145 protein-coding genes, 3 pseudogenes and 1 riboswitch (1 of these 149 cut by a window edge) are annotated in these 230,686 nt (G+C 33.0%); of the genes and pseudogenes, 56 read left to right on the forward strand and 92 right to left on the reverse strand.

Annotation, left to right across the window (positions count from 1 at the left end; all coding sequences use genetic code 11):
* From Q4Q40_RS05380 to Q4Q40_RS05405, 6 genes are all read right to left on the reverse strand, one after another.
* A partial coding sequence (locus Q4Q40_RS05380; RefSeq protein ID WP_303300716.1) for a non-ribosomal peptide synthetase occupies window positions 1-6,594 on the reverse strand: 6,594 nt, incomplete at its 3' end.
* Window positions 6,595-6,606: 12 nt separating this feature from the next.
* Entirely contained in the window at window positions 6,607-27,123 is a 20,517-nt protein-coding gene (locus Q4Q40_RS05385) for a non-ribosomal peptide synthase/polyketide synthase (RefSeq protein ID WP_303300717.1), read from the reverse strand.
* A gap of 241 nt (window positions 27,124-27,364) precedes the next feature.
* Window positions 27,365-27,670 (reverse strand): hypothetical protein, encoded by a 306-nt coding sequence (locus Q4Q40_RS05390; protein WP_303300718.1) that lies wholly within the window; start codon window positions 27,668-27,670, stop codon window positions 27,365-27,367.
* Between the two features lie 20 nt (window positions 27,671-27,690).
* Complete coding sequence (locus Q4Q40_RS05395; RefSeq protein ID WP_303300719.1) at window positions 27,691-28,332, reverse strand: 4'-phosphopantetheinyl transferase family protein; 642 nt, start codon at window positions 28,330-28,332, stop codon at window positions 27,691-27,693.
* Window positions 28,333-28,527: 195 nt separating this feature from the next.
* A complete protein-coding gene (locus Q4Q40_RS05400) occupies window positions 28,528-29,229 on the reverse strand; it encodes a thioesterase II family protein (protein WP_303300720.1) in 702 nt (233 codons plus the stop codon).
* Window positions 29,230-29,741: 512 nt separating this feature from the next.
* The gene (locus Q4Q40_RS05405) at window positions 29,742-30,305 is read right to left on the reverse strand and encodes a UpxY family transcription antiterminator (protein ID WP_303300721.1); all 564 of its coding nucleotides are present in this window, start codon (window positions 30,303-30,305) and stop codon (window positions 29,742-29,744) included.
* Between the two features lie 2,273 nt (window positions 30,306-32,578).
* Here Q4Q40_RS05405 and Q4Q40_RS05410 point away from each other — a divergent pair.
* The 3 genes from Q4Q40_RS05410 (at window position 32,579) to Q4Q40_RS05420 (ending at window position 34,238) form a co-directional block, all read left to right on the forward strand.
* Entirely contained in the window at window positions 32,579-33,067 is a 489-nt protein-coding gene (locus tag Q4Q40_RS05410) for a hypothetical protein (protein ID WP_303300722.1), read from the forward strand.
* A 96-nt stretch (window positions 33,068-33,163) separates the two neighbouring features.
* Window positions 33,164-33,616 (forward strand): tetratricopeptide repeat protein, encoded by a 453-nt coding sequence (locus Q4Q40_RS05415; protein WP_303300723.1) that lies wholly within the window; start codon window positions 33,164-33,166, stop codon window positions 33,614-33,616.
* Between the two features lie 91 nt (window positions 33,617-33,707).
* Window positions 33,708-34,238, forward strand: a complete 531-nt coding sequence (locus Q4Q40_RS05420; RefSeq protein ID WP_303300724.1) for a hypothetical protein — start codon at window positions 33,708-33,710, stop codon at window positions 34,236-34,238.
* A 290-nt stretch (window positions 34,239-34,528) separates the two neighbouring features.
* Here Q4Q40_RS05420 and Q4Q40_RS05425 read toward each other — a convergent pair whose 3' ends face one another.
* The 6 genes from Q4Q40_RS05425 to urtA all read right to left on the reverse strand — a co-directional run bounded on the left by Q4Q40_RS05425 (window position 34,529) and on the right by urtA (window position 40,177).
* A complete protein-coding gene (locus tag Q4Q40_RS05425; protein WP_303300725.1) occupies window positions 34,529-35,227 on the reverse strand; it encodes an ABC transporter ATP-binding protein in 699 nt (232 codons plus the stop codon).
* 64 nt (window positions 35,228-35,291) lie between these two features.
* A complete protein-coding gene (urtD, locus tag Q4Q40_RS05430; protein WP_303300726.1) occupies window positions 35,292-36,083 on the reverse strand; it encodes an urea ABC transporter ATP-binding protein UrtD in 792 nt (263 codons plus the stop codon).
* Window positions 36,076-37,113, reverse strand: coding sequence for an urea ABC transporter permease subunit UrtC (gene urtC / locus Q4Q40_RS05435; RefSeq protein ID WP_303300727.1), 1,038 nt, complete (start codon window positions 37,111-37,113; stop codon window positions 36,076-36,078). The genes urtD and urtC overlap by 8 nt, the downstream gene beginning before the upstream one ends.
* A 16-nt stretch (window positions 37,114-37,129) precedes the next feature.
* A complete protein-coding gene (urtB, locus tag Q4Q40_RS05440) occupies window positions 37,130-38,023 on the reverse strand; it encodes an urea ABC transporter permease subunit UrtB (RefSeq protein WP_303300728.1) in 894 nt (297 codons plus the stop codon).
* Between the two features lie 67 nt (window positions 38,024-38,090).
* Window positions 38,091-38,882 carry a hypothetical protein gene (locus tag Q4Q40_RS05445; protein WP_303300729.1) on the reverse strand — a complete coding sequence of 264 codons (792 nt, stop codon included), beginning with the start codon at window positions 38,880-38,882 and terminating at the stop codon, window positions 38,091-38,093.
* 80 nt (window positions 38,883-38,962) lie between these two features.
* Window positions 38,963-40,177, reverse strand: a complete 1,215-nt coding sequence (urtA, locus tag Q4Q40_RS05450) for an urea ABC transporter substrate-binding protein (protein ID WP_303300730.1) — start codon at window positions 40,175-40,177, stop codon at window positions 38,963-38,965.
* A 258-nt stretch (window positions 40,178-40,435) separates the two neighbouring features.
* Here urtA and ureA point away from each other — a divergent pair, with 258 nt between their 5' ends.
* Genes ureA through Q4Q40_RS05490 form a run of 8 tightly spaced genes read left to right on the forward strand, consistent with a single transcriptional unit; the run spans window position 40,436 to window position 46,117 of the window.
* Window positions 40,436-40,738: an urease subunit gamma gene (ureA, locus tag Q4Q40_RS05455; protein ID WP_303301424.1), complete on the forward strand. Its 303-nt coding sequence runs from the start codon at window positions 40,436-40,438 to the stop codon at window positions 40,736-40,738.
* Window positions 40,735-41,094 carry an urease subunit beta gene (gene ureB / locus Q4Q40_RS05460; RefSeq protein WP_303300731.1) on the forward strand — a complete coding sequence of 120 codons (360 nt, stop codon included), beginning with the start codon at window positions 40,735-40,737 and terminating at the stop codon, window positions 41,092-41,094. Before ureA ends, ureB begins: the two co-directional genes overlap by 4 nt.
* A 12-nt stretch (window positions 41,095-41,106) precedes the next feature.
* Window positions 41,107-42,828, forward strand: a complete 1,722-nt coding sequence (gene ureC, locus Q4Q40_RS05465; RefSeq protein WP_303300732.1) for an urease subunit alpha — start codon at window positions 41,107-41,109, stop codon at window positions 42,826-42,828.
* A 5-nt stretch (window positions 42,829-42,833) separates the two neighbouring features.
* Window positions 42,834-43,325 (forward strand): urease accessory protein UreE, encoded by a 492-nt coding sequence (locus Q4Q40_RS05470; protein WP_303300733.1) that lies wholly within the window; start codon window positions 42,834-42,836, stop codon window positions 43,323-43,325.
* The gene (locus Q4Q40_RS05475; RefSeq protein WP_303300734.1) at window positions 43,325-44,011 is read left to right on the forward strand and encodes an urease accessory protein UreF; all 687 of its coding nucleotides are present in this window, start codon (window positions 43,325-43,327) and stop codon (window positions 44,009-44,011) included. Before Q4Q40_RS05470 ends, Q4Q40_RS05475 begins: the two co-directional genes overlap by 1 nt.
* Before the next feature lie 9 nt (window positions 44,012-44,020).
* Window positions 44,021-44,656 (forward strand): urease accessory protein UreG, encoded by a 636-nt coding sequence (ureG, locus tag Q4Q40_RS05480; RefSeq protein ID WP_303300735.1) that lies wholly within the window; start codon window positions 44,021-44,023, stop codon window positions 44,654-44,656.
* Entirely contained in the window at window positions 44,653-45,432 is a 780-nt protein-coding gene (locus Q4Q40_RS05485; RefSeq protein ID WP_303300736.1) for an urease accessory protein UreD, read from the forward strand. Before ureG ends, Q4Q40_RS05485 begins: the two co-directional genes overlap by 4 nt.
* Window positions 45,419-46,117, forward strand: coding sequence for a hypothetical protein (locus Q4Q40_RS05490; RefSeq protein WP_303300737.1), 699 nt, complete (start codon window positions 45,419-45,421; stop codon window positions 46,115-46,117). Before Q4Q40_RS05485 ends, Q4Q40_RS05490 begins: the two co-directional genes overlap by 14 nt.
* Before the next feature lie 238 nt (window positions 46,118-46,355).
* On the opposite strand, the gene Q4Q40_RS05495 is transcribed toward Q4Q40_RS05490, so the two are convergent.
* The 26 genes from Q4Q40_RS05495 to Q4Q40_RS05620 form a co-directional block, all read right to left on the reverse strand.
* Entirely contained in the window at window positions 46,356-47,270 is a 915-nt protein-coding gene (locus Q4Q40_RS05495) for a glutaminase (RefSeq protein ID WP_303300738.1), read from the reverse strand.
* Window positions 47,271-47,276: 6 nt separating this feature from the next.
* Entirely contained in the window at window positions 47,277-47,903 is a 627-nt protein-coding gene (locus Q4Q40_RS05500) for a Pycsar system effector family protein (RefSeq protein WP_303300739.1), read from the reverse strand.
* Complete coding sequence (gene ppk1 / locus Q4Q40_RS05505) at window positions 47,900-49,894, reverse strand: polyphosphate kinase 1 (RefSeq protein ID WP_303300740.1); 1,995 nt, start codon at window positions 49,892-49,894, stop codon at window positions 47,900-47,902. Before ppk1 ends, Q4Q40_RS05500 begins: the two co-directional genes overlap by 4 nt.
* Window positions 49,895-49,899: 5 nt before the next feature.
* Window positions 49,900-50,790, reverse strand: a complete 891-nt coding sequence (locus Q4Q40_RS05510; protein ID WP_303300741.1) for a DUF6268 family outer membrane beta-barrel protein — start codon at window positions 50,788-50,790, stop codon at window positions 49,900-49,902.
* A 21-nt stretch (window positions 50,791-50,811) separates the two neighbouring features.
* The gene (locus Q4Q40_RS05515) at window positions 50,812-52,053 is read right to left on the reverse strand and encodes a cation:proton antiporter (protein WP_303300742.1); all 1,242 of its coding nucleotides are present in this window, start codon (window positions 52,051-52,053) and stop codon (window positions 50,812-50,814) included.
* Window positions 52,054-52,719 (reverse strand): potassium channel family protein, encoded by a 666-nt coding sequence (locus tag Q4Q40_RS05520; protein WP_303300743.1) that lies wholly within the window; start codon window positions 52,717-52,719, stop codon window positions 52,054-52,056.
* Window positions 52,720-53,739, reverse strand: a complete 1,020-nt coding sequence (locus tag Q4Q40_RS05525) for a S1C family serine protease (protein ID WP_303300744.1) — start codon at window positions 53,737-53,739, stop codon at window positions 52,720-52,722.
* Window positions 53,729-54,916 carry an NAD(P)-dependent malic enzyme gene (locus tag Q4Q40_RS05530; RefSeq protein ID WP_303300745.1) on the reverse strand — a complete coding sequence of 396 codons (1,188 nt, stop codon included), beginning with the start codon at window positions 54,914-54,916 and terminating at the stop codon, window positions 53,729-53,731. Before Q4Q40_RS05530 ends, Q4Q40_RS05525 begins: the two co-directional genes overlap by 11 nt.
* Window positions 54,916-55,299: a YHS domain-containing (seleno)protein gene (locus Q4Q40_RS05535; RefSeq protein ID WP_303300747.1), complete on the reverse strand. Its 384-nt coding sequence runs from the start codon at window positions 55,297-55,299 to the stop codon at window positions 54,916-54,918. The genes Q4Q40_RS05530 and Q4Q40_RS05535 overlap by 1 nt, the downstream gene beginning before the upstream one ends.
* 18 nt (window positions 55,300-55,317) lie before the next feature.
* Window positions 55,318-57,267: a thiamine pyrophosphate-binding protein gene (locus Q4Q40_RS05540; RefSeq protein WP_303300748.1), complete on the reverse strand. Its 1,950-nt coding sequence runs from the start codon at window positions 57,265-57,267 to the stop codon at window positions 55,318-55,320.
* A gap of 7 nt (window positions 57,268-57,274) precedes the next feature.
* On the reverse strand, window positions 57,275-58,132 hold the full coding sequence (locus Q4Q40_RS05545; RefSeq protein ID WP_303300749.1) for a sulfite exporter TauE/SafE family protein: 858 nt from the start codon (window positions 58,130-58,132) through the stop codon (window positions 57,275-57,277).
* A 15-nt stretch (window positions 58,133-58,147) separates the two neighbouring features.
* Window positions 58,148-59,554, reverse strand: a complete 1,407-nt coding sequence (locus Q4Q40_RS05550) for an FAD-dependent oxidoreductase (RefSeq protein WP_303300750.1) — start codon at window positions 59,552-59,554, stop codon at window positions 58,148-58,150.
* A gap of 93 nt (window positions 59,555-59,647) precedes the next feature.
* Window positions 59,648-61,255, reverse strand: a complete 1,608-nt coding sequence (locus Q4Q40_RS05555) for a glutamate synthase-related protein (RefSeq protein WP_303300751.1) — start codon at window positions 61,253-61,255, stop codon at window positions 59,648-59,650.
* A gap of 27 nt (window positions 61,256-61,282) precedes the next feature.
* The gene (locus tag Q4Q40_RS05560; protein ID WP_303300752.1) at window positions 61,283-64,810 is read right to left on the reverse strand and encodes a bifunctional metallophosphoesterase/BamA family protein; all 3,528 of its coding nucleotides are present in this window, start codon (window positions 64,808-64,810) and stop codon (window positions 61,283-61,285) included.
* Window positions 64,807-65,184: a hypothetical protein gene (locus Q4Q40_RS05565; protein WP_303300753.1), complete on the reverse strand. Its 378-nt coding sequence runs from the start codon at window positions 65,182-65,184 to the stop codon at window positions 64,807-64,809. The genes Q4Q40_RS05560 and Q4Q40_RS05565 overlap by 4 nt, the downstream gene beginning before the upstream one ends.
* A complete protein-coding gene (locus Q4Q40_RS05570) occupies window positions 65,184-65,453 on the reverse strand; it encodes a hypothetical protein (protein ID WP_303300754.1) in 270 nt (89 codons plus the stop codon). Before Q4Q40_RS05570 ends, Q4Q40_RS05565 begins: the two co-directional genes overlap by 1 nt.
* Before the next feature lie 261 nt (window positions 65,454-65,714).
* Window positions 65,715-67,442, reverse strand: coding sequence for a CRTAC1 family protein (locus Q4Q40_RS05575; protein WP_303300755.1), 1,728 nt, complete (start codon window positions 67,440-67,442; stop codon window positions 65,715-65,717).
* A complete protein-coding gene (locus tag Q4Q40_RS05580; protein ID WP_303300756.1) occupies window positions 67,432-68,100 on the reverse strand; it encodes a DUF6796 family protein in 669 nt (222 codons plus the stop codon). Before Q4Q40_RS05580 ends, Q4Q40_RS05575 begins: the two co-directional genes overlap by 11 nt.
* Window positions 68,101-68,402: 302 nt before the next feature.
* The gene (locus Q4Q40_RS05585; RefSeq protein ID WP_303300757.1) at window positions 68,403-69,062 is read right to left on the reverse strand and encodes a Crp/Fnr family transcriptional regulator; all 660 of its coding nucleotides are present in this window, start codon (window positions 69,060-69,062) and stop codon (window positions 68,403-68,405) included.
* A 482-nt stretch (window positions 69,063-69,544) separates the two neighbouring features.
* Window positions 69,545-71,191, reverse strand: coding sequence for a dihydroxyacetone kinase subunit DhaK (locus tag Q4Q40_RS05590; protein ID WP_303300759.1), 1,647 nt, complete (start codon window positions 71,189-71,191; stop codon window positions 69,545-69,547).
* Between the two features lie 161 nt (window positions 71,192-71,352).
* On the reverse strand, window positions 71,353-72,231 hold the full coding sequence (locus Q4Q40_RS05595; protein ID WP_303300761.1) for a helix-turn-helix domain-containing protein: 879 nt from the start codon (window positions 72,229-72,231) through the stop codon (window positions 71,353-71,355).
* A 422-nt stretch (window positions 72,232-72,653) separates the two neighbouring features.
* Window positions 72,654-75,122 (reverse strand): phosphoenolpyruvate--protein phosphotransferase, encoded by a 2,469-nt coding sequence (gene ptsP / locus Q4Q40_RS05600; protein ID WP_303300763.1) that lies wholly within the window; start codon window positions 75,120-75,122, stop codon window positions 72,654-72,656.
* Between the two features lie 28 nt (window positions 75,123-75,150).
* Window positions 75,151-75,789, reverse strand: coding sequence for a dihydroxyacetone kinase subunit DhaL (gene dhaL, locus Q4Q40_RS05605; protein ID WP_303300764.1), 639 nt, complete (start codon window positions 75,787-75,789; stop codon window positions 75,151-75,153).
* A 25-nt stretch (window positions 75,790-75,814) separates the two neighbouring features.
* On the reverse strand, window positions 75,815-76,885 hold the full coding sequence (dhaK, locus tag Q4Q40_RS05610; RefSeq protein ID WP_303300766.1) for a dihydroxyacetone kinase subunit DhaK: 1,071 nt from the start codon (window positions 76,883-76,885) through the stop codon (window positions 75,815-75,817).
* Between the two features lie 93 nt (window positions 76,886-76,978).
* On the reverse strand, window positions 76,979-77,812 hold the full coding sequence (locus tag Q4Q40_RS05615) for a TorF family putative porin (protein WP_303300767.1): 834 nt from the start codon (window positions 77,810-77,812) through the stop codon (window positions 76,979-76,981).
* A 43-nt stretch (window positions 77,813-77,855) separates the two neighbouring features.
* A complete protein-coding gene (locus Q4Q40_RS05620) occupies window positions 77,856-78,578 on the reverse strand; it encodes an MIP/aquaporin family protein (protein WP_425555978.1) in 723 nt (240 codons plus the stop codon).
* Window positions 78,579-79,477: 899 nt separating this feature from the next.
* Here Q4Q40_RS05620 and Q4Q40_RS05625 point away from each other — a divergent pair.
* The 3 genes from Q4Q40_RS05625 to Q4Q40_RS05635 all read left to right on the forward strand — a co-directional run bounded on the left by Q4Q40_RS05625 (window position 79,478) and on the right by Q4Q40_RS05635 (window position 84,963).
* The gene (locus Q4Q40_RS05625) at window positions 79,478-80,338 is read left to right on the forward strand and encodes a hypothetical protein (RefSeq protein WP_303300768.1); all 861 of its coding nucleotides are present in this window, start codon (window positions 79,478-79,480) and stop codon (window positions 80,336-80,338) included.
* Between the two features lie 166 nt (window positions 80,339-80,504).
* Window positions 80,505-83,741 (forward strand): LodA/GoxA family CTQ-dependent oxidase, encoded by a 3,237-nt coding sequence (locus tag Q4Q40_RS05630; protein WP_303300769.1) that lies wholly within the window; start codon window positions 80,505-80,507, stop codon window positions 83,739-83,741.
* A 10-nt stretch (window positions 83,742-83,751) separates the two neighbouring features.
* On the forward strand, window positions 83,752-84,963 hold the full coding sequence (locus Q4Q40_RS05635; RefSeq protein WP_303300770.1) for an NAD(P)/FAD-dependent oxidoreductase: 1,212 nt from the start codon (window positions 83,752-83,754) through the stop codon (window positions 84,961-84,963).
* Between the two features lie 86 nt (window positions 84,964-85,049).
* Here the strand turns inward: Q4Q40_RS05635 and Q4Q40_RS05640 are convergent, their stop codons facing one another.
* Complete coding sequence (locus Q4Q40_RS05640) at window positions 85,050-85,892, reverse strand: nucleotidyl transferase AbiEii/AbiGii toxin family protein (protein ID WP_303300771.1); 843 nt, start codon at window positions 85,890-85,892, stop codon at window positions 85,050-85,052.
* Window positions 85,873-86,874: a type IV toxin-antitoxin system AbiEi family antitoxin gene (locus tag Q4Q40_RS05645; protein WP_303300773.1), complete on the reverse strand. Its 1,002-nt coding sequence runs from the start codon at window positions 86,872-86,874 to the stop codon at window positions 85,873-85,875. Before Q4Q40_RS05645 ends, Q4Q40_RS05640 begins: the two co-directional genes overlap by 20 nt.
* Window positions 86,875-87,240: 366 nt before the next feature.
* Here Q4Q40_RS05645 and Q4Q40_RS05650 point away from each other — a divergent pair, with 366 nt between their 5' ends.
* On the forward strand, window positions 87,241-88,008 hold the full coding sequence (locus Q4Q40_RS05650; RefSeq protein WP_303300775.1) for an XRE family transcriptional regulator: 768 nt from the start codon (window positions 87,241-87,243) through the stop codon (window positions 88,006-88,008).
* The gene (locus Q4Q40_RS05655; protein WP_303301426.1) at window positions 88,008-89,345 is read left to right on the forward strand and encodes an exonuclease domain-containing protein; all 1,338 of its coding nucleotides are present in this window, start codon (window positions 88,008-88,010) and stop codon (window positions 89,343-89,345) included. Before Q4Q40_RS05650 ends, Q4Q40_RS05655 begins: the two co-directional genes overlap by 1 nt.
* Before the next feature lie 753 nt (window positions 89,346-90,098).
* Here Q4Q40_RS05655 and Q4Q40_RS05660 read toward each other — a convergent pair.
* Genes Q4Q40_RS05660 through kduI form a run of 3 tightly spaced genes read right to left on the reverse strand, consistent with a single transcriptional unit; the run spans window position 90,099 to window position 92,961 of the window.
* Window positions 90,099-91,292 (reverse strand): BT3233 family polysaccharide utilization protein, encoded by a 1,194-nt coding sequence (locus Q4Q40_RS05660; protein ID WP_303300777.1) that lies wholly within the window; start codon window positions 91,290-91,292, stop codon window positions 90,099-90,101.
* Between the two features lies 1 nt (window position 91,293).
* Window positions 91,294-92,085, reverse strand: coding sequence for a gluconate 5-dehydrogenase (locus tag Q4Q40_RS05665; protein WP_303300779.1), 792 nt, complete (start codon window positions 92,083-92,085; stop codon window positions 91,294-91,296).
* A 33-nt stretch (window positions 92,086-92,118) separates the two neighbouring features.
* A complete protein-coding gene (gene kduI, locus Q4Q40_RS05670) occupies window positions 92,119-92,961 on the reverse strand; it encodes a 5-dehydro-4-deoxy-D-glucuronate isomerase (RefSeq protein ID WP_303300780.1) in 843 nt (280 codons plus the stop codon).
* Between the two features lie 1,098 nt (window positions 92,962-94,059).
* Here kduI and Q4Q40_RS05675 point away from each other — a divergent pair.
* From Q4Q40_RS05675 to Q4Q40_RS05710, 8 genes are all read left to right on the forward strand, one after another.
* A complete protein-coding gene (locus Q4Q40_RS05675; protein ID WP_303300781.1) occupies window positions 94,060-96,393 on the forward strand; it encodes a fasciclin domain-containing protein in 2,334 nt (777 codons plus the stop codon).
* A gap of 46 nt (window positions 96,394-96,439) precedes the next feature.
* On the forward strand, window positions 96,440-99,688 hold the full coding sequence (locus Q4Q40_RS05680; protein ID WP_303300782.1) for a SusC/RagA family TonB-linked outer membrane protein: 3,249 nt from the start codon (window positions 96,440-96,442) through the stop codon (window positions 99,686-99,688).
* A gap of 24 nt (window positions 99,689-99,712) precedes the next feature.
* Window positions 99,713-101,173, forward strand: coding sequence for a RagB/SusD family nutrient uptake outer membrane protein (locus Q4Q40_RS05685; RefSeq protein WP_303300783.1), 1,461 nt, complete (start codon window positions 99,713-99,715; stop codon window positions 101,171-101,173).
* 16 nt (window positions 101,174-101,189) lie between these two features.
* On the forward strand, window positions 101,190-102,821 hold the full coding sequence (locus tag Q4Q40_RS05690; protein ID WP_303300784.1) for a fasciclin domain-containing protein: 1,632 nt from the start codon (window positions 101,190-101,192) through the stop codon (window positions 102,819-102,821).
* Window positions 102,822-102,844: 23 nt separating this feature from the next.
* Window positions 102,845-104,368: a fasciclin domain-containing protein gene (locus Q4Q40_RS05695; protein ID WP_303300785.1), complete on the forward strand. Its 1,524-nt coding sequence runs from the start codon at window positions 102,845-102,847 to the stop codon at window positions 104,366-104,368.
* 34 nt (window positions 104,369-104,402) lie between these two features.
* Entirely contained in the window at window positions 104,403-107,516 is a 3,114-nt protein-coding gene (locus Q4Q40_RS05700) for a SusC/RagA family TonB-linked outer membrane protein (protein WP_303300786.1), read from the forward strand.
* 32 nt (window positions 107,517-107,548) lie between these two features.
* Window positions 107,549-109,168, forward strand: coding sequence for a RagB/SusD family nutrient uptake outer membrane protein (locus tag Q4Q40_RS05705; protein WP_303300787.1), 1,620 nt, complete (start codon window positions 107,549-107,551; stop codon window positions 109,166-109,168).
* Window positions 109,169-109,963: 795 nt separating this feature from the next.
* Window positions 109,964-114,460, forward strand: coding sequence for an InlB B-repeat-containing protein (locus Q4Q40_RS05710; RefSeq protein WP_303300788.1), 4,497 nt, complete (start codon window positions 109,964-109,966; stop codon window positions 114,458-114,460).
* Window positions 114,461-114,776: 316 nt separating this feature from the next.
* On the opposite strand, the gene Q4Q40_RS05715 is transcribed toward Q4Q40_RS05710, so the two are convergent.
* From Q4Q40_RS05715 to Q4Q40_RS05735, 5 genes and pseudogenes are all read right to left on the reverse strand, one after another.
* The gene (locus Q4Q40_RS05715) at window positions 114,777-115,532 is read right to left on the reverse strand and encodes a DUF6250 domain-containing protein (protein WP_303300789.1); all 756 of its coding nucleotides are present in this window, start codon (window positions 115,530-115,532) and stop codon (window positions 114,777-114,779) included.
* On the reverse strand, window positions 115,532-117,187 hold the full coding sequence (locus tag Q4Q40_RS05720) for a GH39 family glycosyl hydrolase (RefSeq protein WP_303300790.1): 1,656 nt from the start codon (window positions 117,185-117,187) through the stop codon (window positions 115,532-115,534). Before Q4Q40_RS05720 ends, Q4Q40_RS05715 begins: the two co-directional genes overlap by 1 nt.
* 14 nt (window positions 117,188-117,201) lie before the next feature.
* Window positions 117,202-118,653: a glycoside hydrolase family 30 protein gene (locus tag Q4Q40_RS05725; protein ID WP_303300791.1), complete on the reverse strand. Its 1,452-nt coding sequence runs from the start codon at window positions 118,651-118,653 to the stop codon at window positions 117,202-117,204.
* 306 nt (window positions 118,654-118,959) lie between these two features.
* Window positions 118,960-119,469, reverse strand: a pseudogene (locus tag Q4Q40_RS05730) (IS982 family transposase); the annotation flags it as partial.
* 232 nt (window positions 119,470-119,701) lie between these two features.
* Window positions 119,702-119,860: pseudogene (locus tag Q4Q40_RS05735) on the reverse strand (IS982 family transposase); the annotation flags it as partial.
* A 90-nt stretch (window positions 119,861-119,950) separates the two neighbouring features.
* Here Q4Q40_RS05735 and Q4Q40_RS05740 point away from each other — a divergent pair.
* Window positions 119,951-121,852, forward strand: coding sequence for a hypothetical protein (locus tag Q4Q40_RS05740; protein WP_303300794.1), 1,902 nt, complete (start codon window positions 119,951-119,953; stop codon window positions 121,850-121,852).
* Between the two features lie 255 nt (window positions 121,853-122,107).
* Here the strand turns inward: Q4Q40_RS05740 and Q4Q40_RS05745 are convergent, their stop codons facing one another.
* The 27 genes from Q4Q40_RS05745 to Q4Q40_RS05875 all read right to left on the reverse strand — a co-directional run bounded on the left by Q4Q40_RS05745 (window position 122,108) and on the right by Q4Q40_RS05875 (window position 172,733).
* Window positions 122,108-122,941 (reverse strand): 3-keto-disaccharide hydrolase, encoded by an 834-nt coding sequence (locus Q4Q40_RS05745; protein ID WP_303300795.1) that lies wholly within the window; start codon window positions 122,939-122,941, stop codon window positions 122,108-122,110.
* Window positions 122,942-123,058: 117 nt separating this feature from the next.
* Window positions 123,059-124,684 carry a sulfatase family protein gene (locus Q4Q40_RS05750; RefSeq protein WP_303300796.1) on the reverse strand — a complete coding sequence of 542 codons (1,626 nt, stop codon included), beginning with the start codon at window positions 124,682-124,684 and terminating at the stop codon, window positions 123,059-123,061.
* Window positions 124,681-126,495 carry an arylsulfatase gene (locus tag Q4Q40_RS05755; protein ID WP_303300797.1) on the reverse strand — a complete coding sequence of 605 codons (1,815 nt, stop codon included), beginning with the start codon at window positions 126,493-126,495 and terminating at the stop codon, window positions 124,681-124,683. The genes Q4Q40_RS05750 and Q4Q40_RS05755 overlap by 4 nt, the downstream gene beginning before the upstream one ends.
* Before the next feature lie 58 nt (window positions 126,496-126,553).
* Window positions 126,554-128,377 (reverse strand): arylsulfatase, encoded by a 1,824-nt coding sequence (locus Q4Q40_RS05760; RefSeq protein WP_303300798.1) that lies wholly within the window; start codon window positions 128,375-128,377, stop codon window positions 126,554-126,556.
* Between the two features lie 486 nt (window positions 128,378-128,863).
* A complete protein-coding gene (locus Q4Q40_RS05765) occupies window positions 128,864-130,240 on the reverse strand; it encodes a hypothetical protein (RefSeq protein WP_303300799.1) in 1,377 nt (458 codons plus the stop codon).
* Window positions 130,241-130,459: 219 nt separating this feature from the next.
* Window positions 130,460-132,961, reverse strand: a complete 2,502-nt coding sequence (locus Q4Q40_RS05770) for a glycoside hydrolase family 95 protein (RefSeq protein ID WP_303300800.1) — start codon at window positions 132,959-132,961, stop codon at window positions 130,460-130,462.
* A 106-nt stretch (window positions 132,962-133,067) separates the two neighbouring features.
* Window positions 133,068-134,735: a hypothetical protein gene (locus Q4Q40_RS05775; RefSeq protein ID WP_303300801.1), complete on the reverse strand. Its 1,668-nt coding sequence runs from the start codon at window positions 134,733-134,735 to the stop codon at window positions 133,068-133,070.
* 36 nt (window positions 134,736-134,771) lie between these two features.
* Entirely contained in the window at window positions 134,772-136,718 is a 1,947-nt protein-coding gene (locus tag Q4Q40_RS05780; RefSeq protein ID WP_303300802.1) for a hypothetical protein, read from the reverse strand.
* 636 nt (window positions 136,719-137,354) lie between these two features.
* Window positions 137,355-138,824: a sulfatase family protein gene (locus Q4Q40_RS05785; protein ID WP_303300803.1), complete on the reverse strand. Its 1,470-nt coding sequence runs from the start codon at window positions 138,822-138,824 to the stop codon at window positions 137,355-137,357.
* A gap of 127 nt (window positions 138,825-138,951) precedes the next feature.
* Complete coding sequence (locus Q4Q40_RS05790) at window positions 138,952-141,684, reverse strand: endo-acting ulvan lysase-like protein (protein WP_303300804.1); 2,733 nt, start codon at window positions 141,682-141,684, stop codon at window positions 138,952-138,954.
* A gap of 364 nt (window positions 141,685-142,048) precedes the next feature.
* A complete protein-coding gene (locus Q4Q40_RS05795; protein ID WP_303300805.1) occupies window positions 142,049-144,046 on the reverse strand; it encodes an alpha-L-fucosidase in 1,998 nt (665 codons plus the stop codon).
* A 10-nt stretch (window positions 144,047-144,056) separates the two neighbouring features.
* Window positions 144,057-146,417 carry a PDZ domain-containing protein gene (locus Q4Q40_RS05800; RefSeq protein WP_303300806.1) on the reverse strand — a complete coding sequence of 787 codons (2,361 nt, stop codon included), beginning with the start codon at window positions 146,415-146,417 and terminating at the stop codon, window positions 144,057-144,059.
* Window position 146,418: 1 nt separating this feature from the next.
* Window positions 146,419-147,303: an alpha/beta hydrolase gene (locus Q4Q40_RS05805; protein WP_303300807.1), complete on the reverse strand. Its 885-nt coding sequence runs from the start codon at window positions 147,301-147,303 to the stop codon at window positions 146,419-146,421.
* A gap of 15 nt (window positions 147,304-147,318) precedes the next feature.
* Window positions 147,319-150,123 carry a heparinase II/III domain-containing protein gene (locus Q4Q40_RS05810; RefSeq protein ID WP_303300808.1) on the reverse strand — a complete coding sequence of 935 codons (2,805 nt, stop codon included), beginning with the start codon at window positions 150,121-150,123 and terminating at the stop codon, window positions 147,319-147,321.
* Between the two features lie 13 nt (window positions 150,124-150,136).
* Entirely contained in the window at window positions 150,137-152,815 is a 2,679-nt protein-coding gene (locus Q4Q40_RS05815; RefSeq protein ID WP_303300809.1) for an endo-acting ulvan lysase-like protein, read from the reverse strand.
* A gap of 21 nt (window positions 152,816-152,836) precedes the next feature.
* Window positions 152,837-154,363, reverse strand: a complete 1,527-nt coding sequence (locus tag Q4Q40_RS05820; RefSeq protein ID WP_303300810.1) for a sulfatase family protein — start codon at window positions 154,361-154,363, stop codon at window positions 152,837-152,839.
* A 143-nt stretch (window positions 154,364-154,506) separates the two neighbouring features.
* Entirely contained in the window at window positions 154,507-155,835 is a 1,329-nt protein-coding gene (locus tag Q4Q40_RS05825; RefSeq protein ID WP_303300811.1) for a sugar porter family MFS transporter, read from the reverse strand.
* A gap of 258 nt (window positions 155,836-156,093) precedes the next feature.
* Window positions 156,094-157,179 (reverse strand): glycoside hydrolase family protein, encoded by a 1,086-nt coding sequence (locus Q4Q40_RS05830; RefSeq protein ID WP_303300812.1) that lies wholly within the window; start codon window positions 157,177-157,179, stop codon window positions 156,094-156,096.
* Between the two features lie 15 nt (window positions 157,180-157,194).
* On the reverse strand, window positions 157,195-158,964 hold the full coding sequence (locus Q4Q40_RS05835; protein WP_303300813.1) for an alpha-L-fucosidase: 1,770 nt from the start codon (window positions 158,962-158,964) through the stop codon (window positions 157,195-157,197).
* A gap of 551 nt (window positions 158,965-159,515) precedes the next feature.
* Window positions 159,516-160,727, reverse strand: a complete 1,212-nt coding sequence (locus Q4Q40_RS05840) for a glycoside hydrolase family 88 protein (RefSeq protein ID WP_303300814.1) — start codon at window positions 160,725-160,727, stop codon at window positions 159,516-159,518.
* A 733-nt stretch (window positions 160,728-161,460) separates the two neighbouring features.
* Window positions 161,461-165,645, reverse strand: coding sequence for a hybrid sensor histidine kinase/response regulator transcription factor (locus Q4Q40_RS05845; RefSeq protein ID WP_303300815.1), 4,185 nt, complete (start codon window positions 165,643-165,645; stop codon window positions 161,461-161,463).
* 485 nt (window positions 165,646-166,130) lie between these two features.
* Window positions 166,131-166,718 (reverse strand): LutC/YkgG family protein, encoded by a 588-nt coding sequence (locus Q4Q40_RS05850; RefSeq protein WP_303300817.1) that lies wholly within the window; start codon window positions 166,716-166,718, stop codon window positions 166,131-166,133.
* Window positions 166,711-168,078, reverse strand: coding sequence for a lactate utilization protein B (locus Q4Q40_RS05855; protein ID WP_303300819.1), 1,368 nt, complete (start codon window positions 168,076-168,078; stop codon window positions 166,711-166,713). The genes Q4Q40_RS05850 and Q4Q40_RS05855 overlap by 8 nt, the downstream gene beginning before the upstream one ends.
* A 15-nt stretch (window positions 168,079-168,093) precedes the next feature.
* Complete coding sequence (locus Q4Q40_RS05860; protein ID WP_303300821.1) at window positions 168,094-168,831, reverse strand: (Fe-S)-binding protein; 738 nt, start codon at window positions 168,829-168,831, stop codon at window positions 168,094-168,096.
* A 9-nt stretch (window positions 168,832-168,840) separates the two neighbouring features.
* Complete coding sequence (locus tag Q4Q40_RS05865; RefSeq protein ID WP_303300822.1) at window positions 168,841-169,170, reverse strand: L-rhamnose mutarotase; 330 nt, start codon at window positions 169,168-169,170, stop codon at window positions 168,841-168,843.
* 734 nt (window positions 169,171-169,904) lie between these two features.
* Complete coding sequence (aldA, locus tag Q4Q40_RS05870) at window positions 169,905-171,344, reverse strand: aldehyde dehydrogenase (RefSeq protein WP_303300823.1); 1,440 nt, start codon at window positions 171,342-171,344, stop codon at window positions 169,905-169,907.
* 489 nt (window positions 171,345-171,833) lie between these two features.
* Window positions 171,834-172,733, reverse strand: coding sequence for an AraC family transcriptional regulator (locus Q4Q40_RS05875; protein ID WP_303300825.1), 900 nt, complete (start codon window positions 172,731-172,733; stop codon window positions 171,834-171,836).
* Window positions 172,734-172,839: 106 nt separating this feature from the next.
* Between Q4Q40_RS05875 and rhaD the strand changes: the two genes are divergently transcribed.
* The 3 genes from rhaD (at window position 172,840) to Q4Q40_RS05890 (ending at window position 176,918) form a co-directional block, all read left to right on the forward strand.
* The gene (rhaD, locus tag Q4Q40_RS05880; protein WP_303300826.1) at window positions 172,840-173,643 is read left to right on the forward strand and encodes a rhamnulose-1-phosphate aldolase; all 804 of its coding nucleotides are present in this window, start codon (window positions 172,840-172,842) and stop codon (window positions 173,641-173,643) included.
* A 19-nt stretch (window positions 173,644-173,662) separates the two neighbouring features.
* Complete coding sequence (locus Q4Q40_RS05885) at window positions 173,663-175,450, forward strand: L-fucose isomerase (RefSeq protein WP_303300827.1); 1,788 nt, start codon at window positions 173,663-173,665, stop codon at window positions 175,448-175,450.
* A gap of 148 nt (window positions 175,451-175,598) precedes the next feature.
* Window positions 175,599-176,918, forward strand: coding sequence for an FGGY family carbohydrate kinase (locus Q4Q40_RS05890; RefSeq protein WP_303300828.1), 1,320 nt, complete (start codon window positions 175,599-175,601; stop codon window positions 176,916-176,918).
* A 74-nt stretch (window positions 176,919-176,992) separates the two neighbouring features.
* On the opposite strand, the gene Q4Q40_RS05895 is transcribed toward Q4Q40_RS05890, so the two are convergent.
* The 5 genes and pseudogenes from Q4Q40_RS05895 to Q4Q40_RS05915 all read right to left on the reverse strand — a co-directional run bounded on the left by Q4Q40_RS05895 (window position 176,993) and on the right by Q4Q40_RS05915 (window position 183,184).
* Window positions 176,993-178,759 carry a M16 family metallopeptidase gene (locus Q4Q40_RS05895; protein ID WP_303300829.1) on the reverse strand — a complete coding sequence of 589 codons (1,767 nt, stop codon included), beginning with the start codon at window positions 178,757-178,759 and terminating at the stop codon, window positions 176,993-176,995.
* A 51-nt stretch (window positions 178,760-178,810) separates the two neighbouring features.
* A complete protein-coding gene (locus Q4Q40_RS05900; protein WP_303300830.1) occupies window positions 178,811-181,240 on the reverse strand; it encodes an outer membrane beta-barrel family protein in 2,430 nt (809 codons plus the stop codon).
* A gap of 68 nt (window positions 181,241-181,308) precedes the next feature.
* Window positions 181,309-181,590, reverse strand: coding sequence for an EF-hand domain-containing protein (locus Q4Q40_RS05905; protein WP_303300831.1), 282 nt, complete (start codon window positions 181,588-181,590; stop codon window positions 181,309-181,311).
* A gap of 253 nt (window positions 181,591-181,843) precedes the next feature.
* Entirely contained in the window at window positions 181,844-182,086 is a 243-nt protein-coding gene (locus Q4Q40_RS05910) for a hypothetical protein (protein ID WP_303300832.1), read from the reverse strand.
* 65 nt (window positions 182,087-182,151) lie between these two features.
* Window positions 182,152-183,184 (reverse strand): annotated as a pseudogene (locus Q4Q40_RS05915) (IS1595 family transposase).
* A gap of 547 nt (window positions 183,185-183,731) precedes the next feature.
* Here Q4Q40_RS05915 and Q4Q40_RS05920 point away from each other — a divergent pair.
* Entirely contained in the window at window positions 183,732-184,034 is a 303-nt protein-coding gene (locus tag Q4Q40_RS05920; protein WP_303300834.1) for a hypothetical protein, read from the forward strand.
* Window positions 184,035-185,654: a PepSY-associated TM helix domain-containing protein gene (locus Q4Q40_RS05925; protein WP_303300836.1), complete on the forward strand. Its 1,620-nt coding sequence runs from the start codon at window positions 184,035-184,037 to the stop codon at window positions 185,652-185,654.
* 737 nt (window positions 185,655-186,391) lie between these two features.
* Here the strand turns inward: Q4Q40_RS05925 and Q4Q40_RS05930 are convergent.
* Entirely contained in the window at window positions 186,392-187,108 is a 717-nt protein-coding gene (locus tag Q4Q40_RS05930) for a DUF4198 domain-containing protein (protein WP_303300838.1), read from the reverse strand.
* Window positions 187,109-187,228: 120 nt separating this feature from the next.
* On the reverse strand, window positions 187,229-189,577 hold the full coding sequence (locus Q4Q40_RS05935) for a TonB-dependent receptor (RefSeq protein WP_303300839.1): 2,349 nt from the start codon (window positions 189,575-189,577) through the stop codon (window positions 187,229-187,231).
* Between the two features lie 122 nt (window positions 189,578-189,699).
* Here Q4Q40_RS05935 and Q4Q40_RS05940 point away from each other — a divergent pair, with 122 nt between their 5' ends.
* The 5 genes from Q4Q40_RS05940 to Q4Q40_RS05960 all read left to right on the forward strand — a co-directional run bounded on the left by Q4Q40_RS05940 (window position 189,700) and on the right by Q4Q40_RS05960 (window position 195,131).
* Entirely contained in the window at window positions 189,700-190,662 is a 963-nt protein-coding gene (locus tag Q4Q40_RS05940) for an AraC family transcriptional regulator (RefSeq protein ID WP_303300840.1), read from the forward strand.
* A gap of 101 nt (window positions 190,663-190,763) precedes the next feature.
* Window positions 190,764-191,750, forward strand: a complete 987-nt coding sequence (locus Q4Q40_RS05945; RefSeq protein WP_303300841.1) for a hypothetical protein — start codon at window positions 190,764-190,766, stop codon at window positions 191,748-191,750.
* Window positions 191,751-192,215: 465 nt separating this feature from the next.
* The gene (locus Q4Q40_RS05950; RefSeq protein WP_303300842.1) at window positions 192,216-193,016 is read left to right on the forward strand and encodes an SH3 domain-containing protein; all 801 of its coding nucleotides are present in this window, start codon (window positions 192,216-192,218) and stop codon (window positions 193,014-193,016) included.
* A 70-nt stretch (window positions 193,017-193,086) separates the two neighbouring features.
* Window positions 193,087-193,917 (forward strand): hypothetical protein, encoded by an 831-nt coding sequence (locus Q4Q40_RS05955; RefSeq protein WP_303300844.1) that lies wholly within the window; start codon window positions 193,087-193,089, stop codon window positions 193,915-193,917.
* Window positions 193,918-194,066: 149 nt separating this feature from the next.
* Window positions 194,067-195,131, forward strand: coding sequence for a T9SS type A sorting domain-containing protein (locus Q4Q40_RS05960; protein ID WP_303300845.1), 1,065 nt, complete (start codon window positions 194,067-194,069; stop codon window positions 195,129-195,131).
* Window positions 195,132-195,865: 734 nt separating this feature from the next.
* On the opposite strand, the gene Q4Q40_RS05965 is transcribed toward Q4Q40_RS05960, so the two are convergent.
* From Q4Q40_RS05965 to Q4Q40_RS05990, 6 genes are all read right to left on the reverse strand, one after another.
* Window positions 195,866-197,308, reverse strand: a complete 1,443-nt coding sequence (locus tag Q4Q40_RS05965) for an alpha-L-fucosidase (protein WP_303300846.1) — start codon at window positions 197,306-197,308, stop codon at window positions 195,866-195,868.
* A gap of 882 nt (window positions 197,309-198,190) precedes the next feature.
* Window positions 198,191-198,895 (reverse strand): PepSY domain-containing protein, encoded by a 705-nt coding sequence (locus tag Q4Q40_RS05970; RefSeq protein ID WP_303300847.1) that lies wholly within the window; start codon window positions 198,893-198,895, stop codon window positions 198,191-198,193.
* A gap of 400 nt (window positions 198,896-199,295) precedes the next feature.
* Window positions 199,296-200,753, reverse strand: coding sequence for a RagB/SusD family nutrient uptake outer membrane protein (locus Q4Q40_RS05975; protein ID WP_303300848.1), 1,458 nt, complete (start codon window positions 200,751-200,753; stop codon window positions 199,296-199,298).
* An 11-nt stretch (window positions 200,754-200,764) separates the two neighbouring features.
* On the reverse strand, window positions 200,765-203,929 hold the full coding sequence (locus tag Q4Q40_RS05980; protein WP_303300849.1) for a SusC/RagA family TonB-linked outer membrane protein: 3,165 nt from the start codon (window positions 203,927-203,929) through the stop codon (window positions 200,765-200,767).
* Between the two features lie 481 nt (window positions 203,930-204,410).
* A complete protein-coding gene (locus Q4Q40_RS05985) occupies window positions 204,411-204,779 on the reverse strand; it encodes a hypothetical protein (protein ID WP_303300851.1) in 369 nt (122 codons plus the stop codon).
* 274 nt (window positions 204,780-205,053) lie between these two features.
* Window positions 205,054-205,830, reverse strand: a complete 777-nt coding sequence (locus Q4Q40_RS05990; RefSeq protein ID WP_303300852.1) for a hypothetical protein — start codon at window positions 205,828-205,830, stop codon at window positions 205,054-205,056.
* Between the two features lie 529 nt (window positions 205,831-206,359).
* Window positions 206,360-206,454, forward strand: a riboswitch (TPP riboswitch).
* A gap of 324 nt (window positions 206,455-206,778) precedes the next feature.
* Between Q4Q40_RS05990 and thiS the strand changes: the two genes are divergently transcribed.
* From thiS to Q4Q40_RS06065, 15 genes are all read left to right on the forward strand, one after another.
* Window positions 206,779-206,982, forward strand: a complete 204-nt coding sequence (gene thiS, locus Q4Q40_RS05995) for a sulfur carrier protein ThiS (RefSeq protein ID WP_303300854.1) — start codon at window positions 206,779-206,781, stop codon at window positions 206,980-206,982.
* 30 nt (window positions 206,983-207,012) lie between these two features.
* On the forward strand, window positions 207,013-208,872 hold the full coding sequence (thiC, locus tag Q4Q40_RS06000; protein ID WP_303300856.1) for a phosphomethylpyrimidine synthase ThiC: 1,860 nt from the start codon (window positions 207,013-207,015) through the stop codon (window positions 208,870-208,872).
* Between the two features lie 3 nt (window positions 208,873-208,875).
* Complete coding sequence (locus tag Q4Q40_RS06005) at window positions 208,876-209,466, forward strand: thiamine phosphate synthase (protein ID WP_303300858.1); 591 nt, start codon at window positions 208,876-208,878, stop codon at window positions 209,464-209,466.
* Entirely contained in the window at window positions 209,467-210,261 is a 795-nt protein-coding gene (locus Q4Q40_RS06010; protein WP_303300859.1) for a hydroxymethylpyrimidine/phosphomethylpyrimidine kinase, read from the forward strand.
* Between the two features lie 8 nt (window positions 210,262-210,269).
* Window positions 210,270-210,920 (forward strand): thiamine phosphate synthase, encoded by a 651-nt coding sequence (thiE, locus tag Q4Q40_RS06015; RefSeq protein ID WP_303300860.1) that lies wholly within the window; start codon window positions 210,270-210,272, stop codon window positions 210,918-210,920.
* A 4-nt stretch (window positions 210,921-210,924) separates the two neighbouring features.
* Window positions 210,925-211,704, forward strand: coding sequence for a thiazole synthase (locus Q4Q40_RS06020; protein ID WP_303301427.1), 780 nt, complete (start codon window positions 210,925-210,927; stop codon window positions 211,702-211,704).
* Between the two features lie 8 nt (window positions 211,705-211,712).
* Window positions 211,713-212,816, forward strand: coding sequence for a 2-iminoacetate synthase ThiH (thiH, locus tag Q4Q40_RS06025; protein ID WP_303300862.1), 1,104 nt, complete (start codon window positions 211,713-211,715; stop codon window positions 212,814-212,816).
* Window positions 212,817-213,707: 891 nt separating this feature from the next.
* Window positions 213,708-214,004: an EF-hand domain-containing protein gene (locus Q4Q40_RS06030; RefSeq protein ID WP_303300863.1), complete on the forward strand. Its 297-nt coding sequence runs from the start codon at window positions 213,708-213,710 to the stop codon at window positions 214,002-214,004.
* A 207-nt stretch (window positions 214,005-214,211) separates the two neighbouring features.
* A complete protein-coding gene (locus Q4Q40_RS06035) occupies window positions 214,212-214,961 on the forward strand; it encodes a polyphosphate polymerase domain-containing protein (RefSeq protein WP_303300865.1) in 750 nt (249 codons plus the stop codon).
* 3 nt (window positions 214,962-214,964) lie between these two features.
* Window positions 214,965-215,585 carry a DUF4956 domain-containing protein gene (locus Q4Q40_RS06040; RefSeq protein ID WP_303300867.1) on the forward strand — a complete coding sequence of 207 codons (621 nt, stop codon included), beginning with the start codon at window positions 214,965-214,967 and terminating at the stop codon, window positions 215,583-215,585.
* 13 nt (window positions 215,586-215,598) lie between these two features.
* Window positions 215,599-216,318, forward strand: coding sequence for a DUF2490 domain-containing protein (locus tag Q4Q40_RS06045; RefSeq protein WP_303300869.1), 720 nt, complete (start codon window positions 215,599-215,601; stop codon window positions 216,316-216,318).
* Between the two features lie 2 nt (window positions 216,319-216,320).
* On the forward strand, window positions 216,321-217,748 hold the full coding sequence (locus Q4Q40_RS06050; RefSeq protein ID WP_303300871.1) for a CotH kinase family protein: 1,428 nt from the start codon (window positions 216,321-216,323) through the stop codon (window positions 217,746-217,748).
* Between the two features lie 717 nt (window positions 217,749-218,465).
* Window positions 218,466-219,194 carry a YHYH protein gene (locus Q4Q40_RS06055; protein ID WP_303300873.1) on the forward strand — a complete coding sequence of 243 codons (729 nt, stop codon included), beginning with the start codon at window positions 218,466-218,468 and terminating at the stop codon, window positions 219,192-219,194.
* Between the two features lie 356 nt (window positions 219,195-219,550).
* Window positions 219,551-220,180, forward strand: a complete 630-nt coding sequence (locus Q4Q40_RS06060) for a toxin-antitoxin system YwqK family antitoxin (protein ID WP_303300874.1) — start codon at window positions 219,551-219,553, stop codon at window positions 220,178-220,180.
* On the forward strand, window positions 220,143-220,844 hold the full coding sequence (locus tag Q4Q40_RS06065; protein ID WP_303300875.1) for an SCO family protein: 702 nt from the start codon (window positions 220,143-220,145) through the stop codon (window positions 220,842-220,844). The genes Q4Q40_RS06060 and Q4Q40_RS06065 overlap by 38 nt, the downstream gene beginning before the upstream one ends.
* Window positions 220,845-220,910: 66 nt before the next feature.
* Here Q4Q40_RS06065 and Q4Q40_RS06070 read toward each other — a convergent pair whose 3' ends face one another.
* The 3 genes from Q4Q40_RS06070 to Q4Q40_RS06080 all read right to left on the reverse strand — a co-directional run bounded on the left by Q4Q40_RS06070 (window position 220,911) and on the right by Q4Q40_RS06080 (window position 224,094).
* Window positions 220,911-221,378: a GNAT family N-acetyltransferase gene (locus tag Q4Q40_RS06070; protein ID WP_303300877.1), complete on the reverse strand. Its 468-nt coding sequence runs from the start codon at window positions 221,376-221,378 to the stop codon at window positions 220,911-220,913.
* Window positions 221,379-221,536: 158 nt separating this feature from the next.
* Window positions 221,537-222,784, reverse strand: coding sequence for a BamG family beta-barrel-assembly machinery protein (gene bamG, locus Q4Q40_RS06075; RefSeq protein WP_303300879.1), 1,248 nt, complete (start codon window positions 222,782-222,784; stop codon window positions 221,537-221,539).
* A 5-nt stretch (window positions 222,785-222,789) separates the two neighbouring features.
* Window positions 222,790-224,094, reverse strand: a complete 1,305-nt coding sequence (locus tag Q4Q40_RS06080; protein ID WP_303300881.1) for a DUF4270 family protein — start codon at window positions 224,092-224,094, stop codon at window positions 222,790-222,792.
* Between the two features lie 285 nt (window positions 224,095-224,379).
* Here Q4Q40_RS06080 and Q4Q40_RS06085 point away from each other — a divergent pair, with 285 nt between their 5' ends.
* From Q4Q40_RS06085 to Q4Q40_RS06110, 6 genes are all read left to right on the forward strand, one after another.
* A complete protein-coding gene (locus Q4Q40_RS06085) occupies window positions 224,380-225,372 on the forward strand; it encodes a Kelch repeat-containing protein (protein WP_303300883.1) in 993 nt (330 codons plus the stop codon).
* A gap of 168 nt (window positions 225,373-225,540) precedes the next feature.
* Window positions 225,541-226,605: a sensor histidine kinase gene (locus tag Q4Q40_RS06090; RefSeq protein WP_303300885.1), complete on the forward strand. Its 1,065-nt coding sequence runs from the start codon at window positions 225,541-225,543 to the stop codon at window positions 226,603-226,605.
* Window positions 226,602-227,312 carry a LytR/AlgR family response regulator transcription factor gene (locus tag Q4Q40_RS06095; RefSeq protein WP_303300887.1) on the forward strand — a complete coding sequence of 237 codons (711 nt, stop codon included), beginning with the start codon at window positions 226,602-226,604 and terminating at the stop codon, window positions 227,310-227,312. Before Q4Q40_RS06090 ends, Q4Q40_RS06095 begins: the two co-directional genes overlap by 4 nt.
* A gap of 448 nt (window positions 227,313-227,760) precedes the next feature.
* A complete protein-coding gene (locus Q4Q40_RS06100; RefSeq protein ID WP_303300888.1) occupies window positions 227,761-228,324 on the forward strand; it encodes a TetR/AcrR family transcriptional regulator in 564 nt (187 codons plus the stop codon).
* A gap of 73 nt (window positions 228,325-228,397) precedes the next feature.
* Complete coding sequence (locus tag Q4Q40_RS06105; RefSeq protein ID WP_303300889.1) at window positions 228,398-228,946, forward strand: carboxymuconolactone decarboxylase family protein; 549 nt, start codon at window positions 228,398-228,400, stop codon at window positions 228,944-228,946.
* Window positions 228,947-229,208: 262 nt separating this feature from the next.
* Window positions 229,209-229,874 carry a peroxiredoxin-like family protein gene (locus Q4Q40_RS06110; RefSeq protein WP_303300890.1) on the forward strand — a complete coding sequence of 222 codons (666 nt, stop codon included), beginning with the start codon at window positions 229,209-229,211 and terminating at the stop codon, window positions 229,872-229,874.
* Between the two features lie 67 nt (window positions 229,875-229,941).
* Here Q4Q40_RS06110 and Q4Q40_RS06115 read toward each other — a convergent pair whose 3' ends face one another.
* Window positions 229,942-230,686 carry the 3' portion of a sensor histidine kinase gene (locus Q4Q40_RS06115; RefSeq protein ID WP_345027338.1) on the reverse strand. 443 nt of this gene lie beyond the right edge of the window, so only the last 745 of its 1,188 coding nucleotides appear in the window; its start codon lies off the right edge, out of view; its stop codon occupies window positions 229,942-229,944.

Below are 230,686 nucleotides of genomic sequence, written 5' to 3' on the forward strand. Positions count from 1 at the left end.
AACTACTGGCATGTGATATTGAACACTGCCTTCTAACTGATCGATAAACCATAGGCGTTCCTGACTGAAGGACAAAGGTATTTTACCTGTTTTGGGCTCTGATACAATCGCAGGTAATACATCCCCCTGGGACTGCGTTCCGATATGAAGCCCTAAAGAAGCAATGGTTGTATGATTAAAAATATCACGGATAGAAACCGATACTTCCAGCTTCTTTCGTATCATAGATACTAAACGTGTCGCTAATAAAGAATGCCCGCCTAAATCAAAAAAATTATCATAAACTCCTATCTTTTTCAAGCCTAATAAAGCTTGCCAAATAACCGTGAGTTCCCTTTCTGTTTCATTGCGATATTCTACATACTCTGCTACTGATAACCCTGAATCGGTAGGATCTGGTAATTCCTTTTTTGAGATCTTGCCATTTGAGGTTAAGGGCATTGATTCCAAATTAACCCATAATTGAGGAATCATGTACTCTGGTAAACGTTGTTTTAAAAACTCCTGGATCTTATGTTTATCAAAAGCTTTGCTACTTACTACATAGCCGATCAAACGATTCATTCCCTGATCATCTTCTCTAGACAATACACAACAACTTTTTATACCTGCTAATTCGGATAAAACATTCTCTATCTCTCCTAATTCTATACGATACCCTCGTATTTTTACCTGATCATCCTTACGACCTAAAAACTCCAAAGTGCCATCTGCTAACCAACGTGCCAAATCTCCGGTACGGTACATCCGATCTCCTGAAATAAAGGGATCCAATACAAATTTATCCGAGGTTAATTCTGGATTGTTTACATAACCGCGTGCAACCGCCACACCAGAAAAACATAATTCTCCAACAACGCCTATAGGAACCAAAGCATCATTTCTATCTAAAATGGAAGCTCTCACATTACCAATAGGTTTTCCTATACTTATTTTTTCAGAAGCTTTTAACTGCTGTGCTGTAACCCATATTGTCGCTTCTGTTGGCCCATATAAATTCCAAACCGTATCACTAACCGCTGTGAGTTTATTTTTCAAGTCTTCTTTTATCGCTTCTCCTCCACATAAAACGGTAACATTTTCATCATTATTCCAGTCACTACTCATCAACATCTGCCAAGTAGAAGGAGTTGCTTGCATAAATTCAGGTCTATATTTTGTTATTGCTGCTTTCAGCTTATCTGCATCAAATGTCGACTCTTCATCTAATAAAATTGTTTTTGCTCCCTGAATAATAGGCGCAAATAATTCTAAATAAAAAATATCAAATGTATAGGTAGTTACTGACAGTAATGATTTTAATCCTCCCAAATGAAGTTTTTCAATCATAGCACATAAAAAATTAACGACACTTTTATGTTCAATCATAACACCTTTGGGTCTTCCTGTAGATCCTGAGGTATAAATAACATAGGCCAAATGATTGGCTGTTATTTTAACAGATGGTTTTTCTATCGCTTCTTTTGCTATAATACCCCAATCCTTATCCAATAAAATAACACGAACACTTTGTTTTTCAAAAAAACTTGTTGCTTCATTTTCTTTACTCAATACTAAAGAAATACTAGCATCTTCTAGAATATAAGAAACTCTATCCTTTGGATAATCGGGAGCAATCGGAACATAGGCCCTTCCCGATTTTAAGACCCCAAAAATCCCAATGATCATTTCTAATGATCTATTCATACAAATTCCAATTAATTCTTCCTGCTTTACCTCATTTTTATTAAGATAGTTGGCTAATTGATTCGCTCGCCTATCTAATTCGCGATATGTAATAGTATCTTGTTCAAAAACTACAGCAACTTTATTTGGAGTTTTTTGAGCTTGTTCTTCAAAAAGCTCAGCGAGCGTTTTATCTAAAGGGTATAACTTTTTTGTCGTATTAAATTCTTTTAATAATCGTTCTTTTTCAGATGGTGCCAACATTGCTATCGTATCTATCGAACGATTCCGATCTTCAATAAAACCAATTATTAATGCCTTATAATGTTGTGCTAGTTGTTCTATAGTTTCTTCGCTAAACAATGCTGTTGCATAGGTGAAATTTAATCCAAGGCCAGTGGTCGTTTCCGTGATTGTTAATGTAAGATCAAATGAAGAAGTACTTGTTTCATAAGGATATGGACTCACATCGAGACCAGACAATGTTATTCCTTCATTATTTGTATCATCTTGTAAAGTAAACATAACCTGAAACAGAGGTGTCATACTCATATCTCTAGTCACTATAATACGATCCACTACTTTTTCAAAAGGCGCTTGTTGATGATCATACGCCTCTAAAGTTGTTCTTTTCACCTGTTGCAATACTTCTCTAAATGACATGTTATGATGTATATCACTTCTCAAAGCCAAGGTATTGGCAAAAAAACCAATTATTCCTTCAGACGCTAATTGTGTTCTATTCGCTATCGGAGTCCCTACACAAATATCATGTTGTCCACTATATCGATATAAAAGCACTTTGAATATAGACAACAACCCCATAAATATAGTTACTCCTTCTTCTTTACAAATCTCTTTTAAATCCTTATTGGTTTTAACATCTAAAGAGATTGTTATATCCGCTCCATTTGTATTCTGAATTGACGGACGAATATAATCAGTTGGTAAAACCAACGGAGGGACTTCTTTTAACTTATTCTCCCAATAAGAAAGCTCATTATCTAATATGTTTCCTTCTATATGCGTTCTTTGCCATATAGCATAATCCTTATATTGGATTGGTAAAGGAAGTAAGCTCGTTGTTCTATTTTCTTTTAAAGACGTATATAATTCTAGAAATTCTTTAATTAAAATTCCATTAGACCATCCATCACTGGCAATATGATGAAATACTCCTATGAGTATATAATTATCATCTCCCAACTCATATAAACACACTCGAAACAAATAATCAGTAGATAAGTCAAACGGTTTAGATACAACTTCTTTAAGTTTCTTTCCAATATCATCTATAGAAACATCTAAAATTTCATGTTCCATACGCCAATTTTTAGCAGAAATAATCTCTTGATATCCCACTCCTTCTTCAGATTTAATTACGGTTCGTAATGACTCATGTCTGGATATTATCTGATGTAATGATTGTGTTAATTTATGGGTATCTAAATCTCCTGTAAGACGTAGTATCATAGGGATGTGATATGGGACGCTTCCTTCTAATTGATCTATAAACCATAAGCGCTCTTGACTAAAAGACAAGGGGATACGTGTTGTTATCTCTTGGGGAACTAGCGTTGGTAAGATCGTTCCCTTGTCTTGACCAAGCATATGTGTTTTTAAGCTCTCAATGGTTGGGTAAGTAAAGATATCTTTGATATCTAAAGCAATTTCCATTTTTTTGTGTATCACCGATACTAAACGAGTTGCTAATAAAGAATGCCCTCCTAGATCAAAGAAATTATCTTGTACTCCCACTTTATCAATGTTAAGTATCCCTTGCCAAATACCAACTAGTTCTTCTTCCATTTTATCTCGCGCTGCTACATAAACCGCAGTAGAAAGATCGGATAATTCGAAATCTGACAATGCCTTTCTATCTACCTTTCCATTACTTGTTAAAGGAATTTCATCAAGAACTACCCATAATTGAGGCACCATGTATTCGGGCAATTTCTTTTTTAGTGCTTCTTGCAGCTCCCGCTTATCAAGCTTTCCTTCTATCACTATATATCCTATTAATTGCTGGCTTCCTCCTGTATCTGTTCTTGCCAAAACACAGTTTCCTAGTATTTCTGATTGTTCGGATAATATCGTTTCTATCTCTCCTAACTCGATTCGATACCCTCTAATTTTCACCTGTTGATCAGACCTACCTATATATTCTATATTGCCATCGGCTAACCAACGGGCAACATCTCCCGTATCATACATGCGTCCAACTTCAACAAATGGGTTTTTAATGAATCGCTCTTTTGTCAGAAGTTCTTTATTGAGATACCCTCTGGCTACCTGAGCTCCTCCAATATAAAGATTTCCAGAAACTCCTATCGGTACAATACGGTGTTTCTTATCTAAAATATACAGGCTTGTATTAGCTACTGGTTTACCTATCGGAATTTTAAATAACTGCTTATTTTTTGGTATTTGCCACGAAGTAACATCTATTGCTGCTTCTGTAGGGCCGTATAAATTATCTAAACGAACCTCAGGGAATTTTTCTCTGAATAAATTCACCTGATCCAAACGAAGCGCTTCCCCACTACATAAAACTGTTTTTAAAGATTCGCAATCTCCACGGCTTACCTCTAATAAAAAGATCCAAAGCATGGAAGGTACAAAATGAAGCGTCGTAACTTTATAAGTATCTATCACCTCTTTTAAGTATCTAATATCTTTATGACCTTCGGGACGTAAAAATACCAGAGGCACTCCAGCTATCAAAGGCCAGAACAATTCCCATACAGAAACATCAAAACAAAAAGTTGTTTTCTGTAATACCACATCTTTTCCTGCTTCTAACTGATAATGTTCCTGAGTCCATAAAAGACGATTTACAATCCCTCTATGCTCATTCATTACTCCTTTTGGTTTACCCGTACTTCCTGATGTATAAATTACATAGGCCAGATTATCAGGGCGAAGTATCACATGATTAGCATCCTTTGGAAACTCACTAATTAGCAAAAAACCTGATATATTGATACAGCTAACACCTTCTTTTATTGACTGTAATACCTTTTCTGATCGATGGTCACATACAATCATTTTAGAAGCAGTATCGTCCAAAATATACCGTATCCGTTCTTCTGGATAATCTGGATCTATAGGTACATACGCGGCTCCAGATTTTAAAATGCCCAATATTCCAATCATCATGGACAATGAACGATCCAAACAAATTCCAATTAAAGACTCTGTTACAACTCCTTGTGCCATCAGGTAATGCGCTAATTGATTAGAATGTTCATCTAATTCTTTATAGGTAAACTCCTCTTCTTCAAAAATTACAGCAACTGCATCTGGAGTTTGTGTCACTTGATTTTGAATTAAATCTAACAAGGTTTTATCTTTTGGATAAGAAACTGAGGTTAAATTAAATTCTAGTAACCGTTCCTTCTCTTTTTGAGAAACAATATCAATATCTGCTATCTTACTTTTTTCAGACAATTCCATGAATTGTTCCAGTACTGTTCTAAAATGTTCTTGAATCAACGAAACATCAGAAGAGGCTAATACCTGCTCATTATACGTGAATTTTATATCCAATACAGTTCCCAACCCTATAGTTAAGGTTAAAAGATAGCTTGTTTGCTCATTCGCTTCAACATACTTGTATTTTAATAATGTTTGCTCTTTCTTAAGTGCTTCTTTTACTGGGTAATTTTCGAATACAACAAGACTATCAAACAACGGACCTTTTAAACCACTTAAATGTTGAATCTTAGCAAGATTCGTATACTGGTGTTCTCTGGCTTCGGTATGTCCTAATTGCAGTTCTGACAGCCATTCTAAGATGAATTGTTCCTCTTCTATCGCGGTATGCAACGGCAGAGTATTGATATATAACCCTACTCGTTCTTCAGCTCTTTCTAATGTTTTAGGACGCCCCGAAACGGTCACTCCATATACTACATTTTTATTCCCCGTATAATTAGCTAGTAATAATGCCCAAGCTCCTTGAACAACTGTATTTACTGTAATATGGTTCCGTCTAGCATAAGCTACCAATTGAGAAGTAAAAACTGAATCAAAAGACAAAAACTCATTCTTATAATCCTCTACAATCCTCAATTTTGAAGTTATTTTTTTTGAAAAAGGCATTAAAGAAGGAGCTGTTAATCCTTCCAAATATGTTTTCCAAAAATGCTCTTCTTTTTCAACATTTTTACTTGCGATATATTTTACATAATCCTCATATGTATCGATTATTTTTTCAGGGGGAATTCCTCCTTTATAAAATACTTCATATGCCTGTAAAAACTCTCCTAAAACAATTGATAGTGACCACCCATCCATTAAAATATGATGATTTGTAAAAATCATTTTATATGATGTATCTCCTGTTTTTATAAGTGTAATTCGCAATAGAGGAATTTCATCAAACGTAAAACCCGCTGCTCTATCAGACATCAAAAAAGAATTCAATTTCATAGTCCGTTCTGACGGAGGATCCTTACTGTAATCTAACTCTTTAAAAGGTAAAGCTACATCTTCATAAACTCGCTGTACAGGGATACTAAACTCTTTATGAAAAAATGCAGTTCTTAATATACTATGATTTTTAAAAACATACGCCCAGGAAGACTTCATAATCTGAACATCAACCCCGCTTATAAAATCGATCGCCAATTGTACTGTATAAGCATTAGAGTCTTTATCATAAAGCCCATGAAACAACATCCCTTCTTGAAGCGGACTTAATTTATACAATATATTAGATGACTTTTTAGCCCTCTTCTCATTTTGTAAAAAATCTACTAATTCCTCTTTATGTTTCCTTAAAAACCCTTTTATATCTTCTTTATCTTCTTTAAAATCATACGAATCACCTTCTGAACTATTTTTACTTTTTTTCAATATGAGTTCTCCTTCTTTTTCAATCAAAAAGAAATGCAAGCCTTTTAACTTCTCTATAAAACTTTCCATATGAATGCGCTATTATATTTTAAAAATTTCTTCTGAATCTGAGGTGGTTTCTCCTTCAAAAAATGCATCTAATTCTGTTATCTCAATTTCCTTTTCCAATCCATAGTCAGAAGGAGTAAAATCTCTATTTTTTTGATTCTTACAGTGATTTATAATTGTCTTGATATTAGAGAGGTACTGATTTGCTAATTTTTTAATCGTTTCTGGTTTGTATTCTTTCTCGGAATAGCTCCATTCTAATTGCAATTGTCCTCCTGTAACAGAACTGTTAATTTCTAGTTTATTAGTAAAAGGAATGCTATCCCCTATTGGCGTTCCACAAGATTCTAGAGCAATATCAAACCAGCTTTCATTCGTTGTTAAATTGTCCAATTGTCCGAGATAATTGAACAATATATCCCATTGTATTTTTGATATACGTTTCCGAACTTCTTCTGATGGATGTAGATTTAGCAACGCACCATACCCCAGTCCTTTATCAGGAATTTTACGTAATTGTTCTTTAATTGATTTTATTAAATTCCCTAAAGCTCCTTTTGACTCATCAATAAGAGATACCGGATAAACATTTGTAAACCAACCAATTGTATTACTAACATCTACTTCATCAGAAATATCTTCTCTTCCATGTCCTTCCAAACCAATCATCACTTTGTTTTTACCTGACCAACCATGTATTGTCATTACTAAGCAACTTATCAAGATGTCCTCGATTTCTGTTCCATAACTTTGGTGAATTTCTTTTAGTAAAGCCGTCGTATTCTCAGTATCCAATGTGTTTTTATAATTCGCTACATCATTTCGATTAGAAACCTCTCCTTTTAGATCTGTTGGAATAGGCATGTAATCCATACTCATAGATGACCAATAAGACTGCTGCGCTAGCACTGAATTTTTATTTGTATACGCTTTCAAAGCCTGTACCCATTCTCGATAAGAGCTCCCTTTCTTTCCTAAATCAACTTCTGTCTCTTGAGTCGTTTCAGTTTTTTTTAAAATACGTCCAAAATCATCCAATAAGATTCGCCATGAAACACCATCGATGATTAAATGGTTTGCCAAAAGAAATAGTCTATCATCATGTATATGACAAGGCGTTTTAATAAGAACTACAGTAAACAATTGTTCTTTATGAGATGATAACCGCTTCTGATAGTGCTCACAAATAACAGTAATTGATGTTTCACAAAATGCTTCTTCTGTTTCTACCACAGTATTCCAATCTACAACCTCAACGACACTTACTTTATCTCCATAAGTTTGAATCCATTGTGCTCCTTTCTGTTCATACATAAAACGTAAAGCATCATGGTGAGTAGTCAATACCTCCAACGTTTTTCTCAATGATGCTTCATTAATATCCTTTGAGATGGCTAACAAAACAGCTTGATTAAAATGTGCTCCTTCCGAATAAATCTCATCAAAATACCATTGTTGTATAGGCAGCAAATCACTCTGACCTGTCAGAAATCCTTGTTCACCAATTATTTCTCCTATTCCTGAAGCGATATAACTTGTCAATCCAGAAATTGTCTGGTATTCGAAAAGATCCCTTGGCTGTATCGCATAGCCTATCCGGCTCATTCTACTTACCACTTGAATAGTAATAATCGAATCTCCTCCTAATTCAAAGAAATTATCGTGAACTCCTATTTCCGATACTCCCAATAACTCCTGCCAAACAATAGCTATTTGTTTTTCTAATTCATTTCTGGGAGCTACATAAGATTCTTTAAGAGATAAAGACATATCCAAATCAGGAAGTGCTTTTTTATCAATTTTCCCATTAGAAGTTAATGGCATTATTTCTAATGGCATCCATAAAACTGGAATCATATATTCTGGTAGGCTCAACTTTAGTTCCTGTTTGACAGCTTTCATATCAAACTCACCTTCAACAACTACATAACCAACTAATTGTTTTGTTTCTTGAGCATCTTCCTTTACAATAACACAGCAACTCTCTATATCTGCAACTTTTAATAATGCTGTTTCAATCTCTCCTAATTCAATACGATACCCTCTTATTTTTACCTGATCATCTGTTCTTCCAACAAATGCTATTCTACCATCTGGTAACCATCTTGCCAAATCTCCTGTTCGGTACATTCGTTTTCCTGCAACAAATGGATTCGGAACAAATTTTTCTTTAGTTAATTCTTCTCTATTCAAGTAACCATTTGATAAACCAACTCCAGAAATACATAATTCCCCTACTACTCCTCTAGGAACAAGTTGTTGTTGCTCATCAAGTATATAAATCTGTGTATTTGATACAGGACAACCAATATCTATAACTTCATTTTCCTGTACTTTTGATACAGATGCCCAAACAGTACATTCTGTAGGACCATATTCATTATACATGGCAACAGAACGATACAACTCATAATGTTTTTCTACAACTTTTTTATTAAGTTTTTCTCCTCCTACAATGACTCCCCTAAGTTGAGTGTTATTTAATACCTCTTCATTTAATAAAAAGTTATAATAGGAGGAAACACATAATAGTAAATCAACATTTTGCTGCAGTAATTTTTTCATTTGCGAAGCATCATGAATAGCTTCTTTTGAAGGTATTATAAGCCGTCCTCCTGTTAACAAGGTTCCAAAAATAACAGATACTGATGGGTCAAAAACAAATGAAGGAAGTAAAAGCATTCCTTCTACAGAACCATAATAAGCAATCTTTGAAAAGGCTAAGCCAGTCAAATTAGCATGTGTAACCATTACTCCTTTTGGATTTCCTGTAGACCCAGAGGTATAAATGATATACGCTAAATATTCTGGCGATAAAAATTGAGGAATTCTATCTGAAGATTCTGCTTCAATTTTATTCCAGTCTGTATCCAACAATGTAAGTTCAATGGCTTTTTTATCTTTCCATAATTCTATATGGATCGCACTAGAAATTACAAAACATATTTCTGCATCTTCTAGAATATAGGCGATTCTATCTTCTGGATAATCTGGATCTATAGGAACATAGGTTCCTTTAGCTTTTAGAATACCTAAGATTCCAACAATCATTTCCAGAGAACGCCCAATACAAATACCAACTAAGCTATTTTCTTTAACTCCTTGTTTTTGTAAGTATCTGGCCAATTGATTGGTCTTTTTATCCAATTCTATATAGGTAAGCGCTGTATCTTGAAAAACTACTGCAATCGCATCGGGCGTATTTTCAACTTGTTTATAAAACAAATCAAGGACAGTTGTTTGATGTGGATAATCCAGTTTTGTCTCATTAAATACAGTAAGTAACTGGTGTTTTTCTGAGGCCGTTATCATAGTAACATTTCCTATATACTCTTTTGTGTTTTCTATCAAATGGTATAGTAACATTTTATAATGCTCTGCCATCTGTCTAATTGTATCCTCTCTAAAAAGATCTGTACAATACGTCATATTTAACAAAATGCCAGACTCATTTTCTATTGCCGCAAGTGTAATATCATATTTGGAATTATCTACTTCATATGGCATATTCGTTATTGTAAGCCCCTCTAAATTAATTGCTTCCTGAGGCGTATTTTGTAATACAAACATTACCTGAAACAAAGGACTCATACTTCGATCTCTCACCTCAACGACACTATCTACCACCTTTTCAAAAGGAGCCTGTTGATGTTCATATGCTTCTAGTGTATTCTCTTTAACCTGTTGAAGAATATCACTAATACTCGGATTTCCTGATAGATCACTTCTCAATGCCAGAGTATTCACAAAAAACCCTATCAATGCTTCAGATTCTTCTCTGGTTCTGTTAGCGATTGGACTTCCAACACAAATATCCTTCTGCCCACTATATTTATATAACAATATTTTAAAAGCTGCTAGTAGTAACATAAACAGCGTTACTTCTTCCTCTTTACATATTATATCTAAAGAGTTACTTAGTTCGGTATCCAATGAAAAAGTAAAACTATTTCCCTTTGTACTTTGAATAGCAGGACGAGGAAAATCTAATGGTAATACCAGAGAAGACACACCTCTTAGTTTTTGGTTCCAATACGCTAATTGTTTTTCTAATACTGTGCCTTCTATATAATTTCGTTGCCATATAGCATAATCTGCATATTGGATTGATAAAGGAGTAAGAGGATTTATTTTCCCATTTTTGTAGCCATCATACAATGTAATTAATTCTTTAATCAGAATACTATTGGACCATCCATCTGTTGCAATATGATGAAACGCTCCTGCCAGAATATATTCATTTTCATCAACTTCATATAAACGCATTCGAAGCATAAAATCCTGAGATAAATCAAAAGGTTTAGAAACAAACTCATGAATAAGCTGTTCTTGATTTTCTAATACAAGTGCTTCTACGGTATCTAAACTCCAGGTATCAGCTGCTCTAACCTCCTGATATCCTTTTCCATCTTCTGTTTTGATTACAGTACGTAATATTTCGTGTCGTTGTACAATTTCTTTCAATGCGTCTTCTAGAAATTGAATATCCAATACTCCTGTTAATTTTAGAACTACTGGCATATTATAATCTAACGTTCCTTCTAACTGATCAATAAACCATAAGCGTTCCTGACTAAAAGATAGTGGCAATTGTCCTTCTCTTTGCTGTGGTACTATACGTGGAAAATGCTCTTGTTTATTTTGTGTACTGATATAAAAACTCAATCTGGCTATCGTAGGATATGTAAAAATATCACGAATCGTTACTTCTTTGAGCATCTCTTTACGAATTATAGAAACCATTCGAGTAGCTAACAAAGAATGACCTCCCAAATCAAAAAAGTCATCAATAACTCCTACTTTTTCTCTTTCAAGTAATTCCTGCCAGATCGCAACTAATTGCTCTTCTGTTTCATTTCTTGCTTCTGTATATAAACTAGTGATATCCTCATTATGATTAAAATCTGGAAGCGCTTTCTTATCTACCTTTCCATTACTTGTTATTGGCATTTCATCCAAAAAAACCCAAAACTGAGGAATCATATAGTCTGGTAATTTTGATGCTAACTGTTCTTTAATATCAAGTACCTCAATCCCCCTAGTCGCTACCACATAACTTACTAAAAAAGAATTCCCTTTCTTATCTTTTTTAACAATAACACTACAGCTATCTATATAGGTTTCTGCTGCTATTACATGTGCTATCTCCCCTAATTCGATTCGATAACCACGTATTTTAACTTGATCATCTTTTCTACCTATAAATTCAATATTTCCATTAAATTGCATTCTTACCAAATCTCCCGTACGATACATCCGCTCACCTTCTACAAAGGGGTTTTCTACAAATGCTTTTGCTGTTAGTTCTTCTTGGTTTAAATATCCTCTTGCCAAACCTTTTCCTGCAACACACAGTTCTCCTATTATTCCTTGAGGTTGTAATTCTAATTCATCTGATAATACATAAACTTTTGTATTATGTATAGGTCTCCCAATAGGAACATTCGTATCAATTTCTCCTTCAAAAATGGTAGCACATATACTCGTCTCGGTAGGTCCATAGGCATTGCAATAGATCCCGTATTTAGAAAATTCCTTTACCTTGGCTAAAGGAGCTTGTTCCCCAGCAGTAACTAAAGTTTTTATCCCTTTCAGGTCATCTATCGCTATTATTTCTAGAAATGCAGGAGGAATTGTTGCCCAAGAAATAGAGTGTTTCTTTATAAAATCAACAAAATAATCCTTGTCCGATTTATAGGCTTCTTCTATAATAACCAGTTTTGCGCCAGCTAATAATGACACAAATATTTCTGAGATGGAAGCATCAAAAGATTGGTTAGCAAATTGAAGACAGGCTTCTTTTTCTAAAATATGAAAAGCTGTAATCTGAGAAACTATGGTATTCACAATTCCCTCATGCTCAATCATCACCCCTTTTGGTTTCCCAGTAGATCCAGAAGTATAAATCACATAGGATAGCATATGTTTTTTTACTTCAATTTTTGGAATATTAGTATGTATATGATTCGAAATTTGATCATATTTCTTTAAAAACTCAGTATCGATAACAATACTACAATTACTATCTTTTTCTATATAGGCAATTCGTTCCTTTGGATATTCTGGGTCAATCGGAATATAAACAGCTCCTAGTTTTTGTATTGCCAAAAGAATTCCTATTAACCAATTGCTACGTTCCAATTTTACACCAACAAAATCTTCTGTAGTTATCCCGTATTCGCTTACTAAATAGTTAGCAATTTTATTGGATATGTTATCGAGCTCAAAAAATGTCCATTCTTGCTCTCCAAAAACAACAGCTACTTCATTTGGAGTTTTAGTTAACTGTTTAGCAAATAATGAAACTAAGGTTTCCTGAGAAGATACTGTTTGAATATTATTAGATGCTATGAGTAAGTCTTCTTCTTCTGTTTCAGACAGCATACTAGCATTTGCAATACCGACTTCTGGTCTTGCAATACACGCTGATACTAATTTCTTATAATGATTCGCTATCCTTTTAATAGTGCGTTCTGTAAACAAATCAGAGCAATATGTAATATCCAATACTATTCTGGATCCTTTCTCCTCTACGAGTAATGTTAAGTCATAATTAGAAGAATTAATCTCTACTTCGTCCTTATACACACTAACATCTTCTAATTGTATTTCTCCCATTTCAGGTGTATTTTGTAAAACAAATAACACTTGAAATAAAGGACTCATGCTCATATCACGAGATTCAATCACACGATCCACTACCTTCTCAAAAGGTGCCAGTTGATAATCATAGGCTTCTAGGGTCGTTGCCTTAACCTTTTCCAACAACATCCTAAACGAAGGGTTGCCTCTCAAATCGCTCCTTAATACCAAAGTATTTACAAAAAAACCAATGAGGTTTTCTGTTTCTTTCTGAGTTCTGTTTGCTATTGGAGTCCCTACACAAATATCTTCCTGACCACTATATCTATATAACAGCACTTTAAAAACACTTAATAACACCATAAAAAGAGTTACCCCTTCCTCTTTCGCAAAATCGTTTAATGCTGTTGATAACTCCTCATCTAATAAGAATGAAAAATTTGCACCTTGTTTACTTTGTAATGAAGGGCGTAAATAATCAAAAGGTAGCATTAAAGGTATTATTCCTTGTAATTGATTTTGCCAATATTGTAGTTGTTGTTCTAATACAATTCCATCTATATAGGTACGCTGCCATATCGCATAATCCGCATATTGAATTGGTAATGGTAGCAATACGATTTCTTGATTTCGTTTTAATGCCTTGTATATTGTTTTTAATTCATTAACCAAAATACTATTAGACCATCCATCACTAGCTATGTGATGAAGCACTCCCACCAACTCAAAAGATTCGGATTCCAATTGGAATAAGCACATTCTTAACATATAATCATTAGACAGGTCAAAAGGAGTTGCTATAAATTCGCTAATCTGATTCTCTAATAACTCATGATCTTCTACAGTTACTTTTTTCAAACTCCAATTTTCCGTAGCGCGTACCACTTGATAGCCAATACCATCTTCTTCATTAATAACGGTACGTAGAATCTCATGCCTAGACACTATCATCTTTAAAGCCCCCTCCAAAGCAACAATATCTAATGCCCCTTCCAGGTATAAGGATACTGGCATATGATAGTTTAAGCTGCCTTCTAATTGATCTATAAACCATAAGCGTTCCTGGCTAAAAGATAACGGAAGTTTTTCGTTTGAGCTTCTTGATTTAATTACTGGCATTATGGATTTTGAAGCATTGATCAAATACTTTCCTAACTCTATAATTGTTGGTCTGGAAAAAATATCTCGAATCGCTAATTCGGTTTTCATTCTTTTTCGAATCAAAGAAACTAATCGTGTTGCCAATAACGAATGCCCTCCCAACTCAAAAAAGTTATCATATATTCCTATTTTATCTACTTCTAAAATTTCTTCCCAAATTGCAACCAACTGTTTCTGAGTAGGATTATCTGCCGCTACATATTCCTTGGAAGAACGTCTCGCATTATCTGGATTGGGTAACTTTTTCTTATTTATCTTACCATTACTAGTCAAAGGCATTTCATCTAAGAAAACCCATAATTCAGGAATCATATATTCTGGTAATCTCTTTCTCAGATTCTCTTTGATTTCTTCTTTTTCAAAATCATTATTTACCACTACATACCCAAGTAAAAAAGCAATTCCTTCGGAATCTGTTTTTGCTAAAACACAACAATTCCTAATTGCCTCCATCTCTGAAAGCACACTTTCTATCTCCCCTAATTCTATTCGATATCCTCTAATTTTTACTTGATCATCCTTACGCCCTATATATTCTATTGTTCCATCAGCAAGCCATCTTCCAATATCACCAGAACGATACAATCGTTCTCCAGGTTCAAATGGATTGGAAACAAACTTCTCATTGGTTAAAGTCTTTCTATTCAAATACCCTTTTGACAAACCTGCTCCTGAAACACAAATTTCTCCTACTACGCCTATCGGAACTAATTGTAAAGCATCATCCAATATATAACAAGACAGCGTAGGGATAGCATTTCCTATAGTGCTCGTTGTTTTAAGAACATCAGCTCCTGTGATCTCCTTATACGTTACATGTACGGTCGTTTCTGTTATTCCATACATATTAATCAACTTACAATTTGGAAGCTCCTTCTTCCACTGTTGTAACTTTAATGGATTTAAGGCTTCTCCTCCAAAAATAACATAACGCAATACAACATCAGACAACTCCTGTAATACTTCTTCCTGAAGGTTATAGAATGATTTTGGTGTTTGGTTTAGTACAGTGACTTGTTCTTTTTTTAATAATTTACTATATGCAATAGTATCTTTAGTTATCATTTTAGGTACAATTACTAAACGCCCACCAAATAATAATGCTCCAAAAATTTCCCAAACTGAAAAATCAAAACAAAAAGAGTGAAACAAAGTCCATACATCATTTTTATTAAAGTCAAATAACGCTGCATCATTTTTAAATAATCGAACAACATTTTCATGCGATATCAAAACGCCTTTAGGGTTTCCTGTAGAACCTGAAGTATAAATAACATAAGCGGTATCCGTTATCTTTATTTTTCTTTTTACTAAAGTCGATACTTCCTTTGCTATATGCTCCTTATCCTTATCAAGTAAAACTAGATCATGCTCTTTATTTTTAAGTTTACGACTTCCAAAAGTTGTGGTTACTATTAATTGTAAATCAGCATCTTCTATAATATAGGTTATCCGATCCTCTGGATATTCTGGGTCTATGGGAACATAGGCACCTCCTGATTTTAATATCCCTAGTATTCCAATAATCATCTCCACCGAACGCTCTATACAAATACCAACCAAATCATTACTACTAACTCCTCTTTCTATGAGATAATGTGCTAATTGATTAGATCTATTATCTAATTCTCTATACGATACTTGCTCTTTGTCCAATGTAACCGCAATAGCATCTGGAGCTAGCATAACCTGATAAGAAATTAAATCTAATAAGTTTTTATCTTTAGGGTAAGCAATAGAAACTTTATTAAATACATGTAATAACTGATGTTCTTCTGTTGGTGTTAATAGGGAAGTAACGGATACTTTTTGATCAATATTATCAACCATACAATGTAATAGTTCATTATAATGGAGTAACATTCCCCGTATGGTTTGTTCCTTAAATAAATCAACACAATACTCTACTCCTAAGAAGATTCCATCGGCTTCCTCCATAGCCATTAATGTGATATCAAACTTTGAAGTCGTACTATCATAATCGTATGAAGAGATCTCAAAATCATTGGTTTTTAATTCTTTCTGACCTGACATATTCTGTAATACAAACAGTACTTGAAATAAAGGTGTCATACTTGTATCTCGGTTGGTTGTCACATGTTCAACAACCTTTTCAAAAGGAAGTTGTTGATGATTATAAGCCACCAGCGTGGTTTCTTTTACTTGTTGTAAAACTTCTCTAAAAGTCAACTCCTTACTAAAGTCTGTTCTCAATGCCAAAGTATTAGCAAAAAAACCGATCAGATCCTCAGATTCTTTCTGAATTCTGTTCGCTATTGGCGTTCCCACACAAATATCATCCTGATGACTATAGCGATATAACAATATTTTAAATACAGAAAGTAACAACATAAATAGCGTTACGCCTTCTTCTTTACATATCTCTTTTAGATCTGTTGTTATTTTATTATCTAAAGAAAATCGCATACTTGCACCTTCGGTACTTTGTTCAGAAGGTCTTACATAATCGTACGGTAATGATAGTGGCGTAACTGAGTTCAATTGTTGTTCCCAATATGCAAGTTGTTTTTCTAATACCTCGCCCTGAATATAGTTGCGTTCCCATACTGCATAATCAGCATACTGCAATGGCAGAGGCGCTAAGCCCCATGGTTTTCCTTTTGAATAATTTTCATAAATTGTAATAAACTCACGAATAAAAACAGTATTAGACCATCCGTCACTGGCTATATGATGAAATACTCCTACTAAAACCCAAGAATCTACCCCTACTTCATACAGGCACATTCTAAGCATATAATCTTTTTGCAAATCAAAAGGACGGGCTGTAAATTCTGCCAGTTCCTTTTCTAGCTCATGTGTTTCCAAAACAAGGTGTTCCATCGACCATTCCCTTTCAGATATGACTTTTTGGTATCCAATTCCTTCTTCTGTTTCAATAACAGTTCTAAGAATCTCATGTCTGGAGACAATTTCTTTAAAACAGGCCTCTACTACTTGCTTATCAATAGCCCCTTCGAATCGAAAAACCAATGGCATATGATAAGCTGTACTCCCTTTCATCTGATCTAAGAACCACAATCTTTCCTGACTAAAAGATAAAGGAATATGCTCCTTATCTTTTATTGGTATTATAGGAGGCATCAATTCTTTTAAAGAATTAGCTGATATAAAAAGAGCCAATTCTGAAAGCACAGTATATGAAAAGACATCTCGAATGCTTATCTCTACTTTTATTTCCTGTCTTATAATAGACACCAATCTGGTGGCCAATAATGAATGTCCACCTAAATCAAAAAAATCATCATGTATTCCTACTTTTTTAACGGTAAGTAACAGCTCCCATATCTGAACAAGCTGCTCTTCTATTTTATTACGAGGAGCTACATATTCCAAAAGGCTTCTTGTGATGTCTACTTCGTTCGGTAATTTTGTTTTATCAATTTTCCCATTACTGGTTATTGGCATAGTATTCAATACGCTCCATATACGAGGTACCATATAACCTGGTAATGTATTTTTTAATTCTTCCTGAATTTTTTTTCTATCGAATTTTCCTTCAATAACTAAATATCCAACAAGATATTTCGTTCCTTGTTCATCTGATTTTGCAATTACGCAACAACTGTTCACCGTAGCCATTTTTGCTAATGCACATTCTATTTCTCCTAGTTCTATACGATGACCTCGAATTTTTACCTGATCATCTTTACGACCTACAAACTCAATGTTACCATCTGGTAACCATCTTGCCAAGTCTCCTGTTCGATACATGGGCCATCCAGAAGAAAAAGGGTCTGTTACAAATTTTTCTTTTGTTAAGCTTTCTTTATTTAAATAACCTTTGGCGACTCCTATTCCTGCCACACATAATTCTCCTATGATTCCCTGTGGCTGCAGATGTAAATCTTCTGTAAGAATATATATTCTTGTATTAGCAATGGGTTTCCCTATAGAAATGTTATCGTGTATCTCTCCATTAAATACTGTAGCACATATACTTGTTTCTGTTGGACCATATGCATTACTATAGTTTCCTACTTCTGCAAATTCCTTCGCCTTTAGTATTGGAGCCTCTTCTCCTGCAGTAATTAAAGTATCAATACCCTCTAGTTCTTCTATGTTTAATAATTTTAGATATGCGGGAGGCAATGTCGCCCATGTAATCCTATTCGCTTTTATAAATTCAACAAACAATCGAATATCTTTCTTTATAGATTCTCCTATAATGAAAAGACTGGATCCACTAAAAAGAGCAATGAGTATTTCCCAAATCGAGGCGTCAAAAGATTGATTAGCAAACTGTAAACAATGTATTGTAGTCTCTTGGTTAAACAGACGTACTTGAGACATGATCGTATTTACAATTCCTCTATGCGTTATCATCACCCCTTTTGGCTGTCCTGTTGACCCTGATGTATAAATAATATAAGCCAGCATTTGAGGATAGATGCTTAGACTATCACAATTTTTGGAATATTCTTCTTTTTTATTTCTAAAATCTAAAAGTAACGTATCCTCTATTGTAATTTTACATTGACTATCATTCTCGATATACTTGATTCGATCTTCTGGATAATTTGGGTCAATAGGAATATAGGTTCCTCCGCTCTTAAGTATCGCTAAAAAAGAAATGATCAACCATTCGGAACGCCCCAACATAACCCCAACAAAATTTTCCTCTTCAACACCACATTCAGTAATAAGATAGTTTGCCAATTGATTAGACTGCTCATCCAATTCCTGATATGTCAAAACTTTTCCTTCGTGTACAATCGCTGTGGCATTTGGTTTTTTTTCTACTTGTTTTTTAAATAAGCTAACTACATTTTCTTCCTCATCCTCCTTTATAATAGTATCATTATAATCCTCTAATAATATTCTCTTCTCTTTAGAAGTGACTATAGAGATGTCTCGAAAAGTAGTAGACACAGGTAATTGTACTAATTGCTTAAGTACTTCAATAAAATGTCCTTGAATTTGTTTTACTATTGATTCGTTTATTATAGACGTGTTATGAATAAATTTCATATTAAACATCTTTTTATCTAGAGTCACTGCAATAGCCAAAGGATAATTGGTCTGCTCTTTTACCTGTATCGTATCTATTTCTAATAAATCATCAGCTTTTTTTAATGCTTCTGATATTGGATAATTTTCAAAAACAAAAACGGTATCAAACAAATCTCCTTTTATTTGGCTTAAACGTTGAATGGTTGCTAAGCTGGTATACTGATACTCTCTGCATGCGGTATGATTTAATTGTAACGCAATGAGCCATTCTAAAATCTCATCATCTGCATTCAAAGATGTACATAAAGGAATTGTATTAATATATAGACCAACTCGTTGTTCTGAGTCTTCTAAATCTGTTGGTCTTCCTGATACTGTAACTCCATAAGCAACTTCTTTTTCAGATGTATATCTAGACAATAGCATGGCCCATACACCTTGAAAAATCGTATTTGCAGTTAAATGATTTGATTTTGCATAACTAAGAATCGCTTTAGTAAGTACTGTATCGATGGATAGTATTGATTCTTCATAATTTCCGTTCGATTTATTTCCAGATACTATGCCTTTAGTAAAAGGCAATACCGTTGGAGTGCTAAGTTCTTTAATATACGTCTTCCAAAAAGCCTCTTCTTGACTCGTATTTTTATTCGTTATATATTGAATATAATCCTCATACAAATCCTCTTTTCTATCAGGTAATATTTCGCCCTTTAACAAGGAGGTATAGGCTTCTATAAATTCTTGTATTAAAACTGACATAGACCATCCATCAAGTAAGATGTGATGATTTGTAAAAATCATTCTTTGAGAAGTCGGTGCCGTTTTAATTAGAGTAATCCGTATCAAAGGGAAAGTATCAAATTCAAAACCTACTTCTCTATCTTCCTTTAAAAAAGAAGCTATCATTTTTTCCTGTTCTTCATCAGTATAAGAACTAACGTCTAATTCTGTAATAGGTATTTGGACTTCACTCTCCACCAATTGTACAGGAACACTCAGTTCTTTATAAAAAAAGCCTGTTCTCAAAATACTGTGGTTCTTTATTAAATAATTCCAAGAAGACCGTACTATGTCTACCTTCACTTCTTTTTTAAAGTGCAATCCTAATTGTACAATATACGAGCCTGCAATAGTATCATATAAGCCATGAAATAGCATCCCCTCCTGAAGTGGACTTAATTTATATATGGATTGTATCGCTATTTTTTTATTTTTTAGGATTGAAGTAAAAGCATCAAATTCGGTATAGGTCAGTTCTTTTTCTAATCCAAAATCTGAAGGAGTCATTTCCTTCTCTTTATCATCACAACAATGTTCTATTAACATTTCTAAAGTCTGTTGATATGCTGCTGCTAATTCAACAATACTGCTTTGGTTAAATTCTAACCTTGAATACTCCCAGGAAATAACTAAGGCGCCTGCTGTTATAGAACTATTAATAACCAAGCTATTATGAAATGGTGTATTTCTACCAACTTCTGCTTCTCCAATTCTATCTCCTGCCTGACCAAACTTATTACTTGATTTAAAAATGGTATCTAATTGTCCTAAGTAATTAAACACAATATCCCAATGCTTACCTATAAGCTTTTCTCTTATTTGTTCTGAATGATTTAAATATCGCAATGCACCATATCCCATCCCTTTATCTGGAATATTACGCAATTGCTCTTTTACAGATTTTATCAAATTTCCTAAAGAAATTTCCTGGGGTACTGATAAAGAAACGGGATATAAACTAGTAAACCAACCTACCGTATTGGTCGTATCAATTGTTCTAGAAAGATTTTCTCTTCCATGTCCTTCTAAACCTATTATTACTGTATCTCTTTTTGTCCATTTACTAATAGTTAATCCTAAACAACTCAGCAATATATCCTCTATTTCTGTACCGTAACAGTTATGCACCTCTTTTAATAAAGAAACTGTATGCTTAGTTCCTAAAACACTATGATATGTATCAACATCTTTTTGTTGAGATATTATTGAAGTACTGTCTGGATTTAGAGGTTTAAAATCAGAAATTACTTTTTGCCAATACGGTAATTGTGTTAAAAGCACATCACTATTAGCATACTGCTTCATCACTTCTACCCACTGACGAAAAGAGCTTCCTTTTACTCCCAAATCCATTTTTATCCCTTGATGCAAGGCATCTAATAACACACCCAGATCTTCCATCAAAATTCGCCATGAAACCCCATCCACAACTAAATGGTGTGCTACCAACAGTACCCTGTTTTTTTCTTGAGTAATTGGTGTTTTTATCAAAATCACCTTAAAAACCCCATCTTCGGTATCAGATAATTTCTTTTGACATCTGTCATAACAATCCGTTATCAATTCAGATAACTCCTCCTCCGAAACTGCAAATTGAAAATCATGCACAGTTATTTCTCCCTGTGATGCTCTATATTCCTGTTTCCAATTATTTTTTTCTTTTTTATACTGAAACCTAAGTGCATCATGATATTGAATCAATGCTTGTACAGCAGCTAATAAATGAGAATCCTCAACAGACTTATCAATAGTTAGAAATAACGATTGATTAAAGTGTTCCTTAGCTACATAGATATCTTCAAAATACCATGTTTGAATCGGCAATAAATCACATATACCTTCTAATACTCCTTGTTCCCCTTCTATTTGACCCTTTTCAAGAGTTACCACCTCAGACAATTCTTCTATCGTCTGATATTCAAACACATCCTTTGGTTGTAGCAGATATCCTAAACGTTTCATTCTACTAACCACCTGAATCGTTATAATAGAGTCTCCCCCAAGTTCAAAGAAATTATCATGAATGCCAATTTGTATTACAGATAATAATTGTTTCCAAATTCCAACTAAATGTTTCTGTTTCTCATTCTTTGGAGAAACATATTCCTTTGTCGTTAATTGGGACATCTCTGGGTCTGGAAGAGCATTTCTATCTGTTTTACCATTTTTTGTTAAAGGCATCTCATCTAATACAACCCATAATTTTGGAATCATATAATCTGCTAATTCCAATGCTAATTGTTGTTGTATCTCCTCTTTTTCTAAAATAACATCTTCCTTAACAATATAACCAACTAGACGTTTATTGGTTGTTATATCTTGTTTTGCAAGAACACAGCAATTTATAATCCCTGTAACCGAAGAAAGCACATTCTCTATTTCCCCTAACTCGACTCTATACCCTCTTATCTTTACCTGGTCATCTTTTCGACCAACAAATTCTAAATTTCCATCTGGCAACCAACGAACAAGATCTCCTGTTCTATACATCTGGGCACCTTTTACAAAAGGATTAGGTATAAATTTTTCTCTCGTTAACGCCTCTTCATTCAAGTATCCTTTTGCCAAACCATCTCCCCCTACACATAATTCACCAATAATTCCAATAGGTTGCAAAGATGTTAAAGTCTCGTCAAATACATACGCTTGACTATTATTAATAGGCTTACCAATAGGCACATCCTTTTCTTCTATATCTGTAATCGTATATGTTGTAGAAAATGTCGTGTTTTCTGTAGGCCCGTATCCATTAATAATCACAATGTTTGGATATTCACGAAATATTTTATTTGTATACTTAAAAAGGACTTTGTCTCCTCCTACTAAAAGATTACTAATATTATCGAAAACAGTACCATCTTCTTCTGCTACCTGATGAAACCAAGAAGCCGTCATCCATAACGTATTTACGTTATTTTTTTGTATCGTTGACTTTAGATATGTTGTATTAAGTAGTTTGTATGTATCTGTTATAATAAGTTTTCCTCCGTTTAGTAAAGTTCCCCAAAACTCTATTGTTGTAGCATCAAAAGATATAGAACCTGTAGATAACCAAACTGTATCTGTATTTAAGGAAACATAATCGCATGATTTTGATAAGCGTACAATACTTTTATGTGTTATCATCACACCTTTTGGATTTCCTGTCGATCCAGAAGTATACAACACATATGCTAAACTTTCTGAAGCATATATTGGTGCCGAAAAAATAGCACTACACGTCTCTTTTATCGTTTTAAAGTTTTCTATGATAGTTGTATTTATAGTAAGTTTACAGTTCGAATCTTTCGCTATGTAATGTTTTCTTGCTTCTGGATACTTCGGATCTATAGGGACGTATACTGCTCCTATTTTTAAAATAGCCAGCATAGAAACAATCAACCATTCTGTTCGATCAAGGGTAATTCCTATAAAATCCCCAGAAACAACATCACAACTGTTTAATAGATAATTAGCCAATTGATTGGACACTTCATCTAACTTTTTATAGGATAAATTATATTGATCCCCAATAACAGCTATCGCATTAGGAGTACTCATAGCTTGTTCTATGAACAAGCTTCCAACAGTCTTTTCTTTTGGATACGCTACGATTGTATTATTAAACTCGTGCAATACTTGTTGAGTTTCTGTTCCAGATAACATCGATAATGCAGTAATAAACTGATCCCTGTTTTCAATCACACTATGTAATAAATTCTCATAATGTAAAACCATTCGCTGCATCGTTTCCTCACGAAATCGATTCGTATCATACTCTAAGATCATCGATAATCCATCACCTTTCTCATCCACAATACAAGTAATATCATATTTACATGTTGCATTCGCTATCTGGTAAGGAACACAATCTAACCCTCCCAAATTCATTTTTTTTAAGTCAAAAGACTCCTGCAATGCAAATATCACCTGATAAATAGGAGAAATTCCTGTTTCCCTTCGAGGTGCAACTCGTTTTACAACTTCTTCAAAAGGAGCAGACTGATTTTTATAGGCGTCCAGACTAGTTTGTTTAATTTGATATAATACCTCCTTAAAAGTAGCCTTGCTATCCAATTCGTTTCTCATAGCAAGCATATTAACAAAATACCCTATTAGCTTTTCTAACTCATATTGATGCCTATTAGCTATTGGAGTACCTACGCAGATATCCGATTGTCCACAATACCTAAATAACAATACTTTAAACACTGATAATAGTGTCATAAAAAGAGTAACGCCTTCTTCTTTTGCTAGTTCTTTCAACGATGCTTTCAAAGTTTTATCCAGAGTAAAAACTAAGGTCTTTCCTTTTCTTTCAATAGGGTAAGGACTCGAAAAATCATATGGTAAATTTAAGGGTAAAACTCCTCTTAATCTTTCTTCCCAGTAATCCAATATATTTGACAAAAACGTTCCTTTCAGATAGTTTTTTTGCCAAATAGCATATTCCGAATACTGAATCTGTAATGGGATAAGTTCAGGTTCATTACCTTTTGAATATGCATTATAAAGTCTAGTAAAATCATTTAATAAGATCGCTTCCGAAAATCCATCTGCCGCAATATGATGAATTACAAAAATAAGTATGCTCTCTTCTTTATTGATCTCAATAATGGCACATCTAAAACTAAAATCCTTAGAAAGATTAAAAGGATTAAAAACAACTTCTTGTATCGTTTGATCAATACAAACAGGATCATGTTCGTTAAAACACCTTATTTTAAATAGTTTTTCATCTAATAATTTTTGAAACAAATTTCCATTTTCATCAGCAAACATTACTGTTTTAAACACTTCGTGTCTTGAAACCAATTGAGTCGCTACCTTTTCTAAAATATTTAGGTCTAATACTCCCGAAACTTTAATTGTCTTATAGACATGATATTCCTCACTTCCTCCTAGCTGATCAAGAAACCATAAACTTTTTTGTTGAAATGAAGCAGGAATCTTATTCTTATATTGTTTTCTATTTATATGAGATAATGATAACTTTTCAACTTGGTTTCCTTCTTCCAATTCCAGTTCTTTCTCTACCGAGGAAATACACGCTCTTAATGTGGGAAACTCAAAAATAAGAGTAGGTGCAAAAGGACGATTTAAATATTCTGATAACATCCCTGATAACCTGACTCCAAATAAAGAATTAATCCCTAGTTCAGTAAATGATTTATCCAATGATACTTGATCTAAGGAAAGCTCTAATTGTTCGGCTATTATTTTTTTAAACCATTTTTCTACAGGTGTATTGATTAATGAAACGGCTTTTTCTTCTGTAGCTTTATTACTTTTTTGAATCTTGTTGGCCTCATTACTATCCCACCGTTCCAATACTCCATCTACTGTATTTTCTTTATAAAATGATGCCGTAGCAACACGCTGAATTTTACCACTTGATGTTTTTGGAATACGCCCTGGACTAACTAATACAATCCCGTAGACTAAAAGGTTATGTGTATAATAAACAGTATCACAGATATTTTTTACTATTATCGAAAAATCGTACTTTAGAATACTGGTTCGTTTAATTTCTTGTACGATCACCAATTGTTGACTTCCCTTATGTGAGATACTCAAGGCTACTCCTGCATTATTTTGTAAATCCGAACTCGATTTTTGCACGGTTCTTTCTATATCCTGCGGAAAATGATTCACTCCATTAATGATCATCATTTCTTTTAATCTTCCCGAAATATATAGATCATCATTATGTATAAATCCCATATCACCAGTACGTAAATACGGACCTTCTGTTTTTTTTCCTCCTTTAATATATGCTTGAAATACCTCTTTAGAAATAGCTTCCTTTTGCCAATAACCTTTTGCTACACTGGCGCCACTCACCCAAACTTCTCCTATTTTATTTTCATCGCAACGTTTTTTGGTATCTGGATCAACAATTTTAACCGTTAACCCTTCTATTACAGGGCCATTGCCCATTATCCGATGTACTTCATTAGTCTCAATAGATTTCTTAGCAATCTTAACCTCTTTATCGCTAAATGCTTTCTTGTCTAACCCTAGAATTACAGGAGCTGTATGAAACAAGCAACCACTTACTACTAAAGTAGCTTCAGCCAAACCGTACCCTGGAAATAGCGCTTCTTCCCTAAGTCCATAATCTCTATAACGTGCAATAAACTTTTCAAATGTTTCAGGACGAATCGGTTCTGATCCATTAATTGCTACTCTCCAGCTACTTAAATCTATTCCTTCTAGATCATCTTTTTGAATTTGATTTACACATAGATCATATGCAAAATTGGGTCCACAACTAATTGTTCCTTTATAATTAGAGAATGCTTGTAACCATCTGATTGGTTTTTGTACAAATGCGGTTGGAGGCATCATAACAAGCTCAAAACCAACATAAAATGCTTGAATAATATTACCTATCAACCCCATATCATGATATATAGGCAACCATGATATCCCTACAGAATCAGGAGTGTTTTTAAAACACTTTTTAAATAATTCACTATTGTCAATCACATTCGCATGGTCTATAATAACTCCTTTAGGGTTTCCTGTTGACCCTGAAGTATATTGCAAAAAGGCAACAGTTTCTGGAATTATATCGGGGAAATCTTTTAGGATTTTCTGTTCTAACTTATCTGTCTCTAACCATTTTATTTCAGAAAAAACTTCTTTACTAGCCCATTTCTTATTCTTAATATAAACCACTTCCTCGGTCAAAACTAGCATGGCATTACAATCTTCCACTATTTTTTCAAGCCTGCCTATTCTCCGTTTTCCTTGTGGAGGAAATGCTGGTACAGCAATAACTCCCGCTAGTAAACATCCAAAAAATGCATCCATAAAATCTAAACCCGAAGGGTATAATAGTAAAACGCGATTTCCTGGCTTTACATATTCTAAAATATGAGAAGCAATAATGGTTGCTCTGTCATATAATTCTAAATAAGTACGGGAATCTGTTTCCTCTTCTCCATTTTCTAGAAATCTATAAAGGATTTTGTTTGGAGTATGTGTTACATGATGTTCTAATATCTTTACTAATGTTTTATCTTCAAATATCTCTTTTGAAACAGATAGGTTTGTTCGTAACATATTGCGATTAGGTTGTTTTAGTTTCTTTAAAGTCAAAAAAAAATCATAAAGACCAGAAATGATCTTTATATACTGTATTACTAGTAATTATTGTAGAAATTTAGTTATCAAATAATTGGTCACCCACATGCATCAAAAAGAGAATATCCTTATTAAAAGACTCCTCTTTTAATTTCTAATACATTCTATTCGAAGAATTATTTGACTATTCTGTAAGTATATATTTTTCAATTAAATAAGTCTAATTTAACTTATGTACTTTTATATAAATTATAAGCTTTAATAAATGCATGCTCCAAGACCTCCAGTTATAACTATAACTAGGTTTATCTCTTTTGATTTGGGCGTCTTTTTTAATATTGTTACTTCTAAACTTAATCTTTGCACCATAAGTGTCTTTCCATACGTCGGGAACAGTAAAATATCCCCTTTCTATCTTCCCATTATTTGGGTAAAAAGATGTTACTTTTTCAAACTGTAAATTAGGTTGTTGAGCAAAAGAGCAAATACTAAATACGGTTAAAAATAGAAATGTAAATTTATTCATCATTATTCTTATAAATAGTGTTAAAAATCGAGTTTATTTATTTTTATTTCAATGGTATCTATCTTTCTATTTAAAGCGACGTGACAACTATAATCATCCTTTATTGTTATTTCTTTTAAAAAGAAATTTTCAAAACCTACTGTTGTTTTTTTATTTCGAATTTCAAAAGATTTTAAGGGAATTGTAAATCCTTTTCCGTTAGTTTTAATAACTGCTTCTTTCTGCGACCAATGGTAAAAAAATGAACGTATTTTATCTTTTGAATTGTTAACTGATTCCCATTCATTCTTGGTCATTTGAGATTTAAAACCTGTAATCTTAATAGGCTTAATTTTTTCAATATCAATACCTATACTCCCTAAACGGGTTAAAGCACAAATAACTATTTTTCCTGAATGTGAAATATTAAAACTCATATCAATACTATCAAAATATGGTTTATTATAGAAGGTATATTTTAAATCGAAATCGTCAAAATTATAATTCATTTGTTCCATACCTTTAACCAGTAAAACTCTTCCTAATAAAGATAATTGAGCATCTTGCCATCGTCTATATCTTAGTACTTTTTTTTGAAATTCAGTAGAGAACTTTGGTAAATATTTGTTGATTAAATCTTTATGATTATCCTCATTTATTAGCGTGTAAAAAATATAAATCAATTAAAAAGCATTAAAAGTTAAAATTAATTTCTATTATTTTTTGATTTTTAAAATCCAACGCTTTGTATGTATTCCTTTTGATTTTACATTTAGAATTATAAATAGCGTAAGGTTATGTGAGAAACTATTTTTTAATGTAAAATTCTTATCCTATATTTTACTAAAGATTAGTAGATCCCAAATTACATACTTGATTTATATTAAGCTTTTATTTTCATGATAGCTTGTTCGGAATATCTCAACTAATTCCTTAACGTTATTGTATATAAAGAAATGATTTCCTTTTAACACGTAAGACTTAAAATTGGACTTCGTATGTTTTTTCCAATTATTTATCTTATTTATTTCTTTTTCCTCATCTCCCATTATAGCTATTATAGGTGATTCTATAATAATATCATTAATAAGAAAATCTCCTTCTAATATCTTAAAATCTGCACGTAGAATAGGTAATACAAAATCTAATAGCTCTTCGCTTTCTAATAATTCTTTAGGAAGTCCTCCTAATTCTTTAAGCATGGTTATAAAATCATTTCTATTCAAAGATGAGCGATTTTTTTCTCTTTTTATACCTGGCCCAGCATTACCACTTACAATCACACATTGTGAAAATTTATTATCCTTTTCCAGCATGTCTTCAATTCCTAATGCTAAAGCAGCTCCTAAACTGTGTCCATAGATTATAAAATCTTCTCCGTTTAGTCGGTTGGAGATTTGTTTGTACATATCCTGTATTGCATCTACATAGGAAGTTATTAATTTTTCTTTAATTCTTTTACCTCTGCCTGGAAGTTCTATAGAAATCATTTCAAAATCAACAGGAAAAGGTTCTAAAAAATCGAAAGAATATATACTACCTCCTGCAAAATGTAATAAAAATAGTTGCTTTTTCTTCATAAAAATCATTAATTAGTTAATAAAGAATTTCTTGAAATTAACTATCCCTGTCTTTGCTGGCAGGCTGGATCGAAGCAAAGTCATAATCGTATTTCGCTAGTTTTATACCCAATCAAGTTGCTCCACAGGTTTTGACCTAAAAAAGTCAAAAACCAAAATGCTGTATTTAGTTTCCCATTTTTACTGAAACAAGTTCAGCACAAACACGGAGTGATAATTTCAACGAAAACCCTGTCTTTGCAAGCAGACTAGGGGCCAATGTCATTAAGTTAAGACTAAAATGTCAGTCTGAGCGCAGTCGAAGACCTTATAAACCTTAGTTTTTAAAAGCATTTCGACTGCACTACCAATGACGTAATCTTCATTTAATTGATTTTGAATTAATTACAAATAAACATCATCTACCATACTTTGTAATTTTTTTCCAAGGGCTCAATGTGAAAAAACAGAACAAATCCCCCTTAACTTAATGACATTGAGCCAGAGGTAGCACCTAAGGAAATTCTTTTCGATTAAAATATTTGACTATAACTTTCAATGTTAGAGCTATTGATGTCAACAAACACTATTTGATTAATCTCTTTTAATAGGATACCAAATCTAGTTTTGGTATTCCGTTTTGCAAGTATTCCTTCATATCCCGCTAATGGGCCGCTTATAATACGAACATTCTCACCTTCTTTAAAATTTGGTTCAACTGATATATTTCTATTTAAATTCAGCATTTTTTTAATCCCTTTTATGTTTTCAAAATCAACTTTTGAAGGCTTCCCTCCACAATGTAAAAAAGTCACAACCTTAGGTATTTGACAAATTTTACTTAAATAACGTTCTTCGGTATTCACAAAAATATAACTCGGAAAAAGCACCTCCTCAATCATTTTTTTTTGGCGATTCTTCCAGGTTTTTAAACTTTTCTTCACAGGAAGAAAAACTTCATAGTCTTGAAAAGACAACTCTTGTTTAACAATTTTTTCTGCACGTGGTGCTGTATAAAATACATACCAATTCTTATTCGGTTTTAATTCTAATACAGTCTCCCCTTTTTTACAATAACTATCAATATTATCGCACATATCAATATAATGTTTAAGATTTGGAAATTAAATAAAGCTACGCTTGGTCAATTAGCAACTTTGCATTTGACTAAAATTTTAAAATTCTATAAGTGATGAATATCTTAGAGAATGATTAAAAAAGGATTTAATTAAACTCTATATTTAAAAAGACATACTAATTCTTACACTTTTATAAACGCAGAAAAATGATTTAATATAAAAGGTCACATTAACTAATTGAATACTCATAATAATATAGTTTTTAAGATTGAAAATTAAATAAAGCTACGCTTGGTCAATTAGCAACTTTGTATTTGACTAAAATTTTAGAAGTAATGAGTGTCTTTGAGAATGCTTTTTATGAGGTTTTTATTAAAAAATAATCATGTACGAATATCAAACATTATTTCATATAAAGAAAGACAATTCCTGTTAATTAACATAAAGTTCACATTGATTAATTGAATGCCATAATATCTTATAATAATAAAAGAAAAAGTTAAAAAATATTCTTGCTCGTATTCGAATTTAATTATAATAGAATCCCACTCATTTTTTAATAATTATCAAAATTATAGCACATAAATATATGATGTTTAAGATTGAAAATTAAATAAAGCTACGCTTGGTCAATTAGCAACTTTGCATTTGACTAAAACTTTAAAATTCTAGTAGTAATGAGTGTCTTTTGAGAATGCTTTTTTATGAGTTTTTTTGTTAAAAAACCATATACAAATATCAAACATTATTTTTCATAAAGAAAGATAATTCTTATTAATTAACATAAAGTTCACATTCATTAATTGAATGTCACAATACCTTATAATAAAAAAAGAAAAATTAAAAATATTCCTACTCGTATTCGAATTTAACTATAATAGAATCCTACTAATTTTTTAATAATTATCAAAATTATTGCACATATATATATGATGTTTAAGATTGAAAATTAAATAAAGCTACGCTTGGTCAATTAGCAACTTTGCATTTGACTAAAACTTTAAAATTTTAGTAGTAATGAGTGTCTTATAAAGGTTTTATTAAACCTTCCATTTAAAATATATACAAATATCAAATATTATTTTTATAAAGAAAAATAATTCTTATTAATTAACGTAAAATTTATATAGACTAATTAAACGCTATAATATCTTGAAGATTAAATAAAGCTACGCTTGGTCAATTAGCAACTTTGCGTTTGACTAAAATTTCAAAAATTCTATAAGCTATGTGTATCTTAAAGAATGCTTTTATGGGAGTTTTTTAATCCTCTATTTAAAATATGTACGAATATTATCATTTTTAATCAAAAAAAGAAGACAATTCTTATAAAAAAATCATAAAATTAACATTATATAATTTATCGTCCATAATATTTTATAATTCATAAAATAAAAGGCTAAATAATATGAATTTATTACCTGAAGTTCCGAAGGATTTAGAGAAAGACTATACAGAGTAAATTGGAGATAATCCCAAAGCCAGCTCTGCTCATAGCAGACACTATTTAGAAACATATCTTCATAGGGCATATTCTATTGTAGGAAGAACAAATATCATCTGTTAATAAATCTCCCAAAATTCTCTTAAAACCTGTCTTGTTCTGAAATATGTATACACAAAGCCAATAGGTTGATTTTAAGTTTGTAAAATAATTTTAAAAGATATCCAACTAAAAACAACACGAGTAAATATCTTAATGTCAGATAATTAAAAAACAGGTACGTAATTCGGTGCGTATACCAATAACCAAACAGAATAACACATTGATTATAAGTATTTTATTAGATATCAGATAGTCCCCCTTTCTCCACTGAAAAAATTGTAATTAGACACTTTAAAAGTCAAAACCCTTTAAACACTACGTTTAGAGTTTTTTTGTTTTTGGTATATGTTCAAAATACACATTATATAGATCAAATATAATTTTAGGGGGCAAGTCATAATTACGCATAAATTTTGATGAGTCTATATAGGAAAAAAGAAATATCTCTGACTCCCCTAAACTGGGATCAATCCCAAAAGTTGTGTTTAGGCAAAAATGTTCTACTCTTTAGCTTCTTGAAATCAGATTCTCTTTTAAAAATACAGCCTTTTTATTTAATTAAGACATAACAACCTATAAGTATTTACAACATTTCAATAATCTTTAGTCCCTTTTTTTACATTTTAGTGTAAAATGACCTGTTTGTGACATAGATTGACCAATTTATATCTATTAAATATACTTAATTTACATCTTAAAATTTTTATTATGGGAGTATTTAATTCCTTGTTTAAGAAAAAAAATTATGAATAAATTTAAGATCCTTGCCTTTACCTTGTTGGTAATCCTTTCTTGTAAAAGTGTCAAATTAAAAAAAAGTTTCCATAACAATTCTGGAAACTATGTATCTGAACATTATCAAAATCGCGAATCGGGATATGATTGGGTGTCGGTTAATGTTAGCCAGAATACCCCAGAAAACATGAAAATTTCTATTCGATCAAGAGCTGATAAAAAAAGACCTACTTGTACTTTTGATGCAATTGCTGAAAGAATAAACGATTCAACTTTTCAAACCATTGTAAAACAAAAAACCATTCTTTTTAAATTTAAAGAAAACAATATTTCAATTTCTACAAAAGAATTTGATAATAGATTTCTATTAATGTATTTCTGTAGTGGTGGTGCTAGTTTAATGGGAGATTATAAAAAAATATCTAGTGAATTAGACACTACACAAATTGACAAAAAACCTTTTTCTAACATGATAAAAGACGGAAAAATTAACCGATAACAACCTTTTAAAAATTCGGATCTATGTTTATCCGAAAAGTTAGCGTCTTTTTACACGCTACGTTTCACACACAAACCATTAACAAAAATAAAAATTATGGGACTATTTAATTCTCTATTTGGAAAAAAGAAAATGACTTTAGATGAAGCTAATGCAAAAAATCAAGATTTTATTACTAAAAATCCTGAACCGAAAGATGATGAAAACTCACTTATGAGACAAGCATCAAATATGCTAACTAACAGGAAGTTTGATGAATCTATTGAGTTTTATAAAAGACTTGCTGAGAATTACCCTGAAAATAAGGGGCTATATCTAAGTCAGGTTGGAGTGGGGTTTTACTTCCTAAATGACTTTGACAAAGCTATTGAATACTATTTAAAGGCAAAAAATGAAGGTGCAGATTCGAATATGATGGACGACAATATTTGGGAGGCTTGTGAGGCTATTTATAACAAAAATAATGATAAAAAAGCGATTGAAAGATATCTTGAATATTACCATAATGGTAATTATGCTAAAAAAGCAAAAAAAATACTATCTAAATAACTTTTGCTAACACAAAAATAAAAAGCATTAAAACGACTTTTTACATTCGACGTTAATAATCATTAAGGACGCAAATTTTGATAAATAAAAAATGAAAAAAAATTTAATAATATTATTGTTTATGTTCCCAATATTTTCATGGGCTGATCATTGGGACAATTTAACACTTCAGCAAGCCAATCAAGTTCAGGATCTTCTTAATTCAAATCCATATATTTTAGATTATTGTGATTGTTGTAGTTATGAAGGAGTATACGCAACGAAAATTTACTTAATGAAGGTAAAATCAACTGATATTGTAATTTGTGATTGGAATTCAGAATACTTTAACGTTAGAGCGCAAGTTGAGATTTTGGCTGAAATACCGTATAACCAAAATGGTCCTGACATAGCATCTCCCCGTTTAAACAAATCAGAAAGTGATCTAATAATTACTATGAATTACACCTGGGCCTATAATGAACTGGAAGGAAAAGCAGCTCCCATATATACTATTATACCTTATGATACTTACGGAAAAATAAAACTAGATTCAGGTTCTTGTAGGGAATTCACAACTTTTCCAAAACCAAAATATATTAAAGAGAGAGCATATAAAAGATGGTACAGAAATAAGTTTTGACCGCAAAAATACGATTTTAACAATTTGTATATTATATAATCCCTTCTGTTCGTTAAAGGACATAGTTTACAAAGTTAAAGAATTATTAAAAAGGGCTAATTAGAAGTTACTAAATTTTAAAACCTCTGAAACCACCTTAAAAAACTGATAAACTTGGAATTCTGGATAGTTCCTCTTTCTCCGTTGAAACGATGTTTCAAAAGAAACATAGAATTTAAAACCTCTTTAAAACTTAGTGTTTAAAGGGGTTTCTTTTTTAGTTATTTTCAAAAAACACTTGCCCCCCTGTTTTATAGTTTAATACTTTTAACAATAGAATGTACATTATCTTTTGTAACTCTACTTTCTTTTGTTATCTCTCCACCTTGAAGGAAATAATAAGACTGCGAAAGATTAATTGCAAAACTCACAAACTGTTCTACTAAGAGTACCGTAACATTAAGATCTAACGCTATTTTTTGTAAAATCCTTCCAATTTCTTGAACTACATTAGGCTGAATACCTTCAGCTGGTTCGTCAAGCAAAATCATTTTTGGATCTATAACCAACATTCTTGCTATAGCTAATTGCTGTTGCTGACCACCACTTAACATGCCTCCCTTTCTTTTTCGGATTTCTTTTAAATCTGGAAAATAGTCATAACCTATTTCTAGGGCTTTTTTCAAATTCATCTTTCTTACTTCACAGCCTAACAACAGGTTTTCCTCTACAGATAAATATGGAAAAATCATTCTTCCCTGCGGCACATATGCCACTCCTAATTGTGAAATGGCTTCAGAATCTAATTTAGAAATATCTTGACCATCAAAAATAATTTCTCCACTTTTTGAAGGCATTAATCCCATAATTGATTTTAATAACGTGGTTTTCCCTGCTCCATTACTACCAACGATAGAGCAAATTTCGTTTTTAGGTATGCTAATATTTATATTATGAATTGCTGAGGATTCATTCGAATATCCAGCAGTTAAATTTTTTATTTCAAACATGTTTTGCGTTTAATCTTGTTATGGTTGCATTATTTTGTCAAACTGCATTACTAAAAATTCACGTTTAGTTTTGACGACCCAAATAAATTTCAATCACCTGTTCGTTATTTACAATTTTATCAAAAGCTCCTCTATCAATAATACGTCCTTCATGCATAACCGTAACAGATGTTGAAAAATTACTAACAAATTTCATGTCGTGCTCTACCACTAAAACGGTGTGATCTTTTCCTATCTCTTTTAATAACTCACCCGTTCTATCACGCTCACTCGGAGACATTCCAGCAATGGGCTCGTCTACCAATAATAATTCTGGTTCGTTAATTATAGACATTGCTATTTCTAACCACTGTTTTTGCCCGTGAGACATAGACCCGCTAATTACATTTTTGTACTCTAAAAGATTTAGCTTTAGCAGCGTTTGGTCTATAGTATCTTCTTCCTCCTTGGTAATCTTGTGATTAAATAGATACCAAACATTGCGTTTTCCTGTTAACAACGAAAGCTTCATGTTTTCAAAAACCGTCTGCGTATTAAATATAGTCGGGTTTTGAAACTTTCTGCTTATCCCCAAGTGTACAATACTTTCTGGTTTTTTATTTTGAACTTCGTGAGTTTCCTTGTAAATAATTTTACCTTTTGATGTTTTTACACGTCCACAAATAGCATCTAAAATAGTCGTTTTTCCTGCTCCGTTTGGACCAATTATAAACTGAACACCTTTAAATGAAAAATCTATATTAATAGTATTCAAAGCTTTGTAGCCATCAAAATCTACTTCAACATCTCTTAGACTTATGATAGGATTTACAACTCTGGCAATACGTTTTAAGTGTAATTCTAAATCTTTATTCATGCTCTGTCTTCAATTTATTAAATCTATTTTGAAACCATTCTTTCTCTTTTAATGTTCCTACAATTCCTTTTGGTACAATTAAAGTTGCTGCAATAAATAAGAATCCGTAGAAATACCACCAGTATTCTGGTAACGATTCTGAGAAACTTGTTTTAGCATAATTTATAACCAAAGCGCCAATTATTGGACCAAGTAAAGTACCGCGGCCACCAATAGCTACCCAAATAACAAACTCGGTAGACATAAGTATACTCATAAGAGAGGGCGATATAATACCTACTATAGGCACAAATAAAGCGCCTGCAACACCACACATAGCGGCAGAGGTTGCTAAAGTTAAAATTTTAAAAGAATCTGTTCTGTAACCTAAAAAGCGCAACCTTGTTTCTCTATCCCTTATGGCTTGAATTATTACGCCTCCATGGGTTCTTAACATAAACTTGCTAACAAAATAAATAGCTATAACAACAGCTACTGCAAGACCATATAATATTTTTATTAGAGTTGGGTCGCCTATGGGGTAACCAAACACACCTTTAAACCCTGTTATACCATTAGACCCACCAGTAAACCCTTGTTGTCCAACAAATAAAATAGAGACAATTAAGGTAATAGCTTGACTAATTATTGTAAAATAAACACCTTTAGTCCCCGATTTAAAAAGAGGAACACCTACCAATAAAGCTAATGTTACTGGTAAAATAACGGTCATTGCCAAAGCAAAGGGTAGCGATTGAAACGGTTTCCAGAACCATGGTAAGGTTTCTATTCCAGACCATTCCATAAAATCTGGTAAAGGTTGGGCTTGTAATTTCATATACATCGCCATCGCATAACCACCTAGCGCAAAGTAAACACCATGCCCTAAACTTAAAACGCCCGTATACCCCCATAATAAATTAACCGAAATGGCTACAATGGCAAATACTACAAACTTACTTAAAATTGAAAGTCTGAAATCTGAAAGTAAAAAAACTGGTAATATTATAATTACAGCTAGTACTAATATGCAAATTATTTTTTGCTTCATTTTTTTAATTGAAAAATTAATCAATAGTTCTGTCTTTCATTGGCGATAATCCTTGTGGCTTATAATGCAGAACAATTAAAACCAAACTAAGAATAATCACTTTAGCCATACTTGAGGTTGTGAAGTTTTCTATAAACGGACTACTTATTCCAATTAGTAAAGCGCCTAATATAGTACCTCTTAAACCTCCAATACCGCCAAGAATAACAACTAGAAATGTATCAATAATATAATTTTGACCTGTTGAAGGCCCTACCGAACCGAGCATTGAAATACAGATACCTGCTATACCCGCCAAACCACAACCAAATGAAAACGTAAACGCATCTGCCTTTTTAGTATTGATACCAATACATGAGGCCATAGAGCGATTTTGCATAACTGCTTGAAGGATTCTGCCTTTAGGTGTTTTGTAGATAAAATAATACACAAACAAGCAAACCAACACAGCAAAAAGGATAATAAAAATTCTATTAAAAGGCAATGTGATATCTTCTGTAACTTCCCAGCCTTTGCTTAAAATTTTTGGCATGGGAGCATCTACATTATTAGAACCAAAAATATTCCTAGCCAATTGCTGTAAAATCAAACTAATACCCCATGTAGCCAATATACTATCCAGAGGCCGAGCATACAATTTTCGTATTACTAGCCGCTCTATTAAATAGCCTATTCCAAAAGATAGAATAAATGATAGAATAAATGCCAACAAAAGGGTAAGCCACGATCCTTCACTTCCAAGCACCAAACTAACAATATAACTGCTGTAGCACCCAATCATAATAAACTCGCCGTGCGCAAAATTAATGACCCCCATCATTCCAAAAACGATACTCAAACCAATAGCTGTAAGCAATAAAATAGAACTAATACTTAATCCGTTGAATAAGAATGGTATAAAGTCTCCCATAATTTTATTATATTTTGATTTGTTACAGAAGATATCCAAATACCTAACTGCTTTTAAAAATTTCTATTTAGAAGAATGTTACTCCAAATAAACCAGTTATAGTATGGTTAATCGGACTAGCAACAACTCCTGCATTTGCTTTAACACTATAGGTTTCTGATATTTTTACAGGCTTACTAATATTTATTCCTATTTCGTTAATACCAGCATCATTTGCATCAGCTACAGCTCTATTTGTCCATTGCCAGAATGTACCGCCATCATCACTATTAAAAGCAAAACCAAAAGAAACATACGGAGACACAGAAATATTATTTCCTGCATCAAAACCATAAGATGCTTTAAAATAAGATGAATATCTATTTGATTGATCTGGATTTCTATCTCTACCTTCAATAATAGTAGCGAAGAAAAGGTTCAAATTGGTTTTAGGAAGCGTATAGTTCACAGACAAATCAAAGAAATGTCGTGTTTGATCTCCAGTAAAATTGAAATAATTAGCTTGAGAATGATTTCCATATCCTGCGAAACCATTGGAAGCAGTATAGTCACTATAGTTAAAAACATCCCAAAGCGCTATAGAAAAACCAGATTTGGTAGTGTACGATATATATAAATCGGTATCTTTCCACATACCTGATAATCCATAACCATTCCAAGTTCCAATTTCAAAACCACCATACTTAAAACTTGCTTGAGCAGCAACTATAGGATCTGGCCCTACAGCATAACCACGCCAGTACCATTGGTTGTGCATTGAAGCTGTAATATCGAATTTACCTTTTTTTGTAGTTTCTTCTTGCGCAAACATAAGAGCTGAAAACAACCCTACTAATGTGAATAGTAATACTTTTTTCATAATAATAAATGTTAAATTTAGGCTGTAAAAAGGCGATTTAATTGCTTAAACCATAATGTAAATCGCCTATTTATTTGTTTTTATTGGATGTTACCTGGAGCGATAACTTTTTTATCTGTAGCTATACTTGGGAATGGATCTGGTGCAATCATTTCTGGTGATTGATAAAGAATATCAAACTGCCCTTCAGCATTTGCTCTACCAATCATGAAATTTTTGATGGTGTGATTGGTAACTGGATCTATAGATACAACACCTTCAGGAGCATTATAACTCACTTTGCTAATAGCTTGTTGTACAGCATCTGGCTCAAAAGAATTTGCCTTTTTAACAGCCTCTGCCCATAAGTACACACCAAAGTAAGCCGCTTCTATAGGATCATCAGTAACTTTATCTGCACCGTATTTAGTTTGATATGCTTTTATAAATTTATCGTTAGCCTCACTTTTAAAAGTCATAAAATAGTTCCATGCCGTTAATTGACCTTCCATAATATCAACACCAATACCTTTTAATTCTACTTCAGCAATAGAGAAAGACATACAAGTTACTTCTGGGGCACTTAACCCAAGAGATTTCATTTGTTTAAAGAAACCAATATTACTATCACCGTTAACGGTGTTTAAAACAGCATCAGCACCCGAACTTTTAATTTTTTGGGCAATCGATGTGAAGTCTGTATGACCAAGTGGCGCATATTCTTCGCCTACTATTTCGATACCTTCAGATTTTAATTTTGCCTTAATAATTTTATTAGCTGTTCTTGGGAAAACGTAATCCGATCCTACTAAAAAGAATTTCTTTTTACCTTCCTTAATCATATAATCTACCGCGGGAAGAATTTGTTGATTAGGAGCTGCTCCAGTATATATTACATTTTTAGAAGCTTCCATACCTTCATATTGCACAGGATAAAATAATAAACTGTTTTTAGACTCAAACACTGGTAATACCGCTTTTCTGCTAGAAGATGTCCAGCATCCAAAAACAGATTTCACACCATCTTGTCCTATTAATTTTGTAGCCTTTTCTGTAAAAGTTGGCCAATCTGAGGCGCCATCCTCAATTATTGGTTCTATTTGCTTACCTAAAACACCACCTGCAGCATTAATTTCTTCAATAGCTAACATCGTAGCATTTTTGCAATCTGTTTCAGAAATTGCCATGGTTCCCGTTAAAGAATGTAAAACGCCAACTTTTACTGTGCTAACTTCTTCAGCAGAAGCTTTACCTTCTTTTTGTTTACAGGAAAAAACCAGAGCTAAACTGGCAATAAATAATACTAATTTTCTCATAATTCATGTAGTTATTTAAATGTTAATTATAACACAAATCTATAATATATTTCATTACACCCCATAAAATTGATAGTATACATTTATTTTTTACGAATTATAGTACATTTACCCCTCATTTTTTATGGGTATAATAATTTTACTATTATTTCTTTAAAAAAAAGACAAAACCTTTTTATTCTATTCTATTTTATAAATTAAAGCCACATAATGGCTAAATTATTCTTTAAGTTTGTATACCAAATATTACATTTACAAATGCACTTAACACCTAAAGAAATAGAAAAACTACTCTTATATACAGCAGGAGAAGTTGCACAAAAAAGAAAGAATAGAGGATTAAAACTGAATTACCCAGAAGCCATTGCATTAATAAGTGCCGACCTTTTAGAAGCTGTACGCGATGGTAAAACAGTAGCCGAATTGATGCAATACGGAACCACAATACTGTCTAAAGAAGATGTTATGGAAGGCGTTGCAGAAATGATACATGATATACAAATTGAAGCAACATTTCCTGATGGCACAAAATTAGTAACTGTTCATGCCCCTATAAAATGATACCAGGCGAATACATTTTAAAACAAGAAAATATTCAAGCTAACACCAACAAAAAGACTGTTACACTTGAAGTCACTAATAAAGGAGATAGACCCATTCAAATAGGTTCTCATTTTCATTTTTTTGAAGTTAATAAGGAAATGGATTTTGACAGACCTAAAACACTAGGTATGCGATTAAATATTCCCTCTGGAACTGCTGTTCGATTTGAACCTGGAGAAGAAAAGGAAGTTGAATTAGTCGAAATCGGCGGGAACAAAATCATTTATGGCTTTAATAATTTAGTAGATGGCAAAATTGGTTCTGAAGTATCTGAAAATATTCTTATCAATTTAAACAAATTTCTCAAATCTTAATTATAACATGGTATGAGCATAGAAATAAACAGAATAAAATATGCCAACATGTTTGGACCTACTGTTGGCGACAAAATAAGATTGGCAGATACTGAATTATTTATAGAAATTGAAAAAGATTTTGCTATTTACGGCGAAGAAGCCAAATTTGGAGGAGGCAAAACCATTAGAGATGGCATGGCGCAATCTGCAAGAGCAACACGAAACGAAGGCGTTCTGGATTTTGTTATAACAAGTGCTATTATTATTGACCATTGGGGCATTGTAAAAGGAGACATTGGTATTAAAGACGGTAGAATTGTAGCTGTTGGCAAAGCTGGAAATCCAGACACCATGGATGGTATTAGTGAAAACATGATTATTGGCGCATCTACCGAAGTACATTCTGGCGCAGGCTTAATAGCTACCGCTGGTGGTATTGACGCCCACATACATTTTATCTGTCCGCAACAAATAGATCACGCTTTATATAGTGGCATCACCACAATGATAGGTGGCGGAACTGGACCTGCAGATGGTACAAACGCTACCACAGTAACACCAGGTGCTTGGAATATTCAAAAAATGCTTGAAAGTGCAGAAGCGTTCCCAATGAATTTAGGTTTTTTTGGAAAAGGAAACTGTTCCTCCTTAGCACCTTTAGAAGAACAGGTAGAAGCAGGTGTGCTAGGATTAAAAATACATGAAGACTGGGGTGCTACCCCCGCAACAATTGATGCATCATTAAAAATAGCAGACAAATTTGATATTCAAGTAGCAATTCATACTGATACACTAAACGAAAGTGGTTTTTTAGAAGATACCGTAAATGCTATTGATGGTAGAGTAATTCACACTTTCCACACAGAAGGTGCAGGTGGTGGACATGCTCCAGATATTATCAAAGCAGCCATGTATACGAATGTACTTCCTTCTAGCACCAATCCTACTCGACCATTCACCGTTAACACAATTGACGAACATTTAGACATGCTAATGGTATGTCATCATTTAGACAAGTCTGTTCCAGAAGATGTTTCTTTTGCAGACTCAAGAATTCGACCAGAAACTATTGCTGCCGAAGATATTTTACACGACATGGGCATTTTTAGCATGATGAGCAGCGACTCCCAAGCCATGGGTCGGGTGAGTGAAGTTATTACCAGAACTTGGCAAACAGCCCATAAAATGAAAGTACAACGAGGCTTTTTACCCGAAGACAAAGCAAATAAAAATGACAACTTTAGAGCTAAACGTTACGTTGCTAAATACACGATTAATCCAGCAATCTCTCATGGAATTTCAAAACATGTAGGATCATTAGAACCTGGAAAATTGGCCGATTTAGTACTTTGGAAACCAGCTATGTTTGGCGTTAAACCAGAATTAATAATTAAAGGCGGTATGATTATCGCTGGACGTATGGGAGACCCGAATGCATCCATACCAACACCACAGCCAGTAATTTACAGACCTATGTTTGGTGCTTATGGTAAAGCGCTTCAGAAAACCTGTGCTACGTTTGTTTCTAAAATTTCAATTGAAAACAAAACCATTGAAAAATACGGGTTAAAAAAAATGATTTTTCCAGTTGAAAATTGCCGATCAATCAGTAAAAAAGACCTAATTCATAACGACAAAACACCCAATATTGAAGTTAACCCAGAAAATTATCAAGTAAAAGTAGATGGCAAACATATTACTTGCGAACCTTTGAAAGAATTACCAATGGCTCAGAGATATTTTTTATTTTAAAAATTATGATTATTTCAGAAAAACCTAAGCAAATTAACCCTCAGTATAGTAGAAAAACTATTATACAGATTGATTTTGATTGGTTTGAAACAAATAAACGCATCCAGCACAAAACTGCTAAAGACGGACAAACGTTTCGTTTAAAATTCTTAAAAGAAAACCCGAATTTAAAAGAAGGTGAATTGTTATACGAAAACGAAGACAAAGTTTATTGTATTCATATTCTACCATGCGATTGCTTGGTGATTAACCCAAAATCTAATTTTGAAACCGCTTCCATATGTTACGAAATTGGCAACAAACACCTTCCTTTATTTTATGAAGACGATACTTTACTTGTTCCTTTTGAAAAACCACTTTTCAATCAACTAAAAGCCATGGGTTTTGATGTTTTTAAAGCTAAAAAAAGCTTATTAACACCTTTAAAAACGACGGTAACTCCACATGGAGAAAGTAAAAGTTTATTTTCTAAAATAATGGATTTAACAGAAAGATAATGACACAGGCATTACTACACTTGTTGCATATTTGCGATCCGATGTTGCCCATTGGTGGTTTTTCCCATTCTTATGGATTGGAAACCTACACGCAACAAGAAATCATAAAATCGCCAGAACAAGTTCTAAACTTCTTAAGAGACATGCTAACTCATACTGTTTTACCCAACGACGCCTCTTTTATAAGTCTTACATACGATGCCTGCGAAACCAATAATTGGTCGGAGATTATAGCCTTAGATGCGCTTTGCCATGCTTCAAAATTACCTATGGAAATTAGAAAAGCAAGTCAGAAATTAGGGATCCGTCTAACAAAAATTTTCGCGCCATTAATCTCATCAGAATTAACAAACAAAACCCAGGCAGCAATAAAGAGTAAAGAATTATTTGGACACTATTCCATTTTATACGGTGTTTTTGCTCATCAATTAAACATAAAAAAAGAAGATGCTATTCAAGGATATTTTTATAATACCGCTATTGGTTTTATTACCAATGCCGTAAAATTAATTCCCTTAAGCCAAGATACTGGGCAACAATTAATATATAAACTTTTACCGTTAATAGCAGAATTATCAAAAAAAGCATTACATCCAGATTTAGACAAATTAGGTATTAGCTCTGTAGGATTAGACATTCGATCTATGGAACATGAAAAGCTTTATTCAAGATTATACATGTCTTAAAAAATAAAAATGACAAGAAATTATATTAAAATAGGAATTGCAGGTCCCGTCGGTTCAGGGAAAACAGCATTAATCGAGCGTTTAACAAGTAAACTATCATCAAAATACTCTTTAGCCGTTATTACAAACGATATATATACTCAAGAAGACGCCGAATTTTTAACCAAAAATAGTTTGTTACCCAAAGAACGTATTATTGGCGTAGAAACTGGTGGTTGCCCACATACTGCTATTCGAGAAGATGCTAGCATGAATTTAGAAGCTGTTGAAGAATTGGCTGAGCGATTTCCAGAAGTTGAAATCATCTTTATAGAAAGTGGTGGAGACAACCTTTCGGCAACCTTTAGTCCAGATTTAGCCGATGTTACTATGTTTGTTATTGATGTTGCCGAAGGCGATAAAATCCCAAGAAAAGGCGGTCCAGGTATTACGCGTAGCGACTTATTGGTGATTAACAAAATTGACCTTGCTCCATATGTGAATGCCAACCTTGACGTTATGGAACGTGATTCGAAAAAAATGAGACAAGGAAAACCTTTTATTTTTACCAATTTAATGAAAGACGAAGGTTTGCACAGCATTATTGGTTGGATAAAAAAATATGCCTTAATGGAAGATAAAGATGAACCTAATTTAATTAGATGATATCAAAAGTTCATATTGAAACTCATGAAAAAAATGGTGTAACCAAATTAAAATCAGCATTTTTTACAACGCCTTTTAAAGTAGTCGATATTAGAGAGGATAAAAAAAACACGCTTTTAGAGCTAATATTAATGAGCGCTTCTCCAGGGATTTTAGACGAGGATGAGCTTTATTTTGATTATCTACTCCATAAAAACAGCAAGTTAGAATTGACTTCGCAATCATTTCAGCGCTTATTTACCATGAAAAAAAGAGCCATACAAACTACCAACGTTACGCTTAAAGAGAATGCATCGCTCTTTTATTTGCCACAACCTTGTGTACCTCATAAAGCCTCTAATTTTAAAAGCACAAACCATATTTATTTAGAAAAAAACACCACACTAATTTGGGGTGAGATTTTAACCTGTGGTAGAAAAATTAAAAATGAAATCTTCGAGTTTACTAACTACCAAAATATTACTAAAGTTTACAAAGAGAACAAATTAATATTGTTTGAAAATTTATATTTAAACCCTACGGAATCTAACCCGATGCACCTTGGTCAATTCGAAGGCTACACACATCAATTAAGTTTAATATTTTTAAACGATTCGTCTAATATTGATACACTTAAAACAAAAATTTATAATTATTTAGAAACCAAAGATTGCTTGTTTGGTGCTTCTGAAACACCCACAAATGGAATTATAGTGAAAATTCTTCATTTTAAAGCCGAAAAACTAATGCAGTGGATGAAGGCTTTAACAAACATAATTAAGGATGACAGATTTTAATTTAATTTGCCTTACTATTGTTTCTATAAGCGCCATGCACACCTTTAGCGGCCCCGACCACTACTTACCTTTTATTGTTTTATCCCGTTCTAAAAAATGGCGTTTATCAAAAACCATATTCTGGACTTGCTTATGTGGTTTTGCCCATGTATTAAGTTCTGTAGTTTTAGGCATTTTAGGCATTTTTCTTGGTGTAACTGTTTCTAAAATATTTCATATTGAAACTATAAGAGGTGGATTTGCCGCATGGTTACTATTAATTTTTGGGGTGGTGTATATTTTTTATGCCTTTTATAAATTAAGAAAAAACAAAATTCATAAACATTTTAATGTTTCGGAAGAAGGTGATATTTATGTTTTTGAACACCAACACGGACAAAGTGTTTTACCTAAAAAAAACTATAAAGTAACGCCTTGGGTTATGTTTTTTATTTTTGCACTGGGTCCAAGCGAACCCTTAATTCCTTTAATTATTTACCCATACATTAATTATTCTTTTATTGAAATTGGCATCTTAATTACGCTGTATACATTTACAACTGTTTTTATGATGTTGTCTTTAGTTTTATTGGGTTTTTACGGATCAAAACTTATTAATTACCAGGGTTTTGAAAAGCATATTGACCTAATAAGTGGCTTAGCTATTACTATTTGTGGTATTGGCATGGTTTTTTTAGAATGGTAATTACTTTCTTTAAATTATAAAGCTGAGTTCCTTTTATACTTAACTATAAATACAGGGAATTTAGAATACTTCACCTTAAAAGTTAGAAGAATGAAATCACCTTTATTAAATATTTTAAGGTTATTTTTTTATTCTATGTAATTGAACTCTCTTTAAAAAGGTGCGTAATTCGGTACGTAAAAAACATTACTCGGTCGAGGCTCGAGAGTGAGCCTAGAATTTAGTATGAATGGAGCTACTAAAATATCGTATCCTGCGTTTCTGAGGTAAATAACTCTAAAAACTTCATTCCTCTATAAGAATTTCCTTTTTCGTTGAGTTTTGGGCTCCAAATGGCAACACTGTAGTTTTCTGGTAAAATGGCAGCTATTCCACCACCTACACCACTTTTTCCAGGCAAACCTACTTTATATGCAAACTCACCTGCCTCGTCATAAAAACCACAAAGGTTCATAATGGCATTTATACGCTTTGTTCCCGATTCTGGTAAGATTCTTTTATCAGTTGTAGCTTGGATTCCTTTATTTGACAGATAACCAAAGGCTATTGAAAGTTCAACACAATTCATCTTTATAGAACATAAATGAAAATAAAGCTCAATGACAGTATCCACGTCATTTTCTATATTACCAAAGGACTTTAAATAGTTAATTAGAGCATAATTTCTGAAACCTGTTTCCTTTTCTGATGTAGCAATTTTTGGACAATACGCGATCGTTTTGCTGTTGGCAATACTTCTTATAAACTCTAGTAATTCTCTTTTTGGATTTTTAAGAGCACTACATAGAATATCGCATATCACTATTGCGCCAGAATTTATTAATGGATTTCGTGGAATACCATTTTCGGTTTCTAATTGAGACAAAGAATTAAAAGCAGCACCAGAAGGCTCTACTCCTACACGTCTAAAAATTTGTTCCCCAAGAATACTATAAGCAAGACTCAAGGATAGTACTTTAGCTATACTTTGTATCGAAAAAGACGTTTTAAAGTCTCCATAAGCAAATTGTTTGCCTTCAGTTGTTCTTAAGCAAACACCAAACTTATTGACATCTATTGTAGAAAGTTCGGGAATATACGAGGCTACATCCCCTTTATTATCTCCCTTAACAACATTGTAGATTTCTTCTATAATACTTTGACAATCTTCCATGTAAAATTATATAAGTCCTCCAAACAAAGTATGACAACCAATAAATGCGATCACCGATAAAACAATGCCGATTAAAAAAACATTAAACGATTTACGAAGTAATTTAAACTTGCGGTTAATAGTTTTTCCTAAATGATATGTGTCTTTAGCTATGGTTCTATATAACTCATCACCTTCATTCATTAAGCTTGTAATATTACTAACGTATTCACTTTCTTCCATATCTTGAAAATTGCCATAAAACATTAAATTTTTAGCCTCACTTTTTCCATGAACGAGTTCTGGACGTGTGGCGAAAATAGCAAAAGTAATAGACGCTAAATTGGTAAGCAACATCATTACAACGGGATAAATAAGGTGTGGATCTGAGCTTAATTGACTCATTACAGTTCCCAGTATTAATGATAAAATTAAGGCATTAATAGAAATTAGAATATTAGACTTTGTGTCTATCATTGTATTTAGAGTATACTGATTTTTGGATAGTAATCTAAATAGCGTTTCTACGCCACGTTCAGACCTTGGAGCTACTTTAAGTAATTTCTTTTTTAATTTTTTAAGTGCTTCTTTATCAATATTCAACTCCTCCATTAAATATTTGTCTTCTGCTTTTTCTTTTAATTTATTACTCATAATAATGTCTTATATATTATATGCTGTGAAGATTCTTCTAATGAACCATTTACAACATAATTGTTTTTTTGGTTAAAATCTATAACCCTAGACTTTACATGATCTTTTAATTGCAAGTCTAATAGTTCTTTCAGTTTTAGATGAATTTCTTGATCTAAAACTGGTGTTATAACTTCTATTCTATGATCTAAATTACGAGTCATCCAATCTGCTGAACCAAGATACATTTTTTCTTTTCCATTATTTCCAAAAATATAGACTCTTCCGTGTTCTAAAAACCTATCTACTATACTAGTTACATATATGTTCTCACTTTGACCTTCAATTCCAGGAACCAAACAACAAATACCACGTATAAGCAATCTAATTTTCACGCCTGCATTACTTGCTTTGTAAAGTAAATTTATCATTTTAATATCTTGAAGGCTATTTAATTTTAAAATGATATAAGCTTCCTTCCCTGCTACCGCATTTTCAATTTCCAACTCTATTAATTCTGTAAATTTACTTCGCGTTGTAAATGGGGATACTAAAAGTTTTTTAGATTTTGGAATTATAATGTGTCGTTCTAATACTTGAAATACTTGAGAGAGTTCATCAGTAATTTTAGACTGTGCCGTCATCAATCCAAAATCTGTATAAATTCTTGCCGTTTTTTCATTAAAATTCCCCGTACTTATATAAGCATAAGCTCTTGTATGTTTTTTTTCAATGCGCTCTATATATAAAATTTTAGAATGTACTTTTATTCCAGGATAACTATAAGCCACATTGGCGCCATTTTCTTCTAAAACTTTGCCCCATTTTATATTGTTTTCTTCATCAAAACGTGCTTTAGTTTCAATAAACACAAATACGTCCTTTCCGTTTTTAACAGCATTTAAAAGTGCGTTTGCAACTAGTGAATCTTTCGAAATCCTATATAATGTTATTTTTATTTTAGTAACATTACTATCGTTCGACGCTTCTTCTAACAATTGTATTACAGGACGGTAGGATTGATAAGGAAAATAGAGCAACCTGTCTTTATCTTTAATAGCTTTAAATATATTTGGATAGCCAGTAAATTCTTTATCTGGTATTGGAGATAAATTTGAAAAAGATAAATTTTTAGAAGTTGGGTTTGGGAAACCAAATAAATCTTTAAAGTTATGGTAAGCACCACCATTCATAACATCTGTTTCATTAATATCCAAAACTTGGTTTAATTTTAATTGCAGTTTATTTGGTATTAACTCATCAATTAAAGCTCTTGTAACCTGACCACTAATTCTATTAGGTAAGGCCTTTTTAATTTTGTCTAATAAATTACCAGAATATTCATTATCTATATATAATTCTGCATCTCTTGAGATTTTTATACTATAAAAATCAAGTTTATAAAACGTTTTTAGGTTGTGTTTTAAAATATCGTCAACAAATGTGATATAGTGTTTACCATCTAAAGAAGGAAATGCTACAAATCGCGGTGTATCTTCATTAATTTTCACCCAAATAAGTGAATCGTCTTTCATTTGAGTAACTAGATACAATGCTTCATTTTCTATAAAAGGCATATTTTTACTAATGCCCAAATGTTGCAATGGTTCAAGTTCTTTTTTATAATATTTTTCACTAAAATCCTGTTGCTCTTCATTAAACTCTTTATAGGATAACAGATTAATACCTTCATGTTGCAATGCTGGAATAATTTCGGTAAAAAAGATGCGTCCAAACTCTTTTTGCTGTAAATCAACTTGTTTCTTAATTTCTCGTAATAATTTATTTGGCTTTGTTATTAATCGCTTCCGAAGTGGTTTATCTAACTGTTTTATTTTTCTAATGTCCGAAACACGAACTTTAAAAAATTCATCTAAATTAGAAGAAAAAATGGCTAAAAATTTAATGCGTTCATATAACGGGTTTCTTTCATCTGTAGCTTCTTGAAGTACACGATGATTAAATCTTAACCATGATAAATCTCTATTATAATATTCCTTTGTGTTTAACATTCTTCTTAAATCTTAAATCGAATTCCTGTTCTTAAATACAGTGAATTTGCGTTATCTAGTTCTACTATATTATCCTTATTTTTATTTCTTAAATTGACTGAATTACTCAAAATATATGAAGTCCTCGCATAAAATTGAATGTTTTTAGTGATATGAAATTCATACTGTAATCCGCTTAATATTAAAGACATATTAATGCTTTCTGCTAGCATGGAATTATCTACAAAAACGCCACGTTGTAGGTTCGCAGTAAAACCATCAAGCTCTGCATATAATTTAAACCTATGTAAGCTAGAAGCGTGATACTGCAAATTCATTTTTGGAATTCCAACATTATAAGACCATTTGGGGTGAAACTTTCTATAATAACTAATAAAAGGCAATGGGAAAGGAAACCCACGATTTCCAGAGTAAGAAGCGCCTATAATAAGTCGCCATGGTTTTTTAACATCTGGACGCTTTTTTTTATCTTTTATAAATACGACGACTCCAGACAGTATCATGTCTTCAAAGGACAGGTTATTTGCTTTTAAATTGGTGCTAAATCCAGGTGTTAACCGCATTCCTAAGCGCCAATTATTTTTTAATGATTTCGTATAACCTATATTAAAATCGAGTGATTGAAAATCGCTAAGTGCTTCTTTGTTAAAAGGAAGATCATTACGATCCATTCTTAAATGAAAATTACTATAATCTAACCCTAAAAATAAAAACTCTTTTTCTTTTTTTAGTTTAATAGGAAAGTTAAATAAAGCGCGGTTTCTGGTATATTCTATATCAGACCCATTTTCTGGAATTATTGTAAAATCCACTTTAGCCAAATCATCCAACTGTGCAAAACTGGAGTTTGCAATACATACTGCAATTATAAAGTATAGATCCTTTAAGTTCTTCATTTTTCTTCTTGTATCCAATGCTTATTTATATAATTTTTTCACAACTTTACCTATACTTAAACCTTGTACAATAATCGAAAACAGGACAACAGGATATGTTATATGAAGGATTAATTCTCCAGAAAGCACTTTGTTCAAGCTTAAGGCTAATGCAATGGAAATACCACCACGTAAGCCGCCCCAAGTTAAAATAGCAATGGTTTTAATTGGTTTACTTTCTTCGTGTTTTAATAATGAATATGGTAAAAACACAGAAATAAATCGTGCTAGTAGCACAATTAAAATGGCAAGAACACCTAACAAAATATAACTTGAATTAAAATTTAATAAGTGAATGGCAAGTCCTATAAGGACAAATAAAATGCCATTAAAAACATCATCTAAAATTTCCCAAAAAGAATTGATGGCTTTTTGTACAGGGTTTTCATCTTTATTAATGTGTACTTTATTTCCAATTAATAAGCCTGCAACAACCATCGCTAATGGTGCCGATATATGTAACATAAATGCGCCTGCTGTTCCACCCATAACTACAGCAAGGCTTATCATTACTGCTAATTGTGGGTTCTCTTTTAATGACTGAATACATTTTAATCCTAGAAATCCAATGGCTAACCCATAGAGTAATCCGCCTATAGCTTCTTCTAAAAATAACATGCCTATTTCTGCTCCAATCTCTGCGGTACTATGTTCTCCTGTTGCAGTTGCAATTAATAAAACTCCTGAAAAAACAACAACTCCTATCCCATCGTTAAATAAGGATTCTCCTTCTATTTTAATACCTAAGCTTTCAGCAATATTTGCTTCTTTTAAAATGGCCATCACAGCAATTGGATCTGTTGGTGATATTAAAGCACCAAATAAAAGCGCATGTAGAAAGGGTAATTCTAAATCAATCAATTGTGCTGCAAAAAAGACTAAGCCACCAACCAAAAATGTAGATATAAGAACACCTAAGGTCGCAAATAATAGAATTGACTTCTTCTCTTTTGCTAGTGCTGCCAGATTAACGTGCAATGCACCTGCAAAAAGTAGAAAACTTAAAATACCATCTAGTAATAGTGTTTTAAAATCGGCGTTAATTATAATATTACAAAAGAAGGTGTAAAACTCTGGGAATACTGTCTTACTTAGTGTAATAGGAATAATCAAGATTAAACTTAAAATCATTAAACCAATGGTGGTTGGTAATTTTAACCACTTATAATTGACATAATTAAAAAGAGCCGCAATGGTAAATATAATACTGAAAGATTCGAACATTTATTTAGATTTTACGTTAATATACTTGCCTACAAATACACCAATAACAATGGCTAGATAAAATTGACCTATAATATTCATAACAAGTGTTAATGATTGTGCTGAAGCAGTTATTGGAGTAATATCTCCATAACCAACAGTAGTAATACTTATAAAACTGAAATAATAGAAACTATAGCCAGAAAAACCATCGATGAGTTGAAAAGAATTTGAATCGAAGTAATGAATAGCTTCAAAAAGAATGCCTCCAATAATCCCTAAATAAAGGAATCCCAATAAAGGGCCTAAAATAAACTGGAGGTTAACTTTTTTTATTTTTAATAACTGTCTAATAAGAATGATACAAAAACAAGCAAATAGTAAAAAAGAAAGCAGTAATCTGCAAATTAAGATTGATTTAGAGTCGTTGTTAGAATATTCTAACCAAATAGCCAATAACGTTAAAACTCCTATAATATATGTAATAAGTTTTGCTCTTTTTCTCGAAGCAATTATTGCACTACTTAAAATAACTAAGGTATAATTTATAACTATAATATAAGCAGGATTAGAACTACTTAGGGCTATATGAATTGGAGTCAATAAAAAATTAAAAGTAGCTACAAGCGCTATCAAATACTTGTATTTAGTAACTTTTTTCCAATGATTTATTGATTTTAAGTCCATCTATTTTGAAAAATTGGCTTCAAGAGTTAGTACTTTTCCTTTTCTCAAAACGTCAATAAGTACCTGGTCACCAACTTTGAGACCTTCAATCTGTTTTTTAATAGTACCCAAATCATGAGGCGCATTACAGCTTGATCCTTGAATGCTTAATATAATGTCGCCTCCTAACCATAATTTTTGACCCAATATTTCTGCTTGAATAACACCAGGCTTTATACCTATTTTATCGGCAAATGAATTGGGAGTTACACGCTGTATTAAAACTCCAGATTTTTGGGGTGTATTAAAAACCCCTGCTAATCCTTCACTTAAAAAAACACCGTCAAACCCTGTCCAAAAACTGTTTACATCAAACAAAACTTTTTTTGTGGTATCTATATCTACTGCAAACCCTAAACCTTCAAATCCACCACTATTCGATAAAATAAAACTCACGATACCAATAAGTTCTCCATGCATATTAAACATGGGGCCTCCAGAATTCCCTTGGTTTATAGAAGCATCTGTTTGTAAAAAACCTGCCATTTCACCATTAGAAATAACATTTTTTTTCATCTTACGACTTATATATCCCACAGACAATGAGTGTTCAAGTCCCAGGGGTGCGCCAATAATAAGTATCTGCTCCCCAATTTTTGAATTACTGGAACTTCCCATTTTTGCAGGTTTTAAACTTATTGGTACTGTCCTTAATTTAAGAAGTGCTACGTCTGCAACCGTAGAACTTGATAATACATCTGCTGTGAATGTTGCTCCACTTTGGAGTTTTACTGAAACTTCATTTGCAGATTCGACAACGTGAGCTGCTGTAAGAATAAATCCTTCTTTATTAATGATAACACCAGATCCTAAACCGCCAGAAGTTGTTAATTTTTGGTTTTTCACCTTATATTCTATAACCTCTATGGTTACAACTGATGGATCAAGTTGTTTAAATAAAGTCGACATGTCTTGTGCATTAAGAACTGTAGTAACACACAACAACAATAAATATCCTATATTTTTAATTTTATTTATCATAATTCTTATATGCTTGCTTTACAGCATCGGCAACCTTTGAAGCAATTTCTTTGTTTAAACTTTTTGGTATAATATGTTCTCTGTCTGGCTGCATCACACAATCTGCAATAGCATAAGCCGCCGCAATTTTCATTTTAGGTGTTATACGTTTTGCCCTGCAATCTAGTGCGCCTCTAAAAATACCAGGAAAAGCTAATACATTGTTTACTTGATTAGGGTAATCGCTACGTCCAGTTGCAATAATTGCGGCACCTCCTTTTAAGGCTTCTTCCGGCATTATTTCAGGATTAGGGTTTGCTAATGCAAAAATAACGGGGTTTTCAGCCATCGTTTCAATATCTTCTGCCGTTAAAACATTAGCAACACTTACACCAATAAAGACATCTGCGCCTTTAATAGCATCCTTAAGAGTTCCTTCAACATTTTCTGGATTCGAATAGTTAAGTAATTCAATTTTAACAGGGTTTAAATTAGTTCTGTTTTTATGAATAATACCCTTACTATCGCATACTAATACTTGCTTTACAGGAATACAAACATTAGGGTCTATACTTATACAACGCAATAAACGCGATATCGCGATTCCCGCTGCACCAGCACCATTAATAATTATTTTTAAATCTGAAAGATCTTTACCTAATACTTTACAACTATTCAAAATTCCAGCTAGAGCAACAATTGCAGTTCCGTGTTGGTCGTCATGAAATACAGGAATTCCAATATCTTGTAAAGCTGTTTCAACTTCAAAACTACGAGGCGCCGAAATATCTTCTAAATTTATACCTCCAAATACTGGTGCAATCATCTTTACCGTTTCAATAATTTCTGAAGCAACGGTCGTATTTAAACAAATAGGAAATGCATTAACATTTGCAAATTTCTTAAATAGCATGGCTTTTCCCTCCATAACAGGAATAGCCGCCTCTGGACCAATATTTCCCAGACCTAACACTGCTGTTCCATCTGAAACCACAGCGATTGTATTACCTTTTATAGTAAGGTCGTGGGCTAGAGTAACGTCGTCGGCAATTGCCAAACAAGGTGCGGCAACTCCCGGCGAATATACCCGAGAAAGGTCGTCTGTAGTATGTACCTCTATCTTAGATACTACTTCAATTTTTCCCTTATGTTTTTTATGAAGTTCTAGGGATTCTTTATTAAAATCGTGCTTAGCCATTATGCATTCATTTTAGCCCAAGCTGTATCTGCTAAAGCTCTTAATTCTTCTGGTTTTTTAACCCATTGCCTTTTAGCATCAATGATTCCGAAAAGCATTCTAGTGAAAAAGTATAATTTCCCATCACGAACTTCCCAACTTTTAGGATTTGGATTAACTTCTTTGTCTTCAGACATCGCTATGGCGCAAAAGCCACCATATTCTGGTGCATAATCTTCAGGAGATTTTTCAAACTCTTCTTTGTCTTCTAGTGAAGCAAAAAGATACTTTGCATCATTGTAAGTTGAAGCATACACTTCGTTTCCTTTTTTAGGACTTCCGTTGAAAAAGGATACGACATCATATCCTTGTGCCGCTATTCCGTTTTTTAAATTTTGTTTCATCAGGTTTTATTTTTAGTGTTATATTAAATTCACATCTGTAATGACCTCTAAAAGCGCAGGACCATTATGTTCATTAAGTTTTTTCATAGCTGGAATTAAGTCTTCTAACTTTTCTACACGAATGCCTAGTGCACCACAGTTTTCTGCATATTTTGCAAAGTTTGGATTGCTTAATGACGTTTGCCAAACATCCACTTCTGCTGCACGTTGTTCTTTTGATATTTTTCCTAATTCCGAATTATTCAAGACAATATGTTTAATATTCATATTGTATTTTACCAGGGTATTTATTTCTGCTAAGTATTGCCCTAAACCTCCGTCTCCAGAAACCGACCATATGGGTCTTTTATGACCTTCTGCTGCCCAGGCTCCCATGGCTGCTGGCAGTGCAAAACCAATGGATCCTAAATACCCAGACATTAATACAGCCTGATTTTTTGGCTCAAAATACCTTCCAAAAGAATAGGTATTGTTTCCTACATCTACAGCAATTACTGCATTTTCTGGTGTTACTTTATTCATGGCATCAAAAACAGCAATTGAACTCAATGCATTTCCACAATCTTTAAGACGGCTTTCTTTTTCTTCTTTCCAGAGTTGCCATCTGGCTTCGATTTCATTTCGCTGGTTTACCGTATTTGTGTTTCCTTGCGTTTGTTCTGTTAATAGCATCAAGGTTTCTGATATTTCTCCCCAAAGAGCCACATCAACTTTATGATGTTTACTCAATGCCATGGGGTCAAAATCAACTTGAATAATAGGTTTCTTTGGTGTTATACCAGTATGGTTAGAAAAAGAAGCTCCAAATACTAGCAATAAATCACATTCATTCATAAACCAAGAGGCGATAGGTGTACCACTTCTTCCGAGTACGCCACAACCTAAAGGATGCTCATCTGCTATTAATCCTTTTCCTTTAAATGTTGTAATGACTGGGCAATCTAAAGTTTCCGCGTAAGCGATAATCGTATCCATTTGAAAACGCGCACCGTGACCTACAATAATAACAGGTCTTTTTGCAGCTTTAAGCAAATCAACTGCTTTTTGTGTCATCTCTTTTGGTGGCGTAATATTGAAAGGAGTAATTCTGTTCTCTGGTGTTTGAGGTTTAGAATTTTCAGGCTTTTTAGTGAAAGCAACTTCGTCTGGAAATGTTAGATGAACAACATCTCTTTTTATCAAAGCTGTTTTTATTGCAAGCGACATGAGCTCACTATGACTAGAATTTAAATGCACTGCATGATTGAATTCTGATACGCTATCAAAAGCCTTTACCAAATCTACCTCTTGAAAAGCCCCAGTACCAACAACTTGCGTGTTTACTTGTCCTGAAAGGGCCAACAAAGGTGCTCTATCTACTTTAGCATCCCACATACCAGTAAACATATTTGTTGCGCCTGGACCAGCAATACCAAAACAGGCTGCAGGCTTTCCTGTTAATTTCGCATAGCCTGATGCTGCAAAAGCTGCGGCTCCTTCATGGCGAATACCAAAATACTTCAGGTGTCCTTTTTTCTCTTGTCGCATCATAGCATCGGCAACGGCAAGATTACTATGACCTACCATTCCGAAAACGGTATTTACACCCCAGTTTACCATCGTTTCAATCATCACATCTGAAACCGTATCCTCATGAGGTGCTTCTTCAGGAATCGCAACATATATCGCTTCGCCGTCTTCTTTTACTTCAAATGTTTTGATACTATCATCGTGGCCTCCTGGTGATTGTCCATTACATGGGTCAAAATCCCAACCGTGCCATGGGCAACGCAGCATGCCATTTTCAATAGATCCTTCTCCTAAAGGTCCTCCTTGATGTGGACACGCATTATCTAATGCCGAGAATTTCCCTTTGTAATGTGTTAAACAAATACCTTGATGACCAGCAGTTAGTGTTTGTACGCGACCTTCTGGAAGCGTTTTTCTATGATCTAAAACTTTATACCACTTTTTATTTTCTGAGCTCATAATCTTTTTAAATTAATGTGTATAACATAAAAGCACCAACTACTATAAATAGGATAGAAATACCGACTTTCATCTTATCTGCTGGTATCACTTTTTGCAACTTAGGGCCTATTTGACCACCTATAATAACTCCTGGAATTGTAAATATGATTAAATTAAGAACTTGATTCATGACTTCGCTACCTTCTTGTGCAAACTCATAAAAATGACCTACAGAAGCGACTAAAACTGTAATAACTACCACAAAAATGGATGTTGCTACTGCTACTCGTGTAGGTACTTTGCATTTTGCTACTAAATGATATTCTTGTAATTCTGCAAGTCCAACGGAAATCATTCCTAAAAAAGCACCACCAATGGCTGCAAACATTCTCCCCATATTTTTATTACATACGGTGTAGTTATATACATTACCATCCGAGTCTGTTAAAGTGCTTTCATAGGTAGTTTCAAATTCTTTCTTATGCGCTGCTTCTAATTTTTCTTTTTCTTCTTCGCGCCAAGACACATAGAGTTGGTAGCCTATAAATATAATTCCAATACCAAATATGGCTTTGAGTATTAAAGGCGGCACCAGATCTCCATATACAGTTCCTAAAATGGCGAAGGGAACGGAAATGAGTAACAAGTTTAACCCCAATTTAAAGTCAATTAATTTGGCTTTCCAATACGCCATTAAACCAGAGCTAAAGCCAAATAACTCGGTAGCTAATGCTGTACCTATCGCAATTTTAGGGTCAAGTCCTAAGCCTATCATAAACAAAGGTGAAAAAAATACGGCACCACCTATTCCAGATGACATGGCTATTGTCGCAATTGCTATTGATATTGGTAATAAGTACCAAAACTCCATTGTTAATTCCATAATATTTATGTTTAATTATTTAAAAAACTGACGTACGCCGTAGCTTGCTAATACTCCTTCTCCTGTTGCTGCTGCTACTTGTGCTATGGCTCCTTCTCTACAATCTCCTGCTGCGAAAACACCTTTTATATTCGTTTCTCCTAAACCTGTTGTCGTTATAAAACCTCGTTCGTTTAGGTCTATTAAGTCTTTTACGTTGTCTGTATTTGGGATAAGACCTATAAAAATGAATGACCCATCGGCATATAGTTCTGTTTCTTCATTTGTAATATTGTCTTTTACTTGTAAGCCTTTAAAATTATCGTTCTCATCTTTTATAAAGGCTACAGACTCTTTATTCATATGTACTTCAATATTTTTAATTGAAGGCAGTTTTTCTATATAAGTTTCTGAAGCACTAAAGGCATCTCCACGGTTTACTATGATTACTTTTTTACAAAAAGAAGCCAGAAAAATACCTTCTTCTAAGGCACTATTTCCTCCACCAACAACAATAACTTCTCTGTCTCTATAAAATGCACCATCACAGGTGGCGCAAAAATGAATTCCTGCACCTATCAACGCTTCTTCGTTAGGGATTCCTAATTTTCTGTAGGTAGAACCTAAAGCTAAAACCACCGTTTTACTTTGATATGCTCCCATATTTGTATCTACAGAAAAAATACCACCTTCTTTTTTAAGTGATTTTACACTAACCCCTGTTTCTATTTTTGCTCCATAGGTTTTTGCTTGTTCTGCCATTCTTTGGGTAAGCTCTGGACCGGATATGGTTGTAAAACCAGGGTAATTTTCTATCTTTTCTGTTAAGAATGCGTTGCCACCGATATTCTTTTTTTCGAGAATAAGGGAGTTAAAACGATCCCGTTGAATATAAATTGATGCTGTTAATCCAGCTGCACCAGCACCTACTACTATGGAGTCGTAAACTGTTTTTTCAGATTCTTGACCTATGTTTAAAACAGTTTTTAAAATGGCATTATCTGGATTTGTATAACTTTTATCACCAATAAAAATAGTCGGAATAATACGTTTTCCATTATTAATTTCTTCTACTTTTTGGGCAGCCCAAGAGTATTTGTCAACTTCTATATATTGAAAGTTAATATGATTATCTTGTAGATAGCTTTTTGCACGCTGACAATCTGGACACCAATCTGCGCCATATAAAATGACTCTTCCTTGAGCATTAATCCCTAATATGTTTGCTAATTCATTATTATCTGGATTGGTTAATGGTTTTTCACCAATAATAATGGTTGGTATGATACGCTTACCATTATTGATGCTTTCTACACGGGCTGTTGCATCTTTATCTAAATCGACATCAATAAAATTGAAATCAATGCCATTCTCTTTTAAATATGCTTTAGCTCTTTGGCAATCTGGACACCAATCTGCACCATATAAGTCTATTGTATTCATAATTGTTTTATTATTAGTTCGTAAAAAAACACTGTTATATTCTATAATTCTATTTTAAGAATGGTTCCAGTAAATCCTTCAGAATATTATTATTTATATACCTGCATAATTAATACCTGTTAGGTAATGCATATCTCTGTTGTATGTTGAAAGATCGTCTTGATTAAATTTCGTTACATCATCATAACCACAAGAACGCGCTACAACTCGTATTAAATCGTTTGTGGCTTCAAAGTAATTTTGTAATTGTTTTGCTGAAGCATCTATAATTATTCGACTACGTAAAGATTCCTTTTGCGTTGCAATACCTACTGGGCAGTTGTTGGTTCCACAAGCACGCATACCTAAACAACCAATAGCTTGTAATGCTGAATTAGAAACTGCAATGGCATCTGCGCCAAGCATCATGGCTTTTGCAAAATCTTCGGCTACACGTAAACCTCCTGTGATTATTAAGGTTACATGAGTCGCCCCTACTTTATCCATATAAGCTCTTGCTCTAGCTAATGCAGGAATTGTTGGCACATTAATATGGTCTCTTAAAATGGTAGGCGCAGAACCTGTTCCACCACCACGACCATCTAGAATGATATAATCTACACCTACATCTAATGCAAATTGAATATCTTTTTCAATATGACTAGCTGCTATCTTAAATCCTATTGGAATTCCCCCTGTACGGTCTCTTACTCTATCTGCAAAAAATTTAAAGTCTTCAACAGTATGAAAATTAGGGTTTGCTGCTGGCGAAATAGCTGTTTCTCCTTCTTTTAACCCTCTTACTTCTGCTATTTCTTTACTTACTTTATTTCCTGGCAAATGACCTCCTGTCCCTGTTTTTGCGCCTTGACCTCCTTTAAAATGAAAGGCTTGTACGTTATCTAATTTATCCCAAGAGAAACCAAATTGCGCCGAAGCTAACTCATAAAAATATTTTGAATTATTAGCTTGTTCTTCTGGTAGCATCCCCCCTTCGCCAGAACAAATTCCTGTGCCTGCTAATTGTGCGCCTTTTGATAAAGCTATTTTTGCTTCACGCGATAATGCACCAAAACTCATATCACTTACAAACAAAGGCATATCTAATTCTAATGGCTTTTTTGCATTTGGCCCAATAACAACTTTAGTAGCCACTTCTTCGTGATCTAATAAAGGTCTTGAGGCTAATTGCGCTGGTAAAAATTGAATATCATTCCATTTTGGAAGTGTATTTCTATCGACTCCCATTGATGCTGAAAACCCATGGTGTCCTATGTTTTTCAGTCCGTTTTGTGCTAACTCTTTTATATAACCAGTATACGGTTCTGTCTCTTCTGGATGTGTATCTGCATAGGCTCCTAAATACACATCGCGATTAAATGGTTGCGGACTATTGACTAAATATGCGTCTATTTCAAAAGCATCAACCATTAAATTATCGCCTTCTATCTTGGTAGAAAATTTATGTAAAACCTCTTTATTGTTGTATTCTGAAACTCCTGAATCTACTCTATAATCCCATCCATGTACGCCACAAATAAGGTTGTGTCCATCTACATGTCCATCAGACATTAATGCCCCTCTGTGAAGGCATCTTCCGTACAGCACAGAAATAGCATCATCAAACTTTACAATAACTAAATCTAAACCGTTTACCAGTGCGTGTTCTGGTTGTTTGTTTTTTAATGTACTTACTTGAGCAATTACTGTTGGTTTTTTCATAATTTATTTCAATTTCTTGTTTTATATTTAAAAGGAGAAACCAAGTACAAAAGAGATTAGTCCTCCTTCAACACTTGAATAATATCCTGCATTTAGAGTGAATGTTTCCAAACCACTAACCCAAAAGGAGCCTCCTATACTATTATGCCACTTATCTGATGTATCGTTTTCTAACCATACCCTTCCATAATCAAAACCTCCAGTTATACCATATTTCATTGGAATAATACCACTACTTAAATTGCCAATTTTACATCTTATGTCTGTACTCTGGAATATTGAATATTTACCAATAAATCGTTCTTTTCTATAGCCTCGAAGGTTTTTACCTCCTCCTAATTGTGCAGCGTGATACAGTTCAAAATCGTCTCCAAGAATAGCTTCTCCACCTATTTTTGTAGCGAACACAAGACTAGCGTTTTTATTTAATTTGTGGTTTATAGCTAGATGTGGTTTTATATAACCAAAGGTATTGTCTTCATTACCCCCATCTATAGCTGCTTTATATCCAATGGTAACGCCAACATCTAAGCCCATTGTAGGATAGGCAATATCATTTTTATTTTTAAAAGTGTAATTTATTTCACTACCTAAATACGTTTGTTTTTCGAAAAGAGTAGCGTTTGCAGGTAACGTATTAATGAACCTATCTGATGCGTTTTCGACTTCAAAAGATTCTATTAAAGGCTTAAAATAAAAAGAACCGCCATGTCTTCCTTTCCATATTAATGAAATGGCAGCACTCAATTCTTTTATACTTATTCTATTAAAATCAAGGTCTACATCGTCTTTATCATAGGTGGTTTCATTACCAAAGCCAAAGAAGTTTTGTGCAAAATTTGGACTGGTATATTTAGCTTCTACTCCAAAATTCCAATGATGAAAAATATTCGAAAATTCTCCTTTGTAAGACAAGTCATAACCAGAATTACCTGTATAATATGCCGCACTAATGCTATGTTTATATGTAAATTTATTTCGTTGAAGTCCGAAGAATGAAAAATTATTTAGGACTCCAATTTTCACACCATCGTCGGGGTTTAATCCCAATAAAGGTAATATTTGACTAAAACTATGTTTTACTTTTTTATGATCGTAATTGTTGATACTATAATCATCCACCAGCCACTTTTTGGATTTTTTATTTACGATTGTATTTTCTTTACTCTTATAATCATAGAGTTTTACTTTTTTAGTGTTTTTAAAATCGTACGTATCGTTTTTCTTTCCACCAACTATTCTAATTTTAATAAGATCATTTCCTTCGCCATCTACAACAAAAGTATCTTTACCATCCAAACCATAAATCCATATTTCTTTGGTAATATCATGAGAAAATGTTCTATTTAAAAGGCCAATATCTTTGCGGTCTATTTTTATAGAAGTCTCTCCATTGGGAAGACGTGTTATAGTGAATTTATCAGATTTCTGAGTCCCAACAACCACTTCGAATTTATTTAAATACTCATAATAATCTCTTGTTATTTTCATCAAATTAGCGCGTCTTCCTTTCAATTTTTCTTTTATATCGGAAATCACTTCGCCTCTTATTTCTGGAGGAAACGCTTCAAAAGCTTTTTCAATATCAGAATCTTTCAAGTTCTCCTGAATGTATTGTGCTTGTTTTTTCCATTCATCCCAACCAGAAGCATTAACCAATATTAAATCTAAATGATAAGGAGAGGAAGCCAACCATTTTACACTCCTTATTTCATCATCATAGGATTGCATTTTACGTAGAGTTGGTACGGCACGCGTTAAAAAAGAAATTAATGATCCATCATATTTTGAAAACGCCTGATCTCTATCTCTGGGAATAGGCTCACAATGTGATGTTCCGTTTTCATCCTCAAAAAATGCCCAACGCCATTGATCTTCATGTCTGTCCCAATCTCCTATAAGCATATCAAAAAGCCTGGCTTTGATATATGAAGGTTCATCAACTACAGATTTTCCTGTTTTATGTATTTCCTGTAGCACATCTGCAGTACTTAGTATTTTTTTGGGTTTCCCAAAACTATGTAATCCTACTTGCGTACTTCCTACGTGTTCTTCTATCATATATAACTCATCTCCAAAATCTTCATTAAAAACGCCAAGTGTTTTTTGTTTAGGAATGTAATATAATATGGGATTCGTGTGATTAACTCCAATGGATTCTGAGAGGGCTCCAATTGCAAATGGACCATAAGGGTTTGATGTGGTATAAAAATCTGATAAAAACTTATCAATAGCCGTATCATCAAGTGTGTTACTTATATAAGTATTTGGAAAGAGATTTATTTGAAGAAATTTAGTGGTGCTTTTTTTTATTGCACGCATCACAAATTGTTTCCCTTCCTTATCTTCTAAACGCAATGATTTAGATTGATGACCACCACCTCTTTTTATGGGTGTAAGTCCCCCCATTAATGTGTCTAATAATACGACTGGCACTGTTACATCGGTTCCATAAAACGGTCTGTAATGTTCTCCCCAAAGTGTTTTGTATAAACTACTTTTATCTATTTCTTCTTTTGTATAGATTGAAGCGGATTCTGTTTCTGGAAAATGATCTTTAAAGGTATATTTTTCGTCTTTATTTTCATTTCCTTTTAGAATAGTAGATTTAAAAATTTCATTAGAAGCCTCATTTTTTACAGTATAATATTTTACTTCTACTTTACCATTATTATCAATTTCTAACTTAGCATAACCATTTTCGGCTATTCCAAAATCTACTTCACTAACGTTAGTAACATTTCTAGTTTTTCCGACAGCTCCACTAATAATTTGTGGCACTCCATTATTTATATATTGTAAGTTTTTATCTTTCCCCGATATAAAAATGATATTGTTTACCCCTTGACCTATCGTTTTTAATCTATTTCTCAGTTTTCTATATGTCTTATTTTGAAAATCTTGCGAATTAATTCCTCCAATATTACTTAGTAACCCTTGTTTTGTATTTGTTTCAATTGGATGATGCAATGCCACAAGAATTATTTTACCATAGGCTTTCTTAATTCTATTTTCAAATTCTAAAAAGAATAAGGTTCTATTTTTAATGTCACTATTATTATTTATATAATTGTCGGTATCCCAATCTTCTAAAAACCATTGGGTATCTACTGTTATGAGTACTATATTTTCTGAGATATCTTTATGTTTTATGGCCTCGCCACCATCTGGATAAAACTTTGAATCACTATTTTTTTGAATATGTTCTTCTATAGACTGAACACCTTTATGCCCATTAATGGCCCATTCATTTGTTCCTGGCATAAAAAATGTCTCACCAGCAAATGAAGATAGCTTATCAAGTTGATGCGTTATGCTTTTTTCGAAATCTTTGCTTTGAGCTTCAGTATTAACTGAGTTACCTAACAATAATAATATTGGGTTATCAGCTTTTTTAGAATCTTTGATGATTTCTAACAACACATCTGTTTTTTCTGTTGTACCTGTATTACCTATTAAATAAATTGATTTATCATTTTTTTGCCCCAAAACGATGGAACTCGTTAGCAAAAAAAAGTATATAATACTTTTTTCAAAGCTTTTTAAAATGGTCATAGTTTGTTTGGTTTTTGATGGTATATTTTTAGAATAATTAAACTACTAAACAGGGCAAAAGAATAGTAACACATTGGTGTGCCTAAAGCGGTTTTTGGGCATTCTGCATGTCCAGTAAATTGCATAATAGAAGCTGCTAATGCAATGCTGCCTGCCACCCCTGTAAATAAAAAGTATAAGACATGCCATTTCTTAAAAAGGTGTGTTATAAATGGTATAAGAAAACAGATTAGAATCACCAAACACATGGGTATATCCATTATTTTCGGACAACCTTCACCTGTTTTAAATTCTTCGAGTACCAATCCGCCAGATCCAAATAATCCTATAATTAGGATAATAAGAATGACATAATATATGAGTGTTTTTAGCATTAGTTTTTATTTACAATGATGCACGTAGGACATTCTGTTCCTGTAACTGTACTCTTAAGTTTAATCCCTTTTAGATGTGTTACTATAAAATCCTGCACAAATGCATAATTAGCACTGTGATTGTTAACACTTATTTGTGCGTCTTTATGTTTTTCTCTTATTAGGTTATCGTATTTTTGGTGTCCCCAACAATTTGGACAATAGCCTTTAGATAATTCCGTAATGTCTTCTTCCTTATTCTGTCCGAGTAATTGTTTAATAAAATTCATTTTTTTTATTGTTTTATTCTTTGGTTTCTATATCAGTTTCTGAAATGACCTTTGTTTTTTCAGATATTCTATTTTAAATAAAGGCGAAATAATCCCTCCATCACATAATATAAATACTATGTAATTTCATTACCAACAGGTTATGAGGCAATTTACTGTCTAATCTTAATTGGGGAAAGCTTTATTTTTTCAATAGTTACTTCAGACGACAACCTAAAGTGATTTCTGTGTTACTTATGCAAAATGTAGCATTTAAAAGATCTATATCTCTTCATTTCCAGATATTACAATCATGGAATCTTCTTGTGCATCTTCAACAATCTTTTCTACAGTTGTATTGTGTTTTTCAACTTCTGCTTTTAAATCAACAATGCTATTTATTTTTGGATTGTTGATACTAATTTCTTTATCATTCGCCAAGCGAACTTTAAGGTTCAAAATACGAAACTCTTTGCCTAGTCCAAATTGAAGCAATGCGGTTTGGTCGCTTGCTAAGCCCTCACCAGTTACCATCCATTCGGTGAGTGTTTTTGTAGGTGTTGTAATAGTAACTTTTGCGCCTTGTACGTTTATAGATTCTCCTAAATCTACTTGTAAATAATTGTTAGTGCCTCCTTTATTTATATAAGCTAAAGAAGGGGTATTAATATTTACCCAAATCATATCAAGGTAGCCGTCTTGATTAAAGTCACTAACTAAAGAGGTAATCGCAAAATGCGGATTAACGACACCGCTTTTTTCTTCGGTTGGCGCAAACGTGCCATCTTCTTTTTGAACTAAGAATCTACTTTTTAATCTAAATAATTTATTAGGTGCTAAATCCACATAATTTTCGGCAACCATTAAATCTTGTAAACCATCATTATTCATGTCTGCAAAAGTGCAACCCCAAGAAAATTCGTAATCTGCTATTTTAGTTTCTTCGGCTGTATCTGTGAATTTAAAGTTGCCATCGTTTCTAAAGAGTATCCATTTTTCATTAAATAAAGAGGCATCTTTTATGTCTCCTTTTGCAATGGCTCTTGGTAGGGTACTTCCTGTATTAGAGAACATAAAATCTACTAAACCATCATTATTGTAATCACCAACAGCTAATCCCATGGGATAGGCAAATTTTTTGGTTAATGGGTTTGGTTTCATTGTATATGTTAAATCACCATTATTTTTATAGGTACGCACTTCTCCAGTATCATGTACAACAACCAAATCTAGCCAGCTATCGTCATCTACATCTACCAACACCCCTTGAAAAGTATTGTGTATATAGTCTAATCCAGCAGATTTAGTAATGCTTTTAAACGTATCGTCTCCATTATTGAGTAATAATTCGCTTGTAGAACCATAGGTGTAATCTTCAAAAATAGTTTGCCCTTCCATTAATTCTTTTTTAAGATAAGTGGCGAGGAAAATATCTAAGTCTCCATCTTTATCTATATCTCCAACGGTAATCCCAGCTGGGTTAGATTTCTCATTTATTGGTGTGTTGATAATTTTTTCTGTAAACGTTCCGTTTGTATTATAATAAATACGTAAACCGTCTTCTCTTCCTAAAATAATATCGGTAAAACCATTGTTGTCAAAATCGGCCGAGACCATACCAACTGTTGTTTTTGTATTTCCTTTTTTAGGTAAATTGACTTCGGAAGATATATCAACAAATTCATTATTTCGGTAGGCAAAAATGGCATCTTCTTGATGCATGCCTCCTCCAAAAAACACTTCATCCACATTATCGTTGTCTATATCTATTAATGCTGCAGGTGCAATTGGTAATGATTTTTCACTATTATATTGATGGTTAAAATTAAGTGTTACTTGTTCAAACAATGGTATTTTATTATCATCTATAGTAATATCATATTTCTCTGAAGCCGCGTCGTTCCAGAAAAACCAAAGAACAACTGCTATTAATGCTACTAAAATTAGACCTATTACTATAAAGGTTTTCTTAAATATACTTAAGAGGTTTCTTGTGTTTTTACTTAACATTATTGTTGGCTTTTGTTAGTTTACTTAGTTGATATAATGATAATGTGAAAAGAATAAAATGAGTAACATTCATTAGGATAGGCAACATATGCTTGCCTATTGAAGGTAATAACTTGCCAATAACAACCAGCAGAATAAGTATAATAATGGGATTGAAAACGGCCATCCATTTTTTATAATACGTCCCTCCTTTTAAAATGGTGATTGCAAAAACAATAGATAGTGTCGCTATAATTATGCGAAGGGCTTGCACCAATATTTCCATATGGTTTGTGTAATGTGTTAATAGGTTTTGATATGTAGAGGTATCCATTGTATCTTTTAAATGAACGATATTACCTACTGAAGCTCTTGAGCCAATCCAAACACCGCCTACTGCAAAGGCTATAAAACCAATTGCCAGAACAATTCTTGCCAAGGTTTCGTTGCCAGATTTTAGCATTCGGTAAATATGAATGTATCCTGCAAAATAAAAAGGCAAGCCTATAACTGCTAAAAAATGTCCTGTAGTAAGATTATCTAATGATACAAATTTGAAAAACTCATAAGCTTTAGAATGTTCTAAAATATCTGAAGAATAATGTAATAGGTATTCGCCTAGTCCTACAAGAATAGACGCAATAAGCCCTAAACACCCTAATATTTTAGTTAGTTTCATTTTGCGATTAATTGGTTAGTTTTAAGTTTGTCGAAATATGTTAAAATTACTTTCAGAAAAAAGAAAAATACTATACCTGAGGGGATTACTGTTAGTGTCCACCCTACAAAACCGCATAATAATTCATAGGATAAAGTTTTAATTGTATTAAAAAACCAATACCAGTTCTGATTTAGAATTACTCAAATAAAAAGCAGCTGTTTTTGTTTAAGCAAAAAAGAGCCAATTGTTTTGGTGTTACCCCCTGTTTAAGTAATCTCTTAAATGTATTCCAAAACTTAACTAGTTTGGATTTCATCTAACTATTTGGTGTTAGAAATAAATTGAACGTCGTAATCTATAACTCCATCTTTTCGCATTTTGCTTAATACATTACTAACTGTTTGTCTTGACGTATTAGTAAGGTTTGCAATCTCTTTATGGGACAATAAATTTTTAGCAATTGATATGCCTCCATCATTTTTTTCACCAAACTCTTCTAAATAATCTAAAATAAATTCTCTTATTCTTGTTGTACTATCTTTATATAATAAATCGTGAAGTCTTCGTTCTAATTTTTGAATGCGTAAGCCATAAATTTTAAGCACGCCATTTTTTAGCGACTTATGTTTTTCCATAAGTTGTTCCATCTGTTCAGATTCTATGTAACAGATTACACAGTCCTCCAGAGCATAAGCTACTTCTTCGGTTGCAGCTTCTTTGTTATAAAGAGAAAGTTCTCCAAAGATATTACCGCGCTTTACAACATATTTTACGGTGTTATTTGTCGTGTTTACAATTTTGACACTACCTCTTTTTAGAAAGAAAACACTATCCTTATGTTTATCATTAAGTTCAATAGATTTGCCTTTTTCAATATTATCCATTTCCAGAATCTCACAGATTTTCATCATATTGAGCATTCCGAGTTTTCTAAAAAGATTAAAACCTTCTAAAAACCAATATTTTGTAATTGCTTTCAAGTATAATATCGTAATGATTACAAAATCAAAGATATAAATTTAAGATTTGAATAATTATCTTAAATTTTTGATAGTTACTTTGGGCGACATATTGGTGTATTTTTATTATAAGATACCAAGCCTACTTTATTTACGTCATAAATTGACAAACCTTAGTCGCCAGGCGAATTGAGTTGATTAAACTCGATAATTCGCCTGTTGAATAAGGAAATGACATTTGGTTCTTTACTATAAATTCACCTAAATGTGCATTTTTTAGCACTAAACTAAACTGAACTAAACTAAATTTTTAAGTAAAGAATTTCTTGAAACCAACTGTCCCGTCCCTGCTTTTGCTGACAGTTAGGTTCGAGGCAGAGCCCAGGGGAATTCTTTTCAAATAAAAAAATTATTGAAACTGACTATCCCCGGCAAGCCATAGGGGTATTTCGCCAGTTTTATTTTGCCTTTATAGAGGCAAAAATCGTATTTTCTCATAATTCTTAAACAGTTTCTAAGTTTTTGGTAGTAATACACTCAAAAACAATGGCTACAGCTTCTGATCCTGGATCAATAACTCCCAGTAAGCTCTCTGCTCTTAAATAAGACGATCTACCAGAACTGGCTTTATCCATTTTTGCGGTATCATTTGCTGCTTTACGGGCTGCAATAGCAGCTTCCTCTAAGCTACCTTGTTTTAATTTTTCTATTGCAGGTAACAGAACATCAACCATGGTACGTGATCCTTTTCTTGCTCCTCCATATTTCATCATCATATTTACACCATTTTCCAAGGCATCAGGAAAATCCATACCTTCAGACATCATCGCACCAGCATTCGTAAACATTATAGAGAGTAGTACACCGCTTGAACCTCCCATATAACTCGCTAAAAGTTCTCCCATATTTGTCAATAAATCCGACGTATTATCAAGGGGTAAGCTATGGTTGTCTAATAATTTCATTATTCCACGCGCACCTGCAGCAAACGTAGCCCCTGTATCTCCATCCCCTATTTTCTTATCAAGTTCATTTAAATACGCTTCTGCATCAAGAAGATTTAAACAAATAGTTTGAATAAAATGTTCTGTTCTTGGGTTTCTGCTGGGAAGAAACTCCTTTCTTAATTTTTGGTAACTTATATCAAAAGTTACAGGATCCTTGGGCTCCATAGCTTTTGGCCATGCAATTGGAGCCACTTCAGATTTTAACATGGCTCTATTTTCTTTTGTAAGTTTTATAATTGAAAAACTAAAACCATACATGTTTAAGGATGTCATTAAGCTTGCAGGTCCTATAACCAACTCTATTTGATCTTTATATCTAGATTGTAATACCTCATCTGTAATAATAGACATTTCTAAAGGTGTTATAGACCCTAGGTTGTTTATTAAGATCGCATACCTTTCATCAGAATCAGTTTTTGCGAATAATTTAGACAATACCATGGTTACAGCCTCTTTTCCTCCTTTAAAGCTTACCTTGTCTAATCCAGGCTCTCCATGTATACCAAGCCCTAATTCTGCCGTATCACCAATAATATTTACTTCTGTTCCTGGTAACGAACAAGTAGACACTGCTAAGCCAAGAGAAAAACTGTTTTTAGCGGCTTCTATAGCACCTGCCTTAACAGCTTCTAAACAACTTCCTTGCTCTGCCAGATGACCAGCAATTTTATGTACAAACAACGTACCAGCAATACCTCTTGGTTGTGGTGCATTTGGTATTGCTATATCATCTGATACAACAACCATTTCTACTTTTTTACCTGCTTTCTTCGCACGTTCTGCCGCTAAACCAAAGTTTAGGCGATCTCCCGTGTAGTTTTTCACAATTAACAAACATCCTGCATCGCCTGTAACATGAAGTATGCATGATAAAACAGCTTCAACACTCGGAGAAGCAAATACTTCTCCAGATACTGCAGCCGTAAGCATACCTTTTCCTATAAAGCCAATATGGGCTGGTTCATGACCTGCTCCACCTCCCGAAATTATAGCAACCTTTGATTTATCTATTTTATTTCTGGTAACAAATTTACTTGCTGGAAATGCATCCGCTCGTTTTACCCCATGCTCTCCAGAAAGTCTTAAAATCCCATCTATTGCTTGAGTAACAACATTTTCAGATTCATTAAAATAGCGTTTCATTATATTATAATTTTAGTTTAATTAATACTTGATTTTCGGAAATAAGATTCCTGTCCAATGAAAATTGGATTATTTTGCTTTTATAAAAAACATTAGTATAAACTTTTAAGATCGTTTAGTTATCAAACCATCTAAGCTTAAAAAATATTGAAATTTGGTTTTTAAGCAGTCATTTTTTGTCTGTATTTTAGTGGTGATATTTGATATTGTTTATGAAACAATTGACAAAAATGTGATGCATTATTAAAACCAGATTCATAGCATATCTCATTAATATTTTTGTTCGTTGTTAATAACAACTTTGAAGAACGTTCCAATCGCTTATTTCTAAGCCAATTGGCAGGAGAATCATTATACTTCTTTTTAAATTCTCTTTTAAATTGAGATAAACTTAAATTGGAAAGGTAAGCGAGATGATCAACATTTAGACTGCGATATACATTGGCATTAATAACAACATCAATTGATGAATTTTCTTCCACTAAACATTCTCTAAGAAAACTCATAAAATAACTGCGTTCTTGCCCTGTAACAAGTAGAATCAGTAATTCTTCAAATTTATGTTTCAACAACTCCGAAACTGGTGTAGGCGTTAATTGAAAATAGGAAGAGACCGAGGTTATGTATCCATCCATCCATTTATCGAGATAGAACTGATAGGCTCCCATTGAATTTACATCTAATAATTCTGAAGGTGCTATTAACTGTCTATGTTGTGAAATGAATTCTGAAAGAAATTCATCTGTTAAGAATACTAAAATACATTCTAGTGTATTTCCATACTTCAACTTTTCGCAAACAATTATTGAACCCTTCTTTACAAAGATGGCTTCACCAGCCTCTAGTTTGTAAAAATAATTAGGTGTTACTATACCCTGGTTACCTCTCAAGACAAACATCAACATGTGATCTTTGATAAATAGTCTATCTTTCTCCTTTCCTTCCATCATAGAATACTGTACTATAGATTGTTGATCGGTCTCCATCACTTTAAAATTGTCCGCCTTATCAAAATATAATTTTAACTCTTCACTAATCATTGTACTTGTAATCTATTTAGAATACCCAAATATATTTAATTACTCTTATAAAAAATGTTCTATTTGGCTCATATATTGTCTTTTTATATGAAAAGTCTTCTCTTATTTATGAAATAAAAAATAAAAAGGGAGCTAAATTATCTTTTAGCTATGCTTAAAACTAATAAAATGACAGAGTAAAATCTTTTAAGTTTTATACATCAACGAAAACGCCACTTAAGTTGCTCATTTTTAGAACTAATTTTAAGAATATTATATTCTAAGGTCAAAAAAAACCAACTAAAATGGTTTATATTCAAAAAAGCTCATATAAATTTAAATGAGCTTTTGAATAAAAAAAATCTTGAATTTTGTTATTTCACCTCACCCAGAGCTGTAAAAAAGGTAGTTCTAATGGCTTCAAAAGAGTTATAAATATATTGCTAGCTGCTAAAAGAGCTTTTCACATCACCTAGCGTCGTAAAATATTCATTTACAGAAGAATTCATAGTATCTTTATTAATACTTAGGTTACGAATAACTTCTTTAATATCTGGAATAGCTGGGCTAGACATGCTAAAATTTCTTAATCCTATTCTTGATAATAGTTTGGTTGCATTTTGATTTCTGGCAAGCTCTCCACACAAACTCACCTCTAAGTTGTTTTCTTTTGCTAACTTGATAACAGTTTGAACAGCTGATAAAACCGCAGGATGTAATGCACTAAAATATTTTGAAACATTTGTATTTTCTCTATCTAGTGCTAATAAATATTGAGTTAAATCGTTAGTGCCAATACTCAAAAAATTTATTTCTTTTGCTAATTGCGGAATAAGAAACAAAACGGAAGGCACCTCTACCATAATACCAACTTGCATATTTTTATCAAAAGGAATATTTTGCTTTTTTAAATCGTTTTGTACTTCTCTTAAAATTTTGTTGGCACTAAGAACTTCTTCTACAATACCAACCATAGGATACATAATTTTAATTTGGTATGCGGCTGAAATTCTACATAATGCCCTTAACTGTGTTTTAAATAATGGGATGTTTTGTAAACAATATCGAATACCTCTTAATCCTAAAAACGGATTATTTTCTTCGCCAATACCCATATACGGTATGTGCTTGTCGCCACCAATATCTAATGTTCTAATGGTAATAGGAAGCCCTTTCATGTTTTCACACAACTGTTTGTAAACACTATATTGTTCCTCTTCTGAAGGTGCACTTTCTCGATTCATAAAAAGAAATTCTGTTCTATATAAACCTATACCTTCTGCCCCATTAACAAAAGCCAATTTAGCTTCTTTTGGACTGCTTACATTTGCCAAAATTTTAAATTCAACCCCATCATTACTAATTGCTGGTTGTTTTGCTTTTATAAAACGTTCTTTTATAACGCGGTCTTCTTTTTCCTTTTCTAGAATAAGAACGTTGATTTTTTTTGGATTTTCACTCTTTAGAACAATATCGCCAGTACTACCATTCATAGCAAGCATATCGTTTTCTTTTATATCACTAATCGCTTTACCTACTGCTGTAATTGCTGGAATACCAAGTGAACGCGCTAAAATTGTAGCATGAGACGTTTCGCCACCATGCATAGATATAATTCCTAGTACCTTATCTGTGTCTAGACTTAATGTTTGTGCCGGGCCTATTTCATCTACTACTAAAATAGCAGGTTCTGTAAGTATGATATCATTTTTTGAATCTCTTTGAATGTCACTTATTACCTTATTCCGTATTTCAACAATATCTGCTGCACGCTCTTTCAAATATGCATCCTCCATTTCCAAATACTTATTTTCAAGATCTGAAAAAACGGTATACCAAGCATATTCGGCACAAAGACAATCATTATTAATAATTTGCTCAACTTTATCAAGCGTTTTAGAATCGTTAAGCATGAAGATATGAAAGTCGAAAATTTCGGCATCCTCCTTACCATAAAGTGCCATTGTTTTTTGTTGGAGGTCTATAATATTATTTAAGACAGCTTCTATAGCCATTTTAAGCTTTGAAATCTCCAATAACGTATTTTCGGCTTTTTCTTTTTTAACGTTTACAACCATGTTTTTTAACAATTTAGCATGGCCAATAGCAATACCATTTGATACGCCTATGCCAGCTAATTTATTATTAACATGCTTACTAACTTTTTTATTACTCTGGGGTATAATTGTGTTTACAGGATCTCCAAAATTTTGTTTGACAAAACCTTTTAAAGCAATTTCTAAATCATCAGCCTGCTTGCCTTTTACTCTAAATGTAAGTATGTCGCCCTTTTTAGCTCCTAGCGTACTTACCTGACTGATACTATCTGCTGCAACAAAGGGTTTGTTTTTTGTGCTTACCGTTGCAGTAACATCAAATTTATTTACTAACTCTATGAGTTTTACCGATGGTCTGGCATGTAAACCCAATTGATTAGGAACCGTGATTTTTATCTCTTTACCTACTACATCTGTAAAAGCATCTGTTTCAACTTGCTCTTCAACAGGTTTTAATAATGTTTGCTTTCCTAAAAGACTATGCTTAGCCTCATTAGCAACAGCCTCAATATCTGCACCTGTCATGGCTTGTGCCACTGCTGCTATGGCGCCTTCAACTAAAGGAGCTTCACATAATAAGGTTTTATGTTTTAACCTTTCATCAACCAAATCTAGAGCTAATTCTGCATTCATAACTGCGCTTCCAATATCCATAAGCACTAAAATCCCATTACTATCACTTAATGCTTCAATAGCATCTTTTATCTTAAAAGGATCTGTTCCTATTGGACTAGATGTATCTTCCAAACCACCTGCCGTGATAACAGCTACTTTATTTTGTGACATTTGATTTGCAAGTTCTTTTACACCTTCTGCCAACATTTTACTATGAGAAACAATTACTATTCCTACCATTCTTTACATGTATCAATTAAAACATTAATTATTCTTCTATAGCTTCTTTTAAACTTTTTAATATAAGGTAGCTAGAAGTTGCTCCTGCGTCTTGATGTCCTACACTACGCGCTCCTAAATAACTAGCTCTTCCTTTTTTGGCAATGAGTGGAACTGTCGATTTCATTGATTTTTCAGCACTCTTAACAATATCTGAGAATACTTTTTCGAATGTGTTGTTTTCTGAAAGAGACTCTTTTAATCTGTCTGCTACAGGGGCTAAAACATCAATCATTGTTTTGTCTCCTACAGATGCACGCCCTCTAAGTTTTACACCATTTACACCTTTTTCAAAAGCGGTAACAAAATCTTGTAATGAAAGTTCTGTTTTTGTAACTATAGCCATACCAAATTGAAGAAAAAACGTGCCGTAAAGTGGCCCAGATGCACCACCAATACTAGATATTAGTGTCATACCCATATTTTTAAAAATGGCTCCCAAATCTGTATTTAAAGAAAATTCTTCTAGTTTATTATGTACTTTATTAAACCCACGCTCCATATTAAATCCATGGTCTGCATCTCCAATTTCAGAATCTAGCTTTGTTAAATAGTCTTTATTTTCTCTTAAAGTCAGTGATGCTAACTCAAACCATTTTATAATATGTTTATGTTGTAACGTCTTCATAATTTTTTATTTAATTTTACTTAATTCAAACACCCCATCTTAATGCTGGTGTTTTTACTGGAGCATCCCAAAATTTTAATATCTCATCATCGGTTTTTACCATAGTTATCGAAACCCCTTGCATATCTAAAGCTGTTATATAAGACCCTATAATTTTTCGGGTAATCACAATATTTTTGTCTTCACAAATTTCGTGCATTTTTCTGTATACACCATAAAGCTCGGATAGCGGCGTGCTCCCTAAACCGTTTACTAAAACAATCATTTTATCACCACTTTTAAATGGAGGGCTTGTAAATTCTATTTCTTTCCAATTACCAGTACCGTGATCCCATTCTCTTATTTGTCTGGTATAAACACCATCATCAAGGATAGCATGGGTTAAAATTGAAGTAATCTCATCACAAGATGTATGAGGGATACGCTTTCTCCCTGGTTCTCCATGGATACCAACACCTATTTCAATTTCATTTTCATCAATATCAAAATTAGGCTTGCCAGCAGCTGGTACAATACACGAAGTAAGTGCCATCCCCATAGATCTACCATACGAATTTACTTTTGTTGCTAATTTGGCACAAGCTTCTAAACTATAGCCTGCTTCTGCTGCTGCTCCAACAATTTTTTCCATGATTACCGTAGTACCTACACCACGCCTTCCTGCTGTATAAAGACTATCTTTAACAGCAACATCATCATCAATTAATACGTTTTGAGTTTTTATACCCTCTGCATTCAACATCTCGGCAGCCATTTCGAAATTCATAACATCGCCTGTGTAGTTTTTAACTAGAAATAAAACACCGTGACCATTATGAGCGGCTTTTGCACACTCAAACATTTGATCTGGAGTTGGCGAAGTAAAAACTTCTCCTGGGCAAGCAGCGTCTAACATGCCTTTACCTACATAACCGCCATGCATAGGTTCATGACCACTACCTCCACCAGAAATAATAACTACTTTTTTTTGCGAATCACTATCGGCACGTATTATAAATTTAGGGTCAAGATTTATTTTTAATTCTGGATGTGCTGCTGCCATACCTTGCATTTGCTCGGTAATTACATCTTCTATATTATTTATTAGTTTTTTCATGTTTTCTATTTAATTTAGGTTAAATCCTATTCCATTTATTACTAGAATATAAATTTCCTCTTAGCTCTATTGAAACTAAGATGAAAATAATGATTAAAGTTTTATTGTAGCATTAAAAGCGGCATTAAATTGATCTCTATTTGGATTATATACCATATCTGCTCTTAATGCAAGATTAATATCTTTTCCTATAGGAAATGCTTTAGATGTGTACCAACCAACTTGCGTAAAGTCTGCTTTTCCATCTGTTGTATAAAAATTATCATTAGGCACTCCAGATATGAATGGGCGTATTTTTATATCTTTTGGAAAATCGAAAGTATATCCCATTTCTAAATATAAAGAGGAATTATCACTTGGATCATTAATAAAATCCCAACCTGCAAAGAAATCAAGTTTCCCTACATTATAAATAGTTCTTAATTCTACTCTATTAGTTAGCGCTGCCCCACCTCCTTCGGGTGTATTATTAAAATCAAAAAAACCACCAACATTAGGATTATAGTGTGTTAACACCATAACTGTTAGATTGGAATTTTCTCCAACTTTACCACCATATCCAACATAAGGAATAATTTCCTTGTAATTTTCTGCTACTGGCACCTCACTAGAAGATGCGCCACCTCGTTCTGCAGGAGAGAGTGCGTACGATGCCCAAATTCCAGTAAAAAAGCCGCCGTTAGAAAATGTAACATTTGGTTGGATATTTGGATAATCTCCTAATACAAGTCCACGCCAAATAAATCTAGTTGCCAGTGTTACTTCAAAATGCACTCCCCAGTCATTTTTTTTTGTCACTTCCTTGTCCTGAGACATAGAATCTTTCACTTCTTTTTTTGCATTTTCTTTTACAGCTTCCGTTTGTGCAGTTGTTGATAACGTTAATAAAACGACCAACAAAAATGTTATATATTTTAAGTTTTTCACGATATAATATTTATATATTAATTTATTTAATATTGAGTTTTTGTTAAAATACTGGAAAGAATATGATAAATAATCCAGCTAAAACACCACCTATAATTGGACCAACTACTGGAATCCAACTATAAGCAAAATCTGAACTTCCTTTTCCTGGAATAGGTAAAATAGCATGTACTAAACGTGGTGCAAAATCTCGGGCAGGATTGATAGCATAACCTGTTGTACCTCCTAATGATAAACCAATACCCCAAACAAGACCAGCTACTAAAAATGGCCCCAAGCCGTCTGAAACACGACCACTACTATCAAAAATTGCAGCAACTCCAAGTACAAGAACAAAAGTTCCAATCGCTTCACTTATAATGTTAGCACTTGTTTTACGAATTGCAGGACCTGTTGAAAAGCAGGCTAATTTAAGACCAGCATTCTCGGTAGCTTTCCAGTGTGGTCCAAAATGAAGATACACCAAAAGCCCTCCTAAAAACGCTCCAATAAATTGAGCACTTATAAAAGGAATTACATTTGAAAAATCGCCACTAGAAACTGCAAAACCTATCGTTACAGCAGGGTTTATATGTGCTGGAGCTCCAAAAGCCAAAGCAACAAAAACACCTACTAATACAGCAAAAGCCCATCCTGAACTTATCACCATCCATCCTGAACCATTCGCTTTAGATTCAGATAATAAACAATTGGCTACAACACCATTGCCTAAAAGAACCAATATCATGGTTCCAAATAATTCTCCTAATAAAATATTAATTTCCATAATCTTTGTTAATTTAATTTTTAACTCATTTAATCGAAAAGAATTCCTCCAGGCTCTGCCTCAAACCTGCCTACCAGCAAAGGCAGGGTTTCCATTGAAATTGTTATTCCTGTGAACCTGCTTCTCGGCAGGAACGGAAATCTAAATACAGAATTTTGATTTTAGACCTTTTAGGTCAAAACCTGTACGCAACTTGATTAGGTATGAAACCAGCAAAAACCTATGCTAAGCGGAGCCGAAGTATACTTCTATGGCTCTCCCTCAAGCCTGCTTACCAGTAAAGGCAGGGATAGTTGGTTTCAAGAAATTCTTTATTTTTCTACCGAGAGTTCATTTTTAACCCAGTAATTTTTTTGACATACAAAGACTATAACAGTAATATTCAAAATAGCTCTCAACTTGGGCGGACAAAACTTAACAATAACAAGCTTATTATTTGAAAATAAATATTTAATAAATAAAACTCATTATAATTATTGATATATCATTTATAGGCTAGTAAAAATGAATTATTAGTATTTTTCAAACATATAACATCGCTATGGTCTAAAATTTTCTATTTGGCTCATTTTTTATCTTTTTTGGGAAAATGAGCTTTTTGAAGTAGTATTTTTATAAGAAAAGTAACAAAGATGTAAGATTTGGACTAAATTCGACACTTTAAAAACAGTTTAATTGAGTGTGCTAAAAATTAAGAATACATTCTATTATTCTTTGTTTATCGTTTAATCAATCCAACCGAAATCAATGCTCATGTCTCTAAAAAAAAGCAGTTTCGATTCCTTAAAAAAATCCACTTTATTTGTAGGTTAATATTTACTATATTCGTAGGGTATATATTAAAAATATAATTGCGTGGTAATTATATTTAATTGTTGTACTTAATATAAACCAATCGAATGTTTAACAATTTATTTTCAAAAAAAGAATATAGTAGTAAGACAGGATTCTTCAAAGTTGAGAACAAAAAACTAATTCCAATAGACGAGTTAGAAAAAGGATCAATAAATGATTGCATTGAAAAAATAGGTTTTCCGACGAATCATATTTACACAATACATTCTTTTGATTCTGACAAAATATCTGTTTTAGGATTCAAAACTTTAACCAAAAGTCTTCAATTTGTATTAGCTAAGAATCCTCAAACCAAAATTTCCTTTTCAGATGTTTCAATAGCGGTAAAAGGAATTGATTGGGAATTCGAGTATTCTGATTTAAATATTGAGGACATTTTAAAAGAAGGTATAGATTATGAAAATTTTGACTTAAATTTTGTCAAATCAATACTTAATTTAACTAAAGAGGATAGAGATTTATATAAGTCTGAAGAACTTGGACTTTATCTTCTGTTCGAAAATGGAATACTTAAAGTATTTACTTCTTCAGAATGGGAGAATTCATCTACAAAATGGCTGAAAGATATTAACAAAAAAATGTTTAGCAGTATGGTTAATGAAGCCAAACAATTTCATAGAAACGAAATTGAAGCAATGGAAGAGGTCAATAGACAAACCAAAGCTTTGATGGATGTCCCAAAAGCAATGAAAAACGAATTTTTAACATTACACAAAAACAAAAATGGAAATTTCAATTTCTATAATTTAGTAATAGCACATTACACCCAAGATTGTAATCAAAATGATTTTCTATTTATGAACAAAGGGAGATTAAAAAAGATTGATGAACAAACATTTGAAATCGGAAAGTTTAAATACGAATTCGATATTAATAAACAATTAATAGGTGTTAACGAAAAATAAATACTTCATACCATGTTTAACCGAAATTATGGCAGATTTGACTAGGCCTGAATCCACGAGGAATTTCTAAAGTCAATGTCTAACTCGAAAAGTAGTATGTTTTTATACCCTAAGTTTCATACACAAATCATTATAAACAAACAAACCAAACTAAAACCCTCAAAAGATGCACAAAAAATCAAATGACGAAAATGAAAAGAAACACCCTATCAAAGGAAAGCCTACTGCAAACAATGTAAAATGCTGGGATAGTGAAGGAAGCACAGAAATAGTTACTCAACGTCTCAAAGAAATGTTTGTAGAAATGGGACAAAAAACCCGAATTGAAAAAGGACAAAAACCAGCAGAACGGTCCGTTTTCAGAAAACAACACGGTATTGCATATGGAGATTTCATTATTAATGATGATATTCCTGAAGAATTCAAAAAAGGGATTTTTGCTGGCAAATCATACAAATCTGTCATTCGTTTTTCTAGTGACACAGCTCCTACTTCTCCTGATTTGCACACAACTATAGGAGTTGGGTTAAAGCTTTTTGGTGTGGATGGCCCAAAGCTACTTGGAGAAGGAACTAATGCCGATTTCATCTTTCAAAATATAGATCGTTTTTTTGCTAGTGATGCGCAACAAATGTGCAGTTTTACAACGGCAGGAGTTATAGATCGTGATTATGATTCCTACATCAATAAACACCCAAAGCTTGCCCATATTTTACAAGCCATGCTGAAAGAAGAAGCAAGCTGTTTGAGTGCAAGCTATTGGGCGATTTTACCATTCAAATTAGGAGAATCAAATATTGTAAAATATCGTTTGGTTCCTGACCATACTTATAAAGGCGCACCTTTTGATGATAATAATTATTTAAAGTTAGATTTAGAAAAGCGTTTACGTAATGGCGATTCAACATTTAGATTTGAAATCCAACTACGCACCGATGATGCAACCATGCCATTGAATGATGCGCAAGTGGTCTGGAACACCGAAGACAGCCCTTATATTTGTATAGCAAAGTTACATTTACCACAACAAGATGTAACGGCTATTGGTCAAGCAGAATTTGGAAGGAACCTTTCTTTCAATATCTGGAGAACTTTAGAAGCACATAAACCATTAGGTAGTATTGCTGACGCTAGAAAAACAGTGTATGAAGCAAGTTCCGAAGCTCGACATCAGGCTAACGGTCAACAACAAGATGAACCAAAAGAAATAAATCCTCCTTTTGAGGGTAATACAGACGAAAATAGCAATTGTATTGTTAGAGCAGGAATCTATCCACCAATCGGAGTAATGCGAGTAGGAAATAGTGATGATGCATACTTTATTGGTCCTTTGGTTGATCAACCCGAAATAAAAGGAGACCCCTATGCATATCGAGATGAAACGGGAGCTATAAAACGACAAGCTGCCCAATTCAGAATTTATGGATTCAATGCCGCAGGAAAAGCCGTAAAAGAATTGACTATGGAGAATGCAAACATTACATGGCATTCACATTTAGCAAATCAAAAATCATCATGGTATCAATTCCATATTGCATTAGATATTCCAGATGCATCCAACCCAAGCATACCTCCTTCTTTATTGAGAAATATTGATGTAAAAAACCGTGATGCATTGTTTATTGATGGTAAAAAAGAACGCATTTCTAAACCCAATGTAACCTCAGGGAAAAAATTTAAAGGAAAATTCATGGGTGAATCGGTCTATCTCGGAGAAATGCGCACCGATGAAAAAGGGCGTTTAATCATGTTAGGAGGTCATGGGAAATCGGAAAATATAAATGGTGACAGAGCCATTACTTTCGCAAATAATGAAGGTTGGTATGATGATATCTCCGACGGCCCTGTAACTGCAGAGGTAGAATACGAAGGTGTAAAACTTAATGTTGATCCATCTTGGGTGATTTGTGCGCCACCAGATTACGCTCCAATGCAAAAATCTGTGAGAACCATGTGGGATTTAATGCGAAGTGTTGCTGTTGAATCTGAAATGTTAGTAAGACCAGAAAGACCTTCTTTTGTTAAAGATATATTGCCCATTTTCGAAAGAATGACAAATTTGCAATGGGTAAATGCTGGATTCGCTGCTGCCTTTGGTTGGAACGGACAGTTTAATTACACAAGTAATGCGTGGGTAAAAAAATTAAATGATCCTTCATCTGCTAATTACGAAATGCGCCGTACAATCTCTAACAACTTTCGTCGATTTGATCAAACAGGGGCTGAAGCTCCACAATTATGGCCATGGTTGTATGGGGATGCTGTTGCAATTCCTTCGCAAGGCTCTGTTCGTCAACATTCTACTTTATCGAAATTACAATTGCAATTTTTAGATCAATGGGTTGAGGGGGATTTTGATGCTGACTTTATTGATACAACAGGATGTCCATATACTCCACCTCCAAAAACTATTGATGATTATCCTATTGATGAACAACCTGATATGCTAACCAAAGCAGCAATGGATTTCTGTTTGGCAGATGCTTTTCACCCTGGTTGTGAAATGACCTGGCCTATGAGAACTTCGGGAATGTATTCACATCCTTTCCGATTGAAACATGCGCCTAAAAACCCAAAAACAGATTATCGTTACTATGGTTCAACTATGAATGGTGAGGCTTTGACTTCGCCTGCCGGACCGTTATTAGGAGGACAAGTGCCTGGCGGTGTTACAAGATGGATGGCCATTCCTTGGCAAACCGATACTGCAAGTTGTAGAGATGGCTATACAGCTTCTTACGATCCTTATTTACCAACATTTTGGCCTGCAAGAGTTCCTAACAATATCTTAAGTGAAGAGCGTTATAAAGAAACTTTAGATCAACATTTATCTGAAGAAACACGAAAAGAAGCATTTGCTTATCGCTATTTTTGGTTAGATGATTTGCCATTGGATGGAGCTGCTCCAACCCAAACCAATCAAATTAATTCTATGGTGAAGTATTTTGACAAATTAGCGATCGTTCAGCATCGCCCTGGAGTAAATGACAATCCAAATTTCCCGACTGAGATGCAAATCGGTGTCATTCCAAATGAAGAACAAAATGCCCTGTTACTTAAAGAAACCGAAAACCGATTAAGAGATATTTTAAATAACAACAAGAACTTAGATAAAAAAGAAGATACGTTATTACAACTCACTCTAAAACACTTATCAAACGAAGGTTTACTCAACGAAGGCTATTTGCTAACGAGTACCCGTGATCAACTATTAGAGCTGGTAAAAGACGAATTGGTTAAGGATGAAAAACTAACAGGAGAAGTTGAGAAACTAATTAATTTATTAGCTTCGGAAGCACATAAATTCTCGAAAACAAAAACAGTTCCTCATGCGAGGCAACCACGAAAAGAAGTGGGAGTTCCAGAACGATTGGTTCGTTTCCAAACGTATATTCCAAAATAAAATCAATTTATTGGATCAAAAAACAGACATTTTAATTATTGGTGGCGGCATTGCAGGTTGCATTGCTGCCATTTCTTTGATAGATACTTATCATGTAACCCTCATTGATAAACTTTCCGAACCTAAAGAAAGAATTGGAGAATCCTTAGCTCCTGCTGCGCTGCGAATTCTAAAACAACTCGATTTATTAGATGGGATGAAAAACCAGTTAGATCCTATCTATCAAACAAATTTTGGGATGCAGTCATATTGGGGAAGTGATCAAGTTCATATTGTAGATCATCTAAGAAATCCAGACGGATTTGTTAAAAACCTCAATAGAAAAGCATTTGAAAGTTATTTAAGAAAATCGGCCGAAAAGCGAGGCGTAAAGTGTTCGTGGAATACACAATTGTATAAAAGCACTTATCTAGATTCAAAATGGGAAGTTCAAGTAAAATCAAATGATAAAAACTCAGAAAATCATTCTATTTCTGCTTCTTTTGTGATTGATGCAAGCGGACGTCAATCTCATTTTGCCAGAAGCTTAGGAGTTAAACGTCAAATAGAAGATAAACTAATTGCTTGTTGGATTACTTTACCAAATAACACAGAAAACACAATGAGTACTATTTCTGCCAGTGAGCATGGTTGGTGGTACAGTTCTGTTGTTCCAAACAACAAACGTATAGTGGCTTTTCATACAGACGCTGATTTAATTACTAAGAACGAATTTAAAACTACCAAATCCTTTTTAAAACTATCTAAAGGGAATAAAGAGATTTCAGAATTACTCAAAAGCAATGAAAACACAATAGAATTTCAAGGAACTGTAGCTGCAAACTCTACCAAATTGGAACAGGTTGCAGATCAACAATGGGCCGCATTAGGAGACGCAGCAATTAGTTTTGACCCGCTTTCTTCTCAAGGCATGTTTCATGCCATGGCAAGTGCTTTACAACTTAAAGAATTGATTATTAAATTTGATTTCATAGCTGACCTAAATTCTCAAAAAATGGAAAAGTTTAAAGCAGCATACACTAATCAAATTGAAGAAATATGGAAACATTATCTCAAACACAAAAAGATTTTTTACGGTGTGGAAATGCGCTGGAAAGAGGCCTCTTTTTGGAGAAGAAGACATGATATATCTGATAAGGTTAATGTTCCTATGAAAAGCGAAAAAATGTTGTCCGCAATAACAAACACGTCCAAAGATAAACGATCAAATTTCACACCATAAAATATAGGCTTTCAAAATTGTATTATTTGGTACAACCACTTATCTACCACATATTATGAGTTTATGTGTTAATATAATTGATTTCATTAGTTTAGTTGGTCTACTATATTTTGTAGACTCTCTAATACTTCTTCGTAAGAGAACGTTTTATGTGTTTCTAAAATTTGATTAATCAGTATACTGTATTCTTTCTTGTCTATTGTATCCTTCAAAATTTGGTTAACCGTTTCCAAATCTTGAGGATACCCTTTTAAGATTTTCGAAACATCTATACCTAATAATGTTGCCCCTCCATTCAGAATGGTAAAATCATCAATATAGACTTCTTCATAATGATTTGCAGCTGCTCTTTCTTCATTAATTATCAAATAGTTTTCTAAGATGAAACCGATATCGTCTGCATCTTTATTACTTTTATAATGTCGGTCTTTCCACGCTGTAATCTTTAAGAGAAATATTCCGCCCAGAGAAGCTATTTGAATTTCTATTTCTTGATCAATATTTACTTTAAGAGAAGCTTCGTTGGCAGCATTAAACCCTAATACAGACATAGCAAAATTTTCATCAGGTGGCCAGAATATTTTACTGTCTTGTTTCATGATATCTCCAAAAGGTACAATGTCTAATTGGAATTTCTCTTTATATAAAAACCGCTGTTTCTGATCGGCATCCTTACTAAAGTTTTCAAGATTTACTATCTCCCCTTCAACTTTTTGCCATTGTTCCCAATCGTTAACGGTTATCGCTATATCCAGGTCATAGGTTAAACGCCCAGATTTTTCATTATGTAATTCCATAATGATATCTCTGGCTGTAGCTCCAATCACAAAAAAGGAAATTCTAGCTTGCTTAAAATACTCAGTCAGTTCTAACAGAATGGGCTTTAATAGTGGATGTGTAAATTTATCACTAGATATATCTAAGCTCATTTTCTAGTATTTGTTTAGCTGTCTCTATATTTCTACTAAAACCACTATTAATTAAATCAGCATACACTAAAAGTGCAGGTGCTGTTTTATTATTTCCTAAATCGTTTTTCCAGAATTTTAATAATATTTCGACTTCACCGTCTTCACTTGGAACAAGTTTTAGCGATCTTGCTACTTCAGATAAATCTAGATCAGTAAAAAGAGTGAATTTTTCTGGTCTTAAATTCTCTGTTAGAATTGCTCCACCTGGTTCACCCCCCCATAAAATATAACCATCATTAATATGTGTATTGATGTTTCGCCATTGATGTTGAAAATCGTTATCAAGAAATTTCATTTTTTTTCTCATTATACGGGGTCTTAATACTTCATTAAATTCAACAATCCAGCGCTCAAGTAATTCAGTTTTATTTTTTAGAACACGCTTGTCATTAGTCTTTAAAATAAAATTCAAATCTTCTAATTCTGCCATCACATTACTCACAGACCCAATAGAAACATCAGCGTTCTCTGCGATTTTCCTATAAGAATCTTGAAGGTGTTCTGGCTTATATAATAAGTGAAATAGAATCTTTAAACCAGCTTCCTGAAAAGCTCGAGATTGGTTTGTTTTTTCTTTTTTAGCTTTCTTTTGACCTTCAATAAAAATCACTAGATTATTTTTTTTTATAAAAGTATTACCTGCTATATCTATATAATTAATACCATGATCTTTAAGCATCTCTGCTGCCTTTTTAGAAATGTATTCCGCTATTAGAATAACTGGCCTGTTACTATTATGCTTCACCTCCTTTAATTGAGACAATACCAAACCTTGATTTGAAGTTCTTACAGCAGATTTTGCTTCTACGATAAATTGCTCATCTTTGATGTTTAAAAGGACATCATAGTTCTGTCTACTACTATCTATTTCGACAGGAATATTGATAAGTTGTTCTAGCTTAGAAGTAGCCTCGTATATGAAGTCATTATTACGATACATAGGATTAAGTGTTCATTATTTTAACATGTTCAGTGACAATGAACACTCAAATATAATGAACACTTGGTTTGTGTCAAAACTTTTTTCTTATTTATTTTTAATATAAGAAATAGATCAATTAATAAAATAAACTCGCAACTATGCCATCAGAAGGCTATCGAAAACAAAATATATTTTGTTTGAAGATATAAGCGAAGCTTACGACTGAAGAATCTCATTTATCTAAAAATCAAAACAGATGCTTCGCTTTGCTCTGATGACACAACCCTTTTGCAAACATAGGATAACACTAAATACAATATATTTTTATTCACCCCATAAAATAAGCTACATTATTAAGCATATATTGCTTATATTTGTAGCATCATGAAAATAATATCAAAAAACATTCGGCATTTAAGACATTTAAAAAGTCTTACTCAAGAAACTCTGGCAGATAACCTACAAGTACCCCGTTCCCGTATTAGCTCATACGAAGAGGGGCGCTCTGCTCCTACCATAGAGATGCTTATCCTTATTTCAGATTATTTTAAATTACCCATCGATATTTTATTACGTAACGACCTAACAAAAGCTACAGACACCTCTTTTATTGAAGTTGGTAACCAACGGGTGCTATTTCCTATTACTGTAGATAACGATAATAATAATTTAATAGAAGTGGTTCCTATAAAAGCATCTGCTGGGTATTTAGCGGGTTACGATGACCCCGAGTATATTGAACATTTAGAGAAAATTAAACTCCCATTTCTACCAACAGGAAAACATAGAGCCTTTCCTATAAAAGGAGATTCTATGTTACCCATGAAAAGTGGCTCTTATGTTGTTGGACGTTTTGTTGAAGATAGAAATGATATAAAAAGTGGAAAAACCTACGTGCTTGTAACACTTAATGATGGCATGGTTTATAAAAGAGTTATAAATAACATAGAGCTTAATAATTCTTTACTCTTAATATCCGATAATAAAATGTATCATGATTATAGTGTACCAATAAACGAAGTGCTTGAAATTTGGGAGTTTACTTGTAGTATCAACACCCAAGAGTACGATGAACATGAACTAAAAATAAGCAGTATCATTAATATGTTTAACGATTTAGGGGTTGAACTCAAGGCCTTAGAAAAACGGTAATAATGTACACCATAATAGATATTGAAACGACAGGTAAAGGTAATAAAATCACAGAAATTTCTATTTTTAAATATGATGGCACTCAAATTATTGAAGAATTCACATCCTTAGTTAATCCTGAAATTTTTATCCCCGTTTACATTACCTCATTAACTGGTATTGATAATGCGATGGTAGCAAATGCTCCAACATTTTCTGAGATTGCAAAAGATATTTTAGCCATTACAGAAGATACTATTTTTGTTGCCCATAGTGTGAATTTTGATTATAACATCATACGTAATGAGTTTAAAAATATTGATATTGATTTTAGAAGAAAAAAATTATGCACGGTAAGACTCTCTAGAAAATTAATTCCTGGGCACAAATCCTATAGCTTAGGAAAGATTTGCAAGGCACTAAATATAGATATAAACGGAAGGCACAGAGCACGAGGCGATGCCGAAGCCACCGTGATACTTTTTAAAAAGTTATTAGATACAGAAAATGCTGAAACTGTATTCAACGATTTTCTTAAAAAACATTCTAAAGAAGGCACACTACCACCCCATTTACCAAGTGCTGTTTTTAATAAGATCCCCAGTAAAGCAGGTATTTATTATTTTAAAAATAAAAAAGGAAAGATCATTTATATTGGTAAGGCGAAAGACTTAAAAAAACGAGTTTTAGGTCATTTTTACAATAAAACCGAAAAGGAACTGAACTTATGTCGAGAAACGGCTGACATCGATTTTGAATTATCTGGGAGCGAACTTATCGCTTTTCTTATGGAAGATGCCGCCATAAAACAACACTTTCCAGAATATAATCAAGCATCCAAAAGAAACACAAAAGCTTATGGTATTTCTATGTTCGAAGACAGAAATGGTATTATTCATTTAGTTTATAACACTTTAAAAGCAACACCAAACCCATTATTCATATTTTATAATATAACAGATTGCAGGCAATTTTTAGAACGTCTCTGTACTCAATTTGAATTATGCCCTAAATACTGTCATTTACAAGAAGGTGTCACACATTGTTCTCATTACAAGATAAAAACCTGCCATGGTATTTGTATTGAAAAGGAAGCCACCAACAAATACAACGAACGGGTTCAAAAGGGTATAAAATACATGCTTGAAAAATCTAAAAACTTAGTTATCAAAGAAAAAGGACGACATTCTAAAGAAGAAGCATTTGTCCTTATCGAAAATAATATTTATTTAGGTTATGGTTTTATTGATAAATCAGAACAAGTTACTGTGCGTGAAACTTTAGAAAATTATTTGATTCCTCAAAAGGATAATGTGGATGTGCAGAAGATATTAAGGAGGGTTTCATTAGCTCTGTAGCATTAATTCTTTTTTTCAAATATGCTTACTTTTGTCATTTTGTTTGAAGATATAAGCGAAGCTTACAACTAAAGAATCTCTTAAAACTTCCATGTTTTGATTTTTAGAGATTCTTCGCTGCGCTCTGAATGAACTAACCTTTTAAACAAAATAGAGTTGCTATGTCATTCAGAAGGAGGTACGACTGAAGAATCTTTAGAGATTAATGATAAAGATTCTTCGCTGCGCTCTGAATGACAAACATCTGAAAGTTAGATGTTTACAAAACCAATCAATGGTAGGCTATCGAAAACAAAATATATTTTGTTTGAAGATATAAGCGAAACTTACGACTGAAGAATCTTTTTTATCTAAAAATCAAAATAAATTCTTCAACTCCGACAATTGTAAGAATGTTCTGAATAACACTAACCTTTTAAGCAAAATAGAGTTGCTATGTCATTCAGAGACCTGAGATAAAAAAATATCAAGCGGAGGAAATGACGTTATTGAGTATGGTCAGGTTAGTAGTTTTTTTGTCATTCCTGCGAAGGCAGGAATCCACATGATCGAATATTTTTAATGTTATGAAAAACAACGTCTTAAAAAATAACGTCAATGGTAAGGAGGTACGACTGAAGAATCTTTTTTATCTAAAAATCAAAATAGATTCTTCAACCCCGACAATTATAAGAATGTTCTGAACGACACTAACCTTTTACAAACATAGAATAACAATTTCAACGCCCCCCTCCAAAGCAAAACTTAAACAAATTATATTCGGTTAAAAACAACTTCTAAAGGATTATTAATTTTAAGAGCAAATTCATTTAGATAGGTCTCCCAAGATGCTTTAGTTGGATACTGCCCAGATTCTTTCCAGGCAAAACCAGCATAATAAACAACCTTATTCTTATCATCTACTTTTAATTGTGCATACAAATTACTCCTATCTTTTAAAGGCGTCACATAATATTCTGATGCCATCATATTTCCTTTAGGAGTCACAATAGCAGTTCCTAATTCGGATGCTTCATGTGGTTGCCAATACGATACCCAGCCTTTATCAACACTTTCAGTTATTACACCATCTTTTTCATGAAGCGTTAAACCCACCGATAAAATGTTAGCTCCTGTGGTATGAATTTCAAATCTTGAAAGATTGTTTCCATAATCTAACGAAATATGTTTTTGTTCAGAAATCATTTGTCCATCAGCATCCCAATCGGCATAATCTAAAACAAAACTTGTTCTAATGGGACCCGAAGTAATAGTTTTCCATGTGGTAAAGTTTTTAGAAATGTAATAAGTAGAATCTTTTTTTACTGCTGTGCCACCTACTCCTCTACTTGAGCCCACATGAAAATTATCTAAGCCTTCACCAGAATCGATATGATAAGCGCCTGAGTTTTTATTGTTTTTAGCATACCATTTATTAATAATTGGGTACTCTACTTTTTTTAACCAGGCATCAATTCCGCTAGATAAAGTCCCACCAGATATAGAATCTTCAACCATTTTCTGAGCTTTTGGTCCATAAGTTCTAAAAGCTACTTTGTTGTTTTCCCAAGCGTAATCGTCTGTACGTTCTGGAACAAATCGAGAATAACAAGACGCAGTAGCTTCTGGTTTTTCACTGGTATCTACCGCAGCTAATTCGTAGTTCTTTTCAGACTTTGCTCCTACTTCAGGTTGAAATAACAATACATCTACGGCACCATCTCCATCTTGATCTACAAATTGGGAAACTACAAGTGTTTGCGTAGCAAGATCTCGTACTCCAAAATCTTCAAAATTTTGATCTTCATTTAAAAGTAAATCTGTTTTTAAAATTTCTACCGTTTCAAAAGCTCGTGGTATCTCTAAATTATTTTTTACAGTAATAACCGTATTTCCTTTTTGTTGTTTGCCACAACTTAAAAATGTGGTAATAATTACTGCACATAAATAAGATATATTTTTTATCATTTTAATTTTCGTTTGAAGGTTTACCTATTGTTGCCAAAATCCCGCCATCAACATAAACAACATGTCCGTTTACAAAATCACTGGCTTTAGAACTTAAAAATATGGCTGCACCTTGTAAATCTTCAGGGTTTCCCCAACGGGCAGCAGGAGTTCTACTAATTATAAATTCATTAAAAGGATGCCCGTCAACTCTTATAGGAGCTGTCTGACTGGTTGCAAAATAACCTGGACCAATTCCGTTAGTTTGGATATTATATTTTGCCCATTCTGTGGCCATGCTTTTGGTTAACATTTTTAAGCCTCCTTTTGCGGCTGCATAGGCACTTACAGAATTCCTGCCTAATTCGCTCATCATAGAGCATATATTTATTATTTTACCGCCACCCCTTTTAATCATGCCTTTTACTACTGCTTTCGAAACGATAAATGGCGCCACTAAATCTACTTGAATAACAGCATTAAAATCTGCTACTTCCATATCAATTATAGGCGTTCTTTTTATGATACCTGCGTTATTTACCAAAATATCAATGGGTCCAACTTCCTTTTCTATTTTTGTTATCCCCTCATTAACCGCATTTTCATCGGTAACATCAAACACATAGCCATAAGCATTAAGTCCCAAAGCTTTATATTCTTCAATGGCTTTATTTAATTTATCTTTCGACGTATTATTTACTACAATGGTTGCTCCAGCATTTCCTAGTCCTTTCGCCATTGCCATTCCCAAACCATGAGAAGCTCCTGTTATTAAAGCTATTTTTCCTTTTAAATTAAATAAGTCTATTGACATAATTTTCTATTTTATATATCCTTAAACAGACTCTTACTTTAATTCATTTATCTTACAAACATCCATATCGCCATAATCTAAATTTTCTCCCGCCATTCCCCATATAAATGAGTAATTACTAGTGCCCGAACCTGAATGTATAGACCATGGTGGCGATATTACCGCTTGATCATTTTGCATCCATATATGTCTGGTTTCCTGGGGTTGTCCCATAAAATGACATACAGATTGCCCTTCTGGCACTTCAAAATAAAAATAGACTTCCATCCTTCTATCGTGAACATGTGCTGGCATGGTATTCCAACTACTTCCTGGTTTAATCGTTGTCATTCCCATTTGTAATTGACATACATCTACCACACTATTTACTATATATTTTCTTAATGTTCTAGCATTAGCTGTTTCTGGTGCCCCTAATTCGATGACCTCTACATCCGATTTTCCGATTTTTTTAATAGGATATGCTTTATGTGCTGGTGTCGAGTTTAAATAAAATTTAGCAGGAGTTCCTGAAGATTTGCTGGAAAACGCTACTTTTTTATTGCCTTGTCCAACATACAGCGCTTCTTTATGATCTAAAACATACTCTGTACCATCAACAATCACACTGCCTGTATCGCCAATATTTATAATTCCGAGTTCTCTTCTTTCTAAAAAGTAAGGTGCTTTTAAAGGATCTATCGCTTCTAATTCTATGGTCTTAGAAGCTGGTATTACACCACCTGTTATAAATCTATCATAATGTGAATAGACTAAATTTAATGTATCCGCTTCAAATAAATTTTCAATTAAAAATTCTTTTCGTAATTGTGTTGTATCATACTGTTTAACGGCATCTGGACCAGAAGCGTATCGTGTTTTGTAATTAATTGACATTATTTTAATTTTATGTTTATATTATATTTTTAATCTCTACTAAATAGTTTAGCTTTAAAGTAACGAGATTGTTTTTCTATTTTTCCTGTTTAAAAATCATCTAAAAACTTAGAGTCTACAACAGTTGTTACATTATCTTTTGTACAATCACATTTACATACAATGCCAATTTTATCATGGTGTTTTTTAAAACGCTATCAACAAGTACATTCCCTATAAAACTTCACTGTAACACCAAATAATCTAATTTTTATTCCAAAAATAATCCTTTTTTTAATAGTGAGTTTTAAGAAACTGTTTAAATTTTACCCTTTAGTTTATTTTGTCATCTTAAGCTCTCATTCTATAAAAAATCCCTTATAAATAGCGATGCTATTGGCATTTATTTTGCCTTGACTGAGAACGTAATCCACACAAATTAATTCCAAAAACGAAACTTAAACAGTTTCTAATTTTTAGATTTCATTAAGTCATTTCTTTTTATTTTTTTAATAAAAAAAAAAGTCTTTAGATTGACGTGGCAATTATAAAAATAAAGTAAGAAATGAATCATAAATTATCGTTCAAACACTATAACTTATAGTCCATTAAAACAATAACCACGTCTATTTTTTCAGAATTAAGTTTTAATAAAAGGGATTAAACCGCAAGGTAGCTCTAAGGTTTAGCACCTTTTATTTCTAAACACCTTCATTTTCAAACCTTAACAACTAAATTTAACTATTAATAAACATAAGTATAATTATAAGTAAATTTACAAGTGTTTTTTAGTTAAAAACTATAAATTAAAAACCCCAACTCAAAGCGGAAAGTTTTGAGATTAAAAATTTAGAAAAATCAAACATCACACCTAAGGTATTTCCTTATTTTTTACGTAAGACAAATAATACAAACCAATGAACTACAACCTTTTAGTTCCCTAAAATCATTGCTAATGGTCAATATTTTATCTACAAAGAATTATAATTTATACGCAAGCAAAGTAGACTATATTACTATTGTATTAACAAATTAACATTCAATATTACAAATGTTAAAATCCCAATAACCAAAACTTAAAACTAAGCTAACAACTAAACTCTAAATATGATAAAAAAAATGAAGAAAAGATATGAATTAATTACAAGCATAGCTTTTGTAATTATAACCACTTTTGGCTGCAAGCCCGACCCGCTTGAATATGCGCGTCCGGAAAATCTCGTTGGTACTATATATAAGCAACTTGAGTCAATGGGGACATTTAATTACTATTTAAAATCCCTGGATCAAACTGAATTTAAAGAACCGCTAACAAAAGGTGGGGCTTGGACTATTTTTGCGCCTACAGATGAAGCCTTTGAACTGTTTATGAAAGATGAAGGCTTTTCCTCTTTTGATGAGATCCCTCCAGAAAGAATATTGCATTTGGTGCAATATTCAATAATTATAGATAGTTGGAATACAACTACTTTAACATATTTCCCTAATCAGTTTTATAAAGGCCCAAGCTTTAGGCGTAGAACACAATATAAAGATCCTATTGTTACATTAAATGATGAAGATTACCCAAGTTTAGGAGAATATGTAAGATCGGGAGTATATAGTGAATTGGAAGCAGGAGGCTATCTTGTTGATACAAGTAATGACAGTTTTAAAACGACAGATTATTGGTTACAATGTTATATGGATTACAATCCACTAGAACTAAGCGATTATGCATATTTATTCCCTGGAGAGACTTATAATTCTGGTGATATGAAGGTTTTTGAAGCTCATGTGTCTCAAACAAATATAGTTTCAGAAAATGGTCTTATTTATGCTTTAGACAAAGTTATTGAGCCTAGACCAAACTTGTACCAAAACCTTTCAGCGGAAGCGTATAATGGTAAATATTCCATTTTTAAAAGTTTATTAAAACGATTTGGTTACTTACGAGAACGTGGTGAAGAATTAAATACTGTAACTAATGAGACACAAACAATATATGAGTTGGCATTTCAAGTAGGTATAGAGAATAATAATTTGCCTTTTGATCCTAATACCGAAGAATATCCAAAATTAATTAATAATGTTGATAGAACTTGGGCAAACGCCACAGGTCTTTTAGTGCCTACTAACGATGCATTAGAAGATTACTTAAATGGAGATAGTGTTCTAGGGAAATTTTATGATTCGTATGACGATATGCCTTTAGATGTTCTAGGGAAATTTCTTAGCCCCAATTTTATAGCGCAATACTACAATATATGCCCTAGTTATTTTGGTCAAACATTTGATATTGGTGTTAAATTAGTTAATTACGAAGAAAGTGATGTTGTGGACAAGAAATTTTGTACAAACGGCTTTTTTGTAGGTGTAAATAAGGTATATACAAATAAAAGTTTCTCTACAATTATGGGGACACTTCTACTAGATCCCGATTATACGATTATGCTAAATGCAGTGCAGGGTTTGGGTATAGATACGGCATTAGAAAGTACAGGTGTTAAATTCTCTATGTTTGGAATTAAGAATAATGAATTTGTTGACATTGCAGACCCTAATAATCCGACAAGGAAAATAACAATATCTTTAAACGCAGAGCATCCAGAAGATATCTCTCTATTAACTATGACAGTTACAGGTGATCCTGATCCTGCAAATAACCGGGACTATCCAGAAAATCCTACAAATCCTAGTGCTTCAGATTTAGCTTATGTTGCAACAACCATAGAAGATATTGTACTTAATCAAATTGTAGAAGAAGAAATTGATCCTTTAGCAAATAATTATTACCCAACAAAAAGCGGAGAGTTTGTTTATATAACAGCAAATACTGTAGCTGGAGGAGGCGATATATATAACGGTGAATCGTCTGCAATACTTTCGGTTAGCGAAAGTGAAAATGGGCGTTTTTACGAAATGAGTGATCCTATTGAAAGACCATTAAGCTTTACATATAGAGCCTTAGTAGATAATTCACCAACCTTCGATAAATTTTTAGAAGTTCTTGAAGCTGCTGATGCTATTTTAGATATAGCAAATGTTTCAAATGACAAATTAATTAGTTTCCTAAATCTTGACAAAACATTTACCCTATTTGCTCCAAACAATACAGCCGTTCAACAGGCGATTAACGATGGCGTAATTCTAGATCCTGCCAATTTAGGTTCATTATCTACATTAGAGTTGGCTATCGCTAAAAGTGATCTCTTAAATTTTGTTAAAAAACATTTTTTACAACAAGCTATTACTACAGATGGAAAAACTACAGGAACCTACCCCTCATTATATTTTGGTCAAATAATTGATTTCGCACCTGTTTATGACGAATTTACGGTAGAAAACAATCACGGAACTTCTTCTCTAACCCTTATAAATGCTAAAACAGCAGAGGTAGCTCAAACAGGTAATTTAACTAATTTATTATCAAAAAGAGTTGTTATTCATGAAATTGATAATTATATAAAATAGAAAAACTAAACAAACAAAACAAACTAAACAAACTAAAAAAGTAAATATGAAATATAAATGCAAGTCATATTCATATGTCTTAATAGTGGTATGCGCGTTGTTGTCAACATACAGCATATCTGCCCAATCAAAAAGCATTATATCTGGTAAAGTTACCATGGCAGGGGATCTAACTTTGGCAGGAGCTACAATTGCCGAAAAAGATCAGAATAACCGTATTATTAATGGGGTTGTGTCAGATTTTAATGGAAATTATGTCATCGAAATGACTGACCCAAATAATACCTTAACATTTTCATTTATAGGCTTTATTACCAAAGAGCTTATTCCTGGAGATGAAAGGTCTATAAACGTAGAATTAGCAGAAGATATTTCTGAATTAGATGCTATTATGTTACGTGCTAGAAAAAAGGTTTTTACTGGTGATTTTGAAGTTGAGAAACGCCGAATAGCAACAGCTATAGAAACTGTTTCGTTGAATGAGATTAGTGAATCTGTATCTACTGGAATTATAGACCAGTTGCAGGGGCGCTTAAGTGGTGTTGATATTGTTGCTACCTCTGGAGAACCAGGAGCAGGTATGTCGATTCGTATTCGTGGAACATCTTCATTAAACGCATCTTCAGAACCATTAATTGTTATTAATGGCGTACCAGTTGAAACAGAAGTGGATGAATTGTTTGATTTTGGTTCGGCAGATGAAGAACAATACGCATCTCTTATTGGAGTCGCTCCAGATGATATAGAGGAAATATCTGTACTAAAAGATGCAGCAGCTACGGCACAATATGGTTCTCGTGCAGCCAATGGCGTCTTACTTATAAAAACAAAACGTGGTACTAAAGGTAAGGCTCAGTTTAACTATAGTTACAAAGGAGCTGTTGCATGGCAACCAGACGGCATTCCTATGCTAAACGGCGATCAATATTCTACATTAATTAAGGATGTAAACCTCTCTGCTAATCTTACAGGAGGGTATCCACAAGTAGAGTACAATCCCAATTACGAACAGTACAATTTGTATAATAAAAATGTAAATTGGCTTGACGAAATAACACAAACAGGAACCACCAAAGACCATTCTTTGAGTGTTTCTGGAGGAGGTGAGAAATCATCATACCGTATTTCTGCGAATTATAGAAATCAAGAAGGTACCACTGTTGGTAGTGCATCAAAACAGTTTTCTACAAGAGCGATACTTGATTATAATATCTCAGATAAAATTAAAATCGCTACAGAGTTATCTTATAGTCATACTTTAACAGATCGCTCATACGCAAGAGACAATGCCCTTGGTCAAGAAAGTGTAAGATCGTTGGCGCTTATCAAAATGCCAAATCAATCTATTTACGAACTGGATGAATTTGGTAATGAAACTAGTGAGTATTTTACACCAACTGATGCCTTTCAAGGAGATGGTAGAAGCTATTATAACCCCGTAGCTATGGCTAGACTCGCTACAAATAATAGAGAAACGAATAGGATATCCCCAACGTTTAGGTTTGAATATAAACCTTCTAAAAGAATCTTTTTTAATTCAATAATCTCTTTTGATATAAATGTAGATAAAGACAAGAAATTTGTTCCAGAAGCTGCTTTAGGAACGGCATGGACAAACTCAGCAGCTAATAGAGCAACTTTTGCAGATGGCGAGTGGTTTGTGGTACGTACAGACAATAAAGTGATTTGGAATCCTTCATTAGGAGAAAACCATTCACTTTTTGCAAGTGGAACCATTCAAACGTTTGAAAAAACGAGTCAAGGTTACTCTGCCAGAACGACTAATTCTCCTAGTAGTTTAATACAAACTCCAATCGCTCTTTCTTTAGTTGAAAATTCTGGTACCGCATTAAGTTCATCGTTTACTCAAAGCAGAACAGTTGCATATAATTTGATGGCTAATTATCAATTTATGGATCGTTATGTTTTAAATGCAGGCATCCGTTCTGAAGGAAATTCAAAATTTGGTAAGAACTATAGATATGGTACTTTTCCTAGTATAGCGGTAAGGTGGAATATCGTTGATGAAAAATTTATGGAATCGTATAATTTTATTAACGAATTAGGTCTTAGAGCTAGTTATGGTGAAAACGGTAACGCTCCAAATTTTAATTATGGGCAATATAACACCTATTCAACTTATGATTATAATTATTTAGGAGAACGCCCTGTAATCCCCGATAATTTAGAATTAACAGATTTAAGATGGGAAACAGTGATCCAAAAAAATATTGGACTTACCTATACGCTATTTGATCATAGAATAAATGGTGATTTTGAATACTATAAAAAAGAAACGAAAGATTTACTTAGTAAAAATAATACCATTCCCTCTACATCTGGGTTCTCAAACCTTCCGTTTGTGAATTTAGGGGATATTAGTAATGAAGGATTTGAGGTAAGTCTGAGAACAAAGATTATTCAAAACGAAAATTTTGGTTTAGAGCTTAATTTTAATGTTGCTCGTAACGTAAATATTATTGACAAAATTTCTGAAGCTCAGGTCGTAGAAACTGGTAATCCGTTAACAACCGGGTCTGGTGGGTATTTAAAAAGAATTCAAGAAGGGAATCCTATTGGTTCGTTTTATGGGTATAGATATTTAGGCGTTTATAGTACTAGCGACAATTTAATTGCAAGAGATGCAAACGGTGAGATCATTTATGATTTAAACGGCCAGCCCAAAAACATGAAGTTTAATAATAATACAGAATTTGCTGCTGGTGATGCCAAATATGAAGATGTAAATAAAGATGGTAATATAGACCGCTTGGATGTTGTTTACTTAGGTAATGCAAATCCACTATTATATGGCGGGTTTGGAGCTACAATTAGGTATAAAAATTTAAAACTGGTTACTTTTTTTAATTATAGATATAATCAAAAAGTGATCAACCTTGGAAGAATGAGTACAGAAAGTTTGGATAGTTATGACAACCAAAGTACAGCCGCTCTTCGTAGATGGAGGTTTGAAGGCGATGTAACAGATATTCCCAGAGCACGTTTAAACAGTCCTGTAAACACATTAGGCTCCGATCGTTTTCTTGAAGATGCTTCATTCTTAAGAATGAAAAACATTACTCTAAGATATGATTTACCAAAACTTTTTACTCAAAAATTACATGTAATTAGGGCCTCCCTTTTTATAACAGGATCAAACCTGTTAACCTTTACAAAATATTCGGGTGCAGATCCTGAAACAGGAAATAGTAGTGACTGGACAAAACTTGGTTATGATACAAGTCAAACACCCCAATCACAACAGATAACTGCTGGGTTAAATTTGTCATTTTAAAATGTAATAACGCTATAAAGTATTATGAAACAACATATAATTAAAATATTCAAAATCGTTCCAATAATTTTAATCACATTGTCTTCGTGTGATAGCTATTTGGAACTAGAACCCCAAGATAACCTTATTCAAGGAGAATTTTGGCAAAACAAAGAGCAAGTCTCAGCGGCTGTTGCAGGATGCTATGCATCAATGAACCAGTCTGCATTTACAAGCAGAGTACTTATGTGGGGAGAGCTCAGAGCAGAAATGATTGTTGCTAGCGAAAGTTCAAGCAACAATGCGCGAAACATGATGAAAAATTACATATTACCAACCAATAATTTAGTAGAATGGAAATCATTTTATGCAACCATTAACTATTGCAATTTGGTGCTTGAGTTTGCAGATGGCGCACAAGAAAACGATTTGTCTTTTACAGAACAGGAGTTGCATCGGTTTAAAGCAGAAGTTTTAACCATTCGTTCTTTAGTTTACTTTATTCTTGTACGTAACTTTAAAGAAGTTCCGCTGGTTTTAACCGCTACCGCAAATAGTCAAACAGATTTTTATCCTGCAAAAAGTAGTGAGGCAGATATTATTGCACAAATTATTACAGATCTTAATGCAGCTGTAGAAGACCTTAATTTAGGATACTCAGAATCTGCAGCACATGATAAAGGAAGAATGACTAAAGGAGCTGCCTTAGCAATTCTTGCAGATGTTTACCTATGGAACAACCAATTTAACGATTGTATTGCCGCGTGCAATAGTATTATAGAATTAGGCAAATATAATTTGGTGGAAAGCTCAGAATGGTTCAATCAATTATTTTTTGAAGGTAATTCTACAGAAGGCATTTTCGAACTACAATTTAGTGATATAAATGCAACCATTAGAGATGGATTTTACATATCAACACCAAATTATGCCCCTTATCAAGAAATAATTGATCTTTATTTTGAATATCCTTCAGATGTAAGAGGAGATAAAGCAACATTTGATTTTTCAGGATATGTGTTTAAATATGCAGGTATTAATAATTCTGGATTTTATCGTGCTTCAGACGAATTCTATAATAATTTTATATTTTATAGATATGCAGATGTGTTGCTAATGCAGGCAGAGGCTTATATTTTATCTTCAGACTTTAAAAACCTTCCTGTAGCTTATAATTTAATAGACCAAGTACACCAACGTGCTATAGGTGCCCCCTTAGATGCCTCTCTTGATGAGCAGTCTTTATTAACAGCATTACTGTTAGAACGACAAAAAGAATTTGCTTTCGAAAGTAAAAGATGGTACGACTTACTGCGTTTTGCCCGTCGTAATGAGTTTGAAAATCAACAGCTTATATTAGATTTAGCCGATATAAAGTCGGGAGCAGATGATTACGATCAAATATTAAGTTACTACTCAGACTCTGAATCCTATTTTTTACCCATTGATCAAAATGAAGTTAATCTGAACCCTCAATTACTTCAGAATCCATATTATGAAAACTAAACTAAAAATAAAAATTATGAAAACAACTAAATTTATTACATGGATAGGATGCCTTCTCATGTTTATAATAAGTATAAACAGTTGCACAGATAAACTGGATGGCACTACTTTTTTCACATCAGATGACATGACGATTATTGAAACTTTGGAAGCGAATCCAGAGCTGTTTTCTTCATATAGTGCTATTTTAGAAAAAACAGAATTTTCTACAGCATTAGAAAGTTATGGATCTTACACTTGTTTTGCACCAACCAATGCAGCAATTAAAGCGTATTTAGAAGAAAAGTTTAATGTTAGTTCTGTTGACGAATTAAATTCTGAAGAGCAACTTGATTTTTTAAAAATACTAGTAAAATTTCATACGTTACCATCAAATAGAGGTACAAATAGCTTTATTGAAGGAAGAATTGTAGACACAACATACACAGGCGATTACCTTACATCTTCTTATTTACTTGGTGGGGGAATTTCAGATGTAGTGATAAACCGGGAAGCAAAATTAAATCAATATGATATTGCAACAACTAATGGTGTAATACATGCACTAGACGCGGTGTTAGATCCCTATATTGATGGGGTTCCCAAAACAATGGAGAATACTGGAAAGTATACTATTTTTGTAGAAGCCTTAAAACAAACAGGCTATTACGAGGCTTTTTCGGTATTTGTTTCCGAATCTGGTTCAAAAAACAATTTTACCATTTTAGCAGAGTCGGACGAAATATACAGTCAAGAAGGTATTAATTCTTTTAATGATTTAGCAAACTTAATTTCGCCAGATAATTCAGATTATCTAGATACTAGCAACCCTTTAAACCGTTTTGTAGCTTACCATGCAACACAAAACTTTTTATATACCTCAGATTTCCCTGAAGATGCATTTATCAATACTGTTTTAGAAAATAATGCCATTAAGTCGTTTAAAACAGATAAACTTCTTAAAATAAATGAAACAGAAACAGGTGTTGATGATACATGGGTCTCTTTACTTTCAGATCAAAGTAACTTCCCGGCAAAAAATGGCGTTTACCATACGGTTGATAAAATTCTACACGTATTTGTACCTAAAGCAAAATATATCATTTTTGATTTGGTATCAGATCAACCCGAAGTGCAATCTAAACTAATTGGAAAACTTGTAAATGTTTATCCTGATGCTTTTGAGTATATAGATTGGTTCCCTAGAACACTAACGTCAAGATGGAATAGTAAAAGTAGTCTTACAGCATATAATTATAACATATTAGATACAAGCTCTAGTTTAGCTTGGATTGAATTTGTTACCCCTGTACTTCCTAAAGGTCAATATGAATTATTGGTTTGCAGTAATGGTGGTAATAGTGCTAGAGGTGTTAAACAAACATATTGGGATGGTGAGCCTATAGGTTCTGTTTATGATGTAAGAACCAAGGCAGCTAGTGTAGGCTATCCAGATGAAATTGAAATGGAAGCCAATAATTGGAGACGTGGTAGTAAACTCTTTATTAATAACGCTGGAGTATCTGCTTATGATAGCACAAGCTTTATCAGGTTTATTATAACTAAAGAATTGCTTTGCCCGGTGCAGCAGAGACATGTTATTCGTTTTGAAACTATAAAATCGGGTGGTGTACCATTTGATTATATAGAATTTATACCAGTAGAATAATATAAATAACTAAAAAATTTAGAATGAAAAACATAAATAAAAAAAATTTTATTTTTAGTCGGTTTATCATCATGGCTTGTATTGTTTTTACTGTTGCATGTGAAGAGGATGCCTCAGATGAACATTACGAGCAACTTGACTCAAGACTAGAAAACAACCTTTTATCTGTATTATCTGCAGACCAAGAGTACTCTACTTTTGTTACATTACTTGAACAAACAGGTTACAGCGACGTATTGGAGACCCCACAGGCTTATACTGTGTGGGCTCCAAATAATACGGCTTTGGCACAAGTACCAGATATGGTGTTGAATGACCCCGATTTGTTGAAACAATTAATTGGCAACCATATATCCAGATTTACATACAATTCTAGTATTGGAGAAGATCCTGTTTTTGTAAAAATGTTGAACAATAAGTATATCGAATTTTCAAACGATGCGACACGTGTTAGTTTTGGAGGCATAGAAGTTATTGAAAAAGACTTATTAGCAGCCAATGGTATTTTGCACACAGTAACCGATGTTTTAACTGTTAAAGCAAATATATGGGATCACCTTAACGAGAATACTGATCAATTCCCTGTTATGATGGATTATTTATCAGAATTCAATAGCACTGTTTTTGATGAAGTAAACAGTGTGAAAATTGGAACAAATACACTCGGACAAACAGTATACGATTCTATATATAGTTCTTCCAATTCTTTTTTTAAAACCATTGGAGATCTTAGCTCAGAAGAGAAACGCTTTACATTTATTGGCTTAACAGATAATGCATATGCAGATACTTATAACGTATATAAAGATTATTACCAATATCCAGTTGAAGATTCTATAAAATATAATGTAGACAAGGTCATATTCAGCAATATAAACTTCCCGCTCGTTAATCTTGAAGATTTGAATGGCACCAAAGTACTAAACACAGTAGACAATGAAGTTGTAATAGATCCAAACACAGTAGTAGAAGATGTAAGTTTAAGTAATGGAAACTTGTTTGTTGTTAATCAATTGGATTATAACCCTAAAGATGTAGTGTATAAACCAATACGCTATGAAATTGAAAACGCTCAAAGAAGAGAAATAGGATCATTAACAGACCTTATAATATTAGACCAATATAGTGCTTCTGCTTCTGGAAACTTTACAAATATTGTTGCGCTATTAGAGAATCCCGCAGTCGATGAGAGTAATAATTATTTTGAAATAGCTTTCAGTAATGTTTTATCCTCTAGTTATACCATACACTTAAAATTTTCTGCTATAGGAGCCTCTCAGGATACTCAATTAAAATTTGAATTGAGCTATGTCGATGAAAATAAAAACACCATTGTAAATCAAATTCCACCAACTGTTGTTAGTAAAGATGAAGATGGTATTGTTCAAATAGGAGGCACCTATAACTTTCCCGTTTATATAAACGCAGAAAACAACAATGACTTTTTTGTAAAACTTAAGGTTATTGTTGCTGTTAGCGAACCAGAGTTATTCATATACGATCGTGTATTTGGCATCGATTATGCAGAATTAAGACCAACAGAGTAACTACAACTAAAATTTAAACATGAATTATCTAACTATGATAAAAATAAAAAATACATGTACCTTGTTTTTCATTTTGTTCTTTGTATTTACTTTGGTATCGCAAGGACAAGAAAAATTTGGCAGAACAATAACCGGTTCAGTACTAGATGCCACCAACAATAAGCCATTACAAGGAATAAATATTAGGGCAGGAATGTTTTCTTCTGTACTAACAAATAAAGCAGGTGAATTTACTATTAACGTACCTGATGGAAGAGCAACGCTTGTAGTAAGCAGCCCTTCTTTTCAAGATAAAGAAGTTGCTTTAAAAGGGAGAACAAAAATTGAAATTAAAATTTATAACAAGCATTTTAATTCCTATTACAAAAAGGTTGATATGCCTTTTAAAAAACAATCAAATACATCGGTTGTTAATGCAATAGCAGTTAAAGAAGGCCGTATTTCAAGCCCCCGAGAATCTGTAGCTAATATACTAAACGGTGAAGTAAGCGGCATGAGAACAGTTATGCGCTCTGGAGTTCCTGGTATTGGCGCAAACATTTTTTTACGTGGGTACAATACATTAAACGCATCAACCCAACCTTTAATAATTGTTGATGGCATGATGTTAGAAACCAATACGTTTAATAACAATGCTACAATAAATGGATATAGTTATGATCCTTTATCTGATATTAATCCCAAGGATATAGCCAATATTACAGTAATAAAGGATGCAGCATCTATCTATGGCTCAAGAGGTGCAAATGGTGTTATACTTGTTGAAACCAATAAGACCGAAGATATTTCTACCAAAATAGATTTTTATGTGCAAGGTGGGTTAAATTTAGCGCCAGACTATATTCCCTTGATGAACGCTAATCAGTTCAAAACATATCTGGCAGATCAAATGAATGATTCCGAACTTTTCACAAATGATGAAATTGCATCATCTCCATTTTTTAATGAAAATACGTCGTTTGCAGATTACCAAAAATATCATAATGAAACAAATTGGCAAGATCAAATTTTTGATAATAGCTATGTAACGGAATATTACCTTAGAGTAACTGGTGGTGACGAAATTGCCAAATACGGACTTTCTATTGGATATTCTACAAACAAAGGTATTTTGTCTAACTCAAATTTTAACAGATTTACAACACGATTTAACGCAGATACTAACATAACTCAAAAACTTTCTTTAAGTACAAATTTAAGTGTAAGTTACGCAACACGCGATTTATTTGATGATGGGTTATTGAGCACATCCCCTATTTATTCAGCACTCGCTAAATCACCATTTCTGTCGCCTTATGTGCCAAATGCAGATGGTGTAGTAACCAGTATTTACGAAGATGTAGATAATGTGGCGGCTATTAGTAATCCCGTAGCAATTGTTGATAACGCAACGTTTCAAGCAAAAGATTACAATTTATATGGGCATTTAAAATTTGGATATCAATTTTCAGACAAATTTGGTCTTAGCTCTTTAATTGGTCTAAATTATATAAAAAACAGACAAAATGTTTTTCTACCAGATTTAGGACTTGCTACAAGCGTCAATGAGTATGGCGACATTCTTTATCGTGCTTCTAAAGTAAGTGTAGAAAGTTTGTTCGCTATTTACAATGATACGAAGTTAAACTATTCATTTAATGTTAACGATTTGCATAATTTTTCTATAAACCTTGGTTTTAGATATAATCAGAATAATTATGAGAACTCGTATGCTACTAGTGGTAATTCAGGCGATGACGAATTTACATCTTTAGGAGATGGTAATCAATTTACATTTGTTACTTCAGGAAGTATAGGGAATTGGAAATATGCTTCTATTTATGCCAATGCAGATTATTCTTTTTTAAATAAATATTTTATTAGTTATAATATTGCTTTTGATGCATCTTCAAGGTTTGGAGATGATAAAGCAGCTGGTATGTTCCCAAGCATTGGAGCAGCATGGTTAATGTCTTCAGAAAACTTCATGGCTGGTGCTTCAGGTATAGATCAAATTAAGCTTCGTGCTAGCTACGGTTTAACAGGAAATGATGGTATTGGTAACTATAATGCCGAGTCTTATTTTACCTCTCGTAGATTTTTAGGAGGTACAGGTCTTGTAAATGGAAATATTGCTAATAGCTCTATTAGATGGGAAGAAACTACAAAAGCAAACCTAGGTCTTGATATTGGATTATTTAATGAACGATTATCATTTAATTTTGATTATTTCAATAATGTTACAGAAGGGTTATTAAACAACGTTGAAATAAATTCCGTTTACGGACAAGACAATTACATAACTAATGAAGGTAAATTAAAAAATCATGGTTTTGAACTTGGGTTTAATGCCCGCGTTTTTAACACGAGTAATTTTAGTTGGGATATTGGTGGAAATGTATCTAAGTATAAAAACGAAATCACGTCACTTCCAGGACAGAGTCAAATATTAGATATTGATGGTATTGGTGCCACCATATTAAACCAAGAAGGAAGTGCTTTAGGGTTGTTTTATGGATATAAAACAGATGGTATTTATACAAATTCTGAAGCTGCAAATTCAGACGGTTTAAGTTGGACAGATTTTAGAGGTTTTGAACAGCCTTTTGTAGCTGGCGATGTGAGGTTTGTAAATACAAATGCTTCTGATAATGTAATTAATGAAGATGACAGAGTTGTAATTGGAGATCCAAATCCAGATTTTACAGGCATGTTTTACAATACATTTACATATAAGAAATTAACCCTATCGGCAGTATTTTCATTTAGTCAAGGAAATGATATCTATAACGCTTTAAGAAGAAGCACAGAATCGATGTCTGGTTTTGAAAATCAAAGCTTAGCTGTAGCGAATCGTTGGACGGTTGAAAACCAAAATACAAGTATTCCCCGTGCTGTTTATGGTGATGAAGTTGGTAATTCAAGATTTTCTGATAGATGGATTGAAGATGGTTCCTATATACGTCTTAAAACATTGTCGCTGTCTTATAGTCCAGATATATTTAATGCTACTATTTATATTACAGCAAATAATATACTAACATTTACCGATTATTTAGGATACGACCCAGAAGTTAGCAACTCGCAAGTAAGTTATTTGCAAGGTATAGATGCAGGGTATACACCCCAATATAGTTCTGTGCTGGTTGGTGTTAGAATAGGACTGTAATTTTTTGTAGAAGATTTAAATAATAAAAACATATGAAACAGTATATAAATATTTTATTCAGTTTACTCTTAGCTTTAACGCTTTTTACTTCTTGCGAAAATTTACTTGAAGTAACTCCCGAAGAAGTATTATTAACAGATGATTATCTGGGCGATGACGAGCTAGATGCAAGATCTGCTTTATTTGGCGTACTTGGTCAAATGCAGGATATTACAGCACAATACGTTGTTTTAGGGGAAATGCGTGCAGATTTAGCAGATGTTAGTCCCGAAGCAACAGATGAACTTAGGCAAATTAACAATCATCAAATTAGTTCGGAGAATAGTTATACAGACTTAACAAATATATTTTCTATAATAAACAATTGTAATTTTGCTATAGCAGGCATAGATACAGAAGCTTTTGAAGGGGTATTGTTAGAAGATTATGCTTCTATACTTCGAATTAGAACTTGGGCACAATTACAAATCTTAATTAATTATGGGCAACTTCCATACATTGATACACCAATTACAAGTGATGACGATTTCGATAAAAACTACCCTTTGCTTTCTTTTGAAGATGGAATTACTCAATTAATTGAAAATCTAGAACTTATTGCAGGTATCGAAAACGTGAGCAAATACGAAAACTCATTAGGATATAGCATCTTTAAAATGATTCCTGATAATGATATTCTTTTAGGCGATTTGTATTTATGGAAAGGAGATCATGTTTTAGCCGCTACACATTACAAACAGTTTCTTGATGATAATGTATTGGGAAATACATATAACTTAAACAATTTTGATACCTCCACAATTTTAAGTGCGGGTGTATATACTGTAAATGGTGAAGCATGGGGCTTAGGAATTTTTAATGATTTTCCGCAATCAACCGTAATTATTAATTATACGGCTTTTGTTGAAGCGTATCGTCAACCAAATACGGGTTATGCTGTACTTAAAGAACAAATCACGTATTCACCTGTAATCGCACAAAAATGGTCGGCGCAAATTCGAGGTTTTGAAGGCGCCCCTTACGAACAAGCAAATTATCCAGGAGATTTTGTTAGGTTTGAGGGTTCTATAGATCCTACAGATTTTTCTATAAGTAAATATAACTATAACTATTTTTCGTGGTACAGAGCTGCCAAAGTTTATCTTAGGTATGCAGAAGCTATTAATTATGCAGGATATCCAGAACAAGCTTTGGCCATTATTAATGGTATTTTTAACAATACGCAAGTCGCACCAATAGATGCCCCTGTTTTTAATAATACTGAAGCATATTTAAATTTTGATATAGATCAATATTACGCTACAAACTCTAGCGGTCAACCAATATCTGGAAATCAAGGCATTAGAGGCAGAGTTGATCTAGCTCCTGTTAATGTAGATCCAGGTCTTACTGATGCCCAAACCATAGAAGCTGTTGGGGCACTTATACTTAATGAAGCAGCATTAGAGCTTGCTTTTGAAGGTAACAGATGGGAAGATCTTCTCCGTTTTGCTAAAAGAGCTAATACCCCTGCGATAGTTGCTGATGCTGTTTTTAGTAAGTTTGAAAGTTTAGGAGATTTATCTACTGCCAATACCATACAACAAAAATTATTGAACCCAGATAACTGGTATTTACCATTAACTATTCCAGATAATTTTGTGGCTGATTAGTTTTAAAAAGTAATTAATAACTATCCTTTTAACCTGAGTTCGACGTAAGTACAATTAACGTCAAAAAAGGGTACATACAGGCATGTTATCAATTTCTTTAAGGACTTGTTTTTCAGAATAACAAATAGCGTAGCTTGAATCTCAAATAAACCACTCCTATAGACTTCCTGTCCATAGGGGTGGTTTAGGTTTTATGAGATACGTAAGCCTACACGATCTGATGTCTATTCCATACTTTTACATCTGAAAAATCATAAGACACAAACAACTACAAACCAATCACTAAACCAGATTTTTTCTCTATTCTTTTTGCTTTTATTTTTTTAAATTACCGTTTGTAACGGTCTTAAATTGGAAAAACAATCAAAATTGACCAATTTGTGATGTATTTTGACCAATTTGTGACCTTATAAAATAGTAATTTTGCGATTATAAATCATTTAATCTATATTCTAGATTAAAACTTTGGAATACAAATTTTAATTTAAAATAAATTTTTTAATACATCCCCAAAACATTATGAGTAATTCTTCAATACCTATAGAAATTATATAATCCAGCAGATAAATCTAATTATTTTAGCCATTGATTATTTATACCTCGAATGGTTTGAAGACACCGATACTTCTAATGGTGATGTAAGCTACGATTTATATTTTGGTACAGAAATTAATCCTAGTTTATACCACAGCAATTTAACATTAAGTACAAGGGGATGAATTCCTGGTTATTACGCTATGATTAAAAAATTTACAATTGTTTTGTTTTCTCTTTGATTTTCTATTAAAAAAAATTATGCAAAAAAAACATACTTTCTATTTTTCGGTTCAAACACTTATAGTGTTTTTTTTAACTATTAATTCCTATGCACAGTTTTCAGGTGGTGTTGGGTCTATAAATGATCCTTTTATAATAAGTACCCTTGAAGATTTAAGAACGCTATCAGAAAACAATTTATATTGGGGAGACAATTTTCAGTTAAGTCAAAATATAGATGCTACTGATACTAAAAACTGGAATGCTGGAGAAGGCTTTTCTTCAATTGGAAATTTGAGTCAAATTCCATTTTCAGGAAGTTTTAACGGCTCAGGATATCATATTTCAAGTTTATATATCAATAATACTTCTTTAATAGATGTAGGTTTTTTTGGTTATATACAAGGAGCTCAAATCTATAATTTAGGATTGGTTAATGTTGATATTACAGATAGTCTTCCCTCTACATATATTGGTGGTTTAGCTGGGCGTATAATTAATTCTACAATAACCCATTGTTATGTGCAAGGGAGTGTTACTTCTACCAATTTTTCTAATGCAGTAGGTGGTCTAGCTTCTACAATAGATGCAGATAGTAATATTGAAGAGTCTTATGCTTTTGTTTCTGTAAAAGCAGACGTTTGCGGGGGCTTGGTAGGCGATTCTGCAGGTCATATTTCTGACTGTTGGGTAGGTGGTTCTGTGGATGGAAGTATTATTGCAGGTGGCCTGACTTACTCACAATCAGGCACTATAAAAAGAAGTTATAGTATAGCACAGGTCATCGATAGTGGTAATTACGGCTTTGTAGGTGGTTTTTGTGCTTATACTTCTGGAATCGAAGAAGACTGTTTCTTCGACGCTACGCTAAGCCAGCAAACAAATGCTTTTCAAGATGGTAATAATCGAAATGTAATTAGCCTTAATACTGCCGATTTTGCAAACCCAGATTATTTTTCTGATGCCAATTGGAATATGAATGATACATGGAAGATGATGTCTTTTCCAATAGTAGATACTCATATAAGACCTTATTTGGAAATGCCGTTAATTAATAGAATAGAGGCAAAAGCAAACCCAACTTTAGCAGCTACTGTAAGTGGTTCAGGGTATTATGAACTTGGAGATTTGATTACGCTGAGTTACGTAGCATTACCGCTCCATACTTTTAAAGGTTGGAAACGTAACGGAGTTATAGAAAGCACCAATAATCCTTACACCTTTAATTGTACTGGTAATGAAACAATTGAAGCCATCTTTGAACTGGATACTAATTTTTCTGGTAGTGGTACTATTGCAGATCCTTATCAAATTGCAACGATAAACGACCTACAAGATATTGCAAATTTTCCTTCTTTATATGAAAAAAACTATATTCTAACATCTGATATAGATGCCTCTGAGACTAGGACATGGAATGGTGGAAAGGGTTTTTTACCAATAGGTAGTGCTATGTATCCATTTACAGGAAATTTAAATGGAAATCATCATATTATTTCAGGTTTATATATAAATCAAACTTCAGAGGAAGCTACTGGATTATTTGGCTATACTCAAACAGCAAATATAGCTTATATGGGGTTGGAAGACTGTGCTATTTATGGAGGAGACAATACAGGTGCTATTATAGGAAAGGATGTAAGTGCTAGTAGTATAAATAATGTCTTTATAGAAGGTTTAGTTACAGGTAACGATACCGTAGGCGGGTTTATAGGTACAGGTGTTAATAGTAAACTAGAACTTTCTTATAGCTTAGCCAAAACATATGGTCGAAATAATGTAGGAGGATTAGTTGGATTTATTTCTGGTAATGAATTTTATATAGATGATGCCTATGCTGCTGAATTTATTTATTCAGAAGGATTTGTAGGTGGAGTTGTATCTAGTTTTAGTGGTAATGGTAGACTTCGAGGATTTTACGATGTAAGTACTACTGGATTAGGTTATGACAGGGGAACCAGTTCTGGCGATAATGGCACATACGATTTTTCTACAAGTGCTTTTAGTAATGATTTACATGTCAACACTTATTTTGATATGGTTAACCAATGGCAATTGGCCTATGGAAGAGATAATAAAAAACGTCCTATTTTAAAATGGGAAGCATCCTTTACCGCTTCTTTTTCAAATGATGGTAATGGCTATACCAAAATAGAAGAAGCAATAGTTATTTCAGGTAACAACCTGCCTTCTGTATACGCAACCCCTAATACAGGCTATACATTTAGTCATTGGCTTAATGAAGATACAGGAGAAATATGGACAACCAACCCTTTAATAATAACAGAATTAGACCATGATTATAACATAAAAGCTATTTTTACACCTAATACTGGCACACATCAAGTTACATTCAATTTGCTTTATAACGGATCACCTATTTATCAAAATTTTTTATTAGAATGGAATAACAATTATTATGATTTTGATAGCAATGGTCAAGTAATATTAACCAACGTCCCAGATGGCAACCATGCTTATACAGTGGAAAATGCCGATCGTGTTTTTACCGTAAGTGGTAACGATGTTATTGAAAATATAGAAATTGCAGATGTATTATATATATCAGAAAATAGAAATTATAATTTTTTGGTATTAGATGATGAAAATTTAATACCCATAGCCAATGCTGAGATAGCATTAGGAAGTACTACTATTGAGACCGATAGTAACGGAGCGGCTTCAATTCAATCTTATTATGGTACAAAATATGCTATAAATGCCACCAATTATACCAGTGCTAATGGAACGGCGTCGTCAAACAGTTTTATAAACATATTTTTAAAACCTAACTATTCAATAGAATTAGAAGTTACTGATGGAACCCAACTTATTAAAAACGCTAACGTTCTACTGGATGGAAAAACATATATATCTGACAGTCAAGGCAAAATAATGATTTCAGAAGTAACTTCTGGTAGTTATAGTATGTTAATTAGCGCCTCTGGCTATACTACTATTAATCATACTGTTACTATAGCAAACAACAATGTGTCTGAAACCATCACTTTAGTTCCTGCAACTGCACCTACACGTACAATTAATTTTAAAGTTGATAATGGCTTAGAATATGTTTCTAATGCACTAATAATTATCACTTTACAAGACACTGTTTTAGGTCTAACCACAAACGAAAATGGTGAGGTAAGTGTAATACTGGAGGAAGGCACGTATCCGTTACGAGTGTCTGCATCTTTTTTCTCTGTACTAGAACAAAACCTTGTAGTATCGGGGATAGATGAACAAATAGACATTACACTTACTAGTTCGAATACAGAATATACAAGTTATAATGTTTTTGATGTAGATTATAATGCGGTTCCTAACGCTACGTTAACGACTGAAAACGGGACCGTTTTCTCCTTTGATAGTAATAGTTCTTTATCAATTCAAAACCTTGCTCTTGGGAATACTTATCATTTTACAATATCTGCACCAGGTTTTAAAGATAAATCGATTACTAAAACTATAGATGGAATATACATACATGCTGGAATTACACTATATCAGTCTACAGACCTGAAAATTATTTGTACAGATGGCGTAAACCCTTTACAAAATGTTGAATTTAATTTTAATAACAAAACCTATATTTCGGACAGTCAAGGAGAAATACTAATTTCAGATTTGACATATCAAGGTATTCATTCTCCTATACCTTATGCTTATACAGCTCAAAAAGAAGGGTATTACCCTATATCTGGTGGAATAACATTAGATAATTTAAATGGTAATGTTGAAAATTTGATTTTTACACAAAACCCTATTCCAAACCATGAAATAAGTTTTAAAGTGGAAGATGAAGTTGCAAACCCATTAACAGGAGCAAAAGTTAATATAAATAGAATCATGTATACTACAGAAACTAATGGTTTAGTTAATATAGGAAAACTACCTGATGGTTCATACCCTTATACTGTATCAGCAGATGGGTTTACATTATATAGAGGAACTTTAGTTATTTCTGGAAATGATGTTATTGAGCTAGTTCAATTAGAAACGACTACTGCATCAACAACAGATTATATAATTTCTGGTGTTTTACTAGATGATGGTTCACTTCCGTTATCTAATGTTACAATTACAGGGTTTCCAAATTTAGTTACTACAGATGTTAATGGTGAATATACTACTACTGTACCATCAAAATGGTCAGGAACTATTACTGCTCAATTAACAGATTATACTTTTAGTCCCGAAAATTATGTTTTTAATAACATTACTTCTAACCAAAATCAAATTGATTTTATAGGTAAAAATACAACTCTTGAAACAACTCCTGTACCTGTTATAAAAGGAGCGTTTTTTATAGCTCCAAACCCTTCTATAGATGGAGAAATCGTATTGTATTTTGAAACTAATACCTTTGTTAAAAACATTAAAGTTTTTAATTCAAATGCTTCTTTAGTTAAAGAAATTACTATAAATGAAACTAAAGAAAAAGTAATCTTAACTCATGCAGTATCAAGAGGGCTTTATCTTGTAATTGTTGAAACCAATAAAGGTTTATCTATAAATAAAGTAATAGTACATTAATTGAGAGTTAAAAAGTTAGATATACAAAAACTGCCAAAAAAGGCAGTTCTGACCACTCCAAAGGAGAGATGACATCGGAAACCCCGACGCAGAGCGTCGAGCAATTCTTTAGATTAAATTATAACGCTATACCACAAAACCTTTAAAAATGTTTAAATGGTATGGTATAAAAAGAAAACGGCAAAACAAACAGTTTTTAATTGTTTGTTTTGCCGTTTCTAGTTTGTGGGTTTATTTGGTACTCACGAAGTTCCCTCTCTCCTATTTTTTAATTTTATATTTTTTCAATATTTTGAATGTTGGAATTTATAAAATGTTACTCGTTTAATTTATAAACTTTAAAGTTATCTACCGTCATGTGATTCCTTACGGTTCTAAACCCAAAATACCCTGAAGTATAAGGGTTGTCATCTTCAAAATCTACTAACAACTTATTGTCTCTATAATACTGAATAGTACCTTGATGTGCAATAATTTTAATATGATAGGTTTTATTAGGTTCCAGCATAAATTTAGCATCACTTAAATCGTGTTCTGGAAGTAATGGCCGTTCGCCATTTCCAACATATCTTCTAAAACGAGTGGTTTTATTATGATTCCCACCAACTCCCATATAATATAATTTTAATGCATCGTAATTTGAAAATTTACCATGGCGCTTTTCTGAATTTGCAAACAGATTATTTGGATGTTCGGGATCGGTAGCCATCCAAAAACAATTTAAATCGGACACGCGATCGTTTGGTCCGCCATTTTGAATTATGTACACATCGTATGTTATCATAATAGCACCTTCAAACTTTTCTTTTAACCAAACCGTACAACCTGCAACATCATTAATTTCTAACTTACTATTTTTTACTTCTACAGTGCCTTTGGGCATTTGTTCTACTTGCCAATCTTCTAAACCTGTATCAAAGTTTTCTTGATAAATCAATTCGGTTTTTAATGTATCCTCTTTAATATTTACTATCCCTTTTTTACTTGAACAAGCACTAAATACGAGCAATAAAAAAGAGACCATAACAATAGGCGTTCTTTTTATTTTATATTTAAAATTTATAGAAAACATTAATTTATTTGTTTAATTAATACTAAGCTCCAAGGTGTTATCTCTCGATTTATAACTAACTCCCCTTTTTTATCTGCCTTAACATATACTGTTTTCATAGTATTGGCATAAGCTTTCATCACCTTAATTTCTTCACGTGTTGGAGGCTCTGGTTTTCCCATAGCTTCCCAAAAATTATGAATATTCCCATGGTCTTTATCTAAAATTTCTATTTCAAACATGGTATTCGCTTCTAAGCCCGTTAAAGTGAAATCAAGCTTTTTTGACGTCCCCTTTTCTCGTTTATTTCTTCCAGAAGGCACAGCATCAATATATTCTTCTGGATAATTATATGCCAAAGCAGTAATATGTCCGTTGGAAGATGCCTTACTAATAAACAGATAATCGTCTTTATATAATTTTTGATTTCCTAATTGATGAAGCATTCTATAAGCGTGATAAGAAGGTTTTACAAGACCTTGAAAATTAATCATTCCAAAACCTCCATGAAAAATACTTGATGCGCCACCTTTTTCTTCAAAAATATCGGTAAACGTCCAAAAGGCTAAAGAATTTGTTAAACCAATACAATCTAAATTAGACTTCACAATATAGGCTGCGGCAGGCAAGCGGTCGTGCATTTCATCTCTACTGCTTGGGCTCGTATTCCATTCTGTTAAATGAATTTCAACATCGGGATACGCGCTTTTGGCAATGGTTTTATTTAACCATTCTAAATCTAATTTAGTCGACTTTGCAAATCGTGTTAAGCCTCTTCCTTTTCCTGTTTCAGGGTTAAAAGCATAATCGGTTGGATACGGGTGCGTCGTTACAAAATCTACTGGTAAGTTTTCTTTTTGGCAATACTTTAAAAAATCTTCAATCCATACACCATGCCACTCTAAACTATTAATATCTTTAGTATTAAAGACAGCTTCAGAAGCAGCATCATTTATTGTTTCGCCATCAAAACGCGTATCAGGAACAAAATTACTAGTCGATGGCCCTCCTACTTTTAATCTTTTATCTACAGATTTAACTGCAATTGCCGATTGCTTGTACAATTCAAAATACTGCGATTTGGTACCATCCCAAAATAAAGGATATAAATTTGGTTCGTTCCACACTTCAAAATACCAAGTAAGGACTTCTTCTATACCATATCGATCTACACAATGTTGTGTAAAAGCTTTTACTAAATCGTGCCATTTCCCAAAAGAATCTTTAGCTGGTGTAATATTGGCTTTCCACCAAAATACAGTTTTAGAATTTTCGGCAGCCATACTTGATGGCAAAAAGGCTAATTCTACAAAAGGCTTCACGTTTAGGTCTAACATTCTATCAAATAAATCGTCTATATACTGCCAGTTGTAAACTGTTTTTCCCCGTTCTATTAGCACAGGAAACATATCATCATGAAAAAGCCCGTGAAAACGCACATATTCAAATCCGCAATGCTCTTGCACCTGTTGGAGTTGTTCTAACCAACCAGCACGCAATCCTTCATTAGCGCGCCCTGCTCCAACCATTTTACTCCAAAAATGATCAAACTTCTCCCCATTACTGTTGGCATCAATTTTTATTGGTTTTTGGGCATGTATTTCAATACAACTTAATACGGTGATACTTAAAACCAAAAGTGTTCTTCTTAAGCTATGGTATGCGTGTTTTGTCATTTTAATATATTTAATTAATTGTTAAAAATAATGGTATTAACAGAAGTTGCTTGTAGCTCAAGACCAACCATAGTATCACCAACTTTAATATTTACTGTTTTTAATACTTTATCAGGGTTATTTACTAACACCATAACACGTCCATCTTTTAATTGAAACGCTAAGTGGTTTTTTCCTTCTGAAGATTTTAAGAAAGAATCACCAGGTTGCACAAAATGTGATACATGTTTAAATAAATAAAACTCATCAGTATATGTTATGTTTTTAGACTGTTTATCGATAACAACCATGGCGTTTTGAGGCCAGCCCCAAGCACTCTTTCCTGTTTCATCCAACACCATATTCCAGTACATATGCGACCCTGCTTTATTCTTAAAAAAGTGCACTAAGGTTTCCCACGAACGCTCTAACGCTGCCCAATCGTTCTCACCTTCACCACATTTATTCTCCGTTTGCATAAATTTAATATTTGGGTATGCTTTACTAACGGCTGGAATAGCATTAGAACCACCCCATTGAAAACCAACACCTTTAATATATTTTGATGCTTTTTTATTATCTAAAATGGTTTTAACATACTGTGGTTTACTCCAGTTAATGGTACCTAACCAAATTTCGGTATCTAATCCATCCGCTTCAAATTGTGGTCCTAAATATTCTCCAATAAAAATCGAAAAATCTTCTGCTCTCCAGGTACAACTCGGCCAGTTAGGAGCATAAGCGATTTCGTTTTGTGGCTGAATAGAAAACAAATCAATACCTTCTTTTTTATAGGCTTGTACAAATTTTGAAAAGTACAACGCATAGGCTTTTAAGTATTGATCTTGCATTTTAAATGCCGTTGCATTACTTAAAATTTGTGCTCCCGGATCCATTCTGTTGCCTTGCGGACGATCGTTCCAATCCCCTGCCCTTAATGAATAATGTTCGTTTACTTTCATCCAAGCTGGAGGCGTCCATGGGGATGCCCAAATTTGCAGATCTGGACGTACTTTTAGAGCAGCCTTTAAATATGGAATTAAAATATAACGGTCTCTATCAATATTAAAATCGCGCATTACAAAATCTCCAGGCACATCGTTATGCGTGTAATAACTTAAGGCATAATCTGAAGCACCTATAGGAATACGACACATAGAAAAATGACAGCCCTCTTTAGAAAATAACGCGTCAATAACTTCTTGAGACCCTTTTTCATCCAACGATTGGATGGCTTCCCACCCCAACTCATTAAAAGCACCTCCAATACCATCAACTTTTTGTAATGGCGCATCGGTATACACCGTAATATCGGCAGTTGCAGTGTCATTATTCTTTTTAATAAACTTTTTTGGTTTCACCCAACGTTCTGATGCTGTTGTGTAAATTAATTCTACTTTTTGCGCAAAAAGGGTGTTGAAAGAAAAGAATAAAATAACAAATAAAAAGGATTTAAATGTTACTTTAAATGCTCTGTTTTTAATCATAACGTAATAATCTATTTAGTTTAATTTTTGTTTTTTGTTGGTCTTAAATGTCAATAAAAAAATCTTAAAACCAATTCCCCCTACCTTTTCCAGCAGGCAGGCACGAGACTTAGCCCAAAGAAATTCTTTTCGATTAAAATTTTATGCAAGGTCGTTAAAATTGAAATTTTTGACTATAAATAATAGCCCATAAAGTATAAATGATAACTCTTAATAAAGATAATTATAAAAAACTAGCGTTTTAATACGATTGAAATCTTTGAACAAAAAAATCCGATTCATAAGAATCGGTTTTTTGGTTTTATTTTATAATGATGGTTTTTTAGGGAAGAAACAATAGGCAGCTAAAGCTGCCACAATATTGACCAAAAACCCTTTTACAGAGCGATGCCTAGTATGTTCTATTTTACACATATTTTTAAGTTCATCATTGACAGATTCCACCAAAGCTCTTTTTCTTAAAAGGATAGCATCCACATCAGATAGATTTTGTGTTTTCATATTCTTGCTCGCTTTTGTAATGAGTTGAATGCCATCTTGAAACAAAAGTTCAGACAGAGCTTTGGAGATATAGCCTTTATCTCCAAAGAATTTTCCAAAGACTTCTTTAGTCATAGCAGTCATTAATTGAATATTTCTATCATCCACATTCCCTTTGGTCAGGTAAAAGAACAAAAGTTCTCCTTTGTCATTAATAATCAAGTGAAGCTTGAAGCCAAAGAACCAGCCCATAGTAGATTTTCCTTTTTCTGCAATACCTTTGAATACCCTATTCTGTTTTTCTTTTTTAATATGACAAACGCACAATAGTGTAGAAGTGTTTGAAATTGGTGAATTGACCGAAATGAAATAACAAATAAACCAATATGGACTGGAAGTCCATAGGTTCGTTTTGGCAGACTGAAAGTCTGCTTCGTGAAATATGATAAAACTGAATTCGTGTGAATTCGTGAAACCTGCCAGCCGGCAGGCTGATTCGTGTCAAAAGTTTTTAGAAGCTGAAAGCGACATGCACTAAAGTACATAGTTTTAACTCCATTTGAGACCAATAAATACTCATTATTTCAGAATCAGATAATTTCCCCTTTCTATGACGTCTTTTTACCTTAGAATATTGTAATTCAGGACGGTATTCCAGTTGTGAAGTGAATTCTTTGTAAAAATCGTCCAATTTCACAAAGAATTCTGTAATTTTATTTCTAAGCATTGGGGTGTTTTTTATTGTATTAATTACCTGAATATCAGTTATTAATAAAAATACAGAACACCTTTTTTCTTATCCATTATTCACGTTAATATGAGAAAAAAGAAAAAGTATAAAAAATCATCAGATAAAGGAAGCATAGGCGGTGCATATTCTGTAGATGCCCGTAAGTTTAAATCTGCCGAACAAAGAGCACGAGTAAAAAAGAATCTCGAAAGTAATGAAGGCCTTAAAAGGCTTTTAAAAAATACTAATCCTATATACTGGTTATTGGCCTTGGGAGAAGTTTGGGACGGTCAAAGAGATTATCGATGGACACATATTAATAGTGTATTAGAAAGTAATCCTAATCTAGAAAAATCGCTACAACATAGGATTGCACATATTCTTAGACTAGATGACAAAAAGTATTATTCTGACAAACTATTTGCCATTATGGTGATGTGCCATTGTAAACTTTTTCATCCTAAGTTTTTAAAAGATTATATCAAATCATATTATACTACAGACTCTTTTCTTGATGATGTAACAGTTTCTACAAAATATCAAGAACACCCTAATCTTAAACATGTTGATCATAATAAAATCGCTACTGGTGCTTCTGAACTTTTAAGTGTAATAGAAGATATTTTAATGAACTGGGACTACCAATACGAACATCCTGATTATCTGAATGCTTTTTTTGATTGGGCATCTGCAAAACTTGAGTTGTATCAAAAGTTTTATAAGTCAAAAAAATATAAAGACCATTTTTTTAAGACAGAACACCAACTTAAAGGGGTTTGTTACCACTATCAAAAATCGAATAGTGGGATAGAAGACACTGTCATGATTGAAAGTTCAATTTCGCAAATCGATATAGAACGGGTTACAAATGCATATAACATTTTTTATGAGATATTCAAAAAGATCAAATCTTCAAAAAATGAAGAGATTACTCATTCGGCAGAGCAATTTAATGATCTAAAAGAAAATCTTTACCACCTATTAATACCTATCAAAAACATAGTTTCCTCGTTTCAATGGTTCTATAAATTAAAAAAAGAAGGATATATCAATCTCTACCAAAAACACAAAGGGCAACTTTATACTATCGCAAAGTTTTTATCTTCAATAAAGAATGATATTGGTTGGTATAATTCTTCTACATATTGGGATATTAATAAAAACATAAGAGATTATTTTCTTTATGATTTGATAAGTTTTTTAGATCAGCTCTTTTTTGAATCATATACATTAGAAGAAATCAAAAAAGAAATAGATACCCAAAAAGCCTTGATCAATAATCCCAAGCTTATTGATCAACTTTTAAACCATCCCCAGTATGATTATGATTTCCCATTTGATCCTAATGGTGATGATATTGATAAATATCTCGAATATAAATATAAAGAAGAAGCCGAACAATATGGTTATATAAAACATCACCTTGATGGCGTAAGCAGCGATTTCTGGCTTAAAGTAAAAGATACAGAAGCATTTGCAGCATCGTTTTTAAAAGATTTTCATAGCAAAACAGAGAAAGAACAGACCACCCTACTTGAACTCTTATATCTTTCGGGCGCTACGGTGCCAGATGCTAGCTACTATAATAATACGTATCAATATTACCTTATGGTATTAAATATATTCAGAAACTGGCCAAAAGATCAATACATCCTGTTTTTGAAATCACAGCTAGTATCTGATAATACTGATAACATCGTGACTTGCCTCAAACTACCTGCATCAACTCTCTTCCTTAACGAGGATCGGAGTAAGGAGATTCTGAAAACTCTAAGCGAGTACTGGAATATTAAACTTCCAGTAGAAATTCGATCTGTTCTTATAGACGAAATAGAAAATCACTTTCGTTCCATTTCAAATGTACATGATTGGTGGAAAAAAGAAGAAAGCATAGCATTTTTAACCAATTGGATCATGCAAGAAGAAGATAAAGTTATAAAAGAAAAAGTGGGAAAATTTTATCGATGGGTTAAGAAACTAAAACGTTAGTTAACTATTTTTCTTATCCATTATTCTCGTTAAAATAATATTCAATACCATTTCTAAACTAGAATTATAAGGTCACTTTTTTTGTGTGACTTTTAGAATGATCTTTTATAAATACAGAATTTTGGTTTTATTCAACAAGACAGGTTAAAGTAGAAAGGTCTTGAAATCGGTGATTTTACAGCGGAGTCGAAAGAGGCAATAAATAATTTGAATTATATGAGTTGTTTTCTGTGGTAATTGGTATAATGCCTTTTTTTACTTTAGAAATTCTTCGGCAGGTACCATTTTATCAAACTCTTTTATCTTTATATTTCTATAAAAGATTTCCGCAGTTTCAGACTGGAATCCAAAAATACCAGCGCCTGGACTCAAATTGAAAGCCATATTTACTATCTCGCCATTTAATTTATGAATAGCATATGCATCGCCCATCACTATTATTTCGCATTGATTCCACTCATTATTTAATGCATTAAAATTTGTAGTTGGCGCAGCGAAATGAAGCCAATTTCTTTTAGCTTCTGCTTTACCTCCTTGATTGGGATGTAAATAGGTTTTGCCATCTTCAGTACTAAACCAATCGTAATTGGCACCTTTAGGTCTAATTAAATCGCCCGTATGATTTCGATTTGTAGTATGATCATAACGAATTTGATATTCGATACCTACTGGCCACACTTTATCGTTTACTACATGGTAATACACCCCTGCATCATATTGCCACTCATCAAAATTATTGGCTATACGGCTTCCCCATTTATATTCAAATTTTAAAATATATTTACTATAAGTCTTGGTCGAATAAAAAAGACCATGTGTATCATTCTCTCCTGTCTTTAATTTGTATTCATCAGGAAAGGCATCATTAAATACATGAATCATATTATCTTCTATCGAAAACACCTTTTTAGCTAGCGCTTCATCCCCACTTCTTATTTTTAAATACCAGCCATCAAAATTTTTCCCGTTAAAAAGATTCGTAAAGCCGTCTTCTTCTGAGTTCTTAGCAACAGATTTTTGTTGGGCTAGTATCGATAAACAGAATAAGGCGAAAAAACTAAACAAGACTATTTGTTTTTTTATATTCATAATTAAGTTATTTTGTTTTTTACAATTGAATGGTAACTAATTATTAACCTGAGTTCGACCCAAGAAAAATAAGAACAAGGAGTTCATGAATCTTTTGATTTCACGGGAATAATAGTTTCAACGGAAACCATAAGGCAGAGCCTCGTGGAATTCTTTTCCATTAAACGTCATCCATGTAAGTTGATCCCAATTATCTTTTATATAAGGTTGGGGTTTTCCATCAGTAGATCTTCCTTTTTTTATGATTTGAGTTATCTTTTCAACTAGTTTTTCTACAATTTCAGGCTGCTCAAAAAACAAATTCGTGGTTTCTTCAGGATCATTTTCCATATCATACAATTCAAACAAAGCATCTCCCAAATCAGGTTTTATAATAGCTGGTTTTAAAGAACCACCAGACCCTCTAAGCATGTTTAACTTCCATTTACCTTCTCGAATGGCAAAATGCCCCGTAAAAGAATGATGAATCACAGCTCTATCTAAATTTTGATTCGCATCAACATCTTTCATCATTGGAAATAAACTGTAGCTATCTTCTCCCGCATTATATGGAAGTGTCACTCCAACAATATCTGCAATAGTTGCTAAATAATCAGACTGACATACAGGTGTATCTACCTTTCCTCCTGCTTTAATAACATCTGGCCAACGCATTAAAAACGGCACTCGATGACCGCCTTCATAAATATCACGTTTTCCTCCTTTAAAATTCATATTGCTAAGATGTTGATAGGTATCTCTTTGGTATACATAATTACTCTCTGCGCCATTATCAGACGAAAAAATAACCAAAGTATTCTCTTCTAAACCGTTGGCTTTTAAAGCATCCAATATTTGTCCAACACGATAATCGGTTTCTTCCATAAAATCGCCATAATTACCACAGTTACTAGCTCCTTGAAAATCGGGATGTGTACAATGTGGTAAATGTGGGCTGGTTAAAGGCAAATATAAAAAGAAAGGCTTACCATTTTTGGTATCATTCGCAGATTCATTAATGTACTCAACCGCTTTATTAGCCAGGGTTTCCAACACTAATTCATCGTTAAATGAAGGAGCTACCTCAACATAACCTTTGCTTTTTTCTGTATCATAAGGTGGCGTCATTCGGTAAGTACGTGGCGTAATATCCTTTTTCTTTTTAGTATACAAAGTAGGGGGATCTAACACACGATCGTTCTCTAAATAAGTTAATATCCCATAATTCATAGAAGCTGGAATTCCAAAAAAATAATCGAAGCCTTTTTCAATAGGACCATCGGTAAATGGTTTTGACCAATCGCGATTACCATTTTTTATATCGCCTGCAAACTCCATTTGAAGATGCCACTTACCAATCATAGCTGTATTATAGCCATTATCTCTAAGTAATGACGCAATGGTCATTCTATCTTTCTCAATCAAACATGGCCCATCTGCTTTTAAAACACCTTTTTTTAGAGATGTTCTCCAACTATAACGTCCCGTTAACAAACTGTATCTTGAAGGCGTACAAACAGCATCACTACTGTGACCATCTGTAAAAGTAAGTCCTTCGTTAACCAATCTATCTATATTAGGGGTTTTAAATTTGGCTTCTGGATTAAGCGCACTTACATCTCCAGCCCCTTGATCGTCGGTATAAATAATAACAATATTGGGTTTGTTTTGTTTTACAGAACATCCTGTTATCCCATAAAAAGCAAGAAAAAAAAGGCTGATAATATTCGTTAGTCGCAACACTAATTTTAATTTAATCTTCATACTTTTTCTATATATACATAATATGCTGGATGCACCCGATCCAATTCGTCTATTAATTGAGCTTCCATATCATACTTCCCAGCTGGAATGTTTCCTTTAAATGTTACTTCATCTTGCCCTTCTTTTATCTTGAATGTTTTAGAAATATTAGCGACATATAAAAAGGCTTCTTTAAAATCGGTCTTAGTACTTGCTGGCGATGTTTTATCGTACTCAATAGCTTCTTTTTGAGCAGGAAAGGTGGCATTTATAGCTAAACCGCTTTCTCGAGGAAACCTGCGAAGGCTTATACTATATTCGCCATCTTCAACAAATTCAATTTTCCATTTTCCACCAGCTTGTACACCAATAGTTGCACCATTTTGATGCCAGGAATGACTGTATTTACCAACAATCATATCGTGCGCTGAAATTCGACTAGGGTTTTCCTTTGGCGACCCAACTTTAATGTATGCATATCTTTCATTAACCTCTTCATCTACAAACGATTTCCACCACGTCTCATAGCCAACGGCTAAACGTGCTGCAACTTCTTGATGCGCTTCTATAACATTGTTTTCTTGACCTAAATCGTTGTTTATGTTGTAAAGTTCTTTACCATCAACTAAACGCCAATTAGCATCCATAACCGTGTACTTCTTATACTTAATCAGATTTTGCTCTCTTTGAGTATCCATGTATAAAATCCTGTTTTCCCAAGCGGCATTTTTATCGTATAACAGTGGCTTAAGGCTTTTTCCATCAAGCGGTTTAACAGGGCTAAAATCTAAACCTAATAAATCGACAAATGTTGGTAATAAATCGTAGTGTGCAACGAGGTGGTCTATATCTTTTCCTCCTGTAAGTTTTCCATCTGGCCATCTAATATAAAGTGGTACACGATGTCCGCCTTCATATTGGCTTCCTTTTCCGCCTTTTAATCCTGCATTGTAAGTGCTACGTCCTGCTGCAGTGCCATTATCTGTTGTAAAAATGACTATGGTATTATCAGAAATACCTAAATCCTTCAATTTATCTTCCAACTTTTTAAAATTATCATCTATGTTGGTTATCATGCCATAAAACCGTCTCAACCTGGGGTTTAATGCCTCAAATTTTTCCCCTTGATACATATTATAATATGCTTCGGGAAGGTTGTATGGCGAATGCGGTGCGTTGGTAGAAATATAACAGAAAAATGGTTTATCCTTATTCGCTTCAATAAAATTTAAAGCCCCATCAAAAAAGACATCTGTACAATACCCTTCATATTTTTCCATTGTTCCATTATGCCAGTAAGTATCATCAAAATAATCATTCCCCCAATAATCGGGTCCTTGACCTATACCGCCACCGCCATGGCGAATAACTTCATGAAAGTCTCTATCTTTTGGACGATACGGATAGTTATCACCTAAATGCCATTTTCCAAACATGGCGTTGGTATAGCCATTTTTAGCAAATATTTGAGGCAAAGTAACCTCGTCTTCAAAAAGTATGGAGCGTCCGTTTATAGTATGAAATACATTAACACGATTGCTGTGTCTCCCAGACATTATAGAACCTCGGGTTGGCGCACAAGTAGTTGATACATGATAATTTGTAAAACGTACTGCTTCATTATAAAGCTTATCGATATTTGGTGTTTTAATATACGGATTACCTTCACAAGACAAATCCCCTTTACCTTGATCATCTGTAATGACAATAATGACATTTGGTTTTTGTTTGAACCTGGATTTGGATTTGAGATTAACTTGTGCCAGCAAGGAAGTAACTAGCAATAGTAGTGAGATTGAAACGAGGACTAAAAATGACTTTTTTTTCTTCATCTTGATGGATATTGCAATGTTAATGATTATTAATAAAAAACCGTTCTTAAATTTTAATTTATAGTTTCTCTACCGATACAAAATAAGCGCCTAATTGTTCTTTCGTATCTAAAGTAAACCACGTTTGTAGATGCGCTACTCCTGGTTCCAGGTTTACAGTAAATTCTACAAACTCTGCTTTTAGATCTACAGCACTCGATTGCTCGATATCTTGAATACTTATTTTAGCATCTTGGATATTTAAAGATTTACCTAACTTACTTGCTTTAACTGTTGTTCCTGGTATTTTTGGACTAATTGCGGCTTCTGCTCCTAATGCCAAATGCGTTTCTTCTGGCCAACGACGTAATTTTAATTTGTATTTACCGCTTTCTTCTATTTTTAATAACCAATAACCGTTATCAATATATCCTCCTCTAATGTGTCTTTGTGACCACGGACTTATACGCTCGGTATGCCAATCGTGACAATATAATTTTACTGGATTTTCTGATTTATGCCCCAAAACGATATAAGGTTGATCTTTATAACCAGGCGAGATTTCTTCCCACCATGCATTATATGCTGTTTTCAACTCAGCCATTTTTTCAGGATGTTTTTCTGCAATATTTATACGTTGTTCAGGGTCGGTTTTTAAATCATACAGTTCTACGCCATCAATTAAACGCCAGTTTGCCTGCATTAAAGCTGTTCTTTTCCAAGGTTCTGGATGTTCTGTACGTTGTGAATTTGTAATGACTATTCTATCTTCAAACCCTTTGGTATCATTTTCTATTAATGGCACTAAACTTTGACCATCAAATTTTAAATCTTCTTTTACATTTAAATTACAAAGTTCTACTAAGGTTGGAAAAACATCGTAATGTGCTGTTAATTGGTTTATATCTTTACCTATAGTAATATTACCATTTTTCCAGTGAATAAATAATGGCACCCTATGGCCACCTTCATACTTACTGGCTTTAATACCTCGCATTCCTGCGTTATTACCACTTGCTATAAAACCATCTAATCGATCGCCTCCTTTTTCTATTTTTGCTCCTGCTGCAGTACCATTATCGGTAGTAAAAATAATGATGGTATTATCTAGTTGGTTACTTGTTTTTAAATAATCTATTAGCTTTCCTATATTTTCATCAACATTGGTTAGCATACCGTAAAAAGCAGGATTTGGAATGTTTTTATTATTCTCGTAAGGTTTTGAATATTTTTCATCAACAAAATAAGGGGCATGTGCTGCATTGGTTGATAGGTAGCAAAAAAAAGGTTTGTCTTTACTTGACTCTATATAATTGATGGCATTTGAAAACCAAACATCGGTACAGTAGCCTTTATATTTTTTTAATTTTCCATTATGTACATAGGTATCATCAAAATAATCATTATCAAAATAATCCATAGTTTGTCCAATACCACCACCATTGTGCACCAGTACTTCTTCAAAACCTTTATCTTCTGGACGAAACGGGTAATTATCCCCTAAATGCCATTTTCCAAAAATAGAGGTGCTATAACCATTCTCTTTAAATACTTGTGCCATAGTAATTTCTCTATCCAGAATTAAAGAGCGTCCATTTACGGTGTGCCAAACCCCTGTTCTGTTAGAATGGTGTCCTGTAAGCATAGCTGCCCTTGTTGGTGCGCAAGTTGGACTAACGTGGTAGTCGGTGAATCGGGCACTAATATCGTGTAAAGCGTCAATATTGGGGGTTTTAATATATTTATTTCCTAAACTTGCTATATCTCCATATCCTTGATCATCTACCATTATTATTACAACATTAGGTTTCTTAGTTTCTTTTATCTTTTCTTCAGATTTACAAGACAGACTAAAAAACAATACGCCTAATATTATTACAATACCCCCTTTTCTTTTTTTCATAAAATTTAATTTTAACCTAAAAACTGTTTAACCAATCTTTCTGGTTTCTCTTTTTTTTTAAATAGACTTTTAAAATATAAAAATATTTTATCAATAGGTATATTGATATAAATTATAGTTCAAATAATATAAAATTATATGCTTAAATAAAGAATTTACCAAAACCAAGAATCCTTTTCTTACAGTATATCTAAACTTATTAAATAAAAAAATTCTTGAAACTGACTATCCCCGAGGCAAGCCATAGGGGTATTTCGCCAGTTTCATTTTGCCTTTATAGAGGCAAAAATCGAATTTTGTTATTTTTGCCTCACCCAGAACTGCCTTTTTTTGCAGTTCTGACCTCTCCAAAGGAGAGGTTAATTGGAAACCCCGACCCAAGGATCGGAGAATTTTTAGATTAAAGAAGGGGTATCTTTTTTTATGACGCGTTTAGTCTTTGGTTGTTTTACTATTATACCATGCATAACTGTGTCGTATTATAATTTATTTTTTTGCTGAAATTGATTTATAAATCACATGGTTTTTAGTTCCTAAATCGGTTACCTCCCCTTTAGATTCTCCTACAATATTTGAACTCTTTAATGATAGATACAGGGGATAATTGGTAAGATTATCTAACTGAAAATTCGATGCTTTAAAATCATTTTGGTGTGGAAAGTTCCCATTTAAATGACGTATACTATTTTTATCGCCTCCAACTTTAATTGTTAATCCCTTATTAACAACTTCATCTGTACTGCGTAAAGTAATTTTATGACTATGTCCTCCAATATAAGCAACACTTCCAGAACCATTATAATATGGGGAGCTTGCTGGTATAATAGTAATATCGGCGTTATAATTTTTATCCTTTTCGTAGGTCGTTGAATATACAGGACCGTAGGCACAATCTGCACTGCAATTCACCACATCGCCCGACCCCAAAGAATAGCCATTTTCACAACCTATGACAGTACAACCCTCTACATATTTTTTTCCAGTGGCATGTGCTAAGGTTACCCCTGTTCTCATATACTTAATAGTACAATTTAGTACTGTTGGGTTTGAAGTGCCTCGTTTATAAGATTTCCCATCAATAATAGTTTCTCCTTTATTGTACGCACGAATACCAGCTTCTCCAGTACTTAACATATAACCTGCTGGAAGCTTATATCCCCAAACAGTCATAAATTCAACATCATAAGCAGGCCCTGAGGTTTCCGCAAGCATATCGTCTGTTTTACGCACCTCGCCCTCTACATTACAACCTTCTATAAGTGGATTATTAGCTGCTTGCATAAAAATACAATGCCCATAGGTTCTATGAATAAACGTTGTATTTTTTAGATGATTGGATTCTCCACGGATTAAACAGGCGCTGTGTTTTTTATGACGAATAACGGCTTTGCCTCCTTTACCAAAAGCATCTCCATATCCATAAGGATAAGACCCTTTGCTAGTTACATGAAACCCTTCTATCCTATTGTGCTTTCCATCCATACAAATATTTAATGCGCCTACTTTTGGACGATCATATACTGAACCAACATCTATTAAGGTTAAGTTTTTAAGGACATTATTATTCCCAATGACTTGAATCTCGTTAACTCGAAATTTTCCGTAGGACTGAAATACGGCTGTTTCAACATTAATGGTTACACCAGTAAAATCGTAGGTACTATGGTTGCCTTCAAAAAGGAATAACACTTTGCATGTTCTTCCAACATGAGATTCCTTTGGATATAATCCATTTGCTACATCGGAAGCCGTTATAGAATATACGCCTGGGGCTAACTTAACCTCAACGTGATCATCGTCCAAATATGGGAGCAATTCGCTTAAGGAATTTACCGTTATTTGAGCGTATGATTTTAAACTCATTGAAATGAAAATTCCAACGACTAGTAAACAGGATTTATAACTTAAATTCTTTAGATTTTTAGCTCTTAATTTTGTGTTCATTTTATTATAATATAGATAAGGTGACATCATTAATTTTAATTCATTGATACTTTCTACTCTAAAATAGCTATGGGCTATTAATTGCCCCCTTAAGCCAATAAATTTACGTGCTCTAACTTCAAACTCTTTTTCATATCCTTAATTTTTAATTAGAACAATTTCTTGTCCAGGTTTTGTTGGAATATCATACAGATACGTTGGTTTTAATACCATGTTATTTAATGTAGCCGATTTAGAAATTAGCGGCTTCTTAATTTTAGGGGTTTGATAAAATGGATTTTCATTTACCCCCGAAGCTAAAGTAATATTAGTTTTATCGGCATATACTAATTCATTATAGGCACGCACACGACAATTGCCTCCTAACGTGGATTTTATAACTACTTTTACAATTGCTCCATGCTCCCACTCCATAGCTGTAACTTCAAACCCTCCTCTTGCTCTTAAACCTGTTACATTACCATCTTTCCAAACATCTGGAAGTGCTGGGATTAAATGAATAGCAGCATCATGACTTTGCATTAACATTTCGGTTAACCCCGAAGTAAACCCGAAATTCCCATCAATTTGAAATGGTGGATGTGCATCTAGCATATTTGCATAAGTCCCTCCTCCTTTTGGGGAATCTGGTCTGCCTACTAATTTGATTTGATCTCCCATAAGTTTGTATGCATGATTTCCATCAAGTAAACGCGCCCAAAGATTAATTTTCCAATTCATAGACCAGCCCGTTGATGGATCACCTCTTTGAATTAATGTATTTTTAGCTCCTTGAAATAACTCAGGATGTCTGTAAGGTGATATTAGGTTTGAAGGGTATAACCCGTATAAATGGGATACATGACGGTGCTTGTCTTCGGGATCGTCCCAATCTTCTATCCATTCCTGAACTTGATTGTATCGCCCAATTTGCATGGGTGGAAGTTTAGATAATGTGTGTGTTATTTTTTGAATCCATTTAGAATCTACATGTAATAATTTAGCTGCTTGAATTGTTTTGGTTAACATATCAAATACTAACTGATTATCCATAGTAGTACCAGCCGCTATATTGACATTTTTCGGATGTCCTTTTGGACCATGTTCAGGAGATATTGATGGCGAAATAATTAACCAACCAGTTTCTGGATCTTCAGTTAAAAAACTTAAACAAAACTCCGCAGCCCCTTTCATAGCTGGGTATACAGATTTTAAATAATCCAAATCACCATTAAACATGAATTTTTCCCATAAGTGTTGACTTAACCATGTGCCTCCTGTTGGCCACATTCCCCATGTAGCTCCATCTACGGGACCACAAATTCTCCAAAGGTCTGTATTGTGATGTGTTACCCAACCATCGGCACCATACATAACCTTTGCCGTTTCTTTACCAGCAACCGAAAGGTCTTTTACCATTTGAATAAGTGGTTCGTGCATTTCGGATAAATTGGTTACCTCGGCCGGCCAATAATTCATTTGTGTATTAATATTTACGGTATAAGCACTTTTCCATGGTGGTGTTAATTGATTACACCATAACCCTTGCAAATTAGCTGGTTGTCCTCCTGGCTGAGATGAAGAAATTAGCAAATATCTACCAAACTGAAAATACAGAGCCGCCAAAGAAGGATCGTATCCTTGGCTAAACTCTTTTATTCTAATATCTGTTGTTTTTTTAACGGCATCTGTTTTACCTAAATTAAGTGTCACTCTTTTAAAGTATTTTTGATATAAGGCTGAATGATTACTCAGTAGTTGTTTATAATTTTTCTTTTCTGCCTTCGTAATATAATCAGCAGCCCTTTTGTGAGGATCGGCACTAACATCTTTGTAATTCACAAAATTAGTAGCTATAGCTATATAAAGAATAACACTGTTTGCTTTAGAAACAACTAGCTGGTTATTCTCTGAAGTTAATGTTCCGCCTTTTGGTACAATCTTTAATCTTGATTCGAACTTAACCTGCCCTTTTGTTGGAGGGTTATTTCCAGAAACCCTTTTACCTTTTCTATCGCTACTAAGACCTATCATTTTTAAAATAGTCTCGTTTTCTACAGAAACAGTAACCTTAGAAGGAGCTGGACGATCCATACTTGCAGAAAAACTAATAACTCCTTTTTTATTAGCTGTTAATTTTATGACTATAACCTCATCTGAAAAAGAAGTGAAAACTTCTCGTTTATACGCTACGCCGTCAACAGTATACATCGTTCTATTCACGGCGTTTTCAAGATCCAATTCACGATGATAATTTGAGAAATTTTCATGCCCCACAAAATTCAATCTTAAATTCCCCACAGTTTCATAAGGCATGCCATGAGATTTTTTTGAAATAAATGCATCTCCTGCCAAACGGTGCGCTTCACTATACTTCTTATCAAATATTAGGGTTCTAATTTCTGATAAGGCATCCTTAGCCATGGGATTATCATTTCTATGTGGCCCACCCGCCCAAAGTGTATTTTCATTTAACTGAATATTTTCATCTGCTGGGTTTCCAAAAACCATGGCACCTAAGCGACCATTCCCTAGAGGAAGTGCTTCATTCCAATTTGCTGCAGGAGCATGATACCAAAGTTTTAAATCTGTTTCGTGCTTTTGTCCAAAAGCATTACATACAGTAAAAAAAACGGTTATAAGAGCAACTATTTTATTCATTATTATTAAAATATAAGAGTGTATCTAATTTTGTCGTTCCTTCATACCCCAATGATAAAGTGAACCATGTTGTAAAAAGACATATAAACAGATCTTTATTTTCCATCTAATTATATTTTGTTCTTAATTCGTTTACTTTACGGTCTGCATTGTTTGTAATGTGGCGATTGTAATTTTGTGTGTATAATGTTGCAACTGTATTATATTGCTCTGGGAGCTTTTTATAATCTATCCAAGCTTTATCATAAGCTTTAATCCACTTTTGAATACGTTTTTTATCACCTTTAAACTCAGCATCAGACATGTAAATAAGTGCACGGTAAATTTTATATAGTCTTAAACCATATTCTGCGGAACCTATAGCATGACTTTCGGCCTTTTTATTTTCCCAATGAATTGATTTTGCTAGTTTAACAATCTCTCCCCATTTGGCTACTGATTCGTCTTTTTGTTTTAAGTTTCGATTTTGTCCGATAGAATCTTTTGCTGGTTTTGGCCACCCAATCCCTTGATCACGAGTCCACCATACATCCATATCGTAGTGCGTTGAGTTTCTACCTCTCACAACTGCTTCTGCTGAAAGCAAACAAAGTTTTCTAAATTTAGCAACATCATCTCCTTTTAGATGTAAACGTTCAGTCGCATATCTATTAAAAATAAATGCTTCTTTTTGCTTGGTATCTTTAGCCCATTGTGCCATCACCCAAGCGTTTAAATCGCACCACATTTCACTTTGTATGTAAGGCCCTTCCCAGCCTCCACCACGAGACCAAGTCCAGATACCACCGTATAAGTCTGGCTTTTTTTCAACAAACTCACGAATGCTATTAATTTTTTCTTCGGGCATTTTATCATGCTCTTCAAAACCTTCAATAACACCATTTGCAATATAGTTTGGGTACGCGCCTTTTCCTTCGTACTCTCGTGCTGCTTGTACTTCTATAATTTGAGGATGACGCCCTTGACCTATAACTTTACTAAAAGGACGCGCTCTATGAAAATCTCCTTCGCAATGCTTGATACTAATTATTAAATTCTGATGCGGTTCTACAGCATTACTCACTTTCATATAAGCTCCCATATTTCTATCAAATGCATTCCATGTACGGAAAATAAGTTGCTTATTACGCTTTACACAAATCTCTTCTCTTAATATTTGCATTAAAGGAATAATCGTTTTTTCTGGATTTGTTTTGTTTTTAATAGCTCCTTGATGATAAGGTGCATCATGCAAATAGGTTTCTCCTATTCTTACAACCAATCCATCAAGGCTAGGAAACTGATCGAACATTTCGTTAATTTGAGCACGAACAAACTTTTCTGTTAATGCGTTATTAGGATCTCCAAAGGTATCTTCTATATTGTATTTTTCTATTAATCGCTTAGGAAACAATACCAAATCGGACATGGCATAAATAGCCATATTTTGTTCTTTACACGCTGCATGCATTTTTTTAATTTGCTTTGCTTTGGCATCTACCCACTTACGCTCTTTAGATTCTTTAGGTAAAATATCTGAACCCACTGATTCCCAGTTGATTGCCAATGCTGGAGATTCAAAAAGAAAATAGACCTTACCATTATAGCCCATCTCTTTTATAACAGCTGGATTATTATAGGCAGATTTATAAGGTGTTTCGCCTGGGTTATGATGAACCATATCTAAAATTAAAGGATTAGAAAAATGATTCTGCGCTATCAATTCGGCACCTAAACAACTAAAAAACAATGATATAAATAATATCAGTTTTTTTTGAAAATTAAATTTACTCATTTATTACTTTTTACTATTAAATTAAGACTATACTATTTAGTTTACAGGTGTATATTTTATAGTAATACCTCCTTCGTTTATTGGTTCTTTAAAATCAATTCCAATTCTAACAGCATCTTTCCCTTCTCTTAAATGCTTTACTGGTACAGGCTCTGCATGAATATTTATGTCTCCCCCAGTACTTTTTATTTCTACTTTTATTTTTTGATGTTTGCCTGTAAGAATTAAAGAATTAGCATCTAATATTTCATATTTTGAATAAGTCATAATTGCTGTACCAAATGAAACAGGCTCTGATGCTACAAAATGGTCTTTAATCATTATTATTCCTGTTCCAGACTTATTATTTACCATGGTTCTAGTTAACGAATTTAGCATTGGTAATTCGTAAGCTTGTTTAATATCCATTACTACTTTATCTGAGTTTTTTTTAAATGTAGTTTCTATAATGTCACCTTTAAACTCACGTCCATTAGATTGTAATGTATTATTAATTCTAGGAACTGGATGTCCCCAGGAGCTTCTGGCCTTATTGTGTGGAGAAAATGCTCCTGCTCTATATGACGGTGCTCCTATATCTCCTGACAGTAATTCATCGTCTAAAACTAAAATATAGGTTCCTACATCACTGTGATTATGATTTTCGGCATTATGTCCTGCTTTTATAGCTATTGAAAATGGCACTTTTTGTTTTCCACGGGAAATCACCATTCCTAAATCATCAAAAAAAGTATAGTCATTTAATTCTGAATGTTGCTTAATAATCGCATTATTTACTTTAAACAATTCGGGATGATCCCAAGCTATTATTTGCTCTACGGCTTCTTCAAATCTGGTTTCTAAAGGTCTTTTTGCATCGTAATATTTTGAAGATAATACTTCTGCAAAATTACTTCCTTTACCTGCTGTATGTGACACGCCATCTGCAAAAGGAGCACAAGTGCCTTTCTGGATTTCAAAATGTTCAGGAAAGTTTCCTACCTTTCTTAATTTTTTAGGGTCATCGCTTTCAAATAAATTGATATTCCCTTTTGTATAATCTGATAGCATTTGCGCTAAATACAAATAATGATTGAAACCATAACCCCAGTAGCCCAGCCCTTCTGAACAATAGCCATCGGCTCCAAAACCACTTAGGTAATATGCCATACTATTTATTGCCGATCCTACAGCTGCCAAACGTTCTTCTGGACTCTTTGAATTAGTTATTGTTACTAACACAGTACCACTTGTACACACAGAATTCCAGTTACTGGTACTTTTAATCCACTTATTATTCTTATCTGATATTTTACAACTTTTTAAATATGAATCGGTTATTCGCCATTGTAATTGTTTCTTTATTTTGTTTCTCATAGCTTCGGAAATAGAATCACCTAAAAGTGATTCAGCCAATGCTAAAACACCTCCAAATTTTCGTGCTCCCAAATCGATTGTTACTCGCCTACCTTCAAGAGTGCCATTTTTATTATCGTCATGGTTTGGATGCAACCACGACTTCATATCCATTATGGCTTGCAAATAGGTGTTTATTTGAAGCACAAACTGTCCTTTATTTTCTAAACATTCAGCCAAAATAAAATGTTCTAAACGTTTCATAGTTCGGTAATATCTGGGTTTATAAATCCCTCTATTTCCCTCTTTATTGGCTCTTCTATATATCTCATCTGAAATAGGAACTTCTGGCTTTTCATTAATCATAGACAGCGCTTCTTTTAAGTACGCTTTGCCAGATGGCGTTATTGCAATAGCATGCCAATACGTTCTATCACTTATTTTTGGTGCGGGTTGATATGCTTCTTGTGGCATAACCTTTTTAAGCATTTTAATTTGTTTTGCCGACGGATAAATCGTTTTGCTATCAGCATGTTTTAGATATTCGCCAATATCTAATGGTTCTTTTTTTTGGTTATTAGCACTAAAAGTTAGGGTAAAACATAACAAAAAACCTAAACAGATTAATGCTTTTATCTTTCTTTTCATCTTACTATTTATAAGTATTAATTATATCTGGCAATTTTATTTATTTTAAGTATGATTATGTATAAATCATGACTCACGGTTTATAAACTATAGCCTATTTTATAACATTTAATATCTATATTATTTACTTTTAATTTAAACAAAAAAATATTAAAACTGATAATCCCCGACAAGCCAACGGCACCATTCTTAGTCTCCATGCAACGTGCCTCATCAAAACAGTTTCAAAACAGTTCCTTCTTGAGCCAGTTTAGAGCTATTTGGTGTTTCTAAATTGAAATCGTAAGTTTTTAAATCGAATGGTGGCTGGTCGTGAAATAAAGAATTTCTTGAAACTAACTACCCTCGGCAGAGCCATAGAGGTATTTCGCTGGTTTCACACCAAATCAAGTTGCCCACAAGGTTTTGACCTAAAAAGGTCAAAAACCAAAATTCTGTATTTTTCCTCTCCCAGAACTGCCTTTTTTGGCAGTTCTGACCTCTCCAAAGGAGAAGTGACATCGGAAACCCCGACACAGAGTGTCGAGAAATTCTTTAGATTAACACAACTAAGCCATTCCTATAGACAGGAAATCCATAGGCAGTGTTAAGTAATGGTTATAGTTATGGTTTATCTTTAATACTTTCCTATGATCATTATTCTGTTTGATTCCATAAACGATATGGATCGTCGTTAGCAACCATTTGCTCAAGTAACAATGCTTCCATTTCTGCTAATTTATCTGCATATTTAGGGTTTTCTGCTAAGTCTGTTTCCATTTCGCCTGATTTATCATGTTCAGGCAGATATTCATTAGGGTTTTCAGCTAGATTAAAAAGTTGAGTTTCTCTAACTGCACCATCCATAACATCGTACTTTATTAATTTCCAATCCCCTTTTTTTACAGTACGCATCCCTGGTTTTGTGCCTCCAGCGTAAACCCCATACATCACATCTCTTACAACATCTTTTTCTCCTTTTAAAACTGGAGCAAAACTTTTACCTTCAACAGTTTCTGGAGTATTTATTCCTGCTAAATCGCATAAGGTTGGTAGTACATCTAAAAGATAGATGTTCCCTTTTACACGTTTGCCTGCATCTATTCCTGGCCCTTTAACAATAAAAGGTACGCGCCAAGTATGCTCATATAAATTTTGTTTTCCCATTAATCCATGTCTTCCAATAGACATACCATGGTCTGAGGTATAGATAATATATGTATTATCCAACTCGCCCATAGCTTCTAATTTATCAAGAACTTTGCCTAATTGTATATCTATATTTTCTGAACATGCATATTCTCGACCTAATTCATTACGAACCGTTTGTTCGTCTCTGTTTTTCCAAACGCCGCTTACACGTTCTTCATCTCTAAGCTTTGGGTGACCATGATGGAATGGGTGCGCTAATAGATAATTGTCTTGAAGTGAAGGTTGTTTGTCGTTAGCTGGAGGAAGACTAAGCGTGTCCTTATGGTTTACAGCACCGTATTTCTCTAACAATTCTGGCGTACCATCACGCGTATCGTGAGGGTGTGAAAAACCAAAATAAATAAAAAATGGATCTTTTTCTTGATTAACTTCTCTGTCTCCTAAATAATCCAACACCTGTTTCCCATGCCATGCACTCCCACTTTCTTCTGTACCTCCTCGTTTTGTAGCGTCTTTTACTACTGTAAATTGCGTATTCGCGCCTTTGTAAGAGTTGCCGTTTTTGCAAGTACGCATCGTTTTGTAACCTGCTCTGTTAAAAATAGCTCCTATACTTTGGTTCGCTAAACTATCAATACCATTATCTTTATTCATAGCACTAGGTGGCAAATGCCATAAAGTGCGTCCAGTCATAATCATATGTCTTGATGGTGTACATACGGCACCGTTCATAGATCCCATGTGTCGTGCCTCATCAAAAACAGTCCCTTCTTGAGCTAGCTTAGAGATATTTGGTGTTTCTAATATTGAATTGGAATCGTAGGTTTTTAAATCGAATGGGGATTGATCATCCACTAATACAAACAAAAAATTTGGACGTTTTACCTCTTTTGGTTGACTCTCTTTTTTTTTACAACTTGTAAAAAATATCGTGATAGTTAATACAGATAATACTAGTTTGCAAATTTCTTTCATACGTATTTAATTATTATTAATCATTTAGATTTACCCTAAAATTGATATATTATATTGATATAATTTGTTTTTTCGATTTGGTTGCTAACTTTTCAAAAGTATTAATTCTAAACATTATTCATAGTTTTTATTTTTCCAAGTTAATTAATCTTAACGCTCCAGCCTTAAAACTATTTTTTTTACCCTTGAAAGAAATGGTAACAGGCACTTCGTTATGCAAGTAGAATTCATCACCCTTTTTCTCTACAACCACATTCCCTTTTTCGTTAGCTAAAATCGTAAATCCGTTTGCCTTAAGCTTGCTTCCATTACCCATAAACAATACTAAATCATCTTTCTTATCATTTCCAACTAAAGCGTAAGAGGCATTGGTAGACATGTTGTTATAACTTGCCATTTTACCTCCATACGAGGAGAACACATAATCTTCACGTCCAGATTTATTAGTGATATGCAAACCAGCAAAATCCTTATTCCCATTTTCATCATCGAATCCAACTATGGCTGAAATACTTTTTCCTTCTTTCGAGGTATAAGGTTCGTATACAGAAATAAAAGGATGCTCCCAGGCTTCTCCATGTTGCCTCGCTGCAAGGGTTAAATAGGGTGCTTTGTTAACATCATAAGGAAAACTATTTCCTTTACGGAATGCCTTGTTAGGTGGTGATTTTATGGTGAACACTTCGCGCCCTTCTGTTCCTTTCATCCACAGGTTCATAAACACATCATCTTCGCCATCTGGCATATCGATTTTCCATTCGGCTTGGTAAGCTTCGTTAGTTCGAACCGATTTTTTATCCCACATATAATCAAAGGCATATAAATGTCCTCCTGCAAACCCCATTTCTTCACTTGGTGTTAGTTCTAGTGGGGTGCCTTTAGTATCGTTCACCTGCATACTTTGACCAAGATTATGATAAAAATAATCATGAAATTTATCGCCTTTACGCTGTTTTTTCGAACGGAAAACATCAATATAATAGCCTGTGGCTTCACCCGTTTTTATGATGCTAACCAGACGGCTTTGATCGCTGCGGGTTTCTGGTTCTAAAAAGTAAACATCAGAATAGGTAATGTGTTCGTAAAATCCTTGTTTTTGTTCCGATTTTGGATATTGCCCCATTAAATCAAACGCATGGTAACTCAACATTTCGGTATACGAAGAAACCCCATCAACCATAACGGTATTATGCGCTGGAAACTGTGAATAAAACTCCAGATATTTTGGCTGAAGATAACTAGCTCCTTTGCCTGGATCGGCGCCTTGTATAAATCCTTTTCCGTACAATTCCATATTGATACCATTGGCATGCATGTGGTTACCGAGTGATCCGTTTAATGAAACCATCATACCATCCTTACCTGTTCCCATACGTTGTACATGCCAACTCACATTAGGGGCATAAAAGGTTTGGGTAATGTAATCTTTTAAATTGCCAATTTTATACTTTGGATTCAGTTCCAAAGGTTTGCTTTCAAAAAAAGAAGATATATTGGATTTTGGTTTTCTTCTATGCCCAGATCCCTTTGGGCTTCGAGTAAATAACCGATACATGCCTGTAAATTCTTCTTCTAATTTTTTGTTATTATTTTTCTGGGCAATACGAATCATATCACTCATGGCTTCTGTATTAATAGGCCCATAATAGGAATCTCCAAATGCAACCGTTTGCCCATTGGGAAACAAATATTGTGGCAGCATTTTTACGGCCTCTGGAATAACAGGTGTATAAGGCAAAATATTATGGTTGAATGTATTATCGAAGTCTCTAATAAAATTAGTAAGGTCTTTGGTAACACCTTGTGAATAGCCCGGACATTCTGCCCAAACACCGTTATTTTCGTCATAGCCATAATCGATAAACTTAGTAAGTGACCATTGTCTGGCTGAAGTCACATTCAAAATATAATTGATGTAGTATTCTCTCCCTTTTTTATCTTTATAGTTTTTGTCATCCTGCAAAACCATCGCTGCTTTCAAAATAACCTTTGCCTGGTGCAAATTCCAATTGTTTTGTGGTACCCCATTTTTAATAACCTGATCTGCCCATCTCTTAATGGTAGTATCGTACATTTCGATTTTATCTGGATGATTTGTCTCAATATATTGATGCAAAAAATCGTAAAGTTCTGCTATGCTAATAAGAACGCCCTCATGTATTACCTGAAAGTTAGTAAAACCAACAAGCGTTTGAATATGACCATTAAGCAAATCTATGGGTTCACTTCGATAAGACATGCCTTCCATATATGTATGAAACACATCAAAAGAAAATTTCGCAAAACGCTCATCATTTTCTAGCCAGTAAATAAAGGATGCATCTTTAGCCAGCCCTATAATTTCCTCATTAATGGAATAAATGACTCTTCCTGTTTTAGATTGTGCTGCCCACTCAAAAGGTTTTCCTTCCTTATTCTTGTTAGGTAAATACAAACCTCGGGGGTCATCCATATACGGCAAAACGTCCTCTAATTTTGGTTTCCCATAAGGGGTAGTATAATCACGTGAACCTATAAAACGAACGGTTGGCACTGGAGCTTCACCATCTGCGTGAGAATAATTTATGCCGTTTATGTAAACATTGGTGGCTTTTGTTTTCCAATACATCTGTAAACGTGATACCATCCATTCTTTATCATCCACATGGCGTTCAACATGTGCATCTATTTTGTTATGAATGCTTTTAAGTACTTCTTGTGCCCAAGTTTCCTGTTTTATTGTTTTTTGAAGGTCTTTTTTACCCTTTTGGGTAATATAAATACGAGGATATCCTTGTTCTAAATTATTAGGAAGTGGAATCTGTGCAGGCAACCGTGTTCCTATAAAAATCAATACAATTAATGTTAGCGTCTTTTTCATCTTTATATAATCTAAAAATTCTATTCAATATTACCCATTCATTTGATAAATGAATATAACCCATAATTCATTGTATATAAATTATGATTTTTATCTATTGATTTTTGCTGAATTTATTGAAATTAGACAATCTAAACAACACTTCTATGAACTATCATGGCCAAAACTAAATTCCTTTGAATTCGTGAAACCTGCCAGCTCTTCAATATCATTTAATGAAGGATTTTAGAAAGCGAAAGTAGAATGTAGAATGCTTCAAAACACATCGTTTTAACTGTATTTGAAACCAATAAAAGCCAATATTCACTAAAAATAATTTTAATGAATATTAGCTTTTATACTGAAATGGTTTAAATGATGATTTTTATTTTTTCTTTAAAGCTATTTTAATGGCTTCTTTAGCTAATGGTCCCATAATTTCGTAACCTTTTACATTTGGGTGAACGGTATCTCTACCTAATTCTTTTTTCAGACCTTTAGTCTCATTTACCATAGATGTATAGTAATCTAAATACACCAAATCATTAGCTTTTGCATAGGCTTTAATTTGTTTGTTTATTGCAATAATAGCATCAGCAGGTTTAATAGATGGACTCCAAGAATAGCTACTTGCAGGCAATATAGAAGCCAACACAGTTTTTATATTATTAGCTTTTGCCAATTCGGCCATTGAACAAATATTTTTAACAATATCGTCTGCACTAATTGGTCCACCGTTTCCTGCAAGATCATTTGTTCCTGCACAAATAACGACCACTTTTGGTTTTAAATCGATAACATCTTGACGGAATCTTAACAACATTTGTGATGTTGTTTGTCCGCTAATTCCTCTATTGATATACGATGGGTTCTTTTTGAAGAAAACACCGTGTTCTCTTGTCCAATTTTGAGTAATTGAATTCCCCATGAACACAACTCTATTTTCTTTTTTAGCAGGTGCTTTTAATTTGGCATTTGCTTTTTTAAAGCGTTTTAAATTCGCCCAATCATCATTAGAAAGTAATTTTATTTTTATTACTGAAACATTTGCATCTGGTGCTTGTTTTGGCAAATTGATAACCAATTGCCCATTGACTAATGTTGTTTTAAGTTTCGATTTCGGATCCATTAATAAAGACGCTTTTTTAATTTTAATATCGCTATTAATCACCAATTTACCATCGGTTGGCCAATCGAAAACATGTGCATAAACAACCCCCTCTTTTTTAGTGTATCGTCCCCAGTCTGGTCTGGCATACGGACTTGCTTTTGTTCCGTAAACCGATTCTCCATTAACTCTAGTCCATGTTCCCATAGCTTCAAGGCGCTCAATACTTTCTGGTGGAAATTGCCCTAAACCATCAGGACCTATATTTAATAAAAAGTTACCTCCTTTAGATACTATATCTACTAAATTCTGAATTAATTTTTTGCTACTTTTCCAATTATGATCCGATGGTTTATACCCCCAAGAACCATTCATCGTCATACACGATTCCCAATCAGAATCTATTCCTGTTGCAGGTATTTCTTGTTCTGGTGTACCAAAATCTCCGGCAAAATTGCCTTCGGTATCCATACCATCCATGCCTTTACGGCCTTTATCTACTCTATTATTTACAATGGTATTAGGTTGTATTTCACGAATAAAATCATAAAACTCTTTACCCATTTCGGTGGTATAATCTCCAATCCACTCGCCATCAAACCAAACAACCCCTATATCTCCATAATTAGTTAATAATTCTTTAACCTGTGGTTTAAGGTAATTTTTATAGTACTTCGGAAATTCAGGATTAACAACGGTTTGATCTTTTTGCCCCGCATTATAATTTGGGAACAAATTCCCTTGAGCTTGCGGATGATGCCAATCTGTAATAGAATGATAAAAACAAAATATAATACCTTGCTTTTTACAAGCCTCCGATAATTCTTTTATTATATCTCGTTTAAATGGTGATGAATCCATAATATCATAATCTGACACTTTAGAATCCCATAAACCAAAACCATCATGATGTTTCGAGGTGATTACAATGTATTTCATACCTGCATTTTTGGCCATAGAAACCCACTCATCTGCATTAAACTTTACAGGGTTAAACATGGCTGGAAATTTTTCATATTCCTCAATGGTATAATCCAATTTATCCATAATCCATTCGGCACCACCACCACAAATTTTTCCATCTCGTTCGCCACCAGGAATAGAATAAACACCCCAGTGAATAAACATTCCGAATTTAGAATCACGCCACCAAGCCATTCTATCATCGTCTGATAACTTTTTAACCTTAGTATCGGTTTGAGCATAACCTATATTGGCGCTTAGTAATACAGCCAACAGGAGTAAACATAATTTCTGCAAAGCTTTTATTTTCATTTATTTTAATTTATTTAGTATTAATAGTGATTTTCTTTTCTGATTGATTACGCATGATAATTAAATCTAATTTTCCTGATTTATTTTCCATATTAATTTTGAAAAAGTCCTGAACATTTACAACCTTTTTACCTGCTGCTTGTAAAATAACATCTCCTTTTTTGATGCCTTCGTTTTTTACTGCTGGACTCTGTTTCCATGTACGTAAAATAACAATACCTTCTGGGCTGTTTAATCCGTAAGCAGACTGCTCTTGCTCTGAATCGACACTTTTTATCTCATTACGTAACCAAGCTACAACAGGACTGCTTTTCTTTTCTGATACATCTTTTATCTCAGGAATTTCTGGTGTTTTGGCTATTTTTTTAAAACTTTCTTTTTGAACTCCAAACTGATCCATTGGGAAATTTTTAAATCCTATTTTTAATGCAGGAGAATCTTCATGAACGGAAAAATCTAAATTTGCTGGGTCTTTAAACATCGGATCTCCATAAGCACTGTGTATATCTCTATCGTAAACCTGCGATTTCATTAAAGAGACTTCGTTTGAGAAAAAATTATAATCTAATTCTTTTCCCCAACCTAACAAACGAACATCATGATACCCATTTGCTACAATATTATGCTTAAACACATCCTCACTGTTTACAAACCAAACATGTGGATGTAATGAGTTGTTCACCATGATGTTATTTTCGGCAACACGATTAAATCCTTCACGTAATTTAAGCCCGTTATTTAATAGTAAATTATTATAAATGTGATAATTTGATGACCCATCATCTAAATCGATATCCCAACCGTGATCACATCTAAAACGGTTATTTCTAATTATGGTTGTTTTAATAGCATCCCAAGTATACATATCTGGATTTGCTATGGTTAAACTATCCATAACTCGACGTTTTGGATGCCAAAAACGATCTCTACCCCATGAGTTAAACGACCCATGATCACTCGTTTCCAATACGGTGTTAAATACATCATTAAACTCTAAAATATGACCACCCCAAGTACCCTCACCAATATTTATTCCTGCTCTTGGCACATCATAAATACTATTATAGCGCACCGTAATATCCATAGCCATTGAAATTTGCACACCTGCAGTTTGCTTTTCAATGCGACCAATTCTGTAAATTAAATTATCTTCCACCAAACATGCGCGCGGATATAATTCATTTTTAGGACCAGAAATCGTATCCATTTCTGAAACAGGTACAAATTGTCCGTAATTAAATGATGGCGAACGTACAGCTGAAGCATCTCCAACAAAGGAAATAGCACTAGCTCCGTTATCGTAAATATGATTGCCTATTACCTGCAACCCTTTATTATATTTGCTAACCATAATAACGTTCCCGCCTAAATTGGTAAATTCATTATCTTTTAAGATACAGTTTTCTGTACCTTCAAAAAATAGCGCACCTCCTCTGTAAATAGACCAATCACTTCTTAATAAAGGTTCATATTCCTCCATAAGTGTGCGTTTGGTATTTTCAAACTTAATACCGCTTATGTTTATGTCTTTTACTGGATTTTCTAGTGTTCCAACCACTCGAATTAAATCTTTAAGGGCAGAAACTTCTATTTTAGAGTTGTTTAGAGTTACCCCTTTTACTGGCCAATAGTATAGTTTATCATTTTCTCTATCTAAAAACCACTCTCCTGGACTGTCTAATTCTTCAAAAACACGCTCTACCATTCGGTATTTTGCATGGGGTTTTGAGTTTCTATTGTTTTGATGTCCGCCTTCTAATATAGCTGTTCCATCTTCGTTTACTCCTGTGATTTTATAATGAAACCCTCCCCATTTTCCATTATGTAAAGCATGAAAATAAGTGCCTTCTGGTTTTTTCCATGAAGCGATACGTTCTTTTGATATGGCATCGGCAGCATAACCTTGCCAATATTGAGCCGCTTCATTATAATTAGGATAACGTGCTAAAATTTGTGGTTGCCCATTTATTACGAGCTGATCGAAATCTGAATTTTCAGCGACATGTGTTACATAGATAGTATCATTATATGGTTTCCATTGGCTATTTAATAACACAGAACCTTTTATAGTAACTTCTGAAGCACTGGTTCCTTTTATAGTCAGCCCACTTAATGATGCTGGTATCGTTATAGCCTTCGTTAAACGATATACACCAGGTAAAACATGAATAACAATATGAGCTTGTGTATTAGTTGATTTTAATTCGGTTGCTTTATTAATTGCCGCTTCTATACTTGCAAAAGGCTTTTCTTTAGTACCATCTGAATTTTCAACGCCATGCTCCGACACATACATTTCTACCGTATTTGGCTTTGTTGCACATGAAACAAACACAGTTAATATCACTAATAAAACACTTAATCTTCTCATTTTATTTTTTGCTTTTTGTAATGGTTTCCTCTCCTTTTATATATCCTAATGATTGTAAAAACAAATCTGCTTCGAATACTGTTGCAATATAACATTTATCTGCTTCTTGCCTTCCTTTATTAAAGAATCCGTGAGGTTGTCCTTCATACAAACGAAGATCGCATCTACTACCAACAGCTTCCATTTTGGATTTAAATTTTTCGACAATAGAAACGGGTATTATTTTATCTTTTGTACCTAGAAAAATAATAGTTGGTGGGGCTCCTTTTGTAATATTTTGCATAGGAGAAATTTCTAAATAACGATCTCCAACCTTATCATTCGCAAAACCATCAGGACTCATATCAACCACTGGGTTAAACAATACCAAGGCATTGGCTTTTGTACTTACTGATACATCTTCGCCTGTTTCATTCAGCCCAGAAACTAATGATGATGCTGCAGCGATATGCCCACCAGCAGATCCACCAGATGCAATGATTTTATTTGGATGAATTCCAAATTCTTTAGCGTGATTTCTTAAATATCGAATGGCAGATTTAGCATCTTTTACCGATTCAAACGGTGTGGTTTGATGTCTAGATTTTACTCTATAATCTGCTAATACTGTAATCATTCCTCGAGAGGCAAAATATATTGCCTGATCTTTAAACTGCGCGGTACTTCCTCCTGTCCATCCACCTCCAAAAAAGAAAATCATGGTTGGGTATTGCTTTCGTTTATTAAATTTATTAGGATAATAGAAACTAAGTTTTAATTTATTACCATCTACTTCCTTATACACCACTTCTTTAAGAGGGTCTGTTTCTTTAGAGTCTTTATTCTGACTATTTACATGACCTGTAGTTAGTAAAACGACTAGTGTTGTTATTAAATACTTTACCATATATAATATAAAATTTTAGTAAACAATTAATACTTTACTGTAGGCTTTGGATAGTCTAAACTCTAACTGTTCTGGGTTTGATCTATTAATTTGACCTTGTCTTGTTGCCACTAATTTATCATTCTCATAAACTCTTAATTCTGCCGATTTTTTTCCATCTAAAAAAGGGGCTCGTATCACCACAGCACGGTCATTTTCTATAGCAAATGTATTTTCTGAACGCTCAACAGAAAGTGTAACAGGCTCGCCAGTAGTAATGATTTCCCATCCATTTTGTGCGTACTTATTCATGCCTGAAACGAAAAAATAATCTAATTTTTTTGTTCCTTTTGTCTTTCTAGTAACCGATAAAAGTCCTTTTTGATATAAACCGTCCTTTTTAACTACGTCTTCTTCGGTGGTATTCAAAATAATGTAATCGGTTGTTTTATGATCATTCAATGCCACTTCTATAACTTGTGTGCTTGGGTTTTCTTTGATTGATGAAAATGTTACATCGGCAATGGGGTTTTCTTCATCTTTAAAATAAGGATTGAAAACGAATGCAAATGGGGTATTCCATGCAGCTTCATTTCTTTTTACAATTAATGTTTGTATAGAATCTCCTAAAATTTCTTCGGGAGCTGTTCCCTTTGTGAGTACTTTTGATTTTGGAGCTAAAGCTGTATATATTTCTTGGTGTTTACTTCCTTGTACCCAAACTTTCGTTAAATGATCTCGTTCTCCTTTATTTTTAAGTCTAAAAAGTGCCTGAACATCCTTTATAGTTTTAACTTTCTTTTTATTACTTAAATAATCATAAGCTTTCAAATCGCCATATTTGCTTCCAAAATCTGTGGTGGTAGTTAAATTTAGTTCTTTAGAATCCTTTTCAAAAATTTTAAGCGATTGTCCTAAATTATGATAAAAATAGTCGTGTCGCTGTGCGCCTTCCTGTTGTTTTTTAGATCTAAACACATCTACAATGTATCCTTTTGTGGTGTTTGATTTTATAATAGCTGTAAACCGTTGTTGATCTGCTTTTGCTTTAGGCTCAAAAAAGGATACTTTAGAAAATGTTAGTTTATCAAAACTCGGTATTTCTCCTGCTTGCGGAAAATAATTTTCTAGTTTAAACGGATGGTACCCTCGCATCGCATTATAATCTGATACACCATCTACAACAACTGTATTATGTGCAGGAAATCTAGAATAGTATTCTCTATGATCTGAATGCCAATAACTAGAGCCTTTTCCCATATCTGGTCCTAATACATAGTTATTCGCAAATAGCTCTATAGAAATCCCATTTACATGCGAATGGTTTCCATAAGAGCCAGCCGTAGAGATCATCATTGCATCGTTTCCTTCTCCTAACCTTTGGTTAAACAGACTTACATTAGAAGCATAAAACGTTGGAGTTGTTAATGTCTTTAAACCATTTTGAATATGTTCTGTAGGCTTTAAACTATCTACATAGAAAAACAATTGAAACAAATCGTCTGCTTTTCGTTTGTATTCACCTTTAGCAATCATTTGTTGTAACAATTTAGAAATAATCCCCTCTTTTTCCTCATTGTTATATTTATTATAATTTGAAATTAATAATTCAAAATTTTCTGGCGGAAGCGGTTTATGATTAGAATCGCCAAAACCAACCGTGTAACCACTAGGAAACAAGTATTGAAATGATGCCAATGCTGCTTTTTCTATAACAGGGAATTTAGAAAGCTCGTTGTTATTTGTTGCATTGTCTAATAATGTAAATATATTAAGCAAGGTTGTTATAACATGTACGGAATACGATGCACATTCTGGCCATATTCCTGTTTCTGGATCATAAACTAACAAAGATTCTTTAATAGATAATTGCCTTTCTGTAGATGTATTAAACGTATGGTCTAAAAAATATTCACGTCCTTTTCCGTTTTTATAAGTTTTGTTACTTTCTAAAGCTAAGGCTACGTAGGTTAAAAATCTGGCTTGGAAAAGATTCCAGTTGTTATCTGGTATTCCATTATTTATAATTTGATCTCCCCATTTTTGAAATACGGCGGCACTATGGTCAAGATTGATTTTTTCATCTTCAAAATAGTCATACAAAAAGTCGTATGTTGTCAATAAGTGAATCAGTATTTGTTCATGAATGACTTCGAAAGTTGCCAATCCAGAGATACGTTGTTGATTCCCATTTTCTAAATCTATAGGTGCATCTCTATAATACATGCCTTCTATGTAGGTTTCAAAAACTGGTTTTGCAAATTCAGCATATTTTTTATCCCCAGTTACCCAATATAAAAAGGCAGCATCTTTAACCAAACTCATGATTCTGCGATTAATACCTTCAATGGCATGTCCCATTTTTGAGGGATGTACCCATTCCTTTTTCTTGGTTTTCTTATGTGTTAAATAATAGCCTCGCGAATCATCAAAGTAAGGTGTTACGTCTTTTAATTTAGGTGTTGCATATTCTGTAGCCCAATCTCTGGTTCCTGAAAAACGAACCGTTGGCACTGGTGCGGTACCTTTAGAATGTGAAAAATCGCCTCCTTTAAGAAATACTTTATCGTGCTTGGTTTTCCAATTCATTTGTAATCTTGACACCAACCAAGTGGGGTCTTTTTTACAATACTTTAAATACTTTTCAAGGTTCGCTATTTTTTTGTCCACTAAGCTTTTCTTCCACGCAACGGTTTTTATACTTTCTAAAAAGTCATTTCTAGAGGCATTAGTAGCGTAAATTCTAGGGTGGGTTGTTTCTTGTGCTCTTGTCAACAAAGAAGAACAAAGTATCATGTAAAACATCGTACACAATAATATAGGCTTCACTTTTATTTTCATTTCTATTTTTATACTATTTAATTTTAATATGGTAACCAGCTGGATATTCTTTTGACTTTCCTTTTTCAAGTTGAATTAAAATAGGTTTATCTGAAGAATAGTAATAGGTACCCGCTTCATATTTTAATTCAGCTGTAACCGATTCATTAACTGCTTCAATTTTAAAAGGCCCTTTTTGCAATAATTTTCCTTTTCCTAAATACAAATATTGAAAATTATTATTTTCTTCTGAAGTAGTACCAAAAATTCCTTGAAATTTAAAATGCTTCATTGGCTTGTGTACTTTATTATCTATGGCATTACAGATGTATTGCGTGCTATTTTTAGAGTTTACTTTTATACTCACAAAATTATCGGAGGTATGGACTCTTGAAATTTCTTGAATCGATTTTTTACCTATTTCATAAGATTCAAAAACAGCCAAAAACGGATGTTTTTTTCCATTGATATTGTTCTGACGAACAATTAACGTTGGTGTTATTTCTGGGCTTTTATTTACCTGCCCTGGTGTTATGTCACTACGCAGTGTTGTTGGTGGAGCATCAACATGATACAGTGTTCTATTATCTTGTCCCATCATCCACATATTTACGTTTAATGCGGGTGCGGGTGACTCTGCAGTTATAGTCCAAGTGGCATTAAAATCGTTTGAATAGTTTATTTTCCTTTGATTTTTAAAGAAAGCATAGTTTTTATCATACTTTACTCCCAAATCATTCACTGCTTTTAAGTTTAATGACGTATTTGACGTATTCTTAAGCAGCATTGAATGGCCTAAATTATGATGGATGTAATCGTTATCCGATTGGTCTGATCTAAAAATATCAACATAATATCCTGAAGTTTCAGAGGTGCGAACCATGGCTACCAAACGACGTTTTTCATCTGCTGAAACATCTGCAAAAGAGATGTTTTCTGAAGTTTCCGATGTATTGTAAAATCCTGTGGTTGTATCAACCATTGGATCCATAGCATTTATGGTAATATCTCCCTCTCTATACCCTGGAACAATGGTGTTAGATCCCGTGATTTCTCTGTGGTAACCAGCATCTGGCGACCAATAGGATTCGTAAGCAGAAGCATCTGGTGCTAAAGCCCAACCTTTACCATAAAATTGCATAGCTAATCCATTTTTAGCCAAATGGGATTTATGTTTCCCTCCATATAAGGTAAACATCAACCCGTTATTTTCATTATTTCCATTTCTCATAATAATATGTTTATGAAATGGAGAATAGGCTGCTTTATGAAATGGCAAATCACTTCCAGATTCTGGCAAAGGTTGATTAAAAATAATGCCTTGCCAATCTGAAGTATTTCTATCGTATTGACCTGATGCTATATTTTTACGAATAACAGTAGCCATTTTTTTAGCCGTTTCGGTATCTCCTTCCCAAGTGGAATAGGTTAATAAAGATTCAAAAGACGACATATTTGCAGGACCACCTCGCATATCGCCAAAAACTACCAAATTACCACGAGCATCTAACCAACCTAAATTTGCCAAGGCAGCTTTGCTAATAATTGGGTTTCCTGCCAAGGTATTGATTCCTGCTTTATACAATTTAACTCCCATTTTTAAAACTAATGGAATCATCCCCGATGCATATCCTGGAGATTCTGGCCATAAACCTGTTGTTTTATTATAATAATCCATGATTCCTGGTAAAGCAGTGCAATAATCTGTCGATTTCTCTGTGTAAAAAGGCATGTAATAGTCGCGTCCTTTACCATCTTTATAAAAATCGTTAGATTCTAAAACAAGCATACTGCTTAAAATATTTTTATAACGATTAACGTTCCAATTGCCTCTTTTTCCACCTCTAATAAGCCCTATATCTATAAAACGTTTAAACACCACACCTGCAACTTCTGCTGGTGTCTTATTCATTTTTTTTAAATGTTCGTGAGGATGCTCATGTATATAATCATAAAGAAAATCATACGCTATAGATGTTGGGATTTGTCTATCATCATGTATCACTTCGTAATCGTAATATCCCATAATACCGCCAGGTTTGTACCCTCCTGGTCCATTTGTAGATTGTTTTGGATCTAAAGGTGGTTCCATATAATAAGTTCCCAATAACCAAGTCCATAAAATATCTGATGAAAATTTAGCATATTTTTCATCTTGGGTGATATAAAAAGCAAATGCCGATTTTTCTGCCAACGTTAATATTTCCATATTGTTAGCTCGAACCATGTGTCCTGTTTTTTTATAAGGAATTAAAACAGGCGTTTTATCGGCGCTAGAACGACTAATACCTAGCAAATCTCCAGATTCGTTATATGGAATTCTGTCCTCTAAAGGCACATTCACATAATCGTTCCAAGTTCGCATACCAGGTAAACGCACTGTTGGTACAGGCGCATTACCCTCACCATAATCCCAATTTTGTCCTTTGATATAACATTGGGTAAAATGAGCGCCATCTTTCCAATACATCGCTAATCTGGAAACAATCCATTCTGGATCTTCAACATGACGATTCACATAAGAACCTATATTTTCTAGCAGGTTATTCCAAGATACTTTTGCCCAATCTTCAGTTTCAATTTTAGCTAAAATTTCGGCACGGTCTTTAGTCTCTGCAAATACCCTTGGATGTTGCTCTGTAGTTTGAGCATGCATTTTTAGTACCATTATAATTAAGACTAAAAATGTAGGGACAGATTTTATGAGGTTCATTTAAATAGTTAATTTGATACTTTAATATTGATTTGGATGTTCGTAATCACCAATACGATGAAAAACATTTCGTTTTAAAGGAATTTGCATCCCATCTGTATCTTCTAACCAATCGTATAAACTATTAGCAAACTCTTTAATCATAGGTTGAAACTCAGGTTTATCAATTAAATTAAATAATTCATTCGGATCATTTTCAATATCATATAATTCATTGGTATCCCAAATACCATTATACCTTATGTATTTATATTTATCGGTTCTTACACCAAAAACAGTCGGCGTCATTGGGAAATCGTATTCAAAATAATACTCATAAAATATTTTTTCTCTCCATTTGGTTTCATCGCCTTGCAATAATTGTATAAACGATTTTCCTGGCATATAATCAGGTTTCTCTAAACCAGCACAATCTAAAATGGTTGGAGCAATGTCTACATTTTGCACCATGCGTTCTACGGTTTTTCCACCTTCAAAAATTTCAGGACAACTTACTAACATAGGGACTTTTACAGATTCTTCGTAAAAGTGACGCTTATCAATAAGTCCATGTTCTCCCCAACTAAATCCGTTATCACCCATGTAAATCACCATGGTTGACTCATCCAATCCGTTTGCTTTTAACCAATCAAGTATCGTACCAACACTATCATCTACCCCCATTAAAGTTTCACAATAACGCTGTACTAAATCATCGAAAGTACCATCGGCCGTACCGTGATACATATAATCGACACCATGCCAGCTATCTCGTTGGCGTTTTACCCAATCTGGCCAGTTTAGTTTTTTATACTCCGACCCTATAGTTTGTGTATAACTATCTGGTTTATCTATTTTTTTACCTGCATACATACCTTCATGGCGCTTAGCTGGAAAAAACATAGCATGTACAGCTTTATGCGATAAATACATGAAGAAAGGCTTCTCTTTATTTCTATGATCCAACCAATCTACTGCATGATCTGTTAATAAATCGGTTACATAGGTATCTTTATCGTACTGAATGTTTTTACCATTTATATTCAAATTCGGGGCATAGTAATCTCCTTGTCCTGCAAAGCTTTCCCAATGGGTAAAACCTGGGCGGGGACTATCATTATGATCGCCCATATGCCATTTTCCAAAAAAGGCGGTTTGGTATCCTGCTTTTTGTAAATATTCTGGAAAAAATGTTAAGTCTCCTGGATTTGGAGCTACATTATCTACAATAGTATGCACGTGCGAATATTGCCCTGTTAGAATGCTTGCTCTACTTGGTGAGCATAAGGATGTGGTAACAAAGGCGTTTTTCATATGGGCACCTTCGTTCGCCAAACGGTCTAAACTTGGTGTTTTTAACCAAGGTACTTTACCTGTAAAGCCCATAAAATCGTAACGGTGATCGTCAGTTAAAATAAAAATAACGTTACGTTTCTTTTTACCTTTCTGTTCTTTAAGTTTTAAATTGGTAACTTTTTTAGGTTGTTGTAAACTCAACATTTTAGTTGGCGTACATAATGTTAATACTAAAACAATTAGTACTACTTTATAATTCTTAAAAATTCTCATAATTTATTTAATTATTTTCTTCACACCATAAGTGTATCGATTTTTGAAGTGTACGATGGCAGGATTTAGTAAAAAAACACTGATTAGAACTAATGTTTTTTTTCATCCTTTTAACTACCTAACCACTTGTAGTTATTAGATTTTTATTTCTTCTTTATCATTATATCTTCCAACTCTTCTAATGTTTTTCCTTTAGTTTCAGGCATCATAAATGCAACAAATAACAATTGAAGCACCATCATTCCTGCAAAAAGCAAGAATACAACGCCTGCTCCAATCATTGGATGACTAAATAAGTAAGGGATAAACGACGGAATAATAGCAGCTAAAATCCAGTGGATTGAACTTCCAAAAGATTGTCCTGAGGCTCTTAAATGATTGGGGAAAATTTCGGATATAAAAACCCATATTACAGCGCCTTGCCCGATGGCATGAGCTGCAATAAATAAGAATAAGAAAATAGGAACAGCCATTCCAGTCCATCCAAAGAAAAAGGCTGCAGATACTAAACTCAACGATATGATATAACCTACAGACCCTATATACATAAGTGTTTTTCTTCCTAGTTTATCTATCAAAAACACACCCAATAGTGTAAACACAAGGTTTGTAATACCAATACCTACACTACTTAACAAAGCTGTACTTTCTTTTAATCCTGCTTCTTCGAAAATACGTGGGGCATAATATAAAAAAGCATTAATACCAGATAATTGATTGAAATAGGCAATTAAAAAAGCCAAGATTAACGGAAATCTATACTTTTTTATAAAAATGGTTTCAGATTTATCATTTTTGTGTGAATGGCTTTCAAACTCTGCTATTTGTTCTTCAACATTAGCATTTGCATCTATTAACTTCAATACTTCTCTCGCTTCTTGTTCTCTAGATTGCGACAATAACCATCTTGGGCTTTTAGGGAGTTTTAAAGCAAATAAAACGTATAATACCGCAGGAATTGCTTCAACACCTAGCATCCATCTCCAGGCATTTTCACCTATATCGCTTAATAGGAAATTGGATAAATAGGCGATTAAAATACCAAAAACAATATTAAATTGATACAACGCAACTAAGCGTCCTCTATTTTTGGCAGGGGCAATCTCAGAAATATAAGCAGGTGCTGCAATGGTTGAGGCACCTACTCCAATACCTCCAATAAAACGAGCAAAGGCAAATACATAAGCATCGTTTGAGAAAGCAGAACCTATAGCTGATACTGCAAATAATACACCAATAACTATTAATGTGTTTTTACGTCCATATTTATTGGTTGGTATGCCTCCAAAAATAGCACCAATTACGGTACCCCAAAGTGCCATTCCCATAACAACCCAGCCATGAAATGAATCTGATGATTCCCATAAAGTTTGTAGTTTTTTATCTGCTCCAGAAATGACTACCACATCAAACCCGAATAAGAAACCTGCAAGTGCTGCAGTAATAGACCATATTATTATTTTTTTGTTCATGCTACTTTATGTTCTTGTTTATATTAAAATATATAGTTAGTTATAATACAGAATTTCTTGAAACCAATTCTTTCGAATAAAAAATTCTTGAAACTGACTATCCCCGAGGCAAGCCATAGGGGTATTTCGCCAGTTTCATTTTGCCTTTATAGAGACAAAAATCGAATTTTGTTATTTTGCCTCACCCAGAACTGCAAAAAAAGGCAGTTCTGACCTCTCCATTGGAAACCCCGACCCAAGGGTCGGAGAATTTTTAGATTAATTTTTTAAAGGAATAACCATATTCCATGTTTTTGAACCGTTGCTAAAACCTCCAGGACCGTCCATGGTTGCGAAAAAAATGTGCGTTGGTTTTCCTTTTTCAACAAAAACAAAAGGGCGTTCTAATTGTCCTTGTTTGATTGTTTTCCCATGATCCCATTTTACGAGTTTTGTGTAAGCTTTTGGGTTTTCATCAATAACCCAATCGATTCCATTTTTAGAATGTGCTACAAGTCCGTCGCCCTTTCCTCCCGTAATTAGTCCTCTTTGGTCTTTTGCTATCATGTGATACCCATCATTATCGCTCCATAAATGCGGGTCTTCAATTTCACCAAAGCGTTCCATCGAAAATAATGGATCATCGCCTATTACTGTATATTTCCCATCGTACGATGGTGCTGTAGCAACACCAATACTCATATCGCTATGCGTTACACCATCTTCCTTATAGCTTCTACCTTTAAAAAGCAACACCACGGTCCCATCTTCTTTAACTAAAGGAGACGGGTTAGAGGTTAAAAAACTATAATATGAATTTGGTTTTACATCTAAAATAGGTGCATCCAATCGTTTCCATGGACCGTTAAGACTTTTTGATGTAGCAATCCCGATACGTTTTTTCCATCTGGCTGCAATACACCATTTGCTAGACAAATCGAATGCACTCACATTTTCTTGAGTAACATCTTCAAAAGGATGTGTTGTCCCCATATAATAGAGGATATACGTTTCTTTATATTTTACAATTTTAGGATTATGGCAGGATTTCCCATCCCAGAATTGAGTGCCTCTATCACCTAAAGCTAAATCCTTAAATTCATAAGGACCTTCTGGTGTGCTTGATACTGCATGAACAATTTCTGAAGCAATCATCCAACCTGGATGGAATGGCAAAAATTTAGGCCAACGCGATGCATACATGTGATATTTACCTGCTTCGCCTTTAATAACTGAGCTTCCCCAAACCCAATAATCTTCCATTTGTAAACCACCGTTTACTGGTGCTTCTTTTAAATCGTCAAAAATAGAATTCTGTGCACTGCACGTAACAAATCCAATAAAAAAAAGAATGAAGTATTTCATTATTTTAAAAACTATTTAGTTTTTGATTGGTTGCACATTCATTTCTTTTAAATTTATAGGCTTCCATTTACCCGCCACAGGCATTAAAGAAACTTCATATTTACCTGCTTTAGTAATGATAAAATTACCTAATTCCATTTTTTTAAACCTTTTAGGGTTTCCACTAGCAGGGATTTTTATCGTTTTAGTTTCTCCATTAAATGACACTGCAATTTCGGTAGCATCTTTACCAGAATATTCAGAAAGTAACTGAAAATTGCCAGGTTTATCAATATTGAATGTCCAATAAACTCTAGCTGTTTCACTATTCCAGTTACTTATACAATCCCATTTTTCTTTATATAAGGCTCCAGGGCCTTGCAAATTTTCGTATTGTGCTCTGTATGCAGATAAATTTACTATGCCAGTTTCATCTTGTCCTAAAGCTTTTCGTGGTAAAGCATTTGGCATTCCTTTCAACTTTAAAACAATTACAGAAGCAGTACTATCGGGCGCTTTTCCTGTTAATTTCACTTGAATACCTTGATCGAAAGTTTCTGTTTTAAACGTTCTATTTTTATCGGTAAGTAAATAACACGCTTTTACTTTATTTTTTAATCGAATTGGAAGTGATGCGCCATCTTCCCAATTATAAACATGAAGATATAACAATACTTTCTTATCAACTGTTTTCATGGTAATTCGTCCCCATTTTGGTTCTGTATTGGTTGGACTTGCCTGGGTACCATAAATGGCTTCACTGTTTTTATCCATCCAGGCTCCTATAGCTTTCATGCGTTCTATTGCCTCTTGTTTTAATGTCCCTTCGTTTGTAGGGCTTACATTTAGCAAATAATTTCCGCCTTTACTGCTTTGGTCTATTAAATTACGAATTAAGGTTGAAATAGATTTAAATTTAGTATCATCGCTACGGTAGCCCCAACTTCCACTAATGGGTTGACACAGTTCCCAGTATTTTGCTTCGGGTTGGTATTTTGGTCCATTTCTTTCAAAGGTTTTATGGTCTCCAGGATAATCATCCCCTAAACGATCGTTTGTAATTATTCCTGGTTGGAGCGCTGTTGTAATGTGATGCAGACTATCTACTACAGATTTTGTCATTTCACGTGGTGTATCCCACCAAAAATTGGATATAGATCCGTATTCTGTTAGTAATTGTTTTACTTCGGGAAGTGCTTTTTCATACACATACGCATCGCTGCTTACACGCTTTAAACTATCATCCCAGTTATTTCCCAAACCACCTGGATGGTGCCAATCTTGTGCTTGCGAGTAATAAAAACCAAATTTAAGACCTTGTTCCTGGCATGCTTTGGCTAATTCTTTTAATATATCGCGTTTAAAAGGTGTGGCATCTACAATATTATAATCGGTTGCTTTAGAATCGAACATAGAAAAACCATCATGGTGTTTAGCTGTAATAATCATATACTTCATTCCAGCTTGTTTAGCCAAGGTCACAAACGCTTCAGCATTAAATTTTGTTGGGTTAAACTGAGAAGCAAACATTTCATATTCAGCAATCGGGATTTTCCCTTTGTTCATAATCCATTCTGCACTGTTAGTTTGTGCTTTGCCTTTATAAAAACCAGCAGGCACTGTATAAATTCCCCAATGAATAAACATACCAAATCGGGCGTCTTGCCACCATGCCATACGTTCCTCGTCGGTAATTTGTTTTTGACTTTTTTTAGCTTCTAGTGGTTTCATTTTTTCGCTTCTTTGTCCATATGCTGAACCAAATATCATAACGAATAATAAAACCCATACACCAATTCTATTCATACTTAAATTTTATTTTCTATTCTAAAAATATATAGATACAATGATAAAAATTACAGGTATTATTGGATATAAATCATGAATCTTTCCATATAAACTATAACCCATTTCCCCGCTATACTAATGAAATCAAGCTATTATACCCAATCAAGTTTTTAAAATGCGACTATCACATTGTTTTCACCTTTAAGTATATCTTTAGTTTCCTACATAAAGGCGTTGTCAAAACCGACGAATCCCAGGTGTAAGCCCTCATTTAATTTGGTTGGAAAATGGACTAAATCTGTAATTATGGCTTTATACCAAAGCGTTTTATCGCTCGAGAAAACAGTATGGTTTAATTGCAGGATATTTCTCGGTATACAAATATTTTGAGACTATTATAGCCCCATCCTTTTCTTGGGGTTGGGGTTGATGGGGCTTAACAGGAAAAAGCAACAGTGCTTTTTCATTTTGATTGGCTATTTTATAAATAAAATTAAAACAGCTATTTTAGTTTTCAAATATTTCAACACACAAAACTTGATTAACCTTTATTTTAATTCCAACAATATTTATTTTTTCATCGCTAAATCACTTGTATTTACCGTTTCCAATTTTCTTAATCTGGATAAGGCTTCCATATAATAGTAATCGGCATATATTATAGGCACGTCAATTTCAGTATTATTAGGATAGTGACCTAAAGAATGTAACAACAGAGCTTGATTGGTATCGCCACTAAAATAGTTTTCAGAAGATAGTATCTTTATAAAATTTCTAGCTGCATCTTCATATTTAGCTTTCAATACTTTGTCTTTAACTAAACCTGACAATTCTAACATGCCGCATGCTGCAACAGTTGCCGCCGACGCATCTTTTGGTGCATTTGGTATTTTTGGGTCGTCAAAATCCCAATACGGGATACCGTCTTCTGGTAAACGATTTAAAAAGTGATCTGCCAGTTTTATTGAGGTATTAAGAAATTCTTCTTTTCCTGTTTCTCTATATGCTATTGCAAATCCATACAATCCCCATGTTTGCCCTCTTGCCCACATAGATTCATCTGCATAGCCTTGGTGCGTATGTCCTTTTATAAATTCGCCCGTTATATCGTTAAACTCTCCCAAATGATATACTGAGTTATCTGCTCTAACAAGGTATTTCATAGTTACTTCTGCATGACTCACAGCAATATCATACAGTTTTTTATCGCCTCCATTTTTAGATGCCCAAAAGAGTAGTTCCAAATTCATCATATTGTCAATAATCGTATTATGTGCGTACTCATCTGTCTTCTCTGGCCAAGAAAGAATTGAGCCCACCGCAGGATTATAAAGGGTTGCCAAAGTGTCTGCTGCAGATAGTAATACATCCTTGTACTCTTGGTTTCCTGTTAGCCTATAGCCATTACCATAGCTACAATACACCATAAAACCTATATCATGGTTTTGAGCTGGACTATAAGCAATGGGTTTAATTGGAAGCGTAAACTCCTCGGCTCCCTTTTTTATGCTCGCATCACCAGAGTACTCGTAGGCATGCCACAATACACCTGGCCAAAAGCCACTACACCAATCTTTCACCCCAACTAGCCCCCAATCTTGTTTATCTTTAGATATATTTCTTGGAAAACTATCTGTAATCTTCAAGCTTTTAAGTGTTTTTTTTGTTTTTAGAACACTTAAATCCAGCATTTCTGTGGGACTAAATGTTGGTTTTTGTTTTTTGGGTGAAGCACATGCAACCATTAAGAACATGGTTAGAATAAAGAATAATCTTGTCATAATATTTGTTAAATAGATTTTTGTTAAATTTTTCGTTACGATCTGGTTTTAAATTCAAAGAAAAAAGTAAAAGAAACGACATATAATCTCTAAATTTTAAAGTAAATTAATTGTCGGGCAATTTAACAAGAATGAAAAATAGCGATCATAAATTATCATTCAAAAACTATAAAATATCATTCTTTTGCAGCGATTGTATCTTACATTTCACCAATTATACGCTACGTTTTAAACATATAGGTTCTATTTTAAATGAAAATCTGTTATTGATATAGGAAGGAGGCTGAATTATATTTTATTAGTTTCATACCCAATCAAATTGCCCACAGGTTTTCACCTAAAAAAAAATCAAAAAACAAAATTCTGTATTTAGATTCTTGTTCCTGCTGGCTCGGTACCAATGCCATTAAGCTAAGGTGATTTATGTCTGTTCGAACATTACTGAACAACAACATATATTTTGTTGTGAAAACAGCAAGCATAGCTTGTCGAGAACTCATCATTCTAACAAATAAAGAGGTTTCGTAGCCTGTCTTGAGCGTAGTCGAAAGGCTCAACCAGCAGACAGTTGAGGAGGAAAAATCCTTAACTCACATGGCATTGGTCCTTATTCTGCAGCAAAATGCCTTTTAATAGCGATGCTATTCGCTTTTATTTTGCCTTGACTGAGAACGTAATCCTTCTAAACTAATTCTAAAAACGAAACTTAAACTGTTTCTTAATTTTCATCATCCTATTTAGAATCGGTACTCTGAACATTTTGTTCGATGAATTCCGTTGGAGTTACATTAAATAATTCTTTAAATGTTTTACTAAAATATGCTGTAGAATTAAATCCAGACATATGTGTAACTTCTTTGATAGAATGCCTGTTTTGTTGCAATAAATCTGATGCATACCTTAACCTAATAGTTCGAATAAAGTAACTAGGGTTATGGCCTGTTAGGGAATTTATTTTTCTATATAATTGTGATTTGCCTATCCCCAATTCTTTTAATAAATTTTCTTGTTTGAAATCAATATCACTAATATTTTTTATAATAATTTTAGTGGTCTTATCTAAAAACACCTCATCAAGATTGTTAGTTGTTACATCACTTGAAGGAAATACGCCTCCTATTTCTGAAAATCTTTTTCGTAATCTATTTTTAGTTTCAAGTAAGTTTTTTATTCTAGCCTTTAAAACACTAGTAATAAAAGGTTTTGGCAAATAACCATCGGCTCCACTATCATAACCTTTTATACGATCAACTTCTAATGTTTTTGCTGTTAATAATATAATAGGTATATGGCATGTTTCAAATTCTGTTTTTACTAATCTACACATTTCAAATCCATCCATAACTGGCATCATAACATCACTTATTATAATATCTGGATAGTATTTTTTAGCCATTTTTAATCCTTCGTCACCATTTACAGCTTCTTTAACAATATAATTGTTTCTTAAATCATTTTTAAGGTGCAACCTTAATTCTTTATTATCTTCCACTAATAGTAGGGTAGGCAATTTTCCTCTATCTTCTTCTACTTTTTTAGTTTGAAGAGCAAGCTCGTCGTTTGCAATAGACATTTCATATTCAACAGAATTCATGGAGTTAATTAAAAACTCGTTTTTAACATTTTCAACTTTTTCTGCTGCTGCTTTGATATCTAAAGGGATTCTTACCACAAACTTACTTCCCTTTAAATATTCGCTTTCTACAAAAATTTCGCCACCATGTAATTCTACTAAAGCTTTTGTAAAATTAAGCCCAATTCCAGTTCCAGTTTTTGTAATATCCACATTATAAAAACGAGAGAAAACATTTTTTAATTGCTCTGCATTCAGACCAATTCCTGAATCCTTTACAATTATTTCTACATATTTTCCTAACCTTTCATTTTTAAAAAAAGAAAACCCAGGTTTTCTTTTTTTCACCTCTATTTTATTAATTGATACTGTAATTTCACCTCCGCTATTGGTGAATTTAACGGCGTTTGAAATTAAATTTGTTATTATTTTCTCAATTTTATCAAAATCAAATAAGGATATTATTTTTTCAGAACTTGTTACAAAATTATAATTAATTTCTTTTTTTGTTGCCAACCCTTTAAAAAGTGAAAAGATATCTTCACAAAACTTAACAACATCTCCTTTTTCTAACTGTAATGGAGCCATCCCCACATCCATTTTTCTATAATCCAATAATTGGTTTACCAAGTGCAACAAACGTCTTGAACTTCGTTGAATTGATCTGGCTGATTCTTTTATAACTTCTGGATCATTATTAAAGCTAGATAATATTTTATCTACAGGATTTAATATTAGCGTTAATGGTGTTCTAAATTCATGGGATACATTTACAAAAAATTGAAGTTTCATTTGATCTAATTCATGTTCTTGAACTTCTTTTACTTTTAGGGTATAATATCGCATGATAAGAAAAAAGAGTAATACCCCTAATACAAAGTACAATATATATGCCCACCAAGTTTTCCATGGAGGTGACAGGATTGTAAGTTCTATTTTTGTTGTTTGTGCATCTTGCCATTGTCCATCTGTTGATGCTTTTACTTCAAACATATAGTCTCCAGGCAATAAATTTGAATAGTTAACATCTCTCCTGGATCCAACATTTACAAATTCTTCATCTAATCCATACATTTTATAAGCATATTGAACTTGCTCTGGGTTTTCAAAATAAAGTGCCAAAAACTCAAACGAGATATAATTCTCATTGTGCCTTAATGTTAAATTTTGAGTTTCATCTATTGTTTTATGTAACAACACTCTTTTGTTAACGGTGTCTCCAACAACAATTTTTTTATTATTTAATTTAAAACTTGTTAGTTTAGGATAGATAACGTCTGGCGTTTTTAAAGAAATATCATTGGGATTAAAAATGTTTAAACCATTAATGCCTCCTATTATGATTTGTCCATCTTTTGTTTTTTCAATTGATTTTCTCTGATATTCTGTTCCTTGTAAACCATCATGGGCATTGAAATTTTTAAACTGATCTGTTTTTGAGTCTAGGAATGAGAGCCCACTTTTAGTAGTTATCCAAAAATTATGATTATTGTCTTCTTTGATCCCTACAACAAGATTGTTTGGAAGTCCATCTTGAGATGAGTACGACCTTACCAAATTTACATTTTCATCTAATTTATATATTCCACTATCTGCTCCTACCCATATATTTCCTAAATGGTCTTCGGTTACATAATTAATTCCATTTCCTTCAATACCATTTCCTTTTACGCCAATAAAATCAATTTCTTTTGGAATAAACGAATCTAATTTATTCAAATAAACAACATTCAATCCCAATGAGGTTCCAATAAATAAACGCTCTTTAGAATCAATAAATGTATAAATTACATCGTTACTTGCTAAACTATTTTCCTTTCCATAATGATTCTTGTAATTATAAAAATGCTTTGTTTTTTGATCGTATAAACTTAAACCTTCTGTTCTAAGCCCAAGCCATAATCTATTTTTTGAATCTTCAACCCCAGCCCAAACAGAATTTTGACCTATTGAAGTCAAATCATTAGCCTTATGAAAAAATCTTTCAACTTTTTTTGTCTCTGGATTAAATTTATTTAGACCGCCATCTAATGTACAGACCCAAATATTTCCATCTTGCGTTTCAAAAGTATATAAAATCTTATTTGAACTTAAAGAATTGGGATTCTTAGGGTTGTGGCTAAAATGTTGAAATGAATTATTTTTTTTATCAAAAAGGTTTAACCCACCATTATAGGTTCCTACCCAAATTCTTTCTTTAGAATCTTCTAAAACAGATTGTACTATTTTTTCGCTCAATCCATTTGGATTGTCTGGTTGATAATAATAATGACCAAATGAATATTTTGAAGGATCTAATTTACTTACGCCTTTATCGTAGCTTCCTATCCAAAAAATACCATTTTCACCTTCAAAAACCTTTGTAGGCTTATTGTTAGGAATTGAGAAAGAATCAGAAAAATTATTAACAATATGTCGTTGTATTTTATTTTCTTCTTTTTCAAAAATAAATATTCCATAGCCATCTGTAGAAACCCAAAATAATCCATTTTTATCTTGATAAAAATCTCTTATTGGGACTTTATAATCAACTAAAGAAATATGACTAAAACGATCTTCTTTTTTATTCCATAAAACTAAATTGGAAAGATCATTTCCTATCCAAAAATCATTATCGATATCTATTAAGATCTTTTTAGGAATATGGTCTAGTTCATAATGTTTTTTGTTTGTTATGTAAATGCGTTCGAAATTGTCATTTTTAAAATTATACTTATTAAGATTATTTCCATTTGTCCCCACCCATATCGTGTTTTCTTTATCTTTTAAAATAATATTAACACTATTATTATCAATAGAATATAAATTTGATGGATTGTATTTATAGTATGAGAATTTTAATGTTGTGGCATCTTTATAAAATACATCTAATATAATTTTAATAACGCCATTATTGGTAGCTACCCAAAGTGTATTATTAATAGCATCGTATAACAAATCATTAATAATTGTTCTAGGGTTGGTTGATAGAGAAATTTGTTTGTAGAGGTTTATACGTACAAAGCTATTTGTTTTTTTATTAAACAAATTCAAGCCATTATTAGTACCTATCCAAAGATATCCTTCGTTATCTTCTTCAATAGCATTAATCCTATTGTTACTAATAGAGGTAGGATCATTTAAAACAGATCTATAAATTTCAAATTCATAGCCATTATATTTATTAAGCCCATCTATGGTTCCAAACCATAAAAAACCTTCTTTGTCTTGAAATACTTCTAAACAGGTACTACTGGATAAACCATCAACAGTATCTAAATTTTCAAATTTTAGGTTATTTAATTGTCCGAAAATGGGGTTAGACAAAAAACAACTAACAAAAATTATACAAATTTTAAAATTCATTTTTAGAATATTTATGTGACTTAAAAACTGTTTAAATTTTATCCTTTAGTTTAGTTTATCGTCTTAAGCCCTCATTCTGCAGCAAAATGTCTTTAAATAACGATGCTCTATTCGCATTTATTTTGCCCTGACTGAGAACGTAATCCACCTAAACTAATTCCAAAAACAAAGCTTAAACAGTTTCTTAAATAGTCAAGTAATTTAAACTTTTTTCAATTGATTACAAAATGCTTTTTCATTGCTCCATAGCACAATTATGAATCGCAAAAAAATGCTTTAATTGATCATAAAACAGCTGTTTTTCGCTGTAATCAAAAAAGTTAAAACCACTTCATTGTATATATATCCTTTTTAGTACATATCCTCGCCTTAACAATTTAAAGGAGCACATTAAATAGGCATAAATTTTGAAGTTATCGAAGTCTTAATAACTGTTCTAACAGAAAACTATTATGAAATCAGAACTTTTTCTATATAATAATACATTACATTAAAAATACAGACAAGCTAAGTGCTCCATGAGCACCAATCACTAAAGATTGTTCTATATCTGCTGTTTTTGAAGGTCCAGATATAAATACTCCAAAATCTGTTCCTTCTGAAGCCAATTTTTGATACCCCTGATGCATAAAAGTAACAATAGCCTCTTTTTTTAAAGCAATCACTAAGTGTTTTGCTATAAAGGGCAAAACACGCATTGGCATATTATTATCGGGCAACCAAACGGCGCCATTTTCGGCAACTCCTAAGTTGCTTTCTAAAATTAATATATCTAAATCTTCGAAATCCTGGGGTGCTTTATTAGCGTCAACACTTAATGTATTAAAAGATTCTGTTCCCTTAAGTGTTGAAAAATTAATTTTAGCCTCTGGAAACATCGTTATTACTTGACTAATTAAATCTTCATTTGAAACAACTTCAAATAGATTTCCTCCTGCAATTTCTACTTTCTTAGTAAATTCATCTATGATATTCTTACCATCAATAAACACATCTGGATTTACTTTTGGTAATTCTAATAAATCTGGCTTATTTGCAGCTATTCTTGATAGGATATTTTCTCTACTATTCATCCTTTTTTCTGTTTTTATACCACGTATCAAAACTCTCTTTTGGTCCTATTGGTAAATCTCTTCCTTTTCCCCAAACATTTGGCTTTGAATTTATCACGCCTTTTGGCAAGTTTCTTAAAGACCAACGTGCTATGCCTCCAACCTTATTAAATTGCATTGGTTTAGAAAATATGTTCCCCATCATTTTCATTGACGTCTTTTTAACAAAAGGTTGTGGCGTTTCTTTGGTTATTATTTGTCGCCATTTGTACAATTGGGCGTGTATATCAATTTTTACAGGACACACATCAGAGCATGAACCGCATAGGGTTGATGCGAATGGCAAACTACTATGTTTTTTTAAATCTTTTCCTGGTGATAAAATAGAGCCTATTGGTCCTGGAATGGTAGCATCGTAACTATGGCCGCCACTACGTCTGTAAATAGGACAGGTATTCATACAAGCGCCACAACGAATGCAATGTAAAGAAGCCCTAAAATCGGGTCTGCTAAGTTGTTCTGTTCTGCCATTATCGACAATTACGATATGCATTTTAGCACCTTCTCTAGGTTTTTTAAAATGTGATGAGTAGGTCGTAATGTGTTGCCCCGTAGCACTTCTGGCTAATAATCTTAAAAAAACACCTAAATGTTCTTGTTTAGGTATTAATTTTTCAACTCCCATACAAGCAATGTGTACTGGAGCTATATGCGCTCCCATATCTGCATTTCCTTCATTGGTACAAACAACAATGCCTCCAGTATCTGCTATGGCGAAGTTAACACCTGTGATAGCAGCATCTGCCTGGATGAATTTTTCTCTTAAGTGTTTTCGAGCTTCACCTGTTAAATATTGAGGATCTCCATCGCATGGTTTTGTACCTAAATGTTCTTGAAATAATTCATCAACTTCTTCTTTTGTTTTATGAATAGCTGGCAGAACAATATGACTTGGTGGCTCTTTTGCCAACTGTACTATGCGTTCTCCTAAATCGGTATCAATAACTTCAATACCATCTGCCTCCAAAAACGGATTTAAATGACATTCTTCGGTTAGCATAGATTTACTTTTCACCACTTTTTTAGCATGATGCTCTTTAAGTATGCTATGTACAATTCTATTATGCTCATCTCCATCTGCAGCCCAATGTACCTGAATGCCATTTTTCAAGGCATTTTCTTCAAATTGAATTAGATAAGTATCTAAATTTGACAAAGTATGGGCTTTTATCCCATGACCTAAATTACGGAGTTCCTCCCACCCTGCTACTGTATGGGTAGATTTATCTCGTTTATGGCGCACAAACCAAAGTGCTTTGTCGTGCCAATTAACTTTCTTTTCGTCTTTATTAAAAATGCTTGCCGCTTTCGAATGACTCATTTTTTTGTTTTTTAATCACTCAATACTGTTCAAAATCTCAGCGATATGACGTATTTTTAATGGTTGTTTATTTCTTGTAACTAAACCTTCTAAGTGCATTAAGCAAGAGGTATCTGTAGCTGTAATTACTTCTGCGCCATTATCTAAATGATCTTGAACTCTATCTTTTCCCATTTTAACAGAAATGGCTTCTTCTGTAACAGCAAACGTACCTCCAAATCCACAACACTCATCTGGTCTTGTTAATTCAATTATTTCGACATCAGTAACTTCATTAAGTAATTCACCTATATAAGAATACGTTTCTGTAACCTTTTCTGAACAAGATCCCAGTCGTAATCCTCGTAAACCATGACAACTTTTATGAATTCCCACTTTATAAGGAAAACGAGCGCCAACGTTTTTAACTTTGAGCACATTTACTAAAAAATCGCATAATTCGTAAATATTATTTCGCACTTTAGTTACTTCTTCCGATTCTGGAAGAATATCATAATGTTTTTTTACATGGTACGCACAACTCCCAGATGGCGTAACGATATAATCAAACTCCTTAAATTTTTCAACAAAATTAGTACACGTTCCTAACGATTCATATTCATATCCAGAATTAGCCATAGGCTGACCGCAACAGGTTTGCCCCGAAGGATATACTACTTCTACATTAAGTTTTTCTAAAAGCTCTAATGTTGCTTTTCCTACCTGTGGATACAATTGATTGATGTAACAAGGAATAAATAATCCTACTAGCATAATCCTTTTTTATAATTCATATATTTTTTCCATTAGCATCCATTTTTCACCTGGTTTTGCCGTTGGAAGTGATTTTTGATATGTCCACATGAGTGTTTCCCATTCTTGAACTTTTAGATTCTCTTTATCTTTTTTTGCTTTGTCTTCAAAAGAAAAAGAATCATTTACCTCCATAATCATAAACAATCTATTTTCAATCAAATATATTTCTAAGTTTATAATGCCTGAGTCTTTTATACTTTCAACAATTTCTGGCCAAACTTTTGTGTGATATTCTTTGTATTCAGTAATTAATTTTTCCTCTTCTTTTAAGTCTAGTGAGAAACAATGCCTTTTCATTAGTTTATTTTCTTTGTTAAAAACGAGTTCAATTGTGAGTTTTTAAAGTTCTGTAACCATAAATAGCTATAAAACAAAAGCATATAAAAGGTAACAAAAATGATATATTCACTACTGAAAATGTTCCTATTGTTTTCTTGCCTATTAATTAGACCTTGCAAAATAGGTATTAATTCGCCACCTACAATGACCATTCCCAAACCAGCTGCACCTAATATTGAATCTTCTTCTGTTAAACCGCTAAAGGACAATACCATAATACAGTTGAAAACAATAAAAAAATTCTTAAAACTGACTATCCCCGAGGCAAGCCATAGGGGTATTTCGCCAGTTTCATTTTGCCTTTATAGAGGCAAAAATCGAATTTTGTTATTTTGCCTCACCCAGAACTGCCTTTTTTTGCAGTTCTGACCTCTCCTCCAAAGGAGAGGTTAATTGGAAACCCCGACCCAAGGGTCGGAGAATTTTTAGATTAAAGACGTTTTAAAAGTGATTTAAACTTTTTCAATGAAGTAAAAAGAGCATTTTGTAGCCCATCGAAAAAAATTTAAATCACTTCTTTAACTAAGAAATTGTTCAAATTTTATCTTTTAGTTTATTTTGTCGTCTTAAGCCCTTATTCTCTGCAGCAAAATTTCTTTAAATAATAATGCTATTCGCATTTATTTTGCCTTGACTGAGAACGTAATCCAACCAAACTAACTCCAAAAACAAAACTTAAACAGTTTCTAAAACTATCTATATTGAGCGTAGATCACTTTAGTTTGCAAGTATTCTTCCATACCATGTTTTCCATCGGCACCACCTAATCCAGATTTTTTCCATCCTGCATGGAAACCTTGAATAGCTTCAAAATGCTCTCTATTCACATAAGTTTCCCCAAATTCTAATTGATCGCATGCATGCATTACTTTATTGAAATTCTCAGAAAATATAGAAGATGTTAATCCATATTCACAATCATTTGCTAGTGCTATTGCTTCATCTAAATCTCCAAACTTCAATACAGGTAAAACAGGTCCGAAAACTTCTTCCTGAACAATTTGCATATTTTGTGTTACATTAGTTAAAAGTGTTGGTTGGTAATAATATCCGCGGTCAAAGTTAGTTGAATGACCACCACCTACTACAACTTCAGCGCCTTCTTTTTTAGCGTACTCAACCATTTCAGAAACTTTATCTAGTTGGTCTTTAGACACCATACTACTCATATCTGGATTGTTATCTGAAAAAACATCTTCTACTTTTACTTCAGACATTTTTTTAGACACTTTTTCCATAAACTCGTCATAGACAGAATCCTCTACATAAACACGTTCCGCACAATTACAAACTTGTCCGCTATAAATAACTCTTGAAGAAACAACTGCATTTACTGCTAAATCCATATCGGCATCTGCACAAACAATTGCTGGTGCTTTACCACCTAACTCTAAGGATACTTTTGTAATGTTTTCGGCAGCAGCTTCCATTATTTTTTGACCTGCAAATACGCTACCCGTTAAACTTACTATACCAGTAATTGGGCTTTTTGTTAATGCATTACCAATAATAGTTCCTTTTCCTAAAACAAAATTTAAAACACCAGCTGGAAGGCCAATATTCTCAATTAACTTAGCAAATTCCATAATAGTATTTGGAGCCACACAACTTGGTTTAAGAACACATGTATTACCTGTAACCAACGATGGTGCTATTTTACGAGCTGCTACAAAAAACGGAAAGTTCCAAGGACAGATTCCAACAGCTACTCCAATAGGTGCTTTGTGTAAAAAAATATGTTCTTTTTTACGATCACTTTGAATAATTTCTCCTTCAATTCTTCTTGCCCATCCTGCATTATAGTCATAGTAATCTGCAGTAACATCAATTTCAACTTGAGCCAAACCAATTACCTTTGCTTGTTCTTTAGCTAAAGTTTCGGCTAAAAACACTCTGTTTTCTCGAATAACGTCAGCCATTTTATGTAAATAGCTAGCTCTTTCTATCGCAGTAAGAGCGTTCCATCCATGTTGTGATGCTTGGGCAGCCTCTAGAGCATTATTTGCATCTGTTACCGATCCCTTAGGAATAAGAGACAAAACCTCTTCTGTACAAGGGTTTAAAACTTCTGACATTTCAGAAGAGGTTGATTTTACAAACCTCCCATTAATGTATTGATTAAATTCTTTCATAATTAGTATTTTAATTTTAGTTTATACAATAACAAAAGGGCTTTACTTATTTAATATTTACTACAAACAAGCATTTAAATTAAAAAATCTAAATTTTCGCCTTTTGAAAAAGTTAATAGTCGAATCACAAAGTTATTAAATTAAAAAAGCAAAATATTTATCCATAACAATCTACTTTATGTATAATTTAAACATAAATTGGTTTATGTGGGTATTCAATTAATTAATGAGTATTAAGCATAAGACTATAATAAGCTACTACAGATTGGGAGTCCATAGATTTGCTTTGGCAGACTAAAAGCCTACTTCGTAACATATCGAAATGTAGAATAATAAACATGGTAAAACTGAATTCGTATGAATTCGCTTCAAAAGTTTTTATAAGCTTGAAAACGAAATACACTAAAGCACTTAGTTTTAACTACATTTGAGACCAATACACATTCGCTACGCAATACAAGCCTTATTAAAGTCTAGTAGAAAATACTCCTATGTATATTTACCCGATTTATAAAGGGCAGGTGAAATTCCAGTTATAGCTTTAAAAACCCTCGAAAAATGATACCTATCTGAAAAACCTAGTCTAAAGGAAATACCTTCTATGGTTTCATTGGTATGCTCAAAAACTTCACATGCTTTAGCTATTTTTCTATTTTGAATAAAATTGTGCAAAGTAATACTCATTTCTTCCTTAAATAACCTTGCAAACGAATTTGGCGCCATGTTTACTATGGCGGCTAATTCTGAGTTACTAAGCTTTTTATTAATATTGGCTTCAATAAAACGGTGCACGGTTAGTACGCGATCGTCAATATTGATTGTTTTCCATAACTCTGAACCTATATTGGAAATGACTTCTTTAACAAAAGACTGCAACTTCAAATTAAAAGTGAGCTTAAAGTCATGGTTTTCAATTTTTAAACGCTCTGTTAAATAAACCAATCGCCCTTTTAGATGCTCGGTGAGTTCAATTTTAAAAATCCCAGGAAACACATTATCAAACGGTGTTCCAAGCTTAAAATGTGTAAAAAAATGTATTAGAGATTTGTTTTCAAAATAAGCCCCATCATGCCTTTCTGATAAATGCTTCCCTGAAACATGAATACCAGACTTGTAGTTATGGTTTTTTAAATAACGAGTAGAAAATGAAGTAAAAGGAGAAATGATATATAAATAATTTGGATCCATTTTATAAACAGTGTCCTGAAGTGTTAACTCTCCGCCTTCATTTTTATTCCAATAAATTCTCCAAAAGGGAAATACCATGTCATGACAATCCCATAAATCTAAGGACCAATACCTACAACACAACATCTTTAATTTAACATCTATAAAATTTTGTTTTTTTGACGAAGGATCCCCCAACTCAATCTTATTTACAAATTTCATTAACAAGCTATGTTTAAATTATACACAAATATACAAATTTTGAATATCTATTTATTTTACAACATATACTAAATTTACACTTCAAGAATAATTAAAATTATCTTTCATGAGTGATATAAAACTTCCCGTTGAAGTAGAAAAAGAACTAAAAAAAATCTCTAAAATTGCTGGTTATTTATGGCAAAGAGAATGGGCAGAAAGAAATGCAGGAAACATTTCTATGAACCTGACTTCCTTTTTTAAAAAAGAGGACATTATTAAAAAAACTAAAAATCAAACATTTACTCCTTTCGATTTTCCAAAAGGCACTGGAGGGTATGTTTTATTTATTACTGGCACAGGCTGCTACTTAAGAAGTTTAATAGACGACATTGAAGAAGCTGCTTGTATTTTATATATTAATGAAGAAGCCACAGGCTATACTATTATTTGGGGAGGAAAAAGAGAGGCTTTTGGTCCTACTTGTGAATTAATTTCGCATTCTAGCATTCACCTGTTCAATACAGAAAACAACCCAACACATTTAGCTATTGTACACACACATCCGCCAGAATTAATTGTTATGAGTCACCATCCTTTATTTAGTGACGAAGAAGAATTAAACAGACAAATATGGATGATGTGCCCAGAGGTACGTGTATTTGTACCAAAAGGAATTCATTGTACTCCTTATGCACTGTCTAGTACCCCTGCATTGGCTAAAGTTACTATTGAAGCTTTTAAAAACAGAAACATTTCACTTTGGGAAAAACATGGCGCTACAACCACAGGTGAAGATGTAGAAAAAGCATGGGATTATTTAGATGTAGCCAATAAAGGAGCTAAACTATTATTAATGAGTTGGGCAGCAGGGTTTAAACCAGCAGGTCTCTCCAATGAACAATTAAAGGAATTGGAACAATTCACATAAACCACTAAATAAAAACATAATGAATAGATTAATAGGAAGACTACCTAAAATAGGAATTCGTCCAGTAATTGATGGACGTGAACTTGGAGTAAGAGAATCTTTAGAAGTACAATGTATGGACATGGCGAAAGCTGCGGCCAAATTAATTGAGACCAACTTACGATTTCCAAGTGGTGAAAAAGTAGAATGTGTTATCGCTGATACTACTATTGGTGGTGTTGCAGATGCTGCCGCTTGTGCTGATAAATTTAAAAAAGAAGGTGTTGAAGTATCATTAACAGTTACTCCTTGCTGGTGTTACGGTACCGAAGTTATGGATACCGACCCATTATTACCTAAAGCTGTTTGGGGTTTTAACGGTACTGAAAGACCTGGAGCTGTGTATTTAGCAGCTGCATTGGCAGGATATTCTCAAAAAGGATTGCCTGCTTTCGGTATTTACGGACGAGAAGTTCAAGATGCTGGCGATATGAGCATCCCTAAAGATGTGGAAGAAAAATTATTGCGTTTTGCCAAAGCAGGATTAGCAGTGGCACAAATGAAAGGTAAATCATATTTATCAATAGGTTACAGTTCTATGGGAATTGCTGGTTCTATGGTAGATGTTAACTTTTTACAAGACTATTTTGGTGTTCGAGCAGAATTTGTAGAGTCTGTTGAGTTATTACGTAGAATGGACGAAGGGATTTACGATAAAGAAGAATACAAAAAAGCATTAGCCTGGACCAAAGCAAACTGTAAAGAAGGTAAGGATTACAACAGTCCTGAAGCTCAAAAATCGGCTGAAGTAAAAGATAAAGAATGGGAAAAGGTTATTAAAATGACGCTTATTTGTCGTGATTTAATGGTTGGAAACCCGAAATTAAAAGCATTAGGTTTTGGCGAAGAATCTAAAGGAAGAAATGCCATTATGGGTGGTTTCCAAGGACAACGCCAATGGACAGATTACCAACCAAATGCCGATTTTACTGAATCGATATTGAACTCATCTTTCGATTGGAATGGTATCCGTCAAGCCTTTGTTTTTGCTACAGAAAATGATTGTTTAAATGCTGTTTCTATGTTATTTGGTCATTTATTAACCAATACAGCTCAAATATTCTCGGATGTAAGAACGTATTGGAGCCCAGAGTCTGTTGAACGGGTTACAGGAAAAAAATTAACTGGCATCGCAAAAGATGGGATCATTCATTTAATCAACTCTGGTTCTACAACACTAGATGCTACGGCTCAACAGTCGGATGCAGAAGGCAATCCTACAATGAAACCTTATTGGGATATTACTGAGGAAGAAGCCCAAAAATGTTTAGATAATACAAAATGGCCTGCTGCCATTGCTGAGTACTTTAGAGGAGGTGGTTTTTCTTCTCAATTTAAAACCAAAGGTACCATGCCATTAACCATGTGTAGAATCAATCTTGTAAAAGGCATCGGACCTGTATTACAGATTGTTGAAGGATGGAGTGTAGAGTTACCTGAAGACATTCATACAGTATTAGACGAAAGAACAAACCCTACATGGCCTACCACTTGGTTTGTACCAAGAGTTACTGGAAAAGGTTTCTTTAAAGATGTTTATTCTGTAATGGCTAAATGGGGCGCAAATCATGGTGCTATTTCTCATGGTCATATTGGTGCTGATTTAATTTCATTAGCATCTTTATTAAGAATTCCTGTTAATATGCACAACGTTTCTGATGATGATGTTTTCCGTCCAAGCGCATGGTCTGCTTATGGAGAAAACTTAGAATCTGCAGATTATAAAGCCTGTGCTACTTATGGCCCTCTATATGGGTTTAAATCATAAACAGCACCTATCTTAAATAGGAATTTATAAATTATTTTAAGTTAGTCTTTTTATAAGTTTTTAAATTCCCCCCTACAATCACCCAAATAAACTGTCTCTTAGGTTATTTAAACTAAGGGACAGTTTATCCTATCTAAATTTTAAATACATGAAAAAGGTTATAGCGGTTTTCGATATTGGTAAAACCAATAAAAAAATATTCTTATTCGATGAGAATTTTGATGTAGTTTACAAAAATTCTATACGTTTTGAAGAAGTTGAAGATGATGACAATTATCCATGTGATGATATAGAATCTATTGAAAATTGGATTCAAAATGAAATTAAAGCCATTCAGGATAAAAAGGAATTTACCGTAAAGGCCATCAATTTCTCAACACATGGAGCCACTTTAGTTTATTTAGATAAAGATGGTAATAGAATAACGCCTCTTTATAACTATTTAAAGCCGTTAGAAATTGATTTTACTCCGTTTTATGACACTAATGGTGGTGTTGAAGAGTTTTCCAGAAAAACGGCCTCACCAGCTTATGGGATGTTAAACTCTGGCTTACAAATGTATTGGCTAAAACATAGCAAACCTCATTTTTGGAATAAAGTTGATGCCATTTTACACTATCCCCAATATTTAAGTTATTTATTTTCTAATAAACTAACAGCAGATTTCACATCAGTTGGAGCGCATACTGCCACCTGGAACTATGATGCCATGCAATATCACGATTGGTTAGTTGATGAAAACATTAGTTTACCAGATCCTAAACCTGGAAAAAGCGCTGCTTTATCGTTAGTTAATGGTCAAGAAATATTTATTGGTAAAGGGTTACATGATAGTTCTTCATCTATCATACCTTTATTAGAGAGTCAAGAAAATTCTGATGACGAATTTATTTTGCTTTCTACTGGTACTTGGATTATTTGTATGAATCCATTTAGTAAAGAAACATTAACTGCTGATCAATTAAAAAATGATTGCTTGTGTTTTTTGACTCCCGATAAAAAACAAATTAAATCTTCGATGCAATTTTTAGGGCGCGTACATGAAGTGAATGCTATAGCTTTAAGTGATTATTTTGAAGTTGATAAAAACCATTATTTAGAGTTAAAGCTGAATAAAGAACTTTGTTCAGATATTTTATCTAGACGTGAGTCTACATTTTTTTCTAATACTATTGCTGATGATTTTAAAGGTAATTTAGAGCAACTTAACAATTTTAAAAGTTATGAACTTGCTTATTATCAGCTTATTTTCGAAATCACAGATCGAGTTCATAAGGGTTTACACCGTATTTTAGATTCTAAAAATAATCTTAAGAATGTTTACATATCTGGTGGTTTTAATAAAAATGACATTTTTGTTGAATATCTTAATCAAATGATGCCAAATCAAAGTATCCAATTTCCAAAAGGTAAAAATGCCAGTGCTCTAGGAGCCGCAATACTGATGAAAGATTATTTAAACAAATAACATTGTCAAGCGCAACAAACAATTTATTATAAAAAATCTTAAAACTAACAATCCCCAAGACTTGCCCAATGCCATCAAGTTGAGGGGATTTTTTCTGCACTGCTTCCAACAATATTACCAGCATATCTTGCCGACACATATAAAGAATCTGGAGCCACAGAGCTTCCTCCCAGTCTAAAACCAGACATATTAATTAAATCATTTTGAAATGGTGTTGGCTTTGCTATTACTGTGATGCCATTTGCTAATGTCCAAGTGGTAACATCTATCTTTTTATTATATTCCGTTTTTTTAATTTTTCCAGGTTTTGGCTTTACATACATTAGCTTTACATCACCAAGCATGTCTTTATAAGGTGCTATCTCTTTTAATGCTGTATTTTGCACTATTTCGAGAACTTTAGTTTTAGTGGTCAATACCAAAGCTTCTTTTTCTATCGCTTTTATTACTACAGCGGTATTGTCTTTTCTTATCCATTCTGGAGCCATGTTATTAACATCTTCAACTTGAATACTTGGTAAGATAGCCTTATAAAATTCGTATATAAATGTGTCGCTAGGAATTGGAGTCTTATCTGTAAAATGATCGATATACTTATCTATGTAATATGCTTTTGAAGACAATTTTCCAGTCTCTTTTCTACGTATATCGGCATTATTTAGTAAAAGTTCTTTATAACGCTCTAATTCAGTAGTTGTAAAACCATATTGTTTTGCGCGCTCACTTTCTGTAAGTAAGGCATCAATACCATCTTCAACCCGGTCTTCTTTAAGTGTAGCTCTTAAATAATAACAATCCATGTTGCTTAAAAAATTACCAATCCCTACACTGGCTGATAGAAATGGGGCCTCTGGCATTAATTGTACTTCAGAGAGTCTTTGGCGTAACATGCCTGTATATAGCTTTTTTAGAAGTTCCTGTTTGTAATCGTTTAAAGTAACCAGCTCTTTTTCTTCTTTCTTTATATATATAGAAACGCTAACACCCTTTGCTTCTTTATCTGAAATTATAGATATTTTAGGCTCTTGATTTTCTGGAATTTTATAGTAAATTCTTTCTTTTGGATGGGTTACTGGTTTAATGCTTTCAAACACCTTTTTTATTTTGGTTTCAACTTCAGCTACATCAAAATCACCCACTAACATCAATGCCATTAAATCTGGTCGGTACCAATCTCTATAATAGCGTTTCAATGCATCGTACTTAGCATGCATTAAAACATCTAAAGTTCCTATGGGTGCTCTTTCTGCATATCTAGAATTATTAGTAAGCTCGGGTATAGATTGATAATACATACGCATGCCTGCGCCACTTCTAGCCCTTAGTTCTTCGGCTACAATACCTCTTTCGTTATCTATTTCTTCATCAGAAAATGTAATACCATCTGCCCAATCGCGTAATACTTGTAAACTGGTGTTAAACGTGGCTTCGTCTGTAGGCACCGATAATTTATATACGGTTTCATCAAAACTGGTATGGGCATTTAAATCGGCTCCAAACTCAATACCAAGACTTTGTAAATAATCGATAAGCTCATTTTTAGGGAAGTTTTTGGTGCCATTAAACGCCATGTGTTCTATAAAATGTGCTAATCCTAATTGGTCCTCGTCCTCTAAAATAGAACCTGCCTTTAAAACAAGTCGCAACTCTGCTTTATTTTTTGGTTTTTCATTATGCTTTAAATAGTACGTAAGCCCATTGCTTAGCTTGCCCATTTTTACAGATGGGTCTATAGGGATTTCTTTTTCAAGATTTGTAAAGTCTAATAGTTTTGACTGTGCTGAGAGGCTGCACATACTTAGAAAAAAGAATGCTACTAACACTGTATTGAGATATTTCATTGTTGATGCTTTTATAGTTGTTATTTATTAATTCTTTCTATTTATATTTAATTAAAATCGAGAGCCATCTACTGCACTTGACTTTTTAGCTTTTTTATTTACCTTTTTACCTGATGAGAAGTTGTATGAAGCCCTAAAACTAATCCTAGGGTTTTGTATTAAAACCCTACTTGAATAACTGGTATTATCTATAATGTAGCTACTTTCATTTTTATTAGTCGCTCCAAAAATATCTGATATACCAATTCGTGTAGAAAGCTTATTACTAAAAAAGCGTTTGGATAGTGATATGCTTGTAGAAACTCTTAAAAAACTATTAGGAGTATCTAAACCACTTGAATCACCATTAGAAAAATAGGTGCTTAGATTTATTATATAATTATTAGGTAAAGTAAATGTATTAGTTGTAGGAGTCACCCATGTAAAAATACTATTATCTACACTCATACTTTTTAAAACACTATAGTTAAACATGGAATTTACATTTAATCGCCACCAAGCATATAGATTAAGTGTTGTACTAAAACTTGCTTTATATAAAGATCTTTTTCCTAAATTTTGATAGGATATAACAGTTATGTCATCTTCCAATATTTGAGTAGTTTGAAATAGATTGGTATAAAAATTGGCATTTAATGTGAAAAAATATTTATTATTTATGGTATGACTCAACCTTAATAGGTGATATATGTTCTGAGTAAGTTCTGGATTACCTCTTTTTATAGTATTAGAATTCACAAAGGTCTCAAAGGGGTTTAATTGTATATAAGGAGGAAGGTTATACCCTTTTCTATATGATAGACTAATGTTGCTCGTTTGCTTTTCATTAGTCATATATTTTAATGAGATGACTGGTAAAATATTACTAAATGTATTATTGAATGTTTGGTTAGTTGTTTCTGAAAAACTTTGTGTTTCAACATGTTCTAACCTTAATCCTAAAGAGTATTTTAGTTTTTTATGGCTAGAATCAAAACTGGCGTAACTCGTGTAGACTTGCTCATTATATTCAAAGGAATTTGTAAAATCAGTGTCTATGTTATACACATTAGTATCGGTATTGAAACTTTCAAATATATTAGCATCGGTAATAGATAAATCATCATACTTAATCCCCGATTCAAATTTTCCTTTTTTGTCTTTTAATGATAATACATAATCTAAACGACTGCTAAATTGTTTGTTTTTTTGATTCTGACCATCCCTGTTGTTTTCATAAACGGTTGTATCATCACTAACATCAATCAGTTCGTTTTCATTTAAAAGGTCACTGTCTAATGTGTTTTCACCATAACTACTAGCAAAATCTAAACGTGCTCCTTGTTCTCCTATATCATAGCGGTATCCAAAATCAAGTGTATAACCATCATTATGGGTTTTATTAGCATTAGTGGTAAATTGTTGATTGGTTAACGCCTCAAAAGCAAACTGATTGGTTATATAATCTATACCTGATTCATTGTTGCCATTATCTAAACTTATGCCAACCGATACTGAATGCTTTTTATTAATGGTATAATCAACCCCAAATTCATTAAAACTATTAGTGGATTTTCTTAAATTTTCTTGTTCATCATCAAAGGATAAACTATTATCTAGTAATTGCCTGTTTGTAAAGAAAGATGTTGTTCTTTTAGAATAAAAATAGGGCATTGATGAAACTGTAAAAACAAACTTGCCTGTTTTATAATTAATTGAAATAAGAGGCATAATTGAAAAATCTGCATTGTTAACTCTTGTTGACACAGAGCCTACTATACCATCTTCTCGTTGTTTTTTTAAATTGATGTCTATCACTTTTTTAATCCTTCCGCTATATTTAGCAGAAGGTGTATTAATGAGTTCTACGCTTTTTAGTCCATCGCCTTGAATACTTTCTAAAAGCATCATAAGGATATCGGATGACATGCGTTGTCGTTTACCATTCATCAAAAAAGTTACTGGTTCACCTTCCAGAGTAACACTACCTTCTTGATCAATTTGTACGCCAGGAAGTAGGGGTAATATATCTGCTGCCGATATTTTTTTATACAAAGTGTCATTTTGTATGTTAATCGTCATACTAGTAGCACTATGTTTTATGTTTTTTGAGATATCTCCTTTTATTATGACTTCATCCAGCTGCTCATTTTGCTCTTGAAGTACGATATCCTTTAATACAGTATCTTTAAAAAAATGATAGTTTTTTGTGTATTTTGAATAGCCTAAAACACTGATTTGTACGATGTATTCTCCTGGGATTAATTCAATGGAGAAAACCCCATCATCTTCATTACTAATAACACCTGCCTTATCTTCAGTTTTTAAGTTTATAAAAACAATATTTGCATATGGTATGTAAGCGTTTTTGGTATCAAGTATTTTGCTTCTAACTATTATTATATTTTTGTTTGATTCAAAAGAATCTGGATTTATTTGTGTATGTGCTTGTTGGATTAATAACAAACTAATTATAAAGAATCCTTTATAGGTTATACTCATAAAATATTAAAAATTAACCAACATAGAATTGTTCTTTTTTAGTAAACTCTATATTGGTTATTAACAAATCAACATCCATAAAACAATCCTGCTTTACAGGCCACATCAACTTCATCTTGGTCAAGTAAACCATCTCCATTAGTGTCTGCAGCATTAAATAAAAGTACAGGGAACGTAGGACACACTGTTAGAATTTCAGCATATGACAAAAGGCCATCACCATTTATGTCAGCTCCTTCTAAGCTTATACAATCCGATACAGAAACTGAGGAGGAGAGCTTTGGTGAAGGCATTGCAAAAACTGAGAAAATGATAAATAACATTGCACTAAAAACTATTATTTTTTTCATGATTTTAAAATTTAAATTATTAAAAATATGTTATTGTAAAATCGACGAGGTATATTACTTTTGCAACACAATCCTCTGGTATATTTGTTATATACTTTATCTCATTAGCAGGTAAATTTTAAGGTTAGACATGTCGAACTGTTTAGATCTAATTAGCTCTTAATCAGAGGTTTTTTCATTACCTTAAAACTAAATATTAGTTGTGCAGAAATAAAGCACTACGAAATAAAACATATATTTTTTCTTATAATCACTAAGATTTGACTTCAAATGCAAGATTAGAAATCTTACCTTTTTTAGTATATATATAACTACGTTTACTTCTACTATAGGCTATGGGACATTTAAAATCTGTTTTTAGTTCATCAATTAAAACGTATAAACTTCGTTTAGAAATATTTAGCTTTTTCGCACATTCTTCTGGGGTTCCAGTAGATTCTAATCTAATTAGTTGATCTAATTGTTCCACTCTATTGATGTACTTTCTCAATGCCATAATTGTTAAGATTTGGGACGGCCTAAATATTTCACTAAAAAAATAGAGTTCTAAATGGCTCTAGTTTAAAACTGCGTTGAAATTAATTTTTCATATTTCAATCCAATATTTTGATATTTTTGATATGCCTTAATATCTTCAGATACTTTATTAATGAAAGCGTTTAGCTTATCATTTCTATGTTTTAGTTTTTCTTTGATACGATACCAATTTAAATATTGCTGGAGATATTTGGTTGACACTCCCAAAAACGTATTATCAATCCATTTCTTAAGCCTATTGTGAGTAGAGTTGACGTGCTGAATATGATATACCCTGTTTTTGACACGTTGTTTTATAATTGCCTTGAGTGCAGATGTTCAATGTCATTATCTATTGCAAACCCCTTATAACTTACATGAGCATCGCTGCAGAGAATAGTTTGATTTGGTTTTATTCTGCCACCAATAGCATTTTCAATATCTATTTTCTTTAATCTGCCCATAGTAGCAACTGTGAGATCTAAAATTGATTTCCTGTCCTGTGTTACTATACGGCGACTTGGTCGTTACTTATGCCTCTTGTTTTAGAGCTGCCTCCTCGCTTTCTTGGTTCACGATGTGTCACTGACCTTCCCTTTTCTGAGTTTAGAAAGAAGGTTTCGTCACTTTCTGTAATGCCAGTAAAATCATCTTTATCGTTTTCTGATAAGGATGCTAATATCTTATGGCGCCAGTCAAAAGCTGTTTTCTTATTTATTGAAAGGGCTTCCTTTATATTATCTAAACTTTTCTCTTGCAACATCAAAGCAAGGTAGTCATCAATTTTATCTTTCCTTTGTAATCCTGCCATCCAAGTACCTGTGTACTCCGTAAAGCTTCGATTACATGATTTACATTTATAACGCTGTGAACCTTTATCTATTCCGAATTTTACATATTTCGGGTGAGAACAATGCGCGCAACAACCCAACTTATTGTCTAACAAAAAGCGTCTTGAATCCTGACTCTTTGGAGCGGTAACAGAATGAACCGATAACTGTTCCAATTCCTTTAGTAATTCCAGCCTTTCTGCTTCTGAAAGACTAGATAAACCTTGCTTCATTTTTAGTAAATCCATAACATAAATATACAAATAATAGCTCAATTAAACTAGAGCCTAACAAACAAGTAACTATCTCTCTTTCAAAACACTAAAAATTCACTTAAAAAAACCTGGAATTTGTTTTTTGTTTAGAATCATTCTTAATAAATTTGCAGCAAATATATACTATTTTTATTTATTCTAAATAAAGACAGGTGTTTTTAACCCAAATTGATATTGAAAACATAAAATGATAACAAGCAGTCTATTATTCACTTTCTTAGGAAGTTTTTTTCTATATAATACTTCAAAAAAAGTGGTGTTAAGCCAAAACCTGATTATTGAAAAGTGGATTCAAACTAATACTCTGGTAACAAAGGCCATAGGTGTTATATTTTATATTACAGCATTAGTAATGGCTATCATTTCTTTTGGAAAAATGTCAGGTACTCTTTTTTGGTTGAATTCGTTAATGCTTCTATTAGGGTTAATGGTTATTTTTTCCCCTTTAAAAAGAGGACTTTACAAACTCGTTTCTATCATATTATTAACCTTATTCACAATAGAATTATTTTTTTAAACGATGCCTGCAAATCTTAAATACTTAAACAAATCTCCATGGCAACAATTTGCTAAAATTTCGGCAGGCTTGCTTGGCGGATATATTATTACCGCTTTTTTTCACATGGTATTAGCACTTTGGTTACCCTATCCAAAAAACGTTTTAATTAGTTTCATATTTACTTTTTTTATCGTTTGGTCTACACTTCTCATCGTTCCCTTTTTATTTAAAAATGGTTGGTACGTATGGTTCTTATACCTTTTAATAATGCTAGTGTTATTCGGAATGTATTATTTAGGAAATCAAAATAATCCCTTCATATAAATGAGTAAAAGAAATTACAACGTTTTTTTTAATACACATACTGTTAGTGGGATTGTAATTAGTGTAGCCCTTTATATTATATTTTTTGCAGGAGCCTTTGCTTTATTAAAAGATGAAATAACCGTTTGGGAAGATGGCGCACCTATACACCATATTGAAAGAAAGGATATTAATTTTGATCATATTCTAAAAATATTAGATAATAATCATGAATTAGCAGGCAGGGATTTACAATTTAATTTGGGAGAAGACAGTGATAAAATTAGCGTTTCTATGAGCGCCAGTAAAGATTCTCTAGCTTCTGAAAAAGGTAAACAGAGGCATTTTTTATATGTAGATATAAATTCTGTCGACACAAAAACCTATCCCCAACACTATAGTTTGGGAGAGTTTCTATATCGATTACATTTTTTCGCACAATTGCCTAAATTAGGTATATACCTTTCAGGTTTTGTAGCATTCTTTTTCTTATTTGCTATAGTTACAGGTGTTATTGTACATTGGAGAAAAATTATTCCTAATTTTTATGCCTTTAATCCTCGAGTCGCTTTAAAGCGGGTTTGGACAGATGCTCATACGTCTCTTGGGATTATTGGATTGCCTTTTCAACTTATCTTTGCAGTTACTGGTGCTTACTTTTGTCTAGGTATTTTAGTATTAATTCCAGCTAATGCCTTATATAATAACGATCAAGCCAAATTAATGGAAGATTTGCGACCAGATCGAAAAAATTACGAATGGGTTGCCAAAGCAAATAAAGATATTCCTAATTTTAATGATTTTGTAAAAAAGTCTGCTACCCATTGGGATCATTTTGATTTAACATATGGTTATATTAAAAATTACGGTGGCATCAATATGAAATATATTTTAGCGGGTAAACTTGAAGATAGCGAACGTTTTTTAAGTAAAGGTCGTATTGTTTTTGATGCGTATACTGGAAAAATAGAAAAGGAAAAAAGCCCGTATAATAACATTTATGCAGAAGATGCTCAACGTGTTATTGGACGTCTCCACTTTGCCGATTTTGGAGGCATTTCTTTAAGAATTATCTATTTTGCTTTAGCTCTTATTACTTGTTTTGTAATTATTACTGGTGTTTTAATTTGGATGGAGTCTCGTAATAAAAAAAGTATGACTCTAAAACAACGTTTATACACTGCTAAAATTGGTCATATTTACTTGGCTATTTGTTTGTCGATGCTTCCTGTTACTGCTTTGGCATTTTTATTTGTAAAATTTGCTAATGGCTATTTTCAAGATAAACAGACGGCTATTTATACTTTTTATTTTATAACATGGTTAGTTGCTATTTTATTTTTTAGATTTAAAAGGGATAATTATTTTACTAATAGACTTTGTTTACTATTAGGAGCTATTTTAGGGTTTATCATACCTATAGTTAACGGGATTGTGTCTGGAAATTGGTTTTGGCTTACTTATAAACAAAAGCAATTTGACATTTTAACCGTCGATTTATTATGGATCGCCATTGCTTCTATAGCTTGTGTCTTTTATTTTAAAATGCAACCTAAATCAAACTTGCAAAGTGCCTTTAATAAAAACCCTATAGATTACTCTAATATCTCAACTTTAAAAGCTGAAAGCAAAATGCACTAAGATCCTTAGTTTAAATGTTTTTTTGAGACCAACTAAGGATTTCTTGAAATAACGCGAAGAATCTTTATAATTAATTTCTATAGATTCTTCAGTCGTACCTCCTTACCATTGACGTGTTTTATAAACAACTAACTTTCAACCACTTATCATTCAGAGCGCAGCGAAGAATCTTTATAATTAATCTCTAAAGATTCTTCAGTCGTAAGCTTCGCTTATATCTTCAAACAAAATATATTTTGTTTTCGATAGCCTACCATTGACGTGCTTTATAAACAACTAACTTTCAACTACTTGTCATTCAGAGCGCAGCGAAGAATCTTTATAATTAATCTCTAAAGATTCTTCAGTCGTAAGCTTCGCTTATATCTTCGAACAAAATATATTTTGTTTTCGATAGCCTTCTGAATGACACCCGTATTACGTCATTTTATACGTTAGTTAAAATTTTTAACACAGGTCTCAGACTGACATTTAGCCTTAACTTAATGGCATTAACCGACAGGCAGACTTGTTACTTTTCTTTGGACGAGCAAAGAAATCGAAGATTCATGAATTCCTATTTATCAAATAAGATTTGTGAACTAAAAGTAAATAATAAATATAAATAAAATGTGGGAACACCATAGTTGTAGGCAGGAGAAAAAATGTCCCCTTTAAATATTATAAAAAGTAACAGCCCTGAATTTTGTATTCAGGGCTGTTTTGTACAATTACAGAGAATTTTTAGACAACTAACTCTATAAAATACAATACGTTGCGCAATGCCAAATAAATTGATATGCTTTTCCTTTATATGCGCCTGGCTCTTCTTCCTTAGTGGTTGTTTCTATAATGTATTTTGTTTTCCAAGGGCGTTTAAATGATACCAATCCATTTTCGTCGGTTTCTAAAGTTTTAGACCATAGATCCTCAACAAAAACTTTTACTTCATTTTTTGCAAGCGGTTTATCTTTGTATAGCACTTGAAGCTGTACTTCTTTTTCATTTTTAGAAACATCTTTAATAGTAATGCCTTGGCTGTTTAAGGCTTTTGTTTGTCCTTCAATATGACCAACAGCTACCTTTGCAATAGCGTGATAATGGGTTTTAAAAATGCCAAAATCGTATTTTGTATAATCGATAACGTCAATTTTATCATTATCTAAAATTACCGTGTATGTTCCATTTGTAGATGGTGTAAAAGTTCCTAGATAATAATTCTCTTTTGGAGTTACTTCTATTTGTGTTTTATTCCCTTTAGCATCAACGAGCCAGAGTTTAAAATCTTTAACTTTTGGAAAGGCTTCTCCTTTTATTTCTTCGATAACACCATACGTATATTCGCCAAAATAAACTTTTACCTCTTGTTCTTTACCTATATTCCCATTTGGGTTGGTCTCAACCCATAAATAATGTGCAAAACTCTGGGTTATTACAAATAATAATAGGGCGCATGTTAAAATTGATTTTTTCATTTTTCTTTTTTTTAATTGCAAAACAGCCTCCTTTATAAGAAGGCTGCATATGCTTTAATTAAACTAAACTAACTAAACTAACTAACTTGAAATAATTCAAATATAAAATATTGACGTGCTTTAAAATTTATAGGTCAACGTTATTCTACCATTAATTCCTGGTTCAGACTGCCAGTATAAATAATTACCATAATTGGCTCCAGAGTACAGATAGTCATTTAAAATATTATTAACGTTTGCTTGTATTCTAAATTTGCTATTTTGCCATGATAAAGCACCATCCATTCTAAAGTAATCTGGTAAATCACTTTGATTATCGGCATTCCATGTCCACGTAGAGCGATCTACTTGATATTGATACCCTAATGAAACGCCAATACCTTTTAATTTTGAACTTGTAGGAACGTTGTAATTTAACCATCCATTGGTTACATGTTTACTGTGTCCTGATACTTTTGTACCTATATTATTTGGATTGGCATCTTTGGTTATTTCAACATTAGTATTAGCATAATTTAAAACAATATTAATGTCTTTTGTAATTTCCCCTTGAAGATCAAATTCGATACCTTTTGATTGTATTTCACCTAATTGAATAGAAAAATTAGTGTTTTCGGGATCTGCAACCAACACATTTTCTTTCGTGATTTGAAAAGCTCCAAGCGATGCTTTTAATTTTCCGTTGAAGAATGTTTTTTTAATACCTCCTTCAATATCGTTAGCTTCTTCAGGGTCGAATGTTTCCCCGACTGCGCTTACTCCAAAATTTGCCAAAAATGATTGATCGTATAAAGCATATGCCTTTAAAGTTGGAGTCACATCAACACTTAAACCTATTCTTGGTGTAAATTTAGTGTCCTTTTCATCTTTATTAACTGTAGATAAATTAGTATATCTTCCTGCAAGTGTCAGTCTTATTTTGTTTTCAAAAAAGCCTATTTCATCCTGAAAATAAACGGCTTTATTTGAAAATCCACTATAAGGTTCTTCACCTTCTCTAACTCTAATATTTACAGAACGGTCAAATACGGGTACTTCTGTATTTCCATAAACGGGATTGTATATGTTAAATGGCTGGTTTACATCAATGACAGCTGATTGAAAAAAATCTGCATAGTATTCTTTTTCAGTAAAATCGAAACCACCAAGAATTTTATGGCTTAAGCTTCCTGTAGAAAAATGACCATTTACATAACTTTGAAAATATTTACCAAGTGATAAAGCATCCCATATACCTATATATCTTACAGCATCTCCTGTATCTTGGTCGAAACTCCATATCCAGGTAGAGTTTCCTACTTGATCGTATCTTAAATAAGACCACTGCGCTTCAAAACTCCAATTTTTTGAAAATTCATGTCTGAAATTTGTAAAAATACTTACTTCATTAATATCTGTAGCTGGGTAATTAGTATCAGTATACTTAAAATCTCTATCTAAACTACCATACCCATCCTCCACTGGAGCAAAAACATAAGCCGATCCTATAAAACTTTCAGCGTTTTGTAAATTTAATTCAGTAGTTATCGAAGTGTTATCAGAAAAATTATAAGTTAATGCAGGAGCTATACCAAAACGTTCTGCCTTTTCATTGCCTCTATGGGTATCTCCTGTATGGTACATCCCATTCAAACGAAACAATAATTTACCATCTTTAGTTATTTTCCCTCCTAAATCGACAGTCGCTCTATACGTATCAAAACTACCCGCCATAAAAGATACTTGTCCTACTTTATTTAGCGTAGGCTTTTTGGTAACTACATTATAAAACCCACCTGGTTGTCCAGAAGACATCATAAATCCAGAAGGTCCTTTTACAAATTCTATACGTTCTACAGTACTCATGTCTTCTGCTAAAGGCCCCCAGGTATCGGAGAAATTTATACCATTTCTAAAAGCAGGCAATCTAAAACCTCTCATATTAATACGTGCAAAATGCCCCCAATGCTCTAACATCGTTACACCACTTACGTTTCGTATTACACCGTCCATCATACTTGTTACTTGTTGATCTATAAGTAAATCACCACTTATAACTTGTACATTCTGTGGCAGATTTACAATTTCGGTTTTTATACGAAGTGACCTAGAAGGTTTTTTAATATTGTATTTATTTACTTTATGTCCTTGTACAACAACCTCTTCTAGTTTCTCTTGGGTTTTGCTTAGAATAACTGTTGGAACATGAGTTGTTTGGTTACTAACCACCGAAACCGAAATTTCCTGAGATTTATAACCAACAAAAGTAACTATAAGAGTATACGTTCCTTCTTTAATTTTTTCAATGGAGTATGTACCAGAACCATTTGTCATGGTGCCTTTGTTAGTTTTTTTAATTGTAACATTAGCTTCTGAGATTTCTTTGCCTTCTTTAGACAAAACCTTTCCTACAATCTTTCCTGTTTGTCCATATAAGACTGCTGTCATAGAAAAAAGAATCATAAATGGTAATAGTAATTTTTTAATCATTATTTTTGTTATTTATATTTAGTCTAAATAAATTTAATGCAAAAATAGAATGGTTTTTTAGAATTAAATGACGTGATTTAAATAAAAAAAGACGTGATAACAAAAACTGTTAGTTTATAGATTTGGAAACATTAAAAACAAATTTTGAAGATGCTATTACCGAGGAGCTTAATACTACTAAATATAATGGTTTTACCAAAATAGAATATCGTATATCCCCTCAATTTGGAAGAGGAATCATTATTGAATTACATTTAAATAATATTGTGATATCTATAAGCAAATTTATTTTAAACCAGGATCTGACGGTTAAGAACCAAGCTGAAAAGCATAGCATTCAGCTCGCTTTTTTACTTGAGGGCGAAAAAATTATTCGAATTAATTCAGACGATAAGGAACTCCCCTTTGAAAGTCAAGAATCTTATATGGCATCTATTAGTCCACATAAAGGTTATAATAGAATATCTGGAGAAAAACCTTTTAAGGAAATTAAAATATCATTATCAAAACAATTCCTATCTCTACATGGATTAGACAACCAAGTTATATTTAAAAAAATTACCGACGCTAATTTAATCATTCCAATTACCAACGATTTATTTTCTGTGCTTTCAGACTTAGAAACAAAAAAGATAAAGGGTATTTCTCAAAAAATATATTTAGAAGCTAAAGTGTTGGAAATTTTGGCTATTCAAATTGATAATTATAAAAATAGAAACGTTCTAAGCTTAAATCTAAAAAACAATAAACACTTAAAAAAGTTATTTATTCTTAAGCAATTTTTACAAACCAATTTAGATAAAAACTATACCATACCCATGTTGGTTAAACATATAGGAGTTAATGAAAATCTATTAAGAAGCGAATTTAAAAGGGTATTTAACTGCACCATTTCTGAGTATTTTACGAAAAAAAAGATGAATAAGGCTAAACATTTACTGGAGAATACCGAATTACCTATTTACGAAATCTCGGAAAACGTTGGTTATAAAAACGCCACCCACTTTAGTGCTGCCTTTAAAAGATTTTATAACGAAACTCCTAAGGAATTTAGAATTAAAATTTGCACAGAAAATTCAAATTAAAACGATTATATTTGAAAGAGAAGTAAACGTAATTGCGTTTTTATTATAGTTACCTCTTATATTAAGTCCGAAAAATTGCCCTATCCATAAATCATAACAAGATGCTCCAATATAGAATTACTTTAGTTGGGCTATTACTTAGCATAATGGTACCAAAACAAATTTTGGCTCAAGAAATTAGTGGTAGATTAGTGACGCCCTCTTTAAATCACCATCTATCTACATCAAAGATAATTGATTTAGACACCTGTTTACTACAACAATCAGCATTTTGGTACGCTAAAGCAAAAGTAGAAGTGTTTCTTAGCAATCATGCAGACTCCTTATTCTCACAAACAACTACAGATTCTTTGGGGTATTTTCGAGCTAAAATTCCAAGATATGAAAAATGTTATATAAAAATAGAAGGAGCCTCCTCGCAATGGGGTGAAAAGCATTTACCGCTATATATCCAAAATGTTAAGCAGAATTACAACATGAAAATTCCGTTTGTTCCTTTTTTAAGAAACACCATGACCTTAGGCGAGTATGTTTATGTCAAACAAAAAAGAAAGTTTCCTTTTCAGAAAAAGCGATGGAAAGCTGTCCATAATCCCCCAGAAATGAGAGATCCTTACAAGTCAGGTAAGTACACTTTTAGGTACAAAGCTAACCAATGTATACTAACTAAGACTCAAAAAGGGTCTGAGATAGATTTTTCTATACTGGCACATGATGAGATTAAATCCTACTTAAAACGTACTGACTCTATATATACTTCTCAAGGACTCACTATTAATTATCAAACACTTACACTTCAACAACGTTTTCCAGGAGGGGAAGTCATATTTCAGAAATTTATAGATAAATATAGAAAATTACCTCAAAAAATACCTAAGGACACAGTAACTTATCAAGTCAAGGTATCTTTAATAGAGCGTAGTGGTAGCATAATTTATCCTATTATATCAAAATCACACGATCCATGGCATGATAAAGAGGCATTACGGTTAATTGGTATGATGCCAAAGCTTACCCCAAAGCGTTCTCGTGATCCTGTCTCAAGACAGCTATTGGTTGCTGATATCAATTTTTCATATCCTAAGTGACTATTCATGCTAAAAAAAACGAGAAATAATAACGGGTTACATTTTCAAAGTTTGGACATTCTAAGATAATCCATTATCAGTATAAAAGTTCTGCTAAGAAAATTATATCAGGTGAGTCAAGAACGACTATGACTGAATTGACAAAACAAAGTTTGATAAAAACCCGAGTTTGACGTAAGGAAAATGAGTCAAAGTCTTATATATACCCTAATTTAATTGCAGTAAAAAATCAATGGAATAAATAGTACACATTATCTCTTAAACACGCGTCTATAATCACGAATAACGACAACTACTTTAGAACTAAATATTACAATTGAAATACTTCTAACTCCATTCTGCTTGAGGTATAAAATAAGATCATCAAGTTTGGAAATTTGCACATAAAATTCGTATTAAAACTATTATATTTGAAAGATAAATAAACGTAATTGCGGTTATACTTTAGTTCCAATAATTAAAAAAATGAAAAGACTTCTACTAATAATATTTTTAGTTTCAAAAATTGGTTTTGGACAAGACACCAAATACTTATATGAAAACTATGAATTCAAAAATGGTGAAATAGTCTATATGTTTGGTAACGATGTTAAACTTCGAGATCAACCGAATACGGAATCTATTGTACTATCTCTTTTAAAAATCGGCAATGAAGTAGAGATAATTGAAAAAACGGACAACACAATGTTATTTGACGGAATTGAATCACCTTGGTATAAGGTAAAAGCCCAAGATAAAATTGGATTTGTATTGGGTGCCTTAATTTCAATGGATAAAGCAATTTTTAGCAATCTAACTTACTTGATATCCTTAAAAAAGGATGGTTCAAATTTGTTTTTAAAAACAAGACTTCTCGAAAACGATAAAGAATATATAGAAAATATTTCACAACTTTTAACTGATGAATTTTCAATAAAAGCTAGCGGAAATAAAGGGCTTGACAGTATAAAAAGTGTCTTTGAGATTGATTATTTAGCAGAGTCTTGCGGAGTGAATGGAGGTGGGATTTATTTATTCTTTGACGGTAATGAATTAGTAAAAGCGATTGATTATACCCAAGTAGCTGATGCCGACTTGTACTGGCTTGTCGAAGAGTACATCTTTCCAAAAGATAAGGACGGAAAAAAAGGGAAGATTTTATATAAGAAAGAAATTGGAGAAACAAAAGAATATGAAACTGAATGGGTTGAGATTAAATTAACTCAACGAATTTTGGAATGGGATGGGAAGCAAATTTTTCCAAACATAGAAACCGAAGAAAATTAAATAACGTTTACCAAAGATGTATAAAAACAATAACTCAAGATTTATACTTTAGTTCCAATAATTAAAAAAAATGAAAAAAATCACATTAGCTTTACTAACATTAATAACATTTTTTTCTTGTAGAACAGAGAAGAAAACAGAGAGCACCACTGAAATTATAGTTATTGGAACTCAACATAAACCTGTACCTAATTTTAATTCGGAGACTCTTTTTAATATATTAGAAAATATAAAACCAGATTTTATATTACATGAACGAGACTCCTCCTCTTTTAATTCAGAGTTTAAATTTATAAAAACTCCCACTGAAAATGAAGGAATGGCTTCTTCAAAATATATCAAAAAACATCCTACTACACAATTAAGACCATACGAGTTTGAAAATAGAAATCAATATAGAATAGATAAAGGAATGCGACCAACTGATAGATTAACACTAAAATTAGTTGATAGCTTGTATAAAGCTGATTTATTAACAACATTAGAAGCAGACATTTTTAAAACTTACAAAGATGCTTTAGAGCCCTTAAAAATAATCGCTGCAAAAAGTCCTGAAGCTTGGAATAACGCTACAGCAGATAGCTTATGTGAAAATCGACAATTTCACCAATATCAAATGGTTCCAAAAATCACTAATGCACGAAAGGAATTTGCCAATAGATTTTTAACAAAACCGAATGGCGAAAAAATAAGTTACAGAGATGGGTATCAACTTTGGGCCAATTTTTGGGATTTAAGAAACCAAACGATGGCAAAAAACATAATGACAATTGCTAAACAAAACAAAGGAAAAAAAATTGTTGTATTATGTGGTTTTATGCATAGGTATTATATTTTAAAGGAACTGAAAAGACTAACCAAAAACAAGAATATTATACTAAAAGAATTTTACAAAAAATGAAATTTTTGCTATAAAGCATAGTTTTTAATAACGAACTCATGCTGATTTTTTTGTTGGTTGTAAACATTAATATGAAATCTTTTTAACTCAAATAGTCTAGTTTTTTGACTACATTTGGTAAACCAAATTGGTCAACCAAATAAATAATTATGAAAAAATTTACTTTCTTACTATGTATGTTTTATATCCATGGTGCACTATCACAAGTCCTACTTGATGCCGATGGACCTGGTAATACTTACGAATTAATAACTTCGGTTTTAGCGCCTGGTAACAATCCAATTGAAGTTCCAGATTGCAATCATGCTTCATTTGGTGAACATATAGATGAAGCTTTTGATAATCAACTAAACACAAATGTTTTTCGTTTTTATATACACACGACTCCTGATAATGACCGTTGTACTAATTTTGATAGACAACGCAATGAAATAAAAACCTATGACAAGTCTCCTGCAAATTTATTAGGAACAGAAGATGAAACCGTTGTGTATAAATGGAAATTTAAACTGGAATCTGGATTTCAACCATCTCCAAATTTCACACATTTACATCAACTAAAATCTGTTGGTGGTTCATTTGCAAGCATGCCATTGTACACCCTAACTGTGCGAAAGGCTAGCCCAGATAGAATTGAATTACGTTATGCAGAAACCGATACACAGATCACCTTAAAACGAACAGATTTAGCTCCTTTTATAGATACTTGGTTAGATGTTACAGAAACTATTAAATATGGCACATCTGGGACTTATGCATTGGAGATAAAAAAGGTTAACGGTGGTGATATTCTATTCACTTACTCTAATAACTCCATAATAAACTGGAGACCAAATGCAGATTTTGTAAGGCCTAAATGGGGTATTTATAGAAGTTTAAATAATGCCCAAGACCTAAGAGATGAAATTGTTTCTTTTGCTAATTTTAGTATTGAAGAATTAGCTCCCTTATCGGTAAGCGATTCAGAAATCAACCATGATACATTTTATGTTGCAACAAACCCAGTTGAAAAAATAATGCATTTAAAAAACGTACCAGAAAAGGCTAATTTAATACAACTATTTAGTCTGGATGGAAAAAAAATCATGGATAAGACCATTGATTCAGAATCAGAAATTAACTTTGATGTTTCATCCATTTCTAACGGTACTTACATTGTCGTTATCAGAGGTAAACAATTATATCAATCAAAACGGATCATTATTTTCCAATAAAAAAAATCTTAAAACTGACTATCCCTGTCTTTGCCAGTAGGTAGATCCGAGGTTAAACCTCGAGAAATTCTATAGATTAAATCTGGAATTTATATTTAATAACTTACAAATAAAGAATTTCTTGAAACCAACTATTTCTGCCTTTGCTGGCAGCTACGATGTACCCGCATCTTTTATATATTTATTATTTACTTTTAGTTCACAAATCTTATTTGATAAATAGGAGTTCATGAATCTTCGATTTCTTTGCTCGTCCAAAGAAAAGTAACAAACCTGCCTAAAAGACGGCAGGCAGGAGAAAAGACGCCCCTTCGAAGGAATTTCTTCTCGCGCTGCGCTTGAGAAGAACCAAGCCCAAATCTTCGCATCGCCCCACCACACCATCAAAGGCTATGCTCCTGGGTTTCGAAGTTTTTCCCCTTGCGCAACCTGGCTCCTTCGCTAAAACAGTCTACCAGACTGTTTCTTTACGCTCGCCCCTCTTACGAAGGGTCTGGGCTTGCCCTATGGTCTGTTCTTAACGATTATTTTTGAGCCTTTAAAACTTCATAAATATCTATTTAGACATCAATATTTGTGGGTACACTGTAGCTTTGCAGCCAGGTTCACGGGAATGACAATTTTAACGAAAACCTACAGGCAGGGCCTAGGGAATTCTATTCGAAATGAATGACCCCGCAGCAAGCTGACGAGGTATCAAGCGGAAAAATATTTTTAGATTAAAGTTTTAACCTTTATATTTCCTTTCCGTTAATTTTAAAGGTCCAAGCCTCAGTTTTTCCAACTTCTTCTAATACCGTTTTAGATATCTTAATAGTTAATCCTTTGCCTTCAATAAATTCCCATTCTAAAGGTTCATCATACCCTAAAAGCATGACTTTTGAATTAGGCTCTGGTTGTAAATGCTTAAAAGTTATTTCCTTATTTGGCTGTACCAAGGATATTGCAAAGTAAACAGATTGTCCTTTCTTTTTTGTGTATTTGATGGTTTCTCCTTGTTGATAGTTTCCTATTAGTTTTTCAGTCTTGAAAATGGCCTCATTATTAACAGAGAGCCACTTACCAATAGTTTCTAGTCTTTCTACACTAGGTTCGGGGATTATTCCATCTGCCTTTGGTCCAACGTTAAGAAGGTAATTACCTCCTTTGGCTGCGGCATCAATCAAATGGTGAACAAGGGTTTCTGCAGATTTCCAATTATCATCCGTTTTTTTATATCCCCAGGTATCATTCATCGTCATACAAGATTCCCAGTCCATAGTAGAAGTTCCTGCTAAAATTTGCTTTTCTGGAGTTCCAAAGTCACCCGCATAATCAAAATCATCATTATTCATTCCTTGATACCCTTGGCGGCCTTTATCTATACGGTTATTAATAATAATACTTGGTTTTAAAGATCTTATATATTGGTATAGTTCCAGTCCGTTTTCATGGGTGTATTCTGGCATCCATTCGCCATCAAACCAAAGAATTTCTGGGTCATAACTTTCAATTAGCTCTTTTAATTGAGGCTTAAGGTAGTTTTCAAGGTAACTAGGAAATTCTGGGTTAATCCTTGTATGGTCATGTTCTCCAGAATTATATTCAGGTTCATTAATCGCCTGTGCTTGTGGGTGGTGCCAATCCATTATAGAATGGTACAGACCAAACTTAATGCCTTGCTTTTTACAGGCTTCAGATAATTGTTTTAAAATATCCTTTCCATACGAGGTATAATCCACTATGTCGTATTCTGATACTTTAGAATCCCAAAGAGCAAAACCATCGTGGTGTTTGGATGTAATAACAACATATTTCATCCCAGCCTCTTTTATCAAACTTGCCCATTTATTGGCATCAAAATTAGTAGGAACAAATTGTTTTGAAAATGCTTCGTATTCTTTAATTGGTATTTGAGCATCATTCATAATCCACTCGCCACCAACAACTCCATTAATTTCTTTTTCTTGATATATACCCGCAGGAACCGCATAGGGTCCCCAATGGATAAACATTCCGAACTTTGCTTCTCGCCACCAAGTCATCCTTTTATTAAAGTCTTCTTTAGACTCTTCTAGATAATTTACATTTTCAACCTGAGTCAATTCTTGCTTTTTATGCTCCTTACATGATAATAAGGAAACACAAATAAACACAACCATAAAAGCTTTTACTACTATTAGTTCTTTTTTCATCATGATTTCATTTTGGTTTTGTACAGTTAATTTTATTGTTTCTAAATTCAAAGAATTTAAGGTTCAATATTGTTATTATCTGACTTTGTAAATATTTTTACTAAGCTAATAAATAAGATTATAATTCGTTGCCCTTTGATCATAAAAATACAAGCTGCGGTTTCTATAACTTACTATAATACACATCCATACAACTTAACAATTGCTTCTTTACTTCTAAGAATTCCCATTTCAAAAAGCATATTTTAAACCTAATAGACACTAACACTAACATGGAATAACATTACCATTTGGAAAAAATGAGACCGCCATATCATCCAGAAGGTTATCGAAAACAAACTATATTTTGTTTGAAGATATAAGCGAAGCTTACGACTGAAGAAGCTCTTATATTTTAATGATTTATTTTTAAGATTCTTCGCTTTGCTACCATTGACGTTTTTTATAAATGATTAATTTTCAATCGTTTGTTCATTCAGAGCACAGCGAAGAATCTTTATTATTAATCTCTAAAGATTCTTCAGTTGTACCTCCCTGTCTGCCGATTCTTAGGCAGGCTTTTGAATGACACTAGCCTTTGCAAACATAGAATGACAAATACTTTACTACCATTGACGTGTTTTATAAACAACTAACTTTCAAGCACTTGTCATTCAGAGCGCAGCGAAGAATCTTTATAATTAATCTCTAAAGATTCTTCAGTCGTACCTCCCTGTCTGCCGATTCTTAGGCAGGCTTCTGAATGACACCCGTATTACGTCATTTCATCCGCTAGTTAAAATTTTTAACACAGATCTCTGAATGAACAAAGCTCATCACTTTTTAAACAGTCCCGTTTAAATTAACAATTCCAAATTGATATTATAATCACTCTCATTACAAAAACTATCTGATTGTTCTCTTTTTTATCTTTCTAATACTTGGAGAAGACACATACCATAAAACAAACCCACTAATAACAGTAAAAACACCTAACAGAGAAAATATTCTTAAAAGTAAATTATTCATATCATCTCTTCCTTCAAAATCCATGGTATGAGTCATCCACAGAAAATCGAAAATACGCCAATCTCGATGTCTAATAGATTCAAATGAACCGTTTTTAGCGTTGATATAGGCTCTTATTTTATCTTTTCCTTCATAGGTAATTACATAAACAGGAAGTGGTTTTCCTCTATACTCATGATGTTTACCTGTTTCGGTGATTTTTTCTATTGTTTTCACTTTAAAATTAGGCTTCACGTGCTGTGATGCTATTTTTAGTGCTTCTGGTTCTAAAATTTCCTTTTTAAGTTCACCCGTTCTCGCATGTATTAATGTTTTATTATTAACCCAATAATAGGGTTCTTCGTTAATATTCTTTAAAACAAGTGTCTCTACTTGTTCCTTCTCCAAAGGAAAAGGGTTTATCAAATTTTCAAAAATAGACAGCTCCTTTTTTTCTTTTAAAAAATGGTCGCCATGAATTTCATCTAAATTCGTCCAACTAAAATATAGTCCGCTAACGGTCCACATTAAAAACTGTATGCCCAAAAACAGACCTAAATATCTATGTGATTTTCTTATAAATTTTGTTTTACTTATTCTCATATTTTTTTATTGTAAAATAGATGAGGCTGTCTAAAAAAGTATCATTCAGAAGGCTATCGAAAACAAAATATATTTTGTTTTAAGATATAAGCGAAGCTTACGACTGAAGAAGCTTTAGAGATTAATGATAAAGATTCTTCGCTTCCATTGACGTTATTTTTTAAGATGTTGTTTTTCATAACATTAAAAATATTCGATCATGTGGATTCCTGCCTTCGCAAGAATGACAAAAAAACTACTAACCTGACCATACTCTATAACGTCATTTCCTCCACTTGATATTTTTTTTATCTCAGGTTTCTGAATGACACAAACCTTTTACAAACATAGGATGGCAAACGCGTTACTCCGAATGACAAAATCCCTCACTTTTTTAGACAGCTCCATTGTATTATTTATACTAGTTATAACCTGTGGTTTGTTTAATACCCGAAGCATTTACTTCTGATGATGGAATTGGATAAATAACCTTGTTCGAGCTAGCAGAAATGACTAGGTTTTCTATATTAACCCCTGTATTTACATGGTCTTCTGCCAAACGAATCACATCTTTTCCTAATCGGATATAATCATGTATTCCATGACCTTCTAGTGCCAGTTCTTTTCTTCGTTCTTTAAAAATACGTTCTTTAAGAGCGTCTCCAATTTCTGTTGCCTGATGTGTAGCAAAATCTGAAGTTCTTTTCTCTATTAAGGTGTTAAGAAAAACGAGTGCTTCAGGATCTCCTCCTCCTGCTCCATTAGCACAAGCTTCGGCTGCAATTAAATATATTTCAGATAAACGAATAACAGGAATATTATGTATACTCAAACCACCACCATCTGCTCTATTTATATATTTTACAAACGCCATATTAGTTCCTTCTTTGTCGGTTTTTAAAAGACTCGCTCTAGGGTCGTCTGTATATTCATTAAGTAAGTTTACAAAAACCGAAGTACTAATCACATCGCCTTGCCCACCTTCGTCATGATTGAATTGTGCTCCCAAACCATTACTACCTAAAGAATTTTCTTCAGTAATACTTATTTCAAATAACGATTCTGATGTATAATCATTAAAAACATAATTATCTACGGTCATTAAATTAGAGGCACCTTTAACACTTAGCACCTCTGTTGCATAATCCAGAGCGTTATCCCAATCCTCTTTATATAGGTATATTCTGGATAAAAGAGCATGTACGCCTGTTTTGGTTATAAATTTTGTACTTCCTTCCTCCCAGGTATTATCATTAAGGAGTTCTAACGCCATGTTCATATCTAATATAATCTGCTCGTAAGTTTGTCCTAAAGTACTTCGTTCTACAGTGTTTTCTGTTGAAGACAAATTTAATGGCAGTCCTTGTGCATTCGAACCTTCTTTAATCCATATCCATGGGTAGGTAAAAGTTCTTGATAAATCGAAATAAATCATCCCTCGTAATGCTAATGCTTCTGCTTTAATTTTTATTTTTTCAGCATCGTTCCCATCCGATTCATCAATATAATCCAATACGATATTAAGGTTACTTATTGTTTTGTAAGCTTGGTTCCATAAACTAGCTGCACTTCCACTATTTGTTGTGCTTTCTTCATTTTTGTACTCGATGAGTTCGTAGGTTCTGGGGTTATAATTGGTTTGTACATATCTAAAATCGGCACTCTTTACAGCAGCTCTTTTGTACAAAACCCGACCTAAATAATCAGATCTGGAAAGTTCGTTATAAGCCCCTATTAATACCTTTTCTAGATTTTCGGTAGAACCATAAACAAGATTTTCGGAAATAACATGGTTAGGATATTGATCCAATACAGCTTCATTACATGCCACCATACCAAATACTATGAATGCGACTAATATTCTTTTTATACTATTCATTTTCAATATTTTTATAATTTAACTTGTACACCTAAAGTGACACTTGTTGCTGTAGGGACTTGAAAGAAGTTTACACCATTACTAACTGCTTCTGGATCGAAACCATCTAACTCTGTAAGTAAAAACAAGTTTTCCCCTTGTAAATAAATGGTTGTATCTTCTATGAATTTAGCAGAAACAGGAAGTTTATAATTAAGCCTTACATTTTTTAGTTTTAAATAATCTGCACTATATAAATGTCTTGTAGAAACATCGTTAGAAAAACTATTGTTTCCATTAATTCTAATAGGAACATTGGAATTTACATTATTAGGATTCCATGGGCTTAGCTGTGCGGTCGTATTGGTAAATTGAGGAGAAAAACCATCGTCATCTCTTTTAAATGCCGTATAGTCATAAGCATTCGCACCAAGTCCAAAAGTAAATAAGAAACTTAAATCGAAGCTTTTATATGTTAGCTGATTATGAAAACCACCTTGTACATCTGGTATAGCATTACCAAAAACACCAAAACCAGCCTGAGTGGCATCGGTTGTAATGACTCCTGTTCTAACACCATTTTCTAAAACATAGTATTGTGCCATTCCGTTTGTTTTATCGACACCTGCATAGTCTCTTAAATAAAATGAATTAAGGCTTTCTCCTTCTTTTATAATAATTGGATTTTGTCCATTTCCAGAACTGTAGCTAGAGATGATATCCGATTTTAGTTTTGTGATCTTATTTTCTAAAAATGTTAAATTTAAGCTGGTGTTCCATAAAAAATTCTGAAATATTATTGGTGTCGCAGCAAGCTCTAGTTCCCAACCTTCGTTTTTCATCGCTCCAAAATTCTGCAACTGCTCTGTAAAACCTGCGGTTCCCGAAACTGGAACATTCATTAATAAATCTTCGGTATGCTTTGAAAAATATTCTACTGTAATATCAATATTGGAAAACAAAGTGGCATCCAGTCCTACATTAAAACTTTTACTAAACTCCCAGGACAAATCTGTATTTTGCAATTGGCCATACGAAAGTCCAGAGCTTCCTCCATACCCTTTTCCATCCGAATCAAAAAATGCTAAAGCCGCATAATTTTGAGATGGCAGATTACCATTGGTTCCATAACTGCTTCTTAATTTTAAATAATTAATGAACTCCGAATTAATAAAGGATTCTTTAGAGAGCACCCATCCTCCTGAAACAGACCAAAAGTTACCCCATTTAGAGGCTTCCCCAAATCTGGAAGAACCATCTCTTCTAAAGCTGGCTGAAACAAGATACTTACTATCAAAGCCATAATGTGCACGTGAAAAATAAGATAAGAGCGCATAGTTTTCGGCTTGTCCGCTCCAGGACCATAATGTACCTATACTACTTGAAGATAAGAGATCACTATCTAAAACATCGTAACCATAATTATTTATAGAGGTCATTTTAGATTGCTGTAACTCTCCCCCAGCTAAAAGCTCTATTTTATGCTTTTCTATAAGTGTTTTATAGTTTAAAATATTCGAGGTTGTATATTGTGAAATCTCACTTTTCACTCTATTTAAAACACCATTCCAGATACCTCCTCCAGCTCCAAACTCTTTATTATCGTATAAGGTTTCATCTACTGTTTGGTGGTCTATGCCATATGTTGTACTAAACTCTAAATTTTTTGATAGATCTATTTTAGCAAAAAAATGACCTCTAACTCTAAATTCGGTATTTTCATAAACGCCTACATCAATAACTCCTAACGGATTGGCATTCTTTTCAATCAGATTTGGTAAATCGGCATAGCCTCCATACCCATTTTCATCATAAATTTTTGCGGCTGGAGGAAGCACACGTGCCAAATAAACAGGATTTAAACCACCTGCATAATCACCATCATACAATCCAGAATTTCTTATCGATCTGCTTATTGAAAGATTAGTTCCCAGTACCAGCCAATCTCTGCTTTGGTTTTCTAAATTTATTCGCCCCGAATATTTCTTAAAATCAGATTCAATAACGGTGCCTTCCTGGTTAAAATAATTCCCCGAAATATAAAACGTCGTTTTACCTTCCTTACCACTTGCAGACAGGTTATAGTTATCGGTACTACCAGATCTATAAATGGCATCTACCCAATCTGAATTAGCGTCTGTAGTACCATAAATACTTTCATAATCCTGCCTCGCCGAATCTTGATAATTACCAAGAAGCGCCGCATCGTTATAAACTCTGGTAAACTCACTATTTTCGTTATTCTGAATATATTGATGTAATTGACCTTCTAACCACAAGCTTTTAAATTCTTGATTGTTAATTAATCGTTCTTTTGTTAGATTTTTTGATACTCCAGTTTGTATATCCAGAATGATTTCAGTTTTATCCGATCTTCCTTTTTTGGTAGTAATAAGTACAACACCATTAGCTGCTCTAGACCCGTATAAAGAAGCTGCTGCTGCATCTTTTAATACAGTAACATTTTCAATATCATTAGAGTTTATTGTAGATAAGGGGTTATAAGCTATAGCGCCTTGTTCATAATCACCAGCTCTTAATGTAGCGTCTGTATTTATTACAATACCATCTATAACATATAAGGGCTCTTTATTTCCATTTATAGAACCTATCCCTCGAATTTGAATATTCGATCGCCCTCCTGGTTGACCAGAAGTAAAAGAATTTAACCCAGAAACGCGTCCCTTAAGAGCCGATTCAAAACTAGCTGTACCGCCTTTAGTAAGGTGCTCCTTTTTAATTTTTTTTGCAGAACCTGTAAAACTTTCTTTTGTAGAAGTTCCATAAGCTGTAATAACCACATTATCCAATTCGGTAACAGTCTCGGTCATAGTAACAATAATTGTTTCTTGACCACTAAAAGGCACCGTCATGGTCTTATAACCTACAGAGCTGAATGTTAGTATGCTATTTTCGGAAATCTCTAAAGAAAATCCACCATTAAAATCTGTGATCGCACCTTTATTAGTAATTGATTCTGAAATATTTACTCCTATAAGTGGTACTCCATTACTATCTTGTACCACACCAGAGATAAAACGTTGTTGATCTGATTGTATTTGTTGTTCATACACATGCACAGAATTATTTCCATAAGTGTTAAAAAAGGCACATGAGCATATAAAGACCATTAGATTTAATCTCAGAGAGAAACCAGAAAAGGTCTTTTTATAGTTTTTAGTTAATAAAAAATTCATTTAATAATATTTAATATTAGCATTCTTTTCTTACAAAATGCATTGCTTTATTTATTGTTTATTGACACATCTTATTTTATCTGTTTTTTGAGCATAACATAGCTATGCAAACAAATTTTTACACATCAAAATAGATCACTGCTGTTAGAGAAATCCTATTATGACATATAACAGTATATAATATGGTCAACCAATTGTTTTGAGAACTTTGAAGGTTTCAAAAAGGGGTCAAGTATAAATGTTACCTTCTTTATTTAAACCGAATGATTCCTCTTAAATCAATTTGCAAAGTCTCTATTTTACAAGGAAGTAGATACGTGAATTATACCAACAAACAGGGTATTAGACCTCAGGGCAAGCTCTGAATCCAAAGAAGCCAATCCTCACTAAGTACTGAAACAAGTTTAGCACAGGAAGCAGGGTTAGTCTGCCACGTCATAAACGTGGATCAATAACCAGGGTATAATATCTACTTGGTAAGTTAAAGATCTGGTGGATGATCGATCTCTATACAGAAAAGTCTTTTTGAAATATTGTTTTTGTTTACAATATTTTTGTTATTTAATTGAAAAAAAGCATTTGGAGCTTGTAAAACATCAATGGTATTGATTATTGGAAATCTTAAAATGCTAAAATTTATTTCTTTTTTATCTTCTTCACTATTTTTCTCTTGAAGTTTTTTTAATAAATAGCATTTTCCATTACATTGCATTTCAACTTTATCTTTATTTTCACATAGATTATTAACTATATAATCATAATTGATAATATAATCTGTTAAACACCATAAAGGCGCCAGTAACTTAATGATAATGAAAGATAAAAGGGTTACTCTCATAGAAAAAAGCATGCCATATTTTTAAAATACTTCTTGCTTGTCTAAAATTATTTCTTTGTTAAAAAGCTCTTACATAAACTGATATTTCAGCTTCAATTTATTTGCAAAAATAATCACTTTCTCTTAAATCAAGAGCTTATTTACACTCAAACCCTTCTATTAAATATCATTTTTATGCTACACATTGCTTACCAGTTACTTATGATTGCTATTTTGTATTATAGTTTTTTATTACGCTGTTAGTATTTGTATCCGTTCTTCATCATGAAACGTAACGTCATAACTTTTACCTTTTTCGATTTTTAAGCCATGCCTCGTTAATATCAGAATAAGTTGAAATTTTTGGAAAGCTACTATTTAAAAAAGAATATTGTAATCTATATGTTTTAATTTCATAATGATAATAATCTGTACTGTCTTTATAGGATAGTACATTATCTTCTTTACAAAAATACATTTTCCCTTTTTGGCTTCCTTCTTTTATATATTGGTAAGCATGTCTTGATTCGTGCAAAGCAGTTGCTACATCTGAATATTCTAATATTAATAATAAGGTATCTTTATGGTGTCTCTTTACACGATAATGTTCATGATTTTCATTAACTTTATCGTAAGTTAAGGTATATTTTTTTACGTCTCCAAGATATTGAATTTCATTAATCCCTTCTTTTAAAACATCAATTTGATACCTGTTGTTTTCCAAAATACTTTTACTTTTTTTTACTTTTTCGTGTTTCCCATCTTCTTCTTCCATTTTTGATATAAGCTCTGAATTCTCTTTTTCAAGATGATTGATTCGTTCCTGAACTTCTTTTTGAATTTGTTTAGCAATTTTCTCATCATCACCTGTTTTCCATCTTCTTCTTTCATCGTTAATTCTTATAACAGGATTATCTTTGGATACCAAATCAACTTGTATTGGTGAATTTAAATAACTATAAGTAATCTTATCTTCTCCCCTATTAACTATTATTAATATAAAAACCAATCCAATAATAATGATTATCGAACCCAAAATTACTAGGATTTTCTGTTTATGATTTTTAACTTTTTCTGTTTTCATAGCTTTCGTTATTTCACCACTAGAATGAACATCTTAAGTGGACTGTTAGACTTGGTAATTCCATGCAACAAATAAAAATAGTGCTACCAGAAACTGATAACGTTCTATTTCATAAAGAAAATAAAGTAGATTAGGGTCATAATTTTTTAATCGAATTTTTCATGAAACAATAACTTATTCATGTCTTTGAAACTCTAATACAAATGATCAAATGCAATCAAACACAAAAACAACAACTACCTAATAAACAATTAATTAATAAATATCACTGATAAAAATTATCTTAAACGGATTATTACATATATATGACGGATTAAACATATATTAGAGGGGGAAAAACTTTTCTTAAAGGGATTTTTATGTAAAAGATTTTTATATTTATTAGTAGCCAATAGTGTAATGCTGTTACATTAACATTTAAAATTGTTGTTCTACTTATTATTCCCTCTTTTTTCAAATACTTTAATAAAACATCTAATCTTTATTCAAAAAATATAGTTTAACTCCAGATTTTTAAATAAGTTTGTATAGTAAACTTTAGGGGTGTTCCTTTTTTGGAACTGAGAGAGTCCCTTTGAACCTGATATGGTTAGTACCAACGAAGGAAAAAGTTAGAAATGCATTTTACTTAATGCATTTACGTACTTCTTATTTAAGTACACATTATTCGTAATGGCTGTACTTCTATTTCAAAGCATTTTGTCTCTCCCTTTTTAGTTATAAAAAAATTCTTAAAACTGACTATTATCCCCGAGGGAAGCCATAGGGATATTTCGCCAGTTTCATTTTGCCTTTAGAGGCAAAAACCGATTTTTTTATTTTACCTCACCCAGAACTACAAAAAAAGTAGTTCTGACCTCTCTAAAGGAGAGAGGTGAATAGGAAACCCTGCCAACAGGCAGACACGACCCATGGTCGGAGAGTTTTTAGATTAAAAATGAATTATTTATGATTAAAATATCAGTAAATGAGACGGTATTGGAGGTTGAAGAAACGACCACCATTTCTAAGCTACTTACTAAAATCAAGTCACCATTAGAGGGCATTGCTTTTGCTATTAACAATCAAATTATTGCAAAAGAATTATGGGATTCCCATGGCTTCAAATCAAATGATCATGTTTTAATTATTCAGGCAACCCAAGGTGGTTAATGTTATTCCAGTACTAAAAGTATTTATGAAATGAAAACAAAAGACACAGCTCCAAAAGAAGGAAAAATTTCAAGAAATCCGTTTCCTAATTCGAAAAAAATCTATGTTCAGGGTAAAATACACCCAAACATACAAGTGGCCATGAGGGAGATTTCTCTTAGTGATACTAAAGACTCCATGACTGGAAAATTAACGCCTAACGAATCGGTAACAGTATACGATACTTCGGGGCCTTATACAGATCCAAATAAGGACATTGATGTACATAAAGGTATTACCCCTATTCGTAAGCAATGGATTTTAGATCGTAATGACGTAGAACAATTAGACCATTTTACCTCAGAATATAGTAATGAACGTTTAAATGACGCCTCATTAGATCATATGCGTTTTTCGTTACTCAAAAAGCCATTACGTGCTAAAAAAGGAAAAAATGTAACCCAATTGCATTACGCAAAACAAGGCATTATAACACCAGAAATGGAATATATCGCTATTCGGGAGAATCAGCGAATTGACGAAATGACCGAAATTACAAAGCAACATAAAGGAGAACACTTTGGCGCTGCAATTCCGTCAAAGATCACGCCCGAATTTGTTCGCTCTGAAGTCGCAAGAGGTCGCGCCGTTATTCCATCAAATATTAATCACCCAGAGGCAGAACCCATGATTTTGGGACGAAACTTTTTGGTAAAAATCAATGCCAATATTGGCAATTCTGCCGTAACCTCTTCTATTGAAGAAGAAGTTGAAAAAGCCGTTTGGGCTTGTAGATGGGGAGCAGATAACATCATGGATTTATCGACAGGTGAAAACATCCATGAAACTCGAGAATGGATTATTAGAAACTCTCCCGTACCAGTAGGAACCGTTCCAATTTATCAAGCTTTAGAAAAAGTAAATGGCGTTGCAGAAGATTTAACATGGGAAATTTTCAGAGACACTTTGATTGAACAAGCAGAACAAGGTGTTGATTATTTCACCATTCATGCAGGTGTGTTACTAAGATACGTACCCATGACAGCAAATCGGGTAACAGGCATCGTTTCTCGTGGTGGTTCTATTATGGCAAAATGGTGTCTGGCACATCACAAAGAAAGCTTCCTCTACACGCATTTCGAGGCTATTTGTGACATTTTAAAACAGTACGATGTCGCCTTTTCTTTAGGGGATGGATTACGTCCAGGTTCTGTTGCAGATGCGAATGATGAAGCTCAATTTGCCGAACTAGAAACCTTAGGGGAGTTAACAAAAATTGCCCGTAAACATGACGTACAATGTTTTATAGAAGGCCCTGGTCACGTGCCTATGCATATGATAAAAGAAAACATGGAAAAACAGATTGAAATTTGTGATGAAGCGCCTTTTTATACATTAGGCCCTTTAACAACAGATATCGCTCCAGGTTACGATCATATTACATCGGGAATTGGTGCTGCTATGATTGGTTGGTACGGCTGTGCCATGCTTTGCTATGTGACCCCAAAAGAACACTTGGGACTACCAAATAAAGAGGATGTTAGAGCAGGCGTTGTTACCTATAAATTAGCGGCGCATGCTGCCGATTTAGCAAAAGGACATCCAGGCTCGCAACACAGAGATAATGCCTTAAGTAAAGCACGGTTTGAATTTCGTTGGGAAGACCAATTTAATCTGGGATTAGATCCAGAATTGGCAAGAGAATACCACGATGAAACCTTACCTGCCGATGGTGCAAAAATTGCCCATTTTTGTTCTATGTGTGGTCCTAAATTCTGCTCCATGAAAATTTCTCAGGAAGTACGTGATTTTGCCACTAAAAATGATATTGTTGATAATGAGGTGATCCAAAAAGGTATGGACGAAAAATCGAAAGAGTTCAAAGAAAAAGGAAGCGAAGTATATTTATAAACCATGGTCGTAGTAATTGCTCCTGAAGAAGACATTCAAAATGAAATTTTAATTCTAAATCAGCTTTTCGAAGCTGGTTTAGAATACTATCACTTGAGAAAACCTGAAAAAAATCATCAAGAACATGTTGACTATTTAAACCAAATTGATGTTAAATATCACCATCGCATTGTAGTTCATTATTTTCATGAGTTAATCAATACATACGATTTAAAAGGCATTCATTTTCAAGAACAAAAAAGAAAAGACCATATAGATAATCCAGGACACTATTTTAAAGGATTGAATATGTACGGAAAAACCATTAGTAGTTCTTTTCATGAGCCTGATGATTTAGAGGCCTGTGATTTTGAGTTTGACTATCATTTGCTCAGCCCAGTTTTTTCTTCAATATCAAAAAAAGGCTACGAAGGGAGAGGTTTTGATGTCAATCATATTGATAAACGCATTATTGGAATGGGTGGTGTTACGACAGATAATCTCAATGAATTTGACAAATTAGGTTTTAAAGGTGTTGGTGTTTTAGGCGGTATTTGGAATAGCAACAAACCTATAGATATTTTTAAAAAGATGAAAAATCATTTTGAGCGATAAATGAACGACACTAAATACATAGTAACCATTGCTGGTCATGATCCTTCTAGCGGAGCAGGATTAACATCAGACATTAAAACATTTGAAGCACATGGTCTGTATGGTTTATCTGTTTGTACAGCTATTACCGTTCAAAATGATATTGATTTTAAACAATGTATCTGGACAGAAATTGATGTGATTATTGCTCAAATTGAAACCCTCTTTCAACGCTTTGATATCCACATTGTAAAAATTGGAATCGTAGAATCCTGGGACATATTAAATCGTATTTTAAACAAATTACATGCATTAAATGCTGATGTTAAAATTGTTTTAGATCCGATTATCAAAGCAAGTGCTGGTTTTGATTTTCACGAAACCGAAAACCAAAGCTTACTAGACAACATATGGAAACAGTGTTTTATGGTTACTCCAAACTATGATGAAATTCAAAGTCTATATCCTCACTTAAATATTGAAAATACGATTGAACATATAGCTTCTTTCACTAATATTTATTTAAAAGGAGGCCATCGAACCGACAAAAAAGGTTGGGATGCCATATATCACAGTGGCATCGTTATGGTAAACATACCACCAAATACCGATAAAGTATATCAAAAACACGGAAGCGGTTGTGTACTCTCCGCTTCTCTGGCAAGTAATTTTGTTTTGGATATCGCATTAGAAGATGCAGCTAAAAACGCAAAACAGTATACAGAACAATTTTTAAATTCTGATGCCAGCCTGTTAGGAAAGCATAAATACAATACCTTTCCACCAACTCAAAGTATAAAATCCAATAGTCAATAACCAGAATTATGATTCCGAAACTACATTACATATCACAAGGAAATACAGGAAAAGAGCATCTTGAAAACATCAGAAAAGCATGTACTTCTGGAGTAGAATTGGTACAACTACGTTTAAAGAATTTGTCCGAAAAAAAGATTTTAAAACTTGCTGAAGAAGCTAGAGAAATCACTGCACAATTTCAAACGCGCTTAATTATAAATGATCATTATAAAATTGCAAAAAAAATAAAAGCAGACGGTGTGCATTTGGGGAAAAGTGATACCTGTCCAACCATTGCAAGAAAATTTTTAGAGACCTGGCAAATTGTTGGAGGTACCGCCAACACACTTGAAGACTGTGACATATTAATCGAAAAAAAAGTAGATTATATAGGTTTGGGACCTTTCCGCTTTACTACAACCAAAGACCATTTAAGTCCCGTTTTAGGAACAAACGGTTATCTAACCATTCTTGAAGCACTACAAACGGACATTCCAATTATTGCCATTGGTGGTATTACAATACATGATGTTCCCGAAATTTTAGAAACAGGCGTTTACGGTATAGCCGCTTCAGGAGAAATCACCAAAAATTTTAATAAAATTAATCCATTCAAAAAACTGTTAAACAGCCCTTCAGAGCAAGAACAGGTTTGGAATCCAAATCAAAAAATATAAAATGATAACAGATACACTTAAAATAGCCGACAAGACTTTTAAATCAAGGTTATTTACTGGAACAGGCAAGTTTAGCAGTACTCATAACATGCGTGAAGCCATCGTAGCTTCAGAAAGTGAATTGGTTACTGTAGCGTTGAAACGTGTGGATCTGGAAAATGAATCGGACGATATGCTCCTTCACTTAAAAAGCAATCAGATAAATTTACTTCCAAACACATCTGGTGTAAGAACTGCTAAAGAAGCCGTATTTGCTGCCGAATTAGCCAGAGAAGCACTTCAAACAAATTGGGTAAAACTAGAAATACATCCAGATCCTAGATACCTCCTCCCCGATCCTATTGAAACCTTAAAAGCCGCTGAAACATTGGTGAAACTCGGTTTTGTAGTGATGCCTTATATCCATGCCGACCCCGTATTATGCAAGCGTCTGGAAGATGTAGGCGTGCCATGCGTCATGCCATTAGGTGCTCCTATTGGAAGTAACAAAGGCATTAAAACGCTTGAGTTTTTAGAAATTATCATCGAACAAAGTAACGTACCTGTAATAGTAGATGCGGGTATTGGTGCGCCCTCTCACGCTGCATTTGCCATGGAATTAGGAGCAGATGCTGTTTTAGTAAATACCGCTATTGCTGTATCTCAAAATCCAGTAGACATGGGTATTGCTTTTAAAATGGCCGTTGAAGCTGGTAGAATGGCTTATAATGCAAAATTAGCCCCCATTAAAAATCAAGCGGAAGCTAGCAGCCCGCTCACCTCTTTTCTAAACGACTTAAATTAGTTAAAACCATGTCTTTTAAACATACATTTGAAAAATACGATTGGTCTACTTTAGAAAAAGAGATTTACGAAGTAACTGGTCAGGATGTAGAAAAAGTACTCCTTAAAGACAAAATAACGTTAGAAGATTTTAAAACACTAATTTCTCCAGCAGCTAAACCGTTTATAGAGCAGATGGCGCAACGAAGTCATGCCATTACCAAAAAACGCTTTGGAAATACCATGCAAATGTATATCCCCATGTATTTATCTAATGAATGCCAAAATATTTGCACCTATTGTGGGTTTAGTATGGATAATCGTATAAGAAGAAAGACGTTAAGTGACGCAGAAATATTAAAGGAAGTAGCACATATTAAAAAATTGGGATACGACCATATTCTTCTGGTAACAGGAGAAGCAAACAGAACGGTTGGCGTTCCATACATAAAACATGCTATAGACCTCATTAGATCTCAATTTTCAAATATCAGCATTGAAGTACAACCCTTAGATCAGGACGAATATGAAACCCTAATAAAATCTGGATTATATGCTGTTTTAGTATATCAGGAAACCTATCATAAAGCCACCTATAAAACACATCACCCAAAAGGTAGAAAATCGAATTTTGATTACCGATTAGATACACCAGATCGATTAGGTAAATCTGGGATTCATAAAATTGGTTTGGGAGCACTTTTTGGACTTGAAGATTGGCGGGTTGATAGTTTTTATACAGCTTTACATTTAAAATATTTGCAAAAAACATATTGGAAAACAAAATATTCCATGTCTTTCCCCAGACTTAGGCCCCATCAAGGTGGGTTGGATCCCAAAGTAGAAATGACCGATACTGATTTAGTACAATTAATTTGTGCTTATAGATTACTAGATGAAGATGTTGAACTTTCCCTATCCACTCGTGAAAGTGAAATCTTTAGAAATCACTGTATCCACTTAGGCATTACATCTATTAGTGCAGAATCTAGAACAAATCCAGGCGGTTACAGCGTGGCTCCTGAATCCCTCGAACAATTTGAAATTTCAGACGATCGTACAACCGAACAAATTAAACAAATGATTCAATCTCAGGGTTATGAAGTTGTCTGGAAAGATTGGTTTAGCAAATAACAAAAATTAATAATATATCAGATATCAGTCTGAGCACTTCGGTTGCTCTCAGTACAGACTTTGCCGAAGACATTGGAAATAGTCTTTTATAGCATTTCGGCTGAGCTATCATTGATATGTTTTACAAACGACTAGTTTACAGTAATTTACTACCATTCATCTGCAAAAGGTTAGTGTCATCAGAGATCTGTGTTAAAAATTTTAACTAACGGATGAAATGACGTAATTGGGGTGTCATCCTATGTTTGCAAAAGGTTCGTGTCATTCAGAAGGAGGTACGACTGAAGAATCTATAGAAATTAATAATAAAGATTCTTCGCTGCGCTCTGAATGACAAATAATTAAAAATAAGTTACTTACAAAACACATCAATGATAGCATTCCGATAATTGTCGGAGTCGAAGAATCTCTAAAAACCAAACATTAAAGTTTTAAGAGATTCTTCAGTCATTCCTCCCTGTCTACCGATCATGCAAATTTGTGAAATTCGTGTCTTAATTATCATATCATTCAACTTAGAATAAATATAAAAAAGGGACTTTTTTAAGCCAATTATAAAAGTCAAACTGTTTTTTTTTAATGCTTTTAACAAAAAATTAAATATAATTTAATGTTAAAATAACTTAAAAACAACACAAAAAATATATGTCCATAAACAGAAAAAACAGTTATTAGCGCTAACTAAAAATTTCATAATAAACAACTATAAATCAGTTTATTAAAAAATAAAAATATTCAAAAAAACATATTAAAACAGCATTTTTTCCTTATTAAAAACTGGACTTTCTTATGTTAAGAAATCTTCTTTTTTTGTTAAAAAAAACAAATAAAGCACAAGTTTAAAAAAACTATTGCATCTAAAAAGTATCTAATCAAATAAATAATAGATATATGAAATGTAACAGATTAAAAACAGTTTTTCTTGTAGGAATAGTATCCTTCTTATTTACACTAAATGCAAACGCCCAATCTTCTGAAGGGGAACAAAAAGACAAAAAACGACCAAGTATTGAAGAGTTGTTTACTAAAATGGATGCAAACGAAGATGGTAAACTTTCTGAAAAAGAAATCAAAGGGCCATTGAAAAAAGATTTTGCAAAAATTGATACCGATGAAGATGGCTTTATCACAAAAGAGGAGTTGGAAAAAGCACCAAAACCAAAAGGAAAAAGACCAGAAAGAGAATAAAAGGTATTAATTCTCAGGGCAAAACCAGAATCCAATAGTAAGAATCGCCCAAAAGTCGAAGTCTTAAACCCAGACCCCGCTAAATACTGAAATACTGAAACAAGTTCAGCACTGGGCAAGTTCAGCACAGGAAGCGTAATTAGCCTGCCACGACAAAGGCGTGGACTAATAATAACAATAATTTTTTATAGATCATACATACCCCAAATGCAGCATAGTATTGAAAAAAATATAAGTATGTTTTCTCCTATTTCATTAAAGGAAATGAATAGTGTGGCATTAATGAAAAGAACAGATACCAAATTTGTTATTCATAAATCACAATTGATTTTAATTTTAGAAAACATACAGAATGATTATAAAGTGTTGGAAATAGAGAAGAATAGAATAATGACTTATTCTTCTCTATATTTTGATACTAACGAGGTCAAATTTTATAAAGACCATCATAATGGAAAAAATAATAGAACAAAAATCAGGATTAGGAAATATGTAGAATCCGACCTTTGCTTTCTTGAAATAAAACAAAAAAATGGCAAAGGGCAAACAACAAAATCAAGAACAACTATAAATGATTTTGAAACAGATTTGTCTAAAAACTCTATAGATTTCATTACTGCGGCTACCTCAAAAACATATAACCTGTCTCCTACTTTATGGAACGATTTTAATCGAATGACTTTAGTAAATATTAGTTTTAACGAAAGAGTCACTATCGATTTAAACATCCATTATACAATGGGTAAAGCCGAAAAAACGTATGATGATTTGGTTATAATAGAAGTCAAACAAGAATCTTTTAATAGAAATTCTCCAATAGTTAAAATTTTAAAATCATTTCAATACCACCCCTATAGCATTAGTAAATATTGTATTGGTATGGTTAACCTACATACTGGTTTAAAATATAACCGTTTCAAAGAAAAAATAAATAAAATAAATAAAATAATAAATTAACCTATGGAGTTTTTAGACATTCCCCTTTTTGATAATGATTTTTATAAAATGTTGTTTCGGTTTATAATAAACATGGGGTTTTTAACCATTATTATTCGATACTTATATTATAGTTCAGCTAAACGAAAAGATTATCTGTTTACTTATTATATGATTAGTATCATCGTCTTTTTTCTATGCTTTACCCTTAAAAAATATGAACTCGATGTAGGCATGGCATTAGGCCTTTTTGCCATTTTTGGCATTATTCGATACCGTACAGATCCTGTTGCCATAAAAGAAATGACCTACTTGTTTATCGTTATTGGCGTATCTGTAATTAACTCGTTAGCAAATAAAAAAATGAGTTATTCCGAAATTATTCTTGGTAACGTAATCATAGTAGTATCCATAGCAATTATAGAGCGTTTGTGGTTATTAAAACACGAAGTAACAAAGCAAATAGTATACGAGAATATAGAAAATATTAAACCAGAAAACTATGAGCTTCTTAAAAAGGATTTAGAACACAGAACAGGCATAGCAATAAACAAAGTGACTTTAGGTGATGTCGATTTTTTGAAAGATACAGCTATACTAACAATTTATTACTATAACGAGAAGTATTACTCAAAAAATGACTAAAACAAATTAATTCATGAAAGTTTTAAAAATTTGGAAGCTACTATATTTCAAAATAATATTAGTAGGGATATTTTTCACAAATGCCAGTTATTCGCAAACAGATGACACCAATGATTTGGCAAGTTGGAATACCATCGCTATAAAGTACAAATTAAATAAAAAATGGAGTTTCGGATTGGAAGAACAACTGCGATTAAAAAGTAATGTTTCAGAAATTGATAATTATTTTACACAGTTAAATGCTGAATACGAAATATTTAACAATTTTGAATTAGGGGGTGGACTTCGTTATGTACGAAAAAATGATAACCAAGGCAATGTACAAGGTTATGAAAATCATTTCAGGTTTAACATAGATGCTTCTTATAAGCATAAAATAAACGATTTCTCACTAAAATATAGATTGCGCTATCAAAATAAAAATGAATTAGGGGTTTCCAATTCAGAAGGTGATTATGCCAATCAACATATACGTTTTAAAACGGCCGTTGGTTACAACATTAAAAAATGGAAGCTGGATCCTAAGTTTTCAGCAGAACTATTTCATCATTTTGAAGAAGGAGAAGACAGTGAATTCGATAAATATCGATTAACACTGGGAACGAGCTATGAATTTAAAAAAAATGGAAAAATTGATGTGTTTTATCGCATTGAAAAAGAGTTAAACGAAACAACTCCAGAAACCACCAATATCATTGGTTTAAAATACACTTACACATTTAAAAATAAATAACTATGAAAAAAATAATTTTTAAATTATCAACACTATTAAGTATTCTATTTATAATAACCTCTTTATTTATAAGATGTTCTAATGATGATACCACAACAGAAGAAGAAGGTGATGTAACTGATGATGATGATACCGAAGCTGTCATTGATGATACCGATTTTGTAGCTACAGATTGGACAGAAGCAACGCATAGTAAAGATGCAGATCCAGATTTTGATGAAGTATTTGATGATACTGCTGTAAAAAGAATTGATTTAGTTATTTCGGAAGATAACTGGGCAGTTATGCTAGCGAATATGACTGAATTATATGGGACTTTTGGTAGTCGAGGCAATGGTGGTTTTTCTGATGAAGACCCTGTTTTTGTTCCTTCTTCCGTTTTTTATAATGGTATCGAATGGTATAAAGTAGGTGTCCGTTTTAAAGGAAATTCTAGTTTGTCAAGTGCATGGAGAGCTGGAATTTTAAAACTATCGTTTAAATTAGATTTTGATGAATTCGAAGATGACTATCCACAAATAGACAATCAACGTTTTTATGGATTTAAAAAACTTAGTCTTAAAAATAATTACGACGATAAATCCATGTTAAGAGAAAAAGTAGCCGCCGATATCTTTAAAAATGCTGGTTTGGCAATGTCACATACATCTTTTTATACCGTTTATGTAGATCATGGAGATGGTCCAATATATTTTGGACTCTACACTTTAGTAGAAGAAGTAGACGATACGGTTATAGACACCCAGTTTTCTAGCGATGATGGAAATTTATATAAGCCAGATGGGGATGCAGCTTCTTTTGCTTCAGGTACTTTTGACGAAGATGAATATGTGAAAAAAACAAATGAAGACGAAGCTGATTTTTCTGATGTTGAAAGTTTACTTTCTATCATAAATGATGGCACCAGAACAACCGACCCTGCAACCTGGAGAGCTAATTTAGAAACAGTGTTCGATACAGATGTATTTTTGAAATACTTAGCAATAAATACAGTGATTCAAAACTGGGATACTTATGGAAGAATGACACATAATTATTTTTTATATAACAACCCAGATACTAGTAAATTAACATGGATTCCTTGGGATAATAATGAATCACTCCAAACTGGTAAACAAGGCGGGTCTCTATCGTTAGATTTTTCAGATTTAAGTAAAACACAATGGCCTATAATTGGAAATATGTACGAAGATGATGTTTATAAAGCAAAATACGATGCTTATGTACAAGAGGTTGTTGATGGTGTATTTAATGTAAGTACAATCCAATCTACTTATGCAACATATTCAGCTTTAATTGAATCTTATGCTACTTCAGAAATTTCTGGATATACATTCTTAAATTCCAGTTCAGATTTTCAAGCAGCTATAAATACACTCAATTCCCATGTTTCATCGCGTGCAACAGCAGTGAGTAATTATTTGGATTAAAATAATAGTGACCTTTTTTTATTTAATTGGTTGAATAGCAGGAAAGGCTTCATGATAATCATGAAGCTTTTCTTTTTTTAATAAATAGTTTAAGTCAAATATTCCTTATCAACGTTAATTAGCTTAATATCAATAAATTAATTAAATTTGTTTTGTTCTATTTTGTCACATTGAGACATCTGCTAATATTTTAGCAAACGGATGTGATGACGTAATTGGGGTGTCATTCAGAAGGAGGTACGACTGAAGAATCTTTAGAAATTAATAATAAAGATTCTTCGCTGTGCTCTGAATGACAAACAATTGAAAGTTAGCTATTTATAAAACACGTCAATGGTAGATCAGTGTTAAAAATTTTAACTAGCGGATGAAATGACGTAATTGGGGCGTCATTCAGAAGGCTATCGAAAACAAAATATATTTTGTTTGAAGATATAAGCGAAGCTTACGACTGAAGAATTTTTAGAAATTAATTGTAAAGATTCTTCGCTGTGCTCTGAATGACAAACAATTGTAAATTAACAACTTATAAAACACGTCAATGGGAGGAGGTACGACGGAAGAATCTTTATAATTAACGTGAATCTTGGATAAAAAAATTTATATCAGTTTGAGTGTTTTTTGCAAAAAATCGTATCGAAAAAAAGCAAATATCTACACCTGCGCAAGTTTTTTCAAAAAAACACATCTAAAATATTAAACACTAAAATAATTATTATGAAAAATTTATTAAAAATCAGCTTATTACTAGCCATATTAATTTCTATGGCTTGCTCAAATGATGACAATTCAACAGATGATACTAGCGAAACAACATTACACGCCGCCTTTGCAGCATTTAATACAGATGCAACAACTATTTACTTAGATGGATCGAACGTTGTTATAGAAACTACTGGTTTACCAGACCATGAAACAGTTTATTGGGGAGAGGGTAATGCCCTATATATAGAAGAGCCAGGCGTTCAATTAACACCAAGTATTATGTCCAGTAATAATAATGCTACAACCATAACAGTGGATGCCACTCCCGATTTAACAGGAAATACCGTTTCTACAGCATTAGGCACTATTGGTATAGCCGTTAGCGGTTCATCTTTATTTAACGACCAAGAAGGCGCTGGTGATTTAGATCAAGCAGCTGGCAGCTTAGATTGGACAGGAGCTCACATAGGTCCAGGCGTGTATCACTATCACTTAGAACCAAAAGCTTTTAGCGATGATGACGAAAACTTAGTAGGCATATTATTAGATGGTGTTTTTCTTTATGGAAGAAAATGTAACTCTACAGGAACCTATCCAACAAATTTAGATGCTTCTGGAGGGCATACATCAACAACGCAATACACAGATGGTGAAGAAGAATACCATTACCATATTATTAATGAAATATATTCTACCACTGGATCTTACATTGCATTTGCAGGCCCTTATCAAGGTTATTAAATAAAACAAACCTATGGGCTTTCTATGAATAGTCTATAGGTTTGCTTTAACAGACAAAAAGGTTACTTCGCGACATACCAAAATGTAACATAATAATTATGGTAAAACCGAATTCGTGAAGTTTGTGTCAAACGTTTTTAAAAACAGAAAGTGAAATGCACAAAAACACATCCTTTTAACTAGATTTGAAACCCAATAAAAGGTATTAAACCTCTGGGTAAGCCCCTAGCCTAATAATAAGAATCGCCCCAAGAATCGGGGTATTAAACTTTGATCCTCCAAATGCTGAAAACAAATTCAGCACAGGAAACGGGATGAGCCTGCCACAACAAAAACGTAGACTAAAAAAACGCCTTATGAAACCTCTTTTTTTAATGTTATTAACGATGTCTTTTATCAGCTGCAAGGAAACCCTAGTAGATAAGGATCTGGCTAAGAACGATACTATTATAGAAAACACAGTAGTTATAGATAGTACCGAAGTATCTAAAAAAGCATTGGTACTTAATCAAATTGAAGGGAAATGGTATTATAATGGTCAACCGTATAATGGTTACTCTGTAAAATTTCATCCAAATGACACTTTAGAAGAAAAATTAGGCTTTTATAAAGGTAAAAGAGAAGGAATTGCCAAAAGGTGGTCTAAAAATGGTGTACTACGTGTTGCGTCTTATTATAGTCAAAATAGACTCGTTGGAATTTATAGAAGTTGGTGGGAAAATGGTACTTTAGCAGAAGAAGCCAATTATATAAATGGTATAAAACAAGGTGTGGAAAAACAATGGCATCCCAATGGACAACTAGCTAAATTAAGATACCTAGTTGATGGAAGAGAAAACGGGATACAACAGGCCTGGTTAAAAAACGGAAAATTGTATATAAATTATGAAGCTAAAAACGGACGTATTTTTGGTTTAATGCGTTCTAATTTATGTTATCAACTAAAAGATGAAGTCGTTGTTAGAAAAAATCGTAAAAATAAATAGATATCTATTTATTTGTTTGCTTGCAATTTTTATAAGTTGTAAAAAAGAAATAAAAAAAGAAGATATCAAAGTAGAAGAAACAAGTAGAGTAGACTATTTGCCTTACTATGATGATGAATCTTTTACACCCCATTGGTTAGTACCAAATAGTGAAGAAGAAAAAGCATTTCATAAAATCCCTGATTTTAAACTAATAAATCAGTTGGGAGATACCGTAACCAAAAAAACATTCGACAATAAAATATATATAGCAAATTTCTTTTTTACAAGCTGCCCTGGTATTTGCCCAAAAATGACCAGCAATATGGGTAACTTACAAGAAGAATTTAAAAAAGATGCTGATATATTATTTATGTCACATTCAGTAACCCCAACTATAGACTCCGTTTCAGTGCTGAAAAATTATGCTAAGCAAAATGGTGTTATTGATAATAAATGGCATCTGGTAACAGGAGATAAAACAGAAATTTATAATCTGGGAAGGAATCAGTATTTTGTTGAAAATGATTTAGGGGTTCCAAAAGATGTAAATGACTTTTTACATACCGAAAACTTTTTACTTATAGATAAAAACAAACACATCCGTGGTATCTATAATGGATTAAATAGAGCATCCGTTGCCCAATTAATTACAGATGTTAAGACATTAAAATCAGAACACTAGCCAGATAGTCTTAATTGTTTAAAGATTAACATCAGCTTAACTTACCCGTTTTAGTTTAGATCAAGTTCACGTAAGGTTAGATTTTTCTAACGAGAATGTTACTTTCTCTATACCTATCGAAGTCTTGTATTTTCCTAGTAATACAAAACCAAATGTCTCGTACAAAGCAATAGCAGGTTTGTTTGCCAGGCCAGTTTCAACAATAACGAATTCCGATTTATGTAATTTCGCAGCAAAATCTAAAAGCTCCTTAGCAATACCTTGTCTAAAATATAAAGGATGTACAATAAGGCTACAGATATCTGTTGTATTATTAATTATATCAATTTCAATAACAGCTGCTAATTCCGATGCCTTAAAAAAACCATAAAAGTTTGTGGTACTCTCTTGAAAACCATGTACCGTTCTTTTTAAAGGTGGAAAATCTTGAAATGGCACTTGAAGTAATTCCGCTTCTATTCTATATGATGCCTGGAAAACACGATATATTTCTTTAGATACATCTTCTTTTTTGTGATTTAGCTTCGTTATCATGTATGCATGATACCAATTTAATTATAAAGTATCGTATTAAAGCCGATATTTTATAAATAAATTGGTAGTAACTATGCTTATTGCTTGACAGAAAAAGGCGCTATCTATTTTGAGAAGCCTGTAAGACGCATTCAAAATTGAAAATTAAACCACTTTATTTAGAAAAATTTCCGTTTCTCAAACCATCTTCCAACAAAATTTAAGTTTAAAGTGATTTTATGATAATTTTCTTCAATGAGATTATTACCAATAGTACCTTCTTTTCCGTATGAATATGAAATATTAAAATTTGTTTTATCCTTTGTTATTGGAATTCCTAAGCCTATTGAAACAAAACGACTATCTATTTGGGTTTTTGATATTTGTAAAAACCCTGTATTATAATTAAACCCAAATCTATATTTAATTTTATTCCAAGAACTGTTAAGATTTCTTTTAGAAGGATTGTAGTATTCAAGACCAAAGGCATAAATGTCTTGATCCACATAACTTTCGGTATTTTGTAATTGATTTGTATTTCCCCAAAGCAATTTTTTAAAATCAAAACTAGTAGTTATACTTTTATTTAATTGAGAAGTAATTCCAAAACCATATGCTAAAGGAAGTTCAAAATCATCTAATTCATTTTCAATGTCAGTCTCTATTGCTACTTCAACATCAGAAGATGTGACTTTATAAGAATTTCTTGTTTGAGCACCACTAAGTGATGTAGGTAATTCAATAACTGCACCTATAGTAATCTCTCTACCCTTAATTTTTGGTAAAGTATACTGGATACCCGTTTTTAATTTAACTCCACTATAACGATTAACATCACTAATAGACACAAAAGAATTTGAATAAACTTGTGTTTCTTGGTCAATAGATCCAAAAAGAAAAGATAAATCAACACCAAGCGATAAATTTTCATCAATTTTTATACCGCTAGATAAATAGAATTTACTTAAGCCCCCTAAACCAGTTATCCTTGTTGTATATGTGCTTGTTGATCCTTCAATATAATTCTGAAGGTCAACATCATAACCAACCTTAGTATAAGGCAAAAGCCCTAAACTCACTCCCAAACCTTTTTTAATTGGAAAGGCGATGGCGAAATGTGATATATTAGCATCATTCGTTTTATCACTAGTATTATCTGTTTTAATTTCAGAAAACACCCCATTAATACCAAACTCATATAAAAATGAATTCTGCTCCATATTCCCCAGGTTTGCAGGATTATAGATGTTGATTTCACTTATGTTCTTTTGAGCAAATCCAGTATTACCTAAACCTGTTAAACCTCCAGTTGCCGTTTTATTTTCAATACCTAAACCAAATAGAGAATACGGTGTGCTTGTACCGTTTTGTGATATTAATGCATTTGATATTAATAAAAATAATAGCAATAAAATTTGTTTTAGCATTTAATTTAATAGTTTAAGTAATTAATCGTTAATTCAATTTCATTAGCATCAATAACAATACTATTAATCGTTTTATCATAATCAATAAATTGAATCATTAAAGCATAGTCTAAATCATAAGTACTACTTAAAATTTCTTCAACATATCCGCCTAAATCAATGTAATAATATGTATCAGAATCGAACTCATCATCATTTTCGCTTAAGATGGCATAGCTACTACTACCACTTATAGTTGTAAGCTGATTTAATATTCTATTTTTATGGTCAACAACATAAACAGCCAAAGAATCTTTTAATGGGGTATTATCATCGTAACTCCCTTTTAATGGCTTAAAAGTTAATCCAGCACTTAAAGTTGTAGCAGTACTAGAAATCACGTTTATATTTTTAATAGAGGGAATTTCTATTCTTGATGAAATGCCTGTGCCTGCTTGAGTGAATATTAGATCATTGGTAGCATCACTAGATATAATTGTTTCATAATCTTCAAAATCACCTATTGTTGATGATCTTGTTTTTATAGCGTTAAATTGATAGTTAGATTCAGAAATAAGAAAATCTATATAATAACTATTGTCTTCACTATCGCCATCATCAACAGTATAAAATAATCGCATACTCGAATTATTTTCTGTACCTGTAGCTGTTGATGCTTTAAACCCTAAAATATGACTATTTGATAATGTATCAGGAATAATGGTAAACCCATCAAAAAATTGGGTAAAATCATCAGAATTATTAATATCATTATCTAAAATCTTATCAAAAATTTCTTTACCTAATGCGTCACTTATAGGAATATATAACGAATCTGTCTCTCTATTTGGTCGTGGTGTAAAGGTTAATTCACCTAGCAGTTCATTCGAGTCATATTTTACTTTCGAAGTATTATAAAAAGCATCGTCATCATCGGGTGTTACAGCTTCCAAAAGCCGATGTACTTTATATGTTTGAACTTGCGTTGTATCACCATAATAATAGCGATCATAATTCAAAATAACTCCTATAGAATCATAAACAGCTTCACTATCAATCGAAAAATCTGAATTTACAACTTGAAGATAAGACTGAGCCGTAGTATACCCTAAATCACTATCAAACACAGCACCCAATAAAATACGCTCTGTATTAGACGTTACTAATGAATCTAATTTAAAAGTGCCCGATTTTATAGAAAAAGTATCAATAATTTTTACCTGTACATTGTTCTCTATAAAATCAGTTCCTACTGGATAATTTTTTACCTCTTCTGAAGAACAAGATGAGAATAGAACAACATACATTATACTAATAATTATAAATCTCATTTTATTTTTTAAGCGAAAGTATTGTGATAAGACGTATGATGATATATAAAATATACGAACACAGCTATTTTGTAGATAACCTTGCTAAATAAATGTTAAATGACTGAAAATGAGAAACCATTAAAGTTTGTCGATGTTTTTCATCAATAAGGCGATAAAAAATCCCTGTTGGTCTATTTCATACATTTTCCCATTTAATTGGGTATAGATTTGTGTAAGATTAAAAGAAATTATTTTATAAATGGTTTACAACAAGAACCTAATTAATAAATTAAAATGACAAAGATGAGTTTAATAAAAAAAAGTAGCCTTTTATTTTTATCAACAATATTTATATTGGCTGTTGGCTGCAGTGATGATGATGATGATGATGAGTATGGTAATTGGGTTGAAAGCTCAACGTTTGATGGGAATTCACGATCAAATGCCGTGAGTTTTACCGTAGGTACTAAGGGATATTTAATAACAGGTTATGATGGAGATGATTATTTGTCTGATACCTGGGAATACAATTCTGATGACGACTATTGGACGAGAAAAGAACCTTTTCCAGGAGTTGCTAGAAGTGGCGCTGTTGGCTTTTCTATAAATGGGAAAGGATATATAGGTACTGGATATGATGGAGATAATGAATTAAAAGATTTTTGGGAATACAATCCCGATACTGATACATGGGAACAAAAGGCAGACTTTCCAGGTACAGAAAGGTATGGAGCTATAGGATTTTCAGTTGGAGGCTATGGATATATTGGTACTGGATATGATGGTAGTGAGCAAAAAGATTTTTGGAAATATAATGTTTCAACAGATTCATGGGAACAAAGTGTAGGATTTGGAGGAGAAAAACGTAAAGACGCCTCGGTATTCATTATTAATGATGTGGCATACATAGGATTAGGTATTAATGATGGTGCATACGTGGAAGATTTTTATTCTTTTGATGGAACTACCTGGACTCGCTTAACAGATTTAGACGACGACGATGATGATGATGATGATTACGAAATTTTATTAAGTAGTGGCGTTGGTTTTTCAATGAACGGTAAAGGATATATTACTACAGGAATATCAAGTAGTATAACAACCGAAAGTTGGGTATACACCCCAGAAACAGATACTTGGGATGAGGTACCTTATTTTGAAGGGTCTGCAAGGCAAAATGCATCTGCGTTTACATTTAGCACTAAAGCATACGTGTTAATGGGTAGAAGTGGTAGTTATTATTTTGATGATGTATGGGAGTTTAGACCAGATGAATTAGAAGATGAAGATGATTAATTGATTAATTGATAAAGTAGTTTTTGAATCATTAAACAGAGTTGAATATTGAAAATGACTTATCATGAAAAGGATTATTCAACTTTGTTTTTTGTGAAAAAAATAAGGTTTCATTGGGAGTTTTTTAAGAGCATTTCCTAGTAATTTGCCGTTTAAATGATGAATGGATTGAGCACTATATTAAAAAACCCACGCTATACAATTATTCATATATTGTTATGGACTATTTTATTTGCAACTATTGGCACTCAGCTTTATTTTAGATTCGGTTTTATTCCAAAAGATTTTTATATAAGAACTTCTATCTTAATAGGTGTCTTTTATCTAAACTATGTTTTTTTAGTCCCTAAATTATTACTTAATAAAAAAATTATCTTATACATCGCTGTATCAAGTATTATTATTTTATTATTTATCTTTATTTTTGAGCCATTAATTCCTCGCCCAAGAACACGTCCTTTATTAAGTAGAATACCAAACCCTACAGGTTTAGGTTTAGACTTTGAAAAAAACAAAAAGAGCATAGGTTTTATAAAACCTTTCCATTCATCATTCTCATTACTCCTATTCATTGCTTTAAGCACTAGTGTTCGATTAGTTTCTGGATGGTATAAAACAGAAAAACAAAGAACACAAGTCGAGTCTCAAAAAATAAATTCTGAATTATTATTTTTAAAAGCCCAATTAAACCCCCATTTTTTATTCAATACTTTAAATAGTATTTATTCATTAGCAAATAAAAAATCAGACAATACAACAATCGCTATAGTAACACTCTCAGAGTTAATGCGCTATATGATTTATGAAGCCAATGCCAACTTTGTTCCTTTAAAAAAAGAAATAGATCACATCCAAAACTACATAGCATTACAGCTACTTCGTTTAAAAGATTCAAGCGGAGTAAGAGTAAATGTGCATGGTAATTTAAATTATAAAATTGAGCCTTTATTATTAATCTCTTTTATTGAGAATGCATTTAAATACGGAACTGACTTTAAAGGAAAAACAAATATTCTAATTAAAATTTCAATAGAAAACAAAGCGTTAAACTTATACGTTTATAACACATCTTCACCAACAAAATCTAAAAATAAAAATTCAGGAATTGGTTTAGAAAACATAAAAAATAGATTGAATTTATTATATCCAAATTCGCATACATTAAATATTGCAAATAATAAAAAATCGTATGAAGTAAATTTAGTTATAAAATTAAAAAATGTAGACGAATGACATGTATAATCATAGATGATGAGCCACTTGCTTTAGAACTATTAGAAGATTTTATTTCTAAAATTTCATTTTTAGAATTAGTGGCATCATGTTCAAATGGGTTTGAGGCAACGGCAGTTTTGCAAGATCATAAAATTGAATTAATATTTACAGATATTGAAATGCCAGACTTTTCTGGAATAGATATTATTAAATCTTTAGACCATAAACCCATGTTTATCTTTACAACAGCGTATTCTCATTATGCTGTCGAAGGCTTTAATTTATCTGCTATAGATTACCTTGTAAAACCAATACCATTTCATCGTTTTTTAAAAGCAGCTACAAGAGCTCAGAATACTTTAAACTTAAGGCAAGAAGAAGAATCTGGTAAAGTAGTAAATGAAGAATCAACATGTGGTTTTATTTTTGTAAAATCAGAATATGAAAACCTAAAAGTTAATTTAGAAGAAATAAAGTACATTGAAGGCTTAAAAGATTATGTGAAGATTTATATAAATGCAGATAAACCCATTTTAACCTTAAGCACTTTAAAAAAGTTTGCAAATAGATTAGGGCAAACTAATTTTATTAGAGTGCATAAATCTTTTATTGTATCCTTAAAGCATATACATTCTGTGCAAAGGAATAGAATTATTATTGATGAAAAAAGAATTCCAATAGGATTAAATTATAAGGATGAGTTTATTAAAAAAATTGAAAGCTAATTTTATTACTCCACGCTTATTGGCGTAGCAGGAAAACTCAATACTTGGGAAGTTAAGTCTGCAAGACACATTAAAATTGTAAGTTGAACCACGCCTTTGTCATGTTGCAGTATGCCCACAAATATGATGTCCAAATGATATTTGTAAAGTTTTAAAGGCTCAAAAATAATTGTTAATACAGAACCCCAGACCTTCTTTAAAAGATGTAAGTACACTGTAACTTTGTTATAACAGACTAATCCCATTTTCTGTATTGAACTTGCCAGTGCTGAACTTGTTTCAGTATTTCAGTATTTAACAAGATTTAGGCTTAACACCTTTTATTTCTCAATATCCCAATGTATAACAAATTTGTATTTCAAATAATTTCTATTATAAAAACTAATTAAATGTTAAAATACTTTTTATTTCTAAACGATTGTTTAGTTTTGTTCTGTAATTAGAAATAATGCCAAGAAAAAAAGAATATATAGACGATGAAGTTATTGAAAAAGCGATGAATCTATTTTGGAAAAATGGCTACATAGGAACATCCATCCAAATGCTTGAAAAAGAAATGGGCATAAACAAATTTTCTATTTACTCAAGTTTTGGTAATAAACGTGGATTGTTCCTCGAAAGTTTAAAGTGTTATAAAACAAAAGTAAGTGTTATTCTGGAAAAATTTGAAAACGGAACAAATGGCGTTAAAGACATTAAACAATTCTTTTATGACTCTATTGATGTTAATTATAAAGGTAACAATCAAAAAGGGTGTTTAGTAACTAATACATATAATGAATTTTCAGATAAAGAAGACCAATTAATAAAAGAGCAAATGGGTTTTTTTATGAATAAGCTTAAAAAATTAATGATTGAAAAATTAAAAATGGATACTACAAAAGATGAAGAAACGGTAATAAAACAAGCCAATTTTTTATTATTAGCTAAACATGGTCTTGCTGCAGCATCTAGAGTAAATAGTAAAAAAGAAATTGAAGATTATATAGAAATGACATTTAAAAATATATAAACATTTTTTTACCCTATAACTAAACGATCATTTAGTTATTATCAATATTAATAATAAATTAAAAACAGAAATTATGACAACTTTAAAAGTTCACAACATTGAAACAGCACCAGAAAGTAGCAAAACATTATTAGAAAATTCTCAAAAAGCTTACGGTATGATTCCTGGTTTACATGGGGTATTAGCAGGGGCTCCTAACACTCTTAATGCATACCAAACCTTACACGAATTATTTGTTAATTCATCATTTAATGAGGAAGAATTAACCGTTGTATGGCAAACCATAAACGTAGAACATGCTTGTCACTATTGTGTGCCTGCACACACAGGAATTGCAAAAATGATGAAAGTTGATGATGCTATAACAGAAGCATTGCGTAACGAAACACCTCTTGAAAATGCAAAATTAGAAACCTTGCGTACTATGACATTAACCATTGTTCGTAATCGTGGACACGTAACACCAGAAGATTTAGAAGCATTTTATACAGCTGGTTATGGAGAACAACAACTATTAGAAATTATCTTAGGACTATCTCAAAAAGTAATTAGCAACTATACCAACCATATTGCAAATACACCTATAGATACTCCTTTTCAACCTTTTGCTTGGAAAAAATAGAAATGTAGTTATCACAAACTGCATATTAATAGCTGTAAAGAGACTGTCTAAAAAAGGGTATTCTGAATATTACCTTCTAAACAAAGTATATTTTGTTTAGAAGGTAAAAGCGAAGCCGTAAAGAATTTCTAAAAAATTTAATGTTTTGATTTTTCACTTCGTTCTCAATGACACTCCCCCCCTTTTGCAAACATAGGTTGGCAAAGTTCATCACTTTTTAGACAGACTCTTTATTAAAATTAAAAAAACCTGAAACAAATTTATGGAAACTAAAGATTCACAAAGACCATTAGAAAACAAATTAAATAAGCGAAAAACAGATACAGCAAAGCATGCATCTACAGATAAAAAGCAAATTTATGCAGAAGGTCTAAAAGTACTAAAAGAAAGTAATATTGTATTAAACGCATTGCAAGTTGGAGACACGGCATTAAATTTTGAGCTTCCAAATGCATCTGGTAAACATGTAACTTTATATAATCAACTTAAAAAAGGACCAGTAATTTTAATGTGGTATCGTGGAGGGTGGTGTCCATATTGCAATATAACACTTCAGCACATGCAGCAATCGCTTACCGAGTTTAAAAAATATAATGCAAACTTATTGGCAATTACGCCAGAAGTACCAGACAGTTCGATTTCTACAAAAGAAAAACACCAATTGCAATTTGAAGTTTTAAGTGATGTTGACAATGTTGTTGCCAGATACTACAAAGTGGTTCATAAATTGACAAATGCTGTAGCCAATGTATATGAAAAAAACTTTGGATTGAGTGATTATAATGGTAACACCAAAGGAGAATTACCATTGGCAGTAACCTATATAATAGGACAAGATAAAATTATTAAATATGCCTTTTTAGATGCTGATTATAGAAATAGAGCAGAACCTAAAGATTTAATAGAAATCTTAAAAGAAATAAAATGAAAAACATGATTGATCAAATTATCAATATTTGTGTACACACGGTGATCCCCAAGGGTCGGGGAATTCTTTAGATTAAAAACACTAAACTAATACTTGTTCCAACGTTGTCTAAACTTTTAATCTGAATTTTTCCTTTATGTAGTAACATGATTTCTTTACAGAGACTCAAACCAATACCACTCCCATTCTTTTTTGTACTGAAAAAAGGAATAAAAACGTTGTTAATAATTTCATTTGGAATCCCTTTTCCGTTATCAGTAACCTTTATAATAGCAGATCCTTCGATATTTTTTTGTGCCAATAAATTAATTTTTGGATGTTCAATTTCTTTACAAGCTTCTACCGAATTAAGGATTAAATTAATTAAAACTTGTTCTATTAAATAGGTATCCATTTCTATGTCTAAATCAGATTGCTCTATATCAAAGTTAAGAGCAATGTTCTTATGATCTAAAGAGGGAGCCATTAGAGTTTTTATGTTTTCGAACAGGTCTTTTACTAAAACGGTACTTAAATTTAGATTTGTAATTTTATTAAGACTCCTATATGTTTTCGCAAATTTTAATAATCCCTCACTCCTTTTTTTGATGCTTTCTATCCCCACTTCCAAATCATTAACCTCAAGAGGATGTTCTTCTGGGGCTTCAACAGACAATTGAACTTTAGATTGTAATGTTTCTGCTAATGATGAAATGGGAGCTATAGAATTCATGATTTCATGCGTCATAACACTCAATAATTTACGCCATGCTTCCGATTCATTTCTGTTTAATGTGTCTTCAATATTTTGTAAAACGATTAATTTATAAGTA

The organism is Flavivirga jejuensis (genome assembly GCF_030540765.1).
Classification (GTDB): Bacteria; Bacteroidota; Bacteroidia; order Flavobacteriales; family Flavobacteriaceae; genus Flavivirga; species Flavivirga jejuensis.

What these genes read in the sequence shown, in the direction of transcription:
- Q4Q40_RS05385 (WP_303300717.1), bottom strand. Translation starts at nt 27,123, where the DNA reads ATGTTACGAACAAACCTATCTGTTTCAAAAGAGATATTTGAAGATAAA.
- Q4Q40_RS05390 (WP_303300718.1), bottom strand. Translation starts at nt 27,670, where the DNA reads ATGAATAAATTTACATTTCTATTTTTAACCGTATTTAGTATTTGCTCT.
- Q4Q40_RS05400 (WP_303300720.1), bottom strand. Translation starts at nt 29,229, where the DNA reads ATGAAGAAAAAGCAACTATTTTTATTACATTTTGCAGGAGGTAGTATA.
- Q4Q40_RS05405 (WP_303300721.1), bottom strand. Translation starts at nt 30,305, where the DNA reads ATGTGCGATAATATTGATAGTTATTGTAAAAAAGGGGAGACTGTATTA.
- Q4Q40_RS05410 (WP_303300722.1), top strand. Translation starts at nt 32,579, where the DNA reads ATGAATAAATTTAAGATCCTTGCCTTTACCTTGTTGGTAATCCTTTCT.
- Q4Q40_RS05415 (WP_303300723.1), top strand. Translation starts at nt 33,164, where the DNA reads ATGGGACTATTTAATTCTCTATTTGGAAAAAAGAAAATGACTTTAGAT.
- Q4Q40_RS05420 (WP_303300724.1), top strand. Translation starts at nt 33,708, where the DNA reads ATGAAAAAAAATTTAATAATATTATTGTTTATGTTCCCAATATTTTCA.
- Q4Q40_RS05425 (WP_303300725.1), bottom strand. Translation starts at nt 35,227, where the DNA reads ATGTTTGAAATAAAAAATTTAACTGCTGGATATTCGAATGAATCCTCA.
- urtD (WP_303300726.1), bottom strand. Translation starts at nt 36,083, where the DNA reads ATGAATAAAGATTTAGAATTACACTTAAAACGTATTGCCAGAGTTGTA.
- urtC (WP_303300727.1), bottom strand. Translation starts at nt 37,113, where the DNA reads ATGAAGCAAAAAATAATTTGCATATTAGTACTAGCTGTAATTATAATA.
- urtB (WP_303300728.1), bottom strand. Translation starts at nt 38,023, where the DNA reads ATGGGAGACTTTATACCATTCTTATTCAACGGATTAAGTATTAGTTCT.
- Q4Q40_RS05445 (WP_303300729.1), bottom strand. Translation starts at nt 38,882, where the DNA reads ATGAAAAAAGTATTACTATTCACATTAGTAGGGTTGTTTTCAGCTCTT.
- urtA (WP_303300730.1), bottom strand. Translation starts at nt 40,177, where the DNA reads ATGAGAAAATTAGTATTATTTATTGCCAGTTTAGCTCTGGTTTTTTCC.
- ureA (WP_303301424.1), top strand. Translation starts at nt 40,436, where the DNA reads ATGCACTTAACACCTAAAGAAATAGAAAAACTACTCTTATATACAGCA.
- ureB (WP_303300731.1), top strand. Translation starts at nt 40,735, where the DNA reads ATGATACCAGGCGAATACATTTTAAAACAAGAAAATATTCAAGCTAAC.
- ureC (WP_303300732.1), top strand. Translation starts at nt 41,107, where the DNA reads ATGAGCATAGAAATAAACAGAATAAAATATGCCAACATGTTTGGACCT.
- Q4Q40_RS05470 (WP_303300733.1), top strand. Translation starts at nt 42,834, where the DNA reads ATGATTATTTCAGAAAAACCTAAGCAAATTAACCCTCAGTATAGTAGA.
- Q4Q40_RS05475 (WP_303300734.1), top strand. Translation starts at nt 43,325, where the DNA reads ATGACACAGGCATTACTACACTTGTTGCATATTTGCGATCCGATGTTG.
- ureG (WP_303300735.1), top strand. Translation starts at nt 44,021, where the DNA reads ATGACAAGAAATTATATTAAAATAGGAATTGCAGGTCCCGTCGGTTCA.
- Q4Q40_RS05485 (WP_303300736.1), top strand. Translation starts at nt 44,653, where the DNA reads ATGATATCAAAAGTTCATATTGAAACTCATGAAAAAAATGGTGTAACC.
- Q4Q40_RS05490 (WP_303300737.1), top strand. Translation starts at nt 45,419, where the DNA reads ATGACAGATTTTAATTTAATTTGCCTTACTATTGTTTCTATAAGCGCC.
- Q4Q40_RS05495 (WP_303300738.1), bottom strand. Translation starts at nt 47,270, where the DNA reads ATGGAAGATTGTCAAAGTATTATAGAAGAAATCTACAATGTTGTTAAG.
- Q4Q40_RS05500 (WP_303300739.1), bottom strand. Translation starts at nt 47,903, where the DNA reads ATGAGTAATAAATTAAAAGAAAAAGCAGAAGACAAATATTTAATGGAG.
- ppk1 (WP_303300740.1), bottom strand. Translation starts at nt 49,894, where the DNA reads ATGTTAAACACAAAGGAATATTATAATAGAGATTTATCATGGTTAAGA.
- Q4Q40_RS05510 (WP_303300741.1), bottom strand. Translation starts at nt 50,790, where the DNA reads ATGAAGAACTTAAAGGATCTATACTTTATAATTGCAGTATGTATTGCA.
- Q4Q40_RS05515 (WP_303300742.1), bottom strand. Translation starts at nt 52,053, where the DNA reads ATGTTCGAATCTTTCAGTATTATATTTACCATTGCGGCTCTTTTTAAT.
- Q4Q40_RS05520 (WP_303300743.1), bottom strand. Translation starts at nt 52,719, where the DNA reads ATGGACTTAAAATCAATAAATCATTGGAAAAAAGTTACTAAATACAAG.
- Q4Q40_RS05525 (WP_303300744.1), bottom strand. Translation starts at nt 53,739, where the DNA reads ATGATAAATAAAATTAAAAATATAGGATATTTATTGTTGTTGTGTGTT.
- Q4Q40_RS05530 (WP_303300745.1), bottom strand. Translation starts at nt 54,916, where the DNA reads ATGGCTAAGCACGATTTTAATAAAGAATCCCTAGAACTTCATAAAAAA.
- Q4Q40_RS05535 (WP_303300747.1), bottom strand. Translation starts at nt 55,299, where the DNA reads ATGAAACAAAATTTAAAAAACGGAATAGCGGCACAAGGATATGATGTC.
- Q4Q40_RS05540 (WP_303300748.1), bottom strand. Translation starts at nt 57,267, where the DNA reads ATGAGCTCAGAAAATAAAAAGTGGTATAAAGTTTTAGATCATAGAAAA.
- Q4Q40_RS05545 (WP_303300749.1), bottom strand. Translation starts at nt 58,132, where the DNA reads ATGGAATTAACAATGGAGTTTTGGTACTTATTACCAATATCAATAGCA.
- Q4Q40_RS05550 (WP_303300750.1), bottom strand. Translation starts at nt 59,554, where the DNA reads ATGAATACAATAGACTTATATGGTGCAGATTGGTGTCCAGATTGCCAA.
- Q4Q40_RS05555 (WP_303300751.1), bottom strand. Translation starts at nt 61,255, where the DNA reads ATGAAAAAACCAACAGTAATTGCTCAAGTAAGTACATTAAAAAACAAA.
- Q4Q40_RS05560 (WP_303300752.1), bottom strand. Translation starts at nt 64,810, where the DNA reads ATGACCATTTTAAAAAGCTTTGAAAAAAGTATTATATACTTTTTTTTG.
- Q4Q40_RS05565 (WP_303300753.1), bottom strand. Translation starts at nt 65,184, where the DNA reads ATGCTAAAAACACTCATATATTATGTCATTCTTATTATCCTAATTATA.
- Q4Q40_RS05570 (WP_303300754.1), bottom strand. Translation starts at nt 65,453, where the DNA reads ATGAATTTTATTAAACAATTACTCGGACAGAATAAGGAAGAAGACATT.
- Q4Q40_RS05575 (WP_303300755.1), bottom strand. Translation starts at nt 67,442, where the DNA reads ATGTTAAGTAAAAACACAAGAAACCTCTTAAGTATATTTAAGAAAACC.
- Q4Q40_RS05580 (WP_303300756.1), bottom strand. Translation starts at nt 68,100, where the DNA reads ATGAAACTAACTAAAATATTAGGGTGTTTAGGGCTTATTGCGTCTATT.
- Q4Q40_RS05590 (WP_303300759.1), bottom strand. Translation starts at nt 71,191, where the DNA reads ATGAAACGCTATTTTAATGAATCTGAAAATGTTGTTACTCAAGCAATA.
- Q4Q40_RS05595 (WP_303300761.1), bottom strand. Translation starts at nt 72,231, where the DNA reads ATGATTAGTGAAGAGTTAAAATTATATTTTGATAAGGCGGACAATTTT.
- ptsP (WP_303300763.1), bottom strand. Translation starts at nt 75,122, where the DNA reads ATGGTAGGAATAGTAATTGTTTCTCATAGTAAAATGTTGGCAGAAGGT.
- dhaL (WP_303300764.1), bottom strand. Translation starts at nt 75,789, where the DNA reads ATGAAGACGTTACAACATAAACATATTATAAAATGGTTTGAGTTAGCA.
- dhaK (WP_303300766.1), bottom strand. Translation starts at nt 76,885, where the DNA reads ATGAAAAAACTAATAAATAATATAGAAGATGTAATTACCGAGCAAATG.
- Q4Q40_RS05620 (WP_425555978.1), bottom strand. Translation starts at nt 78,578, where the DNA reads ATGGAAATTAATATTTTATTAGGAGAATTATTTGGAACCATGATATTG.
- Q4Q40_RS05625 (WP_303300768.1), top strand. Translation starts at nt 79,478, where the DNA reads ATGTTTAACAATTTATTTTCAAAAAAAGAATATAGTAGTAAGACAGGA.
- Q4Q40_RS05630 (WP_303300769.1), top strand. Translation starts at nt 80,505, where the DNA reads ATGCACAAAAAATCAAATGACGAAAATGAAAAGAAACACCCTATCAAA.
- Q4Q40_RS05640 (WP_303300771.1), bottom strand. Translation starts at nt 85,892, where the DNA reads ATGAGCTTAGATATATCTAGTGATAAATTTACACATCCACTATTAAAG.
- Q4Q40_RS05645 (WP_303300773.1), bottom strand. Translation starts at nt 86,874, where the DNA reads ATGTATCGTAATAATGACTTCATATACGAGGCTACTTCTAAGCTAGAA.
- Q4Q40_RS05650 (WP_303300775.1), top strand. Translation starts at nt 87,241, where the DNA reads ATGAAAATAATATCAAAAAACATTCGGCATTTAAGACATTTAAAAAGT.
- Q4Q40_RS05660 (WP_303300777.1), bottom strand. Translation starts at nt 91,292, where the DNA reads ATGATAAAAAATATATCTTATTTATGTGCAGTAATTATTACCACATTT.
- Q4Q40_RS05665 (WP_303300779.1), bottom strand. Translation starts at nt 92,085, where the DNA reads ATGTCAATAGACTTATTTAATTTAAAAGGAAAAATAGCTTTAATAACA.
- kduI (WP_303300780.1), bottom strand. Translation starts at nt 92,961, where the DNA reads ATGTCAATTAATTACAAAACACGATACGCTTCTGGTCCAGATGCCGTT.
- Q4Q40_RS05675 (WP_303300781.1), top strand. Translation starts at nt 94,060, where the DNA reads ATGAAGAAAAGATATGAATTAATTACAAGCATAGCTTTTGTAATTATA.
- Q4Q40_RS05680 (WP_303300782.1), top strand. Translation starts at nt 96,440, where the DNA reads ATGAAATATAAATGCAAGTCATATTCATATGTCTTAATAGTGGTATGC.
- Q4Q40_RS05685 (WP_303300783.1), top strand. Translation starts at nt 99,713, where the DNA reads ATGAAACAACATATAATTAAAATATTCAAAATCGTTCCAATAATTTTA.
- Q4Q40_RS05690 (WP_303300784.1), top strand. Translation starts at nt 101,190, where the DNA reads ATGAAAACAACTAAATTTATTACATGGATAGGATGCCTTCTCATGTTT.
- Q4Q40_RS05695 (WP_303300785.1), top strand. Translation starts at nt 102,845, where the DNA reads ATGAAAAACATAAATAAAAAAAATTTTATTTTTAGTCGGTTTATCATC.
- Q4Q40_RS05700 (WP_303300786.1), top strand. Translation starts at nt 104,403, where the DNA reads ATGATAAAAATAAAAAATACATGTACCTTGTTTTTCATTTTGTTCTTT.
- Q4Q40_RS05705 (WP_303300787.1), top strand. Translation starts at nt 107,549, where the DNA reads ATGAAACAGTATATAAATATTTTATTCAGTTTACTCTTAGCTTTAACG.
- Q4Q40_RS05710 (WP_303300788.1), top strand. Translation starts at nt 109,964, where the DNA reads ATGCAAAAAAAACATACTTTCTATTTTTCGGTTCAAACACTTATAGTG.
- Q4Q40_RS05715 (WP_303300789.1), bottom strand. Translation starts at nt 115,532, where the DNA reads ATGTTTTCTATAAATTTTAAATATAAAATAAAAAGAACGCCTATTGTT.
- Q4Q40_RS05720 (WP_303300790.1), bottom strand. Translation starts at nt 117,187, where the DNA reads ATGACAAAACACGCATACCATAGCTTAAGAAGAACACTTTTGGTTTTA.
- Q4Q40_RS05725 (WP_303300791.1), bottom strand. Translation starts at nt 118,653, where the DNA reads ATGATTAAAAACAGAGCATTTAAAGTAACATTTAAATCCTTTTTATTT.
- Q4Q40_RS05740 (WP_303300794.1), top strand. Translation starts at nt 119,951, where the DNA reads ATGAGAAAAAAGAAAAAGTATAAAAAATCATCAGATAAAGGAAGCATA.
- Q4Q40_RS05745 (WP_303300795.1), bottom strand. Translation starts at nt 122,941, where the DNA reads ATGAATATAAAAAAACAAATAGTCTTGTTTAGTTTTTTCGCCTTATTC.
- Q4Q40_RS05750 (WP_303300796.1), bottom strand. Translation starts at nt 124,684, where the DNA reads ATGAAGATTAAATTAAAATTAGTGTTGCGACTAACGAATATTATCAGC.
- Q4Q40_RS05755 (WP_303300797.1), bottom strand. Translation starts at nt 126,495, where the DNA reads ATGAAGAAAAAAAAGTCATTTTTAGTCCTCGTTTCAATCTCACTACTA.
- Q4Q40_RS05760 (WP_303300798.1), bottom strand. Translation starts at nt 128,377, where the DNA reads ATGAAAAAAAGAAAAGGGGGTATTGTAATAATATTAGGCGTATTGTTT.
- Q4Q40_RS05765 (WP_303300799.1), bottom strand. Translation starts at nt 130,240, where the DNA reads ATGAGTTTAAAATCATACGCTCAAATAACGGTAAATTCCTTAAGCGAA.
- Q4Q40_RS05770 (WP_303300800.1), bottom strand. Translation starts at nt 132,961, where the DNA reads ATGAATAAAATAGTTGCTCTTATAACCGTTTTTTTTACTGTATGTAAT.
- Q4Q40_RS05775 (WP_303300801.1), bottom strand. Translation starts at nt 134,735, where the DNA reads ATGAGTAAATTTAATTTTCAAAAAAAACTGATATTATTTATATCATTG.
- Q4Q40_RS05780 (WP_303300802.1), bottom strand. Translation starts at nt 136,718, where the DNA reads ATGAAAAGAAAGATAAAAGCATTAATCTGTTTAGGTTTTTTGTTATGT.
- Q4Q40_RS05785 (WP_303300803.1), bottom strand. Translation starts at nt 138,824, where the DNA reads ATGAAAGAAATTTGCAAACTAGTATTATCTGTATTAACTATCACGATA.
- Q4Q40_RS05790 (WP_303300804.1), bottom strand. Translation starts at nt 141,684, where the DNA reads ATGAAAAAGACGCTAACATTAATTGTATTGATTTTTATAGGAACACGG.
- Q4Q40_RS05795 (WP_303300805.1), bottom strand. Translation starts at nt 144,046, where the DNA reads ATGAAAATAAAAGCTTTGCAGAAATTATGTTTACTCCTGTTGGCTGTA.
- Q4Q40_RS05800 (WP_303300806.1), bottom strand. Translation starts at nt 146,417, where the DNA reads ATGAGAAGATTAAGTGTTTTATTAGTGATATTAACTGTGTTTGTTTCA.
- Q4Q40_RS05805 (WP_303300807.1), bottom strand. Translation starts at nt 147,303, where the DNA reads ATGGTAAAGTATTTAATAACAACACTAGTCGTTTTACTAACTACAGGT.
- Q4Q40_RS05810 (WP_303300808.1), bottom strand. Translation starts at nt 150,123, where the DNA reads ATGAAAATAAAAGTGAAGCCTATATTATTGTGTACGATGTTTTACATG.
- Q4Q40_RS05815 (WP_303300809.1), bottom strand. Translation starts at nt 152,815, where the DNA reads ATGAACCTCATAAAATCTGTCCCTACATTTTTAGTCTTAATTATAATG.
- Q4Q40_RS05820 (WP_303300810.1), bottom strand. Translation starts at nt 154,363, where the DNA reads ATGAGAATTTTTAAGAATTATAAAGTAGTACTAATTGTTTTAGTATTA.
- Q4Q40_RS05825 (WP_303300811.1), bottom strand. Translation starts at nt 155,835, where the DNA reads ATGAACAAAAAAATAATAATATGGTCTATTACTGCAGCACTTGCAGGT.
- Q4Q40_RS05830 (WP_303300812.1), bottom strand. Translation starts at nt 157,179, where the DNA reads ATGAAATACTTCATTCTTTTTTTTATTGGATTTGTTACGTGCAGTGCA.
- Q4Q40_RS05835 (WP_303300813.1), bottom strand. Translation starts at nt 158,964, where the DNA reads ATGAATAGAATTGGTGTATGGGTTTTATTATTCGTTATGATATTTGGT.
- Q4Q40_RS05840 (WP_303300814.1), bottom strand. Translation starts at nt 160,727, where the DNA reads ATGACAAGATTATTCTTTATTCTAACCATGTTCTTAATGGTTGCATGT.
- Q4Q40_RS05845 (WP_303300815.1), bottom strand. Translation starts at nt 165,645, where the DNA reads ATGAATTTTAAAATTTGTATAATTTTTGTTAGTTGTTTTTTGTCTAAC.
- Q4Q40_RS05850 (WP_303300817.1), bottom strand. Translation starts at nt 166,718, where the DNA reads ATGAATAGTAGAGAAAATATCCTATCAAGAATAGCTGCAAATAAGCCA.
- Q4Q40_RS05855 (WP_303300819.1), bottom strand. Translation starts at nt 168,078, where the DNA reads ATGAGTCATTCGAAAGCGGCAAGCATTTTTAATAAAGACGAAAAGAAA.
- Q4Q40_RS05860 (WP_303300821.1), bottom strand. Translation starts at nt 168,831, where the DNA reads ATGCTAGTAGGATTATTTATTCCTTGTTACATCAATCAATTGTATCCA.
- Q4Q40_RS05865 (WP_303300822.1), bottom strand. Translation starts at nt 169,170, where the DNA reads ATGAAAAGGCATTGTTTCTCACTAGACTTAAAAGAAGAGGAAAAATTA.
- aldA (WP_303300823.1), bottom strand. Translation starts at nt 171,344, where the DNA reads ATGAAAGAATTTAATCAATACATTAATGGGAGGTTTGTAAAATCAACC.
- Q4Q40_RS05875 (WP_303300825.1), bottom strand. Translation starts at nt 172,733, where the DNA reads ATGAAATTTGTAAATAAGATTGAGTTGGGGGATCCTTCGTCAAAAAAA.
- rhaD (WP_303300826.1), top strand. Translation starts at nt 172,840, where the DNA reads ATGAGTGATATAAAACTTCCCGTTGAAGTAGAAAAAGAACTAAAAAAA.
- Q4Q40_RS05885 (WP_303300827.1), top strand. Translation starts at nt 173,663, where the DNA reads ATGAATAGATTAATAGGAAGACTACCTAAAATAGGAATTCGTCCAGTA.
- Q4Q40_RS05890 (WP_303300828.1), top strand. Translation starts at nt 175,599, where the DNA reads ATGAAAAAGGTTATAGCGGTTTTCGATATTGGTAAAACCAATAAAAAA.
- Q4Q40_RS05895 (WP_303300829.1), bottom strand. Translation starts at nt 178,759, where the DNA reads ATGAAATATCTCAATACAGTGTTAGTAGCATTCTTTTTTCTAAGTATG.
- Q4Q40_RS05900 (WP_303300830.1), bottom strand. Translation starts at nt 181,240, where the DNA reads ATGAGTATAACCTATAAAGGATTCTTTATAATTAGTTTGTTATTAATC.
- Q4Q40_RS05905 (WP_303300831.1), bottom strand. Translation starts at nt 181,590, where the DNA reads ATGAAAAAAATAATAGTTTTTAGTGCAATGTTATTTATCATTTTCTCA.
- Q4Q40_RS05910 (WP_303300832.1), bottom strand. Translation starts at nt 182,086, where the DNA reads ATGGCATTGAGAAAGTACATCAATAGAGTGGAACAATTAGATCAACTA.
- Q4Q40_RS05920 (WP_303300834.1), top strand. Translation starts at nt 183,732, where the DNA reads ATGCCTGCAAATCTTAAATACTTAAACAAATCTCCATGGCAACAATTT.
- Q4Q40_RS05925 (WP_303300836.1), top strand. Translation starts at nt 184,035, where the DNA reads ATGAGTAAAAGAAATTACAACGTTTTTTTTAATACACATACTGTTAGT.
- Q4Q40_RS05930 (WP_303300838.1), bottom strand. Translation starts at nt 187,108, where the DNA reads ATGAAAAAATCAATTTTAACATGCGCCCTATTATTATTTGTAATAACC.
- Q4Q40_RS05935 (WP_303300839.1), bottom strand. Translation starts at nt 189,577, where the DNA reads ATGATTAAAAAATTACTATTACCATTTATGATTCTTTTTTCTATGACA.
- Q4Q40_RS05945 (WP_303300841.1), top strand. Translation starts at nt 190,764, where the DNA reads ATGCTCCAATATAGAATTACTTTAGTTGGGCTATTACTTAGCATAATG.
- Q4Q40_RS05950 (WP_303300842.1), top strand. Translation starts at nt 192,216, where the DNA reads ATGAAAAGACTTCTACTAATAATATTTTTAGTTTCAAAAATTGGTTTT.
- Q4Q40_RS05955 (WP_303300844.1), top strand. Translation starts at nt 193,087, where the DNA reads ATGAAAAAAATCACATTAGCTTTACTAACATTAATAACATTTTTTTCT.
- Q4Q40_RS05960 (WP_303300845.1), top strand. Translation starts at nt 194,067, where the DNA reads ATGAAAAAATTTACTTTCTTACTATGTATGTTTTATATCCATGGTGCA.
- Q4Q40_RS05965 (WP_303300846.1), bottom strand. Translation starts at nt 197,308, where the DNA reads ATGATGAAAAAAGAACTAATAGTAGTAAAAGCTTTTATGGTTGTGTTT.
- Q4Q40_RS05970 (WP_303300847.1), bottom strand. Translation starts at nt 198,895, where the DNA reads ATGAGAATAAGTAAAACAAAATTTATAAGAAAATCACATAGATATTTA.
- Q4Q40_RS05975 (WP_303300848.1), bottom strand. Translation starts at nt 200,753, where the DNA reads ATGAATAGTATAAAAAGAATATTAGTCGCATTCATAGTATTTGGTATG.
- Q4Q40_RS05980 (WP_303300849.1), bottom strand. Translation starts at nt 203,929, where the DNA reads ATGAATTTTTTATTAACTAAAAACTATAAAAAGACCTTTTCTGGTTTC.
- Q4Q40_RS05985 (WP_303300851.1), bottom strand. Translation starts at nt 204,779, where the DNA reads ATGCTTTTTTCTATGAGAGTAACCCTTTTATCTTTCATTATCATTAAG.
- Q4Q40_RS05990 (WP_303300852.1), bottom strand. Translation starts at nt 205,830, where the DNA reads ATGAAAACAGAAAAAGTTAAAAATCATAAACAGAAAATCCTAGTAATT.
- thiS (WP_303300854.1), top strand. Translation starts at nt 206,779, where the DNA reads ATGATTAAAATATCAGTAAATGAGACGGTATTGGAGGTTGAAGAAACG.
- thiC (WP_303300856.1), top strand. Translation starts at nt 207,013, where the DNA reads ATGAAAACAAAAGACACAGCTCCAAAAGAAGGAAAAATTTCAAGAAAT.
- Q4Q40_RS06005 (WP_303300858.1), top strand. Translation starts at nt 208,876, where the DNA reads ATGGTCGTAGTAATTGCTCCTGAAGAAGACATTCAAAATGAAATTTTA.
- Q4Q40_RS06010 (WP_303300859.1), top strand. Translation starts at nt 209,467, where the DNA reads ATGAACGACACTAAATACATAGTAACCATTGCTGGTCATGATCCTTCT.
- thiE (WP_303300860.1), top strand. Translation starts at nt 210,270, where the DNA reads ATGATTCCGAAACTACATTACATATCACAAGGAAATACAGGAAAAGAG.
- thiH (WP_303300862.1), top strand. Translation starts at nt 211,713, where the DNA reads ATGTCTTTTAAACATACATTTGAAAAATACGATTGGTCTACTTTAGAA.
- Q4Q40_RS06030 (WP_303300863.1), top strand. Translation starts at nt 213,708, where the DNA reads ATGAAATGTAACAGATTAAAAACAGTTTTTCTTGTAGGAATAGTATCC.
- Q4Q40_RS06035 (WP_303300865.1), top strand. Translation starts at nt 214,212, where the DNA reads ATGCAGCATAGTATTGAAAAAAATATAAGTATGTTTTCTCCTATTTCA.
- Q4Q40_RS06040 (WP_303300867.1), top strand. Translation starts at nt 214,965, where the DNA reads ATGGAGTTTTTAGACATTCCCCTTTTTGATAATGATTTTTATAAAATG.
- Q4Q40_RS06045 (WP_303300869.1), top strand. Translation starts at nt 215,599, where the DNA reads ATGAAAGTTTTAAAAATTTGGAAGCTACTATATTTCAAAATAATATTA.
- Q4Q40_RS06050 (WP_303300871.1), top strand. Translation starts at nt 216,321, where the DNA reads ATGAAAAAAATAATTTTTAAATTATCAACACTATTAAGTATTCTATTT.
- Q4Q40_RS06055 (WP_303300873.1), top strand. Translation starts at nt 218,466, where the DNA reads ATGAAAAATTTATTAAAAATCAGCTTATTACTAGCCATATTAATTTCT.
- Q4Q40_RS06060 (WP_303300874.1), top strand. Translation starts at nt 219,551, where the DNA reads ATGAAACCTCTTTTTTTAATGTTATTAACGATGTCTTTTATCAGCTGC.
- Q4Q40_RS06065 (WP_303300875.1), top strand. Translation starts at nt 220,143, where the DNA reads ATGAAGTCGTTGTTAGAAAAAATCGTAAAAATAAATAGATATCTATTT.
- Q4Q40_RS06070 (WP_303300877.1), bottom strand. Translation starts at nt 221,378, where the DNA reads ATGATAACGAAGCTAAATCACAAAAAAGAAGATGTATCTAAAGAAATA.
- bamG (WP_303300879.1), bottom strand. Translation starts at nt 222,784, where the DNA reads ATGCTAAAACAAATTTTATTGCTATTATTTTTATTAATATCAAATGCA.
- Q4Q40_RS06080 (WP_303300881.1), bottom strand. Translation starts at nt 224,094, where the DNA reads ATGAGATTTATAATTATTAGTATAATGTATGTTGTTCTATTCTCATCT.
- Q4Q40_RS06085 (WP_303300883.1), top strand. Translation starts at nt 224,380, where the DNA reads ATGAGTTTAATAAAAAAAAGTAGCCTTTTATTTTTATCAACAATATTT.
- Q4Q40_RS06095 (WP_303300887.1), top strand. Translation starts at nt 226,602, where the DNA reads ATGACATGTATAATCATAGATGATGAGCCACTTGCTTTAGAACTATTA.
- Q4Q40_RS06100 (WP_303300888.1), top strand. Translation starts at nt 227,761, where the DNA reads ATGCCAAGAAAAAAAGAATATATAGACGATGAAGTTATTGAAAAAGCG.
- Q4Q40_RS06105 (WP_303300889.1), top strand. Translation starts at nt 228,398, where the DNA reads ATGACAACTTTAAAAGTTCACAACATTGAAACAGCACCAGAAAGTAGC.
- Q4Q40_RS06110 (WP_303300890.1), top strand. Translation starts at nt 229,209, where the DNA reads ATGGAAACTAAAGATTCACAAAGACCATTAGAAAACAAATTAAATAAG.